This is a genomic window from Streptomyces sp. NPDC004609, assembly GCF_042873655.1.
GTDB lineage: Bacteria > Actinomycetota > Actinomycetes > Streptomycetales > Streptomycetaceae > Streptomyces.
Genome location: NZ_JBIALS010000001.1, coordinates 1 through 230,686 on the forward strand (window position 1 = coordinate 1; position 230,686 = coordinate 230,686).

The following is a 230,686-nucleotide window of genomic DNA, read 5'->3' on the forward strand; positions in this document are numbered from 1 at the left end:
CCCGCCCCCCGCGCGCCCGCGCCCCGCCCCCCCCCGCCGCCCCCCCCCCCCCCGCGCCGCCCCCCCGCCCCGCCCCCCCCCCCCCCCCCCCCCCCCCCCCCCCCCCCCCCGTTCCCGGTCCGCCCTACTTCGTCAGGTTCGGCGGGGACGTCGGCTGCGGTATCGGCGACGCCGCCAGCGACTGCGGCGACACCGGGCTCGCCAGCGCCGACGGCGGCGAGATCGTCGCCGCCGGATCCGGCGCCGGGGCGGCCTCCTCCACCGCCGGAAGCCCGCCGACGATACGGATGCCCGCCGCGTCGAACGCCCGCTTGATCCGCCAGCGCAGCTCCCGCTCGACCCCCAGCGCCTTGCCCGGCATCGTCTTCGCCGCCACCCGGACCGTCATCGACTCCAGCAGGACCTCCGTCAGACCCAGCGTCTCCACCGGACCCCAGAGCTGCTCGTTCCACGGCTCGGCCTTCGCCAGCTCGTCCGCGACCTCACCGATCACCGCGCGAACCCGGTCCAGATCCTCCGACGGACGGACCGTGACGTCCACCGTCGAGGTCGCCCAGCCCTGGCTGAGGTTCCCGATCCGCTTGATCTCGCCGTTGCGCACGTACCAGATCTCGCCGTCGTCACCGCGCAGCTTCGTCACCCGCAGGCCGACCTCGACCACCTCGCCCGAGGCCACACCCGCGTCGATCGAGTCGCCGACCCCGTACTGGTCCTCCATGATCATGAACACTCCGGAGAGAAAGTCCGTGACCAGGTTCCGCGCGCCGAAACCGATCGCCACGCCCGCCACACCCGCAGACGCCAGCAGGGGCGCGAGATCGATCTGGAAGGCACCGAGGATCATCAGCCCCGCCGTGCCCAGAATGAGGAACGACGCCACCGAACGCAGCACCGACCCGATCGCCTCGGAACGCTGACGCCGCCGCTCGGCGTTGACCAGCAGCCCTCCGAGTGCCGTGCCCTCCACCGCCTGGGCGGAACGGTTCATCCGCGCTATCAGCTTCGTCAGGGCCCGGCGCACCAGCATCCGCAGCACCAGCGCGACGACCAGGATCAGCGCGATACGCAGACCCGTGTTCAACCAGGTGGACCAGTTCTCCTCCACCCAGCCGGCGGCGTTCCCCGCCTTCTCGGCGGCCTCGTCGAGAGTGACCGGCCCCGGAGCGGGGGCCGACGGATCGACGGCCAGGGAGAGAGATGACCAGACTGCGGTCACGAGGGCGAACCTCCAGGTGTTGCTTACGGCGGATCAACCACCCTAACGGGGCATCTCGTCCACACCGTTGCCACAGCCGGGGGAGAGACAAGGCTCACCTGGGGATGAACACCGGGGGAGGTGGTCGTTATATGTGATGTGGTTGAAAACACTTCGAGCCCGTTACCGCTCGGTGGTGGCGCTCGGACCAGGCAGGAGGAGAGACTGAGAGCAGATCGTCCCGGCGCGAGCCACGCGCCGCCGGCGTACAAGGAGGCATCAACCGTGCCGCACGTCCTGGTCCTCAACGCGTCGTACGAGCCCCTCGGCGTCGTACCGCTCCGCCGCGCGCTCGTCCTCGTCCTGGAGAACAAGGCTCTCTGCCTCGAGGAGTCCGGCGCCTTCATGCACAGCGCGACCCGTGTCATCGCCGCACCCAGCGTCGTACGGCTGAAGCGGTTCGTCCGGGTCCCCTATCGGGGGCCCGTCCCCTTGACCCGCAAAGCGCTCTTCGCCCGCGACGGCGGGCGCTGCATGTACTGCGGTGGCGTCGCAACCAGCGTCGACCACGTCATCCCGCGCAGCCGTGGCGGAAAGCACGTCTGGGACAACGTGGTGGCCGCCTGCCGCCGCTGCAACCACGTCAAGGCGGACCGCCACCTCCGCGAACTGGGCTGGCGCCTGCGCCACCAGCCCGCACCGCCGAGCGGCCTCGCCTGGCGGATCATCGGCACGGGACACCGGGACCCGCGCTGGCTCCCATACCTGCAACCGTACGGCGCGGAAGACGCAATGGCCCGAATCGACGGCATCTCCGCCTGAGAGGGCTTCTTTTTTTGGGGGTTCGATTCTCCCCCAGACTCCGTCCGGGGCCCCACCGGGGGCCTTCAGTGGGTGTCGACGGTCGATCGTGCTCGACCGGGTAGGCCGTGGGACCGCATCCCCACGGCCCCTCGACCCCCCCACCCCCTACGGTTCCGCCACCGCGTAGGCCTCCACCGAGAAGAGGGAGTAGCCGAAGCGGGTCGCCCGCTGGTCGCCCTGGATGCGGAGGAAGCGGGTGGCGGGGGCGTCGAGGCGGACGGACTCGCGGCCGCCCTTGCCGTCGGTGACGGTGGCGGCGGTGCGCCAGGTGCGGCCGTCGGCGGAGACCTGGATGCGGTAGCGCTTGGCGTACGCGTCCTGCCAGTGGAGGACGACCTGGCCGACGCGGGCGGGCGAGGCGAGCTGGAGTTGCCACCAGGCGCCGTCCTCGTAGGGGGAGGACCAGCGGGTGGCGGGGTCCGCGTCGAGTGCGGCGGAGGCCGGGAAGTCGGGGGTCTCGTCGCCGGACGAGGCCGCCGACGCGCCCGCGGCGCGCGCGAGGTCGGGGCCGCCCGTGCGGGGAAAGGCCCGGACCGTCAGGGTCTGCTCCTGGCCCGCGAAGGAGAGGGGCACCCGGTACTCCCCGGCGGGGGTGCCCGCGGGGACGGAGACCTGTACCGGGACCGTTGTCCGCAGTCCGCGCGGGACAGTGGTCTGCCGGGGAACCGTCACCTTGATCCCCGCGGGCGCCTTCGCGGTCAGCGTGCCCTGGACGGTCGCGGGGCGCTGTGCGGTCAGGCGGACGTCCGTCCGCTGGGGGGCGCCGCCGATCTCCGCGTCCGTCTCGGTGCGTACGAGCTCCAGCCCGGCCGCGGGCTCGTCGGCGAACCAGGGCACGAGGGACCGTACGGTGACGGGGGAGGGCCCGTCGGAGGCGATGCGTATCGCGTCCACCCGCAGGCCCTTGGTGTCGGCCTGCGTCCAGCCGCTGGGGGACAGACCGCCCAGGGAACGCCAGCCCTCGCCGGGAACATGGGCTTCCAGCCGGCCGGGGGAAGCCCCGGGGACGGTCATCGCAGTGACCGTGCTCACGGGGCGGGCGCGGTCCAGCCAGACCGTGTCGTCGCCCGCGGTCCTCGCGGCACGCGCCGCGCCCGTCCAGGCGGCGGACTCCTTCTCGGCCCGTACCAGGAACGGGTTCAGCACACCCTTGCCGACCACGGCCCGGCTCGCCGCCAGTCCCTTGCGCACCTTCTCCAGCTCCAGGGAGGCCCGCCAGGCCGTCTCGCCGTCGCCGCGGGACTGGGCCAGGAGCATGTCGACCGACAGCTCGCCCGCCCGGCCGAACCGGGCCAGCTGGTCCAGCCACGGCCGTACCTCGTCGTCCAGCCGGCCCCCGGCGGGCCGGGTGAGGTTCGCCGGGGCCTGCCGCATGACCGTGAACGCGGCTCGCAGCGCGGCCGCCGCCCGGTCGCGGGCCGCCGTGTCGGGGCCCGTACGCGTACGCCAGAAGTCGTCGAGGAGGGGCTTGAGGTAGCCGGACTCGGCCGGGTCGAGGATCGACGAGGCGTGATGGCCCGCCAGCGCGCCGAGCGCCGCGCGGGCCTCGGCGTCACCGCCGGCGAGGTCGTCCATGGCGGCCTGCCAGGACTCCTGGGGGCGGTAGCCCTTCGGGTTCCAGGCGAAGTCGGCGGCGGTGAACAGCGGGATACGGGACGCGGACGCCTGCTCCATCGCATTGGTCAGCAGCGCGGCGGAGCCGGACGCCACGGCGGGTTCCCGGCCCGTGTACGGGCCGAGGAACAGCCGGTCCTGCGCGTAGTCGTTGACCGGGTAGTTGTCCATGGTGACCAGCGGATGCTCGAACGCCTCACGGGCGCCCGCCAGTTCACGGCCGGTGATCGTGCGCGGCACCACGCCGACGCCCGTCCACGCCACCTGGACCCGCCAGTCCAGCTCTTCCGCGAGGGCGCGCCGGTACTCCGTGTCACCCTCCTGGTAGAACTCCGTCGGCATCAGCGACAGCGGCTCCGCGCCCGGATGGCGCCGTGCCAGATGCTCGGCGACCGCGCCCGCCACCCGCGCCTGAGCCCGCGCGGCCGCCTCGGGGCCGCGGCCGAAGACCTCCGCGTCCCGGTCGCAGTGCCACTCGCTGTAGCTGACGTCCTGGAACTGCAGCTGGAACGCCCGCACCCCCAGCGCCCACATCGCGTCGATCTTGCGGGTGAGCGCCCTGACGTCCTCGTCCTTGGCGAGACACATCTCCTGCGCGGGAGCGACCGCCCAGGCGAGCGTCACATGGTTCCGCCGGGCCCGGTCGGCCAGCTCGCGGAACTCCGCGCGCTTGGCCGCCGGATAGGGATCGCGCCAGCGCGCCTGGCGGAAGGGGTCGTCACCGGGGGCGTAGAGGTAGCGGTTCTGCTTGGTACGGCCCATGAAGTCCACCTGGGCCAGCCGCTGCGCGTGGCTCCACGGTTCCCCGTAGAAGCCCTCCGTCATTCCGCGTACCACCGTGCCGGGCCAGTCGCGGACGACGACGCCTGCGACCGTCCTGCCTGTGCCCTGCGGGCCGGTGACGAGCTGGCGCAGTGTCTGGACGCCGTGGAACAGGCCGTCCTCGCCGACGCCGTCCAGCGCGATCGTGTCCCGGCCCCCGACCCGGCCGGTCGCCAGCCGGTACCCGCCCACCGGCAGGTCGGCCCGCTCGGCCACCCGTAGGGCCCGCAGCGCGTCCTGCGCGCCCGTGCCGCCGAGGCGCAGCACGGGTCCGCGGCCGGGCAGCGCGGTGTACAGGGTCCGGACGCCGGCGTCGCGCAGCAGCTGATGGGCCAGCGCGACGGCGTGCGGGTCGGCTCCGGGGTCCGCGAGGACGGTGACCTGGTCGCCCAGCGGCACCGAGGGGCCGGCCGCGCGCATCGACTGCGGTCGCGGCCACACCGGGGGAACCGCCCCCTCGCTCGTGGGGTTCTCCGTGGTGCCGGCGGGGGCGCCGGGGTCCCCCGGAGCCGCGGAGGCGCTGTGGGTACCGCCGAGGAGACCGCCGATGACGGCGACCGCGACGGCCGTGGCCGTACGCCTTCCGCGTCCGAGCCGCACGCTCGTCTCCCCTCGGAGTCCTCGAAATGTCTCCAACAGATAACGAGCCCATCACCCCCGTCCTGAAGTGTCAACGTGGGTGGCCGTTCTGTGCCTTTTGCCTGGTCCGGGGAGTAGAGACGAAACAGACTGTTCCGGCGGACGGCCGGTTTTCGGCCAACCGGCCCACCGGGAACGGAAGGTGATGGGGGACACGTTGCCTGATCGTGTACGTCTGCCGCCGCGCCCGCTGGGTAGGGCTGCGGAGACCCGTTACCGTCCGTTGGGAGTGATCGCCGTGGCCGCAGCCCACCTCCTTCTGTCCGCCCTGTCCAAACAGGTGCCGGGGATCGACTCGATCCCCGGGCCGCTCACCAGTGAACCCCCGCTCCCCGGCCCCGCCCCGCTCACCAGCGAACCCCCACTCGCCGACAGCACCCCCCTCACCAGTGAGCCGACCGCTCCCGGTTCGGCCGGAGGGACCCAGTCCCCAGGAGTCTGAATGAGCCTTGACCGGCTCGCCGCGCTGCACGGAGTCGCCACCGCCTTCTCGCCCTCCGAAGGCGTGACCGTCCCCGTCCCCGAACCCACCGTCGTCGCGGTCCTCGCCGCGCTCGGCGTCGACGCGACCGGTGACCGGGAGGTCCGGGAGGCGCTCGACCGCGCCGAGGCGGCCGCCGACGCCCGGCTGCTGCCGCCGGCGGTCGTGTACTGGCGGGAGGACGACGGCACCCCGGACCTCGGACTGCCGAAGGGCACGGTCCTGCGACTCGCCCTGGAGAGCGGCGAGGCGGCGGGCGACCCCGCCGCCGGTGACCCGGCCGGAGCCGGCCAGGGCCCGCCCTGGGAGGGCCCCTGGAGCGACCTGCCGTACGGGGTGCACCGGCTGACGGCCGAGGCCCTCGACGGCCGCACGGCCCGCACCACCCTGGTCGTCGCGCCCTCACGCGCCCCCGAGCCCCCCGAGCGGTCGTACGGATTCCTCGTCCAGCTCTACTCCCTGCTCTCCAGCCGCTCCTGGGGCATGGGCGACCTCGGCGACCTGACGGAGCTGGCCACCTGGTCCGGGCGGGCGCTCGGCGCCGGATTCGTCCAGGTCAACCCCCTGCACGCGGCCCTTCCCGGCGCCCCGGAATCACCCACCGACCCCTCCCCGTACCGCCCTTCGTCGCGCCGGTTCCCCGACCCCGTTCATCTGCGCGTCGAGGAAGTCCCCGAGTACGCGTATGTGAGCGGATCCGCCCGGACCCGGCTGGAGGAGCTGCGCCGCGCGGGCGCGACCCTGCGCGAAGCCGTCCTGGACAGGGGCGAGCTGATCGACCGGGACGCCGTGTGGGCGCTCAAGCGCGAGGCGCTGGAGCTGGTGTGCCGCGTCCCGCTGGGGCCGGGCCGCCGCGCCGCCTACTGGGACTTCCTCGCCGGCCAGGGCCGCGCGCTGGAGGACCACGCCACCTGGAGCGCCCTCGCCGAGGTCCACGGCCCCGACTGGCGCACCTGGCCCGAGGGGCTGCGCGACCCGCGCTCCTCGGCGACCGCCCGCGCCCGGCACGAGCTGATGGACCGCGTCGACTTCCACTCCCGGCTCGCCTGGCTCACCGACACCCAGCTCGAAGCGGCCGGCCGGGTCGCCCGTGAGGCGGGCATGGGCGTCGGCATCGTCCACGACCTGGCCGTCGGGGTCCACCCGGCCGGCGCGGACACCTGGGCCCAGGGAGAGGTCTTCGCCTCCGGCATGTCCGTCGGCGCGCCCCCCGACAGCTTCAACGCCCACGGCCAGGACTGGGGTCTGCCCCCCTGGCGCCCCGACACACTCGCCGCGTCCGGATACGCGCCCTACCGCGATCTCCTGCGCGCCCTGCTCAGACACGCGGGCGCGCTGCGGATCGACCACGTCATGGGGCTGTTCCGCCTCTGGTGGGTCCCCGAGGGCGGTGCGCCCACCGAGGGCACCTATGTGCGCTACGACGCCGAGGCGATGCTCGCCGTCCTCGTCCTGGAGGCCCACCGCGCGGGCGCCGTCGTCCTGGGGGAGGACCTCGGCACGGTCGAGCCGGGTGTCCGGGAGGCCCTCGCGCGCCGGGGTGTGCTCGGCACCTCGGTGCTCTGGTTCGAGCGCGACTGGGCCGGTACGGGCCTTCCGCTGCCGCCGGAGAGCTGGCGCGAGGGCTGCGTGGCGACCGTGACCACCCACGACCTGCCGCCCACGGCCGCCCGGCTGACGGGGGAGTACGTCGAGCTGCGCGGCCGGCTCGGGCTGCTCGCCCAGCCCCTGGAGCGGGAGCGCACCAGGGAGCTGGCGGACGTCGCCGAGTGGATCGGCCTTCTCAAGGGTCTGGAGCTGCTGCCCGAGGGCACCGGCGACGAGGAGGGCCGGATCCGGGCGGTCCACCGCTTCCTGCTGCGTACGCCCGCCCGGTTGGTCGGCGTCTGGCTGCCGGACGCGGTGGGTGACCGCCGCCCGCAGAATCTGCCCGGCACCTGGGACCAGTACCCCAACTGGCGGCTGCCGATCGCGGACGCCGAGGGCCGCCCGCTCACCCTGGAGGAACTGACCGCCTCGCCGCGGCTGCACGCCCTGATGGAGGTGTTCGGCCCGCGCGAGGCGCCCGTCGGGGAGCCCCGCTGACCTCCGCGGCCTCCCCGTACGCACCCGGTGCGCACGTCGTACGGCTCCGGTGGCCGGCCCCTCCGCCCCGCCATACGGCACCCCGGGCGCGCGCCCGGATCGGGGGTTCGCTACGTTGGCACCGTGGACAAGAAGAACGCTATGCGCGCCGGCACCGTCGCGGCCGGTACGACGCTGATGATGCTGCTCATGTCGTCGCCCGCGCTCGCCCTGACGCGCGACGACGGCGACGACCCGGGCCAGGGCCTGAGCCTGATGGAGACGCTGGGCCTGTTCGTTCTGACGCCGCTGGCGATCTTCCTCGGGATCGTGATCCTGGTGATGATCTTCGACAAGTCCAAGAAGCTGCCCCAGTAGCCCGATGACCGATCGGGCCCTCGGGGGTCGGACCCCCGGGGCTCACTGAGACTCTCACGGGCGCTCCGGTGTGCACACGCACTCCGGGGCGCCCTTGTCGTGTCCGGGCGGGCCGGGGCGCGGGTGTGCGGGGCCGTCACGGTCGCGGGGCCGCGGCCACCGGCCACCCTCGGCCATGCGGTCCCGGGTCGGCACGGTCACGGGTTACGGGTCACGCGTCGGCACGAGCCCCAGGCCTCGGGTCGCCGGGTACCGGGGCACGGCCCGTCGCGAACACCGTGCCTACCGGGCGTCGGAGCCCAGCAGCAGTTTCCGGAGGAGGCCGTCCAGTTGCGCGCCCTCCTCCTCGGACAGCGCCGACGCGAACGCCTCGTGCTGGAGGGCGAGGCCCGCGGCGACCGCCCGGTCGACCACGTCCAGGCCGCGGTGGGTGAGGGTGATCCGCAGCCCGCGCCGGTCGTTCGGGTCCGGACTGCGGGTGAGCAGCCCCGCCTTCTCCAGCTTGTCGAGCCGCCCGGTCATCCCGCCCGTGGTCAGCATGAGCGTCGCCGACAACTGGCGCGGTGAGAGGGTGTACGGCTCTCCCGAACGGCGCAGCGTCGCCAGGACGTCGAACTCGCCCCGGCTGATGCCGAAACGCGCGTACTCCTTCTCGGTCCGGTCTCCCATGGCGCGGGAGATCCGGTGGATCCGCCCGTAGACGGCCATGGGCGCGGTGTCCAGGTCGGGGCGGACCGCGGCCCACTGGTCGACGATCGCGTCGACCGCGTCGGGGGCGGGCGGAGGCCTGGAGGAGGAGCGGAACGCCATGGGGGAATTATCGGGCGACGGGCAGGTGTTCCGCAAACAAGCGAGTAGAGAGCTAGTGAGCACTAAGACGCTTGTCTGCAAGTAGCTTACTTATGAGCTACTTGTGACTGACTTACTTGGCCCGGGAGGCTTTCCATGAATCGCGCCGCCGTCATCGCCCTGACCGCGCTGGCCCCGGTCTCCTGGGGCTCCACCTACTTCGTGGCCACCGAGTTCCTGCCGCCCGATCGGCCGCTGTTCACCGGGCTGATGCGGGCCCTGCCCGCGGGACTGCTGCTCCTCGCGCTCACCCGCGTCCTCCCGCGCGGCGCCTGGTGGCGGCGGGCGACCGTTCTGGGAGCGCTCAACATCGGGGCGTTCTTCCCGCTGCTCTTCCTCTCCGCCTACCGCCTCCCCGGCGGGGTCGCCGCCGTCGTCGGCTCGGTCGGGCCACTGTTCGTCGTCGGCCTGGCGGCGCTGTTGCTGGGGGAGAAGCCCAGGACCCGCACGCTGCTCGCGGCGATCGCCGCGACCTTCGGAGTGAGCCTGGTGGTGCTGCGCGCCGGAGCGGCGCTGGACCTCGTCGGCGTGCTGGCGGGCCTCGTGGCCTCCGCCTCGATGTCGGCGGGCGTCGTGCTCACCAAGCGCTGGGGCCGCCCCGAGGGCGTCGGCCCGCTGGCCATGACGGGCTGGCAGCTCACCGCGGGCGGCCTGCTGATCGCCCCGATCGCCTTCCTGGTGGAGGGCGCGCCGCCCGCGCTCGACGGCACGAACCTCGCCGGGTACCTGTATCTGGCACTCGCCAACACCGCCGTCGGCTACTGGCTCTGGTTCCGTGGCGTCGAGCAGTTGACCGCCACGTCCGTCACACTCCTCGGCCCGCTGTCACCGCTCACCGCGGCCGTCATCGGATGGGCCGCGCTCGGGCAGGCACTCACCGCCGTACAACTGGCGGGCATGGCGATCGCGTTCGGGGCGACGCTGGCGGGACAGCTCCAGCCCCGCCCGCACGGGCGCCGCGGCCGGGGTCAGGGAGTGCCCCGCGGAAGGGTCCCCGCCAGGTCCCGCGGGCGGTCCCACGGGGAGTCCGGCGCATCCCGTGCCCGGCACACTCCCCGTACGACCGCCGGGACCGCCGCTACGACGCCTCGGCCGACACCGCGAGATTCTGCAGATACCGCATCAGCGACATCAGCACATCACGGCTCGAACGCCGCAGCCGTGCGTCACAGTCGATGATCGGCACCGATTCGGGGAGGTCGAGCGCTCCCCGGATCTCGTCCACGGGATAGGCGGGCGCGTCCGGGAAGGAGTTGATGGCCACCACGAAGGGCACCCGTCGCTCCTCCAGCCGCCCGATGACGTCGAAGCTGACCTCCAGCCGGCGGGTGTCGACGAGGACGACGGCGCCCAACGCACCCTCGAACAGGCCCCGCCACAGAAACCAGAAACGTTCCTGACCGGGGGTGCCGAACAGGTACAGCACCAGTTCGTCGTTGATGCTGATCCGGCCGAAGTCCATGGCCACGGTCGTCGAGGTCTTGCGCTCCACGCCCTGGAGGTCGTCGACGCCGACCCCGGCCTGGGTCATGGTCTCCTCGGTGGTCAGCGGCCTGATCTCGCTCACCGAGCCGACCAGGGTGGTCTTGCCGACACCGAAGCCGCCCACGATGACCACTTTGACCGCGGCGGTGGCCGTCTCCGGCAGCGCGTCCTCGCTGCGCGGCCCCACGGCCTGGTCAGAGCTTCTGAAGTCCATCGATCACTGCCTCAATCAACGCGCGGTCGGGGAGTAGAGCGGGCTGGACCGGTGCGCGGGCGATCACCTGCTCGTCGAGCAGCAGATCGCCGAGCAGTACGGTGACGACGCTCACCGGAAGCCTCAGATAGGCGGAGATCTCGGCCACCGAGAGCGGCGCCTGACAGAGCCGGATGATCGCGGCGTGCTCCGGCTGCATTCCGTGCCGGGGGCCCGACTTGGCCACGATCAGCGTGACCAGGTCGAGCGTCGCCGGTACCTGTGAGCCGCTGCGGCCGCCCGTGATGACGTAGAGCCGCTCGGGGCTGCCCTCTTCCCAGTCCCCCGGTTTGCTCACGCGGACTGCCTGTCCTGCCGGGGCGGGGCGCTGAGGTGCTCGCCGATGCGCAGGACGAGGTCGCGCATCCGCTGGCCCATCAGCCCGGCGTCGACGCCCTCGTCCGCGAGCACCGCGAGGAACGCGCCCGAGCCCGCCGCCATCAGATAGAAGAAGCCACCGGTCATCTCGATGACGACCAGGTGCATCCGGCCGTCGCTGCCCGGGAGCTCGGCCGCGACCGCGCCCGCCAGGCTCTGCAGCCCCGCGCAGGCGGCGGCGAGCCGGTCGGCCGTGTCGTTGTCCGCTCCGTACTGGGCCATGCGCAACCCGTCCGCGGACAACACGACCACGTGTCTGGTCTGCGGTACGCCTTCCGCCAGGTCCTTGAGCATCCAGTCCATGTTGGTCTGGTTGGACTGCTGCTGAATCATGGCTGCGTACTCCCCTTGTTCGTCTGCGGATCCTCGCCGGCCAGGCCGTTCTGGAACGCCGCCAGCCACATGCCGGGCTGCACCGCGGGTGCATCCTTGGAATCGGGCTCGGGCACGGTCACGACGGGGGCCGGGGTGGAGGGGCCCTTGCGGCGGCGCTGCGGCAGGCCGGTCGGCGTCCGCTCGGTCACGACCGGTATGTCGTCGTCCTTCGTCGTCATCATGTCCGCGATCGTGGGGGCGGCGGCATGGGTGACCGGGCGCGGTTCGAGGACGGGCGTGCCGTTGGCACGCGGCCCCGAGGAGGCGCCGATGCCGTGGGCGAGGCCCGTCGCCGAGGCGACGGTGGTGATGAGCTCCTTCGGTACGACGATGACCGCGCGCACTCCGCCGTAGGCCGACGAGCGCAGTGACACCTGGAATCCGTACGCCTGGGCCAGCCGGCCGACCACCGCGAGACCGAGGCGAGGAGTCTCACCGAGGTCGTTGAGGTCGATGCCCTCCTGGGCCTGGCGGAGCATCCGCTCGGCGCGCTTGCGGGCCTCCTCGCTCATGCTCACACCGCCGTCCTCGATCTCGACGGCGATGCCCGAGTTCACATCGACGGCGGTGAGGTGGACCCGCGTCTGCGGCGGCGAGTACCGGGTGGCGTTGTCGAGCAGTTCGGCGAGCGCGTGGATCAGGGGCTCGACGGCGTTGCCGACGACGGCGACCTCGGAGACCGAGTGCAGCTCCACACGCTGGTAGTCGATGATCCGCGACATCGCGCCGCGCAGCACGCTGTAGAGGGGAACGGCTCTGCTCCACTGGCGGCCGGGCCGCGCACCGCCGAGCACGGCGATGGAGTCGGCCAGCCGGCCGATCAGCGCGGTGCCGTGGTCGATCCTCAGCAGATCGCCGAAGACCTCGGGGTTCTTGCCGTGCCGGTCCTCCATGTCCCGCAGCTCCTGCGCCTGCTGGTGGACGATCGCCTGCACACGGCGGGCGATGTTCACGAAGGCGCGCTGCGCGGACTCACGCAGGTCCTCCGCGGCGACGACCGCGTCGAGGACGGAGCTGAGGACGGCGTGGTGCTCGGCCGGAGCGGTGATCGACTCCAGGACGTCCTCGGGGAACTCGCCCCGCCGGAGCCGCTCCATCACCTCCGGCAGCAACTGCCCCGAGAGCCGCGCGGTCTCGGCCTGGCGGTACGACAGCACCGCCTCCAGCTCGGCGAGCCTCGCGCGCCCGGCCTCCACCTGCCGGCCGCGGCGGACCGCTTCCAGGCAGGCGACCGCGACCGCGACCACGGCGACGACACCCACCCAGATCACGGCGGCACGCGCCGAATCGGGGACCAGGGACGCGGCGGCCGCCGCGGCGGCGGCGGTGACGACAACGGGCACGAGCCACGCAGGGGAGGCCGCGCGCCGCGGACTTCCGGTCGACGTTTCCTGTCGAACCATCAGCACCCTCAAACCATCGGAACGGGAATGATCATAAGACGACGGTCCGGAAGCATATCCGTGTCTTGTTACGGGAGATGACGGGAGGTCAATGATTTGGCGGGATGTATGCGCTTGAAATCTGCGAAGGCGCTGGGGCCGTGGGGGCTGGACTGACAATCGACTATTTTCAGCCAAGTTAGAACGGGTGTCAGTTGCGGTGATCGTCCCGGCCCCGAGGGCGGCCGCCGTCGCGGCCACGGGGCTCAAGCGGAATCCGTACGGAAGTGCTCGGAGGGGCGCTGAGCTGCGAACCGATCGATACGGCGGGCCCTGTCGGACCTCACGGGGAGGCCGGGCGCATCCGGAGCGGGGCCTTCACCGGCCGCCGTCCGAAGAGGTGTTCGGTCCGGAGTCCGGCATGCGGACTCCGGCCGGACGGTGGCCGGTCGGGGGCGTACGCCCGCGCGCGGTCCGTCCGTACGGACCTCTCGCCTCCCGCAAACCTCACCCGTTCCGCAAACACCATTCGTCCCTCAAGCCTCACCAGTACCACAGGCCCCATGGGTCCAGGGCAGGGGTGCCGCGGGCTCCGGCGGTGCCGGGCACCGGTTCACCGCACCCGCGGCGGCTCCGGCTCCGACACCTCCAGGCCGGAGAAGGGCTCCCGGGCCTGCTGTTCCTCCGGCCCAGGGAGTTCCGGGCGGCGCTCGACCCGTTCTCGCCGCCCCGCGGTCATCGCGACGCGATACCTACCTCGACCCGGCGGCTCGGGGCCCGTCCGTCCCCCGGTAGCCGGACGGACCGGAGGCGCGGCTCCCGGACCGGATGCGGCAGCCCTGCGGGGCGCGGGGGCCGGGCGAGCCCGAGGGGAAACGGAGTGCACGAGCGGCGCCTCGGGCGGGCCCGGCAGGGGCATCTCCTGCCGGGCCCGGCCGAGGATGACCCACGGAGAGCGGCTCCGGTCCTTGAAGACCGGAGCCGCTCACGCTCCTGCGATGCCAATCGCCTGGTCGGCGCCCCTGCGGCGACCGTGCTGCGCCCTGCGGCGCCGCCCGATGCCGGACGCCTCACGCGGCGGGGCCGCACCCCGTCTGCCGTCGTCGCGTGCCCCTTGTACGGCGCCCCACCTACCGATGCCCACCGGCCGGTGTCAGGCGCCTGACCAGCCGGTGGTGTGCGGCCGGCGGCGGTCGGCGGCGCCCCGCCGCGGGCGCGGCACGGCCGCCCGCCCGCGGCGCCGGACGTCCGCGGATCAGCCCGCGGCCGCCTCGTCCACCGCCTGGGCCTTCAGCGCCCGCTCGACGCCCGCCCGGGACTCCGAGATCAGCCGCCGCAGCGCCGCGTTCGGCTGCGCCGACGCGAGCCAGGCGTCCGTCGTGTCCAGCGTGGCCTGCGACACCTGCAACGACGGGTACAGCCCGACCGCGATCTGCTGCGCCATCTCATGGCTCCGGGACTCCCACACGCCCTTGACCGCCGAGAAGAACTTCTCGGTGTACGGCGCGAGCAGCTCGCGCTGATCGGTCTGGACGAAGCCCGCGATCACCGACTCCTGCATGGCGTTCGGCAGGGTGTCGCTCTCCACGACCGATGCCCAGGCCGCCGCCTTCGCCTCCGCCGTCGGCCGCGCGGCGCGCGCGGTCGCCGCGTGCCGCTCGCCCGCGGCCGTCTTGTCCCGCTCGTATTCCGCCGTGATGCCGTCCTCGTCGAGGCGCCCGGTCGCCGCGAGCCGCTCCACGAACGCCCAGCGCAGCTCGGTGTCCACGGCCAGCCCCTCGATCGACTGCGAGCCTTCCAGCAGACCGCTCAGCAGATCGAGCTGCGCGTCCGTGCGGGCCACCGCGGCGAACGCCCTCGCCCACGCCAGCTGGTGGTCACCGCCCGCCTCGCTCGCCCGCAGATGCTCCAGGGCCGTGTCGGCCCAGCGGCCCAGCAGCCTCTCGCGCCACGCCGGCGCCGCGTACAGCTCGATCGCCATCTTCACCTGGCGGTGCAGCGACTGCACCACGCCGATGTCGGACTCCTTGCCGATGCCGGACAGGACCAGCGAGAGATAGTCCCGCGCCGCCAGCTCGCCGTCCCGTGTCATGTCCCAGGCGGAGGCCCAGCACAGGGCACGCGGCAGCGACTCCGCGAAGTCGCCGAGGTGCTCGGTGACCGCCTTCAGCGACTCCTCGTCCAGCCGGACCTTGGCGTACGACAGGTCGTCGTCGTTCAGCAGGATCACGGCGGGACGGGCGGTGCCCGCCGGGAACGGCACATCGGTCAGCTCGCCGTCGACGTCCAGCTCGATCCGGTTCGTACGGACGAGCTTGCCGCCGCCGTCGAGGTCGTAGCAGCCGATCGCGATCCGGTGCGGGCGCAGGGTGGGCTCGCCCTTCGCCCCCGCGGGCAGCGCAGGAGCCTCCTGGCGTACGGCGAACGAGGTGACGTGCCCCTCGGGGGACACCTCGATCTCCGGGCGCAGGATGTTGATGCCCGCCGTCTCCAGCCACTTCTGCGACCAGGTCTTCAGATCGCGCCCGGAGGTCTTCTCCAGGGCGCCGAGCAGATCGCTCAGCCGGGTGTTGCCGAAGGCGTGCTCCTTGAAGTACGCCTGCACTCCCCGGAAGAACTCGTCCTGGCCGACGTACGCCACCAGCTGCTTCAGGACGGAGGCGCCCTTGGCATAGGTGATTCCGTCGAAGTTCACCAGGACGTCGTCGAGATCCCGGATCTCCGCCATGATCGGGTGCGTGGACGGCAACTGGTCCTGGCGGTACGCCCAGGTCTTCATCGAGTTCGCGAACGTCGTCCACGAGTGGGGCCACCGCGAGCCCGGCGCGGACGCCAGGCAGGCGATCGAGGTGTAGGTGGCGAACGACTCGTTCAGCCACAGGTCGTTCCACCACTCCATGGTGACGAGATCGCCGAACCACATGTGCGCCAGCTCGTGCAGGATCGTCTCCGCGCGTACCTCGTACGCCGCGTCCGTCACCTTGGAGCGGAACACGTACTGGTCGCGGATGGTGACCGCGCCCGCGTTCTCCATCGCGCCCGCGTTGAACTCCGGCACGAACAGCTGGTCGTACTTGGCGAACGGGTACGCGTAGTCGAACTTCTCCTGGAACCAGTCGAAGCCCTGCCGCGTCACCTCGAAGATCGCGTCCGCGTCCAGGAACTCCGCCAGCGACGGCCGGCAGTAGATGCCCAGCGGTACGGACTGCCCGTCCTTCTCGTAGCTGCTGTGCACCGAGTGGTACGGCCCGGCGATCAGCGCGGTGATGTACGTGGAGATCCGGGGCGTCGGTTCGAAGCGCCAGACGTTGTCCTCGGTGGCCTCGGGCCCGGGCGTCGGCGAGTTGGAGATCACCGTCCATCCCTCGGGGGCCTTCACGGTGAACCGGAAGGTCGCCTTCAGGTCCGGCTGCTCGAAGTTCGCGAAGACCCGGCGCGCGTCCGGCACCTCGAACTGCGTATAGAGATACGCCTGCTGGTCCACGGGGTCGACAAAGCGATGCAGTCCCTCGCCCGTGTTGGTGTACGAGCAGTCCGCGACGACCTTCAGCTCGTTCGGTCCCTGGTGCAGATGCTTCAGCTGGATCCGCGAGTCCCGGAACACGGCGGCGACATCCAGCGACTTGCCGTTCAGCACGACCTCGTGCACGGCGGGGGCGACCAGATCGATGAACGTCTCCGCGTTCGCCTCGGCGGAGTCGAAGCGGACGGTCGTCACCGACCGGTAGACACCCCCTTCCTGGGCCCCGCTCAGATCGAGGTCGATCTCGTACGCATGGGTGCTGAGCAGGCGCGCGCGCTGCTGCGCCTCTTCGCGGGTCAGATTCGTGCCGGGCACGCGGTCTCCTCGTGGACGACGGATTTCGTGACGGTTTCCGCCATCCTTCCATGGGGTGCGGGGTGCCCGCCGCCGAGTGGAGCCGGGCGCGGGCGGGCGAACGTCATGTCCGATTTCCGCCGGAATCCTCTGGCTTTCCGGGGGAGGCTCACTGCATGACCACCGAGCCCATGACTGCTGAACCCATGCCTGCCGAGCGGTACCACGCCGTCCCGATCGAGCCCGGGGCCCTCGACCGGCTCCGGGTCACCGACGACGCCGGGCGCCCCTGCGTCCCCTTCACCGACCACGAGGGCGGCGCGCCGCTGCGGTGCTGTCTGCGGCCGAGCCGCGCGGGGGAGTCCCTCGCCCTCGTCTCGTACGCGCCCCTGCGGCGCTGGGCCGCCCGGTCCGGTGCGAGGCCCGGGGCGTACGACGAACAGGGCCCGGTCTTCATCCACGCCGGGCCCTGCGGGGACCCCGACCCCGCCGACACCCGCTTTCCCTTCGTCCGCGCCGGCGCCCTCCGCGTTCTGCGCCGCTACACCACGGACGGCCGTATCGCCGGCGGCCACCTCCTGGAGATCCCCGAGGACCCCGCGCCCGCGTTCGACGCGGCCCTGGCGGAGGCGTTCGCCGACCCGGCGGTGGCTCTCGTCCATGTCCGCGCGGTGGAGTACGGCTGCTTCCACTTCCTGGTCGAGCGCCCCGTAGCCCCGTAGCCCGGTAGCCCGGTAGCCCGGTAGCCCGGTAGCCCGGTAGCCCGGGGAAGGAACCCGCGCGCCGGGGGACGGAGCGGCCCCCGGCGCGCGGGGTGCGTGCCGGGGGCCGGGGGCCGGATGGACCGGAGTGCTACCGGGCCTTCAGCTCGGCCGCCACCAGCTCCGCGATCTGCACCGCGTTCAGCGCCGCACCCTTGCGGAGGTTGTCGTTGGACACGAACAGCGCGAGACCGTGCTCCACCGTCTCGTCCGCCCTGATCCGGCCCACGTACGACGCGTCCTTGCCCGCGGCCTGGAGCGGCGTCGGGATCTCGGACAGCTCCACCCCGGGCGCGTCCTTCAGCAGCTCGTACGCGCGCCCGACGCTCAGCGGACGCTCGAACCGCGCGTTCACCTGGAGCGAGTGCCCCGAGAACACCGGCACGCGCACACAGGTGCCGGACACCTTCAGACCGGGCAGCTCCAGGATCTTCCGGGACTCGTTGCGGAGCTTCTGCTCCTCGTCCGTCTCGAAGGAGCCGTCGTCGACGAGGTTGCCGGCGAGCGGGAGCACATTGAAGGCGATGGGCCGCTTGTAGACGGCGGGCTCGGGGAAGTCCACGGCCCCGCCGTCGTGGGTGAGGGCCGCCGCGTGCTCGGCCGTCTTCTTGATCTGGCCGTCCAGCTCGGCGACGCCGGAGAGACCGGACCCGGACACGGCCTGGTAGGTCGTGGCGACCATCGACACCAGGCCCGCTTCGAGCGCCAGCGGCTTCAGCACCGGCATCGCGGCCATCGTGGTGCAGTTCGGGTTGGCGATGATGCCCTTGGGGCGGTCCTTCGCCGCGTGCGGGTTGACCTCGGAGACGACCAGCGGCACCTCGGGGTCCATCCGCCACGCGGAGGAGTTGTCGATCACGACCGCGCCCTGTCCGGCGACCTTCCCGGCGAGCGCCCGGGAGGTCGAGCCGCCCGCGGAGAAGAGGACGATGTCCAGGCCGGAGTAGTCCGCGGCGGACGCGTCCTCGACCGTGATCGACTGCCCCTCCCACTCGATGACGGAACCCGCCGAGCGGGCCGAGGCGAACAGCCGCAGCTCCTCGACCGGGAACTTCCGCTCCGCGAGGATCCCGCGCATGACTGTGCCCACCTGACCGGTGGCTCCGACGATTCCGACCCTCACGGAAGACTCCTTCGTACTGATCTGACTGGCCTGGGTTCCGTTCCATGATGCGTATCCCCACGGCCGACTTGTCCAGTCCATTGTCCAACGGGCGGGATGTGTGACGCAGACCATGGCCGACGTGCCGGGTCGGGCGAACGATTCACCCGGTTCCCGCGTCGTAGGGGAAACGCATCGTGGGGAGGCAGCCTTGCTGAGCAGCGGCAGAGCGTGGGGCGGAGGGAGGGGCGGGGGAGAGGACCCTCTCACTCCGGCGCAGGTCGGCAGGGTATGCGCCGTCCTCGCGCTCGGCGGGGTGCCGTACGCCGATCTGCCGGACGGGGTGCAGCAGGTCAGGCTGCGTCTGCTGGAGCGCCGGGCGAGCGGCAAGGAACCGCCTCGGGACGTGGGCGCCTGGGCCGCGGTCGTGGCGTCGAACCTCGCCGCCGACTGGCACCGCGAGCGCAGCCGCCGGGAGCGCACCGGCGCACGGCTCGCCGCGCTCAAGGTGTGGAGCGCGGAGAGCCAGGGCGGCCAGGAGGCCCGGCTCCTCGCGCTCACCGTCGCCGACGGTCTGGACGCGCTCCCCGAGGCGCAGCGGCAGGTGCTGGTCCTGCGGTTCTACGCGGATCTCACCGTGCCGCAGATCGCACGGGAACTCGGACTGCCCGAGGGAACGGTCAAGAGCCGGCTCCACGCGGCGGCGAAGGCGATGCGCAGCCGGCTCCACACGGACGAGGTGGTCTGACATGTCCAAGGACGGCATCGACGGCCGCGGCGGATTCGGCGACGCGCGCGAGAGCGGACCGGACCACCGGTCCGGCGGCGGACCGGGCAGCCGGCCGGACGACGGGCCCGGCGGCGGAACCCACGGCGCGGCCCATGGCAGCCCCCACAGCGGATCCGGCGACGGCTCCGACAACAGCTTCGACAACGGCTTCGGTGACGGCTCCGACAGCGGCTTCGGCGACGGACCGGCCGTCGGGGAGCCCGGCGCGGACGACGCGCTGATGGCGGTCCTGCTGGGTGAGTCACCCGCCGAGGGGGACAGCGGGGCGGCCGCCGCCGCGCGGGACATGCGGATCCTCGGCGAGCAGCTCCGGCTGATCGGCGACGCGCTGGCCCGTGAGGAGCCACCGCGGCGGCCGGGCCCGTCCCCCGAGCCGGACCTCCGGCCGGACCCCCGCTCGCCGTCGCGGCCGGACCCCCGGCCACGGTCGCAGCCGGGCCCGGGGCTCAGGCCCGTGCCGCAGCGGGGCCCCCGGCCGAAGCGGCGCCGCCGTCTGGCGGCAGCGCTCGCGGCCTCGGCCGCCGTTCTCGCCACCCTCGCGGGCATCGGGATCGGCGTCCAGTACCAGGCGGCCCGGGGCGGGGCCGCCGACGCCGAGTCGGCGAAGCTCACCGCCGAGGGGTACACGGCCTGCGCCCGGCTGATCGCCGAGGGCACCGTGGTCCGTACCGAGTCCGTGCCCGGACGCACCCGTGTGGTACTGAAGGTCGAGAGCTATCTGAAGCCGGCGGCGGGCCCGAAGGAGCAGGAGTTCCTCGTACCGCGGGAGGAGACCGCGAACGTCCTGGTGGGGACGCGCCTGCTGGTGATCGTGTCGCGGCTCCCCGAGGAGGGCGTCAGCTACTACACCGGCGCGGAGATCCCGTCGGGCCGCTCGTGGGTGACCGAGGGGCTCGCCGGAGACGCCGACCTCCCCTGTCCCGGCGCGGGATGACGGCGCAGCGGGCCCGGGCACCCGCCCGGTACGCGAGAGGGCGGGCGCCCGTCGTGGACGCCCGCCCCCGCGAGTCCTCCGGGGTTCGCCGGAACCCCGGAGGACGGGGTCAGGGGACGACCTTCCCGATCACCACACTGCCCGCGCCCGCGGACGTGCCGCGCGCGTTGACCAGCCGGACCTCACCGAAGAACCGCCGGCCTTCGGGGGCCGCGCCCGCGACCACGACCTCGGCGCCGACCTCCGCGGACTCGCCGGTGCCCAGTCTGACCGGCTTGGCCGAGCCGACCGTCAGCCGTCCGAGAGAGGGCGTGAAGTAGACATCGCGGTAGTCGTACTCGGTCGTGCCCGAGGGCACGGAGTAGCCGTCGACCACAAAGGTGTAGACGCCCGGAGCGGGGTCGGTCAGGCTGACCGACTCCTCCGAGTCCCCGTCCGCGGCCTGGCCGACCTGCACACCCTCGCGGTAGACGATGAGGTCCAGGTCCGCGCTCGGGTCGGACACTCCGCCGATGGCGACGTCCAGGCGTTCGACGCCCTCACCGATGGTGACGGTCGTCTCCTGGGTGTCACCGTTCCCGATGGACGGCCGGGTGACCTTCGCGGAGCCCAGCGAGCCGCCCTCCAGCCTGCCGTCGACGGTGCCGTAGCGGTTGGTGACCTTCCAGCCGACGGGGGCCGGGGTGTCGGCCTTCGCCTCCGGCAGCGTCCTGACGGCCGGGTCGAAGTCGGCCCCCACCAGGGTGACGTCCAGCCGGTACGGGTTGCTCAGCAGCGGGGACGTACGCCTCGACTCGACCTCGATCTCCCACACGCCCGGCGCCGGGTCGGTGTACGACCGCAGGTCCGGACGGCAGGTGTTGGCGGGGTTCGGGTAGTCCGGGTAGCAGTTGACGGTCGCGCTGTCCTCCATCTGCACCCCGTGCGGGTGGATGCTGATGAACCGCGTCTGGCTGCCCGCCGCGAGTCCGCCGAGCGCCACCTCCAGCGTCTTCGCGCCCTCCGGCACCGTGACGAAGTACGACCGGTGGCTGTTGCGGTCCACCGAGCCGCGCGCGGAGTACGCGTACGACGGCGACGCCAGCGGCGCCGCGGCGACGACGGTCGCCAGGATCTGCTTGTCGACGCCCTCGGTCCGCGGGTCGTCCACCTCCAGGATGGCGCTGTGCACGCCCTCCGTCCCCGGCCGGGCCTGCACGGGGACGGTCACCGGCCGGTTCAGCGGCAGCCGGACCCGGTCGCCGCCGAGCAGCCGGAAGGAGCCGTCGCCGTACTTCCAGTCGAGGTCGTGCCAGAGCGAGCCCTCGGGGCCGGTGGTACGGGTGACGGTGATGTCGTACGTCTTCGTCCGCCCGGGCCGCAGGCCGCCGTCGCGGTCGTAGAGGCCGGTGCCGAAGCCCGGGGTCCGCAGCGCGTCGTCGATCGCGGTGTCGACCGGGGCCTTCACCTTGTACTCGTGCGCGGCGGCACCGTCCTCGACGGCTTCCCAGGCGTCCACGACGTCGATCAGCCCGGCGCCCTGCTCATGGGCCTTCGCCCCGGGGATCGGCCGTGCGGTGCTGGTGATCGCGGTGCGCAGCTTCGCCGGGGTGAGCGCGATACCGCGCTGCCCGGCGGCCGACAGCAGCAGCGCGGCCGCGCCCGCCACCTGCGGCGAGGACATCGAGGTGCCCTGGATCATCGAGTAGCCGGGCGGCAGCGTGTAGCCGGCCTCCCTGACCGGGCCGCCGGGGGCCCAGGTCTGGGTGGTCTGGATCGCCGATCCGGGCGCGGTGACGGTGGGGGTGAAGCCGCCGTCCTCGCGCGGGCCGCGGGAGGAGAACGGCATCATGGCGTACCGGGCGGCCACCTGTGAGCCGTAGTTGGCGGCCCAGGTCTCCCGGGAGATGGACGCGCCGACGGAGATCGCCTTGTCGGCGACACCGGGGTCGCCGATGGTGTTGGTGCCCGGTCCGTCGTTGCCCGCGGAGATCACCAGCTGGACGCCGTAGGCGTCGATGAGCCGGTTGTACAGCTCCGCGCGGGCGTTGTCGCCGTCGTTCAGCGCCGGGAGACCGCCGATGGAGATGTTGACGATGTCCACACCACGGTTGACGACCAGATCGGCCAGGCCCTCGGTGAGGGCGATGTTGGAGCAGCCGCCGCCCCAGGAACAGGCCCGCGAGGAGACCAGTTCGGCGCCGGGGGCCGCGCCGTTCATCCGGCCGCCGAACAGTCCGTTGGCGGCGGTGATACCGGCGACGTGCGAGCCGTGCGAGCCCTCGATGACGCCGATGCTCACGTAGTCCGCCGTGTCGCCCGCGTCGTTGTGGACGACGTCCTTGCGGATCTCGATGACGAACGGGATGCGTTCGGCGATCGGGGTGGCCGGGTCGTCCGTGCCGAAGTAGCCGATCTGGAAGCCGTCCTTGTACGGCTTCATCGCGGTGTCGCCGGTGAAGTCGGCGTTGTCGTCGAGGTCGACGCGGACGGTGCCGGCGGCCGGGTCGTACAGCATCGCCCACACGTCGGTGGTGTCACCGTCGCGGTTGAGGTCTCCGGCCATGTCCCCGCCGAGGGTGGCCCTCTCGGCGAAGAGACCGAAGCGGTACGAGCCGGCGGGGGCGGTGTAGGTGCGGCCGTTGACGGGGAACGTCGGACCGTTCACTTCCAGCCGCATCTGGCGCCAGGTGCCGTCACGGTCGGCGACCGGATCGGTCGCGGTGACCCAGTCGACGACCTTGCGTTCGCCGGTGGTGGTCCGCTGGAGCGCGGGGTGCCCGAGGTCGATGCCGGAGTCCAGGATGCCGATGGTGACACCGCGGCCGTCGTAGCGGGGGTTCTCCCGGACGAAGTCCACCGCGCCCGTCTCGAAGGACGGGTTGTACGGGTTCTTCGCCGGGGTGGCGGGTCCGGGCGCCGGGTGGGCCACGCCCTGCCGGGCCGCCCTGCCCGAGGCCCGGGTGCTGTCGGCGGCCGGGACCGGGTCGTCCAGCACGACCTCGTGCCGGAGGTCGATGCCGTGCACGGCGGGGAGTTTCGCGGCTGCTCGGAGGGCCTTCTCCGCCTTCGCCGTGGGAAGTGTGGCCCGTACATAGCCGAGCTTGTCGTCGGTCCTGCCGACCATGGCGCCCTTGACGGCGTCCAGTTGGCCGGCGACCCGCTCGGTCGCCCCGGGGGCGGTGGCCACCATGACGGTGACGCTCTTGTCGCCCTTGGCCTCGGCGTCGGCGAGCAGTTCGAGGTCGGCCGCGCCGATCTTCTTCTCCGCCGGATCCAGCTCCGCCTTGGTCCCGGGGGTGGCCACCGGGTCGTCCGCGGGCGCGGTGGAGAAGGCGGGGGCCATTCCTATCGCCACCAGCGCGGCCACCAGCGAGGCGGCTGCCCCGATGCGGACCGCGCGTCGTCTGCGCCCGGGTGGGGAACTTCCGGGTATGGAGTTCGGGGGGTGGGGGGTCATCAGCATCCCTGTGGGTGAGGAAACGGTTCCCTGTGGGGGTGGAGCCAGTCCGGATTGCGGTGTCGGACGACCGCTCAGCCTTGCGTACGGGGCGGGTGTTTGTGGAGAGCCGACGGGTGTGTGATGTGTCCATGGCGTACACCCGCCAGCGCGGACGATGCGCCATCGGGAACAAGTCGTACGCCGGGGCGGCCCTCGCGGCGCGGATACGGCCCGGGGCCGTCAGCGGCCCTCGCCGGTCGACGGGCCCCGCGCGCCTGTCCTCGGTCCGGCCGGTGACCCTACGGTGACGCGGAGGAATGTCCGGTACCCGCTCAACTCACCGCCGCCGGTCAACCCGTGGCCCCCCGTCCGGGTCCCCTCAGCCGACCGAGTCGACGACCGCGCACAGTGAACAGGGAGCTGATATGCCGGCACATACGGCCCGTACGGCAGTGATCGCGGCGGTGGCGGTCCTCGCCACCGCGGCTCTGACGGCACCCGCCGTCGCGGGACACCCGGCCGCCGCGGGCCCTTCGGGCGGCCGGGGCCACGAGCGCACCCAGCAGGCCATCGAGGCGGCCGTGAGGGACGGGGTCCCCGGAGTCGTCGCCCGCGCGCGCGACCGCGCCGGCACCTGGAACGGCACCGCGGGTGTCGGTGATCTGCGCACCGGCCGCGAGCGGCTGCCGCAGGACCGCTACCGCGTCGCGTCCATCACCAAGACGTTCGTCGCCACCGTCGTGCTCCAACTGGAGGCCGAGGGGCGCCTGGACCTCGACGACACCGTGGACCGGGTGCTGCCCGGAGTGGTCCGGGGCAACGGCCACGACGGCCGCCGCATCACCGTGCGCCAGCTCCTCAACCACACCAGCGGCGTCTACAACTACACCGACGACCCGGATGTCCAGGACACGTTCTTCGGCAGCGGCTTCTTCGAGCACCGCTACGACTCCTGGAAGCCGCAGCAGCTGGTCGCGATCGCGATGAAGCACCGGCCCGACTTCGCCCCCGGCGAGGGCTGGAACTACTCCAACACCAACTACATCCTCGCCGGCATGATCATCGAGAAGGTGACCGGCCGGTCCTACGGCTCCGAGATCGAACGCCGCGTCCTGCGCCCCCTCAAGCTGCGGTCCACGTCCGTGCCCGGCAACGACCACCGGGTCCCGCGCCCCGCGAGCCGCGCGTACTCGAAACTCTCCGCCGATCCGAACGCCAGGACCCATGACGTCACCGAGCTGAACCCGTCGGCCGCCTGGGCGGCGGGCGAGATGATCTCCGACTCCGCCGATCTGCACCGCTTCTTCAGCGAACTGCTGAAGGGCCGTCTGCTGCCCCCGAAGCAGATGAAGGAGATGACCACCACCGTCAGTCCCGACCCTCAGCGACCCGAAGCCGGCTACGGCCTGGGGCTGCTGCGGCTCCGGCTGAGCTGCGGCACGGAGGTGTGGGGCCACAGCGGCGGCATCCACGGCTCCGCGTCCGAGGCACTGATGACCCGGGACACCCGGCACGCGCTGACGCTCAACTTCAACGGGGACTGGACCGGGGACAGCTCGGCGGTCGTCGAAGCGGAGTTCTGCGGCCGGTGAACCGGGGCGCTGCCCCGCCGTGTCCTCAGCGGGGCAGCACCACCAGATACGCGGCGGGCTCCCGGTCGCCCGCCGCCATCAGCGCCGTCCGCACCACCGTCGCCTGCTGTTCCAGCGAGTCCCGCAGCTTCCTCGGCGTGATGTGCACCACGGTGACCCCGAGCCGCTCCAGGTGCTCCCACTTGCGCACGTGCTCCGTCCACATCATGTCCTCGTCCTGCCGGGGCGCCCGGGTGTCCAGTTCCACGGCGACCGCCTGCTCGGGCCAGTAGGCGTCCACCCCGCCCAGATGCGGCCCGCCCGGCAGCCGCAGATCCACGTTCCAGACGGGGTCCGGCAGCCCGTGCAGGAACACCATCTCGTAGAGCCGGTCCTCCGCGACCGATCGCCCCTCCGCGAGCAGCGCGTCCACCGCGTCCACGACATGCGGCCGCTCCAGCAGCCGTGCCCGGTTCAACTCCGCCACCACGGCCCCCGGTTCGCAGTGACCGCCGCGCACGGCCTCGGTCATCAGCAGCCGTACGGTGTCGGGGTCGTCCGACTGCGCGACGGCGTCCGCCAGCGCCCGGGCCACGGGGGCGACCGGCAGCCCCGTGATCTGCTCGGCCCGGGGCATCACCTGGGCGCGGACGATCCGGGCGCACCCCGTGGACCGCAGCCGCCGCGTCCTCGGTACCAGCACATCGATCCGGTCCAGCGCGGCCAGCGGGGTCGCCGTGGAGAACTCCCGCAGCGCGAGGGCGGCCATTCCCGTGATCACCGCCTCCCCGTACGGCGTCCCGTGCCGCCCGCCCTGCGCCGGGATCGCGGGCCGCCCGGCGTACAGCAGCACCCCGTGGAGGCGCTCCGCGCCGGTGGGCGGCCCGGGGTGCAGCACGTACACACCCGGCAGCAGCGCCTGCCAGGGGCCGCCGGGCCGGCACTTCGCGGTGGTGCGGGCGGCCGACACCCCGTGCGCGCGGAGCTGAGCGGCGGAGAGCACCCGGCGCTGGACGTCGGAGAGGTGGGAGAGGGGGAGGGGAGAGAGCGGTGAGAGCGGGGTGTTGTGGTTCATGGCGGGGGGATGCCCGCGGACGGGGTGGGAGCTAACCGCTGTTACACGGTCGTCGACAATTCCGGACAACACCGTCCTAAAGTACGGGAGTTCGAATGCCGAATGGGCCTCGGGCCGCTCCGGCCGCCCTCGCCGTGCCGCCGCCCCTCGTCGTCCCGCCTTCCGGGGTCTTCCAGGCTCCCCTCCCGGCTCCTGGTGCCGGATTCACCACCCCGGCCGGGTGCGCGGCGGCCTCCGTGACGCCGCCGCGCACCCGGGCCGGGCTATCCGGCGGCTCCCGCGTCGCACGCCTGGCCGCGCAGGGACCGGGCCAGATCGTCCCGGGCCTCCAGGACCAGCCGCCGCAGCGCGGGCGGCGCTTCCCCGTGGGAGGCGAGCCACTCGTCGGCCGCCGTGAGGGCGGGCTCGCCCTGGAGGGAGGGGAACAGGCCCGACACCACATCCATGGCGCTCTGAATGGAACGTTCGCTCCACAGTCGGTCGATCGCCGCGAAGTACGGCGGCAGATAGGGCGCCAGCAGTTCCCGCTGCCCCGGCTGCACAAATCCGGAGATCGTCGCCGTCACCAGCGCGTTGGACAGTGTGTCGGACTCGACGACCTGCGCCCACGCCTGGTCCTTGACGGCGGCGGACGGGCGCGCGGCCAGGCAGCGGGCGCGGTGGCGGGCGCCGGACGCCGTGTCGTCCCGGGCGAGTTCCGCCGCGATCACGGACTCGTCCGCGAGACCGTGGGACGCCAGCGGCTCCAGAAGCGCCCAGCGCAGCTCCTGGTCCACCTTCAGACCGTCGATCTTCGCCGTGCCGGCCAGCAGCCCGGCCAGCAGCTGGAGGTCGGCGTCCGACACCGCGACCGACGCGAAGAACCGCGCCCACGCCAGCTGGTGCTCGCTCCCCGGCGCGGCGAGCCGCAGCTCCCGGAGCGCTCCCTGGGCAAGCAGCCGTCCGCCCTCCTCGCGCCACTCCGGCGCGGCGTAGTGGACCAGCGCCGAACGGGTCCAGGCGTGCAGCATCTGGAGCACGCCGATGCCGGACTCCTGCCCGGAGAACCTGAGCACCAGATCCACGAAGTCCCGGGCGGGCATCAAGGCGTCACGGGTCAGATTCCACAGCGCCGACCAGCACAGCGCCCGCGCCAGCGGATCCGTGAGATCGCCGAGGTGCCCCCGCAGAGTGGCCAGCGAACCCTCGTCGAAGCGGATCTTGCAGTACGTCAGATCCTCGTCGTTCACCAGGATCAGCTCGGGCCGCTCGGAGCCCGCCAGTGCGGCGACGGCCGTGCGCGCGCCCGTCACATCCGCCTCGGCACGCGCGTACCGCACCAGATCCGTGCCCTCGAACCGGTACAGCCCCACGGCGATCCGGTGCGGGCGCAGCTCCGCGTCCCCGTCCTGCACGATCGCGAGTTCGGTGATCCGGTCGGCGGAGTCACAGGTCACCACGGGGGTGAGCGAGTTGACCCCGGAGGTCCGGAGCCAGGAGCGCGACCAGGCGGCCAGGTCCCGTCCGGAGGTCTCCTCCAGTACGGACAGCAGATCCCCGAGCCGGGTGTTCCCCCAGGCGTGCCGCTTGAAGTAGCGCCGCGCGCCCTCCAGGAACGCCTCCTCGCCGACGTACGCGACCAACTGCTTCAGCACGGACGCGCCCTTGGCGTAGGTGATGCCGTCGAAGTTCAGCTTGGCGTCCTCCAGATCACGGATGTCGGCCGTGACCGGGTGTGTGGAGGGCAGCTGGTCGGCGCGGTACGCCCACGCCTTGCGGTTGTTGGCGAAGGTGATCCACCCGTCGGTGAAGCGGGTGGCGCCGACGAGCGCGTACGAGCCCATGAAGTCGGCGAAGGACTCCTTCAGCCAGAGGTCGTCCCACCACTCCATGGTGACGAGATCGCCGAACCACATGTGCGCCATCTCGTGCAGGATCGTGGTGGCCCGTCGCTCGTACGACGCCTGGGTGACCTGGCCGCGGAAGATGTACTCCTCGCGGAAGGTGACACACCCCGGGTTCTCCATCGCGCCGATGTTGTACTCGGGGACGAACGCCTGGTCGTACTTTCCGAAGGGGTACGGGAAGTCGAAGCGGTCGTGGAAGAAGTCCAGGCCCTGCTTGGTGACGAGGAAGACGTCGTCGGCGTCGAAGTGCCGGGCGAGGCCCTTGCGGCACAGCGCGCCGAGCGGGATCTCCAGGCTCGTGCCGTCGTCGAGCGTCCGGGTGTAGAGATCGGTCTCGTAGTGGTAGGGACCGGCGACGACGGCCGTGATGTACGTGGAGACCGGGAGGGTCTCGGCGAACCGCCAGACCCCCTTCTCCTCGTGCTCGACGGCGCCGTTGCTCCAGACGGTCCACCCCTCCGGCGCGGTCACCTCGAAACGGAACGGGGCCTTCAGGTCGGGCTGTTCGAAGTTCGCGAACACCCGCCGGGCATCGGCCGGCTCGTACTGCGTATAGAGATAGACCTCGCCGTCCTCCGGGTCGACAAAGCGGTGCATGCCCTCGCCGGTCCGGCTGTAGGCGCACTGCGCGTCCACCACCAGGACGTTCTCCGCCGCCAGGCCCTCCAGCGCGATGCGCGAGCCGTCGAAGACGGCGGCCGGGTCCAGCTCCGTGCCGTTCAGGGTCACGGCGGTGACCGAGGGAGCGATCAGATCGGCGAAGGAGGCCGCTCCCGGCCGTGCCGCGCGGAAACGGATCGTCGTCACCGAGCGGAAGGTGCGCGGCCCGGAGCCCTCGGGGACGTCCCCGACCGCGGACCGCAGATCGAGCGCCACCTCGTACCCGTCGACGGACAGCAGCTCGGCCCGCCCACGGGCCTCGTCGCGGGACAGATTCTCACCGGGCACGGGCACTCCTTTGTGTCTCGTTCGAACGGAATCGATACTCCCACGGGCACCTGGCGGCCGGTATCCGGGAATCGGCCGCCGACCGGGGGTGTTGTCCGGGGGAGGCGTACGCGATGAGGAGAGATATGTCCGAGAACGGCAAGACCCCCGTGGACTTCTGGTTCGATCCGGTGTGCCCCTGGGCCTGGATGACCTCCCGCTGGATGCTGGAGGTGGAGAAGGTCCGGGACGTCGAGGTCCGCTGGCACGTGATGAGCCTCTCCGTGCTCAACGAGGACAAGATGGACGAGGTCCCGGAGCAGTACCGGGAGGGCCTGAAAGAGGCGTGGGGCCCGGTCCGGGTCGCGATCGCCGCCCGGGAACTGCACGGCGACGAGGTCCTCGGGAAGCTGTACACCGCCCTCGGCACCCGGTTCCACAACCGCGGCGAGGACGTCGGCCGGGAGGCCGTCGCCGCCGCCCTGGCGGAAGCGGGCCTGCCCGCCGATCTGGTCGAGTACATGGACCGGGACACCTACGACACCCAGCTGCGGGCCTCCCACAAGGAGGGCATCGACAAGGTCGGCCAGGAGGTCGGCACCCCGGTCATCGCGGTCCCGGGCGCGGACGGCGAGCAGGTCGCCTTCTTCGGTCCCGTCGTCACCCCCGCGCCGCGGGGCGAGGAGGCGGCGAGGCTCTGGGACGGCACACTGCTGGTGGCCTCGATTCCCGGCTTCTACGAGATCAAGCGCACCCGCACCCTCGGACCGGACTTCTCCAACCTCTGAGCACGCGCCCCGGCCGGCGCCCTCCCGCGGCCGGATACGGAAGGACCCCCGCGAGTCACGTCCTCGCGGGGGTCCTTCTTTCATCCGCCTGCAGGTGAAGGCTGAGAAGACGATCACGAGCAGGACGACTGTGCCCGCCCGTCAGGGCGCGATCAGCGGCGTGCGCTCCTTCGCCTCGGCGTAGCGCTTCGCCACGTCCTGCCAGTTCACGACCTGCCACATCGCGTCGATGAAGTCCACCTTCTGGTTCTTGTACTGAAGGTAGAACGCGTGCTCCCAGGCGTCGAAGACCAGGATCGGCACCGAACCCTGACCCACATTGCCCTGGTGGTCGTAGACCTGCTCCACGATCAGGCGCCGGCTGACCGGCTCGTACGCGAGAACGCCCCAGCCCGAGCCCTGTGTCGTCGCGGACGCCTTGGTCAGCTGGGCCCTGAACTTGTCGAAGGAGCCGAACGACTCCGCGATCGCGTCCGCCAGCTCGCCGACACCGTCCTTCTCCAGCGGCTCGCCGCCGCCGTCGCCGGTCATGTTGTGCCAGTAGATGCTGTGCAGGATGTGGCCGGAGAGATGGAACGCGAGGTTCTTCTCCAGCCCGTTGATCGCCCCCCACGCGTCCTTGTCGCGCGCCTCCGCCAGCTGCTCCAGCGTGTCGTTGGCGCCCTTGACGTACGCGGCGTGGTGCTTGTCGTGATGCAGCTCGATGATCTGCGGATTGATGACCGGTTCGAGCGCCGCGTAGTCGTAGGGAAGTTCGGGAAGCGTGTAGATGGCCATGGTCCGGTCCCTCCGTGCTGCTTGTTGCGCATTCTATGCAAGTGCACGTTAGCAGCAGAAAGGAACCGGACAGGATCAGGCATTGGTCCTAGGACCGGCGGGTCCCGTGCTCCCCGGCCCTGCTTCCGGGAGCACTGCCGGGACCCGCCGACGGGCCCGGTGCCCGGCCGGCCGCCTGACCTATCCCGGGGTCTGCTCCCGGGCCTGTTCCCTGGCGATGACCGCGAGGTCGGGGAAGTCGGTGACCACGGCGTCCACCCCGAGGCGGTAGTGCCGGGCGTACTCGGCGAGCGCGTCACCGAACTCGCTGCCGACCGTGCCCCGGCGCAGATCCGCGGGCAGATACTGGTTCTCGGCGCGGAACGTGTACGCGCCGACCCGCAGCCCCGCCCGGTGCGCGTCCGTGAGCAGCGGCGACGGCGGCACGAGGGAGGACTTGTCCGGGCCGATCCACTGCGCGTACTCCGCGATCCTCCGCAGGCCCTCCGGCGTCGACATCTGCGCGTACGTCCGGTCGTGGCCGTACGGGCCGCCCGTGGTGCCGAGCGCCTGCCACAGCGGCAGGCGCAGCCGCGCGTCGGCGATCCGCAGCAGGCTGGACGGCTCGAAGGACTGCACCACGCACTCGCGCGCGCCGAGCCGGTTGCGGCGGATCACCCGGACGAGCTCCGGCTCCAGCGGCAGCCCGATGGAGCGGAAATAGGTGGGGTGCTTGGTCTCGGGGAAGACGGCGATGCGCCGCTCATGACGCTTCGACAGCTCCCGCGCGAGATCCACGACCTCCTGGAACGTCATGATCCGCTCGGTCCGGTCGAACACGGTGTTGCGGTTGCGGACCAGGGGCAGGCGCTCGACCGCGCGCAGCGTCTTCAGCTCGGCGAGCGTGAAGTCCTCGGTGAACCAGCCGCTCACCTTCCGTCCGTCGATCAGCTTCTCCGTCCTGCGCTCCGCGAACTCCGGGTGCGAGGCGACGTCCGTCGTCTGCGAGATCTCGTTCTCGTGGCGCACGACCAGGACATGGTCCTTCGTCACCACCAGATCCGGCTCGATCCAGTCGGCGCCCGTCTGCACGGCGAGGGTGTACGACCCCGCGGTGTGCTCGGGGCGCCATCCGGCCGCGCCCCGGTGGCCGATCACCACCGGGCCCTGCGGATGCCGGGGCTCCCCCTTGCCGTTCTGCTGCTCCTGCGCCTGGGCGGTGCCGGTGAGTGCGGTCGCGGCGGTCGCCGCGCCGGCGGCGAGGAGGAGGGATCGGCGTCGTGGCATTGCGGACATGGAGCTCTCCCATTCCGGTCTCGGACATGGTGGGGGGCGATCCACCACGCTGATCACCTCATATGGCGGGCGGGGGACCGGAATGTGTCCGTGCGATGTCATCTCCCCGCGACTGCCCGTCACTCATCCGCCTCAACCGCCCCTGCGTTATCACCGGGCGCAGAACCTGCCCCACCTCTCCGCACGGCCGGATGTCCGTCCGCCCCGGCGGTGTTGGGGGTTGTGCCAGCCGTTCGGGTGGTGAAGGACGGACCGCGGGCCTGGTGCCCGGTGGGGTGCTCGCGGGGCTGGGCCCCGGGCCCCCGCGCCTCGATCGCCGTTGGGTCTGGTTTTCCTTCCGTTCGGGCGGCGAGAAGAGGTGTGTCAGCCCGTCCGGCGTTCGAGGACACCCATCCGCTGCCGCGCGTACCCCACCGCCGCCAGCGCCACCGTCAGCCCGCCCGTGTAGTACAGCTGCGTCCGCGTCCCCGGCTCGCGGGCCATCAGGAAGAACACCGTCGCCATGCCGAGCAGCGCGGCCCAGGTCAGCCACGGGTAGAGCCACATCCGTACGACGAGCCGCGAGGGGTCCTCGCGTTCGGTCCGGCGCCGCAGGATCAGCTGGGAGACGGCGATGAAGATCCAGACGACGAGGATGATCGCGCCGATCATGTTGAGGAGCCACAGGAAGACGTCGTCCGGCCGCCAGTAGCTGAGCAGGACGCAGCCGAAGCCGAAGAGGGAGGAGGCGAGCACCGCCGTCCGGGGCACCCCGCCGGGCGCGCGGCCGAGTGCCCGGGGACCCTGGCCACGGGCGACCAGGGAGCAGGCCATGCGCGACGCGCCGTAGACGTTCGCGTTCATCGCGGAGAGCAGCGCGACGAGGACGACGACGTTCATGATCTGGCCGGCTCCGGAGATCCCGAGGTGATCGAGCGTGGCGACGTACGGGCCCTTGGTGATCATCTGCGGGTCGTCCCAGGGCACCAGGGTGACGATGACGGCCATGGAGCCGATGTAGAAGACGGCGATCCGCCACATCGCCGTCCGTACCGCCTTGGCGACGCCCTTCACCGGGTGCTCGGACTCGGCCGCCGCGATGGTGACGGTCTCCAGACCGCCGTACGCGAACACGGACGCGAGGAGCCCGACGACGAACCCGTCGGCGCCCATCGGCATGAAGCCGCCCTCGCCGGTGAGGTTCGAGACCCCGGGCGCGTCGGTCCCCGGCAGCAGACCGGCGATCGCGAGCGCGCCGATCCCCAGGAACAGCACGATCGCGCCGACCTTCAGCGCGGCGAACCAGAACTCGAACTCGCCGAAGTTCTTCACCGAGGCCAGATTCGTCCCGCAGAAGACCAGCATGAACAGCGCGACCCACGCCCACTCGGGCGTACCCGGCAGCCAGCCGGACATGATCTTCGCCGCGCCGATGCCTTCGAGGCCGACGGCCACACAGAGCAGGAACCAGAACGCCCAGCCGGAGGTGAACCCCGCCCAGGGGCCGATCGCGCGCTCGGCGTGCACCGAGAACGACCCGGACGCCGGATTGGCCGCCGACATCTCGCCGAGCATGCGCATCACGAACATCACGAGCAGCCCGGAGAGGGCGTACGCGACGACGATGGACGGCCCGGCCTTCGCGATGCCCGTGCCGGATCCGACGAAGAGCCCGGCGCCGATGACCCCGCCGAGGGCGATCATCGAGAGATGGCGCTGCTTGAGGCCGTGGGAGAGCGTGATGTCGTCCGGGCGGCGTTCGGACCCGCCGGAGCGGTCGGCGGGCGCGGGCGCGGAGGTACGGGACATGGGGGGAGTGCCCTGTTCATTGGCTGTGGGGAACGGGCCACAGTCTGAGCGGACGTACCGACAATGGGGAACAGCTGTCCGCTATACGGTCATGAGGCTCACACAAGGTGTCCACGCGAGCACCTCGCGGCGAGGGCTCCGGCATCCAGGGCGCTTTGGTGGAAACCTACAGTTCGCCTACCTCGCGTATCGGGATCAGACAACCCCCTACCTCAAGTGAAAAGTGTCACGCGGGTGTCTGGGTGTGGTGGAAGTTTTGTGGGATCTCCATGAAGCGCGCTCGTCCGCCTTTGTCGGCGGCTGACGGTGATCCGGGGAATCCCCGTGGGCTACGGTCACTGTGTTCCCCCTGCACTTTCCTGCACCCTCGCCTCGCGGAGTTCCGATGAGCACTGCTTCAGTCACCTCCCGTCCCGGAGCGGTCCTCGCGGACCTGCTGCCCGCCTCCCGTACGCGGGACATCGCCCTCGTCGTCGGCGGCGCGGCGCTCACCGGTGTGGCGGCCCAGATCGCCCTGCCTATCCCCGGCTCCCCGGTCCCGGTCTCCGGGCAGACGTTCGCCGCGCTCCTCGTCGGCACGGCGCTCGGCGCGCGCCGGGGCTTCCTCTCCCTCGGGCTGTACGCCGTGGCGGGCATGGCGGGCCTGCCGTGGTTCGCGGAGGGCGAGTCGGGCTGGGGGATGCCGTCGTTCGGGTACATCCTCGGCATGCTGCTCGCGGCGACCGTCGTCGGCGCGCTGGCCCGCCGCGGGGCCGACCGTTCCGTCCCGCGCGCGGCGGGCGCGATGGTGCTCGGCTCGGTGATCATCTACGCGGTCGGCGTCCCGTATCTCGCCCTGTCCACGGGCATGACGCTCACTCAGGCGGTCGCGGCGGGACTCACACCGTTTCTGATCGGTGACGCGGTGAAGGCGGCCCTGGCGATGGGCGCGCTGCCCGCGGCCTGGAAGCTCATCGGCCGCAAGGGCTGAGGCCCGTACCCGAGGCCCGTACCCGAGGCCGAGTGCGGCGGAGCGCCGGGGGTGAACCCGTCAGTGCTCCGCCGCACTCGGCCTCGGGCGTTCAGGGACTCCGGGAGCGGACCCCGAGCCGACGGCGGGACCGGCCGTGACCTTCAGCGCCCTGCCGCGGGCCACGGCCCGGCGACTCGTGCTCGGCCTCCGTCCCGACGACGGGGACACCCGGGTACGGGCGGCGCCGGCGGTGACGGCCGGACTCCTCCCTGACGGCCCGCCCTCCGGTCTTCCGGCGGCCCGGCTTCCCTGCGCCCGGGAACCTGCCGACCGGGGAACCTGATGGCCGGGACCCCCTGGCCGGAAGGCGCCCCCAGCCGTGCCACACTCGGATCATGCGCGTGTACCTCGGTTCCGACCATGCCGGATACGAACTCAAGAACCACCTCGTCGAGTGGCTCACGGCCCATGGCCACGACCCCGTCGACTGCGGTCCCCATATCTACGACGCCCTCGACGACTACCCCCCCTTCTGCCTCCGCGCCGCCGAGCGGACGGCCGCCGACCCCGACAGCCTCGGCATCGTCATCGGCGGCTCCGGCAACGGTGAGCAGATTGCGGCGAACAAGGTGAAGGGGGTACGGGCGGCGCTGGCGTGGAGCGAGCAGACGGCGGCGCTCGGGCGCGAGCACAACAACGCGAACGTGGTGGCGATCGGCGGGCGGATGCACTCCGTGGAGGAGTCCACGAAGTTCGTCGAGATCTTCCTCGGCACCCCGTACTCCGGTGAGGAGCGGCACACCCGCCGGATCGACATGCTGACGGCGTACGAGACCACGGGCGAGCTCCCCCCGATCCCCGAGGGTCACCCCCAGTCCTGACACCGTGTGCCCGGTACCCCGGGCCGGGGACGGTCCGCGGTCGCCCGGTGGGATGGAAGAATCCTCCCCGTCCGGCGACCGGGGACCGTCCCGGACGACCGGACGCGACCGGCCGGCTCAGGGGCGGGAGTCCCCGGCCCCTGCGGCGATCGAGGAGCGGGGTCCGGGGGCGGCTTCCCCACCAGGGCCCGAGCCCCGTGTGAGAGGAGCCGTACCGTGCCCGAAGGGCATACGATCCACCGCCTCGCCGCCGATCACCGCACCCGCTTCCTCGCGCGCCGGGTCACCGTCCGCAGCCCGCAGGGCAAGTTCTCCGACTCCGCCGCGCTCCTCGACCGCCAGGTCCTCGACGACGCCGAGGCGCACGGCAAGCACCTCTTCCTCGGCTTCGGCCCCCTCGGCTGGATCCATATCCACCTCGGCCTCTTCGGTAAGGTCGACTTCGGCGACGCGCCCGCGCCCCCGCCCTCGGACACCGTCCGCCTCCGCCTCGCGGACGAGGACTCGTACGTCGATCTGCGGGGGCCGACGACCTGCGCGCTGATCGCGGACGGCGAGAAGGCGGCGATACACGACCGCCTGGGGCCCGATCCGCTGCGGCCCGGCGACGACCCGGAACGCGCGTGGTCGAGGATAGCCCGGTCCCGTACGACGATCGCCGCGCTGCTCATGGACCAGAAGATCATCGCGGGCGTGGGCAACGTCTACCGCGCCGAGGTCCTGTTCCGGCACGGCATCGATCCGTACCGCGCGGGCCGGGAGCTGACCCGTACGCAGTGGGACACGATCTGGGCGGACCTCGTGGAGCTGATGCGCGAGGGCGTACGCAACAACCGCATCGACACCGTCCGCCCCGAGCACACCCCCGAGGCGATGGGCAGGCCCCCGCGGATCGACGACCACGGCGGCGAGGTCTACGTGTACCGCCGGGCGAACCTGCCCTGTCACATCTGCGCCACGGAGATCCGCACCGCCGGTCTGGCGGCGCGCAATCTGTTCTGGTGCCCGCGCTGCCAGCGCGGCTGACGGCACCCGGCCCGCGCCCCGGCCGCGTCCGGGCGCCCCCTCGTGCGGACGACCCGCGCCCGTGCGGACCCGCGCCCGGGCGCCCGTCTCCGGCGGCCTCGCGCCCCCGGGCGCCCGCCGCACGGCACCCGCCGTACGGTGGGCGCCCGCACCGCTTCCACCGCGTCCCCGCCCCGCCTCGCCCGCACCCCTGAAAACCCTCAGAAGTCGTGCGGAACCCAAGGCGCCACATCGCTCCCGAAGGCCATGGACGCCGTTTCCACCACGGCGGGCGAGACCGCCCGCACCCGCCCGGCGCCCTCCAGTTCCCGCAGGGACGACCCGCCCAGATAGAGCGCGCCCAGGTCCCGTACCGACAGCACCAGGTCCGCGGCGTCCGCCGTACGCTCGCACACCGCGCCCTTGTGGTCGCCGGAGAGCCGCCAGCGTCCTTCGTTCCAGGGGCAGAAGGAGTCCTCGACCTCCAGGACGGCGTCCACCGGCACCCGGTACGTCCGCGCGGCCAGCGCGGCCCCGACGTCCACGGGCCTGAGGTGCAGCCCGTCCCAGACGCGCAGCGCGCACCGGCGCGGATCGGAGACGAGATGGAACAGCGGGTCGTCGGCGGGCCGGTTGTCGCAGCTGAGCGTCGAGGTGAGGTCGATGCCGAAGAGGAACCGCCACAGGGCCGCGTAGGAGGAGGCGTCCAGGGCGTTCAGCTCCCGCAGTTCGACCGTCCCGTCCGGCCCGGCCGCGTTCCAGGAGGAGCGGTGGCGGAAGAGCGCGTAGCCGGAGACCTCCCCGTCCCGCTCCGCGAGCACGCACTGGAGCGGCGCCGAGGGGTCACGGTCGAAGACCTGGAGGCGGTCCCAGCCGGGCAGCCGGTCGATCATCCCGGGGCGTGTCGGGACGATCCCGGCGTAGACGGCCTCACAGGCGGCCATCGCGTCGGCGGGCGCGACCTGCCGGAGCCGTATCGCGTCCCCGTCCTCCGCCGGGCCGTCCAGCCGTACGCGTGACGTATCGATGTCGGCACGGAGGCGACGGCTCGCGATGCCGTAGCCGAAGCGCCCGTAGATCGCCGGCTCGGACGCCAGGAGCACCGCGAGCGGCTCGCCCCGCTCCCGGACGTCGTCGAGCTGGCGGCGCATGAGGGAGGTCAGGATCCCGCGCCGGCGGTGTGTCGCCGCGACGCTCACCATGGTGACGCCCGCGGAGGGTACGAGAGAGCCGCCCGGCACCGTGACCTCGAAGGGGAAGGACCCGGCCGTACCGACGCACTCGTCGCCGTCGTAGACGCCCAGTGAGCGGTCGTAGTGGGTGAGACTCCTCACCAGCTCACGGTGCTCGGAGCCCTTGTCCCCGTCTCCGAAGGTCCGTTCCAGCGCGCTGTACCAGACGTCCCACTCGCTCGGACTGAGGACCCGCAGCTCGGTCGTCATACACCCATCCCTGTCTCGGAGGCATCCATCAGAGGTATCAGTCACAGGCGTCGGGAGCACGCCTGCATCACATCAGAGGGCACGTACGTCACAGGGGTTTCACTCTATGCAGGCCGGGGCAACTCCCGCCGCTCGCACGACGGTTCGGCGCCTCCCGCCGTCGGGGCCGAAGCTCCCGCAACGCATTTGTCATATGCCATCATTACCAGGCGATATGTCGACAGTGCGATCCGATTTCGAACGCATTGTCTCAGGGGTCCCCCTGCACGAACGCCCGACGGATCGATAGGGTCACACGACAATGGCCCGTGGGAGCGCAGCAGATTCGATCAAGGCCCGGATGCGGAAGTCGGTGCACCGGGTGCGCACCGCGCTGCGCAAATCCGCGGTCGACTACTTCCGCGGCGACGGCTCGGACACCCTCGCGCTCACCGGGCTCCTGCTGACCGTCCCGCTGCTCACCTGGGGCACGACCGAAAAATCCGACTGGATCTCGCCGGCGGCCCTCGTGCTGCCGATCGTGGCCGGCGCGCTGCTGCTGCGTCCCGCGAGCCTGCTCGGGCTGTACGCGGCGTGCGCGGCGGGCCTGATCGTGGAGACCTTCGCGCTCGGCCCGTACGCCGACGGGCCCGCCCGCGTCACGCCCGGCACCGTCCTCGTCGTCGCGGCCTGCGGGTTCTTCGGGCTGCTGATCGCCCAGTTCAGAGCGCGCGTCGGCGTGCCCTGGCGGCGCGGCGGGACCATGCTCTTCGACCTGCGCGAACGCATCCGGGTGCAGAGCGCCCTGCCCCGGCTCCCCGCCGGCTGGCACCGGGAGATGGCGCTGCGCCCGGCGGGCGGGCAGTCCTTCTCGGGGGACTTCGTCGTCGCGGCCCGGACGAACGGGGGCCGCACCCTCGAAGTCGTGCTCACCGACGTCTCCGGCAAGGGCATGGACGCGGCCTCCCGCGCGCTCCTGCTCTCCGGTGCCTTCGGCGGGCTCCTCGGCTCGCTGCCGCCGCACGGTTTCCTGCCCGCCGCCAACGGCTATCTGCTGCGCCAGGACTGGGACGAGGGGTTCGCCACCTCGATCCATCTGGTCCTCGACCTGGACTCCGGTGACTACGAACTGCTCTCCGCGGGCCATCTGCCCGCGCTCCAGCTGAACGCCGGCAGCGGCCGCTGGGAGGAGAAGGGGGCGGAGGGCCCGCTCCTCGGGGTGTACGAAGGGGCGCAGTTCGACCCCGTGAAGGGTTCCCTGCGCCCCGGTGACGTACTGATGCTGTTCACGGACGGGCTGGTGGAGGCTTCGGACCGGGACATCAGCGAGGGCATGGACCGCCTGACCGGTGAGGCCGACCGCTATGTCCACTCGGGCTTCGAGGGAGCGGCCTGGCATCTGATCGAGGCGGTCGCCAAGGACGTCAACGACGACCGTGCCCTGCTGCTGCTGTGCCGCGGAACGTGAGCAGCGCCACGTAGGACACCCACAGCATCGCGATGATCGCCCCGATCGCGAGGGTCAGCGACCCGCTCCCGCCGCCTGCCGACGCCCAGCCGTTGCCGAGCAGCAGGGCCGCTCCGGCGATACGGGACCCGATGGCGAGCCCGCGCTCACCGGCGCGGCTGAAGTGGCGGCCGAGCACGAAGTTCGCGGCGGCCAGGGCGAAGAGGGCGAGCGACCCGGCGATCAGGTGCCCGACGGCCGCGCCGGAGAGGGTCTCGGGCGTCCCGGCCGGGGCGCCGGCGAATCCGTCCCCCGGGTCCATGACGAAGACCCCCGCCGCGATGTTGCCGATCCCGTTGACCAGGACCAGCCGTGGCACCCAGGTGCCCCCGGGGGTACCGCGCAGGGCGCGGCCCAGTCCGAACGCGCCCACGGCGGTCAGTACGCCGGTGACCACGAAGTTCGTGATCTGGAGCCAGCCGAGCGAGCCGTTGCTCAGCATGCTGAGCGGATGGCGGGTGAGGTCGAAGCCGTCCCGGGTGGCCGCCTGGGCCAGGGAGACGGCCACCCACAGGGGGGCGCCGACCGCCGCGCTCACAAGGAGCCGACGGGTGCTCACCGCGGTGGCCGCGGGGGAGGAGGAGAGGGAGGTGGTGCCGACCGTGGGGGTCATGGGGTGCTGCCTTTCCCATCGTGCTTCTTCGGGTTCTGCTTCTCACCCACACGTCGATCGGGGGATGTGACAGGGAATGCCCCTCTTCCCTGTCGCTTAGGCTGTTCGACGTCTGCGCAGAGCGGGGCGAGTGACGCCGACCGCCACGAAGAAGGCGAGGAATCCCATGCGCTACCTGATGACGGCCAAGACCACCGAAGACGCCCCCGCCCCCGACGAGAGGCTGTTCACGGAGATGGCCGCGTTCATCGAGGAACTGACGGCTTCCGGGGTGCTGCTGGCCACGGGCGGCCTGGCACCGGAGGGGGTCCGTGTGTCCTCCGCGGGAGGCGAGATCACGATCACCGACGGGCCCTTCGCCGAGGCCAAGGAGGCCGTCGCGGGCTTCGCGCTCGTCGAGGTCCGCAGCAAGGAGGAGGCGATCGAGCTGGCCCGCCGCTTCCGCCGGATCGTCGGCGACGGCGAGAGCGTGATCCAGCAGGTCTTCAGCGGATGACCGCCGTGGCGCTCATACCGTGATGGACGCCCGTCGCACGGTCGACGCGGTCTGGAAGCAGGAGTCCGCGCGGATCATCGCCGGACTCACGCGCCTGGTCCACGACGTCGGCCTGGCCGAGGAGCTGGCCCAGGACGCCCTCGTGTCCGCGCTCGAACAGTGGCCGCAGTCAGGCGTCCCGGACAATCCGGGCGCCTGGCTGACGGCCGTGGCCAAGCGCCGGGCCGTCGACGAGATCCGCCGCTCCCGCAACCTCGCGGGCAAACGGGAACAGCTCGCCCGCGAGCAGCAGCGACAGCCGCTGGAAGCATCGGAGGCGGCCCCCGGCGACGAGGAGGGGCAGGCGCCGGACCAGGACGACATCCTGCGGCTGATGTTCATCTCCTGCCACCCCGTGCTGCCCACGAGCGCGCGCGCCGCCCTCACCCTGCGCCTCATCGGCGGGCTGACGGCCGCGGAGATCGCCCGTGCCTTCCTCGTCACCGACACGGTGATCACCCGCCGTATCGCCGACGCCAAACGCACCCTCGCCGACGAGCGGATCCCCTTCGAGACGCCGCCCGCCGGCGAGCTGGCCGAGCGTCTGTCCTCCGTACTGGAGGTCATCTACCTCATTTTCAACGAGGGGTACTCGGCGACGAGCGGCGACGACCTCCTGCGCCCCGGCCTGACCCTGGAGGCGCTCCGGCTCGGCCGGCTGCTCGCGCGCCTGGCCCCCGGCGAGGCCGAGGCCCACGGCCTGGTCGCCCTGATGGAGATCCAGGAGTCCCGCTCCGCAGCCCGCACGGGCCCCTCCGGCGAGCCGGTGCAGCTCCACGAACAGAACCGGGGCCGCTGGGACCAGCTCCTCATCCGCCGGGGCTTCGCCTCGATGCTGCGCGCGCGGGACATCGCCCGGACGACGGGCGACCCGCCCGGCCCGTACGTCCTCCAGGCGGCCATCGCGGTCCAGCACGCCCAGGCGCGGACCGCCGAGGAGACCGACTGGGAGGGCATCGCGGCGCTCTACGAGGCGCTCGTGCGGCTGCTCCCCACCCCGGTCGTACGCCTCAATCGCGCCGTGGCCGTGGGCCGGGCGCGCGGGCCCGGGGCCGGGCTCGCCCTCGTCGACGAGCTGGGCGCCGATCCCGCGCTGCGCGACTACCATCTCCTGCCGGGGGTGCGGGGAGACCTGCTGGCCCGGCTCGGCCGGTACGAGGAGGCACGCCTGGAGTTCGAACGCGCCGCCTCCCTCACCCGTAACGCGGCCGAACGGACCTTCCTGCGCCGTCGCGCGGACGCCGCCGGACTGGCCGTCACCCACACCCGTGCCACGGGTGTCACCCTCGCCGGGGCGGCGCGCGACTTCCTCGCCCGCGACGACCTCGACGCGTCGACGGTGCGCTCGTACGGCCAGACCCTGGGCAGGCTGCGCCGGGGCCTGGGCGACGGGCTGCCGCTCGCGTCCCTGACGGCCGATCAGCTGGTACGCGTCTTCACGGCGGCCTGGGGCGACGCGGCGGCCGCGACCTGGAACCGGCACCGTTCCGCCGTGCGTTCCTTCGCGCGGTGGGCGTCCCTGGACGAGGAGATCGTGTCGGCGGTCGCACGGCGGGAGGGAACTCCCGTCCGTACGGCCCCGATGGCCCCGGAGCTGCTGGAGGCGCTCTGGGCCCGCGAGGACCTGCCGCTGCGCGAACGGACGCTGTGGCGGCTGCTGTACGAGTCCCGGGCCGGGGTCGGTGTGGTGCTGTCGCTGAACGCCGAGGACCTGGACCTGGACGAGCGCCGGGCCCGCGCGGGCGGCGGCTGGGTGAGCTGGCGCTCCGGGACCGCGCGTCTGCTGCCGCCGCTGCTCGCGGGCCGGACGCGGGGGCCGCTGTTCCTCACCGAACGGCGGCCCGGTCCGGCCCGCCGGCCGGCACCGGCCGACACGAGTCCGGACACGGGCCGCGGACGGCTGTCCTACGAACGTGCCGAGTATCTCTTCAAGAACGCCACCCGGGCACTGGACCCCGGGGGCCACGGGTTCACCCTGCGGCAGCTGGGGGTCTCAGACCCGTAGCGGCTCCGGCGCGGGCAGCATCCGCGCCAGCAGGGACGAGCGGCCCGCCATCAGGGGGCCGAGGACCGCCAGCACCAGCACATAGCCCGCGATGAACGGCGAGAGCCGGTCGTCGAGTCCGGCCGCCGCCGCCATGGTCGCGAGGATCAGCGCGAACTCGCCCCGCGCCAGCAGCGTGGTGGAGATGTTGGCGGCGGGCCCGGGGCCGAACCGGTAGATCCGGGCGGCGGCGAGGCCCGCGAGGACGTTCATCGCCAGGGTGACCGCGACGGCCGCGAGGACCGGCCACACGACGGTCGGCAGATCGCCGGGGTCGATCGAGAGGCCGAAGGCGAAGAAGAAGATCGCGCCGAAGGCGTCCCGCAGGGGGTGCACGAGCCTTCGGATCCGGTCGCCGGAGGCCGTACTGCCGAGCATCAGACCGACCATGAACGCGCCGATCGCGTCCGCGACCCCGAACCACTCGGAGACTCCGGCGAGGAAGACGGCCGCGCCGAGGAAGGAGATGACGAGGAGTTCGTCGTCCCGGGTGTTGATGAGCCGTCCGACGACCCGGGTGCCGTACCGGGCGGCGAGCGCGAGCAGCAGCAGGAAGCCGAAGGCCTTGCCGCCGTCCATCACGGCGGCCGACAGGCTCTCGGCGCCGGACAGGATGGGCTGGAGCGCGGCCAGGTAGAGCGCGAGGAAGACGTCCTCGACGACGATGATGCCGAGGATGGGCTTGGTCTCGGGGTTGCCGATACGGCCCAGGTCGACCAGGACCTTGGTCACGATCGCGGACGACGAGATGCCGAGCACCCCGGCGAGGACGAGCGCCTCGGAGGTGCCCCAGCCGAGGGCGAATCCGAAGCCGAGCCCGGCGCCGACGTTCAGGACGAGATACGTCCCTCCGGCCAGAGCCATCCGGCGGCCACCCGACTTCAGATCGTCGAGGTGGAACTCCAGGCCCAGATAGAACAGCAGGAGCACCAGGCCGAGGGCCGAGAGCATCTCCAGGTCGTGGGGGTCGGCGACGAGGACGACGCCGGGGGTGTGCGGGCCGAGGAGGATCCCGGCCAGGATGAACAGGGGGATCGTCGGCAGACCTATGCGGCCGCCGAGGCGGGCGAGGAAGGCGGCGGCGAGAAAGGCGCCGCCCATGGCGATGAGGGTGTCTGCGTGTCCGATGGGCTCATCCTTCGTCGAATCGGGGAACGGCGGGGGAAAGAGTCAAGGGGGCGTCAAGGAAACGTCAGTAATTAGTTTACCAAATGATTGATGTCCGCAACTACCCCTGTCTGCATGGAACCCCGCCGGTGGGGTTGTCCCCACCTTGGGTCCGCCAGCAGTCGCCATGGTCCGCCCGAGCCCCGATCCGTAGCGTCTACGGCGTTGACCTGCGCAGACCGAAGGCGCCCCCGTATGTACGGCAGGGAGCGCACCGGCTGCGCGGGCGGCACGGACCGATGGCACGGACACGGTGACGACCGGAAGGCGGACACGAACATGGGGCTGCGACGCACGAAGCGCCGGCACACGACGGAGGGCGGTGCCCCCGGCGGCTCGATGGGGCCCGGCCACTTCGCGCCCGGCGGCGCGCGGCCCGGCGGCCTCCCGTCCGGCCCGCCCACGGCCCACCCGGCTTCCGGCCGGGCCCCGGCGGGCGGCCCCGGGGTTCACCCGGCCGGCCTCCCGTCCGGGCACCCCGCGGCCGCGGAACCCGGGATGCCCGCCGGCTCCGGCGCGGTCGAACTGCGCGGCGTAACGCGCCGGTACGGCAGGGGACCGCGCACCGTGCACGCTCTGCGCGGCATCGACCTCGTCCTTCCGCGGGGCACCTTCACCGCCGTCATGGGGCCGTCCGGCTCCGGCAAGTCGACCTTCCTGCAGTGCGCGGCGGGACTCGACCGCCCCACCGAAGGCACCGTGCGCCTCGGCGGCACCGACATCACCGGAATGAGCGAGAACAAGCTCACCGTGCTCCGCCGCACCCGGCTCGGCTTCGTCTTCCAGGCGTTCAATCTGATGCCCTCGCTGACCGTGGAACAGAACGTGCTGCTGCCCCTGCGCCTCGCGGGCCGCCGCGCCGACCGCCGGCGGGCCGCCGAGCTCCTCGCCCAGGTCGGCCTCGGCGACATGGGCGGACGCCGGCCCGCCGAGCTCTCGGGCGGCCAGCAGCAGCGCGTCGCGATCGCCCGCGCGCTCGTCACCAGGCCCGATGTGATCTTCGCCGATGAGCCGACCGGCGCGCTCGACACCACCACGGCGGCCGAGGTGCTCACGCTGCTGCGCTCTGCCGTGGACCAGGCGGGCGCGACCGTAGTGATGGTCACCCACGACCCGGCGGCCGCGGCCTGGGCGGACCGGGTGCTGTTCCTCGCCGACGGCCGGATCGCCGAGAGCCTCGCCCACGCGGACGCCGACAGGATCGCCGCCCGGATGGCCTCCCTGACCCGCCCTCAGTACGAGGGCGCGGCCGCCTGATGTTCACGCCCAACGGCCTCGCCCGGGCCGCCGTCCGCTTCAAACCGTCCTCCTTCGCGGGCACCTTCATCGCCCTGACGCTGACCGCGATGATCGTCTCCGCGTGCGGAATCATGCTGGAGACGGGCCTGCGGGCCTCCGTACCTCCCCAGCGCTACGCGGGCGCACCGGTCGTCGTCGCGGCCGATCCCCGCTCCCCCTTCTTCGTCGGCACGGGCGAGGACCGTTCTGACGCGTCCGTGCCGATTCCGGGGAAGGCGCGCCTCGACAGCGCCCTGGCCGACCGGGCCGCCTCGGTGCCCGGAGTGGCCTCCGCCATCCCCGATGTGACCTATCCCGTCCTGCGGGGCACCTCGGCGCTGACGGCCCAGGGCTGGGGCTCGGCCGCCTTCACCGGCACCGGACTGACGGCCGGGAGCGCACCGCGCACCGGCGAAGCGGTCATCGGCGGCGGGGCCCGCGTCGGCGACCGGATCGCGCTGGAAACCCCGGCGGGCAAGCGGGAGTTCACGGTCTCCGGCCTGACCGGGCGGCCCGGCGTCTGGTTCACCGACCGGCAGGCCCTCGCGCTGTCGGGACACCCCGGCAGGATCGACGCCATCGCCGTCGTCCCCGAACGGGGCACCTCGGCGAAGACCCTGACCGGCCGGCTCACCGAGCTGTACGGCACCGGCCCCGGAAAGCCCGAGGTCCACACCGGCGAGGACCGGAGCCTGGCCGAGAGCGCCGCGGCGGCCGAGGCCAGGGAACTCCTGGAGGGACTGGGAGCGTCCTTCGGCGGAATCGCCACCATGGTCGCGATCTTCACCGCGTCCGGCACCGTGGCGCTCTCCGTCGGGCTCCGCCGCCGTGAGTTCGCGCTGCTGCGGGCCATCGGCGCGACCCCGCGCCAGATCCGCCGCACCATCGCCACCGAGGCGATGCTCGTGGCACCCCTCGCGGGCGCGCTCGGCTGCCTGCCCGGAATCGCCCTCGCCACCTGGTGGTTCGGCGCGCTCAAGGACAGGGGCGCGATCCCCGGGCCCGTCGAGCTGGCGGTCTCCGGCGTCCCGCTGGCGACCGCGGTCGGCGCCGTCGTCGTCACCGCCCTGGTCGCGGGCTACTCGGCCGCCCGCCGCCCCTCCCGTATCAAACCGGGCCAGGCCCTCGTCGACGCCTCCGTGGAACGCCTCACCTTGGGCTGGATCCGTACGCCGCTGGGCCTCGCCGCCCTCGTCGGGGGAGTGGCCCTCACGGGTGTCGCCGCGAACGAGAGCGGTGAGGACGCGGCGAACGCGGCCCTCGGTGTCGTCATGCTCTTCATGTTCGCCGTCGGCCTCCTCGGCCCGCTGATCGCCCGCGTCTGCGCCCTCCTCTTCGGACTGCCGCTGCGCGCGGGGGACGCGTCCGCCGCGCTGGCCGCCGCCAACACCCTGACCAACTCGCGCCGGCTGGCCTCCGCGATCACTCCGATCGTCCTGGCGATGGCCTTCTCTTCCGTGCTCGTCTTCCTGCACGCCAGCATGGAACGGGCCACCGAGCGCCAACTGCGCGAGGGCATCACCGCCGACCGTGTCGTCACCGGCCCCGAGGGAGTCCTCCCGATGGACGCGGCCGACCGCGCCGCCGCCACCCCCGGGGTCTCGGCCGCCGTCTCGCTGCTGCGGACGAGCGTGCTGGTGCCGATCACCTCCGCCGGGGAAAGGTCGCTGTACGAGGCGTCGGCACAGGGCGTCGGCGGCGATCCCGCCGCCCTCGGCAAGGTCCAGGACCTCGATGTCCGTACGGGGTCACTCGACGACCTCGCCCCCGGTGAAGCCGCCGTCGACCGCGCCCTCGCCGACTCGGCCGGGGTGGGCGTCGGAGAGCGGGTGCGGCTGCGGCTGCCCGACGGCACGGAAACGTCCGCGCGGGTCGTCGCGGTGTACGGACGGGGCCTCGGCCTCTCCGAAGTCACCCTCCCCGCGTCCGCGCTCACCCGGCACGTCCCGGCCGCCTACCCCCAGGAGCTGCTGGTCCGGGGCACTCCGGCCGCGGCGGCGCGCCTCACCGCGCTCGGCACGGTCCGCGACCGCGCCGACTACGCCACGGCGCGGAACACCGACCGCGAGGTGGGCGCCTGGGCGAACACGACCATGGCGGCGATCCTGGGCGGCTTCGCCGCGGTCGCCGCCGCGAACACCCTGGTGATGACCGTCCTCGACCGCCGCCGCGAGCTGGACGTGCTCCGGCTGATCGGCACCACCCGCCGCCAGGTCCTGCGCATGATCCACTGGGAGGCGCTGCTGGTCACCCTGGCCGGTCTCGCTCTCGGCACGGCCATCGCCCTGGCCACCCTGATCCCGATGGTCCAGGGCCTCACCGGGCAGTCCCCCTATATTCCGCCCCTGGTGTACGGATCCTTCGTGGCCTCGATCCTCGGGCTGGGCTTCGCGGCGACGACGATTCCCGCGAGAGCGGCGCTGCGGTAGCGGTACCCCGGTCCGCGGGGGGGCCGCCCCCGGCCCGGGGGGGCGGGGGGCCCGCGCGCGGGGGGCGCCGGGCCCCCGGCCCCCCCCCCCCCGGGCCGCCCCGGGGGGGGGGGGGGCGGGGGGGGGGGGGGCCCCCCGCCCCCGCGGCCCGCCCCCCCCCCCCCCCCCGCGCCGCCCGGCCCCCCCCCCCCCCCCCCCCCCCCCCCCCCCCCCCCCCCCCCCCGGGGGTGCCGGGCGCCCGTCGCGCGGATCGCGCCTGCCCGCGGAGCCCCGGCACCGGGCGCGGCCCGGTTCCGGGGGCGGACGCGGGGCGCGCCCGGACCCTACAGTCGGGGCATGACCCCACTGCCGCTGACACTCGCCGAGGTCGAGGCGATCGCCCGGGAAGCCCACGCCCGTCAGACCGACAAGTCCGGACGCCCGTACACCGAGCACCTGGCCGCCGTCGCGGAAGGCGTCCGCATCCGCGGCGGCTCCGAGCAGCAGATCGCCGCCGCGTGGCTGCACGACGCCATCGAGGACGGAGTGCTGTCCGCGTCGTGGCTGGCGGACGCGGCGCTGCCCCGACAGGTGAAGGACCTGGTCCTCGCGCTCACCAGACGGCCGGGCGAGGAACCGGAGTCGTACACCGCGCGCATCCTCGCCACCCCGGGCGCGCTCCTGGTCAAGGAGTCCGATCTCGCCCACAACTGCGACCCCGCCCGGCTCGCCGCCCTCGACGAGCCGACCCGCGCCCGTCTCACCGCCAAGTACACGAGGACCCGCGCCCTGCTGAGGCTTCCCGGCCCGGGGGTCGGTGACTGAGATCACCCCGTGACGATCAGGCCGAATTCTTTCGCGGCTTGCCGCGTCCTCTCGCTCCATCAGAGGTGAAAACACCCTGCGTGGCAGGGGTGGGCCGGAGCCCGGATGGCGAGATTCCGCCGTCGACGATTCGTCAGAGGGTCGCATGGACGGCCCGGTTGAGTGGCACGATGTTCATGAGGCGGGGAAGTGCAGGGTTCTGCGCCCCCGGACCGGCGAGGCGGACGATCGAGGGTGTGATCAGTTGTGGCCATTTCACTGTCTGTGGTGCTGCTGTTGGGCATCATCCTCGTGGTGCTGATGCGATCGGGCGCGATCAAGGCCGGGCCGGCCATCGCCGCCATCCTCTTCGGCTTCTTCCTGGCGTCGACCGGCATGGCCCCGTCGATCAACAGGTTCCTCAACTCCATAGCGGACACGATCAACGAGATCACCTTCTGACGGGTGACGGGTGACCCGGTGGTCCGGTGACCCGGTGACCTCGCCCGGTGGTCCGGTGATCCGCCCGTCCCGTGTCCCGGACGGGCACCCGCAGTTCGCCGCCGTCCGTGCGGCCGGGCCGGGCGACAGTACGATGCGCCGCCATGAGCAAGGAACTCGGAGCGGAGATCTCCGGCGAAGACGCCCTGGGCACCCATGTGCACATCGCCGTCCCGCGTTCGCTCCCGAACGCCCTGCTCCACGGGGACACCTGGGTGGGCCACCCGGTCGACGGCGAGGTGGCCGGCGACACCCTGGACATCGGCAAGGCGATGATCACGGCCACCGACGGCTGACTCCACGACCGCCTCACCGCCGTCGCCGGAGCACCCGGCAGGCCCGCGTCCGCGGCAGGAGAGGTGAACGCCCGAGCCGGGCGGACCCGGAAAGCGTTCGGGGCCGGTCCCGGAGGAAGAACCTCCCGGGACCGGCCCCGAACCGATGGAGCGGGCGACGGGAATCGAACCCGCGTAGCTAGTTTGGAAGACTAGGGCTCTACCATTGAGCTACGCCCGCGAGGTGCCGCAGGCCCGCGGCACGAAGAGCATCGTAGCGGGTCCGGGGCGCGCGGCGCACACCCTATTCCCCCCGGTCGGCAACCACTCGATAAGCGGCAGCCTTACTGCCTGCGAACATGTACCCTACGTGTCGCACCGACGGGGTGTGGCGCAGCTTGGTAGCGCGTCCGCTTTGGGAGCGGAAGGTCGTCGGTTCGAATCCGGCCACCCCGACCACCACCAGCACCGCCCTGCAAGATCGCATTGTGGGGCGCATCCGGCTTGCGGCTACTATGCAAACTGCGTGCCCGTGTGTCGGACGAGTCGGACGAGTGAGGCCGACCGAGACGATGATCAGGGTCGATCAGCTGAGCCGCCCCATATGCGTTCCATATGCGGCGGACGCGGCAGAACCCCAGAATTCAGCCATCAAGGAGACCGAACCGTGAAGAGCGCCGTGGAGACCCTGAACCCGACCCGGGTTCGGCTCACTGTCGAGGTGCCCTTCGAGGAGCTCAAGGACAGCCTCGACGCGGCGTACAAGAAGATCAACCAGCAGGTCACGGTCAAGGGCTTCCGCAAGGGCAAGATCCCGGCCCGCGTGATCGACCAGCGGTTCGGGCGGGGTGCGGTGCTGGAGGAGGCCGTCAACGACGCGCTCCCGAAGTTCTACACCGAGGCGGTCAACGAGGCGGAGATCAACCCGCTCGGCCAGCCCGAGGTCGACATCACCGAGCTGAAGGACGGCGAGACGCTGAACTTCACGGCCGAGGTCGACGTCCGTCCCTCCATCGAGATCCCGGACTACTCCGGCATCGAGGTCACCGTCGACGCGGTCGAGGTCACCGACGAGGACGTGGACAAGTCGGTCGAGCAGCTCCGTGAGCGCTTCGCCTCCACCAACCCAGTCGAGCGCGCCGCCGACGAGGGTGACGTCGTCACCCTCGACCTGGAGGCCAAGGTCGAGGGCGAGGTCCTGGAGGACGGCGTCGCGACCGGTGTCTCCTACACCGTCGGCTCCGGCGAGCTGCTCGACGGCATCGACGACGCCGTGAAGGGCCTGGAGGCCGGCGGCGACGCCACCTTCACCTCCCAGCTCAAGGGCGGCTCCGCCGAGGGCAAGGACGCCGAGGTCACCGTGAAGGTCACCGCGGTCGCCTCCCGCGAGCTTCCCGAGCTGGACGACGACTTCGCGCAGCTGGCGAGCGAGTTCGACACCCTTGAGGAGCTGCGCGCGGACAGCCGCAAGCGCCTGGAGAACATGAAGGCGTACGACCAGGCCACGCAGGCCCAGGAGCGCGTTCTGGAGGAGCTGCTGAAGCTCGCCGAGGTGCCGGTCCCCGAGAAGCTGCTCGAAGAGGAGATCAACACCCGCAAGCACAACCTGGAGCACCACCAGCTCGGCCAGATGGGTATCGACCTCGCGAAGTACCTGGAGATCCAGGGCAAGACCGAGGAAGAGTTCGACGCCGAGACCAAGGAGCAGGCGGTCAAGGGCATCAAGACCCAGTTCCTGCTCGACGAGCTGGTCAACCAGGAGAAGCTGAACGTCAACCAGGAGGAGCTCACCGAGCACCTCATGCGGCGTGCGGCGTCCTCGGGCATGAGCCCGGACCAGTTCGCCCAGGCCGTCGTCGAGGGCGGGCAGGTCCCGATGCTCGTCGGCGAGGTCGCCCGCGGCAAGGCGCTCGCCGTGGTCGTCGAGGCGGCGAAGGTCCTCGACACCAACGGTGAGGTCGTCGACCTGGACGACGACGAGGAAGAGGACGGCGAGACCGCCGAGGGCGCCACCGCCGATGCCTCCGCCGAGACGGCCGACGCCGCCGACGCCGGGACCGACGCGGCGGACAAGCCCGAGGACAAGCCGGAGGCCTGAGCACCGCTCCCGGCCGGCCCGGACACGGGCTCGTGCGGATCCCTGACAGGGGTCGTACGGGCCCGCCGCGCATCGCCCACGGAGGGCCCGGACGCATCCGCGTCCGGGCCCTCCGCCCGTTCCCGCGCCAGGGCCCGCGCATCCCGGGCCCCGGCCGTGGCGGGTGCGGGCGCATGCCGGCTCCCGGACCGGCCCCGGCCTTCCGGCTCCCGCCGACCTCGTCCGGGCTCGGGCGACGGGTCGGCCCCGCCCCCGCAGCGCCCGCGCCCGGTCCGCCGGACCTGTACCCGCCCGCGCCCGTCGGATCCGTACCCCACCCGGACCGAGCCGGTGCCGACCCACCCGGACGGGCAGGCCCCGCACCCGCCCGGACCGAGCCGGTGCCGTACCTGCCCGGACCGGGCAGTCCCGGACCCTGGGCAGTCCTCCCCGCGCACCCCGTCCGCCCCCGGGACCCTCCCCGCGCAGGGACCTCCCCGCGCATCCCGGGCCCGGGCGGCCGTGACCGGTCGCGCTCGTCCCGTACCGAGCCGCGGGCGTCGAACGCGAGCGCGGGCCCCCGGGGCCGCCGTGCCTCAATCCCGCCGTACGACCTTGCGCTCCGAGCGAACAGTTCGGGAACCGGGATGGCGTTGTCCGACCTGCGCGTTAGGGTCCATGAGTACGAGGGGCAGGGCAGCACCCGCCCCGGCTACGAAGACGCGAGACGGCAGGCAGCCGTCAGAGACGAGCAGGTGGACACGTGACGAATCTGATGCCTCAAGCCGCCGGTGAGCCGTCCCTCGGTGGCCTTGGTGACCATGTCTACAACCGGCTGCTCGGCGAGCGCATCATCTACCTCGGCCAGCAGGTCGACGACGAGATCGCCAACAAGATCACCGCGCAGATGCTGCTCCTTGCGGCGGACCCCGACAAGGACATCTACCTCTACATCAACAGCCCCGGCGGTTCGGTGACGGCCGGCATGGCGGTCTACGACACCATGCAGTTCATTCCGAACGACGTGGTGACCATCGGCATGGGCATGGCTGCCTCGATGGGGCAGTTCCTGCTCACCGGCGGCGCCGCCGGCAAGCGCTTCGCACTGCCGAACACCGACATCCTCATGCACCAGGGCTCGGCCGGCCTCGGCGGCACCGCCTCCGACATCAAGATCCAGGCCGAGTACCTGCTGCGTACGAAGCAGCGCATGGCGGAGATCACCGCCCACCACTCCGGCCAGACCGTCGAGACGATCATCCGCGACGGCGACCGCGACCGCTGGTTCACGGCGGAGGAGGCCAAGGCGTACGGCCTCATCGACGACATCATGTCGTCCGCCTCGAACGTCCCGGGCGGCGGCGGCACCGGCGCCTGAGCCCTCACCGCTCCCACCCAGCCATTCCAGCCCCGCGCGACGCCCGCGAAACGTTACGCAGAACGCCTCCAGGACGGTGAACATCCACATGAGCAACTTCTCCGCCAGCGGCCTCTACACCGGCCCGCAGCCGGACAACCGCTATGTCGTCCCCCGCTTCGTCGAGCGCACCTCCCAGGGGGTGCGCGAGTACGACCCGTACGCGAAGCTCTTCGAGGAGCGCATCATCTTCCTCGGTGTGCAGATCGACGACGCCTCCGCCAACGACGTGATGGCGCAGCTGCTGTGCCTGGAGTCGATGGACCCGGACCGGGACATCTCCATCTACATCAACAGCCCCGGCGGGTCCTTCACCGCGCTGACGGCCATCTACGACACGATGCAGTTCGTCAAGCCCGACATCCAGACGGTCTGCATGGGCCAGGCGGCCTCCGCCGCGGCCGTGCTGCTCGCCGCCGGCACCCCCGGCAAGCGGATGGCCCTGCCGCACACCCGGGTCCTGATCCACCAGCCGTCCTCGCAGACCGGCCGTGAGCAGCTCTCCGACCTGGAGATCGCGGCCAAGGAGATCCTGCGGATGCGCGAGCAGCTGGAGGAGATGCTGGCCAAGCACTCCACCACGCCGCTGGAGAAGGTCCGCGACGACATCGAGCGCGACAAGATCCTGACCGCGGAAGAGGCACTGGCGTACGGTCTCGTCGACCAGATCGTCTCCACCCGCAAGACCACGGCGGCTGCCGCCGCCTGACCCGGTGCTTCACTCTTGGCGCGGTACACGACAATGTGAACCGCGCCAAGGGGGGCCCGAACGAGGGTCCCGGCAAGGTACCGTCGGATATGAGGCACCAGGAGCAGGCTGAACCAAGCCGCTCCCAGGCGAAGGGGAAGCACCTCGTGGCACGCATCGGTGACGGCGGCGATCTGCTCAAGTGCTCGTTCTGCGGAAAGAGCCAGAAGCAGGTGAAGAAGCTCATCGCAGGCCCCGGTGTGTACATCTGCGACGAGTGCATCGAACTCTGTAACGAGATCATCGAGGAGGAGCTCGCCGAGACCTCCGAGGTGCGGTGGGAGGAACTGCCCAAGCCGCGCGAGATCTACGAGTTCCTGGAGGGCTACGTCGTCGGGCAGGAGCCCGCGAAGAAAGCTCTCTCCGTCGCGGTCTACAACCACTACAAGCGCGTCCAGGCCGGCGAGACCGGCGGAGCGCAGGGCCGGGACGACGCCATCGAGCTGGCGAAGTCCAACATCCTGCTCCTCGGCCCCACGGGCTCCGGCAAGACGCTGCTGGCCCAGACTCTCGCCCGTATGCTCAACGTCCCGTTCGCGATCGCCGACGCCACGGCGCTCACGGAGGCAGGTTACGTCGGCGAGGACGTCGAGAACATTCTGCTGAAGCTGATTCAGGCGGCCGACTACGACGTCAAGAAGGCCGAGACCGGGATCATCTACATCGACGAGATCGACAAGGTCGCCCGCAAGAGCGAGAACCCCTCGATCACCCGGGATGTGAGCGGTGAGGGTGTCCAGCAGGCGCTGCTGAAGATCCTGGAGGGCACCACCGCGTCCGTACCGCCGCAGGGCGGACGCAAGCACCCGCACCAGGAGTTCATCCAGATCGACACCACGAACGTGCTGTTCATCGTGGGCGGTGCGTTCGCCGGTCTGGAGAAGATCATCGAGTCGCGGTCGGGCGCCAAGGGCATCGGCTTCGGCGCGACGATCCGCTCCAAGCGCGAGATCGAGGCGAGCGACCAGTTCCAGGAGGTCATGCCCGAGGACCTGGTGAAGTTCGGGATGATCCCCGAGTTCATCGGCCGGCTTCCCGTCATCACCTCCGTGCACAACCTGGACCGCGAAGCGCTGCTGAAGATTCTCGTCGAGCCGCGCAACGCGCTGGTGAAGCAGTACCAGCGCCTCTTCGAACTCGACGGTGTGGAGCTGGACTTCGACCGTCCGGCGCTGGAGGCCATCGCCGACCAGGCGATCCTGCGCGGCACGGGCGCGCGGGGTCTGCGCGCCATCATGGAGGAGGTCCTCCAGTCGGTGATGTACGAGGTGCCGTCCCGCAAGGACGTCGCCCGGGTCGTCATCACGGCGGACGTGGTGCGCAACAACGTCAACCCGACGCTGGTGCCGAGGATCGTGAAGAACGACGGCCGTCACGAGAAGTCGGCGTAGCGGCTCGCGGCACACCGCCGCGCACATACGGCACAAGGGGCGCCCCGCCGGGATCATCCGGCGGGGCGCCCCTTGTGGTGTACGGCTCCCGGTGCACGGTCTGCTTCCCACGGAGATCCACGCGGACCCGCGCAAGACCCACGGACCCACACCGGACCCGCTCACCCGCCCGTACCGCGAACCCGTTCCGTACGGTGAGCCCGTCTCGTACGGCGGACCCGACCGGACCGGGTGGCGGCGCGCGCGATGTGTGCACGCGCGCCCTCGAACTCTCCGGCGCCGTCGAACCTCGCGACCCCCCGGGTGCGGCGAGGCGCGGTCAGACCTTGGTGCGCGAGGTCTTGTAGAGCTTGGCGGCGAGATCGGCGACCTTGCTCTGCGGCAGGACCTCGCCCTTGCCGCTCATGGAGGCCATGTCCATCGACATCACCACGGCCACGGTGCTGTAGTCGGCCCAGACGCACATGGGCATCTCGAACTCCTTGGCACCCGGCATCGACTTCTCGGTGGGCTTGAACTTGGCGTTCTGACACTTCATCAGTGCGCCCTCGAAGCCGGACGGCGTGAACGCCTTGGGGCTGCCGACCAGCTCGACGTCCGCATCCTCGGCGCTGTCCCTCTCGGCGGTCTGGAAGAACTCGTCCACGGCCTTCCCAGGGTCGCCGACCTCGCCCCAGAGCCCGGTGACCACGAGCATCTTGCCCGTCAGCGGATCGTCGCCGGCCCGGTAGGTGGCGCCGACCTGGGTGGGGTTCTTGATCCCCATGGCCGCCGCGTCCTTCTTGTCCTTGTCGGTCATGGGCTTCGACTGCTCGTTGCCCGCCTTCTTGTACTCGTCGACGGCCGCCGCGGGGGTCAGTTTGTAGCCCTTGGTGGCGTCCGAGACATCGCTGCCGGAGCCGCCGCCGTCACCGAGCAGGACGTACGCGCCACCGGCGATCACCGCGAGCGCGACCACGGCCGCGCCGATGATCAGACCCGTCTTCTTCTTCGGCGCGGCCGGCGGGGGCGGCACCTGGCCGGGGTGGTCGGGCTGCTGTCCGTACGGGCCCGGCTGCTGCGGCTGACCCCACTGGCCCTGCCCCTGCTGCGGCGGAACGTCCGGGGGAGGCTGCTGGGGATACCCGTACCCCTGCGGGTCCTGCTGCGGCTGTCCGTACGGGCCGGGCTGCTGCGGGTGCCCGTACCCCTGCGGGTCCTGCTGCGGATATCCGTACCCCGGCTGCTGCGGGTCCTGCTGCGGGTAACCGTAACCGGGCTGAGGGGCCCCCGGCTGCTGGCCGTAGGGCCCCGGCTGTCCGTACGGTCCGGGCTGCTGTGGCTGGCCGCCGTATGGGCCCGGCTGGTTGTGACTCATCTCCGAGGTCCCCCTCCACACACTTATATGGCTCTGACATCCTGACTTACCCACGGTCGCAGCGGGGCGACGGGGGTCACACCGTTACGGAACATTCCCGTTTCAGTACGCCCCCGAGACACCCCTAAACTGAGCCCCGTGACCGAGAACACTCAGCAGCAGCCAGCCAGCAACCCCGAACTGCCGACCCAGTACGCGCCGGCCCAGGTAGAGGGGAAGCTGTACGAGCGCTGGGTAGAACGCGGTTACTTCGAGGCGGACGCGAAGAGCGAGAAGCCGGCGTACACGATCGTCATTCCGCCGCCGAACGTCACCGGCTCGCTCCACATGGGCCACGCCTTCGAGCACACGCTGATCGACGCCCTCACCCGCCGCAAGCGCATGCAGGGGTACGAGACGCTGTGGCAGCCCGGTATGGACCACGCGGGTATCGCCACCCAGAACGTCGTCGAGCGCGAGCTGGCCAAGGAGGGCAAGTCCCGCCACGACCTGGGCCGTGAGGAGTTCGTCGAGCGCGTCTGGCAGTGGAAGGCGCAGTCCGGCGGCCAGATCCAGGGCCAGATGCGCCGCCTCGGCGAGGGCGTCGCCTGGAACCGCGACCGCTTCACCATGGACGAGGGCCTGTCCCGGGCCGTGCAGACCGTCTTCAAGAAGATGTACGACGAGGGCCTGATCTACCGCGCCGAGCGGATCATCAACTGGTGCCCCCGCTGTCTGACCGCCATCTCCGACATCGAGGTGGACTACCAGGACGACGACGGCGAGCTGGTCTCGCTGAAGTACGGCGACGGCGACGAGACGCTGGTCGTCGCGACCACGCGCGCCGAGACGATGCTCGGTGACACCGCCGTCGCCGTTCACCCCGACGACGAGCGGTACGCGCATCTGATCGGCAGGCGGATCAAGCTGCCGCTGACCGACCGTACGATCCCGGTGGTCGCCGACACGCACGTCGACCCCGAGTTCGGCACCGGCGCGGTCAAGGTGACGCCCGCGCACGACCCGAACGACTTCTCCATCGGCCAGCGGCACGGCCTCGAATCGATCGAGGTCCTGGACGAGCGCGGCGTCATCACGGTCCACGGGCCGTTCCAGGGGCTCGACCGCTTCGAGGCACGCTCGGCGATCGTCGCGGCCCTGCGCGCCGAGGGGCGGATCGTCGCCGAGAAGCGGCCGTACACCCACTCCGTCGGCCACTGCTCCCGCTGCCGGACGACCCTGGAGCCGCGGGTCTCGCTCCAGTGGTGGGTCAACGTCGCCCCGCTGGCCAAGGAGGCGGGTGACGCGGTCCGGGACGGCCGGGTCGCCATCCACCCCGCCGACATGACCCAGCGCTACTACGACTGGGTCGACAACATGCACGACTGGTGCATCTCGCGCCAGCTGTGGTGGGGCCACCGCATCCCCGTCTGGCACGGGCCCGACGGACGGATGGTCGCCGTGGGCCCCGACGAGGAGCCGCCCTCGGGCGAGGGCTGGAGCCAGGACCCGGACGTCCTCGACACCTGGTTCTCCTCCGGTCTGTGGCCCTTCTCCACGCTCGGCTGGCCGGAGCGGACCCCGGATCTGGAGAAGTTCTACTCCACCGACGTGCTGGTCACCGGCTACGACCTGATGTTCTTCTGGGTCGCCCGGATGATGATGTTCGGTCTGTACACGATGGACGGGCAGCCCCCGTTCCGTACGGTCGCCTTCCACGGCATGGTCCGGGACGAGTTCGGCAAGAAGATGTCGAAGTCGGCCGGGAACACCGTCAATCCGCTCGACTGGATGGACACCTACGGCTCCGACGCCGTCCGCTTCACGCTGGCCCGGGGCGCGAACCCCGGCACGGACGTCCCGATCGGCGAGGACTGGGTCCAGGCGTCCCGCAACTTCGCCAACAAGATCTGGAACGCGACCCGGTTCGCGCTGATGAACGGCGCGACCGTCAAGGGCGAGCTGCCGCCCGCCGAACGGCTGTCGGCGGCGGACCGCTGGATCCTGTCGCGGCTGAACAAGACCGTGGCCGACGTCGACGCGTACTACGACGACTACCAGTTCGCCAAGCTGTCGGACGCCCTCTACCACTTCGCCTGGGACGAGGTCTTCGACTGGTACGTCGAGCTGTCCAAGACGACGTACTTCGAGGGCGGCGAGCAGGCGAAGGTCTCGGCGCGGGTCCTCGGGGAGGTCCTGGACGTCACCCTGCGGCTGCTGCACCCGGTGGTGCCCTTCGTCACCGAGACGCTGTGGACCACGCTCACCGGCGGCGAGTCCCTGGTGACCGCCGACTGGCCGGGTGACAGCGGCTTCCGCGACGAGGCCGCCGAGCGGGAGATCGAGCTGGTCCAGCGCGTCGTCACCGAGGTCCGGCGCTTCCGCTCCGACCAGGGGCTCCAGCCGGGCCAGAAGGTCCCGGCGCGGCTCGACCTCGCCGGTACGGCACTGGCGCCGCACGAGCCCGCGATCCGCCAGCTCCTGCGCCTCCAGCCGGAGGGGGAGGGCTTCAGCGCCACGGCCACGCTTCCGGTCGCCGGTGCGACGGTGGCGCTCGACCTCTCGGGCACGATCGACGTGGGCGCGGAGCGCAAGCGGCTCGCGAAGGATCTGGCGGCGGCGGAGAAGGAGAAGGCGCAGGCGCAGGCGAAGCTCGGCAACGAGGCGTTCCTGGCGAAGGCGCCGGACCCGGTGGTCGAGAAGATCCGCAAGCGGCTCGCCCACGCGGAGGACGAGATCGCGCGGATCACCGCGCAGCTGGGGGCGCTGCCGGTGGCGTGACCGGTACGTGAGGTGCGGGGGCCGCGCCCCGGGGGCCGCGTGGCCCACGGGGTGGGGCCGTTCCCGGGGCGCCCGGGTTCCTGGCTGTGGCCGGGTCCGTGTGACTCGGGCTCTTGTCGGTGGGCTCCGCCCCCGAGCCCCCCGCGCCTCAATCGCCGGCGGGGCTGGTTTTGTGCGGCTCTGCCCTCCGTGCTCCCTGTGCCTCAATCGCCGGCGGGGCTGGTTTCTGGGGTGACCCGGCGGGTGGGGTGGGGGCGGGGGAGTCGATGATGGGGGCATGCTTGCGCCCGTCACGTATGCCGTCCGCCGTATCAGCGCGGCGACCCGCAGGCGTACGCGGCGCTGGGCGACCTCCCCCCGGGCCCTCGACGTGATCACCGCGCTGAGCTGCTTCTCGCTGATGGTGCTGGACGTCCCGGGGCTCGCGCGGGGGGACAACTCGCTCACCGGGCTGACCGCCACCCTCGTACTGGCGGCGGGCGCGGTCACCCTGGTGGCGCGCAGGCGGCTGCCGTGGCTGCCCTATCTGGTCGCGCTGGTGCTGCTGGGCTGGCTGCACGAGCTGACGCTCATCCAGTTCGCGCTGTACTCCCTCGGACGGTTCCGGGGCCGCTGGGCGGGCACCGCCGCCACCGTCGGCTATGTCGCCGTGGCGTACGCGCTCTTCAGCCTGCCGGGGTGGCCGGAGCACCAGGCCGGCACGCTGAGTGAGTTCCTGAGCCTGGTCGTCCCGATCGGTGTGCTCGCGTCGGGCGTCGGTATCGCCGCGTACCGGCAGGACCTCGTCCGGGAGCTGGAGGCCCAGCGCGCGGAGACCGCCGCGCTCCAGGCCGTACAGGACGAGCGGACGTCCGTCGCGCGTGATGTGCACGATCTCGTCGGGCGGGAGCTGACGGTGCTCGCGGTCCGGGCGGAGGTGCTGTCCGTGCGGGCGCGGGGCACCGCCCACCACAAGGACTTCGAGGAGCTGGCGGACACGGCCCGCCGCGCGCATCTGATGCTCAACGACACGATCGTCCACCGCGCGGACGAACGCACCGCGACCCCCGGCCTGGAGGGCCTGCCCGCCCTCGCACGGGAGAGTGAACGTATGGGAAGCCCGGTGACGCTGGAGATCAGCGAGGCGGCCCGCGGGCTCTCTCCGCTGCGGCAGACGGCGGTGTACCGGGTCGTCCAGGAGTGTCTGACGAACGCGGCGAAGCACGCGCCGGGGGAGCGGGTGGCGGTCTCCATCGGGCTGGACGCCGGACGGCTGCGCGTGGCGGTCCGCAATCCGCTGCCCACGGCCGCACCGCCGACCGAGCCGGTGTCCAGCGGGACCGGCACCTTCTCGATGCGGGAACGGGTGGAGAGCATGGGCGGCACGCTCACCGCCGGCGGGGACGAGGGGGTGTACGAGGTGGTGGCGCTGCTCCCGGTCGGCCGGCTGCCCCGGGGAGAGCCCGGCCGCCTGCCCCGATGAGAGCACGGTGAGAGACCGTGAGCCCGCGGACGCGGGTCAGGGCCCGGACTTTAGACTGGAGCCGTGAGTGAGCACCCCGCCGGCGATCCCGTCGAGCCGAACGAGCCCGACCTCTTCGACGAGATCGTCGACGCCGAGACCGACCGTGACCCCGACCTGGCGGTGATCGAGGCAGGCAGCCGTACCCTCCGGGCCCAGGCCGGACCGCCCCGGCCCGACACCGCGCCCGGCCGCCCGGCCGACCCCGAGGTCGCCGAGGCGCTGCGCGCGGTCGAGGCGGATCTCGCGACCCGCTGGGGCGAGACCAAGCTGGAGCCCTCGGTCACCCGGATCGCCGCGCTGATGGACGTGCTGGGCGAGCCCCAGCGCGCGTACCCCTCGATCCACATCACCGGTACCAACGGCAAGACCTCCACGGCCCGCATGATCGAGGCCCTGCTCTCCGCCTTCGAACTGCGCACCGGCCGCTACACCTCGCCGCACGTGCAGTCGATCACCGAGCGGATCAGCCTGGACGGCGTCCCGATCGAGGCCGAGCGGTTCATCACGACGTACGAGGACATCAAGCCGTACGTGGAGATGGTCGACGCGTCCCAGGAGTTCCGGCTCTCGTTCTTCGAGGTGCTGACGGGCATGGCGTACGCGGCCTTCGCGGACGCGCCCGTGGACGCGGCGGTCGTCGAGGTCGGCATGGGCGGTGAGTGGGACGCGACCAACGTCATCGACGCGTCCGTGGCCGTGGTCACCCCCATCGACCTGGACCACACCGACCGGCTCGGCACCACACCCGCCGAGATCGCGCTGGAGAAGGCCGGGATCGTCAAGCAGGGCTCGACGGTCATCCTGGCGCAGCAGCCGGTGGACGCGGCGCAGGTCATGCTGAAGAAGGCCGTCGAGGTCGACGCGACGGTGGCCCGGGAGGGCATGGAGTTCGGCATCGTCTCCCGCGAGGTCGCCGTCGGCGGGCAGATGCTGACCCTGCGCGGGCTCGGCGGGGAGTACGAGGACATCTTCCTCCCGCTGTACGGGGCCCACCAGGCGCACAACGCGGCGGTGGCGCTGGCGGCGGTCGAGGCGTTCTTCGGTGTGGGCGCGGAGCACGCGCGCACGCTGGACACGGAGACGATCCGCAAGGCGTTCGCGGTGGTGACCACGCCCGGACGGCTGGAGGTGGTGCGCCGCAGCCCCACGGTCGTGCTGGACGCCGCCCACAATCCGGCGGGCGCGCGGGCGACGGCGGAGGCGGTCACCGAGGCGTTCGGTTTCTCGCGGCTGATCGGAGTGGTCGGCTCCAGCGAGGACAAGGACGTCAGGGGGCTGCTCGAAGCCTTCGAGCCGATCTTCGCCGAGGTCGTCGTGACCCGGAACTCGACCCATCGCGCGATGGACGCGGACGCGCTGGCCGCGATCGCGGTGGAGGTCTTCGGCGACGAGCGCGTGGTCGTCGAGCCGCGGATGGACGAGGCGCTGGAGGCGGCGGTCACGCTCGCGGAGGAGGAGGCCGAGTTCGCGGGCGCGGGTGTGCTGGTGACCGGCTCGGTGTTCACGGTCGGCGAGGCCCGGCTGCTGCTGGGAAGGGGCTGATATGCGGATGCTCTGCGCGTCGACGCTGATCGGCGAGTTCTTTGTGATCGGTTTCGCCGGACTCGTCGCCATGAAGAACGACGATCTGTCGATGACGACCGTGTGGACGGTCTGCGGCGTCGCGATGCTGCTGTCGGTCCTGCTGAGCGGGATGGTCACCCGGCCCGGCGGGATCCAGCTCGGCTGGGCCCTCCAGATCGGTCTGGTCCTGAGCGGCTTCGTCGTCCCGATGATGTTCGTCCTGGGCGCGTGCTTCGCGGGCCTGTGGTGGGCGTCGGTCCACTACGGGCGCAAGATCGACGAGGTGAAGGCGCGATGGGCCGCCCAGGGCGAGGCGCAGCCCGGGGCCTAGGGCGTTTCTGATGGATCTTGCTGGGGCCGCAGTCCTCCCACCGCCGGGGCCGCCCGTCCCGCCCGTTCCCCCCGGGGCCGCCCGTCCCGCGGGCCGGAGCCCGGTGCGCGGGACGGGCCGGACCGCGTACGGGCGCGGGGCAGGTCTTCCGTACGACCCGGGCTCTGCCGCCCGCCGCCCCGCCCGCTGACCGGTGATCAGGTCCGGCTGCCACCGGCACCCCGCCCCCTGTAACCTCACACATCCGCACCCGAATGCCGCAAGGAGCCGCACACCATGACCCAGCGCACCCTCGTCCTCCTGAAGCCCGACTGTGTCCGCCGGGGGCTCGTCGGCGAGATCATCGGCCGCATCGAGGCCAAGGCGGGCTGGACCCTTTCCGCGCTGGAGCTGCGCCTGCTCGACCGTGGGACGCTGGAGCAGCACTACGCCGAGCACATCGGCAGGGACTTCTACGAGCCGCTGGTCGACTTCATGCTCTCCGGCCCGGTCGTCGCGCTCGTCGTCGAGGGCGAGCGGGCCATCGAGGGCGTACGCCGGCTGGCCGGGCCGACCGACCCGATCGCGGCACAGCCGGGCTCCATCCGTGGCGACTTCGGCACGTCCGTCCGGGAGAACCTGATCCACGCGTCGGACTCCGAGGAGTCCGCCATTCGGGAACTGAAGATCTTTTTCCCGGGTCTTTCCTGACCGGACGTCAGCCATACAGCGCTCATGACCTGGGGCGACCGAAGGAATTCGGTCGCCTTTTGGTATATGCGAGCACTTTTCGGGAACGCATCGCAGCGACACCTCGTCACCTATACAGAGGTGGACCACCGCGCCGTGTCCGTAGAGGCGGCACTACGATGGAAGCCTCCACGCCACAGCATCCACCACCTCGCCATCCTGAAAAGCAGTCAGAGCTCGATTTGGGAAGGCCAGACGCATCCTCATGGGGAACAACATGTCGTTCATCGGCCGTGACATGGCTGTCGACCTCGGGACCGCCAACACGCTGGTGTACGTCAGGGGCCGGGGGATCGTTCTCAACGAGCCGTCCGTCGTCGCCATCAACACCAACACGGGCGGCATTCTCGCGGTCGGCTCAGAGGCGAAGAAGATGATCGGCCGGACGCCCGGGAACATCGTGGCCGTCCGTCCGCTGAAGGACGGCGTCATCGCCGACTTCGAGATCACCGAGCGGATGCTCCGCTACTTCATCCTGAAGATCCACAAGCGCCGGTACCTCGCCCGCCCGCGTGTCGTCGTCTGTGTGCCGTCGGGCATCACGGGCGTCGAGCGCCGCGCGGTCATCGAGGCGTCGACGCAGGCGGGCGCCCGGCAGGTGCACATCATCGAGGAGCCCATGGCCGCGGCCATCGGTTCCGGACTCCCGGTCCATGAAGCCACCGGCAATATGGTCGTCGATATCGGTGGCGGAACCACCGAGGTCGCCGTCATCTCCCTCGGCGGAATCGTCACGGCACAGTCCATCCGCGTCGCGGGTGATGAACTGGACAACGCGATCATTCAGCACATCAAGAAGGAATACTCACTCCTTCTCGGTGAGCGGACCGCCGAAAACATCAAGATCACCATCGGTTCCGCGTACGACATGGACAAGGACGAGCACACCGAGATCCGCGGCCGCGACCTTGTCTCCGGGCTGCCGAAGACCGTGGTGATCTCGGCCGCCGAAGTCCGCAAGGCGATCGAGGAACCGGTCAACTCGATCGTCGACGCCGTGAAGACCACCCTCGACAAGTGCCCGCCCGAGCTGTCGGGCGACGTCATGGACAGAGGCATCGTCCTCACCGGCGGCGGCGCGCTGCTGCGCGGGCTCGACGAGCGGCTGCGCCGCGAGACCGGTATGCCGATCCATATCGCCGAGGACCCGCTGGACTCGGTGGCGCTCGGCTCCGGCAAGTGCGTGGAGGAGTTCGAGGCGCTCCAGCAGGTACTGGACGCCCAGCCCCGGCGCTGAGGCGGAGAAACCGGGCCCGCGGGACGGCCCGCGGGATCCGCTCCGCCGGACGGATCCCGGGGCCGGCGCCCCGGGCGGGTGTGCTGTCCGCGGGAGGGGGGAGGCGATCCGTCTCCGGGCCCGCGCGGTTCGGGGACCCCTGTACGGGTGCCTGCCAACCCGTACAGCCGATCGTTGATATACAGACATCGACATTCCTACGAGGAAGGCACGGCCGCCGCACGTGAGGGACACACGAGAGAGCCGGCTGCTCCTGGTGCTGCTGATCGCCATCGCGTTCGCTTTGATCACGGTGGACATCCGCGGGGGCGAGGACTCACCGGTCGACGGCGCCCGGCAGGCCGCCGCCACCGTCTTCGGACCGATCGAGAACGGCGTCGCGACCGCCGTGGATCCGATCGGCAACGCCATAGGGGCCGTGCGGGACTCCGGCGAGCGCCATGACCGCATGCGCGTCCTGGAGCGGGAGAACGCGGCGCTCAAGGCCCGGCTCGGCAGCGACGACCGCAACCGCAGCCGCGCCCGTGAGCTGGACAAGATGCTGAAGACGGCGGGCGCCGGGCGGTACGGCATCAAGGGCGCGGAGGTCATCGCCATAGGAGCGGCCCAGGGCTTCTCCTGGACCGTGACCATCGACGTGGGCTCGCGCGACGGCATCAGGCGCGACATGACCGTACTCAACGGCGACGGACTCGTCGGACGGGTCACCACCGTCGGTCCGGGCACCGCGACCGTGCTGCTCGCCAACGACCCGGACTTCACCGTCGGCACCCGGATGGAGAAGACCGACGAACTGGGCTTCGCCACGGGCCAGGGCGACCGCCCGCTCTCCGTCCAGCTGCTCAACGGCAAGTCCAAGGTGAAGAAGGGCGACCGGCTCGTCACCTTCGGCTCCCAGGCCGCCAGGCCGTTCGTGCCCGGTGTCCCGATCGGCGAGGTCGTCCGCGTCGACCCCTCCGGCGGCGATCTGACCCGGACCATCTACGTGAGGCCGTACGTCGGCTTCACCAAGCTCGACATCGTCGGCGTGGTCGTCGAGGCGCCCAGGACGGACCCGCGCGACACGGTGCTGCCGCCCAAGCCCGCCCCGCCCAAGCCGACGCCCACGGTGACCGTCACGGTCACCCCCTCTCCCGACGGCGCCGCCGCCCAGGGACAGAGCGAGAGCCGGGACGGCGTCCAGGGCGACGACCCGGGCAGCGCGCCGGGCACCCCGAGCGGCCCGCCGGCCGACAACCGGAGCACCGGCGGCCAGGGCCGGAGCACCACCGGCACCACCGGCCAGAACGACCAGCGGTAGGAGCTGACCGTCATGCGAGTCAACCGGGTGCTTCTCTCCACGGCCCTCGTCGTGGTCGCCCTCGTCGTCCAGGTCTCCGTCCTCGCCCGCCTCCAGCTCCCCGGCGCCGTCCCCGATCTGATGCTGCTCACCGTGCTCGGGCTCGCCATGGTGTACGGGCATCTGGCGGGCGCCTTCATCGGCTTCGGCGCGGGACTGCTCGCCGATCTCGCGCCGCCCGCCGACCACGCCGCCGGGCGGTACGCCCTCGTGCTGTGCGTGATCGGCTATCTCGCGGGTCTGGCCCGCCCGGAGAACGGCCGGCTCAGGTCGGCCGCCGGGCCCATGCTCGTGGTCGTCGGCGCGGCCATCGGCTCCACCCTGCTGTACGCGGGGGTGGGGGCCCTCGTCGGGGACACCGCCGCCCGCCATGTCGGCCTCGGCAGCCTGCTGTTCACGGCCGTCGTCTACGATCTGCTGCTCGCGCCGTTCACCGTGCCGTTCATCATGGCGCTCGCCCGCCGGGCCGAGAACGACCCCCTCGCCGACAGCCGGGACGGCGGCGGCGACGTCGCCTCCGGCTGGCTCGCCTCCGGCACGGGGCTGCGCATCGGCGGCCAGCGCGGCGGACTGCGCGCCAAGGCCGCGCGCGGCAGAGCGGCACGGGCGGGCCGCATCAAGGGCGTCAAGCGACTGTGACCGCGGGAGGGGCACGCACACCATGAGCAACATTCCGGAGACCGGGCGGACCCCCCGGGTCCAGATCCGGCTCGTCGTCATCCAGGTACTGGTCTTCTCGCTGCTCCTCACCCTCGGCGGCCGTCTGTGGTACCTCCAGATCCGCAACGGCCAGGAGTACACCGACGAGGCCAAGAACAACGGCGTCCAGCAGGTCGTCCAGCCCGCCGTCCGCGGTTCCGTCCTCGACGCCCGGGGCATCCCGCTCGCCGACAACGAGACCCGGCTGGTGGTCTCCGCGTCCCGGACCGAGCTGATGAAGATGAAGGACGACGGCAAGGAGGTTCTCACCCGCCTCGCCGGAGTCCTCGGCATGAAGCCGCAGGACGTCATCGGCAAGGTCAGGCTCTGCGACGCCAAGACCCCCCAGCCCTGCTGGAACGGCTCGCCCTACCAGCCGATCCCCGTCACCGACGAGGCCACCACCCAGCAGGCGCTCCAGATCCGTGAGCGCGCCGAGGACTTCCCCGGCATCACCGCCGAGCCCACCGCCGTACGCCGCTACACCGCGCCCGGCAAGGCCAACACCGCCCAGGTCCTCGGCTATCTCTCACCGGTCACCGACGACGAGATCGAGAAGGCCAAGGACTCCGACTCGCCCTACCTCCGCTCCGACCAGGTCGGGCGCTCCGGCATCGAGCGCACGTACGACAAGGCCCTGCGCGGCAAGGCCGGAGTCACCCGCTACGAGGTCGACAACCTCGGCCGGGTCATCGGCGAGGCCGACAGCGACGAGGCCCAGCCCGGCGCCAATCTCGTCACCTCCATCGACGCCCGTGTCCAGGCGGTCGCCGAGTACGAGCTGAACGAGGCGATGAAGGCCGCCCGCAAGGAGTACGACGACAACACGCGGGAGAACTACAAGGCCGACGCGGGCGCCGTCGTCGTCATGGAGAACAAGACCGGGCGAGTCGTCTCGATGGCCTCCCAGCCGACGTACGACCCCAACGCCTGGGTCGGCGGCATCTCCGCCAAGGACTACGCCAAGCTGACCGGAAAGGACTCCAACTATCCGCTGCTGAACCGCGCCATCCAGGGCCAGGCCGCGCCCGGCTCGATCTTCAAGGTCGTCTCGTCGGCCGCCGCGGTCAAGGCCGGATACGAGTTCAACGGCAGCTATCCCTGCCCCTCGTCGCTCTCCTTCGGCGGCCGGGAGTTCAAGAACTTCGAGTCCCAGTCGCACGGCTCCATCAGCCTCGGCCGGGCCCTGGAGGTCTCCTGCGACACCGTCTACTACGGCCTCGCCTACAACGAGTGGCAGAAGGACGGCGGCACCAAGCCCAAGAAGAACGCGAAGGACTGGTTCTACCGGACCGCGCACCAGTTCGGCCTCGGCAAGGAGACCGGCATCGACCTCCCGAACGAGGTCAAGGGCCGGGTCCCCGACCGGGGATGGAAGCAGGACTTCTGGAAGGCCAACAAGGACTCCTGGTGCAAGCAGGGCAAGAAGGGCGGCGACTACGTCGAGCAGATCGCGTACGAGAACTGCCTCGAAGGCAATCTGATGCGCGCGGGTGACTCCGTGAACTACTCCATCGGACAGGGCGACATCCTCGTCACCCCGATCCAGATGGCGACGATCTACGCGGCCATCGCCAACGGCGGCACCCTCTACAACCCCACCATCGGCAAGGCGATCGTCAGCCCCGACGGCAGAAGCGTCCAGGAGATCAAGCCGAAGGCGCACGGCAGGCTCCCCATGGACAACCGGACCAGGAACCAGATAAACGATGCCCTCGCGGGAGTCGTGACCGGTGGTTCGGCCGCCTGGCGGTTCAACGGCTGGCCGCACGACAAGATCCCGATGCACGCCAAGACGGGTACCGCCGAGGTCTTCGGCAAGCAGACGACCTCGTGGTTCGCGACGTACACCGACGACTACACGATCGTGATGACGATCTCCCAGGGCGGTACCGGTTCGGGCGCCTCCGGCCCGGCGGTCCGGAACATCTACGAGGCTATGTACGGGCTCGACGAGAAGGGGCAGCAGGACCTGAAGAAGGCGCTGCTGCCCAAGCCGCAGAAGAGCCTCCCGAAGATCCAGGCCGACGGCACCATCGAGGCGCCGGCGATCCGGCCGTACGAGCCGGAGAAGGACAAGAAGGCCGAGGAGAGCACCCAGCTCACGGACGGCAACCGGCAGGACCAGCCGCAGGACCCGCAACAGGACCAGCAGCAGGACGGAAACCAGCAGCTCGCGGGCACACCCGCGCGGAGGGACTGAGACATGTCCGGCACCCATGGCTTCTCCGTCTCGGGCTACGGTCCCCAGCGCGGCGGCCTGTGGACCCGGCTCTCCGCCCGCGACTCCCTCGTCCGCAGGCTGGACTGGCCGCTGCTGTTCTCCGCCCTCGCGCTCTCCGGCATCGGCGCGCTGCTGGTCTGGTCGGCGACCCGCGGGCGCACCGAGCTGAACCAGGGCGACCCGTACTACTTCCTCCTGCGGCACCTCCTCAACACCGGTATCGGCTTCGCGCTGATGGTCGCCACCGTCTGGCTCGGCCACCGCACCCTGCGCGGCGCGGTCCCGGTGCTGTACGGACTCTCCGTCCTGCTGATCCTGCTGGTGCTCACCCCCGTGGGCGCGACCATCAACGGCGCGCACGCCTGGATCGTGATCGGCGGCGGCTTCTCCCTCCAGCCGTCGGAGTTCGTGAAGATCACGATCATCCTCGGCATGGCGATGATGCTCGCCGCCCGGGTGGACGCCGGTGATCTGGTCCATCCCGACCACCGCACGGTCGCCAAGTCCCTGGGCCTGGCCGCCCTGCCCATGGCGATCGTCATGCTGATGCCGGACCTCGGCTCGGTGATGGTCATGGCGGTGATCGTCCTCGGTGTGCTCCTCGCCTCCGGCGCGTCCAACCGCTGGATCCTCGGGCTCATCGGCAGCGGTGTCGCCGGCGCGGTCCTGGTGACCGCGCTCGGCCTGCTCGACGAGTACCAGATCAACCGCTTCGCCGCCTTCGCCAACCCGGAACTCGACCCGGCGGGCGTCGGCTACAACACCAACCAGGCGCGCATCGCGATCGGCTCGGGCGGGCTGACGGGCATGGGCCTGTTCAAGGGCTCCCAGACCACCGGCCAGTTCGTGCCCGAGCAGCAGACGGACTTCGTCTTCACCGTCGCGGGCGAGGAACTGGGCTTCCTCGGCGCGGGGCTGATCCTGGTGCTGCTCGGCGTGGTCCTGTGGCGGGCCTGCCGGATCGCCCGTGAGACGACCGAGCTGTACGGCACGATCGTGGCGGCCGGGATCATCGCCTGGTTCGCGTTCCAGTCGTTCGAGAACATCGGCATGACCCTCGGCATCATGCCGGTGGCCGGACTGCCGCTGCCGTTCGTCTCGTACGGAGGCTCGTCCATGTTCGCGGTCTGGGTGGCGATCGGCCTCCTCCAGTCGATCCGGGTCCAGCGGCCGATAACGGCGTAGGGGCGAACCGCCCGGAGACCGAAAGCACCTCGTCACCGCCCTGGGTCTGCCGAAGTCGCCCGCCGCGAACTAGATTCAATTCATGGCGGACACGAAGCGCGAGATCGAGCGGAAATACGAAGCCACCCCCGAGACCCGACTGCCGGACCTGACCCGGGTGACCGGAGTCGCGGCCGTCCTCGACCAGGGCGTCATGGAACTCGACGCCGTCTACTACGACACGGCCGACCTGCGGCTCGCCGCGGCCTCCATCACCCTGCGGCGGCGCACCGGCGGCGACGACGCCGGCTGGCACCTCAAACTGCCCGTAGCCCCCGGAGTACGGGACGAGATCGGCGCCGCCCTCACCTCGGAGATCCCGCGCGGCCTCGCCGCCCTGGTCAGGGCCCGGGTCCGGGACGCCCGTCTGGTGCCCGTGATGCGGCTGCGCTCCTCCCGGGAGGTGCACCACCTCGTGAACGAGGGGGACGGGGGCGGCACCCCGCTGGCCGAACTGAGCCGGGATGCGGTCAGCGCCGAGCGCCTCGACGACGGGCGCACGGCCGCGTGGGACGAGATCGAGGTGGAGCTGGCGGACGGCGGCGACCCCGCGTTCCTCGACAAGGTCGACAAGAGGCTCCGCAAGGCGGGGATCCGGCCGTCGCGGTCCCCGTCCAAGCTGGCGAGGGCGCTGGCCGAGACGGGCCTGGAGGTGCCCGCCGCCGAGCCCGCCACCCCGTCGGACGCGGGCGACCACATCGTGGCCTATCTGCGGAAGCAGTCCGCCGCCCTGCTCGCGTACGACCCGGCGGTACGGCGCGATCTGCCCGACGCGGTCCATCAGATGCGGATCGCCACCCGCCGGCTGCGCAGCGCGTTCCGCACCTACCGGAAGATCCTCGACCGGGCCGTCACCGACCCGATCGGCGACGAGCTGAAGTGGCTGGCCGCCGAGCTGGGGGTCGCCCGTGACCAGGAGGTTCTCGCCGAGCGGCTGCGTTCCCGGATCGGCGCGCTGCCCCGGACCCTGCTGCTCGGCCCGGTGCGCGGCCGGCTGCGCGTCTGGAGCGCGGCCCGGGGCTCGGGCGCGCGCCGCCGGGCCGTCACCACCCTCGACAGCCGGCGCTATCTCGCCCTGCTGGACTCCCTGGACGCGCTGCTGGCGGACCCGCCGCTGCTGAAGGCGGCGTCCGGCCCGGCGGCCACGGTCATCGCGGGGGCGGTGCTCAAGGACTACGGGCGGCTGGCCCTGCGGATGACGCACGCTCTGGAACTCCCGCCGGGAGAGAGCCGCGATCTCGCCCTGCACGACGCCCGCAAGGCGGCCAAGCGCACCCGGTATGCCGCCGAGGCGGCGGTTCCCGCGCTGGGAAAGCCAGCGAAGCGCTTCGCGGGGCGCATGAAGGACCTCCAGACCGTCCTCGGCGACCACCAGGACAGCGTGGTGGCCCGGGACGCCCTGCGGAATCTGGCGGTCCAGGCCCATGCGGCGGGGGAGTCGGCCTTCACCTGGGGTCTGCTGTACGCCCGGGAGCAGTCGACGGCCGCCGAACTGGAGCGGGAGACCCCCGGCGTGTGGGCGCGTGCGTCGGCGGAGGAACTGCGGACGGCACTGGGCGGCTGAGGCTCGGGGTACGCTGGATGGTCACTCCTGCCAGCTCACGAAAGCCCTGAGATGTCTGCTGCCGAGTCGGTCTTCCCACAGCTCGAAGCTCTCCTCCCGCATGTGCAGAAGCCGATCCAGTACGTCGGCGGTGAGCTGAACTCCACGGTCAAGGAGTGGGAGGCCACCGACGTCCGCTGGGCGCTGATGTATCCGGACGCGTACGAGGTCGGGCTGCCCAACCAGGGCGTCATGATCCTGTACGAGGTGCTGAACGAGCGCGAGGGTGTGCTCGCCGAGCGGACGTACAGCGTATGGCCCGATCTGGAGGCGCTGATGCGGGAGCACGGCGTACCCCAGTTCACGGTGGACTCCCACCGGCCGGTCGGGGCGTTCGACGTGTTCGGCCTCAGCTTCTCCACGGAGCTGGGCTATACGAACATGCTGACCGCCCTCGACCTGGCGGGCATCCCGCTGGCCGCGAAGGACCGGACGGTGGACCACCCGATCGTTCTCGCGGGCGGTCACGCGGCCTTCAACCCGGAGCCGATCGCGGAGTTCATCGACTGCGCGGTCATCGGCGACGGCGAGCAGGCCGTTCTCGACATGACGGAGATCATCCGCGCGTGGAAGGCCGAGGGGCGCCCCGGCGGCCGGGAGGAGATCCTCTTCCGGCTGGCGAGGACCGGCGGTGTCTACGTGCCCGCCTTCTACGACGTGGAGTATCTGCCGGACGGCCGCATCGGGCGGGTCGTGCCGAACCGTTCGGGCGTCCCGTGGCGGGTGTCCAAGCACACCGTCATGGACCTCGACGAGTGGCCGTACCCGAAGCAGCCGCTCGTCCCGCTCGCCGAGACCGTCCACGAGCGGATGTCCGTCGAGATCTTCCGCGGCTGCACCCGCGGCTGCCGTTTCTGCCAGGCCGGCATGATCACGCGCCCCGTGCGGGAGCGAAGCATCACCGGCATCGGCGAGATGGTCGACAAGGGACTGAAGGCGACGGGCTTCGAGGAGGTCGGCCTCCTGTCGCTGTCCAGCGCGGACCACTCCGAGATCGGTGACATCGCCAAGGGGCTGGCGGACCGGTACGAGGAGGACAAGATCGGTCTGTCCCTCCCCTCCACCCGCGTGGACGCGTTCAATGTCGACCTGGCCAACGAGCTGACCCGCAACGGCCGCCGCTCGGGCCTCACCTTCGCCCCCGAGGGCGGCTCCGAGCGTATGCGCAAGGTCATCAACAAGATGGTCTCGGAGGAGGACCTGATCCGCACGGTCGCCACCGCGTACGGCAACGGCTGGCGGCAGGTGAAGCTGTACTTCATGTGCGGTCTGCCGACCGAGACCGACGAGGACGTGCTCCAGATCGGCGACATGGCGGTCAAGGTCATCGCCAAGGGCCGTGAGGTCTCCGGCTCCAACGACATCCGCTGCACGGTCTCCATCGGCGGCTTCGTCCCCAAGCCGCACACCCCCTTCCAGTGGGCCCCGCAGCTCAGCGCCGAGGAGACGGACGCCCGTCTCGAAAAGCTCCGCGACAAGATCCGCGGTGACAAGAAGTACGGCCGCTCGATCGGCTTCCGCTACCACGACGGCAAGCCCGGCATCGTCGAGGGACTGCTCTCGCGCGGCGACCGCCGTGTCGGCGCGGTCATCCGGGCCGTCTACGAGGACGGCGGCCGCTTCGACGGCTGGCGGGAGCACTTCTCGTACGACCGCTGGATGGAGTGCGCGGGCAAGGCACTGCCGGAGTTCGGTGTGGACGTCGACTGGTACACCACCCGCGAGCGCACCTATGAGGAGGTCCTGCCCTGGGACCACCTCGACTCCGGGCTCGACAAGGACTGGCTCTGGGAGGACTGGCAGGACGCCCTCGACGAGACCGAGGTCGAGGACTGCCGCTGGACGCCGTGCTTCGACTGCGGTGTCTGTCCCGCCATGCAGACGGAGATCCAGGTCGGCCCGACGGGCCGGAAGCTGCTGCCGCTGTCCGTGGTGAAGCAGTAGGCCGAAGCACGGGGGAACGGGGGAGGCGGATGCGGCATCCGTACGGGCGTGCGGTGCGTCTTGTCTGACATGGATGTGCACAAGGCATCACCCCGGGCGGCTCCGGACACCCCCCGGTGGGTGCCCGCCCCGGCGTCCGAGCCCGAGGGATGCCTGGCGGTGGCCGTGCGGGTGCCCGTGCGGATCGTGGTGCTGGTCGTCGTCGTACCCGTGCGGCTGGTCTGGGACCTGCTCGCCCTCACCGGCCGCGCCACCCACCGGGCCCTGCTCAGACCGCTCGGCAACGGGCTGGTCCGGCTGTACGCAAACGCTCTCGCCCCCGCCCTGTCCGCACTGGGCCGGGTCCTCGCCTTCCTCGCGAAGCTGCTCCTCGTCTGGCCCTGGGTGGGTCTGTGGCGCTATGCCGTCGTGCCGGTGTGGACGTACGGGGTCGCCGTCCCGTCGGTGTGGGTCTACCGCTCGCTGCTGACCCCGCTGGGGCACGGCCTGGCCTGGGCCGGTACCCATCTGGTGGCCCGTCCCGGCGGCCGGCTGCTCCGGTCGGTGCTGGTGCCCGCGCTGAGGTGGGCGGGACTGGCGCTGTTCGTCTGGCCCTGGGTGGGTCTGTGGCGCTATGCCGTCGTGCCGGTGTGGACGTACGGGGTCGCCGTCCCGTCGGTGTGGGTCTACCGCTCGCTGCTGACCCCGCTGGGGCACGGGACGCTCTGGGTGCTCCGGCAGCTGATCGTCGGCACCGGCCGGGCCATCGGCTGGATCTGTGTGCATCTGCTGTACACACCCCTCGCCTGGGTCGTCGGACAGCTGCTGGCGCCGCCCCTCGGGTGGCTCTGGCGCCGGGTCCTCAAGCCGGCCGGCGGCGAGATCGGCGCCGCGATCGGTGTCGCCTGGCGGGTCGCCGGATATCTCACCCGTGCCCTTGGCGACGGGCTGCTGTGGCTCTTCCGCACACTCGTGGCCGGACCCGTGCGCTGGTTCTACCAGAACGTCTGCACACCCGTGGGGCACGTGGTGCGCGATGTGATCTGGCAGCCCGCGAAGAGGGCCGCGATCGAGGCGGGTGCGGCCACCCGTTCCGCGTTCCGGTCGGCACGTGACGCGGTGCGTCAGGCCAGGCAGAGCGCATGGCGGGCACTGGGCCGGGAGAAACGCGTGCCGGAACCTGGGGAACCGGTTGTGCCTCCGGCGCGTACTCTGGGTAGTACGACGACTGTCCCCGGCACGGCGGCCGGGCCCGAGATCTCCCTGCACAAGCGGGGGTGAACCGGGCGGGCCCCCACGGGACACCCCCGCATTCCGAGGGCGGTACGCCACCCGCGACCGCCCCGCACCGAGGAGAAGAACCACTGGGCAAGCGACAGCCCGAAGGCCCGCCGCCCGCACCCGCGGTGCAGCGCATCCGCTTGCGCTACACCAAGCGCGGCCGCCTCCGGTTCACCAGCCACCGAGACTTCCAGCGCGCCTTCGAGCGGGCGCTGCGGCGCGCCGAGGTGCCCATGGCGTACTCGGCGGGCTTCACCCCGCACCCGAAGGTGTCGTACGCCAATGCCGCACCCACCGGTACGGGCAGCGAGGCCGAGTATCTGGAGATCGCCCTCACCGAGCACCGCGACCCCGGGACGCTGCGCGAGCTGCTGAACGAGTCGCTGCCGAGCGGGCTCGACATCACCGACGCCGTCGAGGCCCGTACGCCGGGACTCGCCGACCGGCTCACCGTCTCCGTGTGGGAGCTGCGGCTCGACGGAGTCCGTGCCGAGGACGCGGAGAAGGCCGTCGCGGCCTTCCTCGCGGCCGGGACGGTCGATGTGCAGCGCAGGACGAAGAACGGGATGCGGACCTTCGACGCGAGGGGCGCCGTGGCGGAGCTGCGGGCACTTCGTCCACAGCCTGATAGGCCCCTGGACCAGCCCTGTGCGATACTGCGCCTGGTAGTACGGCACGTAACGCCTGCCGTGCGACCCGACGACGTCCTGTCCGGTCTCCGCGCTGTGGCCGACCTGGCGCCGCCGGTCCCCGCAGCGGTGACCAGGCTGGCGCAGGGGCTCTTCGACGAGGAGTCCGGCACGGTGACCGACCCGCTCGCGCTCGACCGCGAGGCAGTTCCGGCCGCTCCCACCACGGCCGCCGGGACGGCCTCCCCCTAGCTCCGCCGGGGGGAACACCGCGACGGCGACCGATGGTCGCGCCGCACACAGGCAGTCGTCGCCAGCGCAGCCCTTGTACTCGGAAGCCACCTGGGTCGGGCCGCGACAACACCAGAAGACTTTCGCCAGGCCGTGCGTACATCGCGTACGGAACCGGCGAGCCAGACATCATCAGCTCCCGTGCGGCGCCCGCGCCCCGGACGGCGGCACCGCGCGACGCGCGGGCCGTGACCGGACCGGAAAGAGGCGCGGCGCCCGGGAGCGTGACGGGAGAACCGCCCGCATGCACCAGCCGAACGAACCCGGCACCGCCGGTGACCACCACAACGAAGACCGCATGACCCCCAGCGACACGCTGCCGCCGCGCCGACGCCGGCGCGCCGCCTCGCGGCCCGCGGGGCCGCCGGTCGCCGCCGGTGGCGAGGAGGTCGTCGAGACCGCCTCCGCCCCGGCTCCCGCCGCCGAGGCGGTGGAGCCCGCCGAGGAGACCCCCGCGCCGCGCACCCGCCGCCGGGCGACCCGCAAGGCCACCGCGCCAGCGGGAGCGCCGCAGGCCGACGAGGCCGTGGAGCACGCCGCCGAGGCGGTTGCCGAGGAGGAGGCGCCCACCGAGGAGGCGCCCACCGAGGAGGCGCCCGCGCCGCGCACCCGTCGCCGGGCCACGCGCAAGACCGCCGCGCCCGAGCCGGTCGCCGAGACCGTGCCCGGCGAAGGTGCGGACGAGGCTGCTGAGGCCGAGGAGGCGCCCGCGCCGCGCACCCGCCGCCGGGCGACCCGCAAGGCCACCGCGCCCGCAGGAGCGCCGCAGGCCGACGAGGCTGCCGAGGTCGCCGCTGAGGCGGTTGCCGAGGAGGAGGCGTCCGCGCCGCGCAAGCGCCGCCGTGCCACCCGCAAGACCGCCGCGCCCGAGCCGGTCGCCGAGACCGCGCCCGCTCAGGACACCGAAGAGACAGCCGAGACGGGCGAGAGCCTGCCCGTGGGCTCCGTGACCCAGACGGCCTCCCCCGAGGACGAGGTCGCCGCCGCCGAGAAGGCCGCGACCCGGGGCCGTAAGCGCCGGGGAGCCACCCCGCCCGAGTTCACCGCCCAGCAGACGGAGCCCACCGGGAAGCCGGCCCGTGCCGCGCGGCCCGCGGTCGCGCTCTTCCAGGCCCCCGTCTTCGCCGAGCCCATGTTCCAGACTCCGGAGACGGCCGCCGCCGCTGCCGCCGCCGCGGCGGACATCGAGGACGAGGAGCCCGTCGAGGACGAGACCGCCGTGGCCGAGGCCGAGGCGGCTCCCGAGCCCGAGCCGGCCGGCCGCCGTCGCCGTCGCCGCCGGGGCGAGCCCGCCGAGCAGCCCGCGGCCCCGGCCGCCGAGGAGAGCGAGCAGGCCGCGGAGGAGACCCCCGACGAGGGCGAGGAGCACGACGAGTCCGACGACCGTCCCTCGCGCCGCCGTCGCCGTGGCGGCCGCCGCCGTCGCCGCGGTGAGTCCGGCGACACCGACGAGATCTCGGAGGAGCAGCACCCCGAGGACACCGCGGCGGCCGCCCCCGACGAGTCGGCGGACGAGGGCGAGGAGCAGGAGGAGGACGAAGGAGCCGAGTCCGAGGCGCCCGCCGCCGGTTCCTCCAGCAGCCGCCGCCGTCGCCGCCGCCGTCGCCGCAGCGGTGAGTCCGGGGCCGACGACGAGTCGGACACGGGCGACCCGGAGCGCACGGTCGTGAAGGTCCGCGAGCCGCGGGCCGCGCGCACCAGGAGCGAGGAGACCTCGGACTTCCAGGACGCGGTGCAGTCCATCAAGGGCTCCACCCGGCTGGAGGCCAAGAAGCAGCGCCGCCGCGAGGGCCGTGAGCAGGGCCGCCGCCGTGTGCCGATCATCACCGAGGCCGAGTTCCTGGCCCGCCGCGAGGCCGTCGAGCGGGTGATGGTCGTCCGCCAGAGCGGCGAGCGCACCCAGATCGGCGTGCTGGAGGACAACGTCCTCGTCGAGCACTATGTCAACAAGGAGCAGTCGACGTCGTACGTCGGCAACGTCTACCTGGGCAAGGTGCAGAACGTCCTGCCGTCGATGGAGGCCGCGTTCGTCGACATCGGCAAGGGCCGCAACGCGGTCCTGTACGCCGGTGAGGTCAACTTCGAGGCGCTCGGCATGTCGGGCGGCCCCCGCCGTATCGAGGTCGCGCTCAAGTCCGGCCAGTCGGTGCTCGTCCAGGTCACCAAGGACCCGATCGGCCACAAGGGAGCGCGGCTGACCAGTCAGGTGTCCCTGCCCGGCCGCTATCTGGTGTACGTGCCCGAGGGCTCGATGACCGGCATCAGCCGCAAGCTGCCCGACACCGAGCGCGCCCGGCTGAAGACCATCCTCAAGAAGATCGTCCCCGAGGACGCGGGCGTCATCGTGCGCACCGCCGCCGAGGGCGCCAGCGAGGACGAGCTGCGCCGCGATGTCGAGCGGCTCCAGTCGCAGTGGGAGGACATCAGGAAGAAGGCGAAGAACGGCAACGCGCCGTCGCTGCTCTACGGCGAGCCGGACATGACCGTCCGGGTCGTCCGCGACATCTTCAACGAGGACTTCTCGAAGGTCATCGTCAGCGGTGACCAGGCGTGGGAGACCGTCCACGGCTATGTCGCGCACGTCGCGCCGGATCTGGTGGACCGTCTGCAGCGGTGGACGAGCGAGGTCGACGTCTTCGCGACCTACCGCATCGACGAGCAGCTGATGAAGGCGCTGGACCGCAAGGTCTGGCTGCCGTCCGGTGGTTCGCTGGTGATCGACAAGACCGAGGCCATGGTCGTGATCGACGTCAACACCGGCAAGTTCACCGGCCAGGGCGGCAATCTGGAGGAGACCGTCACCAGGAACAACCTGGAGGCGGCCGAGGAGATCGTGCGCCAGCTGCGGCTGCGCGACCTCGGCGGCATCGTCGTCGTCGACTTCATCGACATGGTGCTGGAGTCCAACCGCGATCTGGTGATGCGGCGCCTCCTGGAGTGCCTGGGACGCGACCGTACGAAGCACCAGGTCGCCGAGGTCACCTCGCTGGGCCTGGTCCAGATGACCCGTAAGCGGGTGGGCCAGGGGCTGCTGGAGTCCTTCTCCGAGACCTGTGTCCACTGCAACGGCCGCGGTGTGATCGTGCACATGGAGCAGCCGGCGTCGGTCGGCGGCGGTGGCGGCGGCAAGCGCGCGAAGAAGCGCGGCCGCGGCGGGGCCGAGCAGGTGCCCGAGCACGAGCACGAGGCCGCTCGCGAGACCGAGGCAGAGGTCGCCGCCGAGGTGGCCGAGCCCGCCGCGCTCGCCGAGCCCGCGTTCGTACCGGACGAGGAGCTGTACAGCAGCGCGGCCGAGGCGGAGGCCGCCGCCCAGCGCGGCCGTGGCCGTCGCCGGGCCACCCGCAGGGTGTCCGCGCCGAGCGGTTCGCCGAGGGCCGCGGAGACGAAGGCGGCCGAGGCGGAGATCGTGACCGAACCGGCTCCCGCCGCGCCGGTCGCGGAGGAGCCGGAGCCGGCCGAGGCCGTGACGGCTGCCGAGGCCGCTCCGGAGCCCGCCACCGCCGGCCGTACGCGCCGCCGGGCGACCCGCAAGGCGACAGCGCCCGCCGGCTCGCCGAAGGCGTCCGAGCCCGAGGTGGTCGTCGAGACCCGAGCCGAGGCACCGGCGCCCGAGCCGGAGGCCCCCCGGGCCGAGGCGGCACCGCAGGAGGAGACGGCGCCGGCCCCGCCGCGCGCCCGCCGCCGGGTGACCCGCAAGGTCACCGCCCCGGCCGGTTCGCCCACGGGTGCAGAGGAGGCCGCGGTCGTCGTGGTCGACACGCCCGAGCCCGAGGCCGCCCCGGAAGGCGCGGCCGAGGCGGCGGAGCCCGAGGCGGCCCCGGCCAAGAAGGCGGCCCGCAAGACCGCCAAGAAGGCCACCGCGAAGAAGGCCGCCACCAAGAAGACGGCGGCCAAGAAGAGCGCGGCGAAGAAGACCACCGCGAAGAAGGCCGCCAAGAAGACCACCGTGGCCGCCGAGCAGCAGGCGCCCCCTTCGGTGACGGCGGTCACGGAAATCTGATCCGTGGTCAAGCCGGAAGCCGAACATTCGATGAGTGATCGGTGAATGCACCGTGTCCCATCCCACAGAACAGGGATGGGACACGGTGTTTGTCGCCGAATTGATGCGGTGCTTCCCTTAACGGCCCCGAAAAGGGCTGGGAAATCCCTGATAATGTTACGGCGGTCGCTGCCGGGTGAGGATCCCGTCCCGGACACTACGGTGGGTGACCGGGCCCGGTTCGGAATCCGAACCGGTCCACGATCCTCGGTAGGGCGTCGGCTAGCGCCGGATGGGGTGTGTGCGGCCTCGTGAGACGCCCGCTCCTCCCCAGACCTCCTGCCACAGACAGCTCTTTGGTGTTCTAGGAGGACCTCCATGACGAGCAGCAACAAGCAGCCCATCCCCGCTGCCCGCCCGGTTATCGGTGAAGAGGAGATCGAGGCCGCGGTGCGTGTCCTGCGCAGTGGCCGGGTTGTGCAGGGCCCCGAAGTCGCGGCATTCGAGGAGGGCTTCTCGGAGCTGGTCGACGGGCGTCACTGTGTCGCTGTGAACTCGGGCACCTCCGCCCTGCACCTGCTGCTTCTGGCTCTCGGCATCGGCCCGGGCGACGAGGTAATCGTTCCTTCCTTCTCCTTCGCCGCGACCGCGAACGTGGTCCGGCTCGTCGGCGCCGACGCCGTCTTCGCCGACATCGAGGCGGACACCTACTGCCTGGACCCGGCCGCCGTCGAGGCCGCCATCACCCCGCGCACCGCGGCGATCATGCCGGTGCACCTGTACGGCCACCCGGCCGCGATGGACAAGATCATGGCCATCGCCGCCCGGCACAAGCTGGCAGTCGTCGAGGACGCCTGCCAGGCGCACGCGGCGGCGCTGAACGGCACCCCGGTCGGCGCGTTCGGCGCGGGCGGCACCTTCAGCTTCTACCCGACCAAGAACATGCACTCGCTCGAAGGCGGCATGATCTCCACCGGGGACGCCGAGATCGCCCGTACGCTGCGGCTGCTGCGCAACCAGGGCATGGAGCAGCGGTACGCCAACGAGATCATCGGCTGCAACATGCGGCTGACCGACGTGGCCGCCGCCGTGGGCCGCGTCCAGCTCGGGAAGCTGAACGGCTGGACCGAGCAGCGCATCGCCAACGCGGCGTACCTCACCGAGCACATCACCGCGCCGGGCGTGAGCACGCCGACCGTCGCCGAGGGCGCGCGCCACATCTACCACCAGTACACGATCCGGGTGCGCGGCGGGGAGGCCGCCCGTGACGCCACGATGGCGAAGCTCACCGAGGCGGGCGTCGGCAACGCGGTCTACTACCCCACCCCGATCCACCGGCTGAAGCCGTTCTGGGAGCCCGACCAGAAGGCCGGGCGCACCTGGGACCTGCCCGAGACCGAGCGGGCCGCCGCCGAGGTCGTCTCGCTGCCGGTGCACCCCTCGCTGTCCGCGGAAGACCTCGATCGCATCGCCGCCGCCGTGAACGACCTTGGAGAGAATCTGTGACCACCGCCCAGGCCCCCCAGGGAGCCCAGGGACTGAGGGCCGGCCTGATCGGCCTCGGCTCGATGGGCCGCCACCACGCGCGTGTACTCGCCGGCCTGGACGGCGTCCAGTTCACCGGTGTCGTCGACCCGATGGGCGACAAGAACGGCTGGGCGCAGGGCGTGCCCGTGCTGTCGGAGGTCGACGAGCTGATCGCCCACGGCATCGACTACGCCGTGGTCGCCTGCCCCACCGCCCTGCACGAGGAAGTCGGCCTGAAGCTGGCCGCGGCCGGTGTCGGCGCCCTCATCGAGAAGCCCGTCGCGGACACCGTGGAGGGCGCGCGCAGGCTCGTCCAGGAGTTCGAGTCGCGCGGGCTGGTGGCCGGGGTCGGCCACATCGAGCGCTGCAACCCGGCGCTGCGCTCCCTGCGCCAGCGGCTCGAAGCCGGTGAACTGGGAGACGTCTACCAGGTCGTGACCCGCCGTCAGGGCCCCTTCCCGCACCGCATCGCCGATGTCGGCGTGGTCAAGGACCTCGCCACCCACGACATCGACCTCACCGGGTGGGTGACCGGCCAGACGTACACCTCGATCTCCGCGCGCACGGTCTCCAAGTCGGGACGCCCGCACGAGGACATGGTCTCCGCGGTCGGCCAGCTGTCCGACGGCACGATGGTCAACCACCTGGTGAACTGGCTGTCCCCGCTCAAGGAGCGCTTCACCTCGGTCACCGGTGAGAAGGGCTGCTTCATCGCCGACACCCTCACCGCCGACCTCACCTTCTACTCGAACGCCGCGCAGGCCACCGAGTGGGAGGCGCTGCAGGCGTTCCGCGGTGTCGCCGAGGGCGACATGATCCGGTACGCCATCCCGAAGCGCGAGCCGCTGCTCGTCGAGCACGAGCTGTTCCGTGACGCGGTGCTCGGCAAGAGCGACGACATCTGCACCCTGCGCCAGGGTCTGCGTACGGTCGAGGTCGCGGCCGCCGTCCTGGAGTCCGCGTCGGTCGGCAGCACCGTCAGCCTCGTGGACCGGGAGCGTCAGGGACATGACGGCTGACGGGCGCGGCGCGCCCGTCGCACCCCACAACGTCGACACCCGAGTGAGGCAGGGAGCGGGGGATGGGCAGAACCTCTGACGTCCGGGTGCCGGACGTCAGTGTCGTCATCGCCGTCTACAACACGATGCCGTATCTCACGGACTGTCTGAACTCCCTGGTGAAACAGTCCATAGGTCTGGGCCGCCTGGAGATCGTGGCAGTGGACGACGGCTCGACCGACGACAGCGCACGTGAACTCGACCGCTTCGCGGCGAAGTACCCGAACTCGGTCAAGGTCGTCCACCAGGCCAACTCCGGAGGCCCCGCGGCCCCCAGCAACCGAGGTCTGGAGATCGCCTCGGGGCGCTATGTGTACTTCATGGGCTCCGACGACTACCTCGGCAAAGAGGCCCTGGAGCGCATGGTCGCGTACGGCGACAAGCACGGCTCGGACGTCGTCGTCGGCAAGATGGTCGGCACCAACGGCCGCTATGTGCACCAGGCGCTGTACAAGAAGAGCGACCCGGACGTCAGTCTCTACGACTCGGCGCTGCCCTTCACGCTGGCCAACACCAAACTGTTCCGGCGGGAGCCGGTCGAGGCGCACAAGCTGCGCTTCCCCGAGGACATGCCGGTCGGTTCCGACCAGCCGTTCACCATCGAGGCGCTGGTGAGGGCGGAGAAGATCTCCGTACTCGCCGACTACGTCTGCTACTACGCGGTCAAGCGTGGTGACGCCTCCAACATCACCTATCGCGCCAGCCATCTCGCGCGGCTGCGCTGCACGGCCGACATCATGCGGCACGCCGCCGCGCTGATCGAGGCCGGGCCCCGGCGGGACGCCGTCTTCAAGCGGCATTTCACCTGGGAGCTGGCCAAGCTGGTCCAGGACGACTTCCCGGCTCTGGAGCCCGAGACCCAGCGGGACGTCTGCGCCGGGATCGCCGCGCTCGCCGATCTGTACTTCACGGACGCGCTCCGGGACTCCATGGACGTCAAGCGGCGGGTCCGTATCGGTCTCGCCCAGCGGGGCGCGCTCGACGAGCTGGTGGACGCGATCAGCGGCGGTCCGGTGACCTTCCTCATCGAGGACGGTCGGGTGTACGCCCGGTATCCGGGCTTCCGCGACCGCCGGCTCGGCCTGCCCGACCGCCTCTTCGAGGTCATCGGCGACGAGGGCCTGCCCGCGCTGCTGGCCGAGGGTACCGGGCTGCTGGACGCGGCCTGGGAGCAGACCGGTGAGCGGGGCGGGAACATGGCCGTCTCGCTCACCGCCCGGGTCCCGGTCGTCGGCGATCCGGGTGCCCTCTCGCTGCGGCTGGCACCCGACGCGATGCCCAGGAGCGCCGACAAGCCCGGCGGCCGGAGGCTGCCGGAGGGCGCCGCGCTTCCCGCGTCCGGAGACGGGCCGACCCGCGAGATGAGCGACGACGGCGCCGGTACGGTACTGGGGGCGACGTTCCCGCTGCCGCCGCGGCGCGCCTCCCTGGGGGCCCGTGTCTATGTGGACATGGTGGGCGCTACCTATGAGATTCCCGTGAAGACGAAGGACCGGCCGCTGCCTCTGGCCAGGCGCTGGCGCGAGAGGATCCCGTACCGGGTCTCCGCCGCCGGTGACCGCAGGGGCAGGCTGGTGATCGGTACGGCTCCGCTCTGGGAGCCGTCGCCCGGCGTGGGCAAGCGACTGCGCCACGTGCTGTCCCGTGTGAAGAGGAAACTGACCCGATGAATATCTGTGTAGTCGCACTCGGCAAGATCGGCCTCCCGCTCGCCGTGCAGTTCGCCGCCAAGGGCCACAAGGTCATCGGCGCGGACGTCAACGAGAAGGTCGTCGAGCTGGTCAACGCCGGCACCGAGCCGTTCCCCGGCGAGCACGACCTCGACGTCAAGCTCAAGCAGACGGTCGACGCGGGCCTGCTGTCCGCGACCACCGACACCGCCGCCGCCGTCGCGCGGTCCGAGGCCGTCGTGGTCGTCGTCCCGCTGTTCGTGGACGCCGAGGGCACCCCCGACTTCGGCTGGATGGACTCGGCCACCCGGGCGATCGCCAAGGGCCTCAAGCCCGGCACCCTGGTCTCGTACGAGACGACCCTGCCGGTCGGCACCACCCGCAACCGCTGGGCGCCGATGCTGGAGGAGGGCTCCGGCCTGACCGCCGGCAAGGACTTCCACCTGGTCTTCTCCCCCGAGCGGGTGCTCACCGGCCGGGTCTTCGCCGATCTGCGCCGCTACCCGAAGCTCGTCGGCGGTATCGACGAGGCGTCCGCGAAGCACGGCGTCGAGTTCTACGAGCAGGTGCTGGACTTCGACGAGCGCGAGGACCTGGCGCAGCCGAACGGCGTGTGGGACCTGGGCACCGCCGAGGCGTCCGAGCTGGCGAAGCTCGCCGAGACCACCTACCGCGATGTCAACATCGGCCTGGCGAACCAGTTCGCGCGCTTCGCCGACAAGAACGGCATCGACGTCAAGAAGGTCATCGAGGCCTGCAACTCGCAGCCGTACAGCCACATCCACCAGCCCGGTATCGCCGTCGGCGGCCACTGCATCCCGATCTACCCGCGGATGTACCTGTGGAACGACCCGGAGGCGACCGTCGTGCGCTCGGCCCGTGAGGCCAACGCCGCCATGCCGGAGTACGCCGTCGATCTGCTGGCCGCCGCCTACGGCGAGCTGAAGGACGTGAACGTCCTGGTGCTGGGCGCCGCCTACCGCGGTGGCGTCAAGGAGACCGCGTTCTCGGGTGTCTTCGGGACCGTCGAGGCCCTGAAGGCGCGCGGCGCGGTGCCGTACGTCTCCGACCCGATGTACACGGCCGAGGAGCTGGCCGCGCACGGCCTCACCCCCCACCAGGGGGAGAAGGTCACCGCCGCGGTCCTCCAGGCCGACCACGCCGAGTACCGTGAGCTGGCCTCCTCCGACCTGCCGGACGTCACCGTGCTGGTCGACGGCCGCCGCACCACCGACCCGGCGCGCTGGAGCGGCGTCCGCCGCGTCGTCATCGGCGGCTGAGCGGACCGGACGGCCCGCACGGCCCGGACCCGCGGGAGGCGGTCACCCCCACCGGGGTGACCGCCTCTGCGGGTGTCCGGCCGCTGCTCCGGCCCCGTTCCGCGCGTTACGTCAGGAACTCGGCCAGCACCGAGGCCGTCTTCGTGCCGTCGTGGAACTCTCGGGCGAACGCGGCCGAGCGTATGCCCAGTTCCGCCGTGGCCGTACGGTCGTCGAGCAGGGACTCCAGCGTCGCGCGGAGGGTCTTCGGGGTGGCGTTCACGATGGGCAGCTCCGGGGCGTACCGCTCGCGGACGCTGTCCGTCAGATAGGCGACGACCGGTTTGCCCGCCGCCATGCCCTCGCAGGCGAAGGTGCCGTAACTGCCGATCGCGAACTGGTCGACGACGATGTCGCAGTCACGCACCATCTCCCGCATCCCGGCCCACTCGACCCCCTCGGCGAGCCGGAACTCGATGACCCGGCGCTCGTGCAGTTCATGCAGCACCGGCAGGACCCGGTCGGTGCCCTTGGTCCAGCGGGTGGAGGGGGCGTGCAGCACGACGGGCCTGGCGCGCTCCATGACGGGCCGGTCGCAGGCGAAGGCGTCCACGTTGACGACCAGGGGGGCCCAGGTCGCGGTGGGGAGGTCGTCCAGGAGATCGGGCGTGGTGACGAAGGCGGGCAGCCCGGTGCGTTCGACGAGGGAGCGGTTGCGTTCGGCGACCGCGGTCAGCCGCTCCGCGAGTCCCTCGGGCGCGTCGTGGAAGTGCGAGTTCGGGTGCCGCTCCCGGTGCCGGCCGGGGTGGCGTACCTCGCTGCCGTGGGCGAGCAGCGCGACCTTGAGCCCCGGGCGCAGCAGGGCGGGCAGATCGCCTTCGATGTGATTGCCGTTGAAGCGGCCCAGCAACGGGTGGAACGCGTCGGCGAGGACATGGGTCGAGTGGGCGAAGACCCGCTCGATCTGCTCCAGCTGGACCGTGAGGCGGCCGAGCCGGGAGGAGTCGAGACGGACGTCCGCGGGGTACCTGAAGCCGCCGGCCGCGGCGGCCGCCGTGATCACCTGCGCCGAGACGTCGGGGCGGGAGCGGCAGATCGCGTGGGCGAAGGAGGAGAGCTGGCCCGCGTAGTTGGCGGGGCCGAGGGTGAGCCGGACGGGGGTGTCAGGGCTGAGGGGCGTCCAGATGGGGACGGGCCGCCGGGGTGCCTCCGGGGCGACGGCGATCGGTTCGAGGGCGGGGTGTCCGGCCAGCTCCGCGAAGCGGTCCAGCAGGGGGGCGACGTTCTCCTCCCAGGTCCGGGCGGACGGCCGTCCGGCGGCGATGCCCTCGACGACGGCCTTGGCGAGGTCGCGCGGCTGGTCGCCCGCGCGGATCAGACGCAGTCCGGCCAGTCCGTAGCGCGCGGCCAGCAGGTCGCGTTCCGGCAGGCCGGGCAGTCCCGGGTCGGGGCCCACGACCGCGATGTCGGCGGAGGCGAGATAGGCGGCCGCCTGTCCGGGTCCGTCCCCGGGCGGCGCCGGCAGATGCACCCGGTCCCTTAACCCGGCCTCGTCGGCGAGGCGCAGCAGTTCCTTCACCGGGGCGGCGCCGCGGTCGCCCAGAACGGCGAGATGGTGGTCGTTCAGTTCGGCGAGCGCGCCGACGACCGCGACGGGCGACGGTGCCAGCGGATGGTCGGCGGGCCACACCCACAGGGGTCCCGCGCCGTGCAGCCCGCACAGATCGCGTACGGCCGGCTGCGGATGCCCGCCCGTGGCCGCGGCGGAGGCCCAGGGCGCTTCCGGTACGACCAGGACACGGTCCGGCGGGACCACCCCTTCGGCGAGAGCGGGCAGCGCGGCGGTGACGGCGTCCGCCTTCCCGGCGAACTCCCGTACCAGCGCGTCCAGCACGTCCGCGTCCGGGGCGGCGGGATCCCGGTCGGCCCACACGGCCTCGTACGCCCAGCGGGTGGAGAGGCCGAGCGTCCTGAGCCGGGTGGCGCTGATGGAGGCGGTGGCCAGCAGGCCCGCGCCCACGACGAGGACGACGGCGGGCCGCAGCTTCTCCAGTACGGGGCCCAGGGCGACGTCCCGGTCGAGCAGGGCGGGCCAGCGGGTGGCCCAGTCGCCGCGGGCGGGCTTGCGGTCGCGCCGTTCCTCCCAGCGGAACACATCGCAGCGGACCCGGTGCGCGGTACGCCGCAGCCGCATCCACGCCTTGAGCGTCGTCCGGGCGGGGCCGGCGGTCTCCGCGGCCCGCGCGCTGGTGACCCGTACCCATGCCTGGTGTGCGGCGCGTGTCCGGTCGTACGCCTCCCGGTCGGGAAGTCCCAGCTGTGTCAGCCGCCGCAGCCGGTGCCCCGGCCCGGTGCGGGCCGCCCGGTCGCGCAGCGCCGTGCCGACGGGCACCCGGACGACGGAGACGGATCCGAGGGAGCCGCGCTCCGTCCGCGATCCGTCACCGGGGCAGAGCACGGTGACGTCCCAGCCCGCCCGTGCCGCGGCGAGCGCGGTGCGGCCTGTTCGGTCACCGGGAGCGATATCGCCGTCGGTCGTCAGGATGACCAGACGGGCAGGCGTTGCGGACGGGGGCATCGAGGCCTCTCCTGCCGGGGAGCGGTAGTGGTTGGGGACGGCCCGCAGGCTTCGACACCCTCCCGCGAACCCGCGCGGCGTGGAGGCCGGGACCAGGCGGGGCAACAAGTCATATTAGCGTTCCGGGGGTGGGGGCCGGGAGTGTTGTTCCGAGGCATGTATCGGGAACTCACGGTAGACCCGGACATATCCGTCCGCCCCACGAGTGTCGGGTGATCCCTCGAAGGGGGTAGCGCCCGGGAGAAGGCGGTTTTTCATACGATGCGGCGGGTGCGGTGGGCGTTCCGGTGGATGCGCCGCGGCGGCCCCCGCGGGTCCCGGGGGAGCCGGGCGCGGGACCCCGGAGGGCGGGGTCTGCCCGGTCCGTGTCACGGGTGTCGTGGTGCGGTGTCCTGATCCCGGGGCCGGGTCCCGGGTCCCGGAGCCGGCCGGGCGCGCTCGGTGTCACGGGTGGGGGGCCGGTGCGCGACCGGAAGGACCGGATGTCCGGCATGAGCCGGGGAGCCGTGCCGGACGCCGTCCGCGGCGGGCACTCGGGAGTGGGCAGCGCGGAACGCGGTGTCCGGTGCGTCCGGGTATGTGGCGGGCGTCCGGGCGCGGGCGCCACGGTCCGGACGGCCGGGCGCGGGGCGCGGGCGGGTCCGGGACGGCCTCCGGGCCCGTGTCGCCGCGCGCTCCCGGCGCCGGAGAGGACCGCCGCCGCGCCCCCGGCGCCTGTGGCCCGCCCTCGCGGGTGCCCCCGCGTCCCGCCCCGGTCCGCCAAGGTCCGGTGGACGCGGGGGCCCGGGGCGGGGCTACCGCCGCTCCGGAGCGCCCAGCAGGAGGTGGTCGAACTTCTCGGCCACCACCGGCCAGTCCCAGGTGGCGATGGCGTGCTCGGACGCCATCCGCGCCTGCTTGCGCCAGACCTCCTCGGAGCCGGTCAGCGCCAGGATCCGGTCGGCGGCCTCACGCGGGGAGGCGACCACCCAGTCCTGGGGGAAGAGGGTCCGCGCTCCCGTGGCACCGCGGGCGAAGAACGGCCAGTCCCGGCCCACCGGCACCGCGCCGCTCGCCGCGCCCTCCACGAAGCCGCAATGGAAGCTCTCCCGGACCGACGAGCTCAGGATCACCCCGACGCCGGTCAGCGCGGCCGGAACGTCGTCGAGCTGCCCGAGTCGGCGGACCGCCCCCGCGTCCTCCAGTCCGGCGAGGTCCTTCTCGTACTCCCGCGCATACGCCTTGGACGCCGCGCTCAGCCGGGCGTCGACGTCCGAGCCGATCAGGAACAGCCGGTAGCGCTCGTCCGACTCCCGCAGCAACCGCAGCACGTCGATCGCCCAGCGCGGGTCCTTCGCCACGGCCGAGATACCGATCAGGGCCAGCGTGAACCGCGCCTCGGCGTCCTTGGGCAGGTCGTAGGAGGCCAGGTCCATCGCGTTCGGGATGACGTGCAGCGCCGGCGCGTGCGCCTCCCGCAGCTGCGGGACCGCCGTCACCGTCAGATCCCGCAGATGCGCGCCCACGAAGATCAGGTCGTCGACCCGCGAGAGGTCCGTGAGATACGGCCAGGCGCTGAAGGTCTCATAGCTGTGCAGCCGTACGACGATCCGGGTGGTGCCCGGGTCCACGGCCGTGAACAGGGCGGCGGGAACGGTCATCCAGTCGACGAACACCGTGTCCGCCCAGTCCAGATGGGGCCGCAGATGCCGCTCCAGCAGCTCGCCGACCTCCGGCGCGCCGCCGAGCCGGAACTCCGCCACCCGGTCCGCGGAGACCTTGGCGAGCGCGGGGTCGTCCGCCACGTCGAGCGTACGGACCTCGACGTCCGGGTGGTTCTCGTAGCGGTCGCGGATCTCGCCGAGGAAGTGGTCGTTGCGGCGGACCGCGAACAGCAGCCGCAGCGGCCGTCCCACGGGCGGGGCGGCGGCGGGGGCCGCCCGCCCGCCGGGCCGGGACAGCGCGGTGACCGCGGAGCTGTGCCACAGGGGTGACGGAAAGCTCTCGGGGGCGTCGGCGAGCGGTGACTCCGTGCGGTCGAAGTGCAGGACCCGGTGGAAGACCAGGCCCATCGCCCGCATCACCGACGCGGCGGCGGGCTTGTTCTTCCCCGCCGCCAACAGGGTGTCGGCACACGCGAGTTCGGCCTTCACCGCGTCGGCGAGCCCCTTCGGCACCTGTCCGCGGGCCAGATCGAGCCGGGCCGCGTCGCCCAGCAGCTGGGCGCGGTGGCGCGGGTCGCGGGTGCGCCGCGCGGCCGAGGTGAGGGCGAGCACCGCGCCTCCGGGGCGGTTCGCCTTGCGCATGCCCTCGCCGACCCGGCGCGCGAGCTTGAAGCGCACGCCCTCGGGCAGCCCGGGAGCGGTCACGGCGGCCCGCCACAGCCGGGCGCCGGGGCCCGTGCGCAGCACCCTCGGGCCGATCGCGCCCCGCGCGACCGCCTTGGGGGCGCGCAGGGCCCGGCGGCGGGCGCCGCGCGCGACGGCGCCCGCCCGGGGCAGCGAGGCGACGAAGTCGGCGCGCAGATAGTGCCCGGCGCGGGAGCTGCGGTCGGCGACGGCACGGGAGGCCGCGGCGACCCCGTAACAGGCGTGGGCGGCGCGGTTGATCCGCGCCAGCCGCCAGACCGTGTAGACGGCCTGGATGTCCAGGGCCACGATCACCTTCGCCCTGCGGGCGACGGCGAGCAGGGCGGTGTCCCGCTGGGCGGCCAGCCACACCGGGCCGCCGTCCTTGGCCCTGCGGGCGGCGGCCTGCTTGCCCTTGGCGGCGCCTCCCGAGAACGACTGCCGTGACACCAGGCCCTCGGCGTCGGGCAGTTCGTCCAGCGGGGGGAACCCGGCCAGCCGGACCCGTACCTCGCCGCTCTTCGCGAGGTCGCGCACCGCCGCCGCGAGATTCTCGGCGCGCGGGGCGGTGGACGCGACCAGCAGTACCTCGATCACGCCTGCACACTCTCCGCCCGGGCGCCCGCGCGGCCGGACCGCTCGCCGTCGTTCCGCGCCTCGACGAGCTGCCGTACGGCGGGCTCCATCACCGCGTCCCGGGCGAACCGGGCCGCGTGGTCGCGGGCCGCCCGCCGCTGTTCGTCGTCGGCCTCCACGGCCATCCGCGCCGCGGAGCAGAACGCCTCGGTGAGGAACTCCTCGTCCAGGCCGCCCGCCCCCGTCCACAGCGGGTGGCCCTCCAGCATGGCCGACGCGTCGTGGTCGCTCTCGTGGGCCGAGAGCACCGGCAGGCCCGACGCCATGAACTCGTACACCTTGCCCGAGGTGACGAACCGGCCGCCGACGAGCATCAGGACGAGCGCGTCCCAGCTGTTGTACGTGGCGGCGACCTCGGCCTTGGGCACCGGCCCGCCGAAGGTGACCCCGTCCGGCTCGGCCGCCCGGATCAGATCCATGTGCTTGTTGGCCTCACGGCTGGCGCCCGCGCCGATGTGCCCGCGGATCTCGAACCGGGAGCGCGCCACCAGCGGGTCCCGCTCCCGCGCCGCGCGCCACGCGTTCAGCACCGTCTCCAGGAAGACCGGCTTGAAGTTGACCGACCCCAGGTAGCCGAAGACCAGGCCCTCGTCCTTCCTGGGCACGGAGGTGACCGGCGGCAGGCTGTCCTTGTCGAAGCCGTTGCGCACGACGTGGACCCGGTGGGCCAGTTCCGGGTAGCGGTCCCGGTAGAAGTCGGCGATCGGGTCGTTGACACACCAGATGCCGATCGCGTCGCCGAGGACCTTCGACTCCCAGCGGCCGGACACCGAGTCGTGCTCGAACGCCTCGCCGCCGCCGATCACATCGACGGACCAGCCGTCGCGGAAGTCGATGGCGTACGGGACCTTGTGCGTCTCCCACAGCTTCCACGCGGCGGCGAGATTCACATACGGCGCACAGCTCGCCACCAGCAGATCCGCCGGGCGCTCCCGGTGGACGTCGACGACCGCGCGCTCCAACTCGTCGCGCCAGCCGCCGAACACCGGCTCCGGGAAGTGCTTGAGATGGCTCTCCCGCTCACGCAGCGCCCACTGGGTGGGCTGGAGCGCGCGCTTCTCCGTGAAGCGGCGGATGTCCGTCTCCAAGTCCTCGCGCACCAGCGGCAGTTCGACGATGCTGGTGCGCGGGTCGACCGCCTCGGAGAGCGTGTGGTCGAGACCGTACTCCCGCTCCCAGCTCTCCTCCAGGATCGTCACCACGGTCACGTCCCAGCCCTGGGCGATGAACTGGTTCGCCGTCTCGCGCATGCGGTACGCGCAGCTCTTCGCCGCCGGCGGGAAGCCGATCGCCAGATAGATCAGATGCGGCCGGCCGGGCTCGGTGACCGGGGCCGGGCCGCCCCGGCGGGCCATGGGCTGGTTGTCGCGCCCACGTGAGCTGAGACGCTTGATCGGATTGCGCAAGGGGGAACTCCGCTGTCTTCAGGGCCGGGCAGGAGGGTCAGTTCTGGTCGGCGAGGACCTGGACGACACGGCGGGCGGCCTCGCCGTCGCCGTACGGCTCGCCCCGCTCGCTGTCGGGGGCGGGGCGGGTCGCCGTCTCGGTCCAGGCGTCCCGGCCGAGGCCGCGCGGGTCGGGCACGAGCTGGTTCCAGCGGTTCTCCAGGGTCTCCACCCACTCGGTCTCCGGGCGCAGCGTGGTGCAGGCGCGGCCGAGGAGGAACGCCTCCTTCTGGAGACCGCCCGAGTCGGTGACCACGCCGGCGGAGCGCAGCACCGCGGCGACGAGACCGGCGTACGGCAGGGGGCGGCCGACGTGCAGATTGCCGCGGCTGAGCTTGAGTCCGTAGCTCTCGGCGCGGGCGATCAGCCGCGGGTGCGCCAGCAGCGCCACCGGCACCGGCAGCTCGGCCAGCGAGTCCAGCAGCCCGGCCAGCCGCTCCGGGTCGTCCGTGTTCTCCGCGCGGTGCAGCGTGGAGACGAGATACGGCGCCTCGGGGTCGATGCCCTCCGGCAGTTCCGGCAGCGGGTGCTCTCCGGCCAGTACCGCGTCACGGATGCGCAGGCACACGTCGACCATCACATCGCCGACCAGGACGGAACGCTCGGCCAGGCCCTCGGACGCCAGGTGGCGCATGGCCTCCTCGGTGGGGGCGAGCAGCAGATCGGCCGCGTGGTCCGTCATGACCCGGTTGTGCTCCTCGGGCATACGGCGGTTGAAGGAGCGCAGGCCCGCCTCCAGGTGCGCCACCCGGTAGTGCAGCTTCACCGCGGACAGGGCGCCCGCCAGCGTCGAGTTGGTGTCGCCGTAGACGAGGACCCAGTCGGGGCGCTCCTGTTCCAGGACCTTGTCCATGGCCGCGAGGACGGCACCGGTCTGGACCCCGTGGCTGCCGGAGCCCACGCCGAGGTGCACATCCGGGTCGGGGATGTTCAGACCCGAGAAGAAGACGTCGGACAGATCGGCGTCGTAGTGCTGACCCGTGTGCACGATCACATGGTCATGGGGAGTGCCGGCGAAGGCCGCCGCGATCGGGGCGAGCTTGACCAGCTGGGGGCGAGCCCCTACGACACTGAGGACCTTCACGGTGGTACTGCTCCTTGCGAACGGGATGAACAGGACGAACGGGATAAACGGGATAAGCGCGGCGAGGGGATCCGGCGCCGGAGGGCGCACCTGCCGACCCATGGTACGAGGGTCCGGAAAACCGGCTCGCGTCGCCGCGGCGACCCGGCCCCCCGTCCGGCACGGTCGGGCACCGTCCGCAAAACCGGCCCCGGCCGCGGCAGTACGGGAGCGTGCGCTCCTCGGCGACAATGGACACGGCAGCTGTGTCGTTCATAGCACCTTTGCCCGGGACGGTATGCTCCCTTCGCCGCAGTGAGCCACGAAAAGCCAGTGTGTACCGGCTGCCGCGCAGGCGTCGCATGGAGATCGAGGAAGGCATGTACATGGAGCTCGACAGCGCCACGGAGGCCCGGAGAACCCGGGGGCGGGTCGTCATGCTCGTCGACAACACCGTCCGCAACGACTCGCGGGTCCAGAAGGCTGCCAGGTCCGCGGCGGACGCCGGGTGGGATGTCGTTCTCTTCGGGCTCTCTCCCAACCGGGAGCACCACTCGTGGAACATCGGCCACGCCGAGGTCCGTCTGGTGCCCAAGCCCTCCCCGATGGGTCGCCACCGCTTCGAACTGCGCCGCCCACTGCTGCGCCAGCCGCTCGCCTACCGCAGCGACGACCACGCCAAGTACCGCATGCAGGCCGCCAAGGCGTGGCGGTCCGACCTGAACTTCCGCCGCGCCGCCGAGGCCGCGGACGGACCGGGCGCCAGGAGCGCGGGCGGCTCCCCGCTGCGCCTGGTCGTCCCGCGCGTCAGCGCCAAGGTGTACAGCAAGTGGGTCGGCCTGCGCGCCCGCCAGACCCGTCGGCTGCGCGCCAGCCGCAAGGACCTGTCGGCGCCGATCGACCGCGCCACGACGGCGATGTGGCAGAAGCTGCGCGGTGAGCGCGCCTGGCGTTCGCTGATGCCCTATCTGTGGGACTTCGAGCTGACCTTCGCCCACCACATCGACGAGCTGAAGCCCGACATCATCCACGCGCACGACTTCCGCATGCTCGGTGTGGGCGCGCGGGCCGCGGTGCGCGGCCGGGCGGCCGGGCGGCGGGTGAAGCTGGTGTGGGACGCGCATGAGTACGTGCCCGGGCTGCACTCGCCCCACAGCCGCTGGCTGCTGGCGCACATCGCGTGGGAGAAGGAGCACGTACCGTTCGCCGACGCGGCGATCACCGTCTCCCCGACGCTCGCCGAACTGCTGAAGAAGGACCACAAGCTCAAGGAGATGCCGGCCGTCGTCCTCAACGCGCCGGTCATGAACCCGGCCCCCGAGGAGCTCGCCGAGGCGGAGCCGGTGCCGGACCTGCGCGAACTGTGCGGCATCGACAAGGACACCCCGCTGCTCGCGTACGTCGGCGGCATCAACCCGGTGCGCGGTGTGGAGACGATCATCGAGGCGCTGCCGTCGCTGCCCGATGTGCATGTCGCCCTGGTCTCCATCCCGCCGGGCAAGCGGTTCCCCGCGCTCCGCAAGATCGAGGAGCTGATCGAGGAGCTGGGCGTCGGCGACCGGGCCCACGTCCTGCCGTTCGTGCCGCACTGGCAGGTGCCCGAGTTCCTGTCGTCGGCGGACGCGGCGGTCAGCCCGCTGCACCATCTGCCCAACCACGAACTGGCGCTGAGCAACAAGTTCTTCGAGTACTCGCACGCCCGGCTGCCGCTGATCGTCAGCGACATCCGCACCATGGCCGCGATGGTGGAGAAGACCGGCCAGGGCGAGGTCTTCCGCGCCCAGGACACGGAGGACTACATCCGCGCCGTGAAGGCGGTGCTCGCCGACCCCGGCCGCTACCGGAAGGCGTACGAGAAGCCCGGTCTGCTGGAGGGCTGGACCTGGGAGCGCCAGGGCGAGGTCCTCGACGAGGTCTACAGCAAGCTCCTGCCGGACCGTCCGAAGCTCGGCTGACTCCCGCCGTCAGGGATCCGGCCCCGCCCCCTTCTCGGCGAATTCCGGGGGACGGGGCCGCTCCCGTCTCCGGGACGACCGGTCCTGCGGACGGCACCGGGCGGACCGTACGCGCCGTGGCGGACGGAACCGATCGGAACCGGACGGGCGGGACGCGGTGGGATACGGGGCCGGGTGCGGCCCGCAACCCCCCCGTCGCGAAACGGTGTTGACCGGCGGCGGACCCCGTGCCCCGGCCTCCCGGCGGCGGGCCGGGCGCCATGGCTCGGGCCGTGGCCGCGCATGACGCCATGATAGTTTTTCGGCGTGTTCCTCCCGCCGACAGCGCAGGCGGCACCGACCGCGCCCCCGGCACACGGCCTCTTCGAGGGCCGGGACCCCCGCGTACGGACCGTCGGCAGGCGGAGCACGGAACCGGCCGTTCGGCGGTCGCGGGAAACGGTGGAATCGGGACGCACCTCTTCGTCCTCGAACCTGGACGCGGTGGAGGGCCTCGCGGCATGACGCATGTACTTCTGATCGCTGGCGCGGTACCGCAGCCCGCGGTCCTCAGGGCTTCGCTGGAGAAGTTCCGCGCCGAGGGTGCGACCGTCCGGCTCGTGGGCCTGTTCGACGCCCGCGAGCTCAGGGACGGACTCGGCGACGAGAGCGCCCGGCTCGACGGGCTGCGCTCGCTGACGGAGGCCAACGAGGCACGGGGCGCGGCCTTCGCCGGGCGCGTCGCCAAGATGCCCGCGCCCCGCCGGGTCTGGGCCAGCGTCGAGGGCGACGCCCCGACCCGCCGCTGGGCCCGCAAGGCCCAGGTCCTGGTCGCGCTCGACCAGGGCGCGGTGTACGCCACCTGGCAGCTCGCCCAGCGCAACCGCCGCGCGCACGCCGTCTTCGGCACCGCGCCCGGGCTCAAGGCCGTCGCCGACCGCCGCGACCGCCCCCGCCACTACCGTATCCAGGACGCCCGCAACTCCGTGCCCAGCCCGGTGCACGCGGCCCGCACCACCCAGCGCACCACCCGGCGGGCCGTGGGCAGCGCTCTGCGCCGGGCCTCGTCGCCCGCCGTGATGCGCACCTCCGTCGGCGCCAAGGCGTGGCGGGTCGCCGTCACCGCGCCCAAGGTGCCGGACGGGATGCGCGCCAAGCTCGCCCGCAGGGTCAGCACCTCCATGGCCAAGGGCGGCCGCAAGGCCGGTGCCGCGATGGTGCTCGCCTCCGCCGCACAGCTCACCGCCAACCGCGCCCTCCAGGCCGAGCTGTACGCCGAGTCCGCCCGCACCGACCTCAATAGGGGACATGACAACCCCGCGGGCCGGGCCAAGGCGATCGGCGCGGCGCTCTCCCAGGCCGACGCCCGCCTCAAGAAAGACGACACCAAGGGCGCGGCGGCGGCACTGTCCAGCGCCCTCGGCATCGCCTTCCACCGGGCCATCCACTCCGACGGCCTGTCCTCACCGCTCGCCGCCGACCCGGCCGCGTACCTCGCGCCGTTCCGCGCGGGCAAGGCGTACCGGAAGCTCATCGCGCCCGGGGGCCGTGCGCTGCCCGCCGCCCCGACCCCGGCCGGCCGGCCGCTGCGGCTGCTGGTCACCACGTACTACTACGACAACTTCATCAAGCCCGTCCTGGACCGCTACGGCGACCACCCGGACGTCGAGATCCGCTACTTCGACGTCAAGGACGACGACGTGCTGCGCCCGCTGGCCCGCAGCGGCGGCCGGATGCTGGAGTACGCCCTCGGCGGGCAGAAGCCCTTCGGCCACCAGGTGGAGGCCGCGCTGCGCCCGCACCTCGACTGGGCCGACATCGTCTTCGTCGACTGGTGCACCAGCGCCGCCGCCCTCTTCACCCAGGTCGACCCGGGAACCACCCGGATCGTGCTGCGGCTGCACAGCTACGAGGTGTTCACGCACTGGCCGCACCTCGTGGACTACTCCCGCGTCGACGACATGGTCTTCGTCGGCAGCCATCTGCGCGATCTGGCGGTGGACGTGCTGCCGCAGCTGCGGGAGGAGCACGCACCGAAGCTGCACGTCATCGCCAACGCCATGGACCTGGAGCCCTTCCAGCGGGAGAAGGACTCCGCCGACGCCCGCTTCACCCTCGGCCTCGTCGGGGTGAGCGCGGTCGCCAAGGACCCGCGCTGGGCCCTGGAGGTGCTGCGCGAGCTGCGCACCCGCGACCCGCGCTACCGGCTCGTCGTCATCGGCGACGGCCTCGACCGCAAGGCGAGCGCGACCGCCCGCGCCTACGACGACCTGCTCCAGAAGGACCTGGCGGAGCTGTCCGAGGCCGTCGAACTGGTCGGCCGTACCGACGACGTGCCGGGCGCGCTGACCCGCGTCGGTGTCATCCTCAGCAGCTCGGTCCGTGAGAGCTTCCACTGCGGTCTGGTCGAGGGCGCCGTCAGCGGTGCCCTGCCGGTCGTGCGGGACTGGCCCTTCTTCGCGGGGAAGGAGAACGGCGCGCGCACGCTGTTCCCGGCGGACTGGGTCGTCGCCTCGCCGAAGGAGGCCGCCGAGCGCATCATCGCGCACACGGCGTCCGAGGAGGACTGGCGGGCGGCCACGGACGCTGCGGCGAAGCACTCGCTGTCGACCTGGGACTGGTCGGTGATCAGCGACCACTTCGACGCCCTGATCCTCGGCGACCGCGCCTGAGCGGTGTACGGGAAAGCCCGGGTGAGGGGCCGTTCCGGTCACGGACGGCGCCCTGCCCGGGGCCGCGCGCTCACGGGGAAGGTGCTGTGCGCTCACGGGGAAGCCGTGGCGACGAGCACCACATAGCTGCCGTAGGCGCCGGAGACCAGGGCGCCCGCGGTCACGATCGTGCCGATGACCGCCGGACGCGACCGCGCCAGTACCTTCGCGACCGGGATGATCAGGACGAACGCGGGGATCAGTAACCGCGCCTTCGCATGGAAGAAGTCGCTGCCACCGAGGGCGACGACGAGGACCGTGGCCGCGTAGATCAGCAGCGGCGCCGGCAGCCGCTGGAGCGCGCAGACGACGAGCAGGGTCACAGCGGCGCAGAGCGTGGCCGCGATCACCGGGATGGTGAGCGTCCACGATCCCCTCACGGTGAAGACGTCGGTGATCTGCCCGAAGGTGTACGCACCGAAGTCGAAGTGGGTGTTCCAGCGGCGCTCCTGCACCTGGAAGTAGCCGTCCCAGCGCCCCGCGCGGTAACCGACCCAGCCGAACCAGGCGACGAGACCCAGCGGCGAGACGATCACGGCCGTCAGCAGACGCGGGACGGGCCGCCCACCGTCCGGGCCGGATCGCTCGCCCTCCGGGACGGGCCGCAGCAGGGCCCAGAAGGCGCACAGCGCGACGGCGGCGACCACCGCGGCACCCGTGGGGCGGGTCAGCCCGGCGAGGACGGCGAGGGAGGCGGCGGTCAGCCATTTCCGTGTGAGCACCGCGTACAGCGCCCAGGCCGCCAGGGCTGTGAACAGGGATTCCGTGTAGGCCATGGACTGGACGACGGCGTGCGGGACGATGCCCCACAGCACGGCGGTGAGGATCGCGGCCCTGCGGTCGGCGACCAGCTCGACGACGGCAAGAATGCCCCAGGCGGCCACCAGGGACGACAGCAGGGCGATGGTCCAGGCGATCGTGACGGGGGAGAGCGGGATGATCCCGCCGATGCCACGGATCAGCTGCGGATAGAGGGGAAAAAACGCGTAGCGGCACATTTCACCCCTGATCGGGCAGTTCTGGGCATAGCCCGATGCGGCGATCCCCAGATACCAGCCGCTGTCGAATCGTGTGGCCAGCAGGGAGCGCATCGGCCGGTCGGTGCCCAGCCCGATGAACACCAGGTTCACCAGCCTGACCAGGGCGTATCCCGCGAGGGCGGGCCAGGCCCGGATGGCGGCGGCCATCAGCCGGTGGGCCCGGGAGTCCGCGCTGCGCGGGGGCGCGGGTGTGGTGGCGGCGGGCCCTGCGCGGAGCTGAGTTCGCTGCATCGTCGCTCTTTCTCGGACGGGGAGACGGGCGGCCTGCTGGGGGGAACGATGATTCGGTGAGCGTGGATCGGCGGCGGAACATGCCGAAATGGCGTTATATGTCCTGAAAATGAGGGAATGACCAGCAGTTGGCGGGCGGGCGGATGGGTGTAGCCACGGGCCGCGCGGACGGGCGCGAGCCGGCTCGGGTACACCGGGCCCGCGGTGCGCGCGGCCTGCGTACTCCCGCTACCGCGTACCTCCGCCTATGCGGGCGGGGTCATGGCGTCGGCCACGGGTGGCGGACGCCGAAGCGGCTCCCGGGACCCCGGCCGGAAACCGGGCCCCGCGCCTCGCAGGCGACCGGTCGGCTCGTCCCGCTGTGCCCGCGCTCCCGCTCGGCGACGGCGACGGGAGCCGCCGGCGTCCCTCTCGAACGGGACGCCGCGGACGGGGACGCCCAGGTCATGGGCGAGGCCCCGGCGGAAACCGGCCGGACGGGCGGCACCGGGGCTCTCCCCGCCCGCGCGGTGCGGCACCCGGACGTGCCGGCCGGCCCCGGCCGGTTCTCCGGCGGGCCCGCCCGTGCCGCCGGGGCTGTCGGGGCTGTCGTCGTCCGTGGTCGGGATGTGCGCCTCGGGCGCGGACGATCCGACGAGAGCGGCAACCGGACCGATGTCCTCGGCTTCGTCGCGCGTCGGACCGGTCACGAGCACGGCGCCGGGAGGGTTGGGTACGTACGGTGCGCTGTCCGGCATGTTCTTCCCTCGTCAGGCAGAAGCGGGGACCCGGCACGCCCGCGGGTCCCGCTTCGCGGCGTGCCGGTGCCCTTCGAGGGGTTCGAGTAGCTGGACGGCCCGCGCCGTTGCGGCGCGGGCCGTCTATCCGCGGGTGATATCCGACTGCGGTGATCCGCCGTCCGGTGAACCGCGCAGAACCGGCGGCTCCCGGCGCCGGCGGTCCTCGGAGGGCGTGTCAGAGGGCGCGTTCGTTGAGGGCGCCGTCCTTCTCGTCGTACACCTCACCCGTCTTCGGGCACTCCCAGACCCCCGGCTCACCGCCGCGCTCCCCGAGCTTGACGCCCGCCCGGCCGACCCAGCCGACCCGCCGCGCGGGCACGCCCACGACCAGCGCGAAGTCGGGCACGTCCTTGGTGACGACCGCCCCGGCCGCGACCATGGCCCAGCGGCCGATACGGATCGGGGCGACGCACACCGCACGCGCGCCGATCGAGGCGCCGTCGGCGATCTTCACCCCGACGGCCTCCCAGTCGCCACCGCGCTTCTGCTTGCCGTCGGGGTCGACCGAGCGCGGGTTGTGGTCGTTCGTGAGCACCACGGCCGGGCCGATGAAGACACCGTCGCCCAGCTCGGCCGGCTCGTAGACCAGCGCGTAGTTCTGGAGCTTGCAGTTGTCGCCCATGCGCACACCGGTGCCGACGTACGCGCCGCGGCCGATGACACAGCCCTCGCCGAGCCGGGCGTCCTCCCGGATCTGCGCGAGCTCCCACACGCTGCTGCCGGCGCCGATCTCGGCGGTCTCGGCGACCTGGGCGGTGGGCTGGACCCTGTAGTTCACTGTTCTGCCTTCCGGGCGGTGCGGGATGCGGGCGTACGTACGGGAATGCGCTGCGGTCACTTCGCCGACGTCGGTGGGAGCATACGTGCCACGGCCGAACGGCCGGCGGGCACCGGGAACCGCGGCCGGGGGAGCACGGTTCCGGGGAGCCGGGAGCCGGGAGCCGCCGGGCCGCCGGGCCGCCGGGCCGCCGGAGCGGGGGAGTGCGGGGCGCCCGGAGCCGGGAGGGGACCCGGTTTGACCCCCCTGGCCCCGCCCCCGTAACCTTGACCGTCGGCGTGTCTGTCGCACGCCAGCTCCTGAGCACCTCCCTCCGGCTTCCGCCCGGAGAGGCCGCTCACCCCATCCGGACAGTCGCGGGCCCCGGCCCGTGCGGGCGGCTGGCATCAGGAGTTTCCGTTCCGAGCGAGAGAGAGATCCGCGTGTACGCCATCGTGCGCAGCGGTGGTCGCCAGCACAAGGTTGCTGTCGGCGACATCGTTGAGGTTGACAAGATTTCCACCGCCAAGGTTGGCGACACGGTAGAGCTCTCTACCCTGCTCGTTGTCGACGGCGACGCCGTGACCAGCGACCCGTGGGTCCTGGCGGGCATCAAGGTCACGGCCGAGGTCGTGGACCACCACAAGGGCGCCAAGATCGACATCCTTCGCTACAAGAACAAGACCGGTTACCGCCGTCGCCAGGGCCACCGCCAGCAGTACACGGCGATCAAGGTCACCGGCATCCCCGCGGCTGCGAAGTAAGGGACTGAGGAGAGATGGCACACAAGAAGGGCGCATCGTCCACCCGGAACGGTCGCGACTCCAATGCTCAGCGGCTCGGCGTGAAGCGCTTCGGCGGTCAGGTCGTCAACGCCGGTGAGATCCTGGTCCGCCAGCGTGGCACCCACTTCCACCCCGGCTCGGGCGTCGGCCGCGGCGGCGACGACACCCTGTTCGCGCTGCAGGCCGGTGCGGTCGAGTTCGGCCGGCACCGTGGCCGCAAGGTCGTGAACATCGTTCCGGTCGCCTGACCCAGGCAGCCGTACCACGGTCTCATCGCGAGGGCGGACCTCACTTTCCGTACGGATCTCCGTAGGGGAAGCGGGTCCGCCCTTCGCGTGTTACGTCTAGGACGGAGCCGGTGTCCCACGGGACGCGGCCCTACCACGGCCCGCTTCGCCGGGACGAGGCCGTTCCACGGCGGACACCCGTTCCCGTACCCACCCCGATCCACCCCGGTAGTGACGTTTCTGGAGGCACATCCCATGACCACCTTCGTGGACCGCGTCGAACTGCATGTCGCCGCGGGTAACGGAGGCCACGGCTGCGCCTCCGTACACCGTGAGAAGTTCAAGCCGCTCGGCGGCCCCGACGGCGGCAACGGCGGGCGGGGCGGCGATGTCGTCCTGGTCGTCGACCAGTCGGTGACCACGCTGCTGGACTATCACCACAGCCCGCACCGCAAGGCCACCAACGGCCAGCCCGGCGCCGGTGACAACCGCTCCGGCAAGGACGGCCAGGACCTGGTCCTCCCCGTGCCCGACGGCACGGTCGTCCTCGACAAGCAGGGCAATGTCCTCGCCGACCTCGTCGGCCACGGCACCACCTTCGTCGCGGGCCAGGGCGGCCGGGGCGGCCTCGGCAACGCGGCGCTCGCCTCCGCCCGCCGCAAGGCCCCCGGCTTCGCGCTGCTCGGCGAGCCCGGCGAGGCGCGCGACGTGGTCATGGAGCTGAAGACCGTCGCCGACGTGGCACTCGTCGGCTATCCGTCCGCCGGGAAGTCCTCGCTGATCTCGGTGCTCTCCGCCGCCAAGCCGAAGATCGCGGACTACCCCTTCACCACCCTGGTGCCGAACCTGGGCGTGGTCACCGCGGGCTCCACCGTCTACACCATCGCGGACGTGCCGGGGCTCATCCCCGGCGCCAGCCAGGGCAAGGGCCTCGGCCTGGAGTTCCTGCGCCATGTCGAGCGCTGCTCGGTCCTCGTGCACGTCCTGGACACGGCGACCCTCGAATCGGACCGCGACCCGGTCTCCGACCTCGATGTGATCGAGGAGGAGCTGAAGCAGTACGGCGGTCTCGACGACCGGCCGCGCGTGGTCGTCCTCAACAAGATCGACATCCCGGACGGGCAGGACCTCGCGGACATGATCCGCCCCGATCTCCTCGCCCGCGGCTACCGCGTCTTCGAGGCGTCGGCCGTGGCCCGCACCGGGCTCAAGGAGCTGTCGTTCGCGCTCGCCGGGATCGTCGCCGAGGCCCGTGCCGCCAAGCCGAAGGAGGAGGCGACCCGGATCGTCATCCGCCCGAAGGCCGTCGACGACGCGGGCTTCACGGTCACGCTGGAGGACGACGGCGTCTTCCGCGTACGCGGCGAGAAGCCGGAGCGCTGGGTGCGCCAGACCGACTTCAGCAACGACGAGGCCGTCGGCTACCTCGCCGACCGGCTCAGCCGCCTCGGTGTCGAGGAGCAGCTGATGAAGGCCGGTGCCCGCGCGGGCGACGGCGTCGCCATCGGCCCCGAGGACAACGCGGTCGTCTTCGACTGGGAGCCGACCGTGATGGCGGGCGCCGAGATGCTCGGCCGCCGTGGCGAGGACCACCGCCTCGACGCCCCGCGCCCGGCCGCCCAGCGCCGCAGGGAACGGGACGCCGAGCGGGACGAGGCCGAGCGCGCGTACGACGCGTTCGACCCCTTCCAGTGAGCCCCCGGTGAGCCGTCCGTGACCGGGTCCGCTCCGGCCGCCGCGCAGCCCGTTCCGGGGACCGCGCGGCGGCGGGCGCGGCCGTCCTCCGGCATCCGGCCGGCGGGTCCGCGAGCGACCGCCCCGGCACCGGACGGACAGGGCCGTGAACGACCGCCCCCGTACCGGACGGACAGGGCTGTGAACGACCGCCGCGGACAGGGAGAATCGGTCCGGCAGACGGCACAACCTCTCGTGCCCGGAAGGCGTCTTGCAGTCGTGACCCGGCGGACCGTGACCCGGCGGACGGCTGACGTCGTGTTTCCGGGGCAGAGCCACAGTGCCCCAGAACGGCGAACGGAGCCTTGATGAAGATCTCCTTCCTCATCCACACGATCTACGGCATCGGCGGCACCATCCGCGCCACGCTGAATCTGGCGGAGGAACTCGTCGACCGTCATGAGGTGGAGATCGTCTCGGCGTTCCGGCACCGCGACATCCCGCTGTTCCCCACGGACCCGCGCATCAGCCTCGTGCACCTCGTCGACACCCGGCCGAAGTCGCCGACGTACGAGAAGGACGACCCGGTCCACCAGGAGCCCTCCGAGCACTTCCCCCGGAGCGAGGCCCGGTACAAGGAGTACAGCAGGCTCACCGACGAACGCGTCCGCGCCCACTACGAGGGCTCGGACGCGGACGTGGTCATCGGGACCCGGCCCGGACTGGTCGCCTACGTCACGCAGTTCGCGCCCGAGGGCGCGGTGCTCATCGGCCAGGAGCACATGACGCACAACCATCACAAGCCCGAGCTGCGCGAGGAGATGCGGCAGTATCTCGACCGGCTCGACGCCTTCGTGACGGTCTCGGAAGGAGACGCGGAGGTGTGGCGGGAGCAGATGCCGCTCCCGGACACCCGCATGCTCTCCATACCCAACAGCGTTCCCGAACCGGTCGTCGCGCCCTCGGACCTGGAGGGCAATCTGATCGTCGCCGCGGGCCGGCTCTCCCGCGAGAAGCGGTACGACGTCCTGATCACGGCCTTCGCCACGGTCGTCGAGGCCCGGCCCGAGTGGCGGCTGCGTATCTGCGGCTGGGGCCCCGACAAGGACCGGCTGCGCCGCACCATCGACAGACTCGGCCTCCACAACAGCGTCCAGCTCATGGGCCCGCGCTCCCCGATCGAGCCCGAGTGGGTCAAGGGCGCCATCGCCGCCTCCACCTCCCGCCACGAGTCCTTCGGCATGACCCTCGTCGAGGCGATGCGCTGCGGACTGCCCCTCGTCAGCACCGACTGCGACTACGGCCCCCGCGAGATCATCAAGGACGGCGAGGACGGCCTGCTGGTGCCGGTCGGCGACGCCGACGCGGTCGCCGCGGCCCTGCTCCGGCTGATCGACGACGAGCCGCTGCGCCGTGAGATGGCCGCCGCCGCGATCAGGAACGCCCGCCGCTACGACCCGGGCGTCGTCGCCAAGCGGTACGCGGACCTCTTCGCCGAACTGGGCGCCGGCTCCTCGCAGCACGCCGGCACCGCGCCGGCCGCCCCGCGCACCCAGCCCTTCGCCCCCGTGGCCGACTGCGTCGCCGAGGCCGACGGCTCACTGACCGTCACCGTCGTCGCACCCCAGGCCGCGGCCCTGAAGCACCCCGGGCTGCGCCTGGTCTGCACCCATATCGAGGGCCACGCCGGCGAACGCGTCTACCCGCTGCGGCCCGACGGCACCGCCGTGATCCCGGCCGCCGACGAGTTCGCCGACGGCCACTGGATGTGCCACGCCGACGACCCCCGCACCGGCCGCCGGGTCCAGCTCACCGCCCGCGCCGTCGACCAGCGCGGCTCGCTGAGGGTCGCGGAGCGGCTGAGAACCGACTCCGGGGTGCGCCATCTCGTACCGCACCGGCGTGCCCCCCAGCAGCATCTGGTGCTGCGCTCCTGGGTACGGCCCGTGCACGTCGAGGCCGCCGACGTCGTGCTGTCCGGCCACCGGCTGACCCTGACGGGCCGCCTGGTCGGCCCCGTCGAGCCGTCCGGCGAACCCTCCCTCGTGCTGCGCCGCCGCGGCGACGTCAACGACGAACTCGTCTTCCACGGCACCCGCGAGGGAACCCGCGGCTTCTCCGCCGTCATCGACTGCGAGGCCGCCGCCGAGCGGCTGGAGGGCGAGCACGAGTACTGGGAGATCTGGCTCCGCTACGCCCCGGGGGAGGATCCGGTGCGCATCGGGCGGGTCCTTGACGACGTGGTCCGGAAGAGTGACGTCTTCGTCTACCCGGACGTCCTGCTGCACAAGCAGCGCTCCCTGCTGCTGGCCCGCCGGGTGCTGCGCAAGCTCCGCGGGCAGGACCAGCGGCTGATCAAGGTGACCCTCGCCTACAACGCCACCAACAGGCTCGTGCTCCATGTCGGAGACCGATGAGCGCCTTCTGTAAAGCCCGCCACTCTGTGTCGTCCCTCACTCCGCATCTGTGTAAGGAGAGCGTCAACTTCGCTGGCCACCGGGTGAACCCCGGGTGTCCCGGCGAGGTTCCGCGGGCGGGGTCCGCCTTGCGGGACGGTCACGCAGAGTGCGACCATCGCACCGTCCCCCACTCGTCCCAAGGTAGGTCGTTCTGTGTCAGCGCCTCGTGAAGCCAAGCCCCGCACCACGGCAGTCGTGCTGGCCGGTGGTACCGGTCAACGGGTGGGGCTGTCGATCCCGAAGCAGCTGCTGAAGATCGCGGGCAAGGCCGTCATCGAGCACACGCTGACGATCTTCGAACAGGCCGAATCCATCGATGACGTGATCGTTCTCATGGCGCCCGGGTTCGTGCCCGACGTGGAGAAGATCATCGCGAAGGCCGGCCTCACCAAGGTGCGGCGGGTCATCGAGGGCGGATCGACCCGCAACGAGACGACCGAGCGCGCCATCGCCGCGCTGAGCGAGGGCCTCGGCGCGGGCGAGGACCCGAACGTCCTGTTCCACGACGCCGTCCGCCCGCTCCTGTCACAGCGCGTGATCCAGGACTGTGTGGACGCGCTGGAGCGCTATCACGCCGTGGACGTCGCCATCCCGTCGGCGGACACCATCATCGTGACCCGCACCCACGGTGACGACGGCGAGTTCATCACCGATGTGCCGGACCGCTCACGGCTGCGCCGGGGCCAGACCCCGCAGGCGTTCACCCTCTCCACCATCCGCAGGGCCTACGAGATCGCCGCGGAGGACCCCAACTTCCAGGCCACCGACGACTGTTCGGTGGTCCTCAAGTACCTCCCCGACGTACCGATCCACGTCGTCGCCGGGGACGAGTACAACATGAAGGTCACCCAGCCCGTCGATGTCTTCCTCGCCGACAAGCTGTTCCAGCTGGCGTCCACCGCGGCGCCCCGCCAGGCCGACGAGACCGCCTACCGCGAGCTGCTCGCCGGCCGCACCCTCGTCGTCTTCGGCGGCTCGTACGGCATCGGCGCGGACATCGCCCGGCTGGCCGGGACCTACGGCGCGCACGTGTACGCCCTGGGCCGCTCCACCACCGGAACCCATGTCGAGAACCCGGAACACGTCGACGACGCGCTCTCCCGCGCCTACTCCGAGACCGGCCGTATCGACTACGTCATCAACACCGCCGGTGTCCTGCGTATCGGAAAGCTGGCCGAAACGGACAACAGCACCATCCAGGAAGCATTGAACGTCAATTACCTGGCGCCCGTCCAGATTGCCCGCGCCTCCTACAAATATCTGGCGGAGAGCAAGGGACAGCTGCTTCTCTACACCTCCTCCAGCTATACCCGGGGGCGTGCCGAGTACAGCCTCTACTCGTCCACCAAGGCGGCCATGGTGAATCTCACCCAGGCACTCGCGGACGAGTGGGCGGCCGATGGGATCCGGGTCAATTGCGTGAATCCCGAACGCACCGCGACCCCCATGCGCACCAAGGCGTTCGGCACGGAGCCCGCAGGCACTCTCCTCTCCTCCGAGGCCGTCGCGAGAACCTCCCTCGATGTGCTCCTGTCGGAGCTGACCGGCCATGTCATCGACGTACGGCAGCAGGACCCGACGCGTGGCGCCGGCGAGGCGTCGGGCTTTGAGCAGGCGCTCGCCGCGGTCCTGGACCGCGAGGGGGATGTGTAATAATTCACGCTCACGCACCTTGCTGACATCCGATGAAATTCCCGGACCTCTGTGATTGCCTCGCCGTGAAAAAACGTGCGAAACGCGGGACGCAATGGACGCGAAATGCGGAGGCTCGGTCTGTGAAGCCCTGACTTCCCCGGGAAGCCCCGACTTCGCAATTCCCCTGAAGGATCGACCGGCACCCTTTGGAGCAGGTTCCCCGTGATTTCGACCGCCATTCGCCTGGTACGAGTCGGCAGCCGGTCAGAGCTGGCCGCCGCCGCTCTGATCGGGCTCGGCTATCCGTGCGTCATGCTCGCCGCGCTGCTCCCGAGCATTCCGCTCTTCGCGGCGGCCGCCGCCGTGACCTATGCCGCGGACTGGTATCTGCACCACCGCCGCAGCTATCTCGTCAACCGTCTCAGCAAGGTCCGGGTGGGTCTGCCGATCCGCTTTCTGCTCCGTCAGCTGCTGCTGGTCCTGCTGCTCGCCCGTGAGGCGCTCGCCCAGACCCCGCTCTTCTACACGGCCGTCGCCGGATTCCTCGTCCTGTACGCCCTCCAGGCGCCGCACGGAGCGCTGGCGACCCTGATCCGGATGCGGCGCACCATGCCGGTCGTCACCCGGAACGTGGACCTCCAGAAGATCCGTGTCCCGGACGCCCCGCCGAAGGCCCTGCTGCACCGGTCCGGCGAGAAGATGCTCCATCTCGACATCCCCGCCATGGCCGGAGTGCTGACCGCGGCCGCCACCGGCAGGGACGCCGTCGGATACGCGGGGGTCGCCGCGACCGTCGGGCTCGGCCTGCTCTACACCGTGGTCCTCGCGCCCTATCTGCGCAGCCGCCGGGTTCCGCCCGCCGCCACCGTGCTCAAGGCCGTGGGCGACTGGCTGCAGGAGTACCGCCCCACCGTCGCCCTCTACTTCTCCGGCTCCGACGAGTCCGCGTACCAGGTCAACATGTGGCTGGAGACGCTGGAGCAGATCGACGGCCGTCCGCTGATCATCATGCGCGAGCGCGAGCTGGTGCCCAAGCTCAACCCCACCGCCGTGCCCGTCCTGTGCGTTCCCGGCGGCATGCACATGATGAACCTCAGCCTCTCCACGGTCCGCGTCGCGCTCTACCCGGCCAACGTCGGCAAGAACATCCACATCCTGCGCGTACCGACCATGAAGCACGTCTTCATCGGGCACGGCGACAGCGACAAGCTCGCCAGCGTCAACCCGTTCAGCAAGGTCTACGACGAGGTGTGGACGGCCGGCCGCGCCGGCCGCGACCGCTACGCCCTGGCCGACGTCGGCGTACGGGACGAGGACATCGTCGAGGTCGGGCGGCCCCAGCTCGCCCCCATCCGGACCGGCACGGGCACCACGAAGCACCCGGTTCCGACGATTCTGTACGCCCCCACCTGGGAGGGCTGGGACGACAACCCGGGCAACACCTCGCTGCTGCTGGCCGGTGAGAACATCGTCCGCCGTCTCCTCACCGCCGAGCCGCCGGTGCGGCTCGTCTACAAGCCGCACCCCTTCACCGGCATCCGCAACAAGAAGGCCAAGGCCGTCCACGAGCGGATCACGGCCATGGTGAAGGCCGCCGCCGCCGAGCGCCGCGCCGACGCCCGCTGGGCCTCCGAGGCCGCCGCGTCGGAGGCCGGCCGGGAGAGTGCCGGCGCCGAACTCGCCGCCATCGAGGCCGAACTGGCGGACCTCGCCACCCCCGGCCGCTCCGGCGGCGACGAGGCCGAGGAGTCGAGGGTCTCGCTCTCCGACCCGGTCCGCCTCGCCCGGATCAAGCAGCTACGGGCCGACTGGAACGACGCCTACTGGCGCTCCACCGGCTGGTGGGAGCACCGGATCGTCACCGGCGCCGAGCCCAGGCTGTACGACTGCTTCAACGAGGCCGACGCGATGGTCTCCGACATCTCCAGCGTCGTCTCGGACTTCATGGCGAGCGGCAAGCCGTACGCCGTGACCGACTCCGCCGGGCTGGGCGTCGAGGAGTTCCAGCGGCAGAACACCGCCGCGCGGGCCGCCGTGGTCCTCAGCAGCGGCGCCGCCGAACTGGACGCCCTGCTCGCCGCGGTGACCGCACCCGAGCGCGACCCGCTGGCGGACGCGCGGCGCGAGCTGAAGGACTACCTCCTCGGCCCCGACCGCCCCACCTCGATGGAGCGCTTCAACTCCGCCGTACGCACGCTCCAGGCCGCCGCCGAGGCCCGCAACCGCGCCGTCGACCAGCGCGCCGACGAGCAGTTCCGGGGGAGGCCGCAGCCGGGCGGCGCGTCCCGGGCCGTGGAGTCGAGCGGGGCGAGGGCCCAGCTGGCCCGCTGAGCGGGATCGTGTACGGCGACGCGGGGTCCGCACGGTGACGACACCGAGCGGACCCCGCGTCGCCGTACGGGCCGTGTCCGCCGCTCCGGCCGCCGCCGCACGGTGACCCTGTGTTCCGTATGGGACCCGCGTGCTCTGCGGTACGGGAAGTCCCGCCACGCCCTGTGCCTGCACGCCTCGCCGCCGGGCGGGGGCCTCTCCCGGGCGGACGGGCCTGTCCAGCGGGTGAAATGGCCGGGCACCCGGTCCGCGGCCTGACATAGATTCGGCCTGTGACAGTGGCAAGGCAGCAGGTAACACAGGCCCGCAGGATCGTCGTCAAAGTCGGCTCCTCCTCCCTGACCACCGCGTCGGGAGGGCTCGACGCGGACCGGGTGGACGCCCTCGTCGACGTTCTCGCCAAGGTCCGCAGCGGGGGCGAGAAGGAGATCGTGCTGGTCTCCTCGGGCGCCATCGCGGCCGGACTCGCACCCCTCGGCCTCGCGCGGCGCCCCAAGGACCTGGCCCGCCAGCAGGCCGCCGCCAGCGTCGGCCAGGGTCTGCTCGTCGCCCGTTACACGGCCTCCTTCGCCCGCTACGGCGTGCGCGTCGGCCAGGTCCTCCTCACCAGCGACGACACCAGCCGCCGCGCCCACTACCGCAACGCCTACCGGACCCTGGACCAGCTGATCGCCATGGGTGCCGTCCCGGTGATCAACGAGAACGACACGGTCGCCACCGACGAGATCCGCTTCGGCGACAACGACCGCCTGGCCGCACTGGTCGCCCATCTGGTCCGGGCCGATCTGCTGGTGCTCCTGTCGGACGTGGACGGGCTCTACGACGGCGACCCGTCCCAGCCGGGCACCTCGCTCATCGGGGAGGTACGCGGCCCGGCCGACATCGAGCACGTCCAGATCGGCAGCGCCGGCCGGGCGGGCGTCGGCACCGGCGGCATGGTCACCAAGGTCGAGGCCGCCCGGATCGCCACGGCGGCGGGGGTCCCCGTCGTCCTCACCTCCGCCGTGCGCGCCGCCGACGCGCTGAAGGGCCGGGACACCGGTACGTACTTCCACAGCACCGGACGGCGCTCCGCGGACCGGCTGCTCTGGCTCGCCCACGCCTCCACCCCCCAGGGCGCGCTGATCCTCGACGACGGCGCGGTCAGGGCCGTCGTCGAGGGCAGGAAGTCGCTGCTGCCGGCCGGGATCGCCGCGGTCGAGGGCGAGTTCTCCGCCGGGGACCCCGTGGAACTGCGCGACACCCGGGGCCGGGCGGTCGCCCGCGGGCTCGTCAACTTCGACGCCAAGGAGATCCCTCAGCTCCTCGGCCGTTCCACCCGTGAACTCGCACAGGCACTCGGTCCGGAATACGAGCGGGAAGTCGTACACAGGGACGATCTCGTGGTCCTGCACCCCTGAAACGGCTGAAAGTCCCGCCAACCAACAGGGACCTTTACCAAAACCGCCCCATCCCCGCTCCGGGACTGGTCAACTTTGAGGCGGGGTTGTGGCGGGGGTAGAGCAAGTCGAGACATGCAATCAGGAGGCCGCCGGTGAGACGAGCGCGCCCAGGGGACATGCCCCGAGGCAACGATGGCGTCCCCCACATTCGCAGGGCGACGGGGGAGTCCATCCGTAGATCCGCAGGTGAGCCCGCCCGCAGGGCACCGGGCGAGGAACGGACGCTGACCAGCGTCGAGGCGGGTGCCGACTTCGGCGAGGGGACCGGGGCGGGGCACGGGGCCGCCCCTTCCGACCCTTCGGGGCCCTCCGGCGGCGACCCGTACGGCGACGAGCGGGCCCAGTCGAAGCTGTGGCACATCACGCTCAGCGTCTCCGGGGCCGAAGCGCCGCTGCACGAGGTCAGGCGCGGCCTCGAACAGCTCGCCCACGACCACCCCTTCCTGCTGACCAGCCGATATGCCGGCGATCACGCGGAGATTCGCTACTGGGAGGAGGCCCGGGACCTCCATGACGCCGCCGCCGTGGCGCTGCGGCTGTGGGGCGAGCACCGCTCGACCGCGAAGCTGCCGCCGTGGACGATCGTCGGGCTGGAGGTCATCGACCGGCAGACCTACCACCAGCGCATCGCGGAGGGCTACGGTCCGCCTCCGGCCGCGCCGGTGGGCGTCCACCCCTTCTGAGCCCTTCCGGGGCCGTTTCCGAGCCCTTCGCGGCGTTCTTCCGCGTACCTGCCGCGTCCAGCCGTGTCCCGCCGCCCGGCCCCGGGGAGGGCGGCGGTGCCCGGTGCGGGGCATTCGTCTCGGAGTGCGGGATACCTGCCGGACGGCCGCGGTGGGCGCATTACCCTGCGGGTATGACGACGTCCTCGCCGCTTTCGCCCTACGACAACCTCTCCCCGGTCGCCCAGGCCGCCTACCGGGCGCGCTCCGCCGCCGCGGACATCGCGCCGCTGCCGCGCTCGGCGAAGGACGACGCGCTGCTGGCGATCGCGGACGCCCTGGAGGTCCGTACGAGCGAGATCGTTTCGGCCAACGCCGAAGACGTCGCCCGGGCCCGTGAGGCGGGCACCGGCGAGGCGATCATCGACCGGCTCACGCTCACCCCGGAACGGGTACGGGCGATCGCCGCCGATGTCCGCGACGTCGCGGCGCTGCCCGACCCGGTCGGCGAGGTCGTCCGCGGCTCGACCCTGCCGAACGGCATCGACCTGCGCCAGGTCCGGGTCCCCCTCGGAGTCGTCGGGATCATCTACGAGGCCCGGCCCAACGTCACCGTCGACGCCGCCGCCCTCTGCCTCAAGTCGGGCAACGCGGTCCTGCTGCGCGGCTCGTCGTCCGCGTACTCCTCCAACACCGCGCTCGTACGGGTCCTGCGCGACGCGGTCGGCGGCTCCGGCCTGCCGGCCGACGCGATCCAGCTCGTGCCCGGCGAATCCCGCGACTCCGTGCAGGAGCTGATGCGCGCCCGCGGTCTGGTGGACGTGCTGATCCCGCGCGGCGGCGCCGGACTGATCCGTACCGTCGTCGAGGAGTCCACCGTCCCCGTCATCGAGACCGGGACCGGCAACTGCCATGTGTACGTGGACGCCGCGACCGATCTCGACATGGCCGTCGACATCCTGATCAACTCCAAGGCACAGCGGCCCAGCGTCTGCAACGCCGCGGAGACCCTCCTGGTCCACCAGGACGTCGCCGCCGCCTTTCTGCCGCGCGCCCTGGACGCCCTCGCCGACGCCGGGGTGACCGTGCACGGCGACGAGCGCGTACTGGAGTACGCCGGCGCGACCAAGGCCACGGTGGTGCCGGCGACGACCGACGACTGGGAGACGGAGTACCTCTCCTACGACATCGCCGCGGCCGTCGTGGACTCGCTGGACGCGGCCGTGGCGCACATCCGCCTGTGGTCCTCCGGGCACACCGAGGCGATCGTGACGACCTCCCAGGCGGCGGCCCGCCGCTTCACCCAACTGGTCGACTCGACCACGGTCGCCGTGAACGCCTCGACCCGTTTCACGGACGGCGGCCAGTTCGGCTTCGGCGCGGAGATCGGCATCTCCACCCAGAAGCTGCACGCGCGCGGTCCGATGGGGCTTCCCGAGCTGACCTCGACGAAGTACATCGTGACCGGCGACGGCCACACCCGGTAGGGGCACGCGGGGCGCGGCCGCCCGCCGCGTCCCGCGCCATCCCGCCGGGGAGAGAGTTCTCCTTCCGTCTGCCCAAACCCACCTCCCAGGTCTACTCTGAATGCGTGCCGGACGACGTGGGGGGCAGGCCGTTCCCGGACGGCTGGGAGCCCGACGACGACCGCGGAGGCGCGGACGAGGACTTCGCCTCCGTGGTGTTCGACGAGGACTTCGTCCGGGCGGCGGAGGTCCATGAACCCACCGCCGTCGAGCGGTTGCTCGCCGCCGCCCAGGCCCGCGCGGAGGCCGAGGCCGCCCGCGCCGGAACGGGTCTCGGGATCACCGACGACGAGCTGTACGACGGCGGCTACGGCCGTGAGCGGGCCTACCGCGACGGCATCCGCTCCGGCGACTACGACGAGTACGCCGACCCCTACGGCAGGCACGGCGGTACCCTGCGCCCCTACCGCGGCAGTGCCCGCTGGCACCGGCCGGTGGCCTGGGTCCTCGCCCTGCTGATGGGGATCGGCATGGTCGCCCTCGCCTTCACCGCCGTCTACCGGGGAGCCTCCGGCAACCGCCAGGACCAGGTGCCGCCGCCCGCGACGACGGGTGTCGACGCCACCAAGTCCTCCCGCTCGACCGGCTCCGCCTCGGATCCCAACTCCCTCAGGGACCGAGTCGGCAGCCCCTCGGTCTCCGCGGAGTACTCCGCGCCGCCGGCCCCTGCCGACCGCCGCACCCCCTGACCGCCGGCTCTCTCCGGGGCGACCGCTGCCCAATCCGCTTCCCTTACGGTCGGCCGCTTCCCGGCGGATGTTCCTCCTGCCGGGCCACGGCCGTGTGCCCCCCGCCAAGAGAGCCGGGCCCTGGTGTTCCCGGCGCCCGCCCGCCGCGGCGTGCCTGGTCCCGCGCCCGCGGGTGCTCCCTCTCCCGCGGGCCGCTGATCACTTTCCGGTCCACCGGTGAACGGACGGGATCAACGTTGGTGAGAACTCGTCAGACTTTGCCGGGTACGGTCGTGTTTACCGGAGCCCCGCCGGACCCAACCTGAAAGTATGGCTGGGCGCGGAGACCCGCCCGAGGGGACGCCTGAGGGGACACCCGAGGGATTCCCCGGCGGTGGAGAGGACGAGTACCGGTCCGTCGTCTTCGACGAATCGTTCGTACAGGCTGCGCGGCTTCAGGAGTTCTCCGCGCAGGAGCGGATGGGCGCCCACGCGCGCGCCGTGCGCTCCCTCCCCGAGTGGAAGGCCAGGTCCGGTTCCCGGCAGATCCTGGTGCTGGTCGTTCTGGTGGCGCTGGCCTTCGGAACGGCGGTCTATCTGGCCGTCCGCCAGCCGTCTCAGGCGCCCGCCGGCAAGCGGGCCGAGCCGTTGCGTATCACGATGATCCCCCTCGCTCCTCAGGGTCCCGTCCCGGGCGGGACGCCCGCCGATCTCTATGCCCGCAGCCCCGCCGCGCACTATCGCGCCTCCGCCTCCGGCATCAACCTCCCGGGGGCCCGGCGCACCCGCAACTTCTCCGAGAGCCAGGTGATGACCGCGCTCACCATCGCCAAGGACTATCTGGTGGTGTCCTCGCTGGACCCCGATGTCCTCACCGGCGGTGCCGTGCGGCCGGTGAGAGTGCTGCTCGACCCCGATCAGCTGGACCAGTTCGACCGCAGCATGTCGACCCCCGTCGCCGACGGCCACCACGCGGCCACCGGCTGGATGGTGCGCTTCGATCCGGCGAGGGTGGCCCTCGCCGACCCCGAGGTGCGGGTGCGGGGCGGGCTGACCTATCTGGAGGCGGGAGCCGACGCCCTGGAGGTGACCTCGAACCACACCTTCACCTACGCCCTGCGCCCGGCTCGGATCGGCGGCACCCCCGCGGGCAGGGCGGGCAAGGCGTCCCTCTTCACCGTCCGCCGGGAGCTGCATCTCCGCTTCGACCGGGACGACCTCGACCGCCGCCGTACGGAACTGGTCTCCAGCCATGTCCAGGCCGGTCCCCAGGCGTGCTCGGACGACCCCTCCGGCACCCTGCGCCCCCTGCTCGCGGGCCAGCGCGCCACCCCCGGCGTCCCCGCCGGCACCGACCCGTACGCCGCGGGCGACGCCACAGCGGCCCTCTGCGGCTCTCTGTCCCCCTCCGCCCAGCCAAGCCCCTCCCGGAGCGCCCCGAGGCCCTGAGAGGGCGCCAGGGCGGCTGCTCGGGGAGGTCCGGGGCAGCGGTCGGCTGACGCGCTTCGAGTGGTGCTGCTCCGGGAGGGCCCGGGGCAGCGGTCGGTCGACGCGATCCGGGAGGCGCGGGCGTCCCGGGTGCCGGAAGCGGGCTCACTCGTGCCCGCCAGGGCGGCATCGGACGTCCGTGGACCAGCCGGGGCCTTCCCAAGACAAGCCGGGCCTTCCCCTGCCCTCGGCCGGGTACAGCCAGGGCCGGGCAGGGGTGGGGCGCCCGGCGCGGTCCCGCCCGCCGTCCGGGAAGTGCCGGGCTGTCGGCCGTCCGGGCAGCCGGGCGCGCCCGGCTAGCTCGTGCCGTTGCTCCCGCTGCTTCCCCCGTTGCCGCTGGAGGAGCCGCCGGACGCACCGCCGCTCGTGAACTTGTCGCGGAGCTTGCCGCCCAGGTCGCCCGCACCGCCGGCTATGTCGCCGACGAGCTTCATCAGCGGATCCTTGCTCGTACGCACCGTGTCCGCGTAGTGCGAGGCGGACTCGCGGAAGGAGCCCGTCACCGAGGTGTCCTTGTCCTCCGAGCGCCGGGGATAGTGACCGTCCATGATCCGCTGATAGTCGCGGTTCTCCGCCCACTTCTTCAGCTCGGCCGCACGGACCGTGGTGAACGGGTGCGAGCGGGGCAGCACATTGAGGATCTTGAGCACGGAATCGCGGAGGTCGCCCCCCGCCTCGTACTCCTCCGCCTGCTTGAGGAACGCGTCGACGTTCATCTCGTGCAGGTGGTTGCCTCCGGCTATCTTCATCAGGCCCCGCATCGACGCCTGGAGATCCTGGCCCACGAGCAGCCCCGCGCGGTCCGCCGAGAGCTCCGACTTGCGGAACCACTCCCGCAGCGCCGTGACGATGGCCATGATCGCCATATTGCCGAGCGGGATCCAGGCGATCTTCAGCGCCAGATTGGTGAGGAAGAGCAGAATCGTGCGGTAGACGGAGTGGCCCGAGAGCGCGTGGCCCACCTCGTGGCCCACGACCGCCCGCATCTCCTCCTCGTCCAGCAGCTCCACCAGACCGGTGGTGACCACGATGATCGGCTCGTCCAGGCCGATGCACATCGCATTGGGCCGCGGGTCCTGTGTGACATACATCGCCGGGACCTTCTCCAGGTCCAGGATGTAGCAGGCGTCCCTCAGTATGGAGTTGAGATGAGCGAACTGCTCGTCGCCCACCCGGACCGAATCGGAGAGGAAGAGCAGCCGCAGGCTGCGCTCCGGCAGCAGTCCGCTCAGTGCCTTGAAGACGGTGTCGAACCCGCTGAGCTTGCGCAGAGCCACCAGCGCCGAGCGGTCCGCGGGATGTTCGTACGCGCGTGAGGAGATGCCCGGGAAGCGCTTGCGCTGCCTGCTCGGCACACTCTCTTGACTGCTTTCGGTCATTCAAGCCCCCTGTTTGACCCTAATGGTGCGAATTGCATGTAATGACTCGTCCCCCCCCGACAAGCCCCAGCGTAGGCGCTGGTGCCCCAGCGCGTCGGGGGCTGTGGATAACCTGGAAGTGCGGGAGCCGCGCGCCTGGTTTCCACTTGTCTCAGCTGCACGGCACCGCAGGAACGACGCCGTGACAACCACAACGACCGAGTCGGCGTAAGCGTGCCCGAGGGGCCCGCATACGATGTGGGCGAAGTCGACCCGCCTTGATTCCCGATCGATAGGTCCGCTGAAGATGAGCCTCACCAGCACCGCCGCCAACCTGGTCACTCTCGCCGAAGGCGCTGAGCACGGCGGCAATCACGCAAGCCTCGACCCGTACTTCATCGGTGGCAGCGTCCTCTTCGCGCTGCTTCTCCTGCTGTGGATCACCACCCGTTTCAACCGCGACCGCTGAGCCCGGACCGGGCGGACCGGACGAACGTGCCAGTAGGCTCTGCACGCATGGGAGAGCAGGAAGTGCCTACGGGTACCGGTACCGGCAGGCGTCGACTGGGCGTGATGGGCGGGACCTTCGACCCGATCCACCACGGTCACCTGGTGGCCGCCAGTGAGGTGGCCGCCCTTTTCCACCTCGACGAGGTGGTGTTCGTACCGACCGGACAGCCGTGGCAGAAGACCCACAAGGTGGTGTCCCCGGCAGAGGACCGCTACCTGATGACGGTCATCGCCACGGCGTCCAACCCGCAGTTCTCCGTCAGCCGTATCGACATCGACCGCCCGGGGCCGACGTACACGATCGACACCCTGCGGGATCTGCGCTCCCTGAACAAGGACTCCGATCTCTTCTTCATCACCGGAGCCGACGCGCTCTCCCAGATCCTCGGCTGGCGCGACGCGACCGAGCTGTTCTCGCTCGCCCACTTCATCGGCGTGACCCGTCCCGGACACGATCTGACGGACGACGGGCTGCCCGAGGGCAAGGCATCCCTGGTGGAGGTCCCCGCACTGGCGATCTCCTCGACCGACTGCCGTGCGAGAGTCGCGAAGGGGGATCCGGTCTGGTACCTCGTACCGGACGGTGTCGTGCGCTACATCGACAAGCGCCAGTTGTACCGCGGCGTGTGAGCCACGGAGAGGGGCACCGGTGAACGACCAGCACAATCCGTACGACCCGTATTACCAGGAGCCGCGGATCATCGGCTACGACGAGTACGGGCAGCCGGTCTATCAGCAGCCCCAGCAGTACGATCCGTACGCGCAGCAGCAGCCGCAGCATCCCGACCAGCACCAGCAGGGCCAGACCGTCGGCGGGGACTACGCCTACGACCCCTACGCCCCGCAGCAGCCCGTGACCGGGGAACTCCCGCAGTACGACCCGTACGCCCAGCCCCCGCCGCAGGACCAGGGCGGCCGGAGCGCGGAGTACCCGTACGGATACGACGGCGGCACCTACGGCGACGGGTACCCCGGTGGTGGGTACACCGACAGCGGGTACTCCTACGGCCATGACACCGGCGAGCGGCAGGCCGCGGTGGACACCGCCCGGCAGTGGGACGTGGCGCAGCAGTACCAGCAGACGGGGGTCCCGGCCGAATCGCGTACGGCGACGGCCGCACCCGGGGCCGAACCGGCCGGAATTCCGTCCTCCGATCCCGCCTCCCCCGGCTTCCCGCCCGACGGGCCCCTGTCCGACGGCTCCCGTTCCGCCGCCGCGCCCGGGCGGACCGTGCCCGCACCGCGCCGGCCCGGGGACGGCGACCGCGACTACCGCACCGAGCAGTTCTCCTTCATCGAGGAGCCGGACGAGGACTCCGAAGACGTCATCGACTGGCTGAAGTTCACCGAGAGCCGCTCCGAGCGGCGCGAGGAGGCCAAGCGCCGCGGCCGGCACCGTGTGGTCGCTCTCGTCGTCGCCCTGGCGCTCGTCCTCCTGGGCGGTGTCGGCTATCTGTGGGCCGCGGGCAAGCTGCCCGGTCTGTCGGACGGGAAGTCGTCGGACACGGCCACCGGACCGCAGAAGCGGGACGTGATCGTGGTCCATCTGCACAACACCAAGAAGAAGGGCGCCACCTCGACCGCCCTCCTCGTCGACAATGTCACCACCCGGCAGGGCACCACCGTCCTGCTCCCCAACGCGCTCACCGTCGCCAACGACGACGGCACCGGCACCACCCTCGGCAAGTCCGTGGAGGACGACGGCTCCGTGGGCACCCGGGAGGCCGTGGGCGCCCTCCTCGGCGCGAAGATCACCGGCACCTGGCGGCTCGACACCCCGTTCCTGGAGAATCTGGTCGAGCTGGTCGGCACCATCGACCTGACCACCGACACCGTGGTGCCCGGCGACAAGAAGGGCGCCGCTCCGCTGGTGAAGAAGGGTGAGAACCAGACCCTGAACGGCCGGGCGGCCGTCGCGTACGCCACCTATGTCGGCCCGGGCGAGGCCGAGGCGGACCAGCTCCAGCGCTTCGGCCAGGTCATGCAAGGCGTCCTGAAGAAGTTCCCGAGCGAGCCGAAGTCCGCGACCGTCACGGTGGAGACCCTGGGGCAGATCCTCGACCCCTCACTGACCGAGAAGGACCTGGGGGCCTCGCTCGCCAAGCTCGCGGAACACGCCAAGGGGGGCGACTACCGGACCGCGCTGCTGCCGGTCCAGCAGGACGGCACGCTCACCGAGGAGGCGTCGAGCAGCGTCGTCAAGGACATCCTGGGCGGCTCGGTCACGGCTCCGGAGCAGGGCGCGGCCGTGCGCATCGGCATCAAGAACGGCACCGGGAAGACCTCGGCCACCGAGACCGCCCGGGTCGCTCTGGTCAACGGCGGCTACGCGGTCATCGACAGCGGCAAGGCGGAGAGCGTCGCCACCTCGCGGATCACCTACGGTGACGACGCGAAGAAGGAGGAGGCGGCGGAGGTCGCCAAGACACTGGGCCTGCCGGCGGGCGCGGTGAAGAAGGGCACACCCGCCGCGAACGCCGACATCAGCGTCGTCCTGGGCAAGGACTTCAAGGCGACCGGCTGACCCCGGCGGCCGACTGAGCGGAATCCGCGGGTCCGGGGAGCCTGAGCTGCCCGGACCGGCGGCTCCCCGCAATGGGGGCGAGCGTTGTCGGTGGTCCGTGAGACCCTTGAGGGGTTATCCGACCACCGACGAAAGCCTGCTTGTGACCGCTACGGACCGCTCCATCGAGCTTGTCAACACCGCCGCCCAGGCGGCCGCCGACCGGCTCGCGCACGACATCATCGCCTATGACGTCAGCGATGTGCTGTCGATCACCGATGCCTTTCTCCTCGCCTCCGCGCCCAACGACCGCCAGGTCAAGTCGATCGTCGACGAGATCGAGGAGCGGCTGAGCGAGAAGCTGGGCGTCAAGCCGGTCCGCCGCGAGGGCGACCGCGACGCCCGCTGGATCCTCCTCGACTACGTGGACATCGTGGTCCACGTCCAGCACAGCGAGGAGCGTGTCTTCTACGCCCTGGAGCGGCTCTGGAAGGACTGCCCCGAGCTGCCGCTGCCCGAGGACGCCGTGAAGACCCGCGGAAAGGCCAAGGAGCACGCGGAGCTCTCCGGGACAGCGGACGGTGAGTTGAGCTGAACGAGGACGCCTACAAGCGCACGGGCCGCCGTCTCGTCCTGTGGCGGCACGGGCAGACCGCCTGGAACCTGGAGCGCCGATTCCAGGGCACCACGGACATCGCCCTGACCGAGACCGGCGTCGCCCAGGCCCGCCGGGCGGCGCGCCTGCTCGCCTCCCTCAAGCCGGACGCGATCATCGCGTCCGACCTCAGGCGGGCCGCCGCCACGGCCGCCGAGCTCGCCGGGGTGACCGGCCTCGACGTCTCGTACGACTCCGCCCTGCGCGAGACCTACGCGGGTGTCTGGCAGGGGCTGACCCACCGGGAGATCATCGAGCGGCACGGGGAGCAGTACGCGGCCTGGAAGCGCGGCGAGCCCGTGCGCCGGGGCGGCGGCGAGCTGGAGACCGAGGTCGCCGACCGGGCCGCGCCCGTGGTCCTCCACCACGCCGAGAAGCTCCCGGAGGACGGCACTCTGGTCGTCGTCAGCCACGGCGGCACCATCCGCACCACCATCGGCCGTCTGCTCGGCCTGGAGTCCGCGTACTGGGAGAGCCTGGGCGGGCTCTCCAACTGCTGCTGGTCGGTCCTCGGCCAGGGCGCCCGCGGCTGGCGGCTGCTGGAGCACAATGCGGGCACCCTCCCGGAACCGGTCCTCGGCGACGACGACTGACCCGCCCGGCCGCGTCCATGACGCCGGCCCCGGCCCCGTACCTCCGGATTTCACTTTCCGGCAGGTCGCAGGCTAAGGTTCTTCTTGTTCGCAGCGCCGAGCGCGAAGAACACGCGGGGCTATAGCTCAGTTGGTAGAGCGCCTGCATGGCATGCAGGAGGTCAGGAGTTCAATTCTCCTTAGCTCCACATCCCGGAATCCCGTCCTCAGTCGAGGGCGGGATTTCGCTTTTCCCGGCAGCGCCGACCGAAGCGCGCCGGGGCTGCCGGGCACCGGGCGAGCACGCAGGCCGCACGGCTGCCCAGGTCCCACGGGGGCCGATGTCAGGCGGCACCGCCGTCCCGCGCCGCCCGCAGCCTTTCGAGACGCCGGCCGCTCTCCTCGTCGTCCGGCGTGTAAGCGACGATCCTGCACTCCGGCATGCCGTTGATCTCCAGCGACACGGACGTCATCCGCATCTCGCCCGCGTCCTGGTGCCGGAACGTCTTCACCCGTGGCCCGGGGGGCTGCACATTCCCGCTCCGCCACAGCTCGGCGAAGCGGTCGCTCGCCGCCGACAACTCCTTGACGAACGACTCCCACGCGGGCTCGCCCACATGGCGCCCGTACGCACTGCGCAGCTGCGCCACCATCAGCGGAAGCTCCAACTCGTGGCAGACCACCGGACAGTGCTCGGCGTCGGCGGCGGTGAACAGCGCCCACAGCACATTCGACCTGCCGGGGCCCCCGAAGCGGTCGGTCACGAACAGATCGCGGTAGGCGTGGTTGGTCGCCAGCACGTCGTACCGCGCGTTGTAGACCACGGCCGGTCGGGGGTCGAGCGCGTCGATGACGCCCTGGATCTGCGGGCTCACGCTCTGGGAGCCGGGCTGTGTCCCCCCTTCGTACGGAACCTCCGCCAGGTGGTACAGATGCTCCCGCTCCGGACGGTCCAGCCGGAGCGTCCTCGCCACGGCGTCGAGGACCTGCGCCGACACCTTGATCGGACGCCCCTGCTCCAGCCAGGTGTACCAGGTCACACCCACCCCGGAGAGCTGGGCGACCTCTTCGCGGCGCAGCCCCGGGGTGCGCCGCCGCAGCCCCGGCGGCATCCCCACGTCGGCGGGTGCCAGCCGCGCACGACGGCTGCGCAGGAACGCCGCCAGCTCCGGTCTGCGGCGACTCCCCGATCTGCCCCCGCTCTGTGCCTCGCGTGCTGCTCGGGCCTCCCGTGTGGCACGGACCTCCCGTGTCTCCTGTGCCCCGGAAGCCGGGTGATCCGCTCCAGCCGTCGTCATCGCGGTCATACCCCCCATGGTCGATTCCCGGGCTCCTCCTTGCCAGGTGCTGGTGGTACCAGCATCGGCGGGCTCTCACCACCCGTACCAGAATGTCGTCACGCTGCCGGTCATGACGACGACCTCCCGGGAGCCCCGCACTCTCAGTAAAGACCCCGGCACTGACAAGCGCCCCGGCCCGCTGCTGGCCGTCGTGCTCGCCGCGCAGTTCATGGCGCTCCTCGACACCTTCATCGTCAGCGTCGCCGCCCCCACCATCCGCGGTGAACTCGACACCTCCGGCGCGGGGTTGCAGCTCGTCGTCGCCGGCTACACGATCACGTACGCCGTCCTGCTGATCACCGGCGCGAGGCTCGGTGACCGGATCGGCCACCGGCGGGCGTGGCTGGCCGGGCTGGCGCTCTTCACCACCGCCTCCCTGGCCTGCGGGCTCGCCGCCGACACCGGGCAGCTGATCGCGTTCCGGCTGGTCCAGGGCGCGGCGGCGGCCCTGCTGATACCCCAGGTGCTGAGCCTGATCCAGCGGAACCACGTCGGCGAGGCGCGGGTCAGGGCGCTCGGCGCCTACTCCGCCGTGATCGCCACCGGAGCCGTCGCCGGACAGGTCGCCGGCGGCATCCTGGTCAGCGCGGATCTCCTCGGTCTGACCTGGCGGCCCGTCTTCCTGGTCAATGTGCCGATCGGTCTCGCGCTGCTGGTGCTGGGCATGCGGGTGCTGCCGCGTGATCAGCGCGAGGGGAGCGCGGCCGTCCGGCCGCTCGACCTCCCGGGGCTGGTGCTCCTCTCGGCCGCCGTATCCCTGTTCACCGTGCCGCTGGTGCTCGGCCAGGAGGAGGGCTGGCCCGCCTGGACCTGGATCTCCCTGATGGCGTCCGTGCTGCCCTTCGGCGCGTTCGCCGCGTACGAGTCACGGCTGGCCCGGCGCGGCGGCGCTCCGCTGATCGCCCCACGGGTGCTGCGGAACCCGGGGATGGGCCTGGCCGTGCTGCGCATCCTCGTGGTGATGGCCGTGAACGCGGGGTTCGTCTTCGCCGCCACCCTCCACGTCCAGGGCGGCCTCGGCTACGGCGCCCTGCGGTCGGGGCTGATGTTCGCCCCCACCGCCCTGGTCTTCGGGGTGGTCGGACTGACCTGGCGGCGCTGGCCCGCGCGACTGCAAACGGCCCTGGTACCCGGCGGGTTCGTCCTGACGGCACTCTCCTCGGCCGCGGTGGGGGCGCTGCTGCGGGACGGCGGCGACGGCGGGCCGCTGCTGTACGTGGCGCTCCTGGGCGTCGGCGCCGGCATGGCGGGCGCGTACAGCCCCACACTCACCCGGGCGCTGGCGACCGTGCGCCAGGAGGACGCGGCGGACGCCAGCGGGCTGTTGGTGACCGTCACCCAGGTTGGACAGGTCCTGGGAGTCGCCGTTTTCGGCACGCTGTTCCTGAACCGGCAGACCGGACCGGGGGCGGAGGGCTCCGCCGACGGCATGTGGATCTGCGCCACGGCCCTCGCCGTCGCGTCAATCCTCGGGGCTGTGGCCGGTCTCGTACACAAACGCCCCTGACCATCTTGCGTGGCCATGGCAGAATCGGACGGCCGGAGGGGACACCGGCCAGAACGGGAAGGAGTGCACGATGTCCGCCAGCAGGAGCCAGGAGACCGATGCCCTGCTCACCACGGCGGACGTGACCGCACTCCTGAGATGCCCGTCCTGCGGATCTGCGCATGTCGCCCAGGTCCTCGGCGACAATGGTGGAGTTTCTTACGTGTGCACGTCCTGCGGCCACAGCTGGAGCTGACTGATGGGGGCACACAGGCGTAAATGCGACTGGTGCGGCAGTGGTACACCCATTGTCCGGGACATGGACCCGCTGAATCCCGAGTACCAGTACTGGTGCGAGGAATGCGCGCGGGCGCTGATCATAAAGGGCGACCCCATCGAGACCTACCGGGAACTCGAGGGCGAACCCATCTACGGGCGTCTCCTGGACGAGCACTGCGCGCTGAAGCGCTTCTACTCGTTCGCGACGGCTTAGCCGGGCACCGGCCGGGGTCCGCACAGGACCTCCGGGGGGTCTGCGGGCGCGGTCCGGCCCGCCCGGCCGCGCGGCGCCGTTGCCGCCCTCCGCCCCCCGTGCGGGAGGCGGATATGGATTTGGTGAAGCACCAGGGGGAGCGTTAATGTTGGCGATGTCGCCCCCGAGGGAAACCTCCGGTCGGGCGGCATCTCGCAAGGGGCTATAGCTCAGTTGGTAGAGCGCCTGCATGGCATGCAGGAGGTCAGGAGTTCAATTCTCCTTAGCTCCACAGGCTTCACTGCGCAAGCACTGGAGGGAAGAACCCGCCGGGACCGTCGGTCCGGCGGGTTTTCTGTCGTCTCGGAAGGTTTGGATCCCGGGCGACGACAGAGGAGGGCGGGCCACGATCGGGTGACCCGCCCGTCCCCAACACGGGTCCGGCACACGGGCGGTGGGCCCGTCAGCCGCGTCCGCTGCCCAGTTCCTTGCGCCTCGCGGCGGGCAGTGCGGGCCGTGCGGTCCCCGGCGCCGGATCGGAGGTCTGCTCGATACGCATCGCCAGCCCGGGACACCGCCGTACGGCCCGCTGGGCACGCCCCCGCAGATGCGCCGGCACCACGGCGTCGGCCACGGACGGGTAGCCGTCCGGGTTGAGCCGGATGAGCTCGGGGACGATGTCGGCGCAGAGCCCGTGCCCCTGGCAGAGCGTCCAGTCGATGACGACCTTCTCGCCGCTCGGGGCCGACTCCTCCGCCTCCTCGTACCCCGGCATCGGCAGCGGCAGCACCCCGGTCGTCTCGCGGCCGCAGCCCCCGTGCAGCACATGGGCGGCCAGATCGTCCGTGAACGCGGACAGGGTGGACGCGAAGAAACGCGCCGAGCCGTCCGGATGCTTGCACGCCCCCCGGCCCTTCACGGCCTGTGTCACCTCCCGCAGGGCCTCCAGCGCGGCCGGGCCGCCGCCGTTCATGACATCCGCCAGACCGCCCGCCGCGGCGGGCAGCCCCAGCCTGCACGGACCGCACTGCCCCGCGGTCTCGGCGGCCAGCCAGTTGGCCACCCGCAGAGCTTCCCCCAGCGGACAGGTCTCCGGGCCGATGGGCAGGATCGCCCCCGCGCCCAGGGAACCCCCGACGGCAGCCAGCGACTCGCGCGAGACCACCGCCTCGTGCACGGCGACCGAGTCGATCCAGTTGCCGTGGTAGCCGCCGGTCAGCACCCCCTGGGGGAGCGGCGGAGCGCCCGCCAGCTGGAGCACGTAGCGCAGCGGCACACCCGTGGGCACCTCGACGACCATGGGGCGTGCGACGGCCCCGGAGATCGTCAGCATCACCGTGCCCGGTTCGGAGCCCGTCCCGGTGTTGCCGTAGCGGCGGGCGCCGATACGGGCGGCGATCGCGAGCTGTGCGTACGTCTCCGCGTTCGACAGCAGCGTCGGCGCGCCCCCGACGCCGGTGTCGGCCGCCCGGACCCGGCGTCCGGGCGGCAGGGCGGGACCGCCGTTGATCGCCCGGATGACCGAGGACGCCTCACCGGAGACCATCCGCTCGGGCGTCCGGACGATCCGCGCGCGCAGCCGCTGCCCGCGCCGGTCCGACAGCCCGCGCTCGGCCAGCGCGGCCCGCATCGATATCTCCGTGGAATTGCGGGTCACCGCGACGACCAGCGTGCGCGCGCCCAGTGCCTCGGCCGCCAGCAGCGCGCCGTCCAGGATCAGATGGGGCGCGCGGTTGAGCAGCACGGTGTCCTTGCGGCAGGCGGGTTCCCCCTCACTTCCGTTGACCACGACGACGGGCCGCACCCCGCGCCGGATCGCGGACTTGGCCACGGCGCGCAGCTTCTGTCCGAAGGGGAAGCCGGCGCCTCCGCGGCCGCGGAGGGATATCTCCTCGGCGAGCTGCGCGAGCCGCTCGCCGGTGACCGGCTCCAGGGGGCCGTGCACCTTGAGGTGCATCTGGAGATCCAGGCGCTCGACGAGGTCGAACCCCTGGGTGAGCTGGGGAAGGCCGACGACGCGGACCTCGGGGACATCGGGGAGGGGGATGTTCAAGGTCGGTCTCCTGCGGGCGAGTTCCAGGGCTCTCCCGCCTGTGGCGGGAAGAGCGGGCCGGGCATCGCCTGTGTGGTGTCGTCGTACGCATCGGTTCGGCCGGTGTCGTACGGGGAGGGGGGTGGCGCGTACGGGGAGTCGGCTGCCCGGTACTGGCCGGCCACGGGTGTCCCGTGGCCGACGGGAGCGCCGGACTCCGGGGTGTCGTGGGGCGCGGTTCCGGGCCACTGGGCCGGGTACGGCGGGGTGTCGAAGCCGGTGCCGTTCGGGGGCGTTCCGGTCACCGTGCCCTGGGCGGGAGTGTCGGAAGCCTGAGTTCCGTACCCGGGGGAGTCGTACGCGGCCGGTTCGTACGCCGCTGGTCGGTACGCCGCCGGCTCGTACGCGGGAGGGTCGTAGGCGGGCGGGGCGTACGACGGCGGAACGGCCTGGATCGGCTCGTACATGAACATCTGCGCGAGGGGCGGCGCAGGCTCGGAAACGAGCGGCTGGGACGGCTGCGGCGGGGGCTCGGAGACGAGGGCGCGGCCGGGGGGCGGCGGCGACGGCGTGGGCCACACGCCGGGGCCGGGGCCCTCTTCGGAGACGACGGGCAGTTCCTCGGTCATCGGAATGCGCTCGGCCAGCGGAGCGGACGGCTCGCCCGCGAGGGACACCGCGCGGTACGCGGCCGAGATGCCGGTTCCGGCGGGGATGCCGCCCGTGGCGGGATCCGAGGCCGGGGGCGGTGGTGCTTCGTAGAGCTGGGGGGAGGGGGCCGCGAGCGTCGGCCGCCGGCGGGGCGGGGCGAGAGCCGCCGGACCCGGGGCCGTCTCGCGCCGGAGGTCCGTTTCGTAGAAACGATCGGACGGTACTCGGTCCCCGCCGCCGAGACCGGCCGCCGCCGGTCCACCGCTCCCGCCCGGGAGGAGGGAACCGGCCGCATCACGCCGTGCGCCCTCCCCGCGGTCCTCGGAACCACCCCCGGTCAGCCTGAGGACCTTGCTCGACAGGCGGCGCTGCACGGGGCGCGGCAAGAGGCGTATCGATACGGCAGCCGCGACGGCCAGGAGTGCCAGGCAGTACATCGTCACGACCCAGGCCGCCGCCGGCCGGCCCGAGAACAGACCGTGGATCAGTGCGAAGCACCAGGCGGGATACGCCAGCATGTGCAGGGGGCGCCACCGTCCGGCCCCTCTGACATTGCCCGCCAGCGCGCTGCGCAGCGCGCCGGTCGTGCCCGCGACGACCATCAGGAATCCGGCCGCGGAGCCGAAGCCGATGAGTCCGGCCGTACCGCCGGCCCCGAGGCCGAACGGCACCAGGGCGCCGATCAGGTCCACATGCCCGAGCGACACTTTGACGGTGGCGTGGAGCAGCAGAAATCCGAGGGAGGCCGTCGCTGTCGCACGGTGGACGGCCTGGGCGAGGAGCCGGTGGCGCGGTGACAGCAGCAGCCGGTCCGTCGCGATGAGCCCCCACGCGATGGACGCGGTCAGGGACAGCAGCGACAGGACCCCGGTGGTGTGGTCGAGCGCGGCGCGGAAGCCGTCGCTCGCGCCGACGGCGAGCAGGGGGATGAGCACGAACGCCGCCACGGTGAGGCCACCCTGCACCGGGCGGCTGAGCCCGCCGCTCGGCGGCGGCGACGAACGGCTCTTGCGATGAGGCTTCATGGGGCAACTCCGAGGGTGCGGGAAATGCGGTCCCGTTGACGCATGCTAAGTCGACCCATACCGAGCGGTACGACGTTTCAGTGTTTAGGCAGGCGAACCACGGCCAAATCGCGCTGGTGTTGTCCCGGATAGGGGCGATACGCGGGGTAACGCCGACCGTCGAGAACCAGCCGGTCCGCCCCCGCGGGGCACTCGTCGTCGATCCCCTGCTCCCTTCACTCCTCCGGCGCCGGACGCGCCGCTCGTTCCGCGCTGCTGCGAGGGCGACCGGTTGATCTCCCTACGGAGGGGCGGTCGATCTCCCTACGGATAGATACGGCGTTCGCCGCGGGTTGTCTCGATGAGGTCCCGGTCCGTTCCGGCTCCGCGCGGAGGTTTCGCGCGACGGCGATTCCCGGCCGGGACCGGCCGTCGCACGGGGTGGCGGGCCGGGCCCGCCACGGGGTATCCCGCGCGCGTCCGGAACATCCGCTGCGGTACCCTGACGCCATGCGTGCCGTACGCCTTCTGCTTAGCGAGCCGCGCTGATCAGTCCCGGCGGATGAACAATCCGGTCGGAATCGGCGCGGCGTCCCCTCCTGTGCGAGGGGTCCTTTTGTTTGTGGGCACTGCGCCCGTCCAAACCGCCGGCAGAGACGATCGATGGAGCTTTGAGGATCATGAGCGAGACGAATTCCGCTGCCCATGCTGCCGAGGCGGCGGCGCCGCACCGGTACACGGCGGCTGTGGCCGCCGACATCGAGGCACGCTGGCAGGACTTCTGGGAGGCCGACGGCACGTACGAGGCCCCCAACCCGAGCGGTGACCTGGCCGGGGACCCCTCCGTGGCGGCCCGCCCCAAGAAGTTCATCATGGACATGTTCCCGTACCCCTCGGGCGCGGGGCTGCACGTCGGGCACCCGCTGGGTTACATCGCCACCGACGTCTACGCCCGCCATCAGCGCATGACCGGGCACAATGTGCTCCACACCCTGGGCTTCGACGCCTTCGGCCTGCCCGCCGAGCAGCACGCGGTCGCCACCGGCACACACCCCCGGGTGTCGACCGAGGCCGCCATGGAGAACATGAAGCGGCAGCTGCGCCGTCTCGGCCTGGGCCACGACCAGCGCCGGTCGATCGCGACGATCGACCCGCAGTACTACCGGTGGACCCAGTGGATCTTCCTGCAGATCTTCAACTCCTGGTACGACGAGGAGGCGGGCAGGGCCCGCCCGATCGCCGAGCTGATCGCGCAGTTCGAGAGCGGTGAGCGGCCTGTTCCGGCATCCGCCCGCCCGGACGCGTCCCCGGAAGGGGGCTCCACGCGCGCGTGGAGCGAACTGAGCGCGGTGGAGCGCGCGGACGTCCTGGGCGGGTACCGCCTGGCGTACGCCTCCGACGCGCCCGTCAACTGGTGCCCCGGCCTGGGGACCGTCCTGGCCAACGAGGAGGTCACCGCCGACGGCCGTTCCGAGCGCGGCAACTTCCCGGTCTTCAAGGCCAAGCTGCGCCAGTGGAACATGCGCATCACCGCCTACGCCGACCGGCTGCTGGACGATCTGGACGCACTGGACTGGCCCGAGGCGATCAAGCTGCAGCAGCGCAACTGGATCGGCCGCTCCGAGGGCGCGCGCGTCGGCTTCGACGTGGAGAGCCACGACGACGCCCGGATCACCGTCTTCACCACCCGCCCCGACACGCTGTTCGGCGCGACCTACATGGTGCTGGCCCCCGAGCACGGGCTGATCGACTCGATCCTGCCCGCCGAATGGCCTCAGGGCGTCAAGCAGGCGTGGACGGGCGGTGCCGCCACTCCGGCCGAGGCCGTGGACGCGTACCGCAAGCAGGCCCAGACGAAGAGCGATGTCGAGCGGCAGACCGAGCACAAGGACAAGACCGGCGTCTTCACCGGCGCGTACGCCCTGAACCCGGTCACGGGCACCCGTATCCCCGTGTTCGTCGCCGACTACGTCCTGATGGGCTACGGCACCGGCGCGATCATGGCCGTCCCCGGACAGGACGAGCGCGACTGGGAGTTCGCCGAGGCGTTCGAGCTGCCGATCATCCGTACCGTGCAGCCGCCGGTCGGCTGGGAGGGCGAGGCGTACACCGGCCCGGGAGCGGCGATCAACTCCTCGAACGACCTGATCTCGCTGGACGGCCTGGACGTCTCCGAGGCCAAGGCCCGGATCACCCGGTGGCTGACCGAGCGCGGTATCGGCGAGGGAACGGTCAACTTCCGGCTGCGCGACTGGCTGTTCAGCCGCCAGCGCTACTGGGGCGAGCCCTTCCCGATCGTCTACGACGAGGACGGGATCGCCCACGCGCTGCCCGAGTCGATGCTGCCGCTGGAACTGCCGGAGGTCGACGACTACTCGCCGCGCACCTTCGACCCCGAGGACGCGGACACCCGGCCCGAGACCCCGCTGTCGCGCGACGAGCAGTGGGTCCAGGTCACGCTGGACCTGGGCGACGGGCCCCGGAAGTACCGCCGCGAGACCAACACCATGCCCAACTGGGCGGGTTCCTGCTGGTACGAGCTGCGCTATCTGGACCCGCACAACGGTGAGAAGCTGGTCGACCCGGCCGTCGAGCAGTACTGGATGGGACCGCGCGAGGGGATGCCGCACGGCGGTGTCGATCTGTACGTCGGCGGGGCCGAGCACGCCGTACTGCATCTGCTGTACGCGCGGTTCTGGTCCAAGGTGCTGTTCGACCTGGGGCACATCTCGTCGTCGGAGCCGTTCCACAAGCTGTTCAACCAGGGCATGATCCAGGCGTACGTCTACCGGGACGCCCGCGGCTTCCCCGTTCCGGCCACCGAGGTCGAGGAAGGGGCCTCCCTGCCGGACGGTCAGGGCAGGGACGGGGCGTACGTCTTCAGGGGCGAGCCGGTCAGGCGTGAGCTGGGCAAGATGGGCAAGTCCCTGAAGAACGCCGTCACCCCCGACGAGATCGCCGCCGAGTACGGCGCCGACACGCTGCGGCTGTACGAGATGGCGATGGGCCCGCTGGACGTCTCCCGGCCGTGGGACACCCGCGCCGTCGTGGGCCAGTACCGGCTGCTGCAGCGCCTGTGGCGCAATGTCGTCGACGAGTCGACGGGCGCGGTGACGGTCGTGGACGACAAGGCGGCCGACGAGGCCACGCTGCGCGCGCTGCACAAGGCCATCGACGGCGTCGGCAAGGACATGGCCGGACTGCGCTTCAACACCGCCATCGCCAAGATCACCGAGCTGAACAACCATCTGACCAAGGCGGGCGGCCCGCTGCCGAGGGACGTGGCGGAGCGTCTGGTGCTGCTGATCGCGCCCCTGGCCCCGCACATCGCGGAGGAGCTGTGGCGCAAGCTGGGCCACACCGGCTCCGTCGTCCACCAGGACTTCCCGGTGGCGGACCCGGCCTATGTCGTGGACGAGTCGGTGACCTGCGTGGTCCAGATCAAGGGCAAGGTGAAGGCACGTCTGGAGGTCTCCCCGTCGATCTCGGACGAGGAGCTGGAGGCGCTGGCCCTCGGTGAGGCGGCCGTCGTCGCGGCGCTGGGTGGTGCGGGCATCCGGAAGGTGATCGTCCGGGCGCCGAAGCTGGTGAACATCGTTCCGGCGTGATCTTCCGCTTCGGCCGGGTGCGGGCGCTGGGGCCCCACCAGGCGGCCGGAGCGGCCCGGGGAAAGCGGTGAGGCTTCGGCTCCGCGTTCAGGGTGTCCCCTACGGGCAGGTTGGGGGGTTCCGATGGAACCCTTCGCCTGCCCGTTCCGTTTACGGTGGAAGAACCACAATCGACGCCGAAGGACTGTCCATGGACGCCGTGATTCTTATTCTGGCGCTGCTTTTCTTCGCCTTCGTGGCGTTGGGGGTGTATGTGACAGTGAAGGCCGTCGGAGCGGCCAAGCGTGGAGTGGAGCGTACGGTCACCCAGGCGCGCCGTACGGTCGAGGAGACCGCCCTGCGGGCCAAGAGCTACGGGCAGGCAGGTGTCGCCGGGGAGCTGGCGCAGCTGCGGCTGAAGCTCCGCACGTCGATGCGGGCGACCCAGGACGCCCTGCACGCGGGCGCGGCGGAGGACGCGTCGCTCTCGGAGTCCGTGAGCCTCTTCCAGCGGCTCAGCACCCACGGGCACGAGCTGGACGACGAACTGAAGCTGCTGGAGCGCGAGCCCGACCGGGCGACGGTGGCCGCGCGGCTGCCCGATCTGAGGGAGCGCGTGGAGCGGATCGTGCACTCGGCGGATTCCCTGCGGTGGGCGGCGCGCGACCGGGCGCGGAAGTTCGCCGACGACGACCTGGACACGCTGAGCACCCAGATCGACATGGAGGCGGGGGCGCTGCGGCACTGGTCGGAGCCCGGGGAGCCGCAGGGCGCTCCCGCCGCGTCCGGTGAGGGGCAGGGCGCGCCCCGGGCCGCCGGGGACTGGCCGGAGGCGGGAGGTTCCGTCCCCGGTCAGAGCGTGCCCGACGGGGACACCGCGGCCGGGGCGGCGGCCTCCGGAGCCGACGAGCCCCCGCCCGCGAGGCCGGAACCCCAGGCGATCACGGCTCGCGATCCGCGCCAGGAGTCCTACCCCTGGCAGAAGACCACCCGCCCCGAGACCACGAACTGACGGACAGGGGCGCGGTGGGCATGCGGAAGCGGCCGGCATTCTCCGGCGAGCGCGGGCATGGTGACGCGGTGTCCGGTCATGACGCGGTGTCCGGTCATGACGCGGTGTCCGGTCGCGGCAGCGGGCTGGTGGTGACACGGCGTTCGGGCACTGTGTCCAGTCGCGGCGGCGGGTCGGCGGTGACACGCCGTTCGGCCCTGACGGCGCGGGTGCCGGTGTTGCCGGCGCGGGGCTGCCGAGGGGCCGGGCTGCCGTCCGGCGCCGCCGACCGGTAACCTCCCGCTCATGTCCCGCCATGTCGCTATCGTCACCGATTCCACGGCCTATCTGCCGCAGCCGGAGATGGAGCGCCACAGCATCGTGGCGGTACCGCTGACGGTCGTACTCGGCGATCAAGCGCTCGAAGAGGGCAACGAGATCTCGGCCCGCTCGCTCGCCCTGGCCCTGCAGAAGCGACGCCCGGTGACCACCTCACGGCCCAGCCCCGAAGTGTTCGCCGAGACCTATCGGGCGAGCGCGGCGGCGGGCGCGACGGAAATCGTCTCCCTCCATCTGTCGGCGGAGTTCTCGGGGACGTACGACGCGGCCGTGCTCGCGGCCAAGGACGCCCCCGTGCCCGTGCGCGTGGTGGACACCGGCATGGTCGCGATGGCGCTCGGCTTCTGCGCGCTGGCGGCGGCCGAGACCGCGGAGAGCGGGGGCACCCTGGACGAGGCCGTGGCCGCGGCGGAGAAACGGGCCGCGGGCACCTCCGCCTACTTCTACGTCGACACCCTCGACTATCTCCGGCGCGGTGGCCGGATCGGGGCCGCTCAGGCGCTGTTCGGCTCGGCGCTCGCGGTGAAGCCCCTGCTGCAACTGGACGGGGGGCGCATCGAGATGCTGGAGAAGGTGCGTACGGCGTCCAAGGCGATCGCCCGGCTGGAGGAGATCGCCGTCGAGCGGGCGGGCGCGAGCAGTGTGGACATCGCGGTGCACCATCTCGCCGCGCCGGAGCGGGCCACGGCTCTCTCCGAACGCCTGCGGGACCGGGTTCCGGGGCTGGTCGATCTGCATGTCAGCGAGGTGGGTGCGGTGATCGGGGCGCACACGGGGCCGGGGCTGCTGGGGGCCGTGATCTCACCGCGCTGACATTCCGTGACGTCCGTCGACGCTCGTGCGGGTGACGGAGTTATCCACAACACGGTGGTTTTCCACGGGTATTGAGCCTGCTCGGCGGGTCCGGCCGGATGTCCCTACCGTCTGGTGCATGACTCTTCGATCACGTTCCGCAACCAGTGGGCCGGGCCGTGCCCCGGCATCGGACGGCCGCGCCTCGATCGGGCGCGGGGCAGGTCCGGGCCCCGGGAGGGGCCGGGGCCCGATCCGCATCTCGCGTCCGCGCGGCCGGCGCATCGCCGCGGCCTCGTCGGCGGTGATCCCGCGCCGCAGGGCGGACGCCCTGTTCGCGGCGACGGCGGGCCGGGCCAGGGGTGCTCCGGATCTCGGGGGCGGAGGCTCCACCGCACTGGACACCCGTCCGCGCCCGGCCCCGGGCACGGACCTGGCACCGGCCCCGCGCACCGATCCGGGGGCGGGCAGCGGTCCCGGTGCTGGGCGCATGGGCTCCGGGCCGGGCAGGGGCGTCGGTCCCGGGGCGGGGAGCGGGGCCGACGGCGGCACCGGGGCCCGGTCGGGCAGGGGAGCGGGTCCGCCGGTTCCGTCCGGTACGGCGGTGGGCACCGCGCCCCGCGCCGGTGCGGACTCCGCGGGCACAGGCCGGCGGGCTGCGCTCGCCCTGCGGGAGCGGCTGCCGCTGTGGGTGCAGCTCAGATGCGGACTCGAACCCAGAACTCTCGCCGCCCTGGCGGTGGTTCTCGTGGCGGCGGCCGTCTTCGCGGTCCAGCACTTCTGGGCTGGGCGACCCGGAGCCGTCCGTGCCCCCACGCTGGTCCACCAGGGCGTGTCCGCAGCGCCGTCGCCCCGGCCGTCGCCCGGAGTCCCATGGGCGACGGGTGCCACACCCGGCGGGCGGATCGTCGTCGATGTGAGCGGCAAGGTGCGGCGACCGGGTGTGCTGCGGCTGCCGCCCGGCTCCCGGGTCGCGGACGCGCTCGCGGCAGCCGGTGGAATCCGCGAGGGCGCGGATCTGACCGGTCTCAACCGCGCACGGGTACTCGTCGACGGGGAACAGGTCGTCGTGGGCGTACCCCTGTCGGCGGGGCTGCCCGGGGCCGGACCGGCCGTCCGGGGCACGGGGGCAGGCGGACCGGTCCCGGGCGCCGGGGCCCCGGGGACGGGCGACGGCGGGGCGGGCGCGGGCGGCGGTCCGGCTGCCGGGCCCGTGAGCCTCAGTACGGCGACCGTGGAGCAGCTCGACACCCTGCCGGGCGTCGGTCCCGTCCTGGCCCGCCACATCATCGACTACCGCACCCGGCACGGCGGCTTCCGTTCGGTCGATGAGCTCCGCGAGGTCGACGGGATCGGCGACCGCCGGTTCGCGGACCTCCAGACCCTCGTACGGCCATGACCCGCCAGGCGGTCCACGCCGCGTCGGGCCATCGGCTGGGGGCGTCCCACCCCCGCCAGGAGGGACCGGCAGATCTGCGCATGGTGCCTCCGGCGCTGGCGGCCTGGGCCGCGTCCGCACTCGCGCTGGGCGCATCCGGCGGCTCGGTGGCGGTCGGTGTGACGCTCTGCCTGGTCCTGGCGGGACTGCTGCTGTCGCCCGGGACGGTGAACGCGATCCGCGCCGCCCGTTCCGCGCGTGCGGTCCCATGTGCCCGCGTCGTGCGTGCCCTCCGCGCGGCCTCCCCGCTGTGTACCGTCCGGGCGGGAGGGGCCGGGCGGCGCGCCCGCCCCGGTGACGACCCGTCCCGCCGAGAACCCGGTGCCCGGGCCCGTCGGCGGCTCAACGCCACCGCCCTCGCGGGGATCCTGCTGTGTGCCGCCGCCGGGGCCGCCTCCGCCGGGCTGCACGGAGCGGATCTGAGACGCGGCCCGGTGCCCGCCCTCGCGGACCGATACGCGTACGTCACGGTGGAGTTGACGGTCACCTCCGACCCCCGGTTCTCCCGGCCCCGGTCCCAGGGCGGCGGGACGGCCGCACGATCGCTGATGATCGACGCGGAAGCGACCCGCGTGACGGCGGCCCGCGGTGCGATCGCCTCGACCCGGACGCCCCTGCTGGTCGTCGTACGTCCCGGTCTCTCCCGCGCCGCTCTCGCAGGCTGGCTGCGGCTGCTGCCGTCGACCAGGCTGCGGCTGGCGGGTCGGCTCGCGCCCCCGCCGGGCGGGGGCGACAGGTTCGCCGCCGTGCTGAGGGTGAACGGAGGCGGCCCGGAAACCATCGGCGCGCCAACGGCGCTGCAGCGCACCGCCGGAGAGCTGCGGGCGGGCCTGAGGGAGGCGACGGACGGACTGTCCCGGGACGCCCGCGCGCTGCTTCCCGGACTCACCGTAGGAGACACCTCCCGGATCACGCCCGAGCTTCAGGAAGCTTTCGAGGCGACCGATCTCTCGCACGTTCTTGCCGTGTCCGGCAGCAATCTCACCGTTGTGCTGGTCCTTCTGATCGGCCCGCCGGGCCGAGCGGGCCTGGCCGAACGAGGCGGCCTCGCACCCCGGTTGGGCATCACCCTGCGGGGGACGGCACTCGCCGGCGGCGCACTGACGCTGGCGTTCGTCGTCGTGTGCAGACCGGAGCCGAGTGTGCTCAGAGCGGCGGCCTGCGGGGCCGTCACCCTGCTCGCCATCGGCACCGGACGCCGCCGGTCGCTGATCCCCGCGCTGGCCACGGCCGTACTGCTGCTCGTCCTGTACGACCCCCGGCTCGCGCGGAACTACGGCTTCCTGCTCTCTGTACTGGCGACCGGAGCCCTGCTCACCATCGCTCCGAGCTGGAGTGCCGCGCTCGTGCGCAGGGGCGTACCGCCGAGGCTCGCCGAAGTGCTGGCCGCCGCCGGAGCGGCGCAGGCCGTGTGCGCTCCCGTGGTCGCGGTCTTCGCGGCACGGGTCAGCCTGGTGGCGATCCCCTGCAACCTGGCCGCCGAACTCGCCGTCGCCCCGGCCACGGTGCTCGGCTTCGCCGCGCTCGCCACCGCGACCGTGGCGATGCCCCCGGCCGAGGCGCTGGCCCGGGTCGCCGGATGGCCGGCCGGGTGGATCGCCGCGGTCGCCCGCGCCGGGGCGGGGCTGCCCGGAGCTCAGGTGGAGTGGCCGGGGGGCTGGCGCGGCGGGCTGCTGCTCGCCGCGGTCACCGGCGTCGCCGTCCTCGTCGTCCGCCGACTCTCCCGCCGTCCCTGGGCGGCCGCGCTCTGCGCCCTGCTGCTGATGCTGGTCGTCGTCCGTCCGGTCCCGCTCACCCGGGTGCTCACCGGCTGGCCACCGCCCGGCTGGTCGTTCGCGATGTGCGACGTGGGACAGGGCGACGCCGTGGTGCTGGCCGTGGGCGACGGTTCCGCGGTCGTCGTCGACGCCGGACCCGATCCCGCACCGGCGGACCGCTGTCTGCGCGATCTGGGGGTGACCGCCGTTCCGCTGGTCCTGCTGAGCCACTTCCACGCCGACCATGTCCGGGGGCTGCCCGGGATCCTGCGGAACAGGGCCGTCGGTGAGGTGCAGACGACGACTCTCGACGAGCCACGGGAGCAGAGCGCCTTCGTCCGGAGGGTCACGGCCGCGGCCCGCGTGCCGCTGGTCCGCGCCGCGGCGGGGGAGCGGCGCCGGATCGGACGGCTGACCTGGGAGGTCCTCTGGCCCGCCGGCCCTCCCCGGGGCGCCGGCCCCGGCTTCGTGCCGGACGGCCCCAACGACGCCAGTGTCACCCTGCTCGTACGGGTCGAGGGCGGACCCACCCTGCTGCTGCTCGGTGACCTGGAGCCACCGGCGCAGCGAGGGCTCCTGCTCGCCCATCCGGCCCTGCCACCCGTGGATGTGCTCAAGGTCGCGCACCACGGCTCCGCCCACCAGCACCCGGCTCTGCTGCGTGCGGTGCGACCGCGGCTGGCCCTGATCTCGGCGGGACGGGACAACCTCTACGGTCACCCGTCGCCCCGCACGGTCGGGGCGCTGCGGGGCCAGGGTGCCCTGGTGCTGCGCACCGACACGGACGGGCCGATCGCGGTGACGGGGGCGGGCCGGGATCTGCGGGCCGGTCTGCGGCGCGGTCGACGTCCGGGGCGCACCCCACGCCGGGGTCCGCGTACCGGGCGGCTCGGATATGCGCCCAGCACATGCCTCCTGGCCGACGGGCCTCTGTCCAACGGATCACGGTGTGTCGCGGTCGGCACTCGGGCCACACTGTCACCATGGACGACTACCTCCGCCGTATCGGTGCCGACCGCCCGGAACACGCAGACGCCGCGGCGCTGCGCGATCTACAGCTGCGGCACTTGCGGACCGTCCCGTTCGAGAATCTCTCGATCCACCTCGGCGAGGACATCGTGCTGGAGGAGAAGGCGCTGCTCGCCAAGATCGTCGAGCGGGGGCGTGGCGGGTTCTGCTACGAGCTCAACGGCGCGTTCGCTTCTCTGCTCCGCGGCCTCGGGTTCGACGTCACCCTTCTGCAGGCCCGTGTCTTCGGTGCGGACGGACGCCTCGGCATCCCCTACGACCACCTGGTGCTGCTGGTGGAGACGGAGGACGGGGCCGGCCGCTGGCTGGCCGATGTCGGATTCGGCGATCACGCGCACCACCCCCTCGCGTTCGATCTGCGGGAGGACCAGGGTGACCCGGCCGGGACGTTCCGGCTCGTGGAAACGGGCGACCACGGCGACCTGGACCTCCACCGGGACGGCAAACCGCAGTTCCGGCTTGAGATCCGGCCGCGTGAGCTCGGCGACTTCCGGGCCGGTGCCTGGTGGCACAGCACATCGCCTCAGTCGCACTTCACCAAGTCCCTGGTCTGCTCCCGCCTCACGGCGGACGGCAGGATCACGCTCAGTGGTCACACGCTGGTCACCACCCGGCACGGTGAGCGGTACGAGCAGCCGCTGGGCAGCGACGAGGCGGTGCTGGCGGCCTACCGCGAGCAGTTCGGGCTGCGGCTCGGACGGCTGCCGCTCGAACCCCACCGCGCCGACTGCTGAGCCCGCTCCCCGCGGGCCGCGTACCCGGTGCGCCCGGTGGCGAAGGCGCACCGGCGGGCGGTGGTGCGGTGTCCGGGGACGCTCACCCGGTGGCGGGCGCTTCGGCCCAGCCGTCCCTGTTCGCGTAGGACTCGTAGCTGTACCGGGTGCCGCGGTGCCAGTCCTCACCGGTGAGGTGCTGGTACGCGTGGTCCGGGACGTAGAGCAGGCTCTCGGCCCAGATCAGTTCCTCGGCGTACGGGGTGAAGGCGGCCGGGTCCGCGAGTACACGCAGATAGGCGTCCCTGCCGTCGGCCACGACGGCGCACCGGGTGTACAGGAAGGCGTCCGCGGACAGATCGCTCCCGTACTCGCGGCGGTCCAGCGTGTACAGCAGGCGGGACAGCTGCTCGGCGAAGCCGATCACCTCCGGCAGCGGGCCCGTGGACAGGCGGGCGGTCAGGGCCTCCGCCAGCAGATCGGCGTCGGGGTCGGGGCCGTCGGGCCGGCACTCGTCGAGGAGCCGCCAGAAAGTGTTCTCGTCCATGCTCACGTCCATGTCCGCAGCATGCCGTACGGCGCCGACAGCGGGATCGGCCCGCTGCGACCGCCCTCGCCGCCGTCCCGGCGGACAGGCCCGTCCCGGCCGCCGCTGCTGTCCCACCGCCCACCCGTGCGATTCCGCCCGCCCCTGTGGCTTCGGTCGCCCCTGGGATTCCGCCCGCCACCGCGACTCTGGTCGTGCCCGCGGTACCACCGTCCCCTGCGGCTGTGGTCGTGCCCGCAGTACCGCTCGCCCGTGCGGCTCCCGTCGTGCCGGCGGCTCCGCCCGCCCCTGCGCCCCGGCAGGATCCCGCTGTACCACCCGTGCCTGCCGAACAGCCCGTCCCTGCCGCACTGGTCGTGCTGCCCGTGTCCGGGGTCTCGGGGTCCGCGGCGGGTGTGCGGTCCCGACCGGCCGGGCCGCCGGTTCCGGTCGCCCCGGTGCGCGGGCGGCCGGTCACCGGGGTGCTTCCAGCCAGCCCTCGTACTCGGCCGCGAAGTCGTCGAGTTCCGACGGGTCGAGGCGGGCCGACGGGTCCTCCACCACGACCAGCCACTGGGCGTCCTCGGCGTCGTCCTCACCGGCCAGAGCGTCCCGTACGAGCTGCGGCTCCTCGCCTTACCCCGAAGCGGCCTGCCAGTTCCTGCGCCACCTCCTCCGCGGTGTCGCGGTCGGGCAGCACCAGTACATGTCGTCCTTCACTCACCCCGTCATTCTCCGGCACGGGGATCCCGCCCCGGGCCCGGGTGTCGGTGGCCCGTGGGATGCTGGAGCGCGATGGCCACCAGGAAGAATTCGACAGACGACCCGCTCGCTCCCGTCACGCTCGCCGTGGGCCAGGAGGACCTGCTCCTCGACCGCGCGGTGCGGCAGGTGGTGGCGGCCGCGAGGGCCGCCGACGCCGACACGGACGTGCGCGACCTGACCGCCGACCAGCTCCAGCCCGGCACCCTCGCCGAGCTGACGAGCCCGTCGCTCTTCGCCGAGCGCAAGGTCGTGATCGTACGGAACGCGCAGGACCTCTCCGCGGACACGATCAAGGACATCAAGGCGTATCTCGACGCGCCCGTCGAGGAGATCACCCTCGTCCTGCTGCACCCCGGCGGTGCCAAGGGCAAGGGTCTGCTGGACGCGGCGCGCAAGTCGGGTGCGCGGGAGGTCGCCTGCCCCAAGACGACCAAGCCCGCGGAGCGGCTGACGTTCGTGCGGTCGGAGTTCCGGGCGCTGGGCCGATCGGCGACGCCCGAGGCGTGCCAGGCCCTCGTCGACTCCATCGGCAGTGATCTGCGGGAGCTGGCCGGTGCGGTCTCCCAGCTCGTCGCGGACGTCGAGGGCACGATCGACGAGGCGGTCGTCGGGCGGTATTACACGGGCCGGGCCGAGGCGTCCAGCTTCACCGTCGCCGACCGGGCGGTGGAGGGCCGGGCGGCGGAGGCGCTGGAGGCGCTCCGGTGGTCGCTGTCGACCGGGGTGGCGCCGGTGCTGATCACCAGCGCGCTGGCCCAGGGCGTCCGGGCGATCGGCAAGCTCTCCTCCGCGCGCGGGGGCAGACCTGCGGATCTCGCCCGGGAGCTGGGCATGCCGCCGTGGAAGATCGACCGGGTGCGGCAGCAGATGCGGGGCTGGACGCCGGACGGGGTGGCGGTGGCGCTGAGAGCGGTCGCCGAGGCGGACGCGGGGGTGAAGGGCGGCGGGGACGATCCGGAGTACGCGCTGGAGAAGGCCGTCGTCGCGGTCGCCCGCGCGGCGAGGGCGCGGCGCTGAGCGGTGCCGGGGCCCCGGCCCGCCCCCCGGCCCGCCGGGGGCCGAAAACCGGAGGCCCCGGCTTCTTCCCCGCCCTGAAGCGGGCGAGGGAAGAAGCCGGGGCCTCGGCAAAGGTCCTGCTGATGGGCTCGCACCCGCGTGGCGAACGCAGGTCCAAGTGCGAGTCCGATGAGCCGGTAGGGGAGCGGAGAGAGAGGGCCCGCTCGGGTCCTTCCGGCGATCACGTCGTCCGGCGGGTCACCCACGGGGGGTGCGCCGGGTCACTGCGGTGGTGCTCAGCCCTGGAGCGCGGCAACCTTGGACGCCAGCGCCGACTTCTTGTTGGCGGCGGCGTTCTTGTGGATGACGCCCTTCGAGACGGCCTTGTCGAGCTTGCGGGAAGCCTCGCGAGCGGCCACGGTGGCCTTCTCGAGGTCACCCGCGGCGGCGGCCTCACGGGCCTTGCGGATCGCGGTCTTGAGCGAGGACTTGACGGCCTTGTTGCGCAGGCGCGCCTTCTCGTTCGTCTTGTTCCGCTTGATCTGGGACTTGATGTTCGCCACGAAAGAGCCTTTTCAGGTTCGGTTGATCTTTGAGTGAGCGTCCCGGTGATGAAGCTCGTACGTCAGCCGGACGAGATCATGAGACACAGCTAGCCAGGCTACCAGTCGGCCTCGGAGCGGCCCAAACCGGGCGCAGTCCCGTACGCGTGGGACCATGGAGGCTACGTATCGATCCGCCTTCGCCCGAGACGAGACGCCCGGCGTCTCAAGAATCAGGACCCTGCGTGCCCGCGACTCCTCCCAACGTGCCCGAGCCGAGCCGTACCGACCCGGCGCTGATCCGCAATTTCTGCATCATCGCGCACATCGACCACGGCAAGTCGACCCTCGCCGACCGGATGCTCCAGTTGACCGGGGTGGTCGAGCAGCGGCAGATGCGTGCCCAGTACCTCGACCGCATGGACATCGAGCGCGAGCGGGGCATCACGATCAAGTCGCAGGCGGTCCGGCTGCCCTGGGCGCCCACCGAGGGCCCGGGACAGGGCACCTCCCACATCCTGAACATGATCGACACGCCGGGGCACGTGGACTTCACCTATGAGGTCTCCCGTTCCCTCGCGGCCTGCGAGGGCACGGTCCTGCTGGTGGACGCGGCCCAGGGCATCGAGGCGCAGACCCTCGCCAACCTCTATCTGGCGATGGAGAACGACCTCGCGATCGTGCCCGTCCTCAACAAGATCGACCTTCCGGCGGCCCAGCCGGAGAAGTTCTCCGAGGAGCTGGCGAACCTCGTCGGCTGCGACCCGGAGGACGTGCTCAAGGTCTCGGCCAAGACCGGCCTCGGCGTCGAGGCGCTGCTCGACCGCGTGGTGCGGGAGGTGCCCGCCCCGGTCGGTGTCGCCGACGCGCCCGCACGCGCGATGATCTTCGACTCGGTCTATGACTCGTATCGCGGTGTCGTGACGTACGTCCGGGTCATCGACGGCAAGCTCGGCAAGCGCGAGCGCATCCGGATGATGTCCACCGGCGCCACCCACGAACTGCTGGAGATCGGCACCAACTCGCCCGAGATGCTCCCGGCCGACGGCCTCGGCGTCGGCGAGGTGGGCTATCTGATCACGGGTGTGAAGGACGTCCGCCAGTCCAAGGTCGGCGACACCATCACCCAGCAGCACAAGGGCGCCGAGGAGGCCCTCGGCGGCTACAAGGACCCCAAGCCGATGGTGTTCTCCGGCCTGTACCCGCTGGACGGCTCCGACTACCCCGAGCTGCGTGACGCGCTCGACAAGCTCCAGCTCAACGACGCCGCCCTGGTGTACGAGCCCGAGACCTCCGCGGCCCTCGGCTTCGGCTTCCGCGTCGGCTTCCTCGGCCTGCTGCACCTGGACGTGATCCGGGAGCGGCTGGAGCGCGAATTCGGTCTCGACCTCATCGCCACCGCGCCGAACGTGGTCTACCGCGTTCTCATGGAGGACGACTCCGAGCACACCGTCACCAACCCGAGCGAGTTCCCCGAGGGCAAGATCTCGGAGGTGTACGAGCCGGTCGTGAGGGCCACGATCCTCGCCCCCAGCGAGTTCATCGGCGCGATCATGGAGCTCTGCCAGACCCGCCGCGGCACCCTGCTCGGCATGGACTACCTCTCCGAGGACCGGGTCGAGATCCGCTACACCCTGCCCCTCGCCGAGATCGTCTTCGACTTCTTCGACCAGCTGAAGTCCAAGACCCGCGGTTACGCCTCCCTGGACTACGAGCCCACCGGCGAGCAGGTGTCGAGCCTGGTCAAGGTGGACATCCTGCTGCACGGCGACAAGGTCGACGCGTTCTCGGCGATCACCCACAAGGACGCGGCGTACGCCTACGGGGTGCGGCTCGTCGCCAAGCTGCGGGAGCTGATCCCCCGGCAGGCGTTCGAGGTGCCGATCCAGGCCGCCATCGGCTCCCGGGTCATCGCCCGCGAGACCATCCGCGCCATCCGCAAGGACGTCCTCGCCAAGTGCTACGGCGGTGACATCTCCCGTAAGCGGAAGCTGCTGGAGAAGCAGAAGGAGGGCAAGAAGCGGATGAAGATGGTCGGCAGCGTGGAGGTGCCCCAGGAGGCGTTCATCGCGGTGCTGTCCAGCGACGACAGCGGCGGCAAGGCGAAGAAGTAAGGTCCCGTGGCACCGGCACCGGCCGAGGTCCCGGCGCCGTCCGCCGTACGCCTTCCTCCGGCACACCCGCCGGGGGCATCCGGCGACAAGCGATGAGGACGTACGCACGGGGGAGAGCGCCCGCCCCACCGGCGGCGGGCGCTCCCGCGCACCCGCACCCGCCCGCTCCACCGCGCGCCGCGGTCTGGCCCCGCCCCGCGCGGCACGCCCCCGGACTCCCGGCACCCGCTTCCCGCGCACGCGGCATCACGTTCCGGTACAGGCGTCGGTACCGGTCCCGGTACACGTTCGCGCCGGTGATCCCGCCCGTGGGCGCGGGTCCCGGCGGTTCCGCGGGGCCCTCTGCCCGGCCCGTCACCCGGCCGGTCGGCCGATGGCCTCTTCGTTATGAAGCGGCGGCACGTATCCCCTTACGCACTGGCTGTGAGCGTTCTAATCTGATCGCGACCCGATGGTTACTCGCCAGTCATAACAGCCAGTCGTGTGCAGTGCTGCCGCAGGCCCGGAGGATGTCTTGAGCGACACACAGACCATGATCGAGAATCGCCCGCCGTCGGTGGCGACGCTGTTCACCGAGCGCGTCGAGGCAACACCGGACGCCGAGGCGTTCCGTTACCCGGTCGCCCCCGCGTCGGGCGACGGAGTCTCCGACTGGAAGTCGCTCAGCTGGGCCCAGACGGCCGAGCGTGTCTACGCCGTCGCCGGCGGGCTGATCGATCTGGGCGTGCGGCCCGAGGACCGGGTCGCGCTGCTGTCCGCGACCCGGATCGAGTGGATCCTCACCGACCTCGGTGTGATGTGCGCGGGCGGTGCGACCACCACCATCTACCCGTCGACGAACGCCCAGGAGTCGGCGTACATCCTCTCCGACTCCGCCAGCCGGGTCCTGATCGCCGAGGACGCGTCCCAGCTGGCCAAGGCCCGTGAGCGCCGGTCCGAGCTGCCCGACCTCCGGCATGTCGTCGTCATCGACGCCACGGGGGTGGAGGAGGACGCGGGCGACCCCGAGGGTTTTGTCGTCACCCTCGCCGATCTGGAGGCGCGCGGGACGCGCCATCTGGAGAAGCACCCCGAGGCGGTCAAGGAGCGGATCGGCGCCATCACCGCCGACCAGCTCGCCACGCTGATCTACACCTCCGGTACCACCGGCCGCCCCAAAGGGGTACGGCTGCCGCACGACAACTGGTCGTACATGGCCAAGGCCATCGCCGCCACCGGGCTGATCGGCCAGGAGGACGTCCAGTACCTGTGGCTGCCGCTCGCCCATGTCTTCGGCAAGGTGCTGACCTCCGGACAGATCCAGGTCGGCCATGTGACGGCCGTCGACGGCCGTATCGACAAGATCATCGAGAATCTGCCGCTCGTCCAGCCCACCTATATGGCGGCCGTGCCGCGCATCTTCGAGAAGGTCTACAACGGCGTGGCGGCCAAGGCGCGGGCCGGGGGCGGCGCCAAGTACAAGATCTTCCAGTGGGCGGCCGGCGTCTCGCGCGAGTACGCCAAGGCGGCTCAGGACAACTTCCGCCGCACCGGGACGGCGTCCGCGCCCTTCGGACTCCGCGCCAAGCACAAGATCGCCGACGCGCTCGTCTACTCCAAGCTGCGCGAGGCGTTCGGCGGAAGGCTGCGCGCCGCCGTCTCCGGCTCCGCCGCGCTCTCGCCCGAGATCGGCTTCTTCTTCTCCGGCGCCGGTATCCACATCCTGGAGGGATACGGGCTGACCGAGTCCAGCGCGGCGTCCTTCGTCAACCCGGGCGAGGCGTACCGGACCGGCACGGTCGGCAAGCCGCTGCCCGGCACGGAGGTGCGCATCGCGGACGACGGCGAGATCCTGTTGCGCGGCCCCGGGATCATGGAGGGCTACCACGGGCTGCCCGAGAAGACGGCGGAGGTCCTGGAGGCCGACGGCTGGCTGCACACCGGCGACATCGGCGAGCTCTCCCCCGACGGGTATCTCACGGTCACGGACCGGAAGAAGGACCTGATCAAGACGTCGAACGGGAAGTACATCGCGCCGACGGAGGTGGAGATCCAGTTCAAGGCGATCTGCCCGTTCGTCTCCAACATCGTCGTCATCGGCGCGGACCGGAACTTCTGCACCGCGCTGATCGCGCTCGACGAGCCGGCGATCCTCGGCTGGGCCGAGGAGCACGGCCTGGCGGGCAGCACCTATACGGAGGTGCTGGCGGCGCCCGCGACCACCGAAATGGTCCAGGGCTATGTGGACCGGCTCAACGAAGGGCTCCAGCGCTGGCAGGCCGTCCGCCGGTTCCGGCTGCTGCCGCGCGACCTCGATGTGGAGCACGGCGACCTGACGCCCAGCCTCAAGCTGAAGCGGCCGGCGGTCGAGCGGGCGTTCGGGGACCTCATCGAGGAGATGTACGCGGGGCAGCGCGAGGCGTAGGGGCACGCCGGAGGTCCCGGGCGCCGACGCAGGCCCGGCCCGCCGTTCCGCTGCCCACTGTCACCGGGCCCGGCGATTCCCCGGCCCCGGCCGGTGCCACGGCAGCACCCCCGGGCTCCCGGGCCATACGCGCCGGGGACGGACGGGACCGGGTGCCCGCGGCCCCGTCCGTCCCCGGGCCCCGGGCCGGGCACAGCCGCCCCCGGCGCCCGTGCGCATGGCGCCGGGGCCGCGCCACGGTGACGGACAATGGGTGACATGCCTTCCGTACTGCCCGACGGCGAGCCCGTGCCCGAGGACGGGTCGCTGCCCGCGTCCGCCCTCGACGGGTCCGGCGACCGGCCGCTCGCCTTCTATCTGCATGTGCCGTACTGCGCGACGCGCTGCGGCTACTGCGACTTCAACACCTACACCGCGACCGAGCTGCGCGGCTCGGGCGGCGTCCTGGCCTCCCGCGACAACTACGCCGGGACGCTCGCCGACGAGATCCGGCTGGCGCGCAAGGTCCTCGGCGACGACCCCCGCCCGGTGCGGACCGTGTTCGTCGGGGGCGGTACGCCGACGCTGCTGGCCGCGGCGGACCTGGTGGCGATGCTCGACACCGTACGGACGGAGTTCGGGCTCGCGGACGGTGCCGAGATCACCACCGAGGCGAATCCGGATTCGGTGGACCCGGAGTATCTGGCCCGGTTGCGGGCGGGGGGCTTCAACCGGATCTCGTTCGGCATGCAGAGCGCGCGGCGGCATGTGCTGAAGGTGCTCGACCGTACGCACACACCGGGACGGCCCGAGGCGTGTGTCGCCGAGGCGCGGGCGGCGGGCTTCGACCATGTGAACCTCGACCTGATCTACGGCACGCCGGGGGAGAGCGACGACGACTGGCGCGCCTCGCTGGCGGCGGCGGTGGGGGCGGGGCCGGACCACATCTCCGCGTACGCGCTGATCGTCGAGGAGGGCACCGGCCTGGCGCGGCGCATCCGGCGCGGGGAGGTGCCCATGACGGACGACGACGTCCACGCGGACCGCTATCTGATCGCGGACTCCGTCCTCGCGGACGCGGGCTACTCCTGGTACGAGGTCTCCAACTGGGCCACCACCGAGGCCGGGCGCTGTCTCCACAACGAGCTCTACTGGCGCGGCGCCGACTGGTGGGGTGCCGGGCCGGGGGCGCACAGCCATGTGGGCGGCGTCCGGTGGTGGAATGTGAAGCACCCCGGCGCGTACGCGGGCGCGCTGGCCGCCGGGCGTTCGCCGGGCGCGGGCCGGGAAGTCCTCACGGCGGAGGACCGCCGTGTCGAGCGCATCCTCCTGGAGCTGCGGCTCAGGGACGGCGTACCGCTCTCCCTGCTGCGGCCCGCGGGTCTGGAGTCGTCCCGCACCGCCCTGTCGGACGGCCTTCTGGAGCCGACCGCGTACGAGGAGGGGCGCGGGGTCCTGACCCTGCGGGGACGGCTGCTGGCGGACGGCGTGGTCCGGGAGCTCGTGGACTGAGGCCGCCGGAGCGGCTCCGGCGGCCCGCGCGCACCGGACCGGGAACACCGGACCGGGAACACCGGACCGGTGACCAGGACCGGCGGTCCGGACCGGGTGTACGACCTCCGGGCCCGAGACCCCCGGAGCCCGAACCGAGGAGCCCCCGCACCGGTCGTCCGCGCACGACGTCCACACCCGGGACCCGGCTCATCCGCCTACCCGCGTCCGCCCGCTCGCCCGCCGGACGCCCACCCCGCCCGCCCGGAGACCGAAGCCCGGTCCCGTACACCGCACAGCCACATGAAGCCGAGCGGTCGCACCGGTCACCGCCCGACCCGCCCGGTCACGCCTCCGTCACATGGTCGATGAGGTGCTCCACCGCGCCGAGGAGCTCCGGCTCCAGATCCTTGTACGAGCGCACCCGGGAGAGGATGTGCTGCCAGGCGGCGCCCGTGTTCGGGGGCCAGCCGAGGGCCGCGCAGACGCCCGTCTTCCAGTCCTGGCCACGGGGGACGGAGGGCCACCCCGGGATACCGGCCGACGACGGCTTCACGGCCTCCCACACGTCGATGTACGGATGCCCGACGACGAGGACGTCCTCGCCGGTGACGGAGGCGGCGATACGGGACTCCTTCGAGCCCGGGACGAGATGGTCGACCAGGATGCCGAGGCGGGCGTCGGGCGCCGGGGCGAAGTCGGCGACGATCGCGGGGAGGTCGTCGATGCCTTCCAGATACTCGACGACCACCCCCTCGATCCGGAGGTCGTCGCCCCAGACCTTCTCGACGAGTTCGGCGTCGTGCCGGCCCTCCACATAGATACGGCCCGCGCGGGCGACCCGTGCCCGCGCACCGGGGACGGCGACCGAACCGGAGGCGGTGCGCGTCGGCGCCGCGGGCGCCGCGGACGGGCGGACCAGGGTCACCACCCTGCCCTCCAGGAGGAAACCGCGGGGGTCCAGCGGGAAGACCCGGTGCTTGCCGAAGCGGTCCTCCAGGGTCACCGTGCCCGCCTCGCAGCGGATCACCGCGCCGCAGAAGCCCGTGGTGACCTCCTCCACGACCAGATCGGGGTCGGCGGTGACCTCGGGAACGGGGGCGGACTTCTTCCAAGGGGGCGTCAGATCAGGGCTGTAGCTGCGCATGCGCCCATTGTGCTGGGCCGGGGGCCGGGGGCGAGTTCAGGACATCCTCAACCGGCCGCGGGATCCGCGCCGGGCGTCCGCGCGCCGGAAGGCTCCGTTCCGAAGCGCTCGGCCAACGCGTCCCGCTGCGCCCGCACGAACCGCGCGTCCACCACCGCGCCGTGCCCCGGCACATACGCCGCGTCCTCGCCGCCGAGCGCCAGCAGCCGGTCCAGCGCGTCCGGCCAGCGGGACGGGATCGCGTCCGGGCCCGCCTGCGGCTCACCCGACTCCTCGACCAGATCGCCGCAGAAGACGACTTCCGGGCTCCCCGGCACCAGGACCACCAGATCGTGGCCCGTGTGGCCGGGACCCACATTCGCCAGCAGCACCTGACGGCCGCCGAGGTCCAGCGTCCGCTCGCCGGTGACCAGGTGCGCCGGCGCGACCAGCAGGTCCGCGGCCTGGGCCGCCTCCTCCTCGGGAACCCCGTGGCGTACCGCGTCCGAGCGCAGCGCGTCCCGCTCCCGCCGCAGGAGCGCGTCGACGCCCACCGCGCCGTACACCTCCGCGCCCGCGAAGGCCGCGGTGCCCATGACATGGTCGAAGTGCGGATGGCTCAGTGCGATATGGGTCACCCGCCGGAGACCGGTTCCGCTTCCGCCGCCGCCCGGACCGTCCCGCGAGGGGGTCCCTGCGCCCAGCAGCGACTCCGCCTGCGCCCGCAGTTGAGCGCCCTCGCGGAGCGTCGACCCCGTGTCGTACAGGAGTACGCCCTCCGTGCCGATGACGAGCCCGCAGGTCGCGTCCCAGCCAGGGAGGCGACGCCTGCCCACCCCCTCGGCGAGACGCTCCCAGCCGAGGTCTTCCCAACCGACGTCCATACCGCGACGCTACTGGCAAAGGCCAGGACAGGCGCACGGTAGGGTGGTCGGTCGCCCTTGCTAGCGCCGTGCCGGGCAGCCGTACACTGGGCGGGGGAATCCTGGCACTCGGACGGCGTGAGTGCCAGGCAGTGACCGGAGAACCACCGAGGGACAACAGCTGGAGGTGTGCGCGATGCTCAGCGAACGCAGACTCGAGGTGCTGCGCGCCATCGTCCAGGACTATGTCGGCACCGAGGAGCCGGTCGGCTCCAAGGCGCTCACCGAGCGCCACAAGCTCGGTGTCTCCCCGGCCACCGTGCGCAACGACATGGCCGTGCTGGAGGAGGAGGGCTTCATCGCCCAGCCCCACACCAGCGCCGGACGCATTCCCACCGACAAGGGGTACCGCCTCTTCGTCGACCGGCTCGCCGGGGTCAAGCCCCTGTCCTCGGCCGAGCGCCGCGCGATCCAGAGCTTCCTGGACGGAGCCGTCGACCTCGACGACGTCGTCGGGCGTACGGTACGGCTGCTGGCGCAGCTGACCCGCCAGGTCGCGATCGTGCAGTACCCCTCGCTGACCCGGTCCACCGTCCGCCATGTCGAACTGCTCTCCCTCGCGCCCGCGCGGCTGATGCTCGTGCTGATCACGGACACCGGCCGGGTCGAGCAGCGCATGATCGACTGTCCCGCGCCCTTCGGGGACACCGCGCTCGCGGATCTGCGCGCCCGGCTCAACAGCAGGGTCGTGGGCCGCCGGTTCGCGGACGTCCCGCAGCTGGTGCAGGACCTTCCCGACTCCTTCGAGGAGCCGGAGGACCGGGGCACGGTCTCCACCGTGCTCTCCACCCTCCTCGAAACCCTGGTCGAGGAGACCGAGGAGCGGCTGATGATCGGCGGCACCGCCAATCTGACCCGCTTCGGGCACGACTTCCCGCTCACGATCAGGCCGGTGCTGGAGGCGCTGGAGGAGCACGTCGTCCTCCTCAAGCTCCTCGGCGAGGCCAAGGAGTCGGGCGGTATGGGCATGACCGTGAGGATCGGTCACGAGAATGCCTACGAGGGGCTCAACTCCACCTCCGTGGTCGCCGTCGGCTACGGTTCGGGCGACGAGGCTGTCGCCAAACTCGGCGTGGTCGGACCGACCCGCATGGACTACCCCGGAACGATGGGAGCGGTACGCGCAGTGGCACGTTACGTCGGACAGATCCTGGCGGAGTCGTAAGTGGCCACGGACTACTACGCCGTACTCGGCGTGCGCCGCGACGCATCGCAGGACGAGATCAAGAAGGCATTCCGGCGGCTCGCGCGTGAGCTCCATCCGGACGTCAATCCCGATCCGAAGACGCAGGAGCGGTTCAAGGAGATCAACGCCGCCTACGAGGTGCTCTCCGACCCGCAGAAGAAGCAGGTCTACGACCTCGGCGGCGACCCCCTCTCCCAGGCGGGCGGCGGAGCGGGCGGCTTCGGCGCCGGCGGGTTCGGGAACTTCTCGGACATCATGGACGCGTTCTTCGGCACGGCGTCCCAGCGCGGCCCGCGTTCGCGTACGCGCCGGGGCCAGGACGCCATGATCCGCCTGGAGATCGAGCTCAACGAGGCCGCCTTCGGCACGACGAAGGACATCCAGGTCGACACGGCCGTCGTCTGTACGACGTGCAGCGGCGAGGGCGCGGCTCCGGGCACCTCCGCGCAGACCTGCGACATGTGCCGTGGCCGCGGTGAGGTGTCGCAGGTGACCCGGTCCTTCCTGGGCCAGGTCATGACCTCCCGTCCCTGCCCCCAGTGCCAGGGCTTCGGGACCGTCGTCCCGACGCCGTGCCCGGAGTGCGCGGGCGACGGCCGGGTCCGCTCCCGCCGCACCCTGACCGTGAAGATCCCGGCCGGTGTCGACAACGGCACCCGGATCCAGCTCGCGGGCGAGGGCGAGGTCGGCCCCGGCGGCGGGCCCGCCGGTGATCTGTACGTCGAGATCCACGAGTTGCCGCACCCGGTGTTCCAGCGCCGGGGCGACGATCTGCACTGCACGGTGACCATTCCGATGACGGCGGGCGCGCTGGGCACGAAGGTGCCGCTGGAGACGCTCGACGGCATGGAGGAGGTCGACATCCGACCGGGGACCCAGTCCGGCCAGTCGATCCCGCTGCACGCGCGCGGTATCACCCATCTGCGGGGCGGCGGACGCGGTGATCTCATCGTCCATGTCGAGGTCACCACGCCGTCGAAGCTGGACGCGGAGCAGGAGCGGCTGCTGCGGGATCTGGCGAAGCTGCGGGGCGAGGAGCGCCCGTTGGGGCAGTTCCAGCCGGGGCAGCAGGGACTGTTCTCCCGGCTGAAGGACGCGTTCAACGGCCGGTAGGCGCAGTCGGCGGACACCACGGTGTGCCGCGTCCGCGGTACGTCGCGGGCGCGGACCGGGGCCGTCGCCGGCCGGTCACGGGTGACCGGCCGGTGTGCCACCGGCGGTCCCGCTCCGGACTCCGCGGCCATGACCTGGTAAACCCGCCTGCCCGGGGCGTATCGGGCCCGATTCGGCGGTACCGGGCCGACGGTGGCACGATGCCTGCATGTCCTCCGCGCCCCCCGCGTCCTCCGTACTGACCGATCTCCGCCGCTGTCCGATCGTGCAGGCCCCCATGGCGGGCGGCGCGTCGAGCCCCCAGCTGGCCGCCGCCGTGTCCGACGCGGGAGGGCTCGGCTTCCTCGCCGCCGGTTACAAGACCGCGGACGGCATGTACCAGGAGATCAAACAGATCCGCGGGCTCACGGGGCGGCCCTTCGGAGTGAATCTCTTCATGCCGCAGCAGCAGAGTGCCGACGCCGCGACGGTGGAGGTCTACCGGCATCAGCTCGCGGGAGAGGCCTCCTGGTATGAGACCCCGCTCGGCGACCCCGAGTCCGGCGGCGACGACGGCTACGAGGCCAAGCTGGCCATCCTCCGGGACGACCCCGTGCCGGTCGTCTCCTTCACCTTCGGCTGCCCGGGCCGTGAGGTCCTCGAATCCTTCACCAAGGCGGGAACCCTCACCGTCGTCACCGTCACCACGCCCGAGGAGGCGCAGGTCGCGCAGTGGTCGGGCGCGGACGCCCTCTGCGTCCAGGGCATCGAGGCCGGGGGCCACCAGGGCACCCACCGGGACGACCCCGCGACGGACGGCACGGGCATCGGCCTGCTCACGCTCATCACGCTCGTACGCGAGAGCGTACGGCTGCCGGTCATCGCCGCCGGAGGTCTGATGCGCGGCAGCCAGATCGCGGCCGTGCTCGCGGCCGGGGCGAGTGCGGCGCAGCTCGGCACCGCGTTCTTGGTCTGCCCGGAGTCCGGCGCGCACCCCCTGCACAAGCAGGCGATGACCAACCCCCTCTTCGTCCGGACCGATCTCACCCGGGCCTTCTCCGGGCGGCCCGCGCGCGGGCTCGTGAACCGTTTCATGCGCGAGCACGGCCCGTACGCGCCCGCCGCCTACCCCCAGGTCCACCATCTGACGAGCGGGCTGCGCAAGGCGGCGGCGAAGGCGGGGGACGCGCAGGGCATGTCGCTGTGGGCCGGGCAGGGGCACCGGCTGGCACGCGATCTGCCCGCGGGGCGACTGGTGGAGGTGCTCATGGAGGAGATGGCCGCCGGGCCGGGCCCGGGGAAGGACGCCGCCGGAACGGACCCCGGCTCCGACACCACCGGGGAGAACCCGGGGACGGAACGCGGGACGGACCCCGGAGCCGGTCCCCGCCCGGACTCCGGGCGGGAACACGCGCGTGACGTGCTGCCGGGGGAGGACTCCCGGTGACCGCGCCCGTGTTCGTCGTCGGCACGCTGGAGGACGAGGGCCCCGGCTCGGTGCTCACCCTGGACGGCCCCGAGGGGCGGCACGCCGTCTCCGTACGGCGGCTCCAGCCCGGCGAGGAGATCGTCCTGACGGACGGCCTCGGCCGGGGCGCGGCCGGAGTCGTCCTGAGCACCGAGGGCAAGGACCGGCTGACCGCGCGGGTCCTGAGCCTTCCGGTGGAGCCCGAGCCCGTGCCCCGTATCACCGTCGTCCAGGCCCTCCCCAAGGGCGACCGCGGCGAACTCGCCGTCGAGACCATGACCGAGACGGGTGTCGACACGATCGTGCCGTGGGCCGCCGCGCGCTGCATCACCCAGTGGAAGGGCGAGCGCGGGGCCAAGTCCCTCGCCAAGTGGCGTGCCACCGCCCGTGAGGCGGGCAAGCAGTCGCGCAGGCTCCGCTTCCCCGAGGTCGCGGACGCGGCGACGACCAAGCAGATCGCGGTACTTCTCGCCGGAGCCGACTTCGCCGCCGTGCTCCACGAGGAGGGCGCCGAGCCCCTCGCCACGGCACCCCTTCCGGCCGAGGGCTCCATCGTGCTGGTCGTGGGGCCGGAGGGAGGCGTCTCACCGGAGGAGCTGGCGGTGTTCGCGGAGGCGGGGGCGAAGCCGTACCGGCTGGGCCGGAGCGTGCTGCGGACGTCCACGGCGGGCACGGCGGGGGTCGCGCTGCTGCTGGGGCGCACGGGACGCTGGTCGTAGCCCGGCCGGTCGTCCTCCGGGGCGGGCTCAGCGGTCCGGGCGGGTCAACCGCTCGTACGGGCAGGGCCGTTCGCGCCGGTTCGGCCGTGTGCCGGGTCAGCCGTCCGTACGGGCGGCGGGTGCGGCGTCGTGGGCCTCGCTCCCGGCCATCACCGCGTCGAACAGCGGCCAGCCGTCCACTTCCCGGCTTCCCGGAGCCGAACCGGCGGCCGGAAGGAGTCCCCGTGCCGCCGCCTCGTCCGCGAACCGGCGTACGACACCCGGCTCGTAGAGGTTCAGCCAGCGGTGCGCGGAGGAGTCACCGACCGTGCCGGCGTCCAAGTAGCCGTCCGCGATGATCCGGCCCTCCGCCTGGGAGAACACGATGCCCAGGCGTGACTTCGTGCCCTCCCGCCACAGCGACAGCACGGTACGGCAGTCGGCGGTGTGGCGCCGGTCCCCCGTCCCGTGGTGCCGGCGCACCGTCCACACACAGACGGTGTCGGCGTCGATGACGAGTCGGCGCGGGCGGATCAGCTTGCGGCTCATCTCCCCGACGGTACGGGCCGTCTGTGTCCACAACCACTCTTTTACTCCCCGCCGCTCGATGCCACGCTTCCCCCCATGCTGGGCATGAGACGGGGAACGACCCGGGGGACGACAGCGGCCTCGGCGCGCGGGCGCCTTCGGCGGGTACTGGCGGCGATCGGCGTCGCGGGCGCGGTGGTTACGGGAGCGGCAGGCTGTGAGCCCGCGGCCGGCGGGCTCAGTTCCGGCGCCGTCGCGATCACCACCGACCGTACGGCGACGAGAACGCTGGAGCGGATCGGGTTCGAGGTGAGCTGGTTCAGCTGCACGGCGACGATCGAGGGGGCCGGGGGAAGCGGTGCGTCCGCGACGCCCTCCGCCTCCGCGGGCGGGCGCGCCACCGCCGCCGTCGACTGCGAGGGCGAGACCGACTCCGGGCGGACGATCACGCTCAAGGGCACGGTGACGGACGAGCGTTCGGGTGTCTGCGTACGCGGCCGGATGACCGCCCGGGTGAACGGTGAGGTCGTCTTCGAGGCGAGGTACCTCGGTGAGTGCGGGGGTGAGGGCGGGGGCGGTACGCCGTCCCGGACGGAGCGGCCCGGGGCGCGGCCCACGGTGACGGTCACCGTGACGGAGACGGAGACGGAGACGGAGACGGTGACGGAGCCGGCCGCGGGGTGAGCGCCGCGCGGTGGCGTGACCGGTGCGGGTCCTTTCTTCGTCCGTCGTCGAACGCCCGACGCTCGGACCGGCCCCGGTCGCCGGCGCCCCGGGCGGTCTCTGCCGCCGCCTCCTCCCGGGCGGGGGCTCTTTCCGGGGCTCCGCCCCGGACCCCGCGCCTCAAACGCCGGCGGGGCTGGGTTGTGCGTGCGGGGCCGGGTGTGCGTGGGGGCCGGGTTGCGTGCGGTTGGCGGTGGGTGGGTTTGTGTTCCGGTACGGGCGCGAGGCGGTGCTTCAGCCCGGGCCCCCGCGCCTCAACCGTCGGCGGGGCTGCGTTGTGCGGGCGGGGGTGGGTGTGCGGGGTGGGGAGAGGGAGCGTGGTGGATACGATGCTGACGTATCGGTCGGAAACGAGGAGGAACCCCGGCAATGGCGGGAGAACCGCAGGCTGACTGCCTGTTCTGCAAGATCGTCTCGGGGGAGGTGCCCGCGACGATCGTGCGGGAGACCGAGACCGTCGTCGCGTTCCGGGACATCAACCCCCAGGCGCCCACCCACGTCCTGGTCATCCCCAGGGCCCACTACCCGGACGCCGCCTCGCTCGCCGCCGCCGAGCCCGCTCTCGCCGCGGATGTGCTGCGGGAGGCGGGGCAGGTCGCCGCAGAGGAGAAGGCCGACGGCTCGGGGTACCGGATCGTGTTCAACACCGGGTCCGGCGCCGGGCAGACCGTGTTCCACGCGCACGCCCACCTCCTCGGCGGCCGTGGCTTCGCCTGGCCCCCGGGATAGCGGCCACCGACGTGTCCGTACGAGAACTGGTGGTGCTCGGCACCGCCAGCCAGGTCCCCACCCGGCACCGCAACCACAACGGCTACTTCCTGCGCTGGGACGCCGACGGCATCCTGTTCGACCCCGGCGAGGGCACCCAGCGCCAGATGCTCCGCGCCGGGGTCGCCGCGCACGACATCAACCGGATCTGCGTCACCCACTTCCACGGTGACCACTCCCTCGGACTCGCGGGAGTGATCCAGCGGATCAACCTGGACCGCGTCCCGCACGAGATCACCGCGCACTACCCGGCGAGCGGGCGGAAGTTCTTCGAGCGGCTGCGGTACGCGACGGCCTATCGCGAGACCGTGTCGCTGGCCGAGGGCCCCGTCGCCGCCGACGGGGTCCTCGCCGAGACACCCTCGTACCGTCTCGAAGCCCGCAGGCTCTCCCACCCCGTCGAGTCGTACGGCTATCGGATCACCGAGCCGGACGGCCGCCGCATGCTGCCCGAGAAGCTCGCCGCCCACGGCATCGCGGGCCCGGACGTGGGCCGGCTCCAGCGCGAGGGCGAGGTCGACGGCGTCACGCTCCAGCAGGTCAGCGAGGTCCGCCGGGGCCAGCGGTTCGCGTTCGTCATGGACACCCGGCTCTGCGACGGCGTCCACGCCCTCGCGGAGGGCTGCGACATGCTGGTCATCGAGTCGACGTTCCTCGACGAGGACGGGAAACTCGCTCTCGACCACGGCCATCTGACCGCGGGACAGGCCGCCCGCGCGGCGCGGGACGCGGGCGTGCGCCACCTCGTGCTCACACACTTCTCGCAGCGCTACACCGACGCCGGGGAGTTCGAGCGGCAGGCGCGCGCGGCCGGGTTCGACGGAGAACTCACCGTCGCCACCGACCTGCTGCGCGTTCCGCTCCCCCCACGCACCCCCTGAACGACGAGGTCACCCCGTGCCCCTGCCCAAAGCCGAACTCCACGTGCACATCGAAGGCACCCTGGAACCCGAACTCGCCTTCGCGCTCGCCGCGCGCAACGGCGTGGAACTGCCGTACCGGGACACCGAGGAGCTGCGCCGCGCCTATCTCTTCCAGGACCTCCAGTCCTTCCTCGACCTCTACTACGGTCTGACGGCCGTCCTGCGGACCCACGACGACTTCACCGAACTCGCCGACGCGTATCTCGCCCGCGCCACCGCCCAGGGCGTCCGCCACGCCGAGATCTTCTTCGACCCGCAGGCGCACACGGCCCGGGGCGTTCCGATCGGCACGGTCGTCGAGGGACTGGCCCGCGCGCTGACCGCGGGTGAGGAGCGGTACGGCATCTCGGGCCGGCTCATCATGTGCTTCCTGCGGGACGAGTCCGCCGAGTCCGCCATGCACACGCTGGAGGCGGCGAAGCCGTATCTCCACCGGATCACGGCCGTCGGCCTGGACTCGGCGGAGGTGGGGCATCCGCCGTCGAAGTTCCGCGAGGTGTACGCCGCCGCCGAGGCGCTCGGACTGCGCAAGGTCGCCCACGCGGGGGAGGAGGGCCCGCCGTCGTACATCCGCGAGGCCCTGGACGTCCTGGGCGTGGAGCGCATTGACCACGGGCTGCGCTGCACGGAGGACCGGGACCTCGTGGAACGGCTGGCCCGGGAGCGGATTCCGCTGACGCTCTGTCCCCTGTCGAACGTACGCCTGCGGGCCATCGACATGCTGGAGGAGCACCCTCTGCGGGACATGATGGACGCGGGGCTGCTGTGCACGGTCAACTCCGACGACCCCGCGTACTTCGGCGGCTATGTCGGTGACACCTTCCACGCGGTGCGCGAGGCGCTGGGGCTGGACGACGAGCGGCTGCGCGAGCTGGCCCGGAACTCGTTCGAGGCGTCCTTCCTGGAGGACGACGAGGAGCGGCGGGCGCGGCTGATCGCCGAGGTGGAGGCGTACGACTTCGGGGTGCGCCCGCCCGAGTAGCGGCACCGGCCGTCCCGGAGGCCCGCCCGAGGCGTCCGGCCGGCCGCCGCTCCCGGATGCACACGGCATGCCCACGCCTGAAGTGTGGATACCCGGTACGCGGACGCCGGGTGCGGTGGTGCACGTTCCGGATCGCGCCCGGCGGTACCGCGGCGACCGGTACCGCGCCCTCCCGTGTCCGGCCCGCGCGCCCCGGCGCGGCCCGCGCTCCCGTTCAGGGCTCGCGCTCCCGTTCCGCGCGCCCCGGCGCGTGGATTTGGCAGACTGGCCTGACCTGCACCATGCACAGGAGGGGCGCGGTGACGACTCGACACGGAGAGCAGCCCATCCCGCACGGCACCCCGGGCGCACCCCGCCCACACGGCACCCACGGCATTCACGGCCCGCGCTTCGGACCCCACGCCCCCTTCGACGGCACCCCCACCGCGGACACCGTCCCCGCCACCCCCTGCGTCGACCCCCTGGCCGCCCTCCGCACCCCCGCGGATCCCGGCTGCGACGTGTACCTCACGGGAAACGTCTTCCTGGACATCATCTTCACCGGGCTCGACTCCGCGCCGGTCCGCGGCACCGAGTCCTGGGCGCGGGGCATGGGCTCCAGCCCCGGCGGGGTGGCGAACATGGCGACCGCGCTCGCCCGGCTGGGCCTGCGGACCTCGCTCGCCGCCGCGTTCGGGGACGACCACTACGGGGAGTACTGCTGGGACGCCCTCGAACAGGGCGAGGGCGTCGATCTGTCCCTGTCGCGCACCGTGCCCGGCTGGCACTCGTCCGTCACCGTGTCCATGGCGTACGAGGGCGAGCGCACGATGGTCTCCCACGGCCACGAGGCGCCTCCGCCCGAGCCCGCTCCCGACTGCCCGCCGCGCTCACGGGCGGCCGTCGCGTCCCTGACGCCCGGCGGCGCCGACTGGATCGCCCAGGCGGCGGGCCGGGGCACGAGGATCTTCGCCGATGTCGGCTGGGACGAGTCGGGCCGCTGGGACCCGGCGGATCTCGCCGATCTGGAGCACTGCGAGGCGTTTTTGCCCAACGCCGACGAGGCGATGCGCTACACCCGCACCTCGTGTCCCCGCGCGGCGGCGCGGGCGCTGGCCGAGCGGGTGCCGGTGGCGGTCGTCACGCTCGGCGCGGAGGGCGCCTTCGCGGTGGACGGCGCGACCGGGGAGAGCGCCGAGGTCCCGGCGATCGCCGTCGAGGCGCTCGACCCCACGGGCGCGGGTGATGTGTTCGTAGCGGGATTCGTCACCGGTACGCTCGCGGGCTGGCCGCTCGCCGACCGGCTCGCGTTCGCCGGGCTGACGGCCGCGCTGTCGGTGCAGGAGTTCGGCGGGTCGCTCTCCGCACCGGGCTGGTGGGAGATCGCGGCCTGGTGGCAGTACGTCCGGAGCCTGCCCGACCAGGGCCCGGAGGCGCTGCGCCGGTACACCTTCCTGGACCGGCTGCTGCCCTCTCCGGTCAGGCCCTGGCCGCTGCGCAGGGCCGTCCCGACGATCGGCTTCCGCAGCCCGGCCTGAGCCCGCGGTGCCGGTGGGGCGTCCCCGTCCCCCGGCCCGTGGCGGCCCGGCGGCGGCCACGACCGAGCCCGCGTCCGCCCACGCGACGCACTCGTGCCCACGCCCTGGTCACCGGCATGGTCTATCGCCGGGGCTCGCGGCGGAGGTCCGTCGGAGTGCCGGTTCCGGGACCGCGTTCCGTGACCGTGTGCCCTGACCACCGGCCGCGGACACGGGACGGGGGCCACCGCCGGAGCGCCCGCGTCCTGGGCAGTTCGGGAGTCCCGCGCGAAAAGCCCTCGGCCGTTGTCGGTGCGGCGTCGTAGGCTGGGTGTCCCAGAGGTTGTCGAGCAGCGAGAACCCTGCGACAGGAGGTATGTGCAGGCCACAGTGCCGGCCCATGACTCAGACACCCACAGTTCAGAGCCCCTCGGGGCAGGCGCGAGCCCACTTCACCGTCCCCGCCAAGCATCCGATGGTGACGGTCCTCGGCTCGGGTGACGCCCTTCTGCGCGTGATCGAGGCAGCCTTTCCGGCTGTCGACATCCATGTCAGGGGCAATCAGATCAGCGCGGCAGGGGACGCGGCGGAAGTCGCTCTCATCCAGCGTCTGTTCGACGAGATGATGCTCGTGCTCCGCACGGGACAGCCGATGACGGAGGACGCGGTGGAACGCTCGATCGCCATGCTCAGGGCGGAGGCCAACGGCGATGGGGACGGCGCCGCGGAGACCCCCGCCGAGGTGCTCACACAGAACATCCTCTCCAGCCGCGGTCGCACCATCCGCCCCAAGACCCTGAACCAGAAGCGATATGTCGACGCCATCGACAAGCACACGATCGTGTTCGGCATCGGCCCGGCCGGTACGGGCAAGACGTATCTCGCGATGGCCAAGGCGGTCCAGGCCCTGCAGTCCAAGCAGGTCACCCGGATCATCCTGACCCGTCCCGCCGTCGAGGCGGGCGAGCGGCTCGGCTTCCTGCCCGGCACCCTCTACGAGAAGATCGACCCGTATCTGCGCCCGCTGTACGACGCGCTGCACGACATGCTCGACCCCGACTCCATCCCGCGCCTGATGGCCGCGGGGACGATCGAGGTCGCGCCGCTGGCGTATATGCGGGGAAGGACGCTCAATGACGCGTTCATCATCCTCGACGAGGCGCAGAACACCAATCCCGAGCAGATGAAGATGTTCCTGACGAGGCTCGGCTTCGAATCGAAGATCGTCATCACCGGCGACGTCACCCAGGTCGACCTGCCGAACGGCACCAAGAGCGGTCTGCGGCAGGTCCAGGACATCCTGGAAGGCGTCGACGACGTCCACTTCTCGCGTCTCACGTCGCACGACGTGGTCCGGCACAAGCTGGTCGGCCGTATCGTCGACGCGTACGAGAAGTACGACGGCCGAACGGGTGCCCAGCACGGCGGCCGAGGCGCGCACGGGAAGTAGTTCGAACCACACCATGTCGATCGACGTCAACAACGAGTCCGGAACCGAGGTCGACGAGCAGGCGGTGCTCGATGTGGCCCGCTACGCGCTCGCCAGAATGCGCATCCACCCGCTCTCCGAGCTGTCGGTGATCGTCGTGGACGCCGAGGCCATGGAGCAACTGCACCTCCAGTGGATGGACCTCCCGGGCCCGACGGATGTCATGTCCTTCCCGATGGACGAGCTGCGTCCCCCGGTCAAGGACGACGAGGAGCCCCCCCAGGGGCTCCTCGGTGACATCGTGCTCTGCCCCGAAGTCGCCAGACAGCAGGGGGAGCAGGCCCCGACACAGCACTCCATGGACGAGGAGCTCCAGCTTCTGACGGTCCACGGAGTGCTGCATCTGCTGGGGTACGACCACGAGGAGCCGGACGAGAAGGCGGAGATGTTCGGGCTCCAGGCGGCCATCGTCGACGGCTGGCGGGCGGAGAAGGGCCTCACCGGCCCCTCCCCGGCGCCGACCGTGTCATGAGCGCCCCACTGATCACCGGCGCGGTCCTGCTGGTCGTCGTCGCCTGGCTGGCGGCGTGCGCGGAGGCGGGCATCGCGCGGGTCTCCGGCTTCCGGGCCGCCGAGGCCGTGCGCTCCGGGCGGCGCGGAGCGGCCGGACTGGAACAGGTCGCGGCCGACCCGACGCGCTATCTCAACGTCGCCCTCCTGGTGCGGGTGGCGTGCGAGATGGCGGCGGGCGTCCTGGTGACGTACGCCTGCCTCCAGGAGTTCTCCGAGACCTGGGAGGCGCTGACCGTCGCGATCGGCGTGATGGTCCTCGTCTCCTACGTCGCGGTGGGCGTCTCCCCGCGCACCATCGGCCGCCAGCACCCGCTGAACACCGCCACGGCCGCCGCGTACGTCCTGCTGCCGCTGGCCAGGATCATGGGGCCCGTTCCCCAGCTGCTGATCCTCATCGGCAACGCGCTCACGCCCGGCAAGGGATTCCGCAAGGGCCCGTTCGCGAGCGAGGCCGAGCTGCGGGCCATGGTGGACCTCGCCGAGCAGGAGTCCCTGATCGAGGACGACGAGCGCCGGATGGTGCACTCCGTCTTCGAACTGGGCGACACGCTCGTACGGGAGGTGATGGTGCCGCGCACCGATCTGATCTCCATCGAGCGGTACAAGACCGTCCGGCAGGCGCTCACTCTGGCGCTGCGCTCCGGTTTCTCCCGTATCCCCGTCACCGGCGAGAACGAGGACGACATCGTGGGCGTGGTCTATCTCAAGGACCTCGTCCGCAAGACGCACATCAACCGGGAGGCCGAGGCCGACCTGGTCTCCACGGCGATGCGGCCCGCGGTCTTCGTGCCCGACACCAAGAACGCGGGGGATCTGCTCCGCGAGATGCAGCAGAAGCGCAACCATGTCGCCGTCGTCATCGACGAGTACGGCGGTACGGCGGGCATCGTCACGATCGAGGACATCCTGGAGGAGATCGTCGGCGAGATCACGGACGAGTACGACCGGGAGCTGCCGCCGGTCGAGGACCTGGGCCACGGCCGTTTCCGGGTGACCGCCCGTCTCGACATCGGGGATCTGGGCGAGCTGTACGGGATGGACGAACTGGACGACGAGGACGTGGAGACCGTCGGCGGACTGCTGGCGAAGGCCCTGGGGCGGGTTCCGATCGCGGGCGCGAGTGCGCTGGTGGACCTGCCCGACGGACGGGCGCTGCGGCTGACGGCCGAGTCCCCGGCGGGCCGCCGCAACAAGATCGTGACGGTCCTCGCCGAGCCGGTCGAGGCCCATCGGGAAGGGGAGCACGCGGCATGAGGGCGGCGGCACACGGCCCGGGGAGCACCCGGCGCGGTACGGGGGCGGGCGCGTGAGGGCCCGGGAGCTGAAGGCGTTCTGTCTGGAGTTCAACGACGTGGTCGAGGACTTCCCCTTCGGCGAAGAGACCTCGGTCTTCAAAGTGGCCGGAAAGATGTTCGCCCTCAGCGCGCTGGACCGCGAACCCCTGACGGTCAATCTGAAATGCGATCCGGAACTCGCGGTCCAGCTGCGCGCCGAGCATCCGGCGATCGCTCCCGGCTATCACATGAACAAGCGCCACTGGAACACGGTCACGGTGGCCGATCTCCCGGACCGGCTGGTCAGGGAGCTGATCGAGGACTCGTACGACCTGGTGGTGGCGGGTCTCCCCAGAGCGGTGAGGCTGCGGCTCGACCGGCCCTGATCCCGTTCCGCGTCCGCCGGCTTGCCGGTCCCGTACCGAATTCGGTGGCCGGCCCCTCTCGGCGGGCGGCTATTCTCAGCCGGTCACAACGGGGGACGTCCCCCGGGCACCGTTCTCAGGGGGATCACCACATGCGTACCCGCATACGCCGCGCTTTCGCGGTCGCCGCCGTCTCCGCCCTCTGTCTCACCGCCGCTGCCTGCGGGGATTCCGACGGGGAGAAGAAGTCGGTGGGCGAGTCCGCCGGGGAGAGGGCCACCGACCAGCCGAAGGACGCTCCGGAGGATCAGCCGAAGGACGAGCCGAAGGACGGTGCCTCGGACGCCGAGCCCCTGACCGCGGCGCAGATGAAGGCCGCGACGGCCACGGCCCAGGACCTTCCGGCCGGTTTCACGAAGAGCGGCTCCACTGCCAACGACGAGAGGTTCACGGCGGACAAGAAGGAGTGCCAGCCGATCGTCGTCTTCATGGGCGGCGCGATCGACGGGGCCACGATCGGCGGCAACGTCGACTTCGAGGGCGACGGCGGGAACTCGCTGTTCAGCCAGCAGGTCTTCACCTTCTCCGGCGGCGGCGCCGAGGACTACACGAAGGCGATCGGCACCGCGCTGGAGACCTGCACCGCGTTCTCCTTCACGGACGAGGGCGACAAGACGAGTGTCACGGTCCGCAAGATCACGGCTCCGAAGGTGGGCGAGGAGTCCCACGCGTTCCGGCTGAAGATGACCGCGACCGGCTCTCCCGTCACGTTCGAGGTCGACATCGTGGCCGCGCGCCAGGGCTCCGGGGCGACCCGGTTCGTTTTTGTCCCGGGGGACGCGGCCGGACACAAGAGCTTCGACGACCTCGTCAAGCGCGTCGGCGACAGGTTCGTCAGGGGCGCCGGGAGCTGATCGGGCTCCGTCGTCCGGCGGAGCCCGCCCGGTGGGCCCGATAGGGCCGTTGAGGCTGCCGGCCCGGTGAGGCCCGGTCCGGGGCCCTCACCGGGCCCTCGGCGGGCGCGATCTATGCTCGGGGCATGACCCAGAGCACCGAACCCCAGGGCGGCGCCCCCGTCGGCCTCGGCCCCGAGGACCGCAAGATCATCACGTTGGCGCGCAGTGCCCGGGCCCGTAACGGCGTGGCCGAGGGTGCCGCCGTACGGGACGAGACCGGGCGCACCTATGTCGCGGGGACCGTCGACCTGGAGTCGCTCGGGCTCAGCGCGCTGCGGACGGCCGTCGCCATGGCCGTGGCCAGTGGCGCGACGTCCCTGGAGGCCGCCGCCGTGGTCTCCGAGGCCGGCGCGCTGACGGACGAGGACCGCGCGGCCGTACGGGACCTGGGCGGGCCCGCGACCCCGGTGCTGCTCGCCGGGCCCGACGGACAGCTGAAGGCGGCCGTGACGGCGGGCTGACCCACCCGCGGACCACCCGCTCCGGGGGAGCGGGCCCGACCGGTTCGCCCCGGCTCCCTTTCCGCTCCGGGGACTTCTCCCCGCCTGCGCCGTCTGCGCCGGCGGCCCGTGACGCCGAGGTGGCACCGGCGGCCCGGGGGACCCGCCCGAGCGGTCCGAGCCCGGTGAGCGGGCCGCCGTCCTCTCCCGTCCGCGCGTCGCCCGCATCCCGCCCGCGTCGCGGTCCTCCGCCGGTCCGCGCCTCCGTGCGGAGCCCCTCCGCAGTGTGTTTCGCCGGGCGCCCCGGTCCGCCACGGGTCTTCCCTGCTCCCGTACACCTCGTGGCCCGGCCTTCCCCCGCGACCCCCGTACGCCCCGCCCGGCACCCGGCCGGTGGCCCTTCGGCGGCGGCCCTTCGGCGGTGGCGCCGCTTCCGCTTTCCGTCCGGAAACAACCGCGCCCGCCCGCCGGAACAGTCAAGCCCGCCCGCCGGGAAACAACGGCGCCCGCCCCGACCGCCCCTCCGCCCCGCCCCGGCGGACCGGACCCGTCGCGGCCCCGCCACCGGACGCCGCCGTGATCTTGACAGCATCTGATGGGTCATCAGATAGCGCATTTCGATTCCATTGACTTCTTGTTGCCGCACCACGTCAATGGCCACCTGAATTCCTCCGAAGGGGGCAAATCACATGGCTTCAGCCACCCGAAACGCGCGAAGACCAGCCGTCCGGCGGTCCGGTGTCCGGCGCTGGACCGCCGCACTGGGCACGGCCGCGCTCCTCGCGGGTACGGCCGCGCTCGCCGCACCCGCCACCGCGCTGGCCTCGTCGGTGCCGGTCGACTTCCTCACCCGGTGCATCCCGCCGGACATCGCCGGTCTCCCGCCGATCGAGGGAACCACCACCGCCCAGATCACCGTCGACAACGCCTCGCCCAAGGTCGGCGACACCGTCACGGTCACGTACAAGGTCACCAAGCCGGCCGCGAGCAACCCGGTCGACCTCGCGCTCCCCGCCGACATCATGACGCCCAGCGGAAAGGTCGCCATCGGCGGCGCCCAGTCCGGCAGCGTCACGGTCACCGGCCCCAAGAAGAACCCGCCGGTGCCCGGCAAGGGGGCCTTCCCGGCGTTCGAGATGACCGGCACCTTCACGGTCACCGCGCCCGGCTCGATCACCCTCTCGCCCGGCGACTACAACATCCACACCAGCTTCATCATGGAGCTGGACACACCCTGCTCGGTGAAGAACCCGCCCGCGCCGGTCTCCCAGACCCTCACCGCCGAGGAGCAGCCCGGCGCCAACGAGCGCGCGATCTCCCTCGGCACGGCCTCCGGAAAGCCCGGGGACCGTGTGACCGTCACCGGGTCGAAGTTCTCCCCGCTCGCGGACGTCACCGTCGCGGGCCGGGCGGGCGCGGCCGAGACCGCCGACAGGATGACGTTCAAGGCGGACGCCAACGGCGGTTTCACCGCCCGCCTCAAGGTGAACGACAAGGCGACCACCGGCATCGTCGCGTACGAGGGCGCGTCCTGGTCGGCCGACAAGGGCGCGGGCCCGGCGGCGTACACCGTCGTCGACGACACCCCGCTGCCGGAGAACAGCCAGAAGCTCAACGCCACCGTGGCCGCGGGCACCCTCTCCATGTCCCAGGCCGGTGACACCGTCCAGCTCTCGGCGGTGGACTTCGGCACGGGCGGGGCGGCGAACGGCGATCTCCAGCAGGTGACCGTCAAGGACTTCCGCGGCGGCCCCGCAGGCTGGTCCCTGACCGGCAAGGTCACCGACTTCACCGGACCCGGCGGGAAGATCGACGCCGGAAAGCTCAGCTGGACCCCTGCGTGCGCCACCAAGCAGGGCAGCCCGAGCACCTGTGTGCCCGGTTCCACGGGAGCCGTCGGCGGCGGGGGCGCGACCCTGGCGTCCACCCCCAACGGCACGCTCACCGGCGGTGAGTTCACCGTGGACGCGAAGGTCTCGCTGGACGTCCCGGCGTTCACCGCGCCCGGCACCTACTCCGGTGTGCTGACGCTCACGCTCACCTGACCGCCCGGCGGGCCGGGCGCGCACCCGGTCGGCCCGCCTCGTCCCTGGGGGCTCCGCACCATGCCCAGATCGCACGCGCGCCCGTGGTACGTCCTGCTTCCGGTCCTGGCCGCCCTGTTCGCCGGCCTCGTCCCCGGCGTCTTTCCGCCCCCCTCGGCGCGGGCCGCGGAGAACGGGGAGTGGTCCGTCTACCCCTCCGCCGAGGAGCTGGGCCGGCGGCCGTACTTCTATCTCACCGCCGACCCCGGCACCCGCCTCACGGACCGGGTCACGATCAGCAACAAGACCTCGGCCCCCCTGAACTTCCGGCTGTACGCGGCCGACGCGTACAACACCGAACGCGACGGCGGCTTCGCCGTACGCACCCTGAACGAGAAGCAGCGCGGAGTCGGCGCGTGGATCAGGCCCGAACGCGACCGGGTGACCGTGCCCCCGCGCGGCTCGGTGACCGTGTCCTACACCCTCGCCGTCCCGGAGTCCGCCGAGCCCGGCGACCACCCCGGCGCGCTGGTCGCGCTCGACGAGCGGATCAGCCCCTCGCAGGGCGCCGTCGCCGTCGGCATCCAGCAGGCCGTCGGCGCGCGGGTCTATCTGCGGGTCAACGGGCCCACCGTCCCCGGGCTCGCCGTCGAGGATGTCCGGCTCAGCCACGACCGGCCCCTGGTGCCCGGTACCGGCGAGAGCAGCGCCCTGATCTCGTACACGCTCCACAACCGGGGCAATGTGACCCTCAACCCCAAGGTCGCCCTCAAGGCCGAGGGACTCTTCGGCCGCGATCTGCTCGCCCGGGACCTGAAGAGGATCCCCTCGGAGCTGCTGCCGCGCCAGAAGATCCGGCTCACGGAACGCTGGTCGGGCGCGCCCCATGCCGAGTGGGGCGAGGTCCGGCTCACCGCGACCGCCGAGGACGTACGGGAGTCCGCGCGCGTCTCCTACTTCGCGCTGCCCTGGCTGGTGGCCCTGGTCCTGGTGGCGGTGCTGACCGGCACGGGGGTGTGGGCCAGGATGAGGCTCAAGGCGCGCGGGCGGGCCCGGAGCTGACCCGGTCCGCACCGATACGGGACCGGGGCGGGGAGCCGACCGGTCCGGCCGTACGGCGACGTGTGATGCGCGGTCGGCCGTACAGGGCACGGGCGATACGCCGCCGGCCGATGCGGGGTCGGCGATACGAGCCGGTCGGTACGGCGCCCGACGGCCCCGGTGCTCGCCCGGTCCGGCGCTCGCCCGGTCCGGCCGGAACCGGTCCCGCCCGGACCCCGGAGCCGTACGGGCACGGGGGACCCCCGGGATCAGGGACAATGAACGGCATGAGCGTTCGTATCGAGTCCTCCGAGCCCGCCCCCCACCGGGCGGGCTTCGCCTGCTTCGTCGGCCGCCCCAACGCGGGCAAGTCCACCCTCACGAACGCTCTCGTCGGCCAGAAGGTGGCGATCACCTCCAGCCGGCCGCAGACGACCCGGCACACCGTGCGCGGCATCGTGCACCGCCCCGAGGCCCAGCTGATCCTGGTCGACACCCCCGGTCTGCACAAACCGCGGACCCTGCTCGGCGAGCGGCTCAACGACGTCGTGCGCACCACCTGGGCCGAGGTCGACGTCATCGGGTTCTGCCTGCCCGCCGACCAGAAGCTCGGCCCCGGCGACCGCTATATCGCCAAGGAGCTGGCCGGGATCAGGAAGACCCCGAAGGTCGCGATCGTCACCAAGACGGATCTGGTCGACTCCAAGACCCTCGCGGAGCAACTCATCGCGGTGGACCGGCTCGCGGAGGAGCTGGGCTTCGAGTGGGCGCAGATCGTCCCGGTCTCGGTCGTCGGCGACCGGCAGGTCCACCTGGTCGCCGATCTGCTGATCCCGCTGCTGCCGGAGGGCCCCGCGCTCTACCCCGAGGGCGATCTCACCGACGAGCCCGAGCAGGTCATGGTCGCGGAGCTGATCCGCGAGGCCGCGCTGGAGGGCGTACGGGACGAGCTGCCGCACTCGATCGCGGTGGTGGTCGAGGAGATGATCCCCCGCGAGGACCGCCCCGAGGACAAGCCGCTCCTGGACATCCACGCGAACCTCTACATCGAGCGCCCCAGCCAGAAGGGGATCATCATCGGCCCCAAGGGCAAGCGCCTGAAGGAGGTCGGCACCAAGTCCCGCAAGCACATCGAGGCCCTCCTCGGCACACCCGTCTACCTCGATCTGCACGTCAAGGTGGCGAAGGACTGGCAGCGCGACCCGAAGCAACTGCGGAAGCTGGGGTTCTGAGGGGCCGCCCTCACCCAGAGGTCCCGCACACCGCCGAGCCCGTACGGCGGTCCGTACCCCGGGCCGTCGCAGCAGTCCCGTACACCGGGCCGTCACAGCGGCGGACCCTCGCCCCGGCCCCGCGGCGGGGTCCCTCGGCCCCGGGCCCGGGGTACGCACCCCCGCTCCTTCACGCGCCCTCCTTCAGCACTCGGGAGATCAGCCGGCGCTGGGCGTCCGTGAGCCGGGGGTCCGCGCAGTACACCGTCCGGCCGTCCACCGTGATCTCGTACGCGAACCCGTCCGGCACCCCGATCGGGCGGGTCTCGCGGCACTCCGCGACGGCCCGCCCGGCCAGGTCGTGCCATGCGTCCGCGTCGGGGCGGCCCGCCGTGTCCACCTCGGAGGTCCGCTCGATGCCGGCGAATCCGCCCGTGCGCCGTACCTGGATCAGCATGGTCCCGTTCTAGTACGGATCGGTCCGGGGCGGAACCGGGACCCGCCCGGACCTCTCGGGACTCAGCCGGTCGGCACGCCCACCTGCGCCCACGCCTTCAGCACGGCCTCGCTCTCCTCGCCGTCGCCGTACCGCGCCGAGGCCGCCGCCGCCGTCAGCCGGGCGAAGTCCGCGAAGTCCGCGTCCGGCGCCAGCTCGCCGCCCGTCAGCGTGTCGAACCAGATCTGTCCGGGCCGCTCCCACGCCCTGCCGCCGAGCTGCGTCGCCAGCAGGAAGAAGGCCCGGTTGGGGATGCCGGAGTTGATGTGGACCCCGCCGTTGTCCCGGCCGGTCACGACGTAGTCGTCCATCGACCCGGGCTGGGGGTCCTTGCCGAGCACATCGTCGTCGTACGCGCTCCCGGGGTTCTTCATGCTCCGCAGCGCCACACCGGTCACCCCGGGGGCCAGCAGCCCCTCGCCGATGAGCCAGTCGGCCCGGTCGGCGTTCTGGCCGAGGGTGTACTGCTTGACGAGCGAGCCGACGACGTCGGAGACGGACTCGTTGAGCGCGCCCGACTGCCCGTAGTACTCCAGATTCGCCGTGTACTGGGTGAGGCCGTGCGCCAGCTCGTGCGCGATGACGTCCACGGGCAGGGAGAAGTCGAGGAAGATCTCGCCGTCCCCGTCGCCGAAGACCATCTGCTCGCCGTTCCAGAAGGCGTTGCCGTAGTCACGGCCGTAGTGGACGCTCGCGGTCAGCGGCAGTCCGAGGCCGTCGAGGGAGCTGCGGCCGTACGACGTCAGCAGCAGCTCGAAGGTCGCGCCGAGGCCGGCGTACACCCGGTTGACGGTCGCGTCCCCGCCGGGCTCGTCGCCCTCGCCGCGGACTTTCACCCCCGGCAGCCGGGTGCCGTTGCGGCAGTCGTGGACGGTGCGGTCCGGCCGGTCGGGGGCGTCCGACGGCCCGCCGGCCGGGGAGGTGACCGCGGCCGGGCCGGCGACCGCCGTCAGCCGGCGGCGGGTGCGCTGCGCGGAGTCCGCCTCCAGGGTGCGGCGGGCGCGCTCGGAGACCGCCGGGTCACCGGCGCGTGCCAGCTTGTCGAGGACATGCGGAGGCACAATGGTGCAGAAAATGGGGTGCGTGTCTGCCATGCCCGGCAATGTGGCACTGCGTGACCGCGCTGTCACTAGTTGCCACCATGATTAATGAAATGGAGTGAAGCGCCGCACATGGCCGAAAACCATGGGGTGTCCCGCATCATGATACGAGGGCGCTGATCTCCCGGCTCTCGGCTATGCTTCCCCGCATCATGCGTTTCGGGCTGCTCCTTCTTAGCTGCCGCGGCGAGGGCCTGTAGTCGTAGGCCGACCCCCTCCCCGCGGGATCTGCTGCTGCTTCGAACCGTCGGCCGTCCTGTTTCCAGACCGGACCTCCGAGGAGCCCCGCGCCATGTCCGATCAGTCCGTCGGCCGCCCGACGCCCATCACCAACACGACCCATACCCAGAAGCCGTCCGGGATGCCGATCCACAAGTACGGCCGGTACGAGGCCGTGGACATCCCCGACCGCACCTGGCCGGACAACCGGATCACCCGGGCCCCTCGCTGGCTGTCGACCGATCTGCGCGACGGCAACCAGGCCCTGATCGACCCGATGTCTCCCGCCCGCAAGCGTGAGATGTTCGATCTGCTGGTACGCATGGGGTACAAGGAGATCGAGGTCGGTTTCCCGTCATCCGGAGAGACCGATTTCGCCTTCGTACGCTCCATCATCGAAGAGGGCGCGATTCCCGAGGACGTGACGATCTCCGTCCTGACGCAGGCCCGCGAGGAGCTGATCGAGCGGACCGTCGAGTCGCTGCGCGGCGCGCACCGGGCCACCGTCCATCTGTACAACGCCACCGCGCCCACCTTCCGCCGGGTCGTCTTCCGCGGCACGAAGGAGCAGGTCAAGCAGATCGCCGTGGACGGCACCCGGCTGGTGATGGAGTACGCGGAGAAGCTGCTCGGCCCCGAGACGGTCTTCGGCTACCAGTACAGCCCCGAGATCTTCACCGACACCGAACTGGACTTCGCGCTGGACGTCTGCGAGGGCGTCATGGACGTCTGGCAGCCCGAGGCCGGCCGCGAGATCATCCTCAATCTGCCCGCCACGGTCGAGCGCTCCACGCCGTCCACGCACGCGGACCGCTTCGAGTGGATGTCGCGGAATCTGTCCCGGCGGGAGCACATCTGTCTGTCCGTCCACCCGCACAACGACCGCGGTACCGCCGTCGCCGCCGCCGAGCTGGCGATCATGGCGGGCGCCGACCGGATCGAGGGCTGCCTGTTCGGCCAGGGCGAGCGCACCGGCAACGTCGACCTGGTGACCCTGGGCATGAACCTCTTCTCGCAGGGCGTCGACCCGCAGATCGACTTCTCGCAGATCGACGAGATCCGCCGTACCAGCGAGTACTGCAACAAGATGGAGATCCACCCGCGCCACCCCTACGCGGGCGATCTGGTCTACACCGCCTTCTCCGGCTCCCACCAGGACGCCATCAAGAAGGGCTTCGACGCGATGGAGGCCGCCGCGGCCGCCGCCGGCAAGACCGTCGACGAGATCGAGTGGGCCGTGCCGTATCTGCCCATCGACCCCAAGGACGTGGGCCGCTCGTACGAGGCCGTCATCCGGGTCAACTCGCAGTCCGGCAAGGGCGGGATCGCGTACGTCCTGAAGAACGACCACAAGCTGGACCTGCCGCGCCGGATGCAGATCGAGTTCTCCCGGATCATCCAGGCGAAGACGGACAGCGAGGGCGGCGAGGTCACCCCGAACGACATCTGGCGGATCTTCCGGGACGAGTACCTGCCCAACCCGGACAATCCGTGGGGCCGCCTGCAGCTGCGCTCCGGGCAGAGCACGACCGACACCGACGGCGTGGACACGCTCACCGTCGAAGCGGTCGTGGACGGCACCGACACCGTGCTGACCGGCTCCGGCAACGGCCCGATCTCCGCCTTCTTCGACGCGCTGAACGCGGTGGGCGTCGACGCCCGGCTGCTGGACTACACCGAGCACACCATGAGCGAGGGCGCCTCCGCCCAGGCCGCCTCGTACATCGAGTGCGCGATCGACGGCAAGGTGCTGTGGGGCATCGGCATCGACGCCAACACCACCCGCGCCTCGCTGAAGGCGGTCGTCTCCGCCGTCAACCGCGCGGCGCGCTGAGCGGATTCCTGCGCCTCGGCCCCGGACCGTTCCCTCCTGGAAACGGCGCCGGGGCCGTCCCGCCCCCGCCCCGGGCGGGGCCGGCCTCCGGCCCCATGGGCCCCGCATGGCCCTCGTAGGGGCCTTTGTGGGCCTTTGCATGGGCGAGGAATCGGCCATGTCCGCGCATACCTTCTCCAGGGTGCTGACGGCACAACATCCCTGTGGCTAACATCACGTCAACGCGGCAGTGTTGCCGTGGTGGTGGTGCCTTCCGCGGCCTTGGGCCGCGGGGGAGTTACGGAGGTGCGCAGTGCGAGCAGACCGGGGAGTATGTGGCCGGAAGGTACTGGTCTGCGGCATTCACACCTCGTGGAGCACCGTGGGAGACGGGGAGTTCTTCTGCACGGCGTGTGGAGGTGACCGCAACTACCGCCGCCGTACCGGCCGGCGCCGCTTCACCCTGCTGGGCATTCCGCTGCTGCCGCGCGGATCGGCCGGCCCCGTCGTCGAATGCGCCGCCTGCCACGGGCACTTCGGCACGGACGCGCTCGACCACCCCACCACCGCCCGCTTCTCCGCGATGCTCCGCGACGCCGTGCACACGGTCGCGCTCGCCGTCCTCGCCTCCGGCGGCACCTCGTCGCGCCCCGTCCGTGAGACCGCGGTGGCCACCGTGCGTGCCGCGGGGCTCCACGACTGTACGGAGGACCAGCTCACCGCCCTGATCGAGGCGCTCGCCGCCGACACCGGCCGCTTCGTCGCCGACGCCGGGCCGTTCGGCGCGGCCCTCGCCATCGAACTCCACGAGGCACTGGAACCGCTCGCTCCCCACCTGGCGTCCGCCGGACGGGAGTCGATCCTCCTCCAGGGCGCCCGGATCGCCCTCGCGGACGGCCCGTACACCCCCGCCGAGCGCGAGGTCCTCACGACCGTCGGCACGGCGCTCCAGCTCCCCCTCACGGACACCACCCGGCTGCTGACGACGGCCCGAACCCTGTCCTCGTAGCGGGGGCGCGCCGTCCCGGGATGGCCCGGATACGCTACGGGGGCAAGCCGTAGCGTCGTGAGGACACCCATCGTGAACGAAGCCCCGCTCTGCCCGGCGCCCGCCGGGTTCGGTGCCATCGTGGTCGGGAGCTTTCCCCTCACCTCGGGGCAGTGGATCGGCGCGCACAGCCACCCGCAGCACCAACTGGCCTGGACCCGCACCGGAGTCCTCGGCGTCGCCGTCGACGACACCTACTGGGTCCTGCCGCCCACCCGCGCCCTGTGGCTGCCCGCCGGGGTCGTCCACCGGACCGGTGCCACCCGCGACGCCGTGCTCAAGGGGCTCTACTTCCAACCCGGCCGCTGCACCGTGGACTGGACCGAGCCCACCCCGGTCGCCGTCGACGGACTGCTCGCCCACCTCATCGGCCACCTCGGCCGCGATGATCTGCCGGAGGACGCCCGGCTGCGCGCGGAGGCCGTCGTACCGGATCTGCTGCGCCCCCTCCCCGCGTCGCCCATCGAGGTACCGGTGCCCGCCGACGTACGGGTACGGGCCGTCGCCGACACCCTGCTCGCCGACCCCGCCGATCCGCGCGGCCTGGAGGCGCACGCCCGCGGCGTCGGTGTCAGCAGACGGACCCTGACCCGCCTGTTCGTCCACGACACCGGCATGAGCTTCGACCGCTGGCGCACCCACGCCCGGCTGCGGGCCGCGCTCCCGCTGCTCGCGGAGGGGCAGCCCGTGTCCCGGGTCGCGCACACGGTCGGCTATGCGACGGCGAGCGCGTTTCTCGCCGCGTTCCGCCGTACCGTCGGCACCTCCCCGAGCCGCTACCTCAACGGCGCCGTGCCCGTACTCCCCGGGGAGTAACGGACCCTCGCCGCCACCCCGGGCAGTACGCGTCATCTCGCCTCGGCGCCCGACGAATCCCCGATTCCCCGACGGGAGCCTGGTGTTCTGACACCCGTGACGAAGGGGAACGACCCATGGGTCCCGTGACACCGACGCAGAATCCGCAGACGAACCCGGAACCGCCCGGGTCGCCGGGATCCCCGGGGCGGCGGCGTGCCGTGCCCTGGGCGGTGCTGCTGTTCTGGATCGCCGTCATCGCCGTCGCCGGACCCTTCGCGGGCAAACTCGGGGACGTCCAGCGCGACAACATCGTGGACTATCTGCCGGCGAACGCGGACTCCACCCAGGTCGCCGAGATCGAGCAGGGGCTGCCCGGCGGCGAGACCACCGAGGTGGTCCTCGTCTACCACCGCGACGGCGGGCTGACCGCGGCCGACCGCGCCGCCGTGGAGCGCCAGACCGGCGAGATCACCGCCGCGCACCGGCTGGTGGCACCCGCGAAGCCCGTACCGTCCGCCGACGGCGCCACCCTCATGGTCCCGGTCGTCACCACCGAGCCCGGCAACGACGAGGAGGCGCGCACCGCCTTCGTCGAGGACGTACGCGGGAAGGTGAGCGGCGGAGGCGGGCTGAGCGTCGACGTCGGCGGGCCCAGCGCCCTCCAGACCGACATGGAGGAGGTCTTCTCCGCGATCGACGGGACCCTGATGATCGCCACCGTCATCGTGGTGACGGTCCTGCTGGTCATCACCTACCGCAGCCCGTTCCTGTGGCTGGTGCCGCTGTTCGCCGTCGGTGTCGCCGCGATCACCACCCGGGCCCTGATCTACGGGCTCGTCCAGGGCTTCGACGTCACCGTCACCAGCCAGAGCGCGGGCATCATGACCGTCCTCGTCTTCGGCGCGGGCACCGACTACGCCCTGCTGCTCGTCGCCCGCTACCGCGAGGAACTGCGCCGCCACCGCCTGCCGTACGACGCGGTGATCGCCGCCGTACGCGGCTGCGGACCGGCCGTCCTCGCCTCCTCCGGGACCGTCGCCGCCGGGCTGCTCTGCCTGCTGGCCGCCGATCTCAACAGCGCGAGCGGCCTCGGCCCGGTCGGCGCGATCGGTGTCGTGGGCGCGCTGGCCGCCATGATGACGCTGCTGCCCGCGGTGCTGGTCCTGCTCGGGCGGCGGGTCTTCTGGCCGCTGATCCCCGCGTACGGGAGCGATCCCCGGCAGCGCCGTTCGCTCTTCGCCCGCATGGGCACATCGGCCGGGAAGCGGCCGGTCGCGATCCTCGTCACCGGTGCCGTCGTCCTGGGGGCGCTCGCCCTCGGCGTGTTCCAGCTGCCGGGGACGCTCAAGCAGGAGGACAGCTTCACCGACCGGCCCGAGTCGGTGTCGGCGATGCGGACCCTGGCCGACGCCTACCCCGAGCGCAGCAGCCAGCCGATCAGTGTGATCGCGCCGACCGGCAGCGCCGGCGACGTGCTGGCGAAGGCGCGCTCCGCGGACGGAGTCGCGGCCGTCGAACGCGGCCGGAGCGCCGACGGCTGGACCGAGATCTCCGTCTTCGCCGAGGACGCGCCCGAGTCGGCGGGCGAGATCGCCACGATCAAGAAACTGCGGGCGGATCTCGACGGCGCGTATGTCGGCGGCCCCAGCGCCCAGCAGATCGACCTCGACGACGCCAACGCCCGAGACCGCGCGGTCGTGATCCCGCTGGTCCTCGCGGCGGTGCTGCTGATCCTGATCGCGCTGCTGCGCAGCCTCGTCGCCGCCGTGATCCTCGTCGTCGCGGTGGTCGCGGTGTGGGGCGCGGCCTTCGGCCTGGGCGGGCTGGTCTTCGAGCCGATCTTCGGATTCCAGGGGACCGACCCCTCCCTGCCGCTGTTCTCGTTCGTCTTCCTCGTCGCACTCGGCGTCGACTACGGCATCTTCCTGATGCACCGGATGCGCGAGGAGGCCCTGGCGGGCAAGGACCCCTCGACGGCGGCCCTGACGGCGCTGCGGACGACGGGCGGGGTGATCGCCTCCGCGGGCATCGTGCTCGCGGCGACCTTCGCGGTGCTGATGAACCTGCCACTGGTGATGATGGTCGAGATGGGCTTCCTGGTGGCCGTCGGGGTGCTGCTCGACACCTTCCTGGTGCGGACGTATCTGGTGACCTCCGCGAGCCTGCTGCTGGGCCGCACGGTGTGGTGGCCGGGGAAGCTCTCCCGCCCCGGCGCGGTGCCTTCCGCCGCTGAGGGCGAGCGGGAACTCGCGGCGGTGCCCGCCCCCCGCCCGTGAGGCCATGAGCACGCTTCCCGCCCCGGGAGGGTCCCCGGGAGCGGGGGCCGTACCCCAGGATGGAGACCGTGCACCCACCATCGGAAGCCCCGGAGCCCCCGGTCCGCGAGGCCGGGGGACATGAGCCGTCGGTCCGCGAGGCCGGGGGTGGTACGGCGGGAGTCCGCGAGGCCGGGGGACATGAGCCGGAGGGCGGGACCGCGGGGGCAGGGAGCGCCCGGTCCGGCGGCGCCCCGGGGGGTCCCACGCGGCGCGTCTCCTTTCCGCGCGGACTCCTGCGCGGGTGCCCGCGCCCCGGGGACGCGCGGCGGTCCGCAGCCGGCTCCGGCTCTCCGCGTACCCCGTCCGCGCGCACCGGTACCCGGACCGGCTCCGGTACCGCCCCGCACACGGGCACCCGTACCGCCCACACCGGTACCGGAGCCGCGCGCCGTGGCGAGACCCGTCTGGGGGACCGCGTCCTCACCGCCGTCAGCCGCGACCCGCTGTCCGCGCCGCACCGCGCGCGCAACGATCTGATCATCGCCGTGTGCGTCGGCGTGTTCTCCGCCGTACTCGGCCTCCTGTCCTTCGACGGGCGCACGCCGGACGCGCTCGGCTGGGTCCTCCTCGCCGGTGTCGTGGTGCCCCTGATCTGGCGCCGGTCCCACCCCTTTGTGACGACCGCGGTCTCCATCGCCTTCGTCGGCCCTTACCACGCGCTCGACAACTCCCATATCGCGCCGCTGCCCGCGTCCCTCATCGCCCTCTACACCCTGGCCACGATCGCCCGGCCGCTGCACACCTTCCTCGTCGGGGTCGCCACCACCGGGATCGCCCTGAGCGTGATGTTCACCGTCAGCGCCCACCAGGGCATCGAGGCCCTGCGCACCTCCGGCTGGATCATCGCCGTCCTCGTCGTCGGCGTCGACGTACGCATCTACCGCCGCTACATCGCCTCCGTGGTCGGCCGCGCGGAGCACGCCGAACGCACCCGCGAGGAGGAGGCGGCCCGCCGCGTCGCCGAGGAGCGCATCCGGATCGCCCGCGATCTGCACGACCTCCTCGCCCACTCCATCACCCTCATCGGGGTCCAGACCTCCGTCGCCTCCCATGTGCTGAGCCTCGACCCCGACCGGCTCGACCGGGCGGCGATCGCCAAGGCCCTCGACGACATCGCCGAGACCTGCCGGACCGCGCGCGGCGAACTGCGCACCACCCTCACCGTCCTGCGCACCGACAGTCCCGACCACGACGGCCCGCTGCCCGATCTGTCGTCCCTGCCCGAACTGACCGCCGCCGCCGGGGCCGAGCTGACCCTCGGCGCGGGTGACGACCGCCTGCCGCCCGCCGTCGAGGCCGCCGCCTACCGCATCGTCCAGGAGTCCCTGACCAACGCGGTACGCCACGGCGGCCCCGGCGTACGGATCACCGTGGCCGTCGAGCGCCACGGCCCCGCCCTGCGCGTCACGGTCACCGACGACGGCGACGGCTCCGCCGGCGAGGGCGGCGTTCCCGGCTACGGCATCGTCGGAATGCGCGAACGCGCCCGCAGCGTCGGTGGCACACTCACCACCGGCCCACGCGACGGCGGAGGGTTCCAGGTGGCGGCACTCCTGCCGCTCCAGCAACCGGAGGCGTTCGCATGAGCCCCAGCCCCATCCGTGTGCTGCTCGCCGACGACCAGCAGCTCGTACGGGCCTCTTTTGCGATGCTCATCGAGTCGTCGCCCGACATGGAGGTCGTCGGGCAGGCGGGCAACGGCGCGGAGGCCGCCGAACTGGCCCGCACCGCCCGGGCCGATGTGGTCGTCATGGACATCCGCATGCCCCAGCTCGACGGTATCGAGGCGACCCGGCTGATCGCGGCGGACGAGGACCTCGCCGGCGTCAAGGTCCTCGTCCTCACCACGTACGACACCGACGACCACGTCGTCGACGCGCTGCGGGCGGGCGCCTCCGGGTTCCTGGTGAAGGACACCCGCCCCGCGGACCTCCTCACCGCGATCCGCACGGTGGCGGCAGGTGACTCACTGCTCTCCCCGGGCCCCACGGCACGGCTGATCGCCCGTGTCCTCAGCACCCCCGGCGCCCCGCCGCTGGTTCCCGGGACCGGCCCCGGCGACCTCACCGAGCGCGAGCGCCAGGTCCTCGCCCTGGTGGCCCGCGGACTGAACAACACGGAGACGGCGGAGGCGCTGGGACTGTCCCCGCTCACGGCGAAGACCCACGTCAGCCGCATCATGGGCAAACTCCGCGCCCGTGACCGCGCGCAACTGGTGATCATCGCCTACGAGTCGGGCCTGGTCGTCCCCGGAGAGTCCCCGGACCTCATGACGGGACGGCCGCGGGAGCGCACGGAGAACTGAGCCCGGGGCGGGGACCGGAGCCGTCCGTACGGGACAATGGGGGGATGAGCCTGTTCCGTGACGACGGCGTCGTCCTGCGCACCCAGAAGCTGGGCGAGGCGGACCGCATCATCAGCCTGCTCACCCGCGGGCACGGGCGGGTGCGGGCCGTCGCGCGCGGGGTGCGGCGGACCAAGTCGAAGTTCGGGGCGCGGCTGGAGCCGTTCTCGCACGTGGACGTGCAGTTCTTCTCCCGGGGCAGTGAGCTGGTCGGGCGCGGGCTGCCGCTGTGTACGCAGAGCGAGACCATCGCCCCCTACGGCGGCGCGATCGTCGGCGACTACGCCCGGTACACCGCGGGCACCGCCATGCTGGAGACCGCCGAGCGGTTCACCGACCACGAGGGCGAACCCGCCGTGCAGCAGTACCTCCTGCTCGTCGGCGGACTGCGCGCCCTCGCCCGTGGGGAGCACGCCCCGCATCTGATCCTCGACGCGTTCCTGCTGCGCTCCCTCGCGGTCAACGGATACGCGCCGAGCTTCGGCGACTGCGCCCGGTGCGGGCTCGACGGCCCGAACCGGTTCTTCTCCGTCGCGGCCGGCGGCGTCGTCTGCGGTGACTGCCGGGTGCCCGGAAGCGTCGTACCCTCGGCGGAGGCCGTCGGACTGCTCAGCGCGCTGCTGACCGGTGACTGGCCGACGGCGGACGCCTGCGAGGCACGGCACGTCAGGGAAGGGAGCGGGCTGGTGTCCGCGTATCTGCACTGGCATCTGGAGCGCGGACTGCGCTCGCTCCGCTATGTCGAGAAGTAGCGAGAAGCACAAGCAGAACATGGGAGATGTGAGCCGCATGGCACGACGCGGAATCCTGGGGCGGTCCCGCCGCGAGTACAAGGTCCCCGAGCCGCACCCCTCCGGCGCCCGGCCGCCGAGGATCCCGAGTGAGCTGGTGCCGAATCACGTGGCCTGTGTCATGGACGGCAACGGGCGCTGGGCCAAGGAGCGCGGACTGCCCCGCACCGAGGGCCACAAGGTCGGCGAGGGCGTCGTGCTCGATGTACTCAAGGGCTGTCTGGAGATGGGCGTCAAGAACCTCTCCCTCTACGCCTTCTCCACCGAGAACTGGAAGCGCTCGCCCGACGAGGTCCGCTTTCTGATGAACTTCAACCGGGACGTCATCCGCCGCCGCCGTGACGAGATGGACGAACTCGGTATCCGCATCCGCTGGGTCGGCCGGATGCCGAAGATGTGGAAGTCCGTCGTCCAGGAGCTCCAGGTCGCCCAGGAGCAGACCGAGGGCAACGACGCCATGACGCTCTACTTCTGCGTCAACTACGGCGGACGCGCCGAAGTCGCCGACGCCGCGCAGAAGATCGCGCAGGAAGTCGCGGCGGGCAGGCTCGACCCGGCCAAGGTGAACGAGAAGACGATAAGGAAGTATCTGTACTACCCGGATATGCCGGATGTGGACCTCTTCCTGCGCCCCAGCGGTGAGCAGCGCACCTCCAACTATCTGATCTGGCAGAGCGCTTACGCCGAGATGGTCTTCCAGGACGTGCTCTGGCCGGACTTCGACCGCCGCGATCTGTGGCGGGCCTGTCTGGAGTACGCGCAGCGCGATCGCCGTTTCGGCGGGGCGAAGCCCAATGAGGTCTCCGGCCGGACCACGGCCTGACCGGCGGATGACCGTGCCCGGCAGAGGGCTTCCCCCGGCCGGGCCACGACGACGGGGTCCGCATGGACGGCGGTATCCGGGCCCTGCTCCGTATCCGGGCGCTCCGTATCCGCACGGCCGGATACGGATGCCGGGCGCGGGACCCTCAGGGCCGGCTCCTGATGCCTGATGACTGCCGCCGGACCCGGTCCGGCTCCGGGTGACGCGGCCGCGCGCGCCCGGGGTCAGGTGCCCGCCGCCGGGGTGGCCGGCCTGGTTCCTCGACGCGGCCGCGCGCCCCGGGTCAGGCCTTGGCCGTGTCCGCGCACTCCGCGCAGGTGCCGAAGATCTCCACGGTGTGGGCCACGTTCACATAGCCGTGCTGGGCGGCCACCGACTCCGCCCAGGTCTCGACCGCGGGCCCCTCGACCTCGACCGCCTTGCCGCACATCCGGCAGACCAGATGGTGGTGGTGGTCGTCGGTGGAGCAGCGGCGGTAGACCGACTCGCCCTCGCTCGTCCGCAGCACGTCGACCTCGCCGGCGTCGGCGAGCGACTGAAGGGTCCGGTAGACGGTGGTGAGGCCCACCGAGTCGCCCCGGTGCTTGAGCATGTCGTGCAGTTCCTGTGCGCTGCGGAATTCGTCCACCTCGTTCAGCGCCGCCGCCACCGCGGCACGCTGCCGGGTCGACCGGCCTCGCACGGGGGCGGTGTTACCGCCGCTTGGCGCCGTCACCACGGGTGCCTCCTCGCTTCGCCACACATGCCTGTCGGGGCAATTCTGCCAGGCTCGGTGTGGGGGACGGACGAGTCAAGCCCCCGGTCCGTCCATCAGACCTTGACGTCGTCGCCGGAGGGGCGGCCGCGCGGCACCTCGGACGCGCACACGGCCCCGGTGTCCTCCACCGCCCGCGCCCGCCGCCGCGCCAGCGGAGCCGCCAGCGCCGTCAGCGCGACGAAGACACCGATGGCGAGCAGCACGATCGTCGCGCCCGGCGGCACGTCCTGGTAGTACGAGGTGCTGGTGCCCGCCAGTGTCACCGCGACGCCGATCGCCACCGCCAGGGCGAAGGTCGTCCGGAAGGACCGGGAGATCTGCTGGGCCGCCGCCACCGGGACCACCATCAGGGCGCTGACCAGCAGCAGTCCCACCACCCGCATCGCGACCGAGACGGTGACCGCCGCGGTGACCGCGATCAGGAGGTTCAGCGCCCGTACGGGCAGGCCGGTGACCCGCGCGAACTCCTCGTCCTGGCTGACGGCGAACAGCTGCCGCCGCAGCCCCAGGGAGACCAGGACCACAAAGGCCGCGAGCAGCGCGATCGCGGTCAGGTCGGCGTCCGAGACGGTGGAGAGCGAGCCGAACAGGAAGGAGCTGAGATTGGCCGTCGAACCGGTGTCGGAGATGTTGATCAGCAGGACACCGCCCGCCATGCCCCCGTAGAAGAGCATCGCCAGCGCGATGTCGCCGCGGGTCTTTCCGTACGCCCTGATCAGCTCCATCGTGATCGCGCCGGCGACGGAGACGAGGGTCGCCATCCAGATCGGGTTGGTGGAGAGCAGAAAGCCGAGGCCGACACCGGTCATGGCGACATGGCCGATGCCGTCGCCCATCAGCGCCTGCCGCCGCTGGACGAGATAGATGCCGACGGCGGGCGCGGTGATGCCGACCAGGACGGCCGCGACGAGCGCCCGCTGCATGAACGCGGTTTCGAGGATTTCCATGATCAGGTCAGCAGTCCCGTGCGGAGCGGCTCACCGGCCGCGTGCGGATGTACGTGGTCGTGCCCGGGAAGGGCGTGCTGGCCGACGGCCTCGGGCGGCGGCCCGTCGTGGACCACGCAGCCGTCGCGGAGCACCACGGCCCGGTCGATCAGCGGCTCGATCGCGCCCAGCTCATGGAGCACCAGCAGGACGGTCGTCCCGGCGGCGACCTGCTCGCGCAGGGTCCCGGCGAGGACCTCCTGACCGGCGAGGTCGACGCCCGCCATCGGCTCGTCCATGATCAGCAGCTCGGGCCCGGAGGCGAGTGCGCGGGCGATCAGCACCCGCTGGTGCTGGCCGCCGGAGAGCGCGCTCACGGAGTCCCGGGCGCGGTCGGCGAGGCCGACGAGGCCGATGGCGTGGTCCACGGCGGCCCGGTCGGCCCGCGAGAGCCTGGCCAGGCGGGTGCGGGAGAGCCGGCCCGAGGAGACGACCTCGCGCACGGTCGCGGGCACCCCGCTCGCGGCGGTGGTCCGCTGCGGTACGTATCCGACGCGCGCCCACTGCCGGAAGCGGCGCAGTTCGGTCCCGAACAGCTCGATCCGGCCGCCCGTGAGCGGCACCTGGCCGATCACGGACCGTACGGCGGTGGACTTGCCCGAGCCGTTCGCCCCGAGGAGCGCGACGACCTCGCCGCGCTCGACGGTCAGGTCGATGCCCCGCAGCACGGTCCGCGAGCCCAGCGTGGCGCGGGCGTCGCGGACGGATATGGCGGGCTCGGCGCCGCCGGTCGGGTCGGGCGCGCGGCCCGTGGTCCTCGTCATTTCGCCCCCAGTGCTTTCTGCAGTGCCGTGAGGTTGGACTCCATCACCTGGAAGTAGTCGCGGCCCCTGGACCGGTCGGTGATGCCTTCGAGCGGGTCGAGGACGTCCGTCCGCAGCCCGGTGTCCTTCGCCAGGGTCTTCGCGGCCCGGTCGTCGGCGAGGGGCTCGAAGAAGACGGTGCCGGCCTTCTCCTTCTCGGCGATGGACTGGATCTCCTTGATCCGGGCGGGGCTGGGCTCGGCCTCGGGGTCGAGGCCGGCGATGCCCTCCTGGTCCAGTCCGTACCGCTCGGCGAGATAGCCGAAGGCGGAGTGCGTGGTGATGAAGGTCTTGGTGGCCGTGTTCTTCAGGCCCTGCTCGAACCTGGTGTTCAGCCCGGCCAGCTTGCCGGTCAGCACGTCGGCGTTCTTCCGGTAGGCGGCGGCGTTGTCGGGGTCGGCCTCGGCGAGGGCGGCGGAGACACCCTCGGCGACCTCCGCGTACTTCACCGGGTCGAGCCACAGGTGCGGGTCGCCGCCCGCCTCGCCGTGGTCGTGGCCGTCGTCCGCGCCGTGCCCGGCTCCGTGGGTCTCCAGCTCGGTCAGGGTGCCCGCGTCCGTCTTGTGCGGTACGTCGGCCTGCTCGATGGCCTTGTCCACGGCGGGCTGGACGCCCTTGAGGTAGAGGATGTAGCCCGCCTCGCCCAGCTGGGCGGTCTGGCGCGGCTTCAGTTCCAGATCATGGGGCTCGACACCCGGCTTGGTGAGGGTGGAGACCGCGACATGATCGCCGCCGATCTGCTCGGCGAGGTACTGCAGGGGATAGAACGACGCCACCACCTTCAGCCTGCCGTTCTCCCTGCCGTCCGCGGCGGAGGAGCCGGAGCAGGCGGAGACGGCGACCAGGCCGAGGGCAACGGCTCCCGCGGCGGCGGAGGGACGTATGAGGCGGCGTACGTTCATGACAGTCATTTTCAACAAAACTGGAAACGATTGTCAACAAGGCCCCGGGGAGGCATCCCCGTCCGCTCTCCGCGCTGCCGTTCTCCGGCCGCCGCCCGGCCGTTGCCGCCCCCGGTCCGCTCCCGGACCGGGGTCCGTCCGCTCGTCCCGGGCGCAGGCGATGACCACCGATTTGATCCGGGGGGTGCGCCCGCCGGTAATCTGAAGCATTCGCCCTTAGCCGTCGTCCCCTATGAAGAGAGCACCGTGGCCGCCGACAAGATCGACACGATCGTCAACCTGAGCAAGCGCCGTGGCTTCGTCTACCCCTGCAGTGAGATCTACGGTGGTCAGAGGGCCGCCTGGGACTACGGACCGCTGGGCGTGGAGCTGAAGGAGAACATCAAGCGCCAGTGGTGGCGCCACATGGTCACCTCGCGCGAGGACGTCGTCGGCATCGACTCGTCGGTCATCCTGGCCACCGAGGTCTGGGAGGCGTCCGGACACGTCGCCACCTTCAGCGACCCGCTCACCGAGTGCACCTCCTGCCACAAGCGCTACCGCGCCGACCACCTGATCGAGGCGTACGAGGAGAAGCACGGCCGGCCCCCCGAGAACGGCCTGGCGGACATCAACTGCCCGAACTGCGGCAACAAGGGCGGCTTCACCGACCCCAAGCAGTTCTCCGGCCTGCTCGCCACCCACCTCGGCCCCACCCAGGACTCCGGCTCCGTCGCCTATCTGCGGCCCGAGACCGCGCAGGGCATCTTCACCAACTTCGCCCAGGTCCAGCAGACCTCGCGCAAGAAGCCGCCGTTCGGCATCGCGCAGATGGGCAAGTCCTTCCGCAACGAGATCACGCCCGGCAACTTCATCTTCCGCACGCGCGAGTTCGAGCAGATGGAGATGGAGTTCTTCGTCAAGCCCGGCGAGGACGAGCACTGGCAGCAGTACTGGATGGACCAGCGCTGGGGCTGGTACACCGGGCTCGGCCTGCGCGAGGAGAACATGCGCTGGTACGAGCACCCCAAGGACAAGCTCTCCCACTACTCCAAGCGCACCGCCGACATCGAGTACCGCTTCCAGTTCGGCGGCAGCGAGTGGGGCGAGCTGGAGGGTGTCGCCAACCGCACCGACTTCGACCTCTCGGCGCACTCCAAGGCGTCCGGCCAGGACCTGTCGTACTTCGACCAGGAGGCCGGCGAGCGCTGGACGCCGTATGTCATCGAGCCCGCGGCCGGTGTCGGCCGCGCGATGCTGGCCTTCCTCCTCGACGCGTACAACGAGGACGAGGCCCCCAACGCCAAGGGCGTCATGGAGAAGCGCACCGTGATGCGCCTCGACCCGCGCCTCGCGCCCGTCAAGGTCGCCGTGCTGCCGCTCTCCCGCAACCCGCAGCTGTCCCCGAAGGCCAAGGGGCTCGCGGCGGATCTGCGGCAGAACTGGAACATCGAGTTCGACGACGCGGGCGCGATCGGCCGCCGCTACCGCCGCCAGGACGAGATCGGCACGCCGTTCTGCGTCACCGTCGACTTCGACACCCTCGACGACGACGCGGTGACCGTGCGTGAGCGCGACACCATGAAGCAGGAGCGGGTCTCCCTGGACCAGATCCAGGCGTACCTGGGCGCCCGGCTGCTCGGTTGCTGACGGTCGTACGGACCGGGGACCGGCGGGGACGTCCTTCCCGCCGGTCGCCGGCCCCGACGGTGACGGCGACCGCGGCACGGCCGGAAAATCGTGTGCCGTGTGCAGACAGGAGAGGTAACGTCCCCTCCATGTATTCGTTCTTCCAGATCTACGAGTGAGAGCGTGGCGGACCGTGTCCGCCCGCGTCTGACGATTCCGCAGTCACTTCTCACCACGATGGGAGAACCCCGTGGCCAAGAGCCGTAACAACCTCCTCGGCGTGGGCGGACAGCGCAAGAAGCTGTCCCGTGCCGACCAGCAGGGCAACGGACCGACCCGCAACGCCGACCGCAAGGCCGCCGCCGACCAGAAGGCGGACCTGGTACGCAAGATGCGGGAGCGCGCGCAGGGTGAGGGCGGGGCCGAGGACGCCTCGCACACCGAGGACTGACCGACCCCGCGCACATCCCCCGGGCCCCGGAGCGCCACCACGAGCGCCCCGGGGCCTCGCGCTGCCCCCACCCACCCACCCGCTGGGCGCGGGGCCGCTCATCCAGCCGGTCCGGCGTTTGAGGACGGCCCGGGGTGCAGATTCCAGCCCGTCCGGCGTTTGAGGACGGACCTGTGCCCGGGGTGGGGGCGATTTGGCGCGGGCCCGGGCGCGGGGCGCAGATTCCAGCCCGTCCGGCGCTTGAGGACGGACCCGGGCCCGGTGCGTGGGCCGCTTGCGCGGGCTCCGGCCCCTCCGGCGGACCGCTCACCCGTCGGGAACCCGGCCCGCCCCCAACGCACCCCCGCCCTTACACCGCCGTCCTCTCCGTCTCCGTCTCCGTCTCCAGACGGTCCGCGCACCGCAGCGCCGTCGCCTGTGCCCAGGGACCGCTCGTCAGCGCGCCGACCACGAGCACGGACAGCCCGCACCCCGCGATGATCCACCACGCGGGCCGGCTCGCCTCGACGAAGGCCGAGGCCGACCCCGTACCCGATCCCGTTCCCAGGGACACACCCGCCGCCAGCACCGTGCCGATCACCGCGACCCCGAGGGTCTGTCCGATCTGGCGGCTCGTGGACGCGACCGCCGCCGCGACACCCGCCTGGGCGCGGGGCATGCCGGAGACCGCCGTGTTGGTGATGGGCGAGTTCACCATGCCGAAGCCGGCGCCGAAGAGCATGTACCCCGTGAAGAGCGCCACATCGGACGTCTCCGCCTCGAACGCCGCGAACATCACCCCGCTCGCCGCCATCGCGGTCCCGGCGACCAGCAGCGGCAGCCGGGGCCCCCGGCTGCCCACCAGCCGCCCCGACAGCGGTGCGCAGACGAATGTCAGGCCCGCCATCGGGAGCATGTAGAGCCCTGCCTCCAGGGCGGACAGACCGCGCGCGTCCTGGAGGTAGAGGGTGTTGAGGAACAGGAATCCGCCCAGCGCGGCGAAGGCCGACACCGCGATCACCGTCGCCCCGCTGAACGGCGCGCTCCGGAAGAATCGGAGATCGATCAGGGGCTCGCGCCGCCTCGGCTCATACAGCAGCACACCCACCAGGGCCACGGCCGCGATCCCCGCGAAGACGGGATCCGTCTCGATGATCGCGTACGTCAGTGAGCCGAGGAGCGCGATGATCAGCAATTGCCCCACCGGGTCGGCCCGCCGGGGCCGCGGCGCGCGGGACTCCGGTACGTAACGCCAGGTCAGCACCAGCGCGGCGAGGCCCACCGGCAGATTGACCCAGAAGATCGAGCGCCAGCCGACCGAGTCCACGAGCAGCCCGCCGACCAGCGGCCCCGCGGCCATGGAGATCCCCACGACCCCGCCCCACACCCCGATCGCGCGGGCGCGCGCCGCCGGCTCGGTGAAGGTGTTGGTGATGATCGACATCGCGACCGGGTTGAGCATGGAGCCGCCGACGGCCTGGACCATCCGGTAGACGACCAGCAGCTCCAGGCTGGGCGCGAGCGAGCACAGCAGCGAGCCCAGCGTGAACAGCACCAGCCCCGCCATGAACACCTTGCGGCGGCCGATCCGGTCCGCCGTGGAGCCCGCGAGCATCAGCAGGGAGGCGAGGACGAGGGTGTACGCGTCGATCGTCCACTGCAGCCCCGAGACGGAAGCGTTCAGCTCCCTGCCCATGGAGGGCAGCGCGACATTGAGGATCGTGTTGTCCAGGCTGACGATCAGCAGACTCATACAGCAGATCGCCAGCACGAGGAGCCGCCGTCGGGATGTCAGCTCGGGCATGCGTCGATAGTACGGCTAACTAATGAATGTGGCTGCTGTGACATCACGGGCATGCCGCCATACGTGACAATGGAGCAATGACCACGCTCGCCCCGTCCGCCGCCCCGACCCTGACCATCGGCCCGCATGCCGTGCGGCCGCCGGTGGTGCTGGCGCCGATGGCCGGTATCACGAACGCGCCGTTCCGCACGCTCTGCCGGGAGTTCGCCGAGGGCGTCCGGGGGTTCGGGGGACTGCCTCCGGCGGACGCCCCGGAGACGGCGGAGGCGGCCACCGCCGGCCGGGGGCTCTTCGTGAGCGAGATGATCACGACCCGGGCGCTGGTCGAGCGCAACGAGAAGACCATGCAGCTGATCCACTTCGACGCGGGGGAGACGCCCCGGTCGATCCAGCTGTACGGGGTCGATCCCGTGACCGTCGGCAAGGCGGTCCGCATGATCGTCGACGAGGATCTCGCCGACCACATCGATCTGAACTTCGGCTGCCCGGTCCCGAAGGTGACCCGCAAGGGCGGCGGCTCGGCCCTTCCGTACAAGCGGCCCCTGCTGCGGGCGATCCTGCGCGAGGCGGTCACGGGGGCGGGGGACCTCCCCGTCACCATGAAGATGCGCAAGGGCATCGACGAGGACCACATCACCTATCTCGACGCCGGCCGGATCGCGGTCCAGGAGGGCGTCACGGCGATCGCCCTGCACGGGCGTACGGCGGCCCAGCACTACGGCGGTACGGCGGACTGGGACGCGATCGCCCGGCTCAAGGAGCACGTCCCCGAGATTCCCGTCCTCGGCAACGGTGACATCTGGTCCGCCGACGACGCGCTGCGGATGGTCCGTGAGACCGGCTGCGACGGAGTGGTCGTGGGGCGCGGGTGCCTGGGGCGGCCCTGGCTCTTCGGTGATCTCGTCACGGCGTTCGAGGGCGGGGGCGCCGCCGCCGCGCCGACCCTGCGGGAGGTCGCGGGGGTCATGCGTCGGCACGCGGAGCTGCTCGGTGAGTGGATCGGTGACGAGTCGCGCGGTGTCATCGACTTCCGCAAGCACGTCGCCTGGTACCTCAAGGGGTTCTCGGTCGGCTCCGAGATGCGGAAGCGACTGGCGATCACCTCGTCGCTCGATGAGCTGGACGAGGGGCTGGGGCGGCTGGATCTGGATCAGCCATGGCCCTCCGGCGCGGATGGTCCCCGTGGGCGTACGTCCGGGAACAACCGGGTCGTCCTGCCGGACGGGTGGCTGAAGGATCCGTACGACTGCGCGGGCATCGGGCCGGAGGCGGAGCTGGACACGTCGGGGGGGTAGCGGGTGCGGTGGCCCTTGGTCCGGGCGCGGGCTTTTGTCCTCAAGCGCCGGACGGGCTGGGTTTGGCTCCCCCTGGGTGTCCGGTCTTGCCGGGTGGCCCCTGCCTGGGGCTGAGGTCCGTCCTCAAACGCCGGACGGGCTGGGTTGGTGGTGGCTTTGTCCGTTGGGCGCCGAGGCTGGGTGTGGCTGCACAGGTGTCCGGTCTTCCCGGGGCGCCCACGCCCCGCGTTCGGGTCCGTCCTCAAGCGCCGGACGGGCTGGAATGCGCGGTCCCGGGCTTTGGTCATGCCACGTGGCCCACGCCCGCATTCGGGTTCGTCCTCAAGCGCCGGACGGGCTGGGTTGTGGTGGCGGGTTCGTTCTCAGGTGTCGGAGGGGCGGGGGGTGGTGGGGGTGAGGCGGCGGGACAGGGGGGCCGCGGGGCTGGAGTTGCTCACGCTGAAGGTGACGCTGCCCGCCGCGTAACGGTCCTCCGTCCACTCGATCGGCCGCCCGGCCGCCGTACTCGACAGATGCCGCTGCCGCAGCAGCGGACTCCCGCGCCGCACCCGCAGGAGCCGGGCGTCCACGCTCCCCGCCGGTACCGCGTCGATGAGGTGCTCGCCGTAGTGGGCGACGACTCCGTGGAGTTCGGCGAGGGAGTTCATGATCGAGACGCAGTCGTCGGGGAGTTCCTGCACCGCCGGCGCCACCCACGGTGCGTACGCGGTGCGTTCGAGCATGGCCGGGTTGCCGTCGAGGAGCCGCAGTCGCAGCACGTGCAGGACGGCAGAGTCCGGCGGGACGGCGAGGCGGGCCGCCTCCGTCGGGGTCGCCGGGCGGTGGGTGCGCTTGAGGACACGGCTCGCGACCTCGTAACCCATGGACTGCGCCCACTGCGCGAAGCTGTTCAACTCGGCGAAGCTGTGCCGGCGTTCCTGCCGCAGCACGATTCTGCGCGCGCCCTGGCGGGAGCCGATCAGACCCTCCGACGCCAGGAGCGCGACGGCCCGGCGGACCGTCCCGCGGGAGGCGGACCACCGGTCCGCGAGGGCGCTCTCCGAGGGGAGCCGCGCCCCGACCGCGTACTCACCGCCGAGGATCGACCGCCGCAGCGCCTCCGCGATCTCCAGATACCGCGCCGTGCTCACCCGTACGCCTCCGACCCGAATCCATGGAGCTGTGCGCAGCCGTTCGCGAGCTGCCCCGCCGACCGCGCCCCGGTTCCCACCCCGCAGTCAGCCTAGCCCGGCCGTAAAGCGCCTGCGCAAGCCCGTCTCAATCGGCAAAAACCGGCATTCATCTCTTTCGGAAGTCTCTCTGTTCCGGCCATGTCGAGTTCATGGTCAGGACAGGTCGAGCGGGCGAACTGATCTCAGCTTGTTCAGACAAGTTCCACCCTCGTCTCCGGGAGAGACCGTGTCCATACCTTCCCGTCTCGGCATGACCGCCCTGCTCGGCGCCGTCGCGCTCACCACCCTCACGGCCTGTGGTGCCGCCCCCGAGGGCGAGACCGCGAGCGACGCCAAGCCGGCGGCGGAGTCCGCCACCTCCGCCGCCGACTTCGGCGGGATGGAAGGGCTCGTCGAGGCCGCCGAGAAGGAGGGGGAGCTGAACATCATCGCCGTCCCGACCGACTGGGCGAACTACGGCGAGGTCATCAAGGCGTTCGAGGCCAAGTACAAGATCAAGATCAACAACGAGAACCCGGACGCCTCCAGCGCCGACGAGATCGCCGCGGTCAAGGCACGCAAGGGGCAGAAGCGCGCCCCCGACACCCTCGACCTCGGTATCGCCTTCGCCCGCAGCGGCGCGGCCGAGGGGCTGTTCGCGCCCTACAAGGTCGAGGCGTTCGGCAAGATCCCCGCCGACCAGAAGGACCCCGAGGGCAACTGGTTCAACGACTACGGCGGTTATGTCTCCATCGGCTGCGACGCCAACAAGATCAAGAACTGCCCCGAGACCTTCGCCGATCTGCTGAAGCCCGAGTACAAGGGCAAGGTCGCGCTCAACGGCAACCCGACCAAGTCCGGTTCCGCGTTCGGCGGTGTGTACGCGGCGGCGCTCGCCAACGGCGGCTCGTTCGGCGACATCCACCCCGGCATCGACTACTTCGCCAAGCTCCGCAAGTCCGGCAACTTCATCCCCGTCGAGTCCACCCCGGCCACGGTCGAGAAGGGCGAGACGCCCATCTCCATCGACTGGGACTACCTCAACGCCGGCTACGCCGACCAGTTCCGCGGCAAGGGCGTCGACTGGAAGGTCTCCGTCCCCGCCGACGGCGTCTACGCCCAGTACTACTCGCAGGCCATCAACAAGGACGCGCCCCACCCGGCCGCAGCCCGCCTGTGGATGGAGTTCCTGTACAGCCCCGAGGGCCAGAACCTCTGGCTCAAGGGATACGCCCGGCCGGTGCTGCTGCCCGCCATGACCGAGGACGGCACGGTCGACAAGCAGTTCGTCACCAAGCTGCCCAAGGTCGCCGGCACCCCGACCTTCCCGTCCGACACCGAGATGGACAAGGCCAAGGAAGCCCTCGCGCAGAACTGGGACAAGGCCCTCTCCTGATGTCCGCAGCCACCCGGGCGGCCGGAGTACGCCGCGGGCCACGGTCACGGACCTGGCTCGCGGCCCTCCCGCTGCTCCTCTTCGCGGGCCTGTGCTTCGGCGTCCCGCTCGCCGCCCTCCTGCACGGCGCGGTGACCGACGCACACGGCCTGACCGGCGCGCATGTCCGGCGCTCGCTCCAGGGCCCCTACCTCGGGTCGCTCGCCGGCAGCATCCGGCTGTCCGCGCTCACCGCCCTCATCGGGTCCGTCGCCGGGCTGCTCATCGCCCAGGCCGTCGTCACCTCCCGGCGGGAGTGGCTGCGGAGCGCGACACTCACCGCGTCCGGTGTGCTCGCCAACTTCGGCGGTGTGCCGCTCGCCTTCGCCTTCATCGCGACCGCCGGCATCTCCGGTGTGGTCACCCGCCTCGCCGATCTGGAGAGCCTCGGCTGGAATCTGTACTCCTTCACCGGGCTCACCGTCGTCTATCTGTACTTCCTCACCCCCCTGATGGTGATCACGATCGTCCCGGCGCTGGACGGTCTGCGGCCCCAGTGGCGCGAGGCGGCCCAGAACACCGGCGCGAGCACCTGGCAGTTCTGGCGGATGGTGGGACTGCCCGTCCTCGCGCCCTCACTGCTCGGCGGCTTCGTCCTGCTCTTCGGCAGCGCGTTCGCCGCACACGCCACCGCCGCCGCCCTGGTCGGCGGCTCCGTCCCCCTGGTCACCCTGAAGATCGCGGACGCGCTCGCGGGCAATGTGATGGCCGGACAGGAGAACGTGGCGCTCGCCCTCGGCCTGGACATGATCGTGATCGCCGGCCTGGTCATGGCGGTCTATCTGCCCCTTCAGCGACGGAGTGCCCGATGGCTGCGCTGACCACCTCGCCCGTCTCCCTGCCCGCCGTACGGGCCCGTTCACGGGTACGGGTCTGGCGCGGGCTCGTGCTCACGCTCGCTGGGCTGTACTTCCTGGTGCCGCTCGTCGCGTCGTTCGTCTTCACCGTCCACACCCCCGGCCGGGGCGTCTCCTTCGAGGCGTACACCGGGATCCTCGGCGCCGAGGGCTTCACCGACAGCCTGCTGCTGTCGCTGGGCCTGGCCGCCGCCACCATCGCACTGGTCCTGCTGCTCGCCGTGCCCGCGCTCGTCGCGGTGCGCCTCGGTGCGCCGGGGCTGCGGTCCGTGGTCGAGGTCGTGTGCATGCTGCCGCTCGTCGTACCGCCGATCGCGCTGGTCACCGGTATCGGCACGGTGCTGCGATGGGGGCCGGAGCATCTGTCGCGGACCCCGCTCTACCAGACGTTCCTGGTGATCCAGGACGAGAGCTTCCCGCTGGTCCTCGTCTTCGCGTACACCGTGCTGGCGCTGCCGTTCGTGTACCGGTCCCTGGACGCCGGACTGCGGGCCGTCGATGTGCCCACGCTCGTCGAGGCCGCCCGCAACTGCGGCGCGAGCTGGCCGTACGTCATCGGCCGGGTCCTCCTGCCGAATCTGCGCACCGCGCTCGCCGGGGCCGCGTTCCTCACCCTGGCGCTGGTGCTCGGCGAGTTCACCATCGCCGCGCTCTCGGGCTACCAGCCCTTCGCGGTGTGGATCGTCAGCGTCTCCGGCTCGCAGGCCCGTATGTCGGTGGCCGTCTCCATCCTCAGCCTGCTGATCACCTGGGCGCTGCTGCTGCTCCTGTCCCGCGCGGGCAAAGCCCCCTCCGCCTCCAGCAAGGAGTCCTGATGTCCACGGCCATGGCCCCCGAGATCCATGAGGTGACGGCCGGACCGGCCGTCACCTCCGACGGCGGCGGCGCGCGGGTCGAGTTCCGCGGGCTGCGCCGCGCCTTCGGCGGCACCGTCGCCCTCGACGGACTCGACCTCACCGTCGAGCCGGGTGAACTGATCGCGCTGCTCGGGCCGTCGGGCTGCGGCAAGACCACCGCCCTGCGCGTGGTCGCCGGGTTCGAGCAGCCCGACGCCGGTGAGGTGCTGGTCGACGGCGAGGACATCACCCGGGTCCCGGCCAACCGCCGGGACGCGGGCATGGTGTTCCAGTCGTACAGCCTCTTCCCCAACCTCACCGCCCGCGACAACGTGGCCTTCGGCATGCGCGTACGCAAGGTGCCGGCGGCCCGGCGGGAGGCACGCGCGGCCGAACTCCTCGCCCTGGTCGGGCTGCCCGAGCACGGCGGGCGCTACCCCCATCAGATGTCCGGCGGCCAGCAGCAGCGTGTGGCGCTCGCCCGCGCGCTGGCGCTGGAGCCGCGGGTGCTGCTGCTGGACGAGCCGCTGTCCGCGCTGGACGCCAAGGTACGGCTCAGTCTGCGCGAGGAGATCCGCCGCCTCCAGCTCACCCTCGGCATCACCACGATCTTCGTGACGCACGATCAGGAGGAGGCCCTGTCGATGGCGGACCGGGTCGCCGTCCTGAACGCCGGACGGCTGGAGCAGTGCGCGGCCCCCGCCGAGCTGTACGAGCGCCCTGCGACGCCGTTCGTCGCCGAGTTCGTCGGCACCATGAACCGGCTGCCCGGCCGGATGACGGACGGCTCCCTGGTGGAGGTCGTGGGCGCGCGGCTGCCGGTCGACGGCGGGATCCCGGGCACCACGGGCGAGGTCGAGGTCCTCGTACGGCCCGAGAACGTCACCGTCACCCCGGACACCGGGGGCGATGCCACCGTGGTCTCCGCGTCCTTCTTCGGCTCGGTCACCCGGGTGCTGCTCGATCTGCCCGGCGGCACCACGGTCAAGGCGGACCTGGCCTCACGGGACGCCGGCGCGCTGGCCCCCGGGGTACGGGCGCGGGTCGGACTGGCGCAGCGCCCGGTGCTCGTGGTCCCGGCGGCGTCATGAGGCCCGTGGCGGGCTTCGGCGACCGGGACGGTGTCGTGAGGACCGTGGGTGGCTGCGGCGACCGGGACGGTGTCGTGAGGACCGTGGGTGGCTGCGGCGACCGGGACGGTGTCGTGAGGCCCGCGGGTGGCTGCGGCGACCGGGACGGCGTCGTGAGGCCCGCGGCCGTCCTCTTCGACATGGACGGCACCCTCGTCGACACCGAGGGGCTGTGGTGGGAGGTGACCGCCGAGGTCGCGGGCTCGCTGGGGCACCGGCTGACGGACGCCGACGCGCCCGAGGTCGTCGGCCGGGCCGTCGAGGACACGGCCGCTCATCTGAGCCGGGTCCAGAGCACCGGGACACCGGCCGCCGCGATCGCGGGAGCGCTGACCGGGGCCTTCCACCGCCGGATACGGGCCGGGGCGCCGCTGCGGCCCGGCGCACGGGCTCTGCTGACGTCCCTGGAGCGGCACGGCGTGCCCTTTGCCCTGGTCAGCGCCTCACCCCGGATCATCGTGGACGCGGTGGCGGGAGGGGCGCTGGCGGAGGTTCCGTTTGTGTTCACCCTGTCGGCGGACGACACCGTACGGACCAAACCGCACCCCGACCCCTACCGGGCGGCGGCCGAGCGGTTCGGGGCCGCTCCCGGGGAGTGCGTGGCCGTGGAGGACTCGCCGGACGGCACAGCATCGGCGCAGGCGGCAGGGTGTCCGGTGCTGGTGGTGCCGTCGTTGCTGCCGGTCCCCGAGGCCCCCGGCCGGCTCTTTGCGCCCAGCCTCGCGGAGGTGGACCTCGCGGTGCTGGGCCGGTGTCTCACGGCACGCGCCCAGCCGGGTCCCGGCGGTCCGGATGATGGAACGGCCCGCTCCTCCATCGCGTGATTCTCGCCACTTCTGATAGGGGTAGCGCTCAGATGAGCGATTTAGGGGCGGGTGCACTTTTCGGAGGAGTGGCACTGCGTGCCACCCTTTCCTTGTTCACCCGGTCGACCGAATCGCCACGCAGAGTCGCACTTGGGTGGTGATCGGCTGCCTTCAGTAGTGATGTGTTCAAGGTTTGAAAGATCTGGCTTGTGGTGTCTACCCGCCAGTTAACTTTCGATCCGGTGGCGGACGAGTGGTTACGGCCGTATGTCGGCCAAGTGGACGTACCCAGAAGCCTTTGATCTGGGTATGTTCCTCGCCGTCAGGGCAGCCACTGAGCCTCGAGGAGTCGAGAGCCGTGTCGGAAAACACAGATCACCAGGATCAGAAGTTCGTTTACGACTTCACCGAGGGCAACAGGGATCTCAAGGATCTGCTCGGCGGCAAGGGCGCCAACCTCGCCGAGATGACCAACCTCGGGCTGCCCGTCCCTCCGGGCTTCACGATCACCACCGAGGCGTGCAAGGTCTACCTGGACAGCGGCTCCGAGCCGCCCACCCTCCGGGCCGAGGTGAGTGCGCACCTCGAAGCCCTCGAAGCGACCAAGGGCAAGAAGCTCGGCCAGGCCGACGACCCGCTGCTCGTGTCCGTGCGCTCGGGCGCCAAGTTCTCCATGCCCGGCATGATGGACACCGTCCTCAACATCGGCCTGTCCGACGAGTCCGTCATCGGCCTCGCCCAGCAGTCCGGCGACGAGCGCTTCGCCTGGGACTCGTACCGCAGGCTCATCCAGATGTTCGGCAAGACGGTCCTCGGCGTCGACGGCGACCTCTTCGAGGAGGCGCTGGAGGAGGCGAAGACCGCGAAGCAGGTCACCGTCGACACCGACCTCGGCGCGGGCGATCTGAAGAAGCTGGTCAAGCAGTTCAAGAAGATCGTCAGGTCCGAGGCCGGACGGGACTTCCCGCAGGACGCGCGCGAACAGATGGACCTCGCCGTCAAGGCCGTCTTCGACTCGTGGAACGGCGACCGCGCCAAGCTCTACCGCCGCCAGGAGCGCATCCCGAACGACCTCGGCACGGCCGTCAACATCTGCTCCATGGTCTTCGGCAACCTCGGCCCCGACTCCGGCACGGGCGTCGCCTTCACCCGCGACCCGGCCAGCGGCCAGCAGGGCGTCTACGGTGACTACCTCCAGAACGCGCAGGGCGAGGACGTCGTCGCGGGCATCCGCAACACGGTGCCCCTCGCCGAGCTGGAGCGGATCGACAAGAAGTCGTACGACCGGCTGATGCAGATCATGGAGGCGCTGGAGAACCACTACCTCGACCTCTGCGACATCGAGTTCACCATCGAGCGCGGTGTGCTGTGGATGCTCCAGACCCGCGTCGGCAAGCGGACCGCGGGCGCCGCCTTCCGGATCGCCACCCAGCTCGTCGACCAGGGGCTGATCGACGAGGCCGAGGCGCTCCAGCGAGTCACCGGCGCCCAGCTCGCCCAGCTGATGTTCCCCCGCTTCGACGAGGACGCCAAGGTCGATCTGCTGGGCCGGGGCATCGCCGCGTCGCCCGGCGCCGCCGTCGGCAAGGCCGTCTTCGACTCGTACACCGCCGTCAAGTGGTCGCGCTCGGGGGAGAAGGTCATTCTCATCCGCCGGGAGACCAACCCCGACGACCTCGACGGAATGATCGCGGCCGAGGGCATCCTCACCTCACGCGGCGGCAAGACCTCGCACGCGGCCGTCGTCGCCCGGGGCATGGGCAAGACCTGTGTCTGCGGCGCCGAGGACCTCGAAGTCGACACCAAGCGGCGCCGGATGACCGTGAACGGCACCGTGGTCGAGGAGGGGGACGTCGTCTCCATCGACGGCTCCACCGGCAAGGTCTACCTCGGTGAGGTCCCCGTCGTGCCGTCCCCGGTCGTCGAGTACTTCGAGGGCCGGATGCACGCGGGCGCCGACGACGCCGACGAACTGGTCGCCGCCGTCCACCGGATCATGGCGTACGCGGACCGGGTGCGCAGGCTGCGCGTACGGGCCAACGCCGACAACGCCGAGGACGCGCTGCGCGCCCGGCGGTTCGGCGCCCAGGGCATCGGCCTGTGCCGCACCGAGCACATGTTCCTCGGCGAGCGCCGCGAGATGGTCGAGCGGCTGATCCTCGCCGACCACGACGACGAGCGCGCCGACGCCCTCGACAAGCTGCTGCCGCTTCAGAAGAAGGACTTCATCGAGCTGTTCGAGGCGATGGACGGCCTCCCGGTGACGGTCCGGCTGCTGGACCCGCCGCTGCACGAGTTCCTGCCCGACATCACCGAGCTGTCGGTGCGCGTCGCGCTCGCCGAGTCCCGCAAGGACCACAACGAGAACGATCTGCGGCTCCTCCAGGCCGTCCACCGGCTGCACGAGCAGAACCCGATGCTGGGGCTGCGCGGGGTCCGGCTCGGGCTGGTCATCCCGGGGCTGTTCGCCATGCAGGTCCGGGCGATCGCCGAGGCCGCCGCCGCCCGCCGGAACGCCAAGGGCGACCCGCGCGCGGAGATCATGATTCCGCTGGTGGGCACGGTCCAGGAGCTGGAGATCGTACGGGACGAGGCCGAGCGGGTCATCGCCGAGGTCGAGGCGGCCGCCGGCGTGGACCTGAAACTGGCGCTCGGCACGATGATCGAGCTGCCGCGCGCCGCGCTGACCGCCGGTCAGATCGCGGAGGCGGCCGAGTTCTTCAGCTTCGGCACCAACGACCTCACCCAGACCGTGTGGGGCTTCTCCCGCGACGACGTGGAGGCGTCCTTCTTCACCGCCTACCTGGAGAAGGGGATCTTCGGGGTCTCGCCGTTCGAGACCATCGACAAGGACGGGGTGGGCTCGCTCGTACGCAGCGCCGTGGAGGCCGGCCGCGCCACCCGGCCCGATCTCAAGCTCGGCGTCTGCGGTGAGCACGGCGGCGACCCGGAGTCCGTCCACTTCTTCCACGAGGTGGGTCTCGACTACGTCTCCTGCTCGCCGTTCCGGATCCCGGTGGCGCGGCTGGAGGCCGGGCGCGCGGCGGCGGGCTCGAAGGGCAGCGACTCGCGCTGAGGCCGTCCGGGAGGCCCTCCGGGGCCCTCCCGGACCCCGGAACCCCCGTAGGCCGTACCCAACCCTCGACGGCCGCGGTGGCTCCGGAGCACGGAAAGGACGGGGCGGGCGCCTTGTGCGGGGCGCCCGCCCCTGTGGTTTGTTCGCCCGGCTTCACGAAAGCCGCCGTTTCCCCGGATTTCTCTCCGGGGAACGGTAAACAGCGGGCGGGGCGCGGCCTGTGGATCCCCATCCACGGGCCGCGCCCCATTACCCCGGCCGGACAGGGAGCCGCACCCTCGGTCACCCGCCGCCGAACGTGCAAAGCCCCCCACGGTCTTCGCCACGTTCACCGGAGACAGAAGGAACCTGCCCGACGCGGTACAGCCTTTCGGTTCGCACCCGGCCCCGGCGAGACATTTCAACTCTGGCTGAAACTCCGTGGTAACCGGTTGTGATGATGTGCATACTCAGTGGTAGGGGCGATTGCGAGTGCAACAGTGGGGGTCCAGTGCTGCGTATCCATTTCACCGGTGACGATCTGGCAAGAGTGAGAATGGCCACAAAACCCGATGTGCTGTGGGAGACGATTCTCAGTTTTCACCGATTGAGAGAGCGACGACGTGCGGTGATGTTCGGGGAATGGCGTTCGGAAACACGGGCCAGGTTGAATGGTGAAACAAGCCTGCTGTCCGCTCTTGTGCCACCCCGGGGTTATTTCCCCGACTTTCTGACGCCACCTCAAAGTGGCGGCGGTCTTGAATCCGGCCTTGAGGCTATTCGGGCCACAGCGCCCGAACGGTTACATTCCGAACTGACTCTCGCTTCAGCAGGCCGTGCATCCGGGCGTGCAGTGGCCCGTGCAGCGGCGTCCGGCCGCGGGGGGCGGTCGGGCGGCCCGGCGGGGCTCGCCGGGCTCGCAGAGGGGCATCCGGAGGCGCTGGACCGACTCGTCTCGGTGATCCGCGGCTACCACCGCGCCGCCATCGTGCCGTACTGGCCGCACATCCAGGCCCGGGTCGAGGCGGACCGCGCGGTCCGAGGACGGGCCCTCCTCGACGGCGGAGCCGCCGAACTGCTGGGCTCCCTCCCGCCCGTACTGCGCTGGCGGGCACCCGTCCTGGAGGCGGACTATCCCGTCGACCGCGAACTGCACCTCGACGGGCGGGGGCTGCTGCTCCAGCCGTCGTTCTTCTGCCGCGGCACCCCGGTCGTCCTGCGGGACGCCTCACTGCCGCCGGTCCTCGTCTATCCCGCGGCCCACACTCCCGACCCGGCGTTCGGCGAGGCGGCCACCTCGCTCGGGCCCTCCCTCGGCAAGCTCGTCGGCCACACCCGGTCCGCCGTCCTCCAGGCCATCCGCTACGGCTGCACCACCAGTGAACTCGCCCGCAGGGCGGGTGTCTCACTCGCCTCCGCCAGCCAGCACGCGGCCGTCCTCAGAGAGGCCGGCCTGGTGCTGACCCTGCGCCACGGCAACGCCGTACTGCACACGCTGACGCCCCTCGGCGCGGCCCTCCTGCGGGGTGGCGCACCGGCGGAGGCGACGGGATAGCGGCCGAGGGGCGGCGCAGGACGGCGGGAGACAGCGGGCGGCGGCCAACGCGGACGACACGAGGACCACAGAGGACCACAGAGGACCACAGAGAACACAGGAGGACGCGGAAGGACGGGGGTCTCGGGTCCCTTCGGTCTTGGGTCCCTTCGGTCTCGGGCCCCTGGGCCCGACGCCTCTCGTTCAGTCCTTCGGCGACCGCGAAGGCGCCGGTCCGGTTCCGCCGTCCCGGTCCGACACCCGGAACCGCAGCCGGCAGATCACGGCCTCCGTGTCCCTGCGTACGGCATGTGCCAGCACCGACCCGCGCTGGTTCTGGAGCAGCCGCTGCCACAGCCGCTCGGGCTCCACCTCCGCGATCAGCACCGTGACCCGGGTCCCCGGGTGGTAGTGGTACACCTTCCGTACGTACTCCGACACCGGCCGCCCTATCGCCCGGTGCTCCGAGTGCAGCTCCACCAGCTCCACGCCCGGATTCCACCGCTCCCAGTCCCGGCGCAGCGCCCTCGTCTCCTCCCGGTCCTCCGGGTCGGGGTGACCGACCGTCACCGCCCTCACCTCGTCGCCGAGTGATATGGCCGCGTTGACGGCCTCACAGGTCAGCCGGGACAGATGCGACACCGGCACGATGACGAGCGACCGGTCGCGGTGCGGGGCGTCGGGGACGCTGCCCAGCCCTATGCGCTCCTCGATCACCCCGTACGCCCGGTGGACCCGCTCGAACAGCAGCACCAGCGCGGGCAGCGCGATCACGATCAGCCAAGCGCCCTCGGTGAACTTGGTGGCCGTGACGACGATCGCGCTGACACCCGTCAGCACCGCCCCGAGCCCGTTCAGCAGGGCCTTGCGCCGCTGCTGGGGAGCGGTTTCCCCACGCCAGTGGATCACCATCCCCGCCTGGCAGATGGTGAAGCCGACGAACACCCCGATCGCGAACAGCGGGACGAGGGTGTTGGTGTCACCGCCGGAGAACACCAGCAGCAGCGCGGCGACGGCGGCGAGCGCCAGCACACCGTGGCGGTGCACCTCACGGTCGGCCTTGAGCCGGAAGAGATGCGGCAGATAGTCGTCGCGCGCCAGCAGTGCCATCAGTACCGGCAGCCCGCCGAAGGAGGTGTTCGCGGCCAGCGCCAGAAGAACGACGGTGGCGAACTGGACGACGTAGAAGCCCCAGTTGTGCCCCAGCGAGGCATCCGCGAGCTGCGCGAGAACCGTCACGCCCTCCACGGGCTGGAGATGAAAACGGCCGATGAGGATCGACAGCCCGATCAGCATCACGCCCAGCAGACCGCCCAGCGCGACCTCCGTACGCTGTGCCCGCCTGGCCGAGGGGGCGCGGAAGGACGGTACGGCGTTGGCGACCGCCTCCACACCGGTCAGCGCCGAGCACCCGGACGCGAACGCCTTGAGCAGCAACAGCGTGCCCACGGCCGTGGCGTTGTCGCCGAGCGCGGACGCATGACCCGCCGCGGCTTCCGTGGACGCCGGCGCGCTGCGGAACAGACCGACGACGATCAGCGTGAGGATCGAGCCGATGAACACCGCGGTCGGGACGATGAACGCCTTCGCCGAATCGACGATCCCCCGCAGATTCACCCCCGTGACCAGCAGGAGAACGCCCATGCAGAGCAGCAGCCGGTCGTCGTAGAGAGAGGGGAAGGCGGAGGTGAGAGCCGCGACGCCCGCGGTCACCGAGACCGCGACGTTCAGGACGTAGTCCAGGACCAGCGAGGCCGCGGCCGTGAGCGCGGTCCGGTTGCCCAGATGCGCCTTGGCGACCGCGTACGCGCCGCCGCCGTTCGGGAACGCGGCGATGACCTGGCGGTAGGAGGCGACGAGCACCGCGAGCAGTACGGCGATGGCGAGCGTCACGGGCAGGGTGAACCCGAGCCCGACCGCGCCCGCCGTGGCCAGGACGAGAACGATGGCCTCGGGTCCGTATGCCACCGAGGCCATCGCGTCCAGGGAGAGAGCGGCCAGTCCCTGTAGCGCGGTGAGCCGGTGGCGGTCGCCGGAGGACACCCCAGGGATGCGCGGGGGCGGCGTGACCGCGTCCCCGGACGGTCCGGAGGACGTGGAGACAGTGGTCATCGTGCCGGTACCTCCCTGCTGGAGCCCACGGAGTGAGGGCAGCACCCAGAGTGAGGGCGGGGTTTTCGCGGCGTGTGCCGTCTTGTCACGTCCCTTGCGCCGGAGGGGCGCGTCTTCACACGACATTGACGCGGCGGGCGCGGAAGCCGTCGCCGGGTGAGCGTCGGCGCGTGCCCGCCGGTGTGGACGGCGACGGGCTCCGGATCACGGGCTCGCAGGCATGGTTGGCGTCCTGGGTCGGTGTACTTGGACGGGTGTCCCGGGTTGGTGTACTCGGGTCGGCGTCCCGGACCGGTGTCCTCGGGCGGTGTCCTGGGTCGGTGTCCCGGACCGGCCTGCTCGTATCGCCGGCCCGGGCCGTTGACGTGACGCCGGACTGGACGGGCCACCTGACAGCCGGCCGCTGGGGCCCGGGCCGGACGGCCGCACCGAACGTACGACGCGCGCCCGGAGCCATGGGCCCGGAGCCATCGGCCCGGAGCCATGGGCCGGACCGGCGGTTCGGACGGGCGGTTCGGAGCTTTGGGCCGGACCGGCGGGCGGGGCCGCCGCCTCCCGTAGGCCCGAACGGGCCCCCGAGAGGCGGGTCCGGTAATGTGTGGCATCCCCGTGCCGTCGTCGGGGACACGACACACCGAGGAGGTGAGACCCATTACCGCTGTGGCAGGTCGGGTGCTCTCCTCGCACGGCCCTTCGGCCGGTCCGGCTCACCGGCTCAGGTGACCCGGAGAGCGCCCTTCGGTATCCCGGAAGGCTCTCATGTCGGATTCCCCCTCTTCTCCTTCTTCCGCCTCTTTCTCCTCCGCTTCCGCCCGCCCTTCGTCTGCGGCGCCTTCCTCCGCTTCGGCTCCGCCCGCCGCGTCCTGCTCTCTGGTTCCGGCCGACCCCCGCGCGGAGATCGTCACGAGGCTCCGTGAAGCGGGCTGTGTCTTCGCCGAGGACGAGGCCGGGCTTCTGCTCTCCACCGCCCGCACCCCCGCCGAACTCGCCGCCATGGTGGACCGGCGGATCGCGGGACAGCCGCTGGAACACGTCCTCGGCTGGGCGGAGTTCTGCGGGCTCCGGGTGAGTGTCGACCCGGGTGTCTTCGTTCCCCGCCGCCGTACCGAGTTCCTCGTCCGACGGGCTGCGGCACTCGCCCCGTCCCACGCCGTCGTGGTCGATCTGTGCTGCGGCTCGGGCGCGCTCGGCGCGGCGCTGGCCGAGGGGGTGGACCGGGCCGAACTGCACGCCACCGACATCGATCCCGCCGCCGTGTGCTGTGCCCGCCGCAATGTGACGGCCGTCGGCGGGGTGGCGTACGAGGGCGATCTGTACGAATCGCTGCCCGCCGGACTCCGCGGTCGGGTCGATGTGCTGCTGGCCAATGTGCCGTATGTGCCGACCGGTGAAATCGGGCTGCTGCCCGCCGAGGCACGGGTCCACGAGGCCCTGGTCGCCCTCGATGGGGGAGCGGACGGCCTCGACGTCCTGCGCAGGGTCGCGGCCGGTGCGCGCGAGTGGCTGGCGCCGGGTGGCTCGCTTCTCTTCGAGACCAGCGAACGGCAGGCGGAGAAGGCCGTGGAGATCGTGGCCCGGAACGGTCTGGCACCACGGGTGGCGGTGTCGGAGGAGCTGTACGCCACGGTGGTCATCGGCACCCGCACGACACCCGGTACACCCGCGTGAGTTGACGGAGGTCCCGGGGGCGGCCGGGGCGGTGCCGTACCCGCGAATGCCGCGGAACGGACGCCTCGGCCGCCGGTATCACGGCGCACTGGAGCCAAAAAACAGACCGACTTGGATGTAAAAACCTGCACTCCCGGCTGCCTTGGGAAGACGGAGTCGGTGGCCGGGAGTTCGGTGTCTTCATGCGCTGTTATTGCAGGTCAGTGCTGTGGATTGGCGGCTGGTCGGACGTTCCTTTGTTGGCCCGGGGTGCCGCCTCTGCCCCCCTCGGCGGCCTCCTCCGGGCGCCGAAAGAAACCATCAAGGCCGTTGAACAAACCGGCATGCCGGTTTTATATTCGATGGGTCTCCACCCGGCTCGGCCCTTCGCGGCCGTCCGGGCTCACACCCATCGAAAGGCTGACTGATGGAACGTCATCCACGGCGCTGGCTGATCCTGATCGTGCTCTGCCTCAGCACGCTGGTGCTGGTGATCGACAACATGGTGCTCACGGTGGCGATCCCGCCGATCACCGAGGATCTGGGGGCGAGCGCGCAGGACATCCAGTGGATCATCGACTCGTACATGCTGGTCTTCGCCGGGCTGCTGCTGACCGCGGGGAGCCTCTCCGACAAGTACGGCCGCCGAAAAGTGATGATCATCGGTTTGGTGCTCTTCGGGGCCGCCTCGGTGCTCGCCACCGTCGCGGCCACTCCCGAGCAGCTGATCCTGGGCCGGGTGCTGATGGGGGTCGGCGGTGCGCTGGTGATGCCGAGCACGCTGTCGATCCTGATCACGGTCTTCGACGAGGACGAGCGGCCGAAGGCGATCGCTGCCTGGAGCGCGGTGGCGATGGTCGGTCTGGTCGGCGGTCCGGTCCTGGGCGGTGCGCTGATCGCGAAGTTCTGGTGGGGCGCGGTCTTCCTGATCAACATCCCGATCGCGGTGCTCGCGATCGTCGCCGCGATGGTGCTGATGCCGGAGTCCAAGGGCCCGTGGCGCAAGGCCGACCCGGTCGGCATGGTGCTGTCGATGGCCGGTATGACGGCTCTGGTGTGGACGATCATCGAGCTGCCGAAGGGCGGACTCGGCCACACCGGCACCCAGATCTCCCTGGCGGTGACCTTGATCGGTCTGATCGGCTTCGCCGTCTGGGAGACCCGTACCGAATCGCCGATGGTGCCCCTCTCACTGTTCAGGAACAAGGTCTTCACCGGGGCGAGCTTCTCGCTCGTGCTCCTGACCTTCGCCAACGGCGGTCTGATGCTGGTGCTGACGCAGTATCTGCAGTTCGTGCTGGGCTACACCCCGACCGAGACCGGTCTCGCCTTCACCCCGCTGGCCGTCGCCACCCTGGTGTTCAACACCATCGGCGCCTCGCTGGTCGCCAGGACCGGCAACCGGGCGATGGCGGTCACCGGACTCATCGTCATCGCCTCCGGCTTCGCGCTGCTGGCGAGCCTGTCCGCCGACGACGGCTGGGGTGTGCTGATCGGTGCCATGCTGCTCATGGGCGCGGGCAGCGGTCTCGCGATGCCCGCGGCGATCGCCGCCCTGATGGGAGCCGTGCCGGAGGAGCACGCCGGTGTCGGCTCGGCCCTCAACGACACCATCCAGCAGGCGGGCGCCGCCCTCGGCGTCGCCGTCATCGGGGCGGTCCTCTCCTCCGGTTACACCGGTGACATGCCCGCCACCGCTCCCGAAGCGGCCCGCGAATCCATGGGCTACGCGCTCGAACTGGCCCGGAAGGCCAAGGACGACACGCTGCTGGAGGCCGCGCGGGACGCCTTCACCACCGGCATGACCCACAGCTTCCTCGCGGGAGCGGCGGGTGTGGTGGCCGCGGCGGTACTGGCCTTCTTCCTGATGCGGACGCCCGGCGCGGGCAGGCACGCCAAGGCCGTGGCGGGCTCGGAGGCGGCGCCCCGGCCGAAGGACGAGGAACTCGTCTCGACGCGCTGAGCGAGTGGGCGCCGGACCCGGTCGGCCGGCGCCCCGGGTGAAGCCTCAGGCAGGAGCGCCACAGCCCGGGACGGTACGTCAGAGCCATACGGCACTACGGCCATACGGCAAGAAGGCAGGTCCGAGCAGGACCGTACGACAGGGCACAGCAGCACGGCAGAACAGAAGAGCAGAGCGGAAGAGCAGAACAGAACACGCGGATGGAACCGTGGCAGTGGAGGCGGTGAGCGCGGACACCGCGGCGATTGTGGACCCCGGTCCAGGATCCCGGCGGACCCGTGCTCGCCGCCCCCTGACTGATAGAATCAGACCCTTCGGTTTTCTTTTACGTCCGAGCGGCGATAGGGAGGCGCCTCATGGCGCAGCAGGAGCGAGCCATCCGTACACGGCAGAAGATCCTGGTGGTGGCGGCCGGGATGTTCGATGAGGTCGGGTACGAGGCGACGAAGATCACCGACATCCTGGAGAGGGCAGGGCTCACCAAGGGCGCCCTGTACTTCCACTTCTCGTCCAAGGAGGAGCTGGCGCAGGCGGTTCTCGCCGCCCAGGTCGACGCGCTGCCGCCCATCCCCCCGCAGGAGCTCAAGCTCCAGGAGGCGCTGGACACCGCGCAGCTTCTCACCTGTCTGCTCCAGCGGAAGACCGGGGACCCGATCATCCAGGGGAGCGTGCGCCTGACCGTCGACCAGGGGTCGTCCAAGGACGGTCTCGACCGTCGCGTGCCCATGCGCGCCTGGATCGACTACAACCGCCACTTCTTTGGCGAGGCACGCCTGAACGGGGAGTTGCTGCCCCACGTCGATGTGGAAAGCCTCTCGTGGACCTTCACCGGCGCCTTCACCGGTGTCCAGGTGCTGTCGAGCATCATGACGGATCGTGAGGACATGCCCGAGCGGATCTCGGCCCTGTACCGCGGTCTGATGCCGTCCATCGCCGTCCCCGCGGTCCTCGCCCGGCTGGACTTCTCGCCGGAGAGGGGAGTGGCCGTGTACGAGGAGTCCATGAAGCTGCGTGAGCAGCGGTCCGCGGCCTCGGCGGAGTGACATCCGGCCGTGCCGGCTCGGCCGGATCCGCTCACCCCTGCCCCCGTCCCACCCACGCGGTCGGCGGAGCCCGGGACTTCTCTTCGGCTGCCGGGCCGGGACTGCCAGGAAAGGTCTGCCGGACCCGCCGGCCGGAGGGCTCGCCGGGCCGTTTCGGTGAGTCCTAGGCCGACCACTCGTTCCGTACGCCGATGAGATGGGCGAAGGCCACGACATTCCCCTGGTAGCCGGACTTCTCGCTGAAACCTCCGCCGCAGGTGATCACTCTCAGCTCGGCGCGGTCCCGGGCCCCGTACACCTTCTTGTCCGGGAACTCGTCGTAGTCGTACACCTCGATCGCGTCGATCGTGAACACGGCCGTGCGGCCGTCGGCCCGTGACACCTCGATGCGATGGCCCTTCTCCAGCGCGCCGAGGCCGTAGAAGACGGCGGGCCCCCAGGCGTTGTCGACATGGCCGGCCACGATGGAGGTGCCCTCGGCGCCCGGCGCGGTGCCGTGCCGGTACCAGCCCGCGAGGTTCCGGTTCTCGGCCGGCGGCACATCCAGGCTGCCGTCCTTGCCGAGGCCGAGGCCCATCAGGGGCGCGTCGACCTCGATGTCCGGGATGCGGATCCGCAGGGGCGCGGAGGGCGGCAGGGGGTCGGCGGCGGCATCCGTGTGCGTCCGGGGTCCGGCCGCGAACGCCTGGGCGGCGGAGGGCACGGGCGGGGTGACGGTCTGCGAGCCGTTCTGCACCAGCCACACACCGGCGCAGGCGGCGGCGGTCAGGCACCACCCCTTGGGCTTGGCGTTCAACGGTCCTCCGTTCGGGGGGTGCGGGCGGGGGGAGGCCCCGGGTGCCGATGTGTCCCCCGTTCCCGGGGCGGGGCCCGACGGGAACGGGGGACGGGGCGGGTACGGGACCGGCGTGGCCGGCCCGTCAGCTGCCCTGGTCGCCTCTCGCCCGACGACTCAGAAGCAGGGTCCCGCCGACGGCGGCAGCGGCCAGTACGGCCACACCCGCCGCGATCTGGGTGGTATCCGGGCCCACACTGCCGCCGAGACCGGTCCGCACATGGCCGCTCGGCTCGTGGCGGCCATGTTCGCTCCGCTCGTGGCGGCCATGTTCGTTCGACTCCTGGCGGCCCTCTTCCCTGGACTCCTGGCCGCCTTGTTCGTTCGACTTCTGGCCGCCCTGTTCCTTGGACTCCTGGCCGCCTTGTTCGTTCGACTTCTGGCCGCCTTGCTCCTTGGACTCCTGGCCGCCTTGTTCGTTCGACTTCTGGCCGCTCTGTTCGCTCGACTCCTCGTTCTTGTGATGCCACACGACCGCATCGCCCAGGGCGCGCTTACCGCCCCTGCAGCGCGCCTCGACGGAGTACGTTCCCGATTCCGCGCCCCGGGGAATCCTGAACTCCCCGGCGACGACCTCCTTGTGCGTGCCCTGCGCCAGCGCGAACTCGCCCGCGCCCAGCGAGCGGGCGTCACCCATGGCATGGCCGTTCCTGCCGCAGGCGTTCGTGTTCACGGTGACGTTCGCGCCCGGCTCGGCGGTCGACGGGAACACTTCGAGGCCGTCGGGTTCCTCGGCGTATGCTCCGGAGGCACCGAGTCCGAAGCCAACGGTGGCGGCTGCCACTGCGGCACTGGTCAGTAGGCGGGCGGTGGTGCGCATGGTGTTCCCTCCGGAAGCGCGGTGGTTCTGCGGCGTCCCTTCCGAGGAAAGGCGCAGCCTGTCGTCCGCGCCTGCTGATGGGGCATCAGATTCACTGCCCTTGCGTGCCGTGTCGTACGGGAAGCAGGGAGTTGTCGCAGGTCAGCGCTAGCGTGAAGGGAAGCAGCGTCCGGCGCGCCGATGGAGTGACGGGCGAGTCGTCCTGCCGTCGCCGGGGCCGTCGTCCGGTTACCGCGCCGTTCGTCCGGCACTGTTCCGCGGGTACCGTCCGCCCGGCCGGGTCGTCGCGCCGGGACCGGACCCGAATGGCCGGTTCCGGGCCCGAGGTCGTACCGGTACCGGCCTCGGGCCCGGCCGGAGCTTGACCTCAAGTGTCCTTGAGGTACGACTCTCTCCCCCATGGACCTCATCGCACCGGATACGTCCGCGACCCCCACTGCGCGTCCGGCCCCGCTGGATCTCGTCGTCATCTCCTCCAGCAACCGGGCCGGCCGTTTCGGACCTGTCGTCGCCGACTGGTTCCTTCAGCACGCGCGCGATCGGGAGGACTTCGAGGTGCGGCTCCTCGACCTGGGGGACCACACCCTTTCCACCGCTCTCACCCCGAAGCCCGAGCCGGCCGTGAGCGAGTCGCTCGCCACGGTGTCGCCCATGCTGGCCCAGGCGGAGGCCTTCGTCGTAGTCACACCCGAGTACAACCACTCGTATCCCGCCTCGATCAAGAGCCTCATCGACTGGCACTTCACGGAGTGGCGCGCCAAGCCCGTCGGTTTTGTCTCGTACGGAGGGATCTCGGGCGGTCTGCGGGCGGTCGAACATCTGCGACAGGTGTTCGCCGAGATGCACGCGGTCGCCATTCGCGACACGGTCTCCTTCCCCTACGCCCACGGCCAGTTCGGCGCCGACGGCCGTCACAAGGACCCCGAGGCGTGCGACGGCGCGGCCCGGTCGATGCTCGACCAGCTCGCCTGGTGGGGGCTGGCCGTCAGGGACGCCAAGTCCGTACGCCCCTACACCGGCTGACAAGGGCGCGGCAGCCGGGCTTCCGGGCCGGTCCACCGCCCGTCATCGCCGACCGGACGGGTGGCGGGGACCCGCCGAGGCGGCGCGGCACCGGACGGGGGCCGCGGCACGGGCGCGGATGAACGTGATGTGTGCCGGGCCGTACGCGATCCGCCCGGCGAGTACACCGGTCCGCGCCGGGGAAGGCGGGCCCCGCGCGGGGGACGGCGGCCGGGCCGACGGGAGCTGTTACCGGCCCCGGTCGTACGGCGCGGGCGGGGTCGTACGACCGGGGCCGGCGCAAACGGCGCGGGCCGGGGCGTACGGCACCCCGAGTGCGGGACACCTCCTGCGCCGCACCGCTGATGCGTACCGTGTGGTTATGACACCGACCGCGTTGACCGTTCTCACCACCACCGACAGCGCCGCCAAGGCGGAGGAACTGGCACGTGGCGCGGTCGAGGCCCGGCTCGCCGCCTGTGCGCAGATCTCCGCGCCCGTCACCTCCGTCTACCACTGGCAGGGCGCCATCGAGACCGCCCAGGAGTGGCAGGTCCTGTTCAAGACCACACGCGCGCGCTACGCCCAGCTCGAAGCCCATCTGCTCGCCGCCCACGACTACGACACCCCGGAGATCATCGCGACCCCCGTGACCGACGGCAGCGCCGCCTATCTGGAGTGGATCGACGCGGAGACCACCGACCGATGACCACCGAACCCGAACTCCCCTTCTTCGTCTACGGCACCCTCCGCCCCGGGCATCACAACCACGACCTCTTCCTGCACGGCCGTACCGTGGCGGAGGAGCCCGCCGCCCTCCCGGAGGCCGTCCTGTACCACGGCCCCGGCTACCCGTACGCCGTCGAAACCCCCGGCGACAGCCGTGCGGTCGTCGTCGGCGATCTGCTGACCGCCGCACCGGGCCGCTACGGAGCGCTTCTCGCCGTACTCGACGAACTGGAGCAGTGCGACGCCCCCGGCCACCCCGGCAATCTGTACGAACGGGTCGCCCGCCACGTCCTGCGCTCCGACGGCACACCCGTACGCGCCTGGGTGTACATCGCCGCCGCCGGGGTGACCGCCCGGCTCCGCGCCGGGGGCACCCCGATCCCCGGCGGGGACTGGTCGGCCCGGACGGCTGCCCGGCGGGCGGGGCCCGTACCGCACACACCGTGACGTCCGCGGGCCGTGCGGCAGGCGGCACTTCCGGCCGTCCAGTCCGCCGCGGGACAGCCGCCCGGCCCGGACAGGGCTCCCGGCCGGACGGGAACCGAGGGCCCGCGGCGGGAGCCGGGACGGAGGGCCCGCCGCGGCCGGGAGCCGGGACCGGTGGGAACACCGGCGAGTCCGGCACCCGGGCTCACCGGGCCGACCGGCACGATCACCGGCGGTGTGGACCGGACGGGGAGCTCAGGTCCGGCGGTCGGCGGTGTGGGCGGGACGGGGAACTGCTCAGGCCCGGCGGCCCAGCAGCGCCAGGAGCCTCGTCTGATGGCTGTCGCCCGGCGGCGGCTCGATCGGCGGGGCGAAGAGGCCCGACTTGGCCAGCTCCGAGGCATACGGAGTGACCTCCTCCAGCGCGAAGTTCACCAGGGCCGCCGGAAGCCGCTCCGGCGCGCCGATCGCCCGTGACAGATCCCAGGCGTGCACCACCGCGTCGGTCGTCATCTGCGCGCAGTACGCGACGGCCGGGGTCTCGCCGTACGAGAGCCACACCGTCCGCCCCAGCGCGCCCGGCTTCCCGAACGCCTTGCGCGCGCCACGCGCCGCCGCGTCCCAGGCGGCGCGCGGGCGGGCGCCGAGCACATCGCCCTCGTACGCGTCGCCGACGTCGGCGATCGTGGAACCGTCGGTCACCAGGTCGGGCACCCACAGCTGTTCGGCGGTGAGATGGTTGACGAGATCGCGCACGGACCAATCGGTGCACGGCGTCGGCTCGTCCCACTGGTCCGTCCGGACGGCATGGACCCGTTCGGTGAACAGCGCGAGGGCCTCGGAGTGACGGCTGAGCAGGGTCGCCACATCGTGTTCCATGTTTGCCATAGCGCTCACTGTCGCGTGCCCGGGGGTGGCGATGCGAGCGTGCTCCCGCGTGTCCGCCTGTGTCGCGCGTCCGGTGCGTCCTATCGGTGACATGAGCGGTCGCTGCCGGAGCCGGGGTGTGGACGGCGGCGGAAACGGTGTGGGGGCGGTGGCGGTGACAGCGGCGGTGGCGGCCGTGGAGGCGGCGGTCTCGACCGAGCACCGCGGTCCGTCGACACGGCCCGCTGTTCGCCGTCATTCGCCGTCGGGGTCCGGCGACCGGTGGCGGGCTGTCCGGGTGACGATGGCCGGTTCTCAGCGGCCGGCGGAGGCCAGGGCCTCCTGGACACCCTTCTCCCGCTCCCCGAGGAACGTCGGATCCGGCTTGAACACCGCGTCCAGCGCCGCCTTGCCCGCCGCGACCATCTCCCGCGCGCCGCCGTAGTACCAGGTGGCGTTATGGGGCTCCTCGACCCCGACCCCGTACGACTCGACCCCCGCCGCATCGCAGAGCGCGAGGGCCCGCCGGATGTGGAAGCCCTGCGTCACCAGAACCGCGCGATCGACGCCGAAGATCTTCTTCGCCCGGACACAGGAGTCCCAGGTGTCGAAGCCCGCGTAGTCGCTGACGATCCGGCCGTCCGGCACGCCGCGCTCGGTGAGATAGGTCCGCATCGCGTCGGGCTCGTCGTACTCCGCTCTGCTGTTGTCCCCGGTGACCAGGACGACCTTGACCTTGCCCGCCCGGTACAGCTCGGCCGCCGCGTTCAGCCGGTGCGCGAGATACGCCGTGGGCCTGCCCTGCCGCAGACCGGCGCCGAAGACGACGGCGACGTCCTGCGCCGGGACCTCGGCGGCCGTACGGATCCGGCTGTCCGCCGTCGTGTGCATCCAGGTCATGGGTGCGAGAGCGACCACCGATCCGAGCATCACGGCCTGGGCGATCAGCCGCTGCCCGCGCCGGGTCCGGGGCAGCCGCAGTCGGCCCGGCCGCGCCGGACGGGGCTGCCACAACCTCAGTCGTCGCTTCATACCTGGTCAGACGCCCGCCGGAGCCGATCGGTTCACTTCGGTGAGAGGGCGTCCGGCGAGGCCGGGGGCGCGGACCAGGCCGCGGGCAGCAGCGAACGTGCCGCTGCCGACGTGTACACGGCAGCCGCCAGCCAGGCCGTGGCGAAGGCGTCCGGGTCGGCTGGCAGCAGCCTGCCGAGGCCGTCATGACGGCGGTCGGACGCCGTCTCGGCCAGGGAACGCGCGCACCGCGCCCCCGTCGTCAGCCCCACCGCCCGCAGCCGGCGCGGCAGTTCACCGTCGGCCGAGGCCGCGACGACCGCCCGTCCGCCCGCGACCGCGCGATCCACCGTGCGCCGAAGGAGGTCCAGCTCCATGGGCAGCGCGGGCGGTGACGCGGGGAGGTCCCGGGGGACCGGGGCCCCGGCGGCGGCCGGCGGGGGCCCGGGTATATGGGAACGGTTCAGCCTGCGCAGCCCGAGATCCATCCGCACCGGCTCCCCGTCGTGCCCCTCCCATGCCGCCGCCAGCGCCTGGACAGCGCCCGGACGGTCCGCCGTCACCCGTCCGATCAGCCGCAGCCGGAGCCCGGTCCGGGAGGAGAGCAGCCGCAGATTCTCCTCGTACGGCAGCTCCGGCCGCTCGTCCGGCGCCAGCAGCAGCACCAGCGGACCGTCCGTCACCCGGAAGCCCGCCGAGGTGACCGTCCCCGTCAGAAAGAGCAGATCGCCGCCTGCGGTGCGGGTCTCGGGGGACCTGGCCAGCCAGTCCAGCGCGTCCGAGAGCTGATCCGCCGGGAGCCGTCGCCAGAGGGCGTCGAGCGGCGGCTCGTGCCAGCGGGCTCCCGCCGTCTTCACGGACCGCACCCGGGAGCCGCCGCCGACGCGCGCGTCCGGCGAAAGCGTCGGATGCGTCAGGATCACCCCGCCGCCGTCGCCCCAGGCGCGCAGCGGCAGCGCACAGCCGCCCGGCACGGGCGCACCGGCCGCCTGCAACGCCCTGGCCGGTCCACCGGGTGCCACATCGGAGACCGTGTAGAGCGTCCCGTCGGACGCGCAGCCGTACGCTGTGGCGCCCGCGTAGCCGGAAGCGGTGACGACCGGTTCGGTGAACAGCCCGTACAGGCGCAGGGGTTTCGATGGCTCGTACGAGCGCCGGGCGGGTGTCACCGCGTCGGCGGGGCTGCGCAGCAGGTCCAGCAGCTCGGCCAGCTCGGCCGAGAGCTCGGACAGCCGGAACGCGGGATCCTCCGAACGCGCCTCTCCCAGCCGCCGTGCGATCCGCACCGCGGCCGCGGCGGGCAGATGCAGTCCGGCGAGCCGGCCCGAGTGCGCCGCGTGCAGCAGCTCGGCCCGGTGAACCGCTCCGGCCCCGGTGACCCCCGTGACCAGCACGGCCGTCGCGGCGGTACGGAGCGTGGCGACCGCGGTGACCTGGGCCGGTGTCAGCACGGTCCCGCCCCCGGGAGGGGGAGACGGCTCGGGAGCCCGCGACGAACCGGTGCCGGGAGCCCGGGCCCGCGTCGGTGTCAGGGCGGGTTCTGTCTTGGGATCCGGTTCCGTCCCGGGAGCGGGTTCCGGGACGGCGATGCGGGAGGAGCCCGGGCGGGACGGGATACGGTCCGCTTCCCCGGCTCCCGTGATGTCCGCTCCTGCCGAGGCTCCCGCTTCGGCCGCCGCCCCTGTCACCGCTCCTGTTCCGGCCGGTCCGGTCGCGGGCCCCGGCCCGGCCGGGGACTCGGGCGCGGGCTCGCCGGTGCCACCCGCACCCGGGGGGCCGTGGCTCTCCGTGTCCGGTGTCCCGGGGGCTTCTTCGGCCAGCGGCGCGCTCGACAGGACGGCCGCGCGGTGCAGACAGGCCGGGGCGAGCAGACAGTCGCACACCGCGTCGTCCGCGCGGGCCACGATCCCACCGGTGACCTTCAGGGTCACGGCCGTCTCGCCGTCCACCCCGATCCGTGCACCGTCCGGCGTGGCCTCGACGGGCCAGCCGGGCACCTTCGCGAGCGCGCCGTCGACCCGCTTGCGCAGGCGCGCGGGCAGCAGATCGAGGGCTCCGGCGGCGACCTCGGCGGCCACCGGGGGAAGGGGCGTCGACGGTGTCGTCATCGCTGCGTACCTCCTACGCGCTCGCCGACCCAGCGGGCCAGCTCCAGGGGGCTGAGTGCGGCGACCGGCATTCCCGCGGCGACCAGGCGGCCCGCCACGGCGGTCGAGTATCTCGGCAGGCCCCGGTCGTCGAGGGAGGCGCAGCCGAGGACATGGCAGCCCGCGTCGACCAGCGTCCGCACCTCGGAGAGCAGGGGGCCGACCGGCCCGCCCTCCTCGAAGTCGCTGATCAGGACGATCAGTGTGCGGGACGGCACGGTGACGAGTTCGCGCGCGTGCCGCAGCCCGCGGGCGATACTGGTGCCCCCGCCGACCCGGACCTCCAGCAGCAGGCCCAGCGGATCGTCGACCTGGTCGGTGAGGTCGAGCACCTCGGTGGAGAAGGCCACGAAATGGGTGCTGAGCGCCGGGACTCCGGCGAGGATCGACGCCGTCAGCGCGGACCAGATCGTCGACGCCTCCATCGAACCGGACACATCCACCACCAGCACCAGCCGCCAGTCCGTCGACCTGCGGGCCCGGGTGCGGAACACGGGCCGCTCCGGCAGCACGGTCACCGCACCGGTGTCCGGGTCCCGGCGGGCGGTCGCCAGATTCGCCCGCAGGGTGCGCGGGAGATCCAGCGGCCCGCCGGGCCGGCGGGTCGGTCTGGGGTGCGCCAGCCCGGTGAGCGCGGGCCGCAGCCGGTTGGCCAGCGCCTCCGTCAGCTCCCGTACCAGTCTCGCCACCAGGGGCCGGAGCCGGGCGAGCTGCTGCTCGGGGAGTCCGCCCGCGTAGGACAGGACGGTCCGCAGCAGTTCGACCGACGGCCGGGCCGCCGAGGGATCCAGCTCGAACGCGGCGTCGATCCGTCCCGCGTCCGCCGCGGCCGCCAGCACCTCTTCCCGCACACCGGGCCCGAAGAGCGCGGCCAGCTCCTCCGACCAGGCCCGCACTCCCGGATACGAGGGCTGGTCGCCGCCGCCGGAACCGTGTCCGCCGTATCCCTCGTCACCACGGGAGCCCTCACCGTGCCCCCGCCCGTACAACTCGTCGAGCGCGGTGGCGTACCGCCGGGCCCCACCGCTCAACTCCCGGCCCCGGCCCAGCAGCAGCCGCCAGCGATCGCCGGGTGTGAGCGCGGCGACCCCGCCCTCCGCGCCGGGAGAGCCGCTCCCGTCCGGACCCGCGCCGCCGTCCGGCCGGGACGCCTCCGCCCCGGCCCTCACGGAACCGGACCCCGCTCCGAGCCCCGATGCCCCGGCCTCCGGCGCCTCCGCCCCGGAACCGGCCTCCGACACTACGGGGCCCTGCACCCGCGCTCCCGAGTCGGCACCCGCCCCCGGGCGCCCGCCCACGGCGGCCGTGTCACCGCCCGGGGCGGTACCGCCGGTACGGGACCCGGAATCCGGGGACGCCGTCACACCCTGCTCTCCCGGGCCCAGCCCCCTCGCCGCGAGGGCCTCCCAGCCCGCCAGGTCGGCCAGTGCCAGCAGGCCGAGCGTGGCGGGGTCCGTCACCGGGCCGGAGAGGGTGCCCGCCGCCGTGCCCGTACGGTCCTCGACCACGGACAGCAGACGGGAACGGGCCGCCGGGGACAGCGTGTCGAAGCCCGCCCGCAGCGCGGGCAGCCGGTCCAGGAACCGCCGGTCCGCCAGCCCCTCCACCCTCTCCAGCAGAGGATCCAGCGCACGGCCGGTCTCCAGCAGCGGGCCCGCCGCGAGCAGCGTGCCGCGCAGGAACTCGGCGAGCCGGCCCCGCAGTTCGGGTGTATGGGCCGCATCCGTGCGCGACGCCAGGCCCGTACCGAACTCGCCCGGGTCCCGCTGCCCCAGCAGCACCCGCGCAGCGCCCGCCGCCCCCTGGATCAAGGGCGTCGCGTCCGTCTCCAGCCGGGCCAGTGCGTCCGTGAGGCGCAGTCCGCCGCCCACCTCGGCCGCGCGTCCCGCGAGCGAGACGAGGGCCTGGGCGTCGGTCGGTTCGGTGGAGCCCGCGAGGCCGTCGAGGGAGCGCACCCCCGCCGCGGTCAGCTCCTCGTACGCGGCGTCCACCGCCGGGCGCCGCCACCCGGCGTCGAGCCCCGGCACATGGCCTGACCTGATGCGGTCCAACAGGGCCATTCCGGAGAGCAGTTCGGGCAGGGTGCCCGTCGCCGGGAGCAGCTCGGCCAGTTCGCCCAGCCGTTCCGCGGCGAGCCGCGGCAGGGCGCAGCGGACCGCCTCCGCGAGGCCGTCGACGGCCTCCGCCGCCGTGGGCCCGCCCTGCCGCCGTTCCTCCGCGCGTCGCTGCCGCAGGACTCCGGACGCCGCCTGCTCCAGGGTCACTCCGTGGAGTCCCGCCACATCGAGCATCGCGGCCGTCGACGGCGACCAGGCCACGGCCCAGCGGGTGGTCAGCGCGGACGCGTCGCCGACTCCCGCGACCTCGGACTCCTCCCCGTACGGAACGCGGCACACGGCGAGCCGCCGCAGACAGATCTCACGGCGCCGGTCGAGATCGGTGCGCAGCGCGTCCAGCCTCAGCTCGCGGGGCCCGGGTTCCCCGGGGCCGGGCAGCCGCAGTCCGGCGAGCTCCGCCTCGACGGCGGGCCCGAGCCCCGAACGCGGTGTCCCCGGCGCCAGCCGGCCCTGCCGTCCGCCGACGAGGACCCGCTCCATGGCCGCGGCCACGACCCTGCCCCGCCCCAGCAGCCTCCCCTGCGTGAGCACGGTCTGGGCCGCCTCCGCCAGTTCGCCGCGGCCCGCGGCGGGCAGCCCGCGCAGGGTGGCCAGATCGCGGGCCATCCGTACGACCTCCCGGGCGTCGGCGGGTCCGCTCGGATGCCCGGCGTCCCGGACGGCCGCACAGATCCGTACGGCCGTGGCGGTCAGCAGCTCGTCCAGCAGCCGGGGGTCGCCCGCCGCACGCAGGACGCCGTGCTGCCACTCGGGATCCCGGATCCCGGCCGGATATCCGGAACGCTCGTCGAGCAGCGGATACGAGTACGGCACCAGCGAGGTGACGATCTCCGCCCGCCCCACCGCGCCCTTTCCCGGACCGTCCCGCTCCGCCTCTCCCCGGCCGGCGCCGCCCGTCGGCTCCGGCCGGGCATCCGCCGCGCTCCCACGGCCGCGGTCCTCCGCGGGCACCCCCGTCAGCGCGGGTGCGTGGAACGCGCCGATCACCGCCGCCGCGCGCCGCTCCCCGCGCTCCGCGAGCCGCCGCCGCATATTGGCCTCGCGCCGCAGGTCGTACGGGGCCACCGCGCCCGCGTCGGCCCGCAGTGCCCAGCCGACCAGCAGGGCGGCCCGGCGCAGGGCCTCCGGCGCGCAACCGGGGGCGGTCGCCTCGACGAGCCGGTCCCACAGATCGTCACCGGGACGGCCCCCCGCCCTCGCCCGCAGGGCCGCCGCGAGCGCCCCCGCGGTACCTGCTCCGGACGCGCCTGCGGTGCCTGGCCCGGACGCCCCCGCGGTGCATGCCCCGGTCCCGCCCGCCCCCGGCGCCCCGGACGCGTTCTGCCCCGGACCGTCCGCCCGAGTCCTCCCCGCGCCGGACCCGGCCTCTCCGGAGCCGGCAGCCCCGGGAGCGGAGCCCGGCGCCTCGGGCTCCGTCCGCGACCGGGCGGCCAGCGGCAGATCGAAGGGGACGACCTCGACCCCCGCCTCCCGCGCCCACCGGATCGCCGCCAGCTCCGGCGAGAACTCGGCGAACGGCAGGAACACCAGCCCGTCCCCGCTGCCCGCCAGCGCGACCGGTGGCACGGTCGCGGGGTCGGCCAGATGCCCGAGCCACGGCGCGAACTCCTCGGGCAACTCGATGAACAGCACCTCCGGAGCAGCCGCTTCCAGCAACGCCGGAACGGCCGCCGCCAGCGCGGGGGAGTGGTGCCTGACCCCGATCAGATAGGGGTCCCGGCACCCCGCGAGCGAGGCCAGCGCCTCCTCGGGGTGCCCGCCCGCGGGGAACGGAGTCCCAGGCGCCTCAGGCGAGTTCATCACGCAGCTCCCACAGCGTCCGCCACAGCGGCGCACCGCTCTCGGCCCGGCGGCGGACCGGGCCGTCCCAGTACCCGAGGAGCCGGGCGTGGTCGGACGGGTCGTCCTTGCGGACCGTGCCCAGCAGATGCCCCGGCAGGGTGCGCACGACATCGCGCCCGTCGCCCAGATACGCCGCGCCGATGCCCATCGACGTGGCCACATGGACCGCTTCGGCCGTGGACATCACCGTCGAGGGCCGCTCGATCTCCCAGCCCTCGGCGCTGCGGCCCGAACGCAGATCCCGGAACGCCGTCACCAGCGCCTCCAGCACCGCGTCGTCCACCCCGAACGCCGCCCCCGACCGCGCCAGCGCCGCCGTGGCCTGGCCGCGCACCAGCGCCGTCTCGGCGTCGAGATCGCCGATCGGCCCGACCTCCTCGAAGTTGAACCGACGCTTCAGCGCGGCGGACATCTCGGACACCCCCTTGTCACGGAGGTTGGCCGTGGCGATCAGGGTGAAGCCGGGCACGGCGTGCACGGTCCCCTCCGCGCCGTCGTCGCCCGCCAGTTCGGGCACGGACATCCGGCGCTCGGAGAGCAGCGACACCAGCGCGTCCTGCACCTCGGGCAGACAGCGGGTCACCTCCTCGACCCGGGCGACCGCGCCACGGGTCATCGCGGTCAGGACCGGCGACGGCACCAGGGCCTCCCGGCTCGGGCCCTTGGCGAGGAGCATCGCGTAGTTCCAGCCGTAGCGCAGCTGGTCCTCGGTGGTGCCCGCGGTGCCCTGCACGGTGAGCGTGCTGGAGCCGCACACCGCGGCGGACAGCAGCTCCGACAGCATCGACTTGGCGGTGCCGGGCTCGCCGACGAGCAGCAGTCCCCGCTCACCCGCCAGGGTCACCACGCACCGCTCGACGAGGGCGCGGTCGCCCACGAACTTCCGGGACACCACCAGCTGCCGTCCGTCCGCGGCCTTCAGCGGTTCGCCGTCCGAGCCGCAGACGAACCGCACCACCGCGCGCGGTGTCATCCGCCAGCCCGGCGGCCTCGGCCCCGCGTCATGGGCGGCGAGGAACTCCAGCTCCTCCCCGTACCGGTCCTCCGGCAGCTCCACCTGCCGTGCCGCACGTGGCACATCCGTCTCCGGCATGTCCCCGCTCATCGCGAACCTCCCCTGGCGTGACGGCCGCCACGCCCCTTGAACTCCTCGAACCCCGGCGCGTCACCGTCGGTCACCCGCTGCCAGGCCGTCGCGAACAGCTCGGCCACCGGCCGGTCCGGCACCACAAAGCCGTCCGTCTCCCAGGGCAGCAGCGAGGTCTTCCAGCTCTCCACGGGCAGCCTGGGGGACTTCGTCTCCAGCCAGCCGCCGGGCAGGAACAGCGAACGCCCCGCCCGCGCCCGCTTCGCCTCCACCACCAGGTCCGTGGCCGCAAGCTCGGCGCGGGCCTTCTTCAGCCGGGCGGGCTTCCAGCCGGTCCATTCCGCCTGGTTCCTGTCGGTCGGATCGGGCAGGGCCAGCAGCGTCAGATACAGGCACGCCGCGTCCTCCCCGAGGCCGAACCGTTCCCTTGCCGCCGTGACCAGCCCGGGGACGCTGTGCGCCGGGGACTGCGCCGCTCCCGGCGGACCGTCGGCGCTCACCAGGGCCTCGAACTCGGCGCTCAGCAGCGTCCGCAGCTCCTTGAGGCACTTCTTCTCCCCGGCCACCGCGACCAGGAGCTTCAGCGCGGGGTGATCGGGTCCCGCACCGTCGCCCGCCACCACGGCCGAGGTGCGCACCCACACCGAGTCCCACCCGCTGTAGTAGCGCATCGGTGCGAGCACCAGTGCGTCCGACAGCTCGACGATCCCCTCCTCGGCCTTGTCGCGCCGGGCCAGTCCGGCGGTCTCCCGGAGGCGGGCCGAAGTCCCCTTGCCCGACTCGTCCCAGTCCACGCCGAGGTCGATGAGCAGCCCGGGGTCGGCGAGCCGCTCGCGCAGCGCCCGCAGGGTGACCGGCAGGATCGCCCGCAGGGGGTCCCCGAACGGCAGCCGGTAGGCGAGCCAGCGCATCATGCCGACATAGCCGGCCACGTCCGAGCCGGTGAGCAGCTTCTCCCGCTCCGCGGGCACCAGTTCGTCGCCGTCGTCGAGCCGCTGAGTGGTGCGGCCCGTCAGTTCGGGCTGTGACTCCGGGTTGAGGGCCTTGTCGAGCAGCACCCCCGGACCCGTTTCCGCCACCGCGCGGGCGACCAGCCAGGAAGGCGCGACACGCTGCTTCCCGCGGGCCGCGACCCAGGCCCCGGCCAGGGGTTCGAGGTCGAACCCGTCGGCCCACAGCCCGTCGACCCGGTCCGGCCCGGGCAGCAGCAGACCGACGTAGTGCCGGCGCTCGGCGCCGGGCAGTTGTTGGAGGATCCCGCGCCCGGCCTTGGCGTCGGGGGTCCCGAGCCCCAGCGGAGCGAGGTACTCCGCCGGGAGCAGTCCCTCCCGGCCGTAGCCGTCGACACCGGGGAGCCCGAGCAGGAGCAGCGCGGCGACCGCGCCGCTCACACCGGCCGGCCCGGCGAACTCCCCGACCTGCTCCGGCCGGTACGGCAGCGGCCCGCGCTCCCGGACGGCGTCGACCATCCGTCGTACGGCGTCGGCCCGGACCGGGTCGCCGGGGGAGCCCATCACCGTGGACTCGACCTCCGTGAAGCCCTTCCAGGCCCCGAAGGCCCCGGCCGGGTCGTATTCGAGGCAGTCCCAGTGCGCGTGGTTGTCCCCGCCGTACCGATAGGCCGTGAACAGCAGCCGCCGCGCCCCCGCGTGGCGTACCTCCCCGAGCATGCTGGTGAACTCGTCGACCTTCCGCGCCTTCAGATGCACGGTCCGCAGCCGTCCGCGCGGGTCCGCGAGAATCGCCTCGCCGCCCGCCCGCACCGCGAGCACGGCGTCCAGGAACTCCAGCAGGACCTCCCGCTCGGCCTCCGTCACGACGGGTGCCGCCGCACGGACCGCGGTCGCCGCGACGCCCGCGCCGGGCAGGGCCTGCCAGGCGACGCCGGTGCCCGTCAGGTCCACCTTGGAGCCGTCGGCGTCCGGGGCGAGGACGTCACGGAGCGCGTGGAGCTGGCCCATGGCGGTGGTGGCGTGCTGCTCCCACGAGTAGCCGCCGTGGTGGTGGCGGTCGGTGAGCCCGGACAGCGCGTTCCGCAGCCGTCCGTCGTGCGCGTGCGCGACCGCCCGGTCCGCGGCGGAGGAGGCCGACGCCTGCCGTCCCTGCTCCGCCCACTCGGCGAGCCTGGTGACGCGCCCGGCCTGGTGCGCGGCCGCGCCGACGAGACCGGCGACCCCGGCCACGAGTCCCGGATGGGTGATCGCGGGCAGCAGGCTCCGTACGGCGTCCTCCGGCTTCGCGCCCTCGACGACCGCGGTGACCAGCGCCTGGGCGTCCTCGGCGGTCACCCCGCGCAGCGCTGTGGACCCCTCCTCGTCGCGCGGGCGCAGCGCGTGCCAGTACCCGACGGGCGGTACGACGGGGGTGCCGGCCGCGTACACCCCGCCGAGTCCGCCCTCGGTGACGGAGGACAGGAGCATCCCGTCGGAGTCGTGGAACTCGATCTTCGCCTCATAGCCGCGCGACTCGCGGGGATGCAGAACGGCACCGCCGGGCAGCCGCATCGGCGGCATCGGAATTCCGTCCGACAGATACCGCGGGCCGGCCTTCGCGGGAACGGGGAGCGCCGGGCTGCGGCTGCCGTCGACCGAACAGGCGGTGACGGTGTGGGTCCCCGGATCGAATCGCACCCACCAGCCGACGAGACCGTCCTTGCTGCCGAACGGCGAGGACTCCAGCCCCGGTTGCGCAGGAAGCATGCGGCAGTACCGCTCCAGCAGGGTGCCGCCGCCCTCGGCGAGCGCCGAGTCGAAGAAGGAGGGCACCGAGATCCGGCCCCGGCGGGCGGACTGCGGGTCGTAGTCCCACCACGCGCCCTCGTGGAGCACCCAGACCGAGATGCCGTCCGAGGCGACCGCCCGCCACTCCCCGGCGAACGACGTGTCGCCCGGGCGTACCGGTCGGCTGCCGAAGGTGCGGCTGCCGTCGGGCAGTTGCAGGGACGGAGTCTGCTGGGAGACCCAGTTCTCCGGCAGCGTTCCGTCGGGCCGGAAGACCTCCGCCTCCCGGCCGGACCAGCGAGCCCGCCGGTCGTCACCGACCCCGCTCACCGTCAGCCACTGGCCGTCGATGTACCGGATGTGCGGGGTGTCCCACGTGTGTTTCCTGGCGGCGGGCAGGGAGATCGTCAGCCGGTCCAGCACTCGGTCGGGTCCTACGACGAGGGCCTGCATCCCCAGCCGGACGATCAGCCCCGGCCAGGCGTCCGAGAGGCCGTACCAGCCCGAGTCGCCATGGCTGTTGACATGGGTCGCGGCCTTGGGGTCGGGGTCACCCAGCCCCTTGAGGCCCTCCTCCAGCGCGGACCAGCCCAGCTCGTCCAGGACCCCCGCCCGCAGGGTGCGCGCGAGCGCCCCGGCGGGGGAGAACGAGGCGATACGCTCCAGGGCGTCCGGCGCGGTCGCCAGTACCGGCGGGAACCCGGCCACCAGCAGCCTCCGCAGCAGCCGGTCGACACCCGGGAGCGCCATCGGCCGGGTGAGGTCGTCGGCGCGGTCGGACAGCCAGCCCACCAGGGCCGTACGCAGCGCGGGATGCTCCGCGACCCGCATCAGCCGGGTCTGCGCGTCACCGCCCTGCGCCACTCCCTCCACACCGGCGCGCAGCACCCGCGCGAACCGGGGGTCCCCGGCGAGCGCCGCCAGATCCCTGCGGCCCTCCTCCGGGCTGTGGAGCCAGACCGTCAGGTCGAGTGCCGCGACATCGTCCGGAGGAGTCTCCACCGGGACTCCGAGGGACAGGCAGAGGTCCAGCAGATTGAGATCGACGCTGCCGCGCCGGCCCGGACGCACCAGTCTCACCGGGGTGCCGTCCGCGATCAGCCGGTCCGCCAGCCGCTCCACCAGCGCCAGTTCGGCCGGGACCCGCTTGGTGTCGCGCCAGCCGCGCTGCCGGTGCACGCACCATCCCGAGAGCCAGTCCGCGGCCGGAACGGTCCCGTCCTCCAGCAGTTCGATCGCCCCGCACCGGTCCAGCAGTGCGAGCCAGGACTCGTCGAACTCCTCGGGGCTGTCGCCGCCCGCGGACGGCAGCAGCCCCAGCAGCCTCTCCCGTACACTCCGGTCCTCGGCGGCCACCTGGGCCAGCGCGGGCAGCGCGGACTTCCAGAAGCTCCCCGACGCCCGGCTCATCACCCCTGTCGGGATGATTTCCCTGATCAGCTCCCGCTCCTCGGCGGCGCTGTCCAGCCCCGCGCTCCTGGCGAGGCGGCGCAGGTCCTCCAGCATGCCCGCGTACGGGGTGAGACCGGCCGAGCACCGCTGCGAGGTGACGACACGGAACTCCGCGTACGCCCGCTCGGGACCGAGCCGGTCGCCCAGCCCCTTCGCGTGCTCCCGCAGCGCCTTGCCGCTGAGTGCGCCCGCCCCCGCGAACTCCAGGAACACCTCCCGCAGCCGCTCCTCGTCCACCGGCAGCGCGTGCCGCTGCTCGGCCGCCCGTGCCTTGCCGAAGAACACGGACGCCTGCTGCTGCGACTCCACGGCGAGGAAGAGCCGCGCCACCTGTTCGTAGTACGTCGGCAGGAACTGCGGTACGGAGCGGTCGAGCCGGTCGCCGATCTCGTCGAAGCCCTCCTTCGCCAGCCCCGGCTTGGTCGCCACCAGACGGGTCAGCCGCTCCATCTCCTTGACCACGGCCAGCGCGTGGTGACCGTGCTTCGGGTCGTTGACCAGCGCCCAGGCGGGGAAGCCGAGCGACTGCCGCTTCACCCGCCCCACCGGCACCGATTCGCCGGTCCCGAAGCCCAGATACTCCAGCGCCAGGTCCTCGGCGGGCCCGATGGCCTCCGGCACCAGCCGCACCACCGTGCGCCCGTCGAGCGCGGGATGCACGTAGGCCCGGGCCGTCAGCCGGTCGCCCCGGGCGGCGTCCCCGGCCCCCTTGCCCCCGGCGGCCCGCTTCCTCGCCCTGCCCGCGCTCGCGCCGCGGCCGGTCCTGCCGCCACCCGTCTCGCCGCCGCCCGCGCCCCCGGCGCTCTCCGCGCCCGCATCCGCGCCGAGCGGGAGCACCGCCCCGGCCTCCAGCAGCTGGTCCATGGATCCCCCCACAGTCGTTCGTCCCGTCTCTTCGCCCGCGTCCCGTGCCCCGCTCACCGGAGCGCTTCCTCGTCGTCCACGGCCACACGGCCCGCGTACACCAGAGCGGCCATCCGCTCTCCCTCCGACCAGGCGACCGGCCCCACCTCGGCGAGCGGGAGTCTGCGGCCGTCCCTGTCCCGCCACTCCAGGGAACCCGTCAGGGCCTCGGCGTCCGGATAGTCGGCCCCCAGCCAGTACGCCGCCTCCAGCGCGCGGCCGTCCTCCACGAGCGGGCACAGCGCCTGCCCGCCGCGCACCCGGTAGCCCAGCGAGACGGCCCGCGCGGTGGCGTGCCGCAGCTGCTGGAACTTCCCGTCGGCGTACGCCTTCCACTCGGTGCCGGAGACCTCGGCGGGCCGCCGCCACACCTCACGGAACAGCTGCTCCACCTTCTGCTCCACACCCAGCTCGACCGCGAACTCCCGCAGATCGTCCAGGTCTTCGAGGAGCACCGGGTGCGGGATCAGGACGCTCTCGCACTCCAGGCGCACCGAGTCGCCGTCCAGGTCGACGATCCCCGCGCCCTTCTCCACGTCCGCGTCACGCAGGAATCCCGCCCGCGCCATCTCTGCCCAGCCGTCCGCCCCCACCGGCGCGACCACCAGATCGCGCAGCGCCGACTGCCAGGCCGCGTCCGGCCACACCCGCGCCAGCAGTGCCACCGGGACGGGCAGCGAACGCACCAGCCAGGTGTCCGTCTGCTCCCCGCACTCCCGCTCGTGCCGCTCCAGCCACTCGGACAACTGCCTCAGTCGCACCACGGCCGAGTCGTCCCTGAGCTTCGGCGGCACCTGCTTGAGCCGGCGCCCCGCCGCATTCCTGCACAACACGTCCGTGCCGTCCAGCGCTACGGTGTAGCCACCGGCTTCTGTCTCGATCCAGCCCATGGCGAGACCGCCCTCCCCGACGCTTCGGTTCTGATGTCGATCACAGTAGGTGACGGGTCTGACAGCCCGCTCCGGGGCCGTCGAGCCTGTGGAAAACTCTCGTCACCGGCAGGCAACCGTGCCGCAATCCCGGCGGGGCAGGATCTGTCCATGACGGAGTCGGCACACCCTCGTGAGTCCCCGCCCCTCGATACGACCGCCCAGCTGCTCCGCCGGATCACGGCCCAGCTCGGCACCCAGCTCAGCCGTGTCCGGCTGAACGGAACGCGCAGGCACCCGGTCCCGGCCGACTCCCCGGCCGACCCGCCCGCGCCCACCTCCTGCGCCTCGCTCGTCTCCCGGTCCACCCCTGTCTCCCTCGCCGCCCCGACCGCGTTCGCCGTCCGCACCGGTCACGCCACCGCCACCGCCAGCGGCACGACGACCGACGTCCCGACACCGCCGTCCGCGCACCGGGCACCCTCCCGCGCGCCACGCCCGGCGCCCCCGCCCCCACCGCCCGGCGGCGAGAACTCGCCCCCCGCATAATCCACAGGCTGCCCGTCCGTCACGGCATCCGGTTACCTTCGGTGCATGGAAGGCACCACCGGCATCACACCGACCGGGCCCGGCACCAGGGGCCATCACCACGCGTACGACGATCCGGCCACGGCCCGCTGGGCGCCCGAGCCCGACAAACGGCCCGGACGCACCGCCTTCCAGCGCGACCGCGCCCGCGTACTGCACTCCTCCGCGCTGCGCCGCCTCGCGGGCAAGACCCAGGTCGTCACCCCCGGCACCCGTAACCAGGCGTGGGACGCGAGCCCGCGCACCCGTCTCACGCACTCGCTGGAGTGCGCCCAGGTCGGCCGGGAGCTGGGCGCGGCCCTCGGCTGCGACCCCGACCTCGTCGAGGCCGCCTGCCTCGCCCACGACCTGGGCCACCCGCCCTTCGGCCACAACGGCGAGGTGGCGCTCAACGACTTCGCCAAGGACTGCGGAGGTTTCGAGGGCAACGCCCAGTCGCTGCGCCTGCTCACCCGTATCGAGCCCAAGAGGTTCATCCGCACCGACAACGGCACCCTCACCAGCGTCGGACTGAATCTCACCCGGGCCGTGCTCGACGCGGCCACCAAGTACCCCTGGGCGCGCGGCGGCCACCCCACCGACCCCCGTTCCGTGAAGTTCGGGGTGTACGAGGACGACCTGCCCGTCTTCGACTGGGTCCGCGAGGGCGCGCCCGAGTACCGCAAGTGCTTCGAGGCCCAGGTCATGGACTGGTCCGACGACGTGGCCTACTCGGTCCACGACTTCGAGGACGGTCTGCACGCCGGTCACATCGACCCCAATCTGCTGCTCGCCGAGCCCGAGCGCGCCGACATGTGGCAGGTCGCGATCGGCCGTTACGTACCGACGGACACCGATCCCGAGGAGCTGTCGGAGGCTCTGGACCGCCTCGTCGACCAGGAGTGGTGGCCCCACCACTACGACGGATCGGCCGCGGCGCAGGCCCGCCTCAAGGACGCCACCAGCCAGCTCATCGGCCGCTTCTGCCTCGCCGCCGAAGGGGCGACGCGCCAGGCGTACGGCACCGGACGGCTCACCCGGTACGCGGCCGAGCTGGTCGTCCCCCGGGAGGCGAGGAACGAGTGCGCGGTGCTCAAGGCCGTCGCCGACCGGTATGTGATGCAACGCGCCGAGCAGGAGGCCCTGCGGGCGGACCAGCGCATCGTCCTGGCCGAGCTGGCGGAGGCGCTCACGGTCCGCGCGCCCGACAGCCTCGACCCCCAGTTCCGGGCCCTGTTCGACGCGGCGCAGGACGACCGGGCGCGCGGTCGGGTGATTGTGGATCAGCTCGCCTCGCTCACCGATGCCTCCGCCCGTACCCTGCACGCCCAGCTCACGGCCCGTCGCTGAGCCACCCGGACCGCCGTGGGAGCGCGTGGGTGAGGACACGCCCGGACGCACTCCCTCTTCCGCCATCACGCTCCGTGCGGGACGCTCGCTGAAGGCTGCGCAGCGTGGAACCAGAGGCGACGCACAAGCACAGAGGAGGCATCAAGTGGTCGACGGACATCGGACATTCGTCATCGTCGGCGGTGGTCTGGCCGGGGCCAAGGCCGCCGAGACCCTCCGTGCCGAGGGGTTCACCGGGCGAGTGATCCTCATCGGCGACGAACGCGACCACCCCTATGAACGCCCGCCCCTCTCCAAGGGCTACCTTGCCGGCAAGGAGGCCCGGGAGAGCGTCTTCGTCCATGAACCGGCCTGGTACGCGCAGGCCGATGTCGAACTGCACCTCGGCCAGACCGTCGTGTCCGTCGACCGCGGCGGGAAGTCGGTGCTGCTCGGCGACGGCACGGTCCTGCACTACGACAAGCTGCTGTTCGCCACCGGCGCCGAACCCCGCCGACTGGACATTCCGGGCACCGAACTGGCCGGGGTCCACCACCTCCGCCGCCTCGCCCACGCCGACCGGCTGCGCCAGGTGCTCGGCACCCTCGGCCGGGAGAACGGCCAGCTGGTCATCGCGGGCGCGGGCTGGATCGGCCTGGAGGTCGCCGCCGCCGCCCGTGGCTACGGCGCCGAGGTCACCGTGGTCGAGCCCGAGGCCACCCCGCTCCACCAGGTCATCGGCCCCGAGCTGGGCCAGATCTTCACCGAACTCCACCGTGACCACGGAGTCCGCTTCCACTTCGGCGCCAGGCTCACCGAGATCACCGGGCAGGACGGCATGGTGCTCGCGGTCCGCACCGACGACGGCGAGGAACACCCCGCCCATGACGTCCTCGCCGCGATCGGTGCCGCCCCGCGCACCTCGCTCGCCGAAGCCGCCGGTCTCGCGCTCGCCGACCGGGTCCACGGCGGCGGGATCGCCGTCGACGCCTCGCTGCGCACCTCCGACCCCGACATCTACGCGGCGGGCGACGTGGCCTCGGCCCACCACCCCCTGCTCGGCTTCCCGCTCCGTGTCGAGCACTGGGCGAACGCCCTGAACGGCGGCCCGGCCGCCGCGCGCTCCATGCTCGGCCAGGACGTCTCGTACGACCGGGTCCCGTACTTCTTCTCCGACCAGTACGACCTGGGCCTGGAGTACTCGGGCTGGGCTCCGGCGGGCTCGTACGACCAGGTGGTGCTGCGCGGGGACGTCGGCAAGCGGGAGTTCATCGCCTTCTGGCTCAAGGACCGCCGGGTCCTCGCGGGCATGAACGTCAATGTCTGGGACGTGACCGGGCCCATCCAGGCACTGATCCGGACGGACGCGGCCGTGGACCCCGACGCCCTCGGCGATCCCTCCGTGCCGCTGACGGCCCTGGCAGGATGACCGCCGCCCCGCAACCGCCGCCCGCAGCCGTCTCCGGTGACCCGACCCGGTGATCCGCCCGCGCTCCGGCCTGGTGATCCGCTTCCACGGTCCGAACCGTCCCCAAGACCGGTCTCCACGGCGCGCCCCGACGGCTCGCGTCCCCCGGTGCCCGGCGGCGGTGGCGTCCCGGCGGAAGGTTGTCCACAGGCAGGCCGGAGTGTCACCGCGTCACCGTAGACTTCACGCGTGGCAGGCAGGATCAACGATGACGACGTCAAGGCGGTTCGGGACGCGGTCCCGATCGACGCCGTCGTGTCCGAGTACCTCCAGCTGCGCAACGCGGGCGGCGGCAATCTGAAGGGGCTCTGCCCCTTCCACGACGAAAAATCGCCCTCCTTCCAGGTCAGCCCGAGCAAGGGACTCTTCCACTGCTTCGGCTGCCAGGAAGGCGGTGACACGATCGCCTTCGTCATGAAGATCGACCATCTCACCTTCTCCGAGACGGTCGAGCGGCTCGCCGCCACGGCGGGCATCACCCTGAGATACGAGGAGGGCGGGTACAACCCCAGCCATCAGCGGGGCGAGCGCATCCGCCTGGTGGAGGCCCACAAGATCGCGGCGCAGTACTACATCGAGCAGCTGGAGACCGCGGCCGAGGCCGAGACGGGCCGCACGTTCCTCGCCGAGCGCGGCTTCGACCACGCCGCCGCCCGGCACTTCAGCGTCGGCTACAGCCCCCAGGGCTGGGACCACCTCACCCGCTTTCTGCGCGGCAAGGGCTTCAGCGACAAGGAGCTCATCCTCTCCGGCCTCTCCCAGGAAGGCCGCCGGGGCCCCATCGACCGCTTCCGCGGCCGGCTGATGTGGCCCATCCGGGACATCTCCGGCGATGTCGTCGGCTTCGGCGCCCGCAAGCTCTACGAGAGCGACAACGGCCCCAAGTACCTCAACACGCCCGAGACCGGCATCTACAAGAAGTCCCAGGTGCTGTACGGCATCGACCTGGCCAAGAAGGAGATCGCCAAGACCAGCCGGGCCGTGGTCGTCGAGGGTTACACGGATGTGATGGCCTGCCATCTCGCGGGTGTCACCACCGCGATCGCCACCTGCGGCACGGCCTTCGGCGGCGACCACATCAAGATCCTCCGGCGGCTGCTTATGGACAACGCCACCGCCGAGGTGATCTTCACCTTCGACGGCGACGCCGCCGGACAGAAGGCCGCCCTGCGGGCCTTCGAGGACGACCAGAAGTTCGCCGCCGAGACCTCCATCGCGATCACCCCCGGCGGTATGGACCCCTGTGAGCTGCGGCTCGCCGAGGGCGACGACGCCGTCCAGAAGCTGGTCGAGACGCGTACACCGCTGTTCGAGTTCGCCATCCGCCAGCTCGTCACCCGCCACAACCTGGAGACACCGGCCGGCCGGGCCGCCGCTCTCGACGAGGCGGCCCCCATCGTCGCGGGCATCAAGAACATCGCGATCCAGCACGAGTCGGCCGTGCAGCTCGCGGGCATCGTCGGCATCCTCGACACCCAGTTCGTGGTCAAGCGCGTCGCCCAGCTCGCCCGCTGGGCCCGGGACCGCGGCGGCCGCGGCCCGGCCGCGCCCCCGTCCCGTACGAACGGACAGCGGCAGCCGGTACCCGAGGCGCTGCCGGGAGCCGCCGGCCCCGCGCTCAATCTCCGCAGCCCCGCCCACCGTACGGAGCGCGAACTGCTGAAGCTCGCCCTCCAGCACCCCGAACTGGTCTCCCCGGCCTTCGACGCGTACGGCGTGGACGAATTCACCGCCCCGCCGTACGCGGCGGTCCGCCAGACCCTCGCCGAAGCGGGTGGAGCGGAGCAGGGCACGGCGGACACATCCGGCTATCTCGCCCGGGTACGGGACGCGGCGCCGAACGACACCGTGCGCGCCCTGGTCACCGAGCTGGCCGTCGAGGCCGTCCATGCGCGGACCGTCGACGAGAGCTACGCGGGCGTGCAGCTCGTCCAGGTCAGACTGCGCGCGGTCGACCGGCGGATCGCCGAGGTCCAGGGCACCCTCGCCCGCCTCGGCCCGCATGCCGACCCCGAGCAG

173 protein-coding genes, 4 tRNA genes and 2 pseudogenes (1 of these 179 cut by a window edge) are annotated in these 230,686 nt (G+C 72.0%); 125 read left to right on the plus strand and 54 right to left on the minus strand.

The window, feature by feature from the left end:
• Positions 1–124 precede the first annotated feature (124 nt).
• On the minus strand, positions 125–1,216 hold the full coding sequence (locus ACFYT4_RS00005) for a mechanosensitive ion channel family protein (RefSeq protein ID WP_389263595.1): 1,092 nt from the start codon (positions 1,214–1,216) through the stop codon (positions 125–127).
• A 264-nt stretch (positions 1,217–1,480) separates the two neighbouring features.
• On the opposite strand from ACFYT4_RS00005, the gene ACFYT4_RS00010 reads away from it, so the two are divergent.
• A complete protein-coding gene (locus tag ACFYT4_RS00010; RefSeq protein WP_389263597.1) occupies positions 1,481–2,017 on the plus strand; it encodes an HNH endonuclease in 537 nt (178 codons plus the stop codon).
• A 147-nt stretch (positions 2,018–2,164) separates the two neighbouring features.
• On the opposite strand, the gene ACFYT4_RS00015 is transcribed toward ACFYT4_RS00010, so the two are convergent.
• A complete protein-coding gene (locus ACFYT4_RS00015) occupies positions 2,165–5,095 on the minus strand; it encodes a beta-N-acetylglucosaminidase domain-containing protein (RefSeq protein WP_389263599.1) in 2,931 nt (976 codons plus the stop codon).
• Between the two features lie 277 nt (positions 5,096–5,372).
• Between ACFYT4_RS00015 and ACFYT4_RS00020 the strand changes: the two genes are divergently transcribed.
• The 3 genes from ACFYT4_RS00020 to ACFYT4_RS00030 all read left to right on the plus strand — a co-directional run bounded on the left by ACFYT4_RS00020 (position 5,373) and on the right by ACFYT4_RS00030 (position 8,057).
• Positions 5,373–5,576: a hypothetical protein gene (locus ACFYT4_RS00020; RefSeq protein WP_389263601.1), complete on the plus strand. Its 204-nt coding sequence runs from the start codon at positions 5,373–5,375 to the stop codon at positions 5,574–5,576.
• Entirely contained in the window at positions 5,577–7,700 is a 2,124-nt protein-coding gene (gene malQ / locus ACFYT4_RS00025; protein ID WP_389263603.1) for a 4-alpha-glucanotransferase, read from the plus strand.
• Between the two features lie 123 nt (positions 7,701–7,823).
• Entirely contained in the window at positions 7,824–8,057 is a 234-nt protein-coding gene (locus tag ACFYT4_RS00030; protein ID WP_389263605.1) for a hypothetical protein, read from the plus strand.
• Positions 8,058–8,339: 282 nt separating this feature from the next.
• Here ACFYT4_RS00030 and ACFYT4_RS00035 read toward each other — a convergent pair whose 3' ends face one another.
• On the minus strand, positions 8,340–8,867 hold the full coding sequence (locus tag ACFYT4_RS00035; RefSeq protein WP_389263607.1) for a MarR family winged helix-turn-helix transcriptional regulator: 528 nt from the start codon (positions 8,865–8,867) through the stop codon (positions 8,340–8,342).
• Between the two features lie 135 nt (positions 8,868–9,002).
• On the opposite strand from ACFYT4_RS00035, the gene ACFYT4_RS00040 reads away from it, so the two are divergent.
• Positions 9,003–10,085, plus strand: a complete 1,083-nt coding sequence (locus tag ACFYT4_RS00040) for an EamA family transporter (RefSeq protein ID WP_389263609.1) — start codon at positions 9,003–9,005, stop codon at positions 10,083–10,085.
• On the opposite strand, the gene ACFYT4_RS00045 is transcribed toward ACFYT4_RS00040, so the two are convergent.
• From ACFYT4_RS00045 to pepN (ACFYT4_RS00065), 5 genes are all read right to left on the minus strand, one after another.
• Entirely contained in the window at positions 9,985–10,605 is a 621-nt protein-coding gene (locus ACFYT4_RS00045; RefSeq protein WP_389263611.1) for an ATP/GTP-binding protein, read from the minus strand. The two genes, ACFYT4_RS00040 and ACFYT4_RS00045, sit on opposite strands and share 101 nt — an antisense overlap.
• Positions 10,586–10,942 carry a DUF742 domain-containing protein gene (locus ACFYT4_RS00050; protein WP_389263613.1) on the minus strand — a complete coding sequence of 119 codons (357 nt, stop codon included), beginning with the start codon at positions 10,940–10,942 and terminating at the stop codon, positions 10,586–10,588. Before ACFYT4_RS00050 ends, ACFYT4_RS00045 begins: the two co-directional genes overlap by 20 nt.
• A complete protein-coding gene (locus ACFYT4_RS00055; protein ID WP_389263615.1) occupies positions 10,939–11,355 on the minus strand; it encodes a roadblock/LC7 domain-containing protein in 417 nt (138 codons plus the stop codon). Before ACFYT4_RS00055 ends, ACFYT4_RS00050 begins: the two co-directional genes overlap by 4 nt.
• Positions 11,352–12,800, minus strand: a complete 1,449-nt coding sequence (locus ACFYT4_RS00060) for a sensor histidine kinase (RefSeq protein ID WP_389263617.1) — start codon at positions 12,798–12,800, stop codon at positions 11,352–11,354. Before ACFYT4_RS00060 ends, ACFYT4_RS00055 begins: the two co-directional genes overlap by 4 nt.
• A 1,234-nt stretch (positions 12,801–14,034) precedes the next feature.
• Complete coding sequence (gene pepN / locus ACFYT4_RS00065; RefSeq protein WP_389263619.1) at positions 14,035–16,617, minus strand: aminopeptidase N; 2,583 nt, start codon at positions 16,615–16,617, stop codon at positions 14,035–14,037.
• A gap of 170 nt (positions 16,618–16,787) precedes the next feature.
• Here pepN (ACFYT4_RS00065) and ACFYT4_RS00070 point away from each other — a divergent pair, with 170 nt between their 5' ends.
• Entirely contained in the window at positions 16,788–17,318 is a 531-nt protein-coding gene (locus ACFYT4_RS00070; protein WP_389264226.1) for a DUF1203 domain-containing protein, read from the plus strand.
• A 130-nt stretch (positions 17,319–17,448) separates the two neighbouring features.
• Here the strand turns inward: ACFYT4_RS00070 and ACFYT4_RS00075 are convergent, their stop codons facing one another.
• Complete coding sequence (locus tag ACFYT4_RS00075; RefSeq protein ID WP_389263621.1) at positions 17,449–18,480, minus strand: aspartate-semialdehyde dehydrogenase; 1,032 nt, start codon at positions 18,478–18,480, stop codon at positions 17,449–17,451.
• 190 nt (positions 18,481–18,670) lie between these two features.
• On the opposite strand from ACFYT4_RS00075, the gene ACFYT4_RS00080 reads away from it, so the two are divergent.
• Entirely contained in the window at positions 18,671–19,207 is a 537-nt protein-coding gene (locus tag ACFYT4_RS00080; RefSeq protein WP_389263623.1) for an RNA polymerase sigma factor, read from the plus strand.
• A gap of 1 nt (position 19,208) precedes the next feature.
• Positions 19,209–20,183 (plus strand): hypothetical protein, encoded by a 975-nt coding sequence (locus tag ACFYT4_RS00085; protein WP_389263625.1) that lies wholly within the window; start codon positions 19,209–19,211, stop codon positions 20,181–20,183.
• A 109-nt stretch (positions 20,184–20,292) separates the two neighbouring features.
• Here the strand turns inward: ACFYT4_RS00085 and ACFYT4_RS00090 are convergent, their stop codons facing one another.
• Positions 20,293–23,628 carry a S8 family serine peptidase gene (locus ACFYT4_RS00090; RefSeq protein ID WP_389263627.1) on the minus strand — a complete coding sequence of 1,112 codons (3,336 nt, stop codon included), beginning with the start codon at positions 23,626–23,628 and terminating at the stop codon, positions 20,293–20,295.
• A 401-nt stretch (positions 23,629–24,029) separates the two neighbouring features.
• Between ACFYT4_RS00090 and ACFYT4_RS00095 the strand changes: the two genes are divergently transcribed.
• The gene (locus ACFYT4_RS00095; RefSeq protein WP_389263629.1) at positions 24,030–25,196 is read left to right on the plus strand and encodes a serine hydrolase domain-containing protein; all 1,167 of its coding nucleotides are present in this window, start codon (positions 24,030–24,032) and stop codon (positions 25,194–25,196) included.
• A gap of 25 nt (positions 25,197–25,221) precedes the next feature.
• Here ACFYT4_RS00095 and ACFYT4_RS00100 read toward each other — a convergent pair whose 3' ends face one another.
• Both ACFYT4_RS00100 and pepN (ACFYT4_RS00105) read right to left on the minus strand, forming a co-directional pair.
• Complete coding sequence (locus ACFYT4_RS00100) at positions 25,222–26,250, minus strand: hypothetical protein (RefSeq protein WP_389263631.1); 1,029 nt, start codon at positions 26,248–26,250, stop codon at positions 25,222–25,224.
• Between the two features lie 263 nt (positions 26,251–26,513).
• Positions 26,514–29,084: an aminopeptidase N gene (pepN, locus tag ACFYT4_RS00105; protein WP_389263633.1), complete on the minus strand. Its 2,571-nt coding sequence runs from the start codon at positions 29,082–29,084 to the stop codon at positions 26,514–26,516.
• Between the two features lie 125 nt (positions 29,085–29,209).
• On the opposite strand from pepN (ACFYT4_RS00105), the gene ACFYT4_RS00110 reads away from it, so the two are divergent.
• Positions 29,210–29,851 (plus strand): DsbA family protein, encoded by a 642-nt coding sequence (locus ACFYT4_RS00110; protein ID WP_389263635.1) that lies wholly within the window; start codon positions 29,210–29,212, stop codon positions 29,849–29,851.
• Positions 29,852–29,992: 141 nt separating this feature from the next.
• Here the strand turns inward: ACFYT4_RS00110 and ACFYT4_RS00115 are convergent, their stop codons facing one another.
• The 3 genes from ACFYT4_RS00115 to ACFYT4_RS00125 all read right to left on the minus strand — a co-directional run bounded on the left by ACFYT4_RS00115 (position 29,993) and on the right by ACFYT4_RS00125 (position 33,691).
• On the minus strand, positions 29,993–30,628 hold the full coding sequence (locus ACFYT4_RS00115; protein ID WP_389263637.1) for a superoxide dismutase: 636 nt from the start codon (positions 30,626–30,628) through the stop codon (positions 29,993–29,995).
• Between the two features lie 180 nt (positions 30,629–30,808).
• The gene (locus ACFYT4_RS00120) at positions 30,809–31,903 is read right to left on the minus strand and encodes a glycerophosphodiester phosphodiesterase family protein (RefSeq protein ID WP_389263639.1); all 1,095 of its coding nucleotides are present in this window, start codon (positions 31,901–31,903) and stop codon (positions 30,809–30,811) included.
• Positions 31,904–32,266: 363 nt separating this feature from the next.
• Positions 32,267–33,691 carry an amino acid permease gene (locus tag ACFYT4_RS00125; RefSeq protein ID WP_389263641.1) on the minus strand — a complete coding sequence of 475 codons (1,425 nt, stop codon included), beginning with the start codon at positions 33,689–33,691 and terminating at the stop codon, positions 32,267–32,269.
• Between the two features lie 385 nt (positions 33,692–34,076).
• On the opposite strand from ACFYT4_RS00125, the gene ACFYT4_RS00130 reads away from it, so the two are divergent.
• From ACFYT4_RS00130 to ACFYT4_RS00140, 3 genes are all read left to right on the plus strand, one after another.
• Complete coding sequence (locus ACFYT4_RS00130) at positions 34,077–34,661, plus strand: biotin transporter BioY (RefSeq protein WP_389263643.1); 585 nt, start codon at positions 34,077–34,079, stop codon at positions 34,659–34,661.
• A 377-nt stretch (positions 34,662–35,038) separates the two neighbouring features.
• Positions 35,039–35,524 (plus strand): ribose-5-phosphate isomerase, encoded by a 486-nt coding sequence (locus ACFYT4_RS00135; RefSeq protein WP_389263645.1) that lies wholly within the window; start codon positions 35,039–35,041, stop codon positions 35,522–35,524.
• Between the two features lie 216 nt (positions 35,525–35,740).
• Positions 35,741–36,550, plus strand: coding sequence for an Fpg/Nei family DNA glycosylase (locus tag ACFYT4_RS00140; RefSeq protein WP_389263647.1), 810 nt, complete (start codon positions 35,741–35,743; stop codon positions 36,548–36,550).
• Between the two features lie 200 nt (positions 36,551–36,750).
• Here the strand turns inward: ACFYT4_RS00140 and ACFYT4_RS00145 are convergent, their stop codons facing one another.
• Positions 36,751–37,971, minus strand: a complete 1,221-nt coding sequence (locus ACFYT4_RS00145) for a GNAT family N-acetyltransferase (protein ID WP_389263649.1) — start codon at positions 37,969–37,971, stop codon at positions 36,751–36,753.
• Positions 37,972–38,272: 301 nt separating this feature from the next.
• Between ACFYT4_RS00145 and ACFYT4_RS00150 the strand changes: the two genes are divergently transcribed.
• On the plus strand, positions 38,273–39,418 hold the full coding sequence (locus tag ACFYT4_RS00150) for a PP2C family protein-serine/threonine phosphatase (RefSeq protein ID WP_389263651.1): 1,146 nt from the start codon (positions 38,273–38,275) through the stop codon (positions 39,416–39,418).
• On the opposite strand, the gene ACFYT4_RS00155 is transcribed toward ACFYT4_RS00150, so the two are convergent.
• Positions 39,375–40,070, minus strand: coding sequence for a DUF998 domain-containing protein (locus ACFYT4_RS00155; protein ID WP_389263653.1), 696 nt, complete (start codon positions 40,068–40,070; stop codon positions 39,375–39,377). The genes ACFYT4_RS00150 and ACFYT4_RS00155 overlap by 44 nt on opposite strands.
• Before the next feature lie 166 nt (positions 40,071–40,236).
• Here ACFYT4_RS00155 and ACFYT4_RS00160 point away from each other — a divergent pair, with 166 nt between their 5' ends.
• Positions 40,237–40,566 (plus strand): YciI family protein, encoded by a 330-nt coding sequence (locus ACFYT4_RS00160; protein WP_389263655.1) that lies wholly within the window; start codon positions 40,237–40,239, stop codon positions 40,564–40,566.
• Positions 40,567–40,588: 22 nt separating this feature from the next.
• Positions 40,589–42,610, plus strand: a complete 2,022-nt coding sequence (locus ACFYT4_RS00165) for a DUF6596 domain-containing protein (RefSeq protein WP_389263657.1) — start codon at positions 40,589–40,591, stop codon at positions 42,608–42,610.
• Here ACFYT4_RS00165 and ACFYT4_RS00170 read toward each other — a convergent pair.
• Positions 42,599–43,750 (minus strand): cation:proton antiporter, encoded by a 1,152-nt coding sequence (locus tag ACFYT4_RS00170; protein WP_389263659.1) that lies wholly within the window; start codon positions 43,748–43,750, stop codon positions 42,599–42,601. The genes ACFYT4_RS00165 and ACFYT4_RS00170 overlap by 12 nt on opposite strands.
• A gap of 564 nt (positions 43,751–44,314) precedes the next feature.
• Here ACFYT4_RS00170 and ACFYT4_RS00175 point away from each other — a divergent pair.
• The 5 genes from ACFYT4_RS00175 to ACFYT4_RS00195 all read left to right on the plus strand — a co-directional run bounded on the left by ACFYT4_RS00175 (position 44,315) and on the right by ACFYT4_RS00195 (position 49,103).
• A complete protein-coding gene (locus tag ACFYT4_RS00175; RefSeq protein ID WP_389263661.1) occupies positions 44,315–45,073 on the plus strand; it encodes an ABC transporter ATP-binding protein in 759 nt (252 codons plus the stop codon).
• The gene (locus ACFYT4_RS00180; RefSeq protein ID WP_389263663.1) at positions 45,073–47,523 is read left to right on the plus strand and encodes an FtsX-like permease family protein; all 2,451 of its coding nucleotides are present in this window, start codon (positions 45,073–45,075) and stop codon (positions 47,521–47,523) included. The genes ACFYT4_RS00175 and ACFYT4_RS00180 overlap by 1 nt, the downstream gene beginning before the upstream one ends.
• A gap of 336 nt (positions 47,524–47,859) precedes the next feature.
• Positions 47,860–48,327 carry an HD domain-containing protein gene (locus ACFYT4_RS00185; RefSeq protein WP_389263665.1) on the plus strand — a complete coding sequence of 156 codons (468 nt, stop codon included), beginning with the start codon at positions 47,860–47,862 and terminating at the stop codon, positions 48,325–48,327.
• 246 nt (positions 48,328–48,573) lie between these two features.
• Positions 48,574–48,768 carry a hypothetical protein gene (locus tag ACFYT4_RS00190; protein ID WP_389263667.1) on the plus strand — a complete coding sequence of 65 codons (195 nt, stop codon included), beginning with the start codon at positions 48,574–48,576 and terminating at the stop codon, positions 48,766–48,768.
• Positions 48,769–48,911: 143 nt separating this feature from the next.
• Positions 48,912–49,103 (plus strand): hypothetical protein, encoded by a 192-nt coding sequence (locus ACFYT4_RS00195; protein WP_389263669.1) that lies wholly within the window; start codon positions 48,912–48,914, stop codon positions 49,101–49,103.
• Between the two features lie 146 nt (positions 49,104–49,249).
• Here the strand turns inward: ACFYT4_RS00195 and ACFYT4_RS00200 are convergent.
• Positions 49,250–49,323 (minus strand) — tRNA-Gly (locus tag ACFYT4_RS00200).
• Positions 49,324–49,464: 141 nt separating this feature from the next.
• On the opposite strand from ACFYT4_RS00200, the gene ACFYT4_RS00205 reads away from it, so the two are divergent.
• The 5 genes from ACFYT4_RS00205 to clpX all read left to right on the plus strand — a co-directional run bounded on the left by ACFYT4_RS00205 (position 49,465) and on the right by clpX (position 54,715).
• A tRNA-Pro gene (locus ACFYT4_RS00205) sits at positions 49,465–49,541 on the plus strand.
• 208 nt (positions 49,542–49,749) lie between these two features.
• Positions 49,750–51,180 carry a trigger factor gene (gene tig, locus ACFYT4_RS00210; protein WP_389263671.1) on the plus strand — a complete coding sequence of 477 codons (1,431 nt, stop codon included), beginning with the start codon at positions 49,750–49,752 and terminating at the stop codon, positions 51,178–51,180.
• 742 nt (positions 51,181–51,922) lie between these two features.
• Positions 51,923–52,537 carry an ATP-dependent Clp protease proteolytic subunit gene (locus ACFYT4_RS00215; RefSeq protein WP_389263673.1) on the plus strand — a complete coding sequence of 205 codons (615 nt, stop codon included), beginning with the start codon at positions 51,923–51,925 and terminating at the stop codon, positions 52,535–52,537.
• Positions 52,538–52,625: 88 nt separating this feature from the next.
• Positions 52,626–53,285, plus strand: a complete 660-nt coding sequence (locus ACFYT4_RS00220; RefSeq protein WP_389263675.1) for an ATP-dependent Clp protease proteolytic subunit — start codon at positions 52,626–52,628, stop codon at positions 53,283–53,285.
• 146 nt (positions 53,286–53,431) lie between these two features.
• A complete protein-coding gene (gene clpX, locus ACFYT4_RS00225) occupies positions 53,432–54,715 on the plus strand; it encodes an ATP-dependent Clp protease ATP-binding subunit ClpX (protein ID WP_389263677.1) in 1,284 nt (427 codons plus the stop codon).
• 319 nt (positions 54,716–55,034) lie between these two features.
• On the opposite strand, the gene ACFYT4_RS00230 is transcribed toward clpX, so the two are convergent.
• Complete coding sequence (locus ACFYT4_RS00230) at positions 55,035–55,730, minus strand: hypothetical protein (RefSeq protein WP_389263679.1); 696 nt, start codon at positions 55,728–55,730, stop codon at positions 55,035–55,037.
• A 9-nt stretch (positions 55,731–55,739) separates the two neighbouring features.
• On the opposite strand from ACFYT4_RS00230, the gene ACFYT4_RS00235 reads away from it, so the two are divergent.
• The 20 genes from ACFYT4_RS00235 to ACFYT4_RS00330 all read left to right on the plus strand — a co-directional run bounded on the left by ACFYT4_RS00235 (position 55,740) and on the right by ACFYT4_RS00330 (position 84,923).
• Positions 55,740–56,117 carry a hypothetical protein gene (locus tag ACFYT4_RS00235; protein WP_389263681.1) on the plus strand — a complete coding sequence of 126 codons (378 nt, stop codon included), beginning with the start codon at positions 55,740–55,742 and terminating at the stop codon, positions 56,115–56,117.
• Between the two features lie 93 nt (positions 56,118–56,210).
• Positions 56,211–58,832: a valine--tRNA ligase gene (locus ACFYT4_RS00240; protein ID WP_389263683.1), complete on the plus strand. Its 2,622-nt coding sequence runs from the start codon at positions 56,211–56,213 to the stop codon at positions 58,830–58,832.
• Positions 58,833–59,109: 277 nt separating this feature from the next.
• The gene (locus ACFYT4_RS00245; RefSeq protein ID WP_389263685.1) at positions 59,110–60,294 is read left to right on the plus strand and encodes a sensor histidine kinase; all 1,185 of its coding nucleotides are present in this window, start codon (positions 59,110–59,112) and stop codon (positions 60,292–60,294) included.
• A gap of 63 nt (positions 60,295–60,357) precedes the next feature.
• Positions 60,358–61,878: a bifunctional folylpolyglutamate synthase/dihydrofolate synthase gene (locus ACFYT4_RS00250; RefSeq protein ID WP_389263687.1), complete on the plus strand. Its 1,521-nt coding sequence runs from the start codon at positions 60,358–60,360 to the stop codon at positions 61,876–61,878.
• Position 61,879: 1 nt separating this feature from the next.
• Positions 61,880–62,230: a DUF4233 domain-containing protein gene (locus ACFYT4_RS00255; protein ID WP_389263689.1), complete on the plus strand. Its 351-nt coding sequence runs from the start codon at positions 61,880–61,882 to the stop codon at positions 62,228–62,230.
• Positions 62,231–62,506: 276 nt separating this feature from the next.
• Positions 62,507–62,920: a nucleoside-diphosphate kinase gene (gene ndk / locus ACFYT4_RS00260; protein ID WP_389263691.1), complete on the plus strand. Its 414-nt coding sequence runs from the start codon at positions 62,507–62,509 to the stop codon at positions 62,918–62,920.
• A gap of 256 nt (positions 62,921–63,176) precedes the next feature.
• Positions 63,177–64,196: a rod shape-determining protein gene (locus ACFYT4_RS00265; protein ID WP_389264228.1), complete on the plus strand. Its 1,020-nt coding sequence runs from the start codon at positions 63,177–63,179 to the stop codon at positions 64,194–64,196.
• 223 nt (positions 64,197–64,419) lie between these two features.
• Positions 64,420–65,496 (plus strand): rod shape-determining protein MreC, encoded by a 1,077-nt coding sequence (mreC, locus tag ACFYT4_RS00270; RefSeq protein WP_389263693.1) that lies wholly within the window; start codon positions 64,420–64,422, stop codon positions 65,494–65,496.
• Positions 65,497–65,508: 12 nt separating this feature from the next.
• Positions 65,509–66,174 (plus strand): rod shape-determining protein MreD, encoded by a 666-nt coding sequence (mreD, locus tag ACFYT4_RS00275; RefSeq protein ID WP_389263695.1) that lies wholly within the window; start codon positions 65,509–65,511, stop codon positions 66,172–66,174.
• Between the two features lie 22 nt (positions 66,175–66,196).
• Positions 66,197–68,437, plus strand: a complete 2,241-nt coding sequence (mrdA, locus tag ACFYT4_RS00280) for a penicillin-binding protein 2 (RefSeq protein WP_389263697.1) — start codon at positions 66,197–66,199, stop codon at positions 68,435–68,437.
• 3 nt (positions 68,438–68,440) lie between these two features.
• Complete coding sequence (gene rodA / locus ACFYT4_RS00285) at positions 68,441–69,643, plus strand: rod shape-determining protein RodA (RefSeq protein WP_389263699.1); 1,203 nt, start codon at positions 68,441–68,443, stop codon at positions 69,641–69,643.
• 82 nt (positions 69,644–69,725) lie between these two features.
• On the plus strand, positions 69,726–71,246 hold the full coding sequence (locus ACFYT4_RS00290; protein ID WP_389263701.1) for a CHAD domain-containing protein: 1,521 nt from the start codon (positions 69,726–69,728) through the stop codon (positions 71,244–71,246).
• 51 nt (positions 71,247–71,297) lie between these two features.
• Entirely contained in the window at positions 71,298–73,229 is a 1,932-nt protein-coding gene (locus ACFYT4_RS00295) for a TIGR03960 family B12-binding radical SAM protein (RefSeq protein ID WP_389263703.1), read from the plus strand.
• A gap of 69 nt (positions 73,230–73,298) precedes the next feature.
• Positions 73,299–74,489: a hypothetical protein gene (locus tag ACFYT4_RS00300; protein ID WP_389264230.1), complete on the plus strand. Its 1,191-nt coding sequence runs from the start codon at positions 73,299–73,301 to the stop codon at positions 74,487–74,489.
• 125 nt (positions 74,490–74,614) lie between these two features.
• Positions 74,615–75,370 carry a TIGR03936 family radical SAM-associated protein gene (locus ACFYT4_RS00305; protein WP_389263705.1) on the plus strand — a complete coding sequence of 252 codons (756 nt, stop codon included), beginning with the start codon at positions 74,615–74,617 and terminating at the stop codon, positions 75,368–75,370.
• A 283-nt stretch (positions 75,371–75,653) separates the two neighbouring features.
• A complete protein-coding gene (locus tag ACFYT4_RS00310; protein WP_389263707.1) occupies positions 75,654–79,409 on the plus strand; it encodes a ribonuclease E/G in 3,756 nt (1,251 codons plus the stop codon).
• A 357-nt stretch (positions 79,410–79,766) separates the two neighbouring features.
• Complete coding sequence (locus tag ACFYT4_RS00315) at positions 79,767–80,894, plus strand: DegT/DnrJ/EryC1/StrS family aminotransferase (RefSeq protein ID WP_389263709.1); 1,128 nt, start codon at positions 79,767–79,769, stop codon at positions 80,892–80,894.
• Entirely contained in the window at positions 80,891–81,934 is a 1,044-nt protein-coding gene (locus ACFYT4_RS00320) for a Gfo/Idh/MocA family protein (protein ID WP_389263711.1), read from the plus strand. The genes ACFYT4_RS00315 and ACFYT4_RS00320 overlap by 4 nt, the downstream gene beginning before the upstream one ends.
• 62 nt (positions 81,935–81,996) lie before the next feature.
• Positions 81,997–83,643, plus strand: a complete 1,647-nt coding sequence (locus tag ACFYT4_RS00325; RefSeq protein ID WP_389263713.1) for a glycosyltransferase family 2 protein — start codon at positions 81,997–81,999, stop codon at positions 83,641–83,643.
• Positions 83,640–84,923 carry a nucleotide sugar dehydrogenase gene (locus ACFYT4_RS00330; protein ID WP_389263715.1) on the plus strand — a complete coding sequence of 428 codons (1,284 nt, stop codon included), beginning with the start codon at positions 83,640–83,642 and terminating at the stop codon, positions 84,921–84,923. The genes ACFYT4_RS00325 and ACFYT4_RS00330 overlap by 4 nt, the downstream gene beginning before the upstream one ends.
• 106 nt (positions 84,924–85,029) lie before the next feature.
• Here ACFYT4_RS00330 and ACFYT4_RS00335 read toward each other — a convergent pair whose 3' ends face one another.
• The 4 genes from ACFYT4_RS00335 to wecB all read right to left on the minus strand — a co-directional run bounded on the left by ACFYT4_RS00335 (position 85,030) and on the right by wecB (position 92,972).
• Complete coding sequence (locus ACFYT4_RS00335) at positions 85,030–87,480, minus strand: glycosyl transferase family 1 (protein ID WP_389263717.1); 2,451 nt, start codon at positions 87,478–87,480, stop codon at positions 85,030–85,032.
• 794 nt (positions 87,481–88,274) lie between these two features.
• On the minus strand, positions 88,275–90,404 hold the full coding sequence (locus ACFYT4_RS00340; protein WP_389263719.1) for a hypothetical protein: 2,130 nt from the start codon (positions 90,402–90,404) through the stop codon (positions 88,275–88,277).
• Complete coding sequence (locus ACFYT4_RS00345; RefSeq protein WP_389263721.1) at positions 90,401–91,849, minus strand: glycosyl transferase; 1,449 nt, start codon at positions 91,847–91,849, stop codon at positions 90,401–90,403. Before ACFYT4_RS00345 ends, ACFYT4_RS00340 begins: the two co-directional genes overlap by 4 nt.
• A gap of 37 nt (positions 91,850–91,886) precedes the next feature.
• Positions 91,887–92,972 (minus strand): non-hydrolyzing UDP-N-acetylglucosamine 2-epimerase, encoded by a 1,086-nt coding sequence (wecB, locus tag ACFYT4_RS00350; RefSeq protein ID WP_389263723.1) that lies wholly within the window; start codon positions 92,970–92,972, stop codon positions 91,887–91,889.
• Between the two features lie 341 nt (positions 92,973–93,313).
• Here wecB and ACFYT4_RS00355 point away from each other — a divergent pair, with 341 nt between their 5' ends.
• Together ACFYT4_RS00355 and ACFYT4_RS00360 are read left to right on the plus strand one after the other, a co-directional pair.
• Positions 93,314–94,906: a glycosyltransferase family 4 protein gene (locus ACFYT4_RS00355; RefSeq protein ID WP_389263725.1), complete on the plus strand. Its 1,593-nt coding sequence runs from the start codon at positions 93,314–93,316 to the stop codon at positions 94,904–94,906.
• Positions 94,907–95,406: 500 nt separating this feature from the next.
• Positions 95,407–97,557, plus strand: coding sequence for a glycosyltransferase (locus tag ACFYT4_RS00360; protein WP_389263727.1), 2,151 nt, complete (start codon positions 95,407–95,409; stop codon positions 97,555–97,557).
• 92 nt (positions 97,558–97,649) lie between these two features.
• On the opposite strand, the gene ACFYT4_RS00365 is transcribed toward ACFYT4_RS00360, so the two are convergent.
• A complete protein-coding gene (locus ACFYT4_RS00365; RefSeq protein ID WP_389263729.1) occupies positions 97,650–98,867 on the minus strand; it encodes a hypothetical protein in 1,218 nt (405 codons plus the stop codon).
• Between the two features lie 954 nt (positions 98,868–99,821).
• Positions 99,822–100,424, minus strand: coding sequence for an acyltransferase (locus tag ACFYT4_RS00370; protein WP_389263731.1), 603 nt, complete (start codon positions 100,422–100,424; stop codon positions 99,822–99,824).
• Between the two features lie 422 nt (positions 100,425–100,846).
• Between ACFYT4_RS00370 and rplU the strand changes: the two genes are divergently transcribed.
• The 11 genes from rplU (at position 100,847) to ACFYT4_RS00425 (ending at position 115,261) form a co-directional block, all read left to right on the plus strand.
• Positions 100,847–101,167, plus strand: coding sequence for a 50S ribosomal protein L21 (gene rplU / locus ACFYT4_RS00375; protein WP_015033583.1), 321 nt, complete (start codon positions 100,847–100,849; stop codon positions 101,165–101,167).
• Between the two features lie 14 nt (positions 101,168–101,181).
• The gene (gene rpmA / locus ACFYT4_RS00380; RefSeq protein ID WP_358823549.1) at positions 101,182–101,436 is read left to right on the plus strand and encodes a 50S ribosomal protein L27; all 255 of its coding nucleotides are present in this window, start codon (positions 101,182–101,184) and stop codon (positions 101,434–101,436) included.
• A 234-nt stretch (positions 101,437–101,670) separates the two neighbouring features.
• Positions 101,671–103,110, plus strand: a complete 1,440-nt coding sequence (obgE, locus tag ACFYT4_RS00385) for a GTPase ObgE (protein ID WP_389263734.1) — start codon at positions 101,671–101,673, stop codon at positions 103,108–103,110.
• Positions 103,111–103,457: 347 nt separating this feature from the next.
• Complete coding sequence (locus tag ACFYT4_RS00390) at positions 103,458–105,506, plus strand: glycosyltransferase family 4 protein (protein WP_389263736.1); 2,049 nt, start codon at positions 103,458–103,460, stop codon at positions 105,504–105,506.
• Between the two features lie 195 nt (positions 105,507–105,701).
• Positions 105,702–107,201: a D-ribitol-5-phosphate cytidylyltransferase gene (locus ACFYT4_RS00395; protein ID WP_389263738.1), complete on the plus strand. Its 1,500-nt coding sequence runs from the start codon at positions 105,702–105,704 to the stop codon at positions 107,199–107,201.
• Positions 107,202–107,405: 204 nt separating this feature from the next.
• A complete protein-coding gene (locus ACFYT4_RS00400; RefSeq protein ID WP_389263740.1) occupies positions 107,406–109,514 on the plus strand; it encodes a hypothetical protein in 2,109 nt (702 codons plus the stop codon).
• A 272-nt stretch (positions 109,515–109,786) separates the two neighbouring features.
• Positions 109,787–110,914 carry a glutamate 5-kinase gene (proB, locus tag ACFYT4_RS00405; RefSeq protein WP_389263742.1) on the plus strand — a complete coding sequence of 376 codons (1,128 nt, stop codon included), beginning with the start codon at positions 109,787–109,789 and terminating at the stop codon, positions 110,912–110,914.
• A gap of 134 nt (positions 110,915–111,048) precedes the next feature.
• On the plus strand, positions 111,049–111,639 hold the full coding sequence (locus tag ACFYT4_RS00410; protein WP_389263744.1) for a hypothetical protein: 591 nt from the start codon (positions 111,049–111,051) through the stop codon (positions 111,637–111,639).
• 173 nt (positions 111,640–111,812) lie between these two features.
• Positions 111,813–113,105: a glutamate-5-semialdehyde dehydrogenase gene (locus tag ACFYT4_RS00415; protein WP_389263746.1), complete on the plus strand. Its 1,293-nt coding sequence runs from the start codon at positions 111,813–111,815 to the stop codon at positions 113,103–113,105.
• Between the two features lie 104 nt (positions 113,106–113,209).
• Positions 113,210–113,833: a hypothetical protein gene (locus ACFYT4_RS00420; protein ID WP_389263748.1), complete on the plus strand. Its 624-nt coding sequence runs from the start codon at positions 113,210–113,212 to the stop codon at positions 113,831–113,833.
• A gap of 309 nt (positions 113,834–114,142) precedes the next feature.
• Positions 114,143–115,261 carry a hypothetical protein gene (locus ACFYT4_RS00425; protein WP_389263750.1) on the plus strand — a complete coding sequence of 373 codons (1,119 nt, stop codon included), beginning with the start codon at positions 114,143–114,145 and terminating at the stop codon, positions 115,259–115,261.
• 335 nt (positions 115,262–115,596) lie between these two features.
• Here ACFYT4_RS00425 and ACFYT4_RS00430 read toward each other — a convergent pair whose 3' ends face one another.
• Positions 115,597–116,679 carry a M48 family metallopeptidase gene (locus tag ACFYT4_RS00430; protein WP_389263752.1) on the minus strand — a complete coding sequence of 361 codons (1,083 nt, stop codon included), beginning with the start codon at positions 116,677–116,679 and terminating at the stop codon, positions 115,597–115,599.
• 286 nt (positions 116,680–116,965) lie between these two features.
• Between ACFYT4_RS00430 and ACFYT4_RS00435 the strand changes: the two genes are divergently transcribed.
• The 6 genes from ACFYT4_RS00435 (at position 116,966) to ACFYT4_RS00460 (ending at position 121,107) form a co-directional block, all read left to right on the plus strand.
• On the plus strand, positions 116,966–117,127 hold the full coding sequence (locus ACFYT4_RS00435) for a hypothetical protein (RefSeq protein ID WP_389263754.1): 162 nt from the start codon (positions 116,966–116,968) through the stop codon (positions 117,125–117,127).
• A 47-nt stretch (positions 117,128–117,174) separates the two neighbouring features.
• Positions 117,175–117,798, plus strand: coding sequence for a nicotinate-nucleotide adenylyltransferase (gene nadD / locus ACFYT4_RS00440; RefSeq protein ID WP_389263756.1), 624 nt, complete (start codon positions 117,175–117,177; stop codon positions 117,796–117,798).
• Positions 117,799–117,817: 19 nt separating this feature from the next.
• Entirely contained in the window at positions 117,818–119,692 is a 1,875-nt protein-coding gene (locus ACFYT4_RS00445) for a LytR C-terminal domain-containing protein (RefSeq protein WP_389263758.1), read from the plus strand.
• 142 nt (positions 119,693–119,834) lie between these two features.
• Positions 119,835–120,266: a ribosome silencing factor gene (gene rsfS, locus ACFYT4_RS00450; protein WP_389263760.1), complete on the plus strand. Its 432-nt coding sequence runs from the start codon at positions 119,835–119,837 to the stop codon at positions 120,264–120,266.
• On the plus strand, positions 120,263–120,919 hold the full coding sequence (locus ACFYT4_RS00455) for a histidine phosphatase family protein (protein WP_389264232.1): 657 nt from the start codon (positions 120,263–120,265) through the stop codon (positions 120,917–120,919). Before rsfS ends, ACFYT4_RS00455 begins: the two co-directional genes overlap by 4 nt.
• A gap of 115 nt (positions 120,920–121,034) precedes the next feature.
• A tRNA-Ala gene (locus tag ACFYT4_RS00460) sits at positions 121,035–121,107 on the plus strand.
• A 135-nt stretch (positions 121,108–121,242) separates the two neighbouring features.
• Here ACFYT4_RS00460 and ACFYT4_RS00465 read toward each other — a convergent pair.
• A complete protein-coding gene (locus ACFYT4_RS00465; protein ID WP_389263762.1) occupies positions 121,243–122,205 on the minus strand; it encodes a helix-turn-helix transcriptional regulator in 963 nt (320 codons plus the stop codon).
• A gap of 103 nt (positions 122,206–122,308) precedes the next feature.
• On the opposite strand from ACFYT4_RS00465, the gene ACFYT4_RS00470 reads away from it, so the two are divergent.
• The 4 genes from ACFYT4_RS00470 to ACFYT4_RS00485 all read left to right on the plus strand — a co-directional run bounded on the left by ACFYT4_RS00470 (position 122,309) and on the right by ACFYT4_RS00485 (position 124,488).
• Positions 122,309–123,745 (plus strand): MFS transporter, encoded by a 1,437-nt coding sequence (locus tag ACFYT4_RS00470; RefSeq protein ID WP_389263764.1) that lies wholly within the window; start codon positions 122,309–122,311, stop codon positions 123,743–123,745.
• A 70-nt stretch (positions 123,746–123,815) separates the two neighbouring features.
• Complete coding sequence (locus ACFYT4_RS00475; RefSeq protein WP_389263766.1) at positions 123,816–123,980, plus strand: hypothetical protein; 165 nt, start codon at positions 123,816–123,818, stop codon at positions 123,978–123,980.
• Between the two features lie 3 nt (positions 123,981–123,983).
• Positions 123,984–124,217, plus strand: a complete 234-nt coding sequence (locus ACFYT4_RS00480; protein ID WP_389263768.1) for a hypothetical protein — start codon at positions 123,984–123,986, stop codon at positions 124,215–124,217.
• 198 nt (positions 124,218–124,415) lie between these two features.
• Positions 124,416–124,488 (plus strand) — tRNA-Ala (locus tag ACFYT4_RS00485).
• A gap of 171 nt (positions 124,489–124,659) precedes the next feature.
• Here the strand turns inward: ACFYT4_RS00485 and ACFYT4_RS00490 are convergent.
• Together ACFYT4_RS00490 and ACFYT4_RS00495 are read right to left on the minus strand one after the other, a co-directional pair.
• Positions 124,660–126,249, minus strand: a complete 1,590-nt coding sequence (locus tag ACFYT4_RS00490) for a ferredoxin (protein ID WP_389263770.1) — start codon at positions 126,247–126,249, stop codon at positions 124,660–124,662.
• Positions 126,246–127,904 (minus strand): hypothetical protein, encoded by a 1,659-nt coding sequence (locus tag ACFYT4_RS00495; protein WP_389263772.1) that lies wholly within the window; start codon positions 127,902–127,904, stop codon positions 126,246–126,248. The genes ACFYT4_RS00490 and ACFYT4_RS00495 overlap by 4 nt, the downstream gene beginning before the upstream one ends.
• A gap of 659 nt (positions 127,905–128,563) precedes the next feature.
• Between ACFYT4_RS00495 and leuS the strand changes: the two genes are divergently transcribed.
• The 6 genes and pseudogenes from leuS (at position 128,564) to ACFYT4_RS00525 (ending at position 138,550) form a co-directional block, all read left to right on the plus strand.
• The gene (gene leuS / locus ACFYT4_RS00500) at positions 128,564–131,491 is read left to right on the plus strand and encodes a leucine--tRNA ligase (protein ID WP_389263774.1); all 2,928 of its coding nucleotides are present in this window, start codon (positions 128,564–128,566) and stop codon (positions 131,489–131,491) included.
• 190 nt (positions 131,492–131,681) lie between these two features.
• Complete coding sequence (locus ACFYT4_RS00505) at positions 131,682–132,482, plus strand: hypothetical protein (RefSeq protein ID WP_389263776.1); 801 nt, start codon at positions 131,682–131,684, stop codon at positions 132,480–132,482.
• Between the two features lie 285 nt (positions 132,483–132,767).
• Positions 132,768–133,613, plus strand: a complete 846-nt coding sequence (locus tag ACFYT4_RS00510; protein ID WP_389263778.1) for a DegV family protein — start codon at positions 132,768–132,770, stop codon at positions 133,611–133,613.
• Positions 133,614–134,196: 583 nt separating this feature from the next.
• Positions 134,197–134,991: a helix-hairpin-helix domain-containing protein gene (locus ACFYT4_RS00515; RefSeq protein ID WP_389263780.1), complete on the plus strand. Its 795-nt coding sequence runs from the start codon at positions 134,197–134,199 to the stop codon at positions 134,989–134,991.
• Positions 134,988–137,624, plus strand: a pseudogene (locus tag ACFYT4_RS00520) (ComEC/Rec2 family competence protein); the annotation flags it as partial. The gene ACFYT4_RS00515 and the pseudogene ACFYT4_RS00520, both read left to right, overlap by 4 nt.
• A 146-nt stretch (positions 137,625–137,770) precedes the next feature.
• Positions 137,771–138,550 (plus strand): arylamine N-acetyltransferase, encoded by a 780-nt coding sequence (locus tag ACFYT4_RS00525; RefSeq protein ID WP_389263782.1) that lies wholly within the window; start codon positions 137,771–137,773, stop codon positions 138,548–138,550.
• Positions 138,551–138,632: 82 nt separating this feature from the next.
• Here ACFYT4_RS00525 and ACFYT4_RS00530 read toward each other — a convergent pair whose 3' ends face one another.
• Entirely contained in the window at positions 138,633–139,088 is a 456-nt protein-coding gene (locus ACFYT4_RS00530) for a DUF4240 domain-containing protein (RefSeq protein WP_389263784.1), read from the minus strand.
• Positions 139,089–139,529: 441 nt separating this feature from the next.
• Positions 139,530–139,779: pseudogene (locus ACFYT4_RS00535) on the minus strand (hypothetical protein).
• A gap of 71 nt (positions 139,780–139,850) precedes the next feature.
• Between ACFYT4_RS00535 and holA the strand changes: the two are divergent.
• Positions 139,851–140,837 carry a DNA polymerase III subunit delta gene (holA, locus tag ACFYT4_RS00540; protein WP_389263786.1) on the plus strand — a complete coding sequence of 329 codons (987 nt, stop codon included), beginning with the start codon at positions 139,851–139,853 and terminating at the stop codon, positions 140,835–140,837.
• 275 nt (positions 140,838–141,112) lie between these two features.
• Here the strand turns inward: holA and rpsT are convergent, their stop codons facing one another.
• A complete protein-coding gene (gene rpsT / locus ACFYT4_RS00545) occupies positions 141,113–141,379 on the minus strand; it encodes a 30S ribosomal protein S20 (protein ID WP_389263788.1) in 267 nt (88 codons plus the stop codon).
• A gap of 224 nt (positions 141,380–141,603) precedes the next feature.
• Here rpsT and lepA point away from each other — a divergent pair, with 224 nt between their 5' ends.
• From lepA to hemW, 3 genes are all read left to right on the plus strand, one after another.
• A complete protein-coding gene (gene lepA, locus ACFYT4_RS00550; protein ID WP_389263790.1) occupies positions 141,604–143,472 on the plus strand; it encodes a translation elongation factor 4 in 1,869 nt (622 codons plus the stop codon).
• A 514-nt stretch (positions 143,473–143,986) separates the two neighbouring features.
• On the plus strand, positions 143,987–145,876 hold the full coding sequence (locus ACFYT4_RS00555) for an AMP-dependent synthetase/ligase (RefSeq protein WP_389263791.1): 1,890 nt from the start codon (positions 143,987–143,989) through the stop codon (positions 145,874–145,876).
• Between the two features lie 258 nt (positions 145,877–146,134).
• Positions 146,135–147,367 carry a radical SAM family heme chaperone HemW gene (gene hemW / locus ACFYT4_RS00560; protein WP_389263793.1) on the plus strand — a complete coding sequence of 411 codons (1,233 nt, stop codon included), beginning with the start codon at positions 146,135–146,137 and terminating at the stop codon, positions 147,365–147,367.
• 325 nt (positions 147,368–147,692) lie between these two features.
• Here hemW and ACFYT4_RS00565 read toward each other — a convergent pair whose 3' ends face one another.
• A complete protein-coding gene (locus ACFYT4_RS00565) occupies positions 147,693–148,493 on the minus strand; it encodes a DUF3097 domain-containing protein (protein ID WP_389263795.1) in 801 nt (266 codons plus the stop codon).
• Positions 148,494–148,540: 47 nt separating this feature from the next.
• A complete protein-coding gene (locus tag ACFYT4_RS00570; protein WP_389263797.1) occupies positions 148,541–149,356 on the minus strand; it encodes an MBL fold metallo-hydrolase in 816 nt (271 codons plus the stop codon).
• A gap of 175 nt (positions 149,357–149,531) precedes the next feature.
• Between ACFYT4_RS00570 and hrcA the strand changes: the two genes are divergently transcribed.
• The 4 genes from hrcA to ACFYT4_RS00590 all read left to right on the plus strand — a co-directional run bounded on the left by hrcA (position 149,532) and on the right by ACFYT4_RS00590 (position 153,860).
• A complete protein-coding gene (hrcA, locus tag ACFYT4_RS00575; protein WP_389263799.1) occupies positions 149,532–150,560 on the plus strand; it encodes a heat-inducible transcriptional repressor HrcA in 1,029 nt (342 codons plus the stop codon).
• Positions 150,561–151,694, plus strand: a complete 1,134-nt coding sequence (dnaJ, locus tag ACFYT4_RS00580; RefSeq protein ID WP_389263801.1) for a molecular chaperone DnaJ — start codon at positions 150,561–150,563, stop codon at positions 151,692–151,694. It abuts the gene before it with no gap.
• 208 nt (positions 151,695–151,902) lie between these two features.
• Positions 151,903–153,120 (plus strand): nitronate monooxygenase, encoded by a 1,218-nt coding sequence (locus tag ACFYT4_RS00585; protein ID WP_389263803.1) that lies wholly within the window; start codon positions 151,903–151,905, stop codon positions 153,118–153,120.
• The gene (locus ACFYT4_RS00590; RefSeq protein ID WP_389263805.1) at positions 153,117–153,860 is read left to right on the plus strand and encodes a 16S rRNA (uracil(1498)-N(3))-methyltransferase; all 744 of its coding nucleotides are present in this window, start codon (positions 153,117–153,119) and stop codon (positions 153,858–153,860) included. Before ACFYT4_RS00585 ends, ACFYT4_RS00590 begins: the two co-directional genes overlap by 4 nt.
• A 96-nt stretch (positions 153,861–153,956) precedes the next feature.
• On the opposite strand, the gene ACFYT4_RS00595 is transcribed toward ACFYT4_RS00590, so the two are convergent.
• Complete coding sequence (locus tag ACFYT4_RS00595; RefSeq protein ID WP_389263807.1) at positions 153,957–154,388, minus strand: hypothetical protein; 432 nt, start codon at positions 154,386–154,388, stop codon at positions 153,957–153,959.
• A gap of 75 nt (positions 154,389–154,463) precedes the next feature.
• Here ACFYT4_RS00595 and ACFYT4_RS00600 point away from each other — a divergent pair, with 75 nt between their 5' ends.
• The 14 genes from ACFYT4_RS00600 to era all read left to right on the plus strand — a co-directional run bounded on the left by ACFYT4_RS00600 (position 154,464) and on the right by era (position 168,593).
• Positions 154,464–155,051: a hypothetical protein gene (locus ACFYT4_RS00600; protein WP_389263809.1), complete on the plus strand. Its 588-nt coding sequence runs from the start codon at positions 154,464–154,466 to the stop codon at positions 155,049–155,051.
• 408 nt (positions 155,052–155,459) lie between these two features.
• Positions 155,460–155,819 carry a histidine triad nucleotide-binding protein gene (locus tag ACFYT4_RS00605; protein ID WP_389263811.1) on the plus strand — a complete coding sequence of 120 codons (360 nt, stop codon included), beginning with the start codon at positions 155,460–155,462 and terminating at the stop codon, positions 155,817–155,819.
• Between the two features lie 11 nt (positions 155,820–155,830).
• On the plus strand, positions 155,831–156,739 hold the full coding sequence (locus tag ACFYT4_RS00610) for a ribonuclease Z (protein WP_389263813.1): 909 nt from the start codon (positions 155,831–155,833) through the stop codon (positions 156,737–156,739).
• Between the two features lie 16 nt (positions 156,740–156,755).
• Positions 156,756–157,763, plus strand: a complete 1,008-nt coding sequence (locus ACFYT4_RS00615; protein ID WP_389263815.1) for an adenosine deaminase — start codon at positions 156,756–156,758, stop codon at positions 157,761–157,763.
• Positions 157,764–158,044: 281 nt separating this feature from the next.
• Complete coding sequence (locus tag ACFYT4_RS00620) at positions 158,045–159,280, plus strand: carbohydrate kinase family protein (protein ID WP_389263816.1); 1,236 nt, start codon at positions 158,045–158,047, stop codon at positions 159,278–159,280.
• 379 nt (positions 159,281–159,659) lie between these two features.
• On the plus strand, positions 159,660–160,709 hold the full coding sequence (locus tag ACFYT4_RS00625; protein WP_389263818.1) for a PhoH family protein: 1,050 nt from the start codon (positions 159,660–159,662) through the stop codon (positions 160,707–160,709).
• A 13-nt stretch (positions 160,710–160,722) separates the two neighbouring features.
• On the plus strand, positions 160,723–161,220 hold the full coding sequence (gene ybeY, locus ACFYT4_RS00630; RefSeq protein WP_389263820.1) for an rRNA maturation RNase YbeY: 498 nt from the start codon (positions 160,723–160,725) through the stop codon (positions 161,218–161,220).
• Positions 161,217–162,515 carry a hemolysin family protein gene (locus ACFYT4_RS00635; protein ID WP_389263822.1) on the plus strand — a complete coding sequence of 433 codons (1,299 nt, stop codon included), beginning with the start codon at positions 161,217–161,219 and terminating at the stop codon, positions 162,513–162,515. The genes ybeY and ACFYT4_RS00635 overlap by 4 nt, the downstream gene beginning before the upstream one ends.
• 52 nt (positions 162,516–162,567) lie before the next feature.
• On the plus strand, positions 162,568–162,921 hold the full coding sequence (locus ACFYT4_RS00640) for an MmcQ/YjbR family DNA-binding protein (protein WP_389263824.1): 354 nt from the start codon (positions 162,568–162,570) through the stop codon (positions 162,919–162,921).
• 131 nt (positions 162,922–163,052) lie between these two features.
• Positions 163,053–163,814, plus strand: coding sequence for a hypothetical protein (locus tag ACFYT4_RS00645; protein WP_389263826.1), 762 nt, complete (start codon positions 163,053–163,055; stop codon positions 163,812–163,814).
• A 125-nt stretch (positions 163,815–163,939) separates the two neighbouring features.
• Positions 163,940–164,317 carry a cytidine deaminase gene (locus ACFYT4_RS00650; protein WP_389263828.1) on the plus strand — a complete coding sequence of 126 codons (378 nt, stop codon included), beginning with the start codon at positions 163,940–163,942 and terminating at the stop codon, positions 164,315–164,317.
• Between the two features lie 668 nt (positions 164,318–164,985).
• Entirely contained in the window at positions 164,986–166,341 is a 1,356-nt protein-coding gene (locus ACFYT4_RS00655) for a beta-xylosidase (protein ID WP_389263829.1), read from the plus strand.
• Between the two features lie 60 nt (positions 166,342–166,401).
• On the plus strand, positions 166,402–167,382 hold the full coding sequence (locus ACFYT4_RS00660; RefSeq protein ID WP_389263831.1) for a WxL protein peptidoglycan domain-containing protein: 981 nt from the start codon (positions 166,402–166,404) through the stop codon (positions 167,380–167,382).
• 257 nt (positions 167,383–167,639) lie between these two features.
• On the plus strand, positions 167,640–168,593 hold the full coding sequence (gene era / locus ACFYT4_RS00665) for a GTPase Era (RefSeq protein WP_389263833.1): 954 nt from the start codon (positions 167,640–167,642) through the stop codon (positions 168,591–168,593).
• A 169-nt stretch (positions 168,594–168,762) separates the two neighbouring features.
• Here the strand turns inward: era and ACFYT4_RS00670 are convergent, their stop codons facing one another.
• Together ACFYT4_RS00670 and ACFYT4_RS00675 are read right to left on the minus strand one after the other, a co-directional pair.
• Positions 168,763–169,029, minus strand: coding sequence for a protealysin inhibitor emfourin (locus ACFYT4_RS00670; RefSeq protein WP_389263835.1), 267 nt, complete (start codon positions 169,027–169,029; stop codon positions 168,763–168,765).
• Positions 169,030–169,091: 62 nt separating this feature from the next.
• Positions 169,092–170,162: a M4 family metallopeptidase gene (locus ACFYT4_RS00675; RefSeq protein ID WP_389263837.1), complete on the minus strand. Its 1,071-nt coding sequence runs from the start codon at positions 170,160–170,162 to the stop codon at positions 169,092–169,094.
• Between the two features lie 298 nt (positions 170,163–170,460).
• Here ACFYT4_RS00675 and leuA point away from each other — a divergent pair, with 298 nt between their 5' ends.
• The 8 genes from leuA to ACFYT4_RS00715 all read left to right on the plus strand — a co-directional run bounded on the left by leuA (position 170,461) and on the right by ACFYT4_RS00715 (position 180,322).
• Positions 170,461–172,221, plus strand: a complete 1,761-nt coding sequence (gene leuA, locus ACFYT4_RS00680) for a 2-isopropylmalate synthase (RefSeq protein ID WP_389263839.1) — start codon at positions 170,461–170,463, stop codon at positions 172,219–172,221.
• Between the two features lie 292 nt (positions 172,222–172,513).
• A complete protein-coding gene (locus ACFYT4_RS00685) occupies positions 172,514–173,209 on the plus strand; it encodes a TerB family tellurite resistance protein (RefSeq protein WP_389263841.1) in 696 nt (231 codons plus the stop codon).
• A 72-nt stretch (positions 173,210–173,281) separates the two neighbouring features.
• Positions 173,282–174,064, plus strand: a complete 783-nt coding sequence (locus ACFYT4_RS00690) for an AraC family transcriptional regulator (protein WP_389263843.1) — start codon at positions 173,282–173,284, stop codon at positions 174,062–174,064.
• Between the two features lie 116 nt (positions 174,065–174,180).
• Positions 174,181–176,322 (plus strand): MMPL family transporter, encoded by a 2,142-nt coding sequence (locus tag ACFYT4_RS00695; RefSeq protein WP_389263845.1) that lies wholly within the window; start codon positions 174,181–174,183, stop codon positions 176,320–176,322.
• Between the two features lie 446 nt (positions 176,323–176,768).
• A complete protein-coding gene (locus ACFYT4_RS00700; RefSeq protein ID WP_389264234.1) occupies positions 176,769–177,950 on the plus strand; it encodes a sensor histidine kinase in 1,182 nt (393 codons plus the stop codon).
• Positions 177,947–178,669: a response regulator gene (locus ACFYT4_RS00705; protein ID WP_389263847.1), complete on the plus strand. Its 723-nt coding sequence runs from the start codon at positions 177,947–177,949 to the stop codon at positions 178,667–178,669. The genes ACFYT4_RS00700 and ACFYT4_RS00705 overlap by 4 nt, the downstream gene beginning before the upstream one ends.
• Positions 178,670–178,713: 44 nt before the next feature.
• Positions 178,714–179,460 carry a DNA repair protein RecO gene (recO, locus tag ACFYT4_RS00710; RefSeq protein WP_389263849.1) on the plus strand — a complete coding sequence of 249 codons (747 nt, stop codon included), beginning with the start codon at positions 178,714–178,716 and terminating at the stop codon, positions 179,458–179,460.
• 37 nt (positions 179,461–179,497) lie between these two features.
• A complete protein-coding gene (locus ACFYT4_RS00715; protein WP_389263851.1) occupies positions 179,498–180,322 on the plus strand; it encodes an isoprenyl transferase in 825 nt (274 codons plus the stop codon).
• A 283-nt stretch (positions 180,323–180,605) separates the two neighbouring features.
• Here ACFYT4_RS00715 and ACFYT4_RS00720 read toward each other — a convergent pair whose 3' ends face one another.
• The 4 genes from ACFYT4_RS00720 to ACFYT4_RS00735 form a co-directional block, all read right to left on the minus strand.
• The gene (locus tag ACFYT4_RS00720; RefSeq protein ID WP_389263852.1) at positions 180,606–181,040 is read right to left on the minus strand and encodes a Fur family transcriptional regulator; all 435 of its coding nucleotides are present in this window, start codon (positions 181,038–181,040) and stop codon (positions 180,606–180,608) included.
• Between the two features lie 92 nt (positions 181,041–181,132).
• Complete coding sequence (locus ACFYT4_RS00725; protein WP_389263853.1) at positions 181,133–182,026, minus strand: metal ABC transporter permease; 894 nt, start codon at positions 182,024–182,026, stop codon at positions 181,133–181,135.
• A 2-nt stretch (positions 182,027–182,028) separates the two neighbouring features.
• The gene (locus tag ACFYT4_RS00730; RefSeq protein WP_389263854.1) at positions 182,029–182,829 is read right to left on the minus strand and encodes a metal ABC transporter ATP-binding protein; all 801 of its coding nucleotides are present in this window, start codon (positions 182,827–182,829) and stop codon (positions 182,029–182,031) included.
• A complete protein-coding gene (locus ACFYT4_RS00735) occupies positions 182,826–183,770 on the minus strand; it encodes a metal ABC transporter substrate-binding protein (RefSeq protein WP_389263855.1) in 945 nt (314 codons plus the stop codon). Before ACFYT4_RS00735 ends, ACFYT4_RS00730 begins: the two co-directional genes overlap by 4 nt.
• Positions 183,771–184,016: 246 nt before the next feature.
• Between ACFYT4_RS00735 and ACFYT4_RS00740 the strand changes: the two genes are divergently transcribed.
• Together ACFYT4_RS00740 and ACFYT4_RS00745 are read left to right on the plus strand one after the other, a co-directional pair.
• Complete coding sequence (locus ACFYT4_RS00740) at positions 184,017–185,399, plus strand: glycine--tRNA ligase (protein ID WP_389263857.1); 1,383 nt, start codon at positions 184,017–184,019, stop codon at positions 185,397–185,399.
• A 229-nt stretch (positions 185,400–185,628) separates the two neighbouring features.
• Complete coding sequence (locus ACFYT4_RS00745) at positions 185,629–185,829, plus strand: DUF6243 family protein (protein WP_389263859.1); 201 nt, start codon at positions 185,629–185,631, stop codon at positions 185,827–185,829.
• 349 nt (positions 185,830–186,178) lie between these two features.
• Here ACFYT4_RS00745 and ACFYT4_RS00750 read toward each other — a convergent pair whose 3' ends face one another.
• Positions 186,179–187,612: an MFS transporter gene (locus ACFYT4_RS00750; RefSeq protein WP_389263860.1), complete on the minus strand. Its 1,434-nt coding sequence runs from the start codon at positions 187,610–187,612 to the stop codon at positions 186,179–186,181.
• A 77-nt stretch (positions 187,613–187,689) separates the two neighbouring features.
• On the opposite strand from ACFYT4_RS00750, the gene dusB reads away from it, so the two are divergent.
• Positions 187,690–188,907, plus strand: a complete 1,218-nt coding sequence (dusB, locus tag ACFYT4_RS00755; protein ID WP_389263862.1) for a tRNA dihydrouridine synthase DusB — start codon at positions 187,690–187,692, stop codon at positions 188,905–188,907.
• 362 nt (positions 188,908–189,269) lie between these two features.
• Here the strand turns inward: dusB and ACFYT4_RS00760 are convergent, their stop codons facing one another.
• Complete coding sequence (locus ACFYT4_RS00760; protein WP_389263864.1) at positions 189,270–190,037, minus strand: GntR family transcriptional regulator; 768 nt, start codon at positions 190,035–190,037, stop codon at positions 189,270–189,272.
• Positions 190,038–190,329: 292 nt separating this feature from the next.
• On the opposite strand from ACFYT4_RS00760, the gene ACFYT4_RS00765 reads away from it, so the two are divergent.
• The 7 genes from ACFYT4_RS00765 to ACFYT4_RS00795 all read left to right on the plus strand — a co-directional run bounded on the left by ACFYT4_RS00765 (position 190,330) and on the right by ACFYT4_RS00795 (position 199,732).
• On the plus strand, positions 190,330–191,454 hold the full coding sequence (locus ACFYT4_RS00765) for an ABC transporter substrate-binding protein (protein ID WP_389264236.1): 1,125 nt from the start codon (positions 190,330–190,332) through the stop codon (positions 191,452–191,454).
• Positions 191,454–192,314 (plus strand): ABC transporter permease, encoded by an 861-nt coding sequence (locus ACFYT4_RS00770; protein ID WP_389263866.1) that lies wholly within the window; start codon positions 191,454–191,456, stop codon positions 192,312–192,314. Before ACFYT4_RS00765 ends, ACFYT4_RS00770 begins: the two co-directional genes overlap by 1 nt.
• On the plus strand, positions 192,302–193,165 hold the full coding sequence (locus ACFYT4_RS00775; protein WP_389263868.1) for an ABC transporter permease: 864 nt from the start codon (positions 192,302–192,304) through the stop codon (positions 193,163–193,165). The genes ACFYT4_RS00770 and ACFYT4_RS00775 overlap by 13 nt, the downstream gene beginning before the upstream one ends.
• An 11-nt stretch (positions 193,166–193,176) precedes the next feature.
• A complete protein-coding gene (locus ACFYT4_RS00780; RefSeq protein WP_389264238.1) occupies positions 193,177–194,277 on the plus strand; it encodes an ABC transporter ATP-binding protein in 1,101 nt (366 codons plus the stop codon).
• Positions 194,274–195,140, plus strand: a complete 867-nt coding sequence (locus tag ACFYT4_RS00785) for an HAD family hydrolase (protein ID WP_389263870.1) — start codon at positions 194,274–194,276, stop codon at positions 195,138–195,140. Before ACFYT4_RS00780 ends, ACFYT4_RS00785 begins: the two co-directional genes overlap by 4 nt.
• 340 nt (positions 195,141–195,480) lie before the next feature.
• Positions 195,481–198,198, plus strand: a complete 2,718-nt coding sequence (ppdK, locus tag ACFYT4_RS00790) for a pyruvate, phosphate dikinase (RefSeq protein ID WP_389263872.1) — start codon at positions 195,481–195,483, stop codon at positions 198,196–198,198.
• 490 nt (positions 198,199–198,688) lie between these two features.
• On the plus strand, positions 198,689–199,732 hold the full coding sequence (locus ACFYT4_RS00795) for an ArsR/SmtB family transcription factor (RefSeq protein WP_389263874.1): 1,044 nt from the start codon (positions 198,689–198,691) through the stop codon (positions 199,730–199,732).
• A 183-nt stretch (positions 199,733–199,915) separates the two neighbouring features.
• On the opposite strand, the gene ACFYT4_RS00800 is transcribed toward ACFYT4_RS00795, so the two are convergent.
• Positions 199,916–201,823 carry an amino acid permease gene (locus tag ACFYT4_RS00800; protein WP_389263875.1) on the minus strand — a complete coding sequence of 636 codons (1,908 nt, stop codon included), beginning with the start codon at positions 201,821–201,823 and terminating at the stop codon, positions 199,916–199,918.
• Positions 201,824–202,582: 759 nt separating this feature from the next.
• Here ACFYT4_RS00800 and ACFYT4_RS00805 point away from each other — a divergent pair.
• The 3 genes from ACFYT4_RS00805 to ACFYT4_RS00815 all read left to right on the plus strand — a co-directional run bounded on the left by ACFYT4_RS00805 (position 202,583) and on the right by ACFYT4_RS00815 (position 206,476).
• On the plus strand, positions 202,583–203,491 hold the full coding sequence (locus ACFYT4_RS00805; protein WP_389263877.1) for a putative protein N(5)-glutamine methyltransferase: 909 nt from the start codon (positions 202,583–202,585) through the stop codon (positions 203,489–203,491).
• Between the two features lie 406 nt (positions 203,492–203,897).
• Entirely contained in the window at positions 203,898–205,433 is a 1,536-nt protein-coding gene (locus ACFYT4_RS00810; RefSeq protein ID WP_389263879.1) for an MFS transporter, read from the plus strand.
• Between the two features lie 356 nt (positions 205,434–205,789).
• Positions 205,790–206,476 (plus strand): ScbR family autoregulator-binding transcription factor, encoded by a 687-nt coding sequence (locus ACFYT4_RS00815; RefSeq protein WP_389263880.1) that lies wholly within the window; start codon positions 205,790–205,792, stop codon positions 206,474–206,476.
• Between the two features lie 163 nt (positions 206,477–206,639).
• Here the strand turns inward: ACFYT4_RS00815 and ACFYT4_RS00820 are convergent, their stop codons facing one another.
• Together ACFYT4_RS00820 and ACFYT4_RS00825 are read right to left on the minus strand one after the other, a co-directional pair.
• Entirely contained in the window at positions 206,640–207,272 is a 633-nt protein-coding gene (locus ACFYT4_RS00820) for a class F sortase (protein WP_389263882.1), read from the minus strand.
• A 124-nt stretch (positions 207,273–207,396) separates the two neighbouring features.
• Positions 207,397–208,131 (minus strand): hypothetical protein, encoded by a 735-nt coding sequence (locus ACFYT4_RS00825; protein ID WP_389264270.1) that lies wholly within the window; start codon positions 208,129–208,131, stop codon positions 207,397–207,399.
• Positions 208,132–208,530: 399 nt separating this feature from the next.
• Between ACFYT4_RS00825 and ACFYT4_RS00830 the strand changes: the two genes are divergently transcribed.
• The 3 genes from ACFYT4_RS00830 (at position 208,531) to ACFYT4_RS00840 (ending at position 210,309) form a co-directional block, all read left to right on the plus strand.
• On the plus strand, positions 208,531–209,154 hold the full coding sequence (locus ACFYT4_RS00830; RefSeq protein ID WP_389263884.1) for an NADPH-dependent FMN reductase: 624 nt from the start codon (positions 208,531–208,533) through the stop codon (positions 209,152–209,154).
• 361 nt (positions 209,155–209,515) lie between these two features.
• On the plus strand, positions 209,516–209,842 hold the full coding sequence (gene cutA, locus ACFYT4_RS00835; protein WP_389263886.1) for a divalent-cation tolerance protein CutA: 327 nt from the start codon (positions 209,516–209,518) through the stop codon (positions 209,840–209,842).
• Complete coding sequence (locus ACFYT4_RS00840) at positions 209,839–210,309, plus strand: gamma-glutamylcyclotransferase family protein (protein ID WP_389263887.1); 471 nt, start codon at positions 209,839–209,841, stop codon at positions 210,307–210,309. Before cutA ends, ACFYT4_RS00840 begins: the two co-directional genes overlap by 4 nt.
• Before the next feature lie 276 nt (positions 210,310–210,585).
• Here the strand turns inward: ACFYT4_RS00840 and ACFYT4_RS00845 are convergent, their stop codons facing one another.
• The 7 genes from ACFYT4_RS00845 to ACFYT4_RS00875 all read right to left on the minus strand — a co-directional run bounded on the left by ACFYT4_RS00845 (position 210,586) and on the right by ACFYT4_RS00875 (position 225,324).
• A complete protein-coding gene (locus tag ACFYT4_RS00845; RefSeq protein WP_389264240.1) occupies positions 210,586–211,167 on the minus strand; it encodes a TIGR03086 family metal-binding protein in 582 nt (193 codons plus the stop codon).
• Between the two features lie 303 nt (positions 211,168–211,470).
• Positions 211,471–212,187, minus strand: coding sequence for a vancomycin high temperature exclusion protein (locus tag ACFYT4_RS00850; protein WP_389263889.1), 717 nt, complete (start codon positions 212,185–212,187; stop codon positions 211,471–211,473).
• A 32-nt stretch (positions 212,188–212,219) separates the two neighbouring features.
• Positions 212,220–214,274 (minus strand): hypothetical protein, encoded by a 2,055-nt coding sequence (locus ACFYT4_RS00855; protein WP_389263890.1) that lies wholly within the window; start codon positions 214,272–214,274, stop codon positions 212,220–212,222.
• Positions 214,271–218,230 (minus strand): DUF5682 family protein, encoded by a 3,960-nt coding sequence (locus ACFYT4_RS00860; RefSeq protein WP_389263892.1) that lies wholly within the window; start codon positions 218,228–218,230, stop codon positions 214,271–214,273. The genes ACFYT4_RS00855 and ACFYT4_RS00860 overlap by 4 nt, the downstream gene beginning before the upstream one ends.
• Complete coding sequence (locus ACFYT4_RS00865) at positions 218,217–219,377, minus strand: AAA family ATPase (RefSeq protein ID WP_389263894.1); 1,161 nt, start codon at positions 219,375–219,377, stop codon at positions 218,217–218,219. The genes ACFYT4_RS00860 and ACFYT4_RS00865 overlap by 14 nt, the downstream gene beginning before the upstream one ends.
• Entirely contained in the window at positions 219,374–224,395 is a 5,022-nt protein-coding gene (locus ACFYT4_RS00870; RefSeq protein WP_389263895.1) for a hypothetical protein, read from the minus strand. Before ACFYT4_RS00870 ends, ACFYT4_RS00865 begins: the two co-directional genes overlap by 4 nt.
• Before the next feature lie 53 nt (positions 224,396–224,448).
• The gene (locus ACFYT4_RS00875) at positions 224,449–225,324 is read right to left on the minus strand and encodes a DUF4132 domain-containing protein (RefSeq protein WP_389263896.1); all 876 of its coding nucleotides are present in this window, start codon (positions 225,322–225,324) and stop codon (positions 224,449–224,451) included.
• A 150-nt stretch (positions 225,325–225,474) separates the two neighbouring features.
• On the opposite strand from ACFYT4_RS00875, the gene ACFYT4_RS00880 reads away from it, so the two are divergent.
• The 4 genes from ACFYT4_RS00880 to dnaG form a co-directional block, all read left to right on the plus strand.
• On the plus strand, positions 225,475–225,852 hold the full coding sequence (locus ACFYT4_RS00880; protein WP_389263898.1) for a hypothetical protein: 378 nt from the start codon (positions 225,475–225,477) through the stop codon (positions 225,850–225,852).
• 45 nt (positions 225,853–225,897) lie between these two features.
• Positions 225,898–227,220 (plus strand): deoxyguanosinetriphosphate triphosphohydrolase, encoded by a 1,323-nt coding sequence (locus ACFYT4_RS00885; protein WP_389263899.1) that lies wholly within the window; start codon positions 225,898–225,900, stop codon positions 227,218–227,220.
• 145 nt (positions 227,221–227,365) lie between these two features.
• The gene (locus ACFYT4_RS00890; RefSeq protein WP_389263901.1) at positions 227,366–228,628 is read left to right on the plus strand and encodes an NAD(P)/FAD-dependent oxidoreductase; all 1,263 of its coding nucleotides are present in this window, start codon (positions 227,366–227,368) and stop codon (positions 228,626–228,628) included.
• A 228-nt stretch (positions 228,629–228,856) separates the two neighbouring features.
• On the plus strand, positions 228,857–230,686 hold the 5' portion of the coding sequence (dnaG, locus tag ACFYT4_RS00895; RefSeq protein ID WP_389263903.1) for a DNA primase. The gene runs 81 nt beyond the window's last position; 1,830 of the gene's 1,911 nt are visible here — the first part of the coding sequence; it begins with the start codon at positions 228,857–228,859; its stop codon lies off the right edge, out of view.

Coding starts and splice junctions, on each gene's coding strand:
- malQ (WP_389263603.1), top strand. CDS start 5,577: ATGAGCCTTGACCGGCTCGCCGCGCTGCACGGAGTCGCCACCGCCTTC.
- ACFYT4_RS00035 (WP_389263607.1), bottom strand. CDS start 8,867: ATGGCGTTCCGCTCCTCCTCCAGGCCTCCGCCCGCCCCCGACGCGGTC.
- ACFYT4_RS00040 (WP_389263609.1), top strand. CDS start 9,003: ATGAATCGCGCCGCCGTCATCGCCCTGACCGCGCTGGCCCCGGTCTCC.
- ACFYT4_RS00045 (WP_389263611.1), bottom strand. CDS start 10,605: ATGGACTTCAGAAGCTCTGACCAGGCCGTGGGGCCGCGCAGCGAGGAC.
- ACFYT4_RS00055 (WP_389263615.1), bottom strand. CDS start 11,355: ATGATTCAGCAGCAGTCCAACCAGACCAACATGGACTGGATGCTCAAG.
- ACFYT4_RS00060 (WP_389263617.1), bottom strand. CDS start 12,800: ATGGTTCGACAGGAAACGTCGACCGGAAGTCCGCGGCGCGCGGCCTCC.
- ACFYT4_RS00070 (WP_389264226.1), top strand. CDS start 16,788: ATGACTGCTGAACCCATGCCTGCCGAGCGGTACCACGCCGTCCCGATC.
- ACFYT4_RS00085 (WP_389263625.1), top strand. CDS start 19,209: ATGTCCAAGGACGGCATCGACGGCCGCGGCGGATTCGGCGACGCGCGC.
- ACFYT4_RS00090 (WP_389263627.1), bottom strand. CDS start 23,628: ATGCTGATGACCCCCCACCCCCCGAACTCCATACCCGGAAGTTCCCCA.
- ACFYT4_RS00095 (WP_389263629.1), top strand. CDS start 24,030: ATGCCGGCACATACGGCCCGTACGGCAGTGATCGCGGCGGTGGCGGTC.
- ACFYT4_RS00100 (WP_389263631.1), bottom strand. CDS start 26,250: ATGAACCACAACACCCCGCTCTCACCGCTCTCTCCCCTCCCCCTCTCC.
- ACFYT4_RS00110 (WP_389263635.1), top strand. CDS start 29,210: ATGTCCGAGAACGGCAAGACCCCCGTGGACTTCTGGTTCGATCCGGTG.
- ACFYT4_RS00115 (WP_389263637.1), bottom strand. CDS start 30,628: ATGGCCATCTACACGCTTCCCGAACTTCCCTACGACTACGCGGCGCTC.
- ACFYT4_RS00120 (WP_389263639.1), bottom strand. CDS start 31,903: ATGTCCGCAATGCCACGACGCCGATCCCTCCTCCTCGCCGCCGGCGCG.
- ACFYT4_RS00125 (WP_389263641.1), bottom strand. CDS start 33,691: ATGTCCCGTACCTCCGCGCCCGCGCCCGCCGACCGCTCCGGCGGGTCC.
- ACFYT4_RS00130 (WP_389263643.1), top strand. CDS start 34,077: ATGAGCACTGCTTCAGTCACCTCCCGTCCCGGAGCGGTCCTCGCGGAC.
- ACFYT4_RS00135 (WP_389263645.1), top strand. CDS start 35,039: ATGCGCGTGTACCTCGGTTCCGACCATGCCGGATACGAACTCAAGAAC.
- ACFYT4_RS00145 (WP_389263649.1), bottom strand. CDS start 37,971: ATGACGACCGAGCTGCGGGTCCTCAGTCCGAGCGAGTGGGACGTCTGG.
- ACFYT4_RS00150 (WP_389263651.1), top strand. CDS start 38,273: ATGGCCCGTGGGAGCGCAGCAGATTCGATCAAGGCCCGGATGCGGAAG.
- ACFYT4_RS00155 (WP_389263653.1), bottom strand. CDS start 40,070: ATGACCCCCACGGTCGGCACCACCTCCCTCTCCTCCTCCCCCGCGGCC.
- ACFYT4_RS00160 (WP_389263655.1), top strand. CDS start 40,237: ATGCGCTACCTGATGACGGCCAAGACCACCGAAGACGCCCCCGCCCCC.
- ACFYT4_RS00165 (WP_389263657.1), top strand. CDS start 40,589: ATGGACGCCCGTCGCACGGTCGACGCGGTCTGGAAGCAGGAGTCCGCG.
- ACFYT4_RS00170 (WP_389263659.1), bottom strand. CDS start 43,750: ATGGGCGGCGCCTTTCTCGCCGCCGCCTTCCTCGCCCGCCTCGGCGGC.
- ACFYT4_RS00175 (WP_389263661.1), top strand. CDS start 44,315: ATGCCCGCCGGCTCCGGCGCGGTCGAACTGCGCGGCGTAACGCGCCGG.
- ACFYT4_RS00180 (WP_389263663.1), top strand. CDS start 45,073: ATGTTCACGCCCAACGGCCTCGCCCGGGCCGCCGTCCGCTTCAAACCG.
- ACFYT4_RS00185 (WP_389263665.1), top strand. CDS start 47,860: ATGACCCCACTGCCGCTGACACTCGCCGAGGTCGAGGCGATCGCCCGG.
- ACFYT4_RS00195 (WP_389263669.1), top strand. CDS start 48,912: ATGAGCAAGGAACTCGGAGCGGAGATCTCCGGCGAAGACGCCCTGGGC.
- ACFYT4_RS00220 (WP_389263675.1), top strand. CDS start 52,626: ATGAGCAACTTCTCCGCCAGCGGCCTCTACACCGGCCCGCAGCCGGAC.
- ACFYT4_RS00245 (WP_389263685.1), top strand. CDS start 59,110: ATGCTTGCGCCCGTCACGTATGCCGTCCGCCGTATCAGCGCGGCGACC.
- ACFYT4_RS00255 (WP_389263689.1), top strand. CDS start 61,880: ATGCGGATGCTCTGCGCGTCGACGCTGATCGGCGAGTTCTTTGTGATC.
- ndk (WP_389263691.1), top strand. CDS start 62,507: ATGACCCAGCGCACCCTCGTCCTCCTGAAGCCCGACTGTGTCCGCCGG.
- ACFYT4_RS00265 (WP_389264228.1), top strand. CDS start 63,177: ATGTCGTTCATCGGCCGTGACATGGCTGTCGACCTCGGGACCGCCAAC.
- mreD (WP_389263695.1), top strand. CDS start 65,509: ATGCGAGTCAACCGGGTGCTTCTCTCCACGGCCCTCGTCGTGGTCGCC.
- mrdA (WP_389263697.1), top strand. CDS start 66,197: ATGAGCAACATTCCGGAGACCGGGCGGACCCCCCGGGTCCAGATCCGG.
- rodA (WP_389263699.1), top strand. CDS start 68,441: ATGTCCGGCACCCATGGCTTCTCCGTCTCGGGCTACGGTCCCCAGCGC.
- ACFYT4_RS00290 (WP_389263701.1), top strand. CDS start 69,726: ATGGCGGACACGAAGCGCGAGATCGAGCGGAAATACGAAGCCACCCCC.
- ACFYT4_RS00295 (WP_389263703.1), top strand. CDS start 71,298: ATGTCTGCTGCCGAGTCGGTCTTCCCACAGCTCGAAGCTCTCCTCCCG.
- ACFYT4_RS00300 (WP_389264230.1), top strand. CDS start 73,299: ATGGATGTGCACAAGGCATCACCCCGGGCGGCTCCGGACACCCCCCGG.
- ACFYT4_RS00310 (WP_389263707.1), top strand. CDS start 75,654: ATGCACCAGCCGAACGAACCCGGCACCGCCGGTGACCACCACAACGAA.
- ACFYT4_RS00315 (WP_389263709.1), top strand. CDS start 79,767: ATGACGAGCAGCAACAAGCAGCCCATCCCCGCTGCCCGCCCGGTTATC.
- ACFYT4_RS00325 (WP_389263713.1), top strand. CDS start 81,997: ATGGGCAGAACCTCTGACGTCCGGGTGCCGGACGTCAGTGTCGTCATC.
- ACFYT4_RS00330 (WP_389263715.1), top strand. CDS start 83,640: ATGAATATCTGTGTAGTCGCACTCGGCAAGATCGGCCTCCCGCTCGCC.
- ACFYT4_RS00335 (WP_389263717.1), bottom strand. CDS start 87,480: ATGCCCCCGTCCGCAACGCCTGCCCGTCTGGTCATCCTGACGACCGAC.
- ACFYT4_RS00355 (WP_389263725.1), top strand. CDS start 93,314: ATGGAGATCGAGGAAGGCATGTACATGGAGCTCGACAGCGCCACGGAG.
- ACFYT4_RS00360 (WP_389263727.1), top strand. CDS start 95,407: ATGACGCATGTACTTCTGATCGCTGGCGCGGTACCGCAGCCCGCGGTC.
- ACFYT4_RS00365 (WP_389263729.1), bottom strand. CDS start 98,867: ATGCAGCGAACTCAGCTCCGCGCAGGGCCCGCCGCCACCACACCCGCG.
- rpmA (WP_358823549.1), top strand. CDS start 101,182: ATGGCACACAAGAAGGGCGCATCGTCCACCCGGAACGGTCGCGACTCC.
- obgE (WP_389263734.1), top strand. CDS start 101,671: ATGACCACCTTCGTGGACCGCGTCGAACTGCATGTCGCCGCGGGTAAC.
- ACFYT4_RS00390 (WP_389263736.1), top strand. CDS start 103,458: ATGAAGATCTCCTTCCTCATCCACACGATCTACGGCATCGGCGGCACC.
- ACFYT4_RS00415 (WP_389263746.1), top strand. CDS start 111,813: ATGACGACGTCCTCGCCGCTTTCGCCCTACGACAACCTCTCCCCGGTC.
- ACFYT4_RS00425 (WP_389263750.1), top strand. CDS start 114,143: ATGGCTGGGCGCGGAGACCCGCCCGAGGGGACGCCTGAGGGGACACCC.
- ACFYT4_RS00430 (WP_389263752.1), bottom strand. CDS start 116,679: ATGACCGAAAGCAGTCAAGAGAGTGTGCCGAGCAGGCAGCGCAAGCGC.
- ACFYT4_RS00435 (WP_389263754.1), top strand. CDS start 116,966: ATGAGCCTCACCAGCACCGCCGCCAACCTGGTCACTCTCGCCGAAGGC.
- nadD (WP_389263756.1), top strand. CDS start 117,175: ATGGGAGAGCAGGAAGTGCCTACGGGTACCGGTACCGGCAGGCGTCGA.
- ACFYT4_RS00465 (WP_389263762.1), bottom strand. CDS start 122,205: ATGACCGCGATGACGACGGCTGGAGCGGATCACCCGGCTTCCGGGGCA.
- ACFYT4_RS00470 (WP_389263764.1), top strand. CDS start 122,309: ATGACGACGACCTCCCGGGAGCCCCGCACTCTCAGTAAAGACCCCGGC.
- ACFYT4_RS00475 (WP_389263766.1), top strand. CDS start 123,816: ATGTCCGCCAGCAGGAGCCAGGAGACCGATGCCCTGCTCACCACGGCG.
- ACFYT4_RS00480 (WP_389263768.1), top strand. CDS start 123,984: ATGGGGGCACACAGGCGTAAATGCGACTGGTGCGGCAGTGGTACACCC.
- ACFYT4_RS00495 (WP_389263772.1), bottom strand. CDS start 127,904: ATGAAGCCTCATCGCAAGAGCCGTTCGTCGCCGCCGCCGAGCGGCGGG.
- leuS (WP_389263774.1), top strand. CDS start 128,564: ATGAGCGAGACGAATTCCGCTGCCCATGCTGCCGAGGCGGCGGCGCCG.
- ACFYT4_RS00505 (WP_389263776.1), top strand. CDS start 131,682: ATGGACGCCGTGATTCTTATTCTGGCGCTGCTTTTCTTCGCCTTCGTG.
- ACFYT4_RS00510 (WP_389263778.1), top strand. CDS start 132,768: ATGTCCCGCCATGTCGCTATCGTCACCGATTCCACGGCCTATCTGCCG.
- ACFYT4_RS00525 (WP_389263782.1), top strand. CDS start 137,771: ATGGACGACTACCTCCGCCGTATCGGTGCCGACCGCCCGGAACACGCA.
- ACFYT4_RS00530 (WP_389263784.1), bottom strand. CDS start 139,088: ATGGACGTGAGCATGGACGAGAACACTTTCTGGCGGCTCCTCGACGAG.
- holA (WP_389263786.1), top strand. CDS start 139,851: ATGGCCACCAGGAAGAATTCGACAGACGACCCGCTCGCTCCCGTCACG.
- hemW (WP_389263793.1), top strand. CDS start 146,135: ATGCCTTCCGTACTGCCCGACGGCGAGCCCGTGCCCGAGGACGGGTCG.
- ACFYT4_RS00565 (WP_389263795.1), bottom strand. CDS start 148,493: ATGCGCAGCTACAGCCCTGATCTGACGCCCCCTTGGAAGAAGTCCGCC.
- ACFYT4_RS00570 (WP_389263797.1), bottom strand. CDS start 149,356: ATGGACGTCGGTTGGGAAGACCTCGGCTGGGAGCGTCTCGCCGAGGGG.
- hrcA (WP_389263799.1), top strand. CDS start 149,532: ATGCTCAGCGAACGCAGACTCGAGGTGCTGCGCGCCATCGTCCAGGAC.
- ACFYT4_RS00585 (WP_389263803.1), top strand. CDS start 151,903: ATGTCCTCCGCGCCCCCCGCGTCCTCCGTACTGACCGATCTCCGCCGC.
- ACFYT4_RS00595 (WP_389263807.1), bottom strand. CDS start 154,388: ATGAGCCGCAAGCTGATCCGCCCGCGCCGACTCGTCATCGACGCCGAC.
- ACFYT4_RS00600 (WP_389263809.1), top strand. CDS start 154,464: ATGCTGGGCATGAGACGGGGAACGACCCGGGGGACGACAGCGGCCTCG.
- ACFYT4_RS00605 (WP_389263811.1), top strand. CDS start 155,460: ATGGCGGGAGAACCGCAGGCTGACTGCCTGTTCTGCAAGATCGTCTCG.
- ACFYT4_RS00620 (WP_389263816.1), top strand. CDS start 158,045: ATGCACAGGAGGGGCGCGGTGACGACTCGACACGGAGAGCAGCCCATC.
- ACFYT4_RS00625 (WP_389263818.1), top strand. CDS start 159,660: ATGACTCAGACACCCACAGTTCAGAGCCCCTCGGGGCAGGCGCGAGCC.
- ybeY (WP_389263820.1), top strand. CDS start 160,723: ATGTCGATCGACGTCAACAACGAGTCCGGAACCGAGGTCGACGAGCAG.
- ACFYT4_RS00635 (WP_389263822.1), top strand. CDS start 161,217: ATGAGCGCCCCACTGATCACCGGCGCGGTCCTGCTGGTCGTCGTCGCC.
- ACFYT4_RS00645 (WP_389263826.1), top strand. CDS start 163,053: ATGCGTACCCGCATACGCCGCGCTTTCGCGGTCGCCGCCGTCTCCGCC.
- ACFYT4_RS00650 (WP_389263828.1), top strand. CDS start 163,940: ATGACCCAGAGCACCGAACCCCAGGGCGGCGCCCCCGTCGGCCTCGGC.
- ACFYT4_RS00655 (WP_389263829.1), top strand. CDS start 164,986: ATGGCTTCAGCCACCCGAAACGCGCGAAGACCAGCCGTCCGGCGGTCC.
- ACFYT4_RS00660 (WP_389263831.1), top strand. CDS start 166,402: ATGCCCAGATCGCACGCGCGCCCGTGGTACGTCCTGCTTCCGGTCCTG.
- era (WP_389263833.1), top strand. CDS start 167,640: ATGAACGGCATGAGCGTTCGTATCGAGTCCTCCGAGCCCGCCCCCCAC.
- ACFYT4_RS00670 (WP_389263835.1), bottom strand. CDS start 169,029: ATGCTGATCCAGGTACGGCGCACGGGCGGATTCGCCGGCATCGAGCGG.
- ACFYT4_RS00675 (WP_389263837.1), bottom strand. CDS start 170,162: ATGGCAGACACGCACCCCATTTTCTGCACCATTGTGCCTCCGCATGTC.
- leuA (WP_389263839.1), top strand. CDS start 170,461: ATGTCCGATCAGTCCGTCGGCCGCCCGACGCCCATCACCAACACGACC.
- ACFYT4_RS00695 (WP_389263845.1), top strand. CDS start 174,181: ATGGGTCCCGTGACACCGACGCAGAATCCGCAGACGAACCCGGAACCG.
- ACFYT4_RS00705 (WP_389263847.1), top strand. CDS start 177,947: ATGAGCCCCAGCCCCATCCGTGTGCTGCTCGCCGACGACCAGCAGCTC.
- recO (WP_389263849.1), top strand. CDS start 178,714: ATGAGCCTGTTCCGTGACGACGGCGTCGTCCTGCGCACCCAGAAGCTG.
- ACFYT4_RS00715 (WP_389263851.1), top strand. CDS start 179,498: ATGGCACGACGCGGAATCCTGGGGCGGTCCCGCCGCGAGTACAAGGTC.
- ACFYT4_RS00725 (WP_389263853.1), bottom strand. CDS start 182,026: ATGGAAATCCTCGAAACCGCGTTCATGCAGCGGGCGCTCGTCGCGGCC.
- ACFYT4_RS00730 (WP_389263854.1), bottom strand. CDS start 182,829: ATGACGAGGACCACGGGCCGCGCGCCCGACCCGACCGGCGGCGCCGAG.
- ACFYT4_RS00735 (WP_389263855.1), bottom strand. CDS start 183,770: ATGAACGTACGCCGCCTCATACGTCCCTCCGCCGCCGCGGGAGCCGTT.
- ACFYT4_RS00750 (WP_389263860.1), bottom strand. CDS start 187,612: ATGCCCGAGCTGACATCCCGACGGCGGCTCCTCGTGCTGGCGATCTGC.
- dusB (WP_389263862.1), top strand. CDS start 187,690: ATGACCACGCTCGCCCCGTCCGCCGCCCCGACCCTGACCATCGGCCCG.
- ACFYT4_RS00765 (WP_389264236.1), top strand. CDS start 190,330: ATGACCGCCCTGCTCGGCGCCGTCGCGCTCACCACCCTCACGGCCTGT.
- ACFYT4_RS00770 (WP_389263866.1), top strand. CDS start 191,454: ATGTCCGCAGCCACCCGGGCGGCCGGAGTACGCCGCGGGCCACGGTCA.
- ACFYT4_RS00775 (WP_389263868.1), top strand. CDS start 192,302: ATGGCTGCGCTGACCACCTCGCCCGTCTCCCTGCCCGCCGTACGGGCC.
- ACFYT4_RS00780 (WP_389264238.1), top strand. CDS start 193,177: ATGGCCCCCGAGATCCATGAGGTGACGGCCGGACCGGCCGTCACCTCC.
- ACFYT4_RS00785 (WP_389263870.1), top strand. CDS start 194,274: ATGAGGCCCGTGGCGGGCTTCGGCGACCGGGACGGTGTCGTGAGGACC.
- ACFYT4_RS00800 (WP_389263875.1), bottom strand. CDS start 201,823: ATGACCACTGTCTCCACGTCCTCCGGACCGTCCGGGGACGCGGTCACG.
- ACFYT4_RS00805 (WP_389263877.1), top strand. CDS start 202,583: ATGTCGGATTCCCCCTCTTCTCCTTCTTCCGCCTCTTTCTCCTCCGCT.
- ACFYT4_RS00810 (WP_389263879.1), top strand. CDS start 203,898: ATGGAACGTCATCCACGGCGCTGGCTGATCCTGATCGTGCTCTGCCTC.
- ACFYT4_RS00815 (WP_389263880.1), top strand. CDS start 205,790: ATGGCGCAGCAGGAGCGAGCCATCCGTACACGGCAGAAGATCCTGGTG.
- ACFYT4_RS00825 (WP_389264270.1), bottom strand. CDS start 208,131: ATGCGCACCACCGCCCGCCTACTGACCAGTGCCGCAGTGGCAGCCGCC.
- ACFYT4_RS00830 (WP_389263884.1), top strand. CDS start 208,531: ATGGACCTCATCGCACCGGATACGTCCGCGACCCCCACTGCGCGTCCG.
- cutA (WP_389263886.1), top strand. CDS start 209,516: ATGACACCGACCGCGTTGACCGTTCTCACCACCACCGACAGCGCCGCC.
- ACFYT4_RS00840 (WP_389263887.1), top strand. CDS start 209,839: ATGACCACCGAACCCGAACTCCCCTTCTTCGTCTACGGCACCCTCCGC.
- ACFYT4_RS00845 (WP_389264240.1), bottom strand. CDS start 211,167: ATGGAACACGATGTGGCGACCCTGCTCAGCCGTCACTCCGAGGCCCTC.
- ACFYT4_RS00850 (WP_389263889.1), bottom strand. CDS start 212,187: ATGAAGCGACGACTGAGGTTGTGGCAGCCCCGTCCGGCGCGGCCGGGC.
- ACFYT4_RS00855 (WP_389263890.1), bottom strand. CDS start 214,274: ATGACGACACCGTCGACGCCCCTTCCCCCGGTGGCCGCCGAGGTCGCC.
- ACFYT4_RS00860 (WP_389263892.1), bottom strand. CDS start 218,230: ATGAACTCGCCTGAGGCGCCTGGGACTCCGTTCCCCGCGGGCGGGCAC.
- ACFYT4_RS00865 (WP_389263894.1), bottom strand. CDS start 219,377: ATGAGCGGGGACATGCCGGAGACGGATGTGCCACGTGCGGCACGGCAG.
- ACFYT4_RS00870 (WP_389263895.1), bottom strand. CDS start 224,395: ATGGACCAGCTGCTGGAGGCCGGGGCGGTGCTCCCGCTCGGCGCGGAT.
- ACFYT4_RS00875 (WP_389263896.1), bottom strand. CDS start 225,324: ATGGGCTGGATCGAGACAGAAGCCGGTGGCTACACCGTAGCGCTGGAC.
- ACFYT4_RS00880 (WP_389263898.1), top strand. CDS start 225,475: ATGACGGAGTCGGCACACCCTCGTGAGTCCCCGCCCCTCGATACGACC.
- ACFYT4_RS00885 (WP_389263899.1), top strand. CDS start 225,898: ATGGAAGGCACCACCGGCATCACACCGACCGGGCCCGGCACCAGGGGC.